Here is a 230,686-nt window from a genome sequence, read left to right as displayed (position 1 = left end):
CAACAGAAGTATCAGGTGAAATAATAAGATCCATACTTTTCATTAAAGAAGCTGTTTGTGAGAAATCACTTAAGTGGGCACTTAAATCAATAATTTTATCTTCATAAGAAAGTTTTTTAATATCCGCTTTTTGGGATCCTACTTGTAAGGAGTATACATTTATATTCTTAGAATTAATAAAATCTTCTAGGTATTTTAAAGCAAATACTTTTCCTTCATAACTTTCACCTGTAAGCGAAGCACTCCAGCAAATACCTATATTTATTTTGCCTTTTTCTTTTTTGATCTTATATTTTTTATTTACTTTTGTTTGTAAATATGCTTTTGTTTTGGGCAGTTCATTTGTATTTTTCATTTCTAAAATATAAGGCAAACTCATTATTGGTAAATGCACATCAAAAGAAGGAGTTTTTTCACTTCTTGATACTAAAATATCAATTTCTTTTAGACATTTGAATAATTCTTTTAATTCATTTCTACATTTTACTGCTATTTTACATTTAAATTTTTTCTTTAAAGGCACTAAAAAACGAATAAACTGAAGGGAGTCCCCAAAACCTTGTTCACAATGAAGTAAAAGGGTTTTGCCTTCTATATTCATCTCTTTTTTTAGCATGGTTTTTGAAAAGATATCTTTATACTTAAGAAGATGAGAAAACATTCCTTCTTTTTTAAAGCGCCACTCATACTCTTCCCATCCCTTTTCAAACTCTCCTTGCGATAAATACATGCTTGCTAGATCAAAATGTGCATTAACAAAATTGGGATGTAACGATATAGCTTTTAAATACGCTGTTATGGCTTTTTTACTTAAGCCAAGGTATTTATAGGAAGTGCCCACATTACTGTAAGCATGAAAACCTTTAGGATTAAGTACAATAGATTTTTCATGAAGTTGTGAAGCTTTTTTGTAATTAAATGTTTTATTGTAAACATTTCCTAAATTTGTATACGCTCCGGCATGATGGGGCAGTAGTTTAATTGTTTTCTCTAAAGACGCTATTGCTTTGTCGTAGTCTTTTAATTTGTTAAAACACGCACCTATATTACTGTGTAATTCATGATAATTTTCATCAACAGCTAAAGCAATATTAAAAATATTTATTGCTTCTTTATATTTTTTTTCTTTGTATAAAATCACACCCATATTAGTAATAGCTTTTGAAAACTTAGGATTGATTTTAATAGCCATTTTATAAGCTTCTTTTGCTCGTTTATAGTCTTTTAATCCCTCGTATACAATTCCTAAATTATTATAATTCATTGCATTGTTCGGATTTAATTTAAGGGCTTGGATATAATAAGATAAAGCTTCTTTTAAATTTCCCAAACCCTTATTAATATGCCCTAGGTTATTAAGTGCTGCATAATTATTTTTTTCTATTTTTAATATATTTTCCAATAGTTTTTTTGATGTTTTGAAATCTTTTATTTTATATTTATGAATAGCTTCTTCTAATAAATTTTGAACAACTTTATTAGGGCTCATGTCCTTTTTCCTTTGCAGCTTACTTAAATGTAGTCACTTATAAAAATAACGTAATCTAATATCTAAATATATCGTTAATACAAAAACAGTCTTTACATTTATAATATCTAATTTTATTATTAGATATTATTTTTATTCAAAAATTTATATTTACTTTGATATGATATAGAGAGTAAGTAGTACGTTTTACTCTATATTTATAAGGATTTATTATGAAAACTGCTTCTTTAGATAAATTTTTTAATCAAGAATTTGATAAACAGCATTATTTTAAACAAAGTACAAAAGAAATTGTTAAACAACATATTGAGCACACTATTAATCTAAATGAAAGTAAAAACCTTTTAAATAAAGAAGAAAAAGAAGAGCTGCAATTAGATAACAATATTGAATTTACCAAAGAGCTTATTAATGTTTTTGAAAAAGAACAGATACTTGGATTAAATCCAAAGTCACTTTTATCAAATTTATTTCATAAAATCAGAACACTTGAATACAAAAAAACAAGCATTGATGAATTTAAAAAATCAGGAGTTTTGTATTTTAAACTAAAACACTCTTGTGATGAAAAAACCTGTAAAGGCTGTGAAAGCCTAAGCGAGCGTGTTTTTTCTATTGATGAAGATATTAATGAAATTTTGGAGCATACTTGTACTTCTGCTTATTGTAGATGTTTTTTACAAGAAATTACACAGGCACAAGAAGACATAGAAAATGCCTTAAAAAAGAAACAAGAAAATAAGGGGAAAATACCCTTTAAACTAATATTTCTGATTCTTGCACTTCTATCTTTGGCTATTTTCATGAATTCTTAAAGATAAAAGAATTAACTATAATAATTCTTAGTATTTAAAACTAATTAATTATTATACAAATTATCTTTTTAAATCTTAGATAAAATAGTTTATATAACTAATAAATAAGGAGTTTATTGTGAAACTGCATGGAATTACTTTAGATTTTGATGATATAAAAACGTGTGGATTATTACCAGATTTATGTTCTAACTGGGATCATCGTTCAGAAGAATTATCTGAAATTGATGCATTAGCAGAATATTGGGATACAAATATTAGTACAATATTAACACGAACAAATAAGATTATAATTGGAAATATGGGAAATAAATCTATTATTTACTCTGCTGATAAAGAGGCTATTTCAGTAATAAAAGATGTTTTTAAAGAACTTGAGATATCTACAATATCGTATCATGACATTGATCATTATGAACATTATATTACACATGATTATTTTAAGTATTGTTTTCTTCATTAAGAACGTATAAATTATTTTTATCTTAAAATTCATTAATAATGTTTTTAAAAATTATTATTCTTACAATAATTGAAATTTTAGTCCCTGTACGTATTATTTTTGTTTTTTTTCGATAAACTAATTACATTAATTATTACTATGGGCTAAGGAAATCTATCATGTTAAAAAACCTCACAATTAAATCTAAGATACTGTTTATCACCCTCTTTTCACTGGCATTTTTATCTGCCGTTTTGGGTTATGTTTCGGTTAATAAAGCCAAAGAATCTCTTATGAAAAAAAGTTATGATTCTTTACGATCTGCAAGAGATAATAAAGCCAAACAAGTAAAGAATTATTTTGAGCAAAGAATCAAAGACATCAATGTTTTAAGTAAAGGTTCTAATTCCGATGAATTATTATATGATTTGGGAAATCTTTTTGATGATTTGGATGTCGAAGAAGATGAAAAATTTGATGTCAGTATTATAAGTGTTAAAGAAGCAACAGATCCCCATGAAAACTTTTTTCAAAATTTTGTACAAGAGTATGGATACAACGATATCTATCTAATCAATGCAAGTACAGGCCATGTTTTATATAGCGCTTCTAAATTAAGTGATTATGGAAGTAATTTAAAATTTGGTGATTTAAAAAACAGCCCTCTTGCCTTGATTTGGAAAAAAACCCTAGAGAACAAAAAAGCCACTTTTATTGATATGCAAAAATACAGCGTTAATAACAATAAAGCGACCATGTTCCTAGGCGCTCCTCTTTTTCAAGATGAGGAAATAAAAGGAATTATTGTTTTTCAAATTTCAAATAAAGACATTAATGATATTATGCACTTCAGAAAAGGTTATGGAAAATCACAAGAAGATTATTTAGTAGGGCAAGACTTTTTAATGAGAAGTGACTCCTATTTAGATCCAAAAAACCACACGGTACAAGCATCTTTTTCAAACACTGCCTTAGGACAGGTTAAAACAGAAGCTTCACTAGCTGCGCTCAAAGGAAAAAACAATACAAAAATAATCCTTGATTACAATAATAACCTTGTTTTATCAGCCTATGATTCCATTAAAATATCCAAAGACATAAAATGGGCAATATTATCAGAAATTGATGAAATAGAAGTATTAGAAGTACCTCAAGCCTTAGGTATTGAAATTGTCCTTATTGCTTTTATTTTATTAGTATTGATTTCTATTATGATTTACGTACTTATTAATAAAATTATTATTAAACCCCTAAACTCTTTTCAAGAAGGTTTACTCAGTTTTTTTGCTTATTTAAATAAAGAAAAAAAAGAAGTAGAGCATTTAAATATTTTAAGTCATGATGAAATTGGAAAAATGTCCTTCGTTGTTAATGAAAATATCATAAAAACACAAAAAATAATTGAAGAAGATAACAAAGTCATTGATGAAACTATTTCTATTCTTAATGAATTTGAAAAAGGAGATTTATCGCAAAGAGTATCTAATACAACGTCTAATCCTTCTTTGCAAAAACTAAGTTCATTATTAAACCAAATGGGTTCAAATCTTGAAAATAATATAGAAAACATTCTTTTAGTTCTTAAACAATACAGTGAATTTAACTACCACCCAAAAGTAGAAACGAAGGGTATTACCAAACATATCTTAGAATTAGCCAATGGTATTAATTTTTTAGGAGAAGCAAGCATTCAAATGCTAATCGAAAACAAAACCAATGGCCTTACTTTAGATGAGAGTACGGATATTTTATTAGAAAATGTGGACCTACTAAATACAAATGCCAATACCTCTGCTGCTGCTTTAGAAGAAACAGCAGCAGCTGTTGAAGAAATAACTTCAAACATTGTACAAAATTCTCAAAGCATTGCAAAAATGGCTTCTTATGCCAAAGAATTAGAAAACTCCGCCAAAAAAGGAGAAAAACAAGCAGAAGAAACAAGTACTTCTATGAATCAACTTGATGCAGAAGTAAATGCTATTAATGATGCCATTTTAATTATTGATCAAATTGCTTTTCAAACCAATATCTTATCTTTAAATGCAGCAGTAGAAGCAGCAACAGCAGGGGAAGCAGGAAAAGGGTTTGCAGTAGTTGCTCAAGAAGTTAGAAATCTAGCAAATAGATCGGCTCAAGCAGCAGAAGAAATTAAAACACTTGTTGAAAATGCTAAAAACAAAGCAAAAGAAGGCAAAAACATTACTTCTAATATGATAAAAGGTTATGAAGGACTTCAACACAATATTGTAAAAACCATTGAACTTATTAAAGATGTAGAAAATTCAAGTGCAGAACAAAAAACGGGTATTGAACAAATAAATGATGCCATTAATGCTTTAGATCAAAAAACACAAGAAAATGCAGAAATATCAAACAGAACCTATGATGTTGCCAAACAAACAGATACTATTGCTAAAGTAGTTGTAAGCGATGCTAATAAAAAAGAGTTCCCAGGAAAAGATGACGTAAAAGCAAAAAACATGGAAGAAGTACAAGCTTTATCTTCAAAAAATATTGTAAAAACGACAGATACTATTCTTGTGAAAACAAAATCAAGTGTAAAAAAAGAAAGCATTCAAGATAATAATGAAACATGGGAAAGTTTTTAAAATTAATTCCTTAACACTTAACAAACAATTGCATTATATAATATTTAATAATATCAACTGATATTGTAAAACAACAAAAGAAATAAATAATAATATTTATTTCTTTTAAAATTGTTTTATGTATAATAACGTAAAAGGACTATTATGAAAAAATTTGCAAAACTTATATTGCTTTTTTTATTTTTGAATCTTGCTTTAGAAGCAAAAAGTTTAAGAATAAATCAAGAAGAATTAAATAAGAATCTTGATAACTATAAAATTTTAGATACAAGAAGTCAACGATATTATTTAAAAGGCCATATTAAAAATGCCCTTAACTTCCCAATAAACTTGACATATGAACATCAAGAGCTAAATGGAAAAGTAGTTGCACCTAATAAAATGCAAACAATAATCAGAAACTTAGGTCTAAATATAAATGATGAAATCATTATTTATGATAATGGTACCTATTTTGATGCTGCAAGATTATTCTGGACACTTGAAGTTTATGGATTTTCAAATGTAAAACTTTTAAATGCAGGTTATGAACAGTGGCTTAATACAAAAAATCCCATTCAAACAAATATACGAGATATAAAAAAAAGTGACTATATTGTAAGAATCAATAATCAACGTTTAGCTACAAAATTTACAACACAAATTGCTACAAAAAACCCCAATGTTGAAATCGTTGATGCACGTATTTATGATGCATATCTTGGAAAAAAATCTGCGGCAAAAAGATTTGGTCATATAAAATCAGCTTCACATATTGCGGCAACACACAATATAAATTATTCTAATAATTATCAAGTACTTAAAAATAAAAAACAACTAAGAGAAACCTATAAAAGTCTTAATAAAAATAAAAAAGTAGTTGTATATTGTGACATTGGAAGAGTTGCTGCTATGAACTATTTTGCGCTTAGAGAATTAGGTTATGATGTATCTAATTATGATGCTTCTTGGAAAGAGTGGGGAAATGATGATTCTTTGCCTATAACTAATTTGTCAAAATAACGATTATGTGGGCTAAATTTTCACTAAAAATTCAACTTATTTTAATAATGACCTTTTTGGTTATTGTTATTGAAGCTAGTACTTTATTCATAGTTGAGCGTTTGTACAAACAAGACAGAGAACATCTGGCAATAGATCAAGCAAAAACCCTTGTTAAATCCTTGAACAATGATTTATTAAAAGTAATAATAGCTTCTAATGCCGATCAATTCTCAGATATAAATTATCGTTTAACAGGCTTTGAAAATCTTGATGGTTTGGTTGTTTATGACAATGATTCAAAAGAGCTTTATCAATATGAACAAACAGAAGCCATTTTTATGTACCACGATCAACTGGTAAAAAATAAAATATTTTTCACTCAAGACAATTTATATATAAAACAAGATATTTCTGCTGATAATTATTCTTTTGGGCATACTATATTAAATATGAATCTGAAACAATACCAAGAAAGGCAAAAAAGAGATTTGTTTATTATCTTTTTGATTTTTCCTTTTGCATTGATTTTAAGTTTTTTCATATCTTTATATTTAAGTAAGAGTTATACTAAACCTTTTGCACTTTTAAGTCATTCTATTTCTTCATATGATCCTACAAAAGAAGAAATCACTCCTCTAAAAACACAGGCGAAAAATGAAATAAAAGAATTATTCGATGGTTTTAATACCATGATGAAACAAATTTTTACCTCTTCTCAACAACTAATTTACCAAGCCAGTCATGATGAATTAACGGGAACTTTTAATCGTTTTTATTTTGAAAAAGAGCTGAAAAAAATGTTAAGAAGCGATAGTAATCTCCAATATTGTATGTTAAATATTAATATTGATAACTTCAAATTAATCAATGAAACACTGGGGTATCATGCAGGAGATAAACTCTTAAAAATGATTGCTCATTCTTATGCGCAAACCCTAAAAGATGATTCTGTTTTTGCAAGAGTGGATGGAGATCATTTTGTTGTTTTATTAAGTATTAAAACAAAAGATGAATTAAATGAACTCATTGAAAAAAGTGTTCAACTCTTAAGTGATTATCGTTTTGTATGGGAACAAAAAGCCAACAGTGTTAGTTCTAGTATTGGGGTGGTTTGTTTTAAAGCCAATGAATACACACTCAAAGAATTAACAAAAATCGGAAACAGTTCTTTATATACAGCAAAAACTCTTGGAAAAAACACAGCCTATATTTATGAAAAAAATGATGAAATCACTAAACGTTTTGATGCTGAAGTACAAACAGCTTCTAATATTAAAGAAGCTCTAGCAGGAGAAGAAGGTTCAAGATTTGAGCTCTTTGCTCAAGCTATTGTTCCTTTACAAGAAAAAAGTGAAAAGTATTCTTATGAGATATTAATTAGAATGTGGGATAAAGAAGGAAATTTTATTCCACCTGATAGTTTTTTACCTACCGCCAATAGATATCAATTAATGTGTGATATTGATATGTATGTATTATGGACTTATTTAGAAAAAGTAAGTAAAGATAAAAAACATTTAAAAAACTTGCACTCTGTACATATTAACTTAGATGGTGCTTCTTTAAACAACCCTACTTTCCAGAAAAAAATAAAAGAAGCCATTGAGTATTTTGATTTTCCTTGGGAAAAATTGGAATTAGAAGTAACAGAGACCTCAGCTATTGGAAATTTCTCTTTAGCCAATGAATTTATATCTTGGTTAAAAAGTGTTGGCATTGGTTTGGCATTGGATGATTTTGGTACAGGAATGGCCTCTTTTGAATATTTGAAAAGTCTTCCTTTTGATATTATAAAAATAGATGGTTCTTTTATTAAAGATATGCACAATGATCCTATGGATAAAGCAGTTATAAAATACATACATGAAATTGCTACTTTGAAAAAACAAGAAACAGTTGCTGAATATGTAGAAACACAAGAAGATGTAGATGAACTTACAAAAATAGGAATCACCTATGGGCAAGGTTATTTCCTAGGAAAACCAAAACCCTTAAAAGAGTGGTTATAAATCAAAAAGAGAAGAAATCTTTTCTTCTTTGATTTCTTCTTTTTTATCTACTTCATCTAAACAAGAAACTTCGTTAAAAGAAACTTTATTTATTTCTTTTCTTACTTCTTGCATCTTAATATTCGAGCTTTCATATATTCTAAACATTTTATTTAATTCTTGAATATCACTGGAATTTAACCATGTTTGAAAATCTTGTTTTTCTAATACAACTGGCATTCTATGATGTATTTTAGCTAGTTTGGTATTGGCATCACAGGTAATTAAAGCAAGTGTTACTATTTTCATATTTAAATCTTTATCAAACCATTCATCCCAAATACCAGCAAGTGCTAAATACTCATTCTTAGAAGATGAAACATAAAAAGGTATTTTTTCTTTATTTTCTTTTTGCCATTCATAAAACCCATTAATAGGAATAATACAACGTCTGCTTTTAAAAGCTTCACGAAAGGTTTTTTTTTCAAAAATACTTTCACTCCTTGCATTTATATTCATAGAAGTCCTATCCTTAGCCCAAGAAGGTAAAAAACCAAAATGTCCGTATAAATAGTTGCCATTGTTTAAAAGGGCGGGAAGAGCAAGAGTAGGAGCTATATTGTAAGAAGGAGTAAGCTTTTGTACCATATCTAATTGTATTAGATTTTTACAGTCTTCTTTAAAGGGTCTATCATCATATATAACTAAACGGCCAGGCATATTTCTCTTTTTAAAGAATTTTAGCATAATTTCAAAATATACAAATAAGAGAAAGAAGTACAGCTATAAAAGTCACCTATTAATGTTCTTTTTTTACCAAATTAATTATAGTGATAACTTTTAAGCTTATTTTAAAAGAACTTTTAATATTATTTCACAAATTAAAAGGAAACAAAATGATAAAAAAAATAGCGATTACAAGTTTATTAAGTCTAGCTCTTAGTACAAGTCTTTTTTCACAAGAGTTGTATGTAAAATTAGGTTTAGGAACATCTAGTGTAGATTCAAATGTAAAGGGTGTTAATTTTTCAGGGGAATCAATACTAACTCTTGCAATAGGAACTAAAATACAAGAATTTGATATTGAACTTGAATACACATATGAAAAGAATAAGTGGAGAAATGTTGATACTAATGTGAATGGCACTGGCAAAACTAATAATTTAATGATTAATGGCTTTTATAATCTCAACTTAGATTCTGATTTTACTCCTTATGCTGGATTAGGACTAGGTAGTGCTAAGTTTGATAGCGGAGAAAATGATGAGACATATTTTGTATATCAAGCAATGCTTGGAGTAAATTATGCTTTAACTAAAGAGTTTGATTTAGGTCTAGAGTACAGATACAAAGATACAAACTCAGACAATGATTTAAGTTCAAACAATATTTTATTTGTAACAAAATATAAATTCTAAAATAAGATTGTTAAACAATCTTATTTTAAACGCTTCTCTTTTTTGAGGCGTTTTTTAATATCTTTTTGTCTCAATGGTGCAAAATCTTCTTTCACTTTTTTTCTAGCAGCCAATTTTTTTCTAATAAAATATACTATTACTGCTGATATCATCAAAGAAATAAAAAACTCTAACTCAAACATACACATCCTTTTTTTATATTATTGCAATCATAACAGAAACATATATAAATAAAATTATATAAGAATACTCGGATTAACATTCATAAATTATGCTTTCATTAATTTGGCTCTTATATCTTACACCCCAATCGTTTATTTCTATGTAACACATGTTGCAGACAAAAATAAAAAAAATCTCTATAATTAAATCGTAAAAAGCTTAACAAAAAAAGAACAATTGTTTTTACATATAAATCCAGGTGAAATAAGAATTTTTAGAAAATGATTATTTTAAACATTAACTTAAAAAAGGAAAAACAATGAACACGTCAAAAACATTTTTAGAGATTACATTAAAAATAAATGAAACAAACAGAAAAGCAGCAGTAGGAGTTTATACAAAATATAAAGCACCCTTTTTAACGGAAGTAAAAGGTGCAAAATCAAAAGACTTATTAATAAGAAATGAAGATGTACAAGTATTACATGGCTTTGATTCAGTAAATAACGCACAAGCATATTTAGAAAGTAAAATTTTTTCTAATGATGTAGTCAATGAATTAACACCACTATTAGAAGAAAGCCCAGAAATAAGAATATACTCTGTGTTTTAGAGGCTAAAAACCTTTCTTTTGAAGGGTTTTTCTAAAGAACGAGTAACAAAGGTAAATTATGAACAACAATTATAAAAAAAGAGTCTCAATTAATTCAAATACATTAAAATGGGAAGAATTAAAGAATAAAAATGTCTGTAAAAAGATTTTGTCAAAAGAGGGGATAAAAGAAACTGCCCTTATTAAAATAAATAAAAATTCTGTAAAAAATGATGATTCATCTCTAATAAACAGTGTTGAAATATTTGTACTTGAAGGCACGTATATTAATGAATTTGGCTCATTTGAAAAAGGTACTTATCTAAGACTACCCAAAGAAAGAGAGAAATTTGTTTCAAGTGAAAGTTCTTGTTTATTATTTCGCAAAAAAAATTATTTTAGTGATGATGAGCAATGTATTGTTAATACAAATACTTCTTTTTGGTCAAAAGGACATGGAAACTTGGAAGTAATGGGATTAGGGGATAATGCAGCTTTGGTTAAATGGCCCAAGAATGAGCGTTTTGTTTCACACAGTCATTGGGGTGGAGAAGAAATATTTGTATTAAGTGGTATATTTATAGATGAACATGGTTCTTATGAAAAAGGAAACTGGACACGTAGTCCTCACCTAAGTAAACATTTTCCTTATGTGGAAGAAGAAACAATTATTTTTGTAAAAACAGGACATTTAGTATAAGAAAAATGAAATTAGTTTCATTTACATTCAGCATATATCTCTGTATACTATTAAATAAATAAAAGCGAGTTAAGATATGGAAGCATTTGATTTTTTTAGGGATTTAGATAAAAAAGACGTTGATAAGATAAAAGCTAGCTCAAAATATGTCGAAGTAAAAAAAGGTACCATACTGTTTTATGAAGATGATATATGTAAAGATACTTTATATTTAATAGAAGGTAGTGTCAAACTTTCAATTAGTACTTCTACTAATGAATCCATACCTTTATATGATTTTTGTCAAGGAGAACAGTGCATTGTGAATATTGCAAGCACCCTGTCAGAAACAAAAGCAGTTGCAACGGCTGAAGCAAGTAGCGATATTAAAGGTTGGATGATTCCCAAAGAAACAATACAGTACCTTATGATTAACTCAATGAAGTATCAAAAATTTATTTTTTCTATGTTTACCCTTCGATTTGCAGCGCTTACCACCTTAGTAGAAGATATAAAATTTAAAAGACTTGATAGCCGCATACTGGATTTTTTACGCTCACATAAAAGTAATACTATTACCATTACCCATGAACAAATAGCCAATCATTTAGGCACATCAAGAGTAGTAATAAGCAGAGTATTAAAAGACTTAAAAAATAAACAATTCATAGAACTACAAAGAGGTAAAATACTGCTTTTAAAATAAGTGGCATTAACTATTAATTCTAGTTTTAAATTCTAGTTTTGTAAAAACCTTTGTAAAGCTGTGAATTTTATTCTAGTTCAAGGCAGCATTTATTTTTGCTTGCGAGCATACTGTAGTATGTGAGTAAGCAAAAATAAATTCTAACGCAGAAATAGGATAAAAGGCGCAACTTTACAAAGGTTTTTTGGGTTTTTTTGGTAGAATGCGCTATGACTTTAGAAGAAAAACTCAAACAACTTCCAACCTCTGCTGGTGTATACCAATACTTTGATAAAAATGGAAGACTTCTTTATATAGGAAAAGCGAAAGTTTTAAAAAACAGAGTAAAATCTTATTTTAAATTTAGCCCTGTTTTAGCTCCTGCTGAAAAATTAGGTCCTAGAATTTTCAAAATGATTAGCGAAGTAGTTTCATTAGAGTGGATTATTGCACCCAATGAGAATGATGCTTTAATACTTGAAAACTCTTTAATTAAACAACTTAAACCCAAATACAATATTTTATTACGCGATGATAAAACCTACCCTTATATTTATATTGATTATAATGAAGATTTTCCTCGTTTGGAAATCACACGAAAAGTATATAAAGGCAAAAATATTAAATATTTTGGACCTTATTCAATTGGGGCTCGAGATATGTTGGCTTCTATTTATGATTTGGTTCCATTGGTGCAAAAAAAAGCCTGTGTAAAAGGCAAAAAAGCCTGTTTATTTTATCAAATAAAAAAATGCCATGCCCCATGCGAAGGAAAAATAACAAAAGAAGAGTATTCCTCTCTTATAAAAACAGCGCTGGAATATGTATATAACAAAAAAAAACTGATAGTAGAACTAAAACTTAAAATGGAAAAGTTTTCAGAAGAATTTAGATTTGAAGATGCTCTTAAAATGAGAGATAGAATAAAAACCATCAAAAAATCTGAAATTAAATCAGGAATGGATTTAGCTACAAGAGAGAATATTGACTTATTTGCTATTAAAGCAGGACCAAAAAAAGCAGTGGTAGTACGTTTATTTATACGAGAAGGAAAACTAACCTCTTCTTCTTATGATTTTATTAAACTCAATTTTTTAGAAGACAACTCTTCTTTGGATTTAAATGAAGCCTATAGCAGAGCTATTGTAAATTATTATGACAATGAAATACCGATTTTACCAAAAGAGATACTAGTAGCCATTGATTTAGATGAAAAAGAGTATTTAGAAGAATTCTTATATTCTAAATTTAATAAAAAAATAGCTATTATTTCTCCTAAAAAAGATAAAAAATATGCTTTAATGACCATTGCTTTAAACAATTGTAGTGAATTATTACGCTTGGAAGCTACTAAAAGCTCAGAAGATATTTATCTTAAATTAGAAGATTTATTTTCTTTAGAAACGACACCTAATAGAATAGAAACTTTTGACAATTCTCATATGATGGGACAAGCTACAGTTGGTGCTATGGTTGTATGGCAAGAAGGCTGGATTAAAAGTGATTACAGACACTATAATCTGGAAGCAAAAGATGAGTATGGACAAATGAGAGAAGTACTCTTAAGAAGAATTGAATCTTTTGAAAAAAATCAAGCTCCTGATTTATGGATTTTAGATGGGGGATCTACTTTATTAAAACTGGCACATGATTTAATAGCTTCACATGGGGTTAATCTTGAAGCCATAGCTATTTCAAAAGAAAAAATTGATGCAAAGTCACACAGAGCCAAAGGAAGTGCACATGATATTCTTCATTTTAGAAAAAATGAGAAATATATTGAACTGAAACTAAAACCAAGTGACCAACGCTTACAATTTGTTCAACGACTAAGAGACGAATCTCACCGATTTGTTATTTCCTTTCATAAAAAACAAAAAAGAACAGAAGATAAACAAATATCCTTGTTGCAAATCAAAGGAATAGGAGAAGGAAAAGTAAAAAAACTGCTTTCCTATTTTGGAACCTTTGAAGAAATTAAAACAGCAAACTCATTAAAATTGCAAGAGGTTTTAAATAAAAAAGACAGTGATTTAGTATTTAATCACTTTAAATAAGAGAATAATGCTATTCTCTTATTTTCATAGTCATAAAACAGTATTTTATTAACAAAAGGTTTCTTATGTCAAAAATTGTATTAATCAAAGAAAATTATTTTGCAAATTTGCAAATTCTTAGCAATCACCTGGGTTCAAAAGACAAAATTGCAGTAGTTTATAAAGATAATGCTTATGGACATGGTTTATTAGAAATGGCTACCTTAGCAAAAGAGTTCGGTATAACGAAAGCTGTAGTACAATTTTTCAATGAAGCCAAAGTAATAGAATCCCTTTTTGAAGAAATCTTAATTCTTGCTGATACTAATATCCCTACTTATTCACATGCTTTTCACATCACAATCAATGATTTATCTGACATCAATACACTTCCTAAAAACACGAAGGTTCACCTTAAAGTTGACACAGGAATGCACAGAAATGGAATACAGGAAAAGGACATAGAGGTAGCTATTTTAGGTATCTGCAGAAGAAATCTTGTACTTACAGGTGTTTACACTCATCACCGTAGTGCAGACAAATTATCCAGTGATTTTTACTGGCAACGCCGTAATTTCGCAAGAGTTAAAAAAACTGTTTTCACATTATGTGAAAAACTTTCTTTAGCTATTCCTAAGTTTCATTCTGCTAACTCAAGCGCTACTTTTAGAAGTAAAAATTATGAAGATGATTTTGCCAGAATTGGTATTGCTCAATATGGTTACTTAGAAAGCAACAGTGTTTTTAACGTACCCAAGTTAAAACCCGTATTAGAACTCTGGGCAAAAAAGATTTCAACAAGATTATTGAAAAAAGGACAACGTATTGGTTATTCTTCTACTTTCGAAGCTCCTTGCGATATGATGGTATCCAATTATGATATTGGATATGGCGATGGATTTTTTAGATATAACTCTAATAAAGCATATAAGACAGCTCAAGGCTATAATTTGTTAGGTAATGTCTCAATGGATAATATATCATTAGCGTGCGGAGAGAATGAAGTATGTTTGTTTAATGATGTAAGAGAGCTTGCTAAAATTAATAATACCATCTCATATGAAATACTTACATCATTAAAACCTTCTATTAAAAAAGAAATCAGGTGAAACTACTATTTTCTTTTTTATTTATTATTTCTTTTTTGCAAGCAAACATAATAAATAAAAAAGATTTTGATTATTATAAAAAACGCTTAGAAATAAAAGATGTTGAAGCCTATTATGAATTAGGAAAAACATATTATTTAGGAAATGTTGTTCCTAAAAACTATAAAAAAGCCTATTTATACTTAAAAAAAGCTGCCATTTTGGAGCATAAAAAAGCAAAATATAATCTTGGAGTCATTTACTTAAATAAAAATACAAAATATTATAATCCAAAACGTGCCTTTGAAATATTTGATGCTCTTGCAAAAGAAGGACAAGCAGCTGCTTTAAATATGATGGGAAATTTATATACGTATGGAAGAACAGTAAAAAAAGACTATAAAAAAGCCGTTAAATATTATGAAGCTTCATCAAAAAAGAAGTATGAAAAAGCCAATTGTAATCTTGCATATATGTATGCAAATGGAAAAGGTGTTTCTCTCAACTTTGGAAGAGCCCATATTTTTGCAAAAGTGGGTAAAGAGAGGGGTTTATTTATATGCAAAAAAGTTTGGAAAAACTTCTCTTTAGATAAATACCCAAGAGATGATGGTTGGAAGTTTAATTTTTACACCCAACCACATCGCTAATTTTTAGAAGAAGGTTAAAAACTTTCCCATTCTTCATCTTGTTTTTGTTCAATAAAAGCAGTATTATTACCCGCATAGTTTTTCAATTCTTTTTGCATACTATTTGTATTATTTCTACTAACATTTTTTGTTTCAAGTTCTTTTAGCTCAGGTGCAAAAGTAATTTTCGGGCTTGTATTTGAAGGAATTGTATTTTCCAATACAATTTTCTCTTTTCCTATAAATTCTTTTTCATTGGTACTTTGCACAATTTCTTTAGATATATTTGAGGTCCCCATTGCAATATCATAGGTTTCATTTGCTGCACTTGCGATTTGTTGTGTTTGCTGATCTTGTTTGTTAACCGCATCATTAATTTGTTCTATGCCTGCTTTTTGTTCATTAGATGAAACTTCAACTGTTTTGATCAACTCAATGGTTTTAATAATATTCTCATTTAATAATGAATATCCTTCAATCATAGAAGAAGATACTTCTTTTCCTTCGCTGGCTTTGTTATTTGCATTTTGAACCAACGCTTTGATTTCATTGGCAGCTTCAGCTGAGCGTGAGGCAAGGTTTCTTACTTCTTGAGCTACAACTGCAAACCCTTTTCCTGCTTCCCCTGCTGTTGCTGCTTCTACTGCTGCATTTAATGATAAAATATTGGTTTGAAAAGCGATTTGATCAATAACACTAATGGCTTCACTAATAGAAGAAACTTGATTGTTAATTTCATCCATCGCTATCATAGTTTTATTGGCTAATTCTTGACCTTGTTTTGTAGATTGCGTTAAAGAAGTAGCATATTCGCTCATTTTTGCTATTGAATCTGAATTGCTTACAATTGTGGAGGTTATTTCTTCTAAAGCAGCAGCAGTTTCTTCAAGAGAACTGGCAGCTGCCGTTGAATTTTGATTTAAAATATCAACATTGTTTAATAAAGAATCAGAAGAACTGTTTAAAGATAAACCAATTTTTTTATTATAAATTAACATTTCTGTCACCGAGTTTCCTAAAGTATTCACCCCAAGTCCTAGTTTTTCTAAATGTTCTTTCGTTCCTTTTGTATCAACTTTATTCATATAATTATAAGAAGAGTATTCAGCCAAAACATTAAGTACATTGTTTATATTATTTTCAAAATTACTTGCCATTTTATTTAAGAGTTTTGTTAATTCATTTAAAGAAGGATTTGAACTTCTTAGACTAATTCTTTGAGACAAATCCCCCTCTCCTAAATCTTGAAGTACTGTAATGGTTTGATCCATCACATATTTCTCTTCTTCTAAGTCTTTTTGTACTTTTTTAATGTTTTTATTAATAACAATTGACATTTTTCCTATTTCACTGCTTTTATCTTCATGTAAAAGTGATATCTTGGAATCTGTTTTATTTAAATATCTAAAAAAGCTCAATAAACCTAAAGAAAATTCATCTAAAGATTTTGCAATTGATTTAATAAACATACCTGCCATTATTACCACAAAAAGAAAAAAGAAAATGCTTGAAAATAAAATAAGATAAAAAGAAGAATCAGCCAGAGCTTTTTCTTTTTTTATACCCTTAAGTAAAGCGCTAGCTAAATAATCGTCCATCTTTTTTAAAGCATTAATTTTTACAGATATGGTCTCAAACCAGTATAAAGATTTCACTGAAAATAAAGAAGTTCCCAGTGTTTTTAATGCTTGATTAATACTGTCATTATTAGTATAACTATTGTTTGTTTGTTTCATATTCGTAAGAAGATAGGTATCAATTTTATCAATCAAAAAAAGTTCTTCTTGTTTTGTATTTTTAAGTGTTTTGTATTTTTGCACTAAGTTTTTAAAAGCAATATAATTTTTTTTAGCTTGATTTTTAAAAGTTTCATCTTTGCTAATATGGTAAGCATTCATATTATCTACAATACCATTGATAGCAAGTAAATCTTTCATTTTCGATACTAATAAATGTTTTTCCCCTGCTTGCAATAAAACACTTCTAATACTTTCAACTTCTTTTATTTTTTCCGTATTTACGAGTGAATGGTATTTTTCTTTCGTTTTTTCATTTGCATATTGTAAAAAGTTATTCATAAAGGCTTTTTGAGCAGAAATAAGATTTGTAAATTTCATTTTTAAAGCATTTGTAAAAGCATCTTTATTTAAAGCACTTGAACCAACAGCCCTTTCAATACCTGCTCTTTCTTTACTTAATAAAAAGTTGGAATAAGCAGATAATTGTTGAGACAATGCTGAAGAATCGGATATTTTAGATACTTCTATCACGATATTTAATAGTTTTGTATTGATATTTGTATAATAAAACAACGCTTGTCCTAAACTTAATTTAAAAGAAGCTACTTGTTCTCTAATAGAAGGCATTCTATTAATATCAAGTAAAACATCATCTAATAAATTTTTTGTATTTTGAGAAATTAATACCATATCATTCGTATTAATGAAATCATGGTATATTTTTAATTTTTCATTACTTTGTGTAATTTGTTGTTTAAGTTTATTTGAGAAACTAAGCCCCTTGCTCGATAAATATCCAGCAGTATTTCCTCTTTCTTTTTGTGTTTCATGAATTAACGCTGAAATTCTAATGGATAATTCAATACCAGTATTTAAGCGTTTAAGTTTCTCAACCTTAGTATAATCCCCCATAATAGATTTGTAAGCTAACAATATTAAAAAGATACTGGGTATTATTGCCAATAATTGTACCTTTGCTTTTATTGAAATATTTTTAAACATTTTATCTCCTTTTGCACTTATTAATTTTAGTGAGAAAATTTTATATAAATTTAGTAAAATTTACCTTGATTAAAAACAATTATTTTTTAGGTTATTCAAAAAAAAAGCATAAAAAAAGGCTATTTCACGTGAAATAGCCTTTTTAGTAATTATTATTTTTTAGATTTTTGATTGAATAAAAGCATCCATTTCATCAACTATTACTTCAATAGTTCTCTCACCATCAATTTGTTTTAACAAATCTTTGTTTACATAAAATGCTTGAATATCAGCTAAAGGATCAGTAAATAATTTCATTCTATTATTAAAAACTTCAACATTATCATCTTCTCTTACCACTTCTGCATCTGCAGCTCGTCCAAGTACTCTTTGACACGCCACTTCTTTAGATACTTGAACTTCAATAACACTTACTAATTCTACTTCTTTTTCAGTATTTAAGTATGTGTCAAGCTCAGTCATTTGCTCTGCTGATCTAGGATAACCATCAATTACAACAAGAGGTGTTGGTGCATTTTTAATAGCTGTTACAATTGTTTCAATTACGATTTCAATGGGTACTAAATTACCTTTAGATACGAAAGAGTCAATTAAAGCTCCTCGTTCACTTCCACTTGCAACTTCTGCTCTAAACATATCACCTGTTGAATAATGTGTAATGTTCTCGTGTTTTGCTGCAATTAATTCCGCATCCGTAGTTTTACCAGAACCTGGTGCTCCAATAATTAAAAAAAGTTTTTTCATAAATGTTTCCCCTATAAATTTTATTTAATATTAATTATAAATTATGTTTTTGCATTATATCTAAAAGCAACTTATGCTTTAAGATTCGATTTTTTATTTATTTAAATCACTTACAATTTTATAAGTAGTATCAATCATTTTTTTAAGCTCCTCTTTTGTAAAACAATAAGGTGGCATAAAATAAACGACATTCCCTAAGGGTCTAATATAAACACCTTCTTTTAAAGCCGCTTGAAAAATATCTAAATTAATTCTTTTACCATTTTCAAATTCTTCTAACTCTATGGCACAAATCATACCTCTTTGTCTTACTTCTGTAACATTTTTTAGTTTTTTAAATTTTTGCGTTTCATTTTTTATAAAATCTATTTTTTCAAGATTTTTTTCAATAACATTGTCTTTTTCAAAAATATCTAAAACAGCATTAGCAACAGCACAAGCAAGAGCATTACCCGTATAAGAATGAGAATCTAAAAAAGATTTTCCTTCGTTGTAATCGCAGTAAAAAGCATCATAGATATCATTTGTAAATAAAACCAAAGATAAGGGTAAATAACCACCTGTTAAACCTTTAGACGTACATAAAAAATCAGGACTAATATTGGCTTGCTCAATAGCAAATAACGTTCCTGTTCGCCCAAAACCAACAGCAATCTCATCGGCTATTAAAAATACCCCATAATCATCGCAGATTTTACGTAAACGTGTAATATAAGTAGCATCATACATTTTCATAGAACCAGCACATTGTACTAAGGGTTCAATTACAACAGAATTTACTTTTCCTTTATTATCTTCTAGAACTTTTATCATATCAGCAATAGCTTCATCTTCATCAAATATTGCAGGAGATTTAGCATGCAAGGTTTTAATTAGTATGTCTTCATAAATATCTTTATACAAACCCGAATCGCTAACTGCTAAAGCCCCCATAGTTTCTCCATGATAAGAGTTACTCAAAGATACAAATAAGGGTCTTGATTCTCCTTTATTTTTAAAGTATTGAAAAGACATTTTTAAAGCAATTTCAATTGCAGAAGAACCATTATCCGCAAAAAAAACTTTTTGCAGAGGTTCTGGTGTTAAAGCTATTATTCTTCTTGCTAAATCAATAGCAGGTTTATGAGTAAAACCAGCAAAAATAACATGCTCTAAGTCTTGTAATTGTTCATTAATTTTTTGATTAATGTAATCATTGCTATGACCAAATAAATTCACCCACCAAGAAGAGATACAATCTAAATATCTGTTACCTTCAAAATCTTCAATATAAGAAGCTTTTGCTTTTTTTATAGGAATTAAAGGAAGTGTTTCATAATCTTTCATTTGAGAACAAGGGTGAAAAATATGTTTTAAGTCTTCTTTCATTAGAGATGCATTATTCATTATTAACCTTTTGTATTTATATGCGTTTGTAGTTTATTTTATTTTATTTTTTGTAAAAAGAATAAAACCTAAGTTATAAATATTAGCAAGTACCCCGTATTTATAAATGTCATGTTCTATTATTGTAGTATCACTGGTATTTGCGACAGAACGAAGCACATCATAGTCAATATTGGGAGCAGTAAGTGTTTTTGCAATATAGTTTTCTTTAGTAAAAGCAGAAAATTTAGAAAGCTCATGCGCTTTTATAATTTCTTCTTTGATAAGAAAAACAGAAAAATTATATCTTCTTGCAAAATAATCCCATTTAGGTTCAAAAACATAAGCATTGTCTTTTTCACTTGCATCGTAGAGTTTTCTAATGCGAATAAATAAAGAATCAATTTCTTCAATTAATGAAATGTAGTTATTTACATAATATTTTTCATTTCTTTTATCAATTCTTATTAATTCTTTTAAAATATTATGCGAAATACTTATTAAATTTAATGGGTCCAGCCAAATATAGGGATTATTCTTCTTAGAAGTTAAGGGCAACCTTTTTATATTTAAAGAAATATCGACTATTCTAATATTTTTATTATACTTCTTAAATATATCAATAAAGTTGTTTTCATTATTTAATTGAGAGGTCATATACACAGTACTTTTAGAGAGTTTTCTTAATTCAAATTGGGAGTGATTATTGATTATTTTTGAGTTTTTATATAAAGATTTTACTCTTACTTTTCCTTTACCAATTTTTTCAACCAAATATTTATACGGTTCAAGAGTAACAACTACCGTTGTTTTTTGGTAAGAATAAAGAGTATTAACAAGTAAAAAAAAACAAATAAATATTTTAATTAACATTAAATCTCCTCAAAACTAGTAAGTAATATATAGTATATTATTATACAGCACTTAGATTAACTGCCGTATAATAATTAAATCAAAATTAAATAGATTTATCTTCTTTTTTAATTCTTAATGAAAGTTCTTTTAACTGCTCATTGTCAACAGGACTTGGAGCTTGTGTTAATAAACATTGCGCTTTTTGTGTTTTAGGAAAAGCAATAACATCTCTTATAGAATCAGTACCTGCTAAAAGCATGATTAACCTATCAAGTCCTAAAGCAAATCCACCATGTGATGGTGCTCCATATTTAAGAGCATCTAACAAGAAACCAAATTTTTCATTTGCTTCTTCATCAGAAATTCCCATTACTTTAAATACTTTAGCTTGAATATCTTCTTTATGAATTCTAATAGAACCTCCACCTAATTCTGTACCATTAAGCACAATATCATAAGCAATAGATTCAACAGATTCTAAATCATCATTATCCAGATCACTTGGGTTCTTAGGCATAGTAAAAGGATGGTGTAAGGCTTTTGTTCTTCCATCAATTGTTTCAAACATAGGAAAATCAACTACCCATAAAAATTCAAAAGCATCTTTATCAATCATACCATCAATCATAGACGCTAAATACAATCTAAATCGACCCATATAATCCCATACCGTTTTTTTATCCCCTGCTCCAAAGAATACAACATCTCCCACTTCAAGTTTAGTTGTACTTATAATAGCTTCTAAATCAGCTTCAGAAAAGAATTTAGTTAAAGGACCTTTAAGACCATCTTCTTTCATTTGAAAATAACCTAAACCCTTAGCTCCAAATTTTCTAACATATTCTTCAAAACCTTTCATTTGTCTCTTAGAAAATAAAGTATCTCCCTTTGGAACGCGTAAAGCTTTGATTCTGTTATTTTTAGAATCTTTTGCAATTCCTGCAAAGATTTCATTTGTTGAGTTTGCAAAAATATCAATCACATCAACCATAGATAAGTCAAATCTCATATCTGGTTTATCAGAACCATAGTTTTCCATAGCATCGTTATATGTCATTCTTTTAAATGTAGAAGGTACATTTTTCCCACATTTTGTAAATACATCATAAATTAATTTTTCAGCTACTTCTATTACATCTTCTTGAGTACAAAAACTCATTTCAACATCTATTTGAGTAAATTCAGGTTGTCTGTCTGCTCTTAAATCTTCATCTCTAAAACATTTAGCAATTTGGAAATATTTATCAAAACCAGATACCATTAATAATTGTTTGAATAATTGAGGACTTTGTGGAAGGGCGTAAAATTCACCTGGATGAACACGAGAAGGCACTAAATAATCTCTAGCTCCTTCAGGAGTTGATTTGGTTAAAATAGGTGTTTCAACATCTAAGAATCCCAATTCATCAAGCGTATTTCGAGCTTGCATTGCAGCAGTTGAACGAAGTTTAAAGATATTGTATGATTTAGTTGATCGCAGTTCTAAGAATCTGTTTCTTAGTTTGATTTCATCATTTACTTTATCGTCATTAATATCAAAAGGCATAGGTTTAGATTTATTTTCGATAACAAGTTTTTCTAAAACAATTTCAATCTTACCTGTTTTTAAATTAGGATTTTCAAGTCCTTCTCCACGTGCTCTAACAAGACCAGTACAAATTAATACATATTCATCTCTAACTGTTTCAGCATCACTTAATAAAGAAGGATCTGCAACCAATTGAACCAAACCGCCCTTATCTCTTAAATCTATAAATATAATACCACCGTGATCACGTCTACTGTTTACCCAACCTGCAACAGTAACAGTTTCACCAATGTTTTTTTCACTAACTTCTGTACAATAATGTGTTCTCAATTAATCGCTCCCTAAGGCATCTCTTTTAGACTACCTATTAATATAATTAGTCGCGATTATATCGAATTTTTACTTAAAGCCAAAAACTACTTTTCTAAGAGTTCATATCCATATACCGTTGCTCTGTAAAACTTAGGCGTATAAATAACTTCATTATTTACTACAGAATTAGTAATGATATTCCTTGCATTTTGATCATATAAATAATTAATACCTACAAGAATTGAATAATTAACCCAATTGTATCGTATATCAATATCTAATAAACTCAAGGTATCTTCTAGTTTTGCATCAACATTTTCAATTGAATTTGCTGTAATGAAATTTAATCTGTCTTCAAATTGTGTTAAAGAAATAATAAGAGGATTGTAATTTAATTGTGTAGATAAAATAACAGAAGGAACAATATCATAGACCCGTAACTGAGATAAAATAATTGATGTTTTGATAATAGGAGTGTTTAACATCAGCGTTGAACTGTTGATTTTTTTATCTTTTACAATTCTTTTGAAGTTATTTTGATTTCTTTTAATTACTTTTGTAGATAAAATGGAAAAAACATTTTCATTGTAGATTTTATTAAGTTTATTTCCTATAAATGAGTTCTCATAAAAAGTAATATTTGCATCATTTGATAACTTTTGTAAAAGCAAAACTTGATCTTTATATGAAATAGCCCCGTATATAAAAGAATTATTTTTTTCTATTACTTCTTCTTTTAAAACCAAAGGAAAATATATTTTTTTAGTACTTATGCTGTTTATTCCAGAGATTATTTCCATGGCAGATTTGGGATATAAAGCAATTATTGCATCAAAGTCCTTTTCCGCCATTTCATTAAAAACACGCCTAACACTATCTTCATCAATATTAAAAGAATCAAAAGTAGTAATATTTACATTTAAATTTCTAAATAAAAAATAACCCATAACCGTATCAACAGACTTTTTAGCATATTTACCAACAATGCGGGAAGGATAAACAATAGCAACTTTATACGATTTATTTTCATTTTCAAAAAGTTTTTGTATATCTAACAAACCAATTGAACTTGCTTTTAAGAGTTCATCTTTTTTAACTTCTTTGGCTTTTTGCACCTTAACTTCATCATTATTTTTAAGATCAATTCTTGAATCTTTTTCTTTTACAATTATTTCTTGTTTTACAGAACAGCCAACAAAAATAAAAATACTTAGTATAAATATAACTATATTTTTCAAAATTTCTCCATTAGTTTTTTAATTTTTAACATATCATGGTATGCTTCTTTTTTTAAAGATGGATTTCGTAATAAATAACTTGGATGATAGGTACACATAGTATCAATTCCATTGTATTTTAAAAAAACTCCTCGTATTTCATCAAAATTCTCATTATCATTAAATAAATGTTTGTGGGCATTTTCTCCCAAAAGAACTAATATTTTAGGTTTTAATATACTCAATTGTTTATGTAAATAAGAGCTACATGAAGAAACATCATCACAGGTAATATTTCCTTTAGATGATTTACATTTAACAATTGCACTTAAATATACCTCTTCTTTTTTAACTTCTAAAACACTTTCTATCATTTTAGCTAAAAGTTCAGAGTTTTTGCCCCAATAATATTCTCCATGTGAATCTTCAAAAGAATTGGGTTCATCGTATAAAAAAACAACATCACTGTTAATATTACCAATACCAAATAAAACATTTTTTCTGCTCTTAGAAAGGGAACATAAATGGCAGTTATCAACAATATTTTTCAATTCATTTAAATTATTTGGAAGTTTTTGTGTATTTTCTAAATTTATGGATAAGTTAATATTTTCACAATATTCAAAACCAAGTGATTTTAAAAAATTTAGCTTATATAAAATATTATTCTTATTTCTTTTTGTCATGTGTGATTGTACAAAAAAAGCCCTTTTATCTTGGATAGAAAAAAGGGCTTTTTTTAATTAGTCAATAGTTCCACTAGACATAACGATTTTATCACGTCCTGATTCTTTTGCTTTGTATAAAAATTTATCCGCAGCCATTATAGTTTCTTCTGAGGATTCATAGTCTTTTCTAAAAGTAACTCCGGCTGAAAATTTTACTTTAATCAAATCATCTTTATATACAAAAGAATTATTAGAAATAATATTTTTAACTCTTTTGACATACTTGATAATTTCTTCTTCTTTTTTATAATGCACCAAAACGACAAATTCTTCTCCCCCATAACGTGTTACAACATCATCAACCCGTGTAAGTTTATTCAATAAAGAAGCAAAATTCTTTAAGATGGTATCCCCACAGTCATGTCCATATTTGTCATTGATACTCTTAAAATGATCTAAATCATAGAATACAATAGCATATTGAGAATCAAAAATATTGTATTCATTTTCAATCTTTATAATTTCATTTTCAAAAGCACGTCTGTTTAAAACGCCAGTTAAAAAATCCGTAAATCTTTCTTTGTTTAAAGTAGATAAATCATCTTCTAGTTTTTTAATCTTTTCTTCTAAAACACTGTGATTTTCCTGACCCTTAATTAAATCAATTTGATTTTTAGCAAGTGAATTTTCTAAATTACTAACCGTTTGAACCAACTTAGAATGAATTGAAACCAATTCTCTACTTGATTCGAAGGACAAGTCTAAACTCACTAATTCGTTCTTAATACGGTAAATTTCTTCATTTGTATCACGACTTTGAATTAATGATTTGTTTAAATATACTCCAATTAAAGCCAATATCTTTTTAATATCTTGTGTTTTAGTGCTTAAAATATTTTTATCCAAACGAATTCTTTTTTTACTTAAAATGTTTAATTCATTAATGGAAGCGTTTTGTGTTAATTTTTTAGGGTTTTTTGATATTTTATTTACAATACTTTCTATTTCATCAAGAAGAGAATTGTCTAAAGAAGGACTCATAATAAGTTTAAGATGTTTTAAAAATCTTGAGATATCATTTGAAGATATCCTTTTTAATAATAATTCGACTAATTCATAATAAGTAGTGATTTTTTCTTTTCGTACAATATTTTTTTCATCAGCACTTAGAGATGTTAAAATTGTATTTATTGTTGTAAGCTCATCTGCTCCACCATTAATATGTGCTTGTGCAAAAAATTCTTTTTCATAAGCTTTTGGAGTTACTGGTGTTTTATTGCTTTTTAGTACTTCTAGGGTATTTTTGATAATAGGTACAATATCATTCATTTTAGTCTTTCATTTAATAATAATAATTTGTTTGTATTATATCATAAAAGATTTTTTCTAATGATTTTTAGAGAAATAAAAGGAAGTTTCCTTCCTTTTATTTATTTATATCTGTGAGTAATTCTACCCTTATCCAATGAATAAGGTGTAATTTCTACTTTAACTTTATCAGCTGGCAAAATTTTAATATAATGCATTCTCATTTTTCCTGAGATATGACATAATACTACGTGAGAATTATCTAATTCAACTTTAAACATTGCATTAGGTAAGGCCTCAATTACTTTACCATCTATTACTATAACATCATCTTTTGACACATTTTTTCCTTTTAGACTTTACTTAAGATTTCAGCTCTACCGTTAATAACAGCAACTGTATGTTCATAATGTGAACCTCTAAGACCATCGCTTGAGACAACATCCCAGTCATTATCTAAAATAACAGGTTCATTTTCTTTTTGACAGATCATTGGTTCTAAACAAAAAACCATACCATTTTTTATTTTAGGTCCTGATTTTGCAGATCCTGATTCTAAATAATTAGGAATCTCTGGATCAGTATGAGGTTGTTTTCCAATACCATGTCCGCAAAAACGCACTAAAGGAATATAACCTCTACCTACAATAAAATCTTCTATTGCTTTAGATAACTCTTTAAATCTCATTCCATCTCGAATAATATCAATAGCGTGATACAAAGCATCTTTTGAACAAGCAATCAAGGCTTCATCTTCTTTTGATATTTTTCCAATAGGCATAGTAATAGCTGCATCTCCATACCATCCATCAATTTCAGTTCCAATGTCAAGTCCAAGGATATCCCCTTCTTTAACAACAGTATCACTAGGAATACCGTGTATTATAACTTCATTAAGTGAGGTACAAACAGCAGCAGGAAAACCGTATAAACCTTTAAAAGAAGGACGAATCCCACGATCAGCTAAGAATTTATCACCCATAGCATCAATTTCTTTTAAGGTCATACCAGCTTTTACATTTGAAGATAGATATTCTAGAGTCTGCGCAACAGCCCGAGAGGCTGTGCGTAGTTTTTCAATTTCATGTGGTTTTCTTAAAATTATTGACATAATTTATAGTCCAACCGCACTTAGTGTTTCATATTTATTTGAATACTGTTGAGCTTCGATTTTTCTCATTGTATCAATTGCAACTTGTACAACAATAAGAACGGCAACACCACCAAAATAGAATGGTACTCCCATAGCTTTAACAATCAACCAAGGAAGTGTAGAAATTAATCCTAAATACACAGCTCCCCAAACAGTTAATCTTCCAGCTACATCATTTAAAAATTCTGCAGTTGATGTTCCAGGACGAACGCCTGGGATAAACCCACCTTGTTTTTTTAAATTGTCAGCAATATCTTTTGCATTGAAAGTAATTGATGCATAAAAGAATGCAAAAAATACAACAAACAAAAACATAAATAAATTAAAAGTATATGAAGCAGGACTTAAATAATCAGCGATTATCAGTAATGTTTCATTTTGGCTTCCTTGCAAAATAGTTGCAGGGAACATTAAAATAGCTGAAGCAAAAATTGCGGGAATAACACCTGCTAAGTTTACTTTAATTGGAATATAGTTCATTATTCGCTTGTTTTGACTTGCCATCATAACTTTTCTAGAATAAGAAACAGGTACTCTTCTTTCACCTAGTTCAACATAAATAATAACTCCAACAGTAGCTAAAATTATAACAACAATTGCAAGAACTGTTAAAAAGTTCATTTGACCATTATTTACTAAATCAATTGTACCACCAATAGCAGAAGGAATTGCAGAAACAATACCTGCGAAGATGATTAATGAAATACCATTACCAATACCTTTTTGTGTGATTTGTTCACCAATCCACATAAGAAGCATAGTTCCAGTTAACATTGAAATTGCAGAAACTGCAATAAAAGTATCCATATCAATTGAGATTGCACTTTGACCTGCTGAACCTGTTAATGAATTTAAACCCATTGATACACCAATAGATTGAATTAACGTAATTACAATAGTTGTATATCGAATGATTTGCATATATTTTTGCATACCATCACGTTCTTTTTTCATTTTTCCTAAAGCAGGAAAGGTAGCACTTAAAAGTTCCATAATAATTGAGGCTGTAATATAAGGCATAATACCAAGTGAAATAATACTTAATCTCTCTACTGCATTACCACTGAACATATTAACTAATCCTAAAGCGTTGTTTGAATTTGCATCAAAAAACTCTTTTACTACGTCAATATTAACTCCAGGAACTGGCACATATGCCAGTAACCTGTAGAGAAGAATGAAACCTAATGTAATAAGAATCTTATTTATTAGATCTTTATTCATAACTATTTACCAGTTGTTGTAACGTTATCGTCTTTAATTTTTGAAGCTAAATCTTTTGCAGATGCTCCAACCAATTTAACTTTTGTTACAGATTTAGACAACTTGTACACAGCTTTAATTGTTTCCATTGTAATTTCACTCAAGTTTGCAACTTGAGTTACTTTTTCAACGTTGATTGAATAAGGTTTACTTACTCTAGAAAAGAATCCAACTTTAGGAAGTCTTTTTTGAAGAGGCATTTGACCACCTTCAAAATGTCTCTTAATTGAATATCCAGATCTAGCTTTTTGACCTTTATTTCCTCTTGCAGCTGTCTTACCCGTTCCCGAACCTTGACCTCTACCTACTCGTTTAGTATTTTTAGTACTACCAGCAGCTGGTTGTAAATTATTTAATGCCATCATCTATCCTTTGATTCTTGCTAATGCTTCAACAGTAGCTTGTACAAGGTTGTTAGGATTATTTGAACCTAAAGATTTTGCGATAATATCTTTAATTCCAGCAAGCTCAAGAACAGGTCTAGTAGCACCACCTGCTATTAGTCCAGTTCCCGCAGATGCAGGTTTTAATAAAATTCTTGAAGCATTGTATTTATGCTCAATATCGTGTGCAATAGTTGTACCTTTTAAAGATATTTTAACAAGGCTTTTGAAAGCGTCATCTAATGCTTTTTTAATAGCATCAGGAACTTCTTTCGCTTTACCAGTTCCAAAACCAATAGTACCTTTTTTGTCACCAACAACAACTAAAGCAGTAAATCTAAAACGTCTACCACCCTTTACAACTTTTGTAACTCTACCAATATTAACAATTGCTTCTTCGAAATCATCTTTATTAATTGCCATCATCAACCCTTAAATTTTGATACCATTATCTCTTAGTGCGTCAGCAAAAGCTGCTACTACACCGTGATAAAGGTAACCGTTTCTATCAAATACAACTGTATCAATCTTAGCAGCTTTTAATGTTTTAGCAAATTCTGCTCCAACTTTAACTGCATTTTCTTTATTAACACTTAAGTTTAACGTTTTTGAATGAATTGAAGCTAAAGTAACTCCATTAACATCATCAACAGCTTGTGCACTTAAATATTTATTCGATTTAAAAATTGTAAGTCTAGGAAGTACAGCTGAACCAGAGATATTACCTCTAACTCTTCTTTTTCTTCTTAATCTTAACGAATTCTTTTTTGCTATGTCTTTTGCTCTACTCATTATTTACCCTTACTTCGCAGTTTTTCCGGCTTTTCTAACGATAACCTCGTCAGTATACTTAACACCTTTACCTTTATACGGTTCTGGTTTTCGGTAGCCTCTAATAATTGCAGCAGCTTGACCAACTAGTTGTTTGTCAGCACCCTTAACATGGATTAAATTTTTCTCAACAGAAATATCTAATCCCTCTGGAATATCATAATTAATAGGATGAGAATATCCTAATTGTAATTCTAATACTTTACCTTTAACAGCAGCTCTGTACCCAACACCGTTGATTTCTAAAGATTTTTGAAAACCTTTGTCTAATCCAGTGATTGCGTTGTTTAATAATGCTCTGTATGTTCCCCAGAAAGCAGAAGATTCTTTTTCTTCTCCAACTTTTCCTAAGTTCACTTCATTATTTTCAATAACTACAGTAACTCTGTTATGAGTTTCTACTGTTGATACTTTATTTCCTTTTTTTACAGAAATAATAGAACCCTCTACAGAAACTTCAATTCCTGCAGGAATAGCGATAGTTTTTTTACCAATTCTTGACATATTCTACCCCTACCAAACTGTACACAGTACTTCACCACCAACTTTAGAAGCAAAAGCTTCGTCGTTAGCAATAACACCCTTGTTTGTAGAAACAATGATTGTACCGTATCCGTTTTTAAAATGTTTTAACTCAGAAGATGACTTATAAACTCTTCTTCCAGGTTTAGAAACTCTTTTGATTTCGTTGATAACTGATTTCTCATTATCATCGTACTTAAGAGTTACTTTAATTGTTTTTTTGTTGTTTTCACCATCAATAACTTTAAAAGAAGTTATATACTCTTTACTTTCTAACACTGTTAAAACGCCTACAACTGTACCAGAATGCAAAAGAGTTGTTACTTCTAACTTTCTCAATGCTGCATTTCTTAGTCTAGTTAAAGCATCTGCGATCATATCATTCATCATAGCTTTATTTCCTTACCAACTAGCTTTTCTAACACCAGGTAATAAACCCTCGTTAGCCATTTTTCTTAAACAAATTCTGCAAAGACCGAAATCTCTGTATACTGAATGTGGTCTACCACAAACTGAACATCTTGTGTATGCTCTAACAGCGAACTTAGGAGTTCTCTGTTGTTTAGCGATCATAGATTTTTTTGCCATACTACGCTCTTCCTTTACTAAATGGTACACCAACTAATTCTAATAATCTGAATGCTTCCGCATCGTTATCAGCAGAAGTTGCAATAGCAATATTCATACCATGTGTTTTAATAATATCATCATAAACAACTTCTGGGAACATTAATTGTTCTTCTAATCCAAAGTTGAAGTTACCATAACCATCAAAACCATTTCTATTAAGACCTCTAAAATCCTTAACTCTTGGTAATGCAACAGAACAAAGTTTGTCTAAGAATGCGTACATTTGTTCGCCTCTTAAAGTAACTTTAATTCCTACAGGATAACCTTCTCTTACTTTAAAACCAGCAACTGATTTTTTAGCAATAACTTTAACTGCTTTTTGACCAGCAATTAAAGAGATAGTATCTTGAATATTTTGCATTAATTTAGAATCTTTCATTGCTTCACCAGCACCCACAGAAATTACAACTTTTTCTACTTTCGCAGTTAACGTTTTATTCTTAGGAAATTCAGTTTCTAAAACAGCTTTTATCTCTGATTTATATCTTTCTAATAATCTAGATGCCATCTTATTCACCCTCTACTTTTACAACATTAGAGATATCAATAGGCATCTCTTTGTTAACAAATCCACCGTTAGGGTTTTTGTCTTGATCAGGTTTAACAGTTTTTTTAGCTACTTTACAATCTTTAACAATTACTTGTCTAGATGCAGGCATAGAAACTAAAACTTCTCCTGTTTTACCTTTATCATCACCAGCGATAATTTTTACAATATCACCTTTTTTGATTTTTAATTTATTCGCCATACTATAGTACCTCCGGAGCAAGTGAAACAATCTTCATGAAGTTTTTGTATCTAACTTCTCTAGCAACTGGTCCAAAAATTCTTGTTCCAATTGGTTCTCTTTTTGCATCAAGAATAACACCAGCGTTGTCATCGAATCTGATTAAAGAACCATTTTCTCTTTGAATCTCTTTATGAGTTCTAACAACTACAGCTTTAACAACTTGACCTTTTTTTACTTTTCCATTAGGGATAGCTTTTTTAACTGATGCAACAATAACATCACCAACAGAAGCATATCTTCTTTTAGATCCACCAAGAACTTTGATACACATAATTTCTTTTGCACCAGAGTTGTCAGCTACGTTTAGTCTTGTAAAACTTTGAATCATTACTTAACTCCTCTTTTAAGGATAGTATTTAATCTATAAGATTTACTTTTAGATAATGGTCTACATTCTAATGCAGTAACAGAATCACCTAAAGCTAATTCATTTTTTTCATCATGAATTAAATATTTCTTAAATCTTTTCACAGTTTTGTGATATTTAGGATGCATAACAGATCTAGTAACTAATACAGATGCAGTTTTGTCTCCAGAAATTTTTACCACTATACCTTGAATCTCTTTTTTAATTGCCATATCATAGATCCTTAGTTAGCTTTTACTGCAGTGATTGCTGTTTGAATTCTAGCTAAATCTTTTTTAGCTACTTTTAATTCAGAAGTATTCGTTAACTGCATAGTTTTTAGCTTAGCTTTTAATTCAAAAAGAAGCACCTTATTTTCTTTTAATAACCCGTTTAGTTCTTCTAAACTTTTTTCTTTTAAATCAGAATAAATCATTTTCACTATCTCTTGTAATTATTTTACTTTTGAATGGTAACTTGTGTCTAGCTAAAGTTAAAGCTTCTCTTGCTAACTCATCACTTACACCAGCCATCTCAAAAAGAATTCGACCAGGCTTGATATTCATAACCCATTTATCAACAGCACCTTTACCTTTACCCATTCGTGTTTCTAAGGGTTTAGCAGTTAAAGGTTTGTCAGGGAATACCATAATCCAAACTTTAGCTTGTCTTTTTACTTTTCTAGTCATAGAAACCCTAGCAGCTTCAATTTGTCTAGAATCAATTCTACCATGTTCAGTAGCTTTAAGTCCGATATCACCGTATGCTAAAGAGAAACCTCTTGTCGCTTTACCACGATTTCGTCCCTTCATCATTTTTCTAAATTTAGTTCTTTTAGGCATTAACATAATTAGTTACCTCTTCTCTTCTGTGGTCTTCTTTTTGGTTTAGAAGTATCTTCAGCTTTTTCAACAGGAACGCCTTTTGCAAGAACCTCACCTTTGAAAATCCAAACTTTAATACCAACACAACCATAAGTAGTGTGACCTTCAGCAAAACCATAATCAATTCTAGCTCTTAAAGTATGTAAAGGAACTCTTCCCTCTAAATACCATTCAGTTCTAGCCATTTCAGCTCCACCAAGTCTACCAGCTACTTGTACTTTAATACCCTTAGCTCCAGATTTGATTGCATTTTGCATAACTCTTTTCATAGCTCTTCTAAATGCAACTCGTCTTTCTAATTGTTGTGCAACATTTTCAGCAGAAAGTTGACCAGATAATTGAGGTTTTCTTTCTTCTTTAATATTTACAGCAATTTCTTTACCAGTAAGTGAAGCTAATTTAGCTTTAAGTTTTTCAACATCCGCACCTTTTTTCCCAATAACAATACCAGGTCTAGCAGCAACGATTGTAACTCTAACTTTTTTAGCAGTTCTCTCAATTATTGTTTGAGCGATTCCAGCATAGTATAATTCTTTTTTAATGAATTTTCTAATTTTGTCATCTTCAGAAACATTAGCAGGCATTTTTTTGAATGAAGGAAACCATCTAGAATCCCAGTTTCTATTAATACCAAGTCTTAAACCTATTGGATTAACTTTTTGACCCATTACTTGTCTCCTTTTGGTGCTGCAGCAACTTCAATAAAGATATGCGCAGTTGGTTTATGCTTTGGAGAAGCACTACCTCTAGCTCTTGGAGTAAATCTCTTAAGAACAGGAGCTCTATCAACTCTAGCAGAAACTACAATTGCGTCTTCAGGTTCTAAACCAGCATTTGCAACAGCAGATGCGATAACTTTAGAAATGATTCCAGCAGCTTTATTAGGAGTAAATTGTAATGATGCAATTGCAAATTCACAATTCATACCTTGAACTTCTCTTGCTATTAATCTAGCTTTAAGAGGTGCAATTCTGATAAACTTTAACGTAGCTGTGTGGCTTTTATTGATACCAGCAGCTTTTCTTTCAGTTTTAGTTAATTTTTTTGCTTTTTTGTGTTGTAATATACTCATATTAACCTACCTTCTTCTGAACAGAACCTTTATGGCCCTTAAATGTTCTAGTTGGTGCAAATTCACCTAATTTATATCCAACATGATTTTCTGTCACGTTAACAGGTACGAAATTTCTTCCATTGTGAACTGTAAAAGTTAGTCCGATCATGTCTGGTAATACCATAGATCTTCTTGACCAAGTTTTAATTGGTTTCTTATCACCTGATTCAATAGCTTTCATAACTTTTTTGATTAGGTGAGCGTCTACAAATGGACCTTTTTTTATTGATCTAGCCATAGTTTACTTCTTCTTTCTTGAAATGATTAGTTTATCACTAGCTTTTTTCTTTCTAGTTTTATAACCTTTAGTTGGCATACCCCATGGAGTAACAGGATGTCGTCCAGAGTTTGTCTTACCTTCACCACCACCATGAGGGTGATCAATCGGGTTCATCGCAGATCCTCTTGTTTGAGGTCTTTTTCCTAAGTGTCGAGAACGTCCAGCTTTACCAATTACCATGTTAGAATAATCTTCATTTCCAACAATACCAATAGTAGCAATACAAACACCAAGAATTTTTCTCATCTCACCAGAAGGTAATCTTAAGATAACATACTTGTCTTCTCTACCCATAATTTGAGCATATCCACCAGCAGAACGAGCAATTTGCCCACCTTTACCAGGTTTCATTTCAATATTATGAACCATAGTACCAACAGGGATACTAGTTAATCTCATTGCATTACCAGGAAGAATATCTAAACCAGACTCTTGAGCCATGATTTTAGTTCCAACAGATAAACCTGAAGGTTGTAAGATGTATCTCTTATCTCCATCAGCATAAGTAATTAAACAAATTCTACAGTTTCTGTATGGGTCATATTCAATAGTTGAAACAGTTCCCTCTACACCAAACTTAGATCTTTTGAAATCAATAATTCTGTATAGTTTTTTAGCACCTGCTTGTTTATGTCTAGAAGTGATTCTACCGTTACTATTTCTACCAGCATGAGCTTTTACTCTTTTAAGTAAAGATCTAACCGTTGGTTTAGAAGTAATATCAGAAGTATCCATTACAGTCATAAATCTTCTTGAAGGTGTTATTGGTCTAAATTTTTTAATTGCCATTCATAATCCCTTAAGCTGAAAGGTTCGCTATTTCAGCGCCCTCTGGTAGTGTTACATAGAATTTCTTGAAATCTGGACGTGATCCTAGTTTCCCTTTAAATCTTTTAACTTTACCTTTTTGTCTTAAAGAGTTAACTTTTGTAGGTGTTACACCAAAGTACTCTCTAAACACTTCTTTTAAACCATTCTTAGTCATTCTAGGACTAGTTTGAACAACGATTACACCACTTTCTTGTAATTCAATTGTTTTCTCTGTATATAATATTGCTTTAATATCTGTAATATCAGCCATCTTACGCCTCTTTTGTTAATGCTTCAAGCACTGATTTTTCAATTAGTACTGAGTGATATGCAGAAATCAAATAAGCGTTAACTTCTTGTTTTTCTATCATATAACAATTCTTAATGTTTCTAAACGCTAAATAAGTATTTTCGTCAATTGAATCAACAACGATTAATACGTCTCTTTGGTTTAATTTAGCCATTACTGCAACAGCATCTTTAGTTTTACCAGACTCAAGTTTAATTGAATCAACAGTAAATAAAGAACCATTTTGCCCTTGTGCATTTAATGCAAAACTTAAAGCCAAGACTTTTTGTTTTTTATTAACTTTTTGAACATAGTTTCTTTTTTGAGGTCCAAATGCTTGTCCCCCTCCAACGAATAAAGGTGATCTTAATGATCCCCATCTAGCTCCACCAGAACCTTTTTGTGCTTTAGGTTTTCTACCACCACCACGAACTTCTGATCTACCTTTTGCTCTAGCAGTATTAGCTCTACAAGAAGCTAAATAAGACTTAACATAAAGGTATAAGTTATGAGAGTTAATCTCTGCATATTTAGCAGGTAATGTAATATCACCAGCGTTTTCAAATTTGTCGTTTAAAATTAATGCTTTACTCATTTAGCAACCTTTACTTTACCTAATCCGCCGTTTGGTCCAGAAATAGAACCTTTAACAACTAAGATACCAGTTTCTGCATCAAATGAAACAACATCATTTCTAACAGATACAGTACAATGACCATAATGACCTGGCATTTTTTTACCACGCATAACTCTACCTGGCCACTCAGCATTACCAATAGAACCAGTCGTTCGACCCATTCTATGACCGTGAGATGCACGACCACCTGCAAAGTTCCATCTTTTAACAACACCAGCAAAACCTCTACCTTTAGAAATAAAAGTAGATCTTAATAACTTAGCATCATTTAAAACAGATACATCTTGGTCTCCAGCTTCAGTATTTGCTACAGCGATTGTTGCAAATCTATTGAACTCTTTTGATAAGTTGTATTTTTTTTGTTGACCTTCAATAGCTTTATTGAATTTTTTACCGTTTGCATATGCAACGATTGCGTCACCGTTTTCTAGAACTGCACACACTTTTGTATCAAGAACTCTTAAAAGTGTAACAGGAACAGCAGGAACTGTAACAGTTCTACTCATACCGATTTTCTGTACTATAAATTCCATATTTTACCCTTTCCTATTCTTGACCCATAGATCTAACTTCAACATCTACTTCAGGAGCTAGGTCTAATTTCATTAGTGAATCTACTGTATCTGGAGTCGCAGAAACGATATCAATCATTCTTGAGTGAATTCTAATTTCGAATTGCTCTCTTGAACTCTTATTAACGTGAGGACCTTTGATAACAGTATATCTTCTGATCTTTGTTGGTAAAGGTATAGGACCTCTCAACTCAGCACCAGTTCTTTTAACAGCTTCTACAATTGAAGCAACACTTCTATCTAAAACTCTATGATCATAAGCTTTAAGCTTTAATCTAATTTTTTCCATTTTTTTCCTTTAAAGAACTCGTTAGATCTACGTAAACGCACCCTAACCACATTTTATGGACGCGGATTATAACTTATTTTGGGTCTAATGTCAAGAGTTATGGGCTTTGTCTAAAAGATAGTACCATTTTACTTCCTTTTAATAAGGATAGGTATTGCTTTTTTAGAAAACTTATTCACAGTTGTGATTAAATTGATTTAGGAGACGTGAATACTAGGTGAATAGATGAAATAATTCACTTTTCATCCTTATTAGAAGGAATGTAAAAAAAATTTCAGTAAATAAATGCATTAAAATTCTTTTTATATCCGTATATTTATTGATTTTAAAGAATATTTTTAATATTCTAAGAATTAGAAGGAAGTACATGATTGAAAAAAAACAGGAACTATCAAATGAACAAGGATATAAAAAGTATTCTTATTTTAAAATATCCAAAGCATTAGAGAGTTTATTAAAAAAAGAGTATTTTTTATATAATACAAAAACATTTGATAAACATGAAGAGCTTGAAGCTTTATATAAAAAGAATTTTTACGATAAATACGATGAAAGTGCAAATTCTATGGTTTATGAAAAATATATTAATAATGAGAGTTTTAAAAATAAAGCCTTATTTATATATGCAATAATTGATTTTGATAAATACAGTAATTTTGTAAAAAACAATAAAGAAATAAAAAACCCAAACGACTATACATTGGAGTACAGTATTCTGGATTCTAAAGATGTTAAAATAAATATCTATAATTTAAATATACTAGATATATCTTTCGTATTTTAAGGAAATAAAATGAGTGAAATAAAAGAAAAATTACAAACAGCAATTAAAGAAATGATGGTACCAGAAATCCAAGGTTATATTAAAGAGTTAAATACTTTAGTAAAAGATGAAGAAGACAGCGAAGATGATTTAAAAGCATTAGAGGAGATGTATGGTCTCTTAGAAGAATTAGAAAGTATACTTTTAGCTATTGAAGATAATAAAATCACCGATGAAGAAGCAAGTGAAGTTCATGATAATATTTTAAAACTAATGGAAGAAAGTAAAAACCACTAGAAAATAATACTTCTTACTTTTTAAGTATGATTAATCCTTCTAATTAAAGAAGGATTGGCAACGCTGCTTTATAACCCATTCCATAAATATTTTTAATATCTAATTCTGGAACCTTATTTCGTAAACGAGATATGACATTTTTTAGATTCTTGATATCCGCATTAACGTTCATATCTTCAGCCCAAATTCTTGAGATAAGTTCATTTGCCGTATATATTCTCCCATTATTATTTAAAATGGTATCTACTAAAATGATTTCTTTTTTAGTCAGATGTATTATTGTATTATTATTTGATAACTTTTTTTGCTCTTTATTCCATATTAAGGCATCCGTGATTTTTATAATACTAATATCTACATCTAAATTATTATAATAGATTTTGTGACTTATTATTAAGATATCATCTAAGAAACTAGAGTAATCAATGGGTTTTGTAAAAAAATGCTGTATACCTAGATTAATAAGAGGCAATAAATACGTAAATTCATTTCGTGCAGATAAAATAACCACTATTTGTTCTTTATTGATTTTATACATAGCATCTACAAATTCTATTCCATCACAGTTAGGCATTTTTATATCTGAAATAACTAAATCGTAATAATTATCTGTACGTTCATGATACTGTTTATATTTATCACACCCGTCTAATCCATCAATAGCTGTAGTAACATGTGGAAAGATATTCAAAAGCAGTTCCGTAAACTCTTTTCTAAAATCTCTATCATCTTCAACAAAAAGTACTTTTATATCTTTAGTATATTTTTTAAGTAAAGCATAATCCATCAAAATCCTTTTCTTGCAAATATGTTAACATTTTATTTCTTAGATTAATTTCAAGATGACAAGGTGTCATTAAATATCCTAAGGTTTAACTTCTTAGTGTTTCTATTTACCTAAAGTTATATAGTATATGATTCGTTTTATGCTACTATTTATCAAAAAATCATTTCTGTAAAGGGAAATATATTTATGATAAATAAAGACCTTCTAAAAAATATAACTATTCTTTATGCAGAAGATGAAGCCTCCATTCAAAATGGAATTACAGAAAGTCTAAATCTTTTTGGAATACATGTTATTTGTGCAAAAAATGGCCAAGAAGGTTTATCTTTATTTAAAAATTTTAAAACAAAAATAGACCTTATTTTAACAGACATTAAGATGCCCAAAATGAGTGGTATTATAATGGTTCAAAAAATTAGAGAAATTGATACATCCATTCCTGTAGTTATTACAACTGCCCATCAAGAAACAAGCTTATTAATGCAAGCTATTGACTTAGGTATTAGCTCTTACGTATTAAAACCTATTGATATCTATAAATTAGAAGAAACACTACTTAAAGCCATAGAGCCTAAGATATTAAAAGAACAGTTACTTGAGAAAAACAAAAAGCTTAACATTGAAGTTCAAAAAAATAAAGAAACTCAGCAAATTATGGTGACACAGTCTAGGTTTGCAGCAATGGGAGAAATGATTAATATGATAGCCCACCAATGGAGACAACCTTTAGCTTCAATTGGAACAGCCGCTTTTAATTTAAAATACAAAACACTAAGCGAAGCTTTTAATTTGGAAACAAAAAAAGGAAGAAAAGAGCAAGCTTCTTTTTTTAAACATAAACTTGGTGAAATAGAATTCTACGTACAAAACCTAACTACCACTATAGATGATTTTAGAAATTTCCATAAATCCGATAAAAAAATTCTCAATAAAACAATCGATGATGCCATTCAAAATTGTTTAAAAATAATGCAAAAAGATTTACAAACCAATAATATAAAAGTGTTACTTGATTTAAAAAGTAAACATAAACTAAATATCTGTGAAAATGAAATTATTCACGTTTTGCTAAACATTCTTAAAAATGCACAAGAAAAACTCTTAGAAAAAGAAAATAATAATTCAATCCTTGAAATTAGTACAAAAGATATAAAAGATGCTGTGCAAATAGATATCTATGACAATGGCAGCGCTATTGATGAAAAAATAATAGATAAAATCTTTGAACCCTACTTTTCAACCAAAAAAGAAAAAAATGGAACAGGAATAGGCCTTTATATGTCAAAAATAATTATTGAAAAACATCATCAAGGAAAGTTGTCTGTAAAAAACATACGAGAAGGTGTCTGTTTTTCTATCCTCTTATCTAAAAAGATACACCTATGAAAATGACCTACCCTACATTTTTAAAATATTTTATTATAATTTTTTTCTTTTTAAATACCTTGCTTTTTTCTTCAACATTAAATAAACAGGAACGTAAATGGATAGAAAACAATGAAGTAAAAGTGGGAGTTACTGACTTATACCCCTTAACGTATATTAACAAAGACAAAGACCGAGATGGTTTTGCAAGTGATATCTTACAGCTTATAATCAATAAATATAATATAAAAACAAAAACACTTGTAGTACATCAAGGTACACTATTCTCAAATTTCAAAACAGGTAAAATAGATGTTATTCCTCTCATTAGTCAGGCAAAATTAAAAAGTAGTTTTGGTTTATATTCTTCCCCACTTTTACAAATAAAAAAGATTCTTTTTGTAAAAAAAGAAGAAAATGACATTCAATCAATTGATGATCTAAAAGATAAAAAAGTAGCCATAATACAAGAAGAAGGAAAAATTCTTAAAAAAAACAGTAACAATGCATCTTTTAAAATCATTCAAACAAAAAATATGCAAGATTCGGTACAACTTCTTTTGGAAGGAAAAGTAAATGCTATTATGGCCTCTCCCATTATTATTCAAACCTACTTAGAAGACAATCTTATTATTGGATTAAAAGCCATGCCTTTGATTATTTTTGAACCTTCAAACTTATATTTTTTTACCAATAAAAACAACCCAATCTTGCACACAATTTTGGAAAAAGGTCTTAACTCCCTTACTGTAAAAGAGAAAAAAGAACTTTTTGATAAATGGTTTTTAAGAGATTTAGCCAATTTACCTTTGAAGCTTAATAATAAAGAGTTATTACACTTACAAAACAAGAAACGTATAAATATGTGTGCCGATCCAGATTGGATGCCTTATGAAAAAATACTTAATCACAAGCATATTGGAATGGTGGCTGATTATATGAAGATTTTTGAAAAAAGAATTGGTATACCTATAAAACTCATTGAAACAAAAAACTGGACACAATCTTTAGAATATATGAAAAATAAAACCTGTGATATTCTTTCTTTAGCTATGGTTACAAAAAACCGACAAGAATATATGAACTTTACAAAAGCTTATATTACCGCACCTTTGGTTTTAGTTACTAAAAAGAATATAACGTTTATCAGTGATTTAAGAGCATTAAAACATAAAAAAATTGGAGTTCAAAAAGATTTTGCTTACAATGAAAAATTAAGACGTTTATACCCAGAAATGAATATTGTTGATGTAGAGCATTTACATACAGGTTTGCAAAAAGTTGAAAAAGGAGAACTTTTTGGACAAGTATCTACCCACCTTAACGTGGCTTATGCTTTTCAAAAAGATTTTTTTGGAAGTTTACAGATATCAGGCAAATTTGATGAGAGCTGGAAGTTATCAATAGGGGTTAGAAATGATGATCTAATACTGTTTAATATCTTTGAAAAAGTAATTGATTCTATTAGTGATGAAACCAGACAAAAAATTATAAATAATTGGGTCTCAATTAAATATGAACAAGGTTTTGATTATAAGCTCTTTTGGAAAATCCTTGCTTTTTTTGTTTTTATTTGGTTGCTGATTACCTATACCTATATTATGCAAAGAAAATATATTAATAAATTAACAAAAGTAAAAGAAGAAATTGAAGTTCTTAATAATACCTTGGAACGAAAAGTTGAGTTAAGAACCAAAGAATTAAAGCTCAGCAATAAAAAACTAAAATTAAAAACCTTAGAACTTGAAGACTTGAATAATACTCTGGATGCAAGAATCAAAGAAGAGATTAATACTAGAAAAAAACAAGAACAACTTCTTATCCAACAGTCAAAATTAGCAGAAATGGGAGAAATGATTAGCATGATTGCTCATCAATGGAGACAGCCATTAAGTGCTTTGAGCACGCTGTTTCAAAATGTTCATTTGAGGTATTCTTTGAATAAATTGAATAAAGAATATTTGGACAAACAACTCTTATTAAGTAATGCCCTTACAGGTAAAATGTCAAAAACAATTGATGATTTTAGAAACTTTTTTCAACCCAATAAAGAAAAAGTAGAATTTTCAATACAAACAGCCATTAAACAAACCATTTTTCTAATTGATGACAGTTTTAAAAGTAACAGTATTAAAATAAATAATACAGATTCCCAAGATATATTAATATATGGTTTTGAGAGTGAACTCTCACAAGTATTATTAAACATAATAACGAACTCAAAAGATGCTTTTCTTGAAACAAAAATTAATAAGCCAAACATTAATATCAACACAAAAATAAAAGATAACAGTGTGCAAATTTTTATAAGCGATAATGCAGGTGGCATTGAAGAAGAGATTCTTGATAGAATATTTGAACCCTATTTTAGCACTAAAGAGAGTTATAATGGGACAGGCCTAGGTTTATATATGAGTAAAATGATTATTGAACAAAATATGCATGGAAAATTAAGTGTACAAAATATAAAAAATGGAGTGGAGTTTTCTATTTATATTCCTATTAATAAAAATTAAAAAACATGGGTGCAGGTAAGGAACGTAAAACCCACCTGCACGGATGTATTATTTTTATGCCACTTTATTAATGGCATCTCTTAGTATTGATACAATTTGTTTTATTTCATCTTTGCTCACAATATAAGCAGGTGATAAAGCAATAATATCTCCTGTTGCTCGTACAAGAAGATTATTCTTAAAACATTCTAAATAAATATCATTTCCTCTTATTCCAGGACCTTTTGTATTTGAGGACAATTGTACCGCACCTACTAAGCCCAGATTTCTTATATCAATAACATTCGAACAATCTTTTAAAGAGTGCAACTCTTCTTGCCAAAATTCTTCCATTCCTGCTACTTTTTCAAAGAATTTTTCTTCTTTATAAGCTTTAATAGTGGCAATTCCAGCAGCACACGATAAGGGATGTCCTGAGTAGGTATACCCATGAAAAAACTCTATAGGTGTTTTACTGTTATTAACAATTCCATCATACACTTGTGAACTAGCTAACACTGCACCCATAGGAGAAGCTCCATTAGTAAGACCTTTTGCACACGTAATCATATCCGGTTCTATTCCAAATTTATCGGCCGCAAAAGGAGTACCTAAACGACCAAAACCTGTAATTACCTCGTCAAAAATAAGTAATATTCCATTTTCTTTACAAATTTGTGAAATCCTTTCTAAATAACCAACAGGAGGAATATGAACCCCAGCTGATCCAGCTACGGGCTCAACTATTACAGCTGCAATATTTTCTGCTCCATGAGTATTAATAAGGGATAATAAAGTTTCTGCTTTAATAGCCCCATGTTTTGGCATTCCTTTTGTAAAAGCGTTTTTCTCAATATCTAAAATACACGGCATATGAAAGGTTTTAATCAAATTATTATATTGTCTTTTATTATTAACCAAACCACCTACTGAAATTCCACCAAAATTAACCCCATGATATGCACTCTCGCGCCCAATAACTAAGGTTCGTGTACCTTGCCCAATAGCTTTTTGATAAGCAAGTGCCATTTTTAATGCACTTTCTACAGCTTCTGAACCAGAATTTGCAAAAAACACGTGTTTGATGTGTTTGGGAGCTATACTTATTAGCTCATTTGCAAGCTCATATTCCAGTGGATGTGCCACTTGAAAAGCAGGAGAATAATACATTATCTCACTTTGGTCTTTAATCGCACTTACAATGCTTTTATAGTTATTTCCTAAATTACAACACCATAAACCAGACACAGCATCTAAAACATTTTCATTTTTATCGCTTGTATAATACATTCCATCAGAAGAAGTGAATATTCTTGGGTTTTTATTAAACTCTCTGTTTGGTGTAAAAGGTTTCCAAAGTGTAGTCATATTTTTAATGTTGCTCATATTTATCCTTTAAGTTTTAATTCTATTTTTTATTTTTAAATTTATTCTATGCCTCTTTGTTCATTACTCTTTTTTTGTAAATACTGTATGCTAACAAGAAGCACAACAGATAAAAGTAATAACAAAGTAGACGCTGCTAATATGGTAGGACTAATTTGTTCTCTTAATCCCGAAAACATCTGCCTTGGGATTGTTCTTTGCTCAGGTCCTGCTAAGAAAATAATAATAATTACTTCATCAAAAGAAGTAATAAAAGCAAAAAGCCATCCTGATATAATCCCTGGTTTAATCAAAGGAAACATAACATGAAAAAATGTATACACTCTAGATGCACCAAGACTGGTGGATGCTTTTGATAAATTTAAATCATAAGCATTTAAAGAGGATAAAACATTAATAACAACAAAAGGAACTCCTAAAATCGCATGAGCAATAATAAGACCCGTATATGAACCAGACAAGCCAATATATGAATAAAAGAAATACATACCAGCAGCCAAGATAATCAAAGGAATAATCATAGGTGAAATAAGTATTACCATCATAAAAGACCTAAAAGGCATTTTGTCTGAATTTAAACCAATAGAAGCTACTGTTCCTAAAACAACAGCAATAAGACTACTGCTAATTGCAATTATAAAAGAGTTCTTAATAGCAAGCATCCACTTAGGATCTGCAAAAAATGCTTCATACCAACGAAGCGAATATCCAGCAGGATCTAGACGTAACATTTCTTCAGTAAAAGTAAAAAAAGAACCCGCGTTAAAGGACAAAGGAACAAGTATTAAAATAGGAAGCATTAAAAATAAAAATACCCCATAAGCAAAAAACTTCATCAAATGATGAAAGTTTTTATAAAATAGTTTTTCTAATGTATACATCATGCTATTATCCTAATTTCATATTATCAACACCGACCAACCTGTTATAGATTGCATACAATGCTAATGTAATAAATAAAAGTATTCCACCAATGGCAGAAGCCAATTCCCAGTTATTTGATGTTCTCATATGAAACTCCACCAAGTTACTAATCATTTGTCCATCAACGCCACCTATTAGTGCAGGCGTAATGTAATAACCAATAGAGATAATAAATACCAAAACAGCACCAGCGCTGAGCCCTGATAGAGTAAGTGGGAAATATATCTTGAAAAAAGTCATAAAAGGATTTGCACCTAAAGAAGCAGACGCTTTTACATAAGTAATATCCATAGCTCGCATTGAACCATATAAAGGCAAGACCATAAAAGGCAAGAGTATATGTGTCATTGTAATAATGGTTGCAAACTGGTTAAAAACAATGTCTAGAGGTTTATCTATAATATTTAAATACAATAACAACTCATTTACAACACCATATTCTTGTAATAAAGTAATCCAAGAAACAATACGTACTAAAAGTGATGTCCAAAAAGGCAAGAGTACAAAAATCATTAATAAGTTTGCTTTACTTTTTGACAAGGTAGATAAAAAATAAGCCGTAGGATAAGCTAAAATTATTGTAAAAAATGTAATCAATATAGCCATATAAAGTGTTTTTATTAAAATAGGAAAATATATTCTTTGCGATTCATCTTTTTGTACAATATTACCATCCATATCATATTCAAGATCAACAGCGGCTAAAATATTAGAGAAAGTAAAACTACTATAACTTCTCTGAATTGCAATCCAAAACTTTGGATTATCCCATTTTTTTGTAATTTTTAAAAGGTATTCTTTATAATTAGAAATAGCATTTATATCTTCTTTTCTAATTTTTCTAGCAGTTTTTTTAATAGTACTTCCAAAACCAGAAACTTGTCGGTTTAACTCTTCAGCTAAAATTCCACTTGTTCTGTTTTTTGATAAAACTTGAAGTTCTGTTAAAAACACTTTTATTACTTCTTCTTTAGGAAAGACATTTTTATAATCATATTGTTTAATAACCATAACCGTTTGGGGGATTAAAGTATTAACCTTTGGGTTATAGACAGCTTTTACAAGTATTAATAAAATAGGGGTAACAAAGAACACCAAAACAAACAATAATAAAGGCGTGACCAAAAGGAAGGCCTTTATTTTTGCTAATCTTTCTTGTGCTTTGAAAAAATTTTTATTATTGTTCATTTTTTCACTCCAAGATTGAATTTAACTCTTATCTTAATAACCAAGAGTTATATTTTTCGTTTAATTCTGTTGCATAATCTGACCAGAATATACCATTAACTTTAAAACCTTCATCTAAGTGAGCAGAAGGAAGTTTATTTCGTTTTGATTCTGGAATATAAGCAGATGAAGAAGCTCTAGTAGGTCCATAATTTACATCTTGCATTCCAGCAAGTGCTTTAGTAGACGTTGCAAAAGCAATAAATTTTTTAGCTAACTCAATGTTTTTAGAACCTTTTACAATAGCCCAACCATCTAAATCAAAAGCTTGAGCATCCCAAACGATTTCAAATTCAGTCATTCTTCCATTTGCAGATTGCGCCATAATAGCAGAACCATCATTTAACAACTGTGGAGCTTGTGACCATGAATCAAACCAAATAATATTTTCTTTAATTGTGTCTAGTTTTTTGAAAGCTCGTTTTTGTCCTGCTTCTGTTTCTAATACTTCGTATACTTTACTTTTAGATACACCATCAGCAATTAATGCCCATTCTAAATTGATTTGAGCTCTTTTTCTCATTGCTCTTTTTCCAGGAAACTTTTTTAGATCGAAAAAATCTTGAATGCTTGAAGGTTTATTCGCACCAATATGTTTTTTACTGTATGCAAATACAGTTGACCAATATATATTACCAATAGCACATTCACTAGCTAGTGCAGCAGGATAAAAATCTTTTTTAGCAGACATCCCATTCTCACCTTTTGGCAAAAATGACGTATCTAATCTTTCTAGCATATTTTCACTACACGCTTTTTCTAAATCAATATATTCTATATCTACTACATCCCATTTAACATTTTTAGAATCTACTTGTGCTTTTATTTCTGCTGTTCCACCTTTGTAGTCATCAAATAAAACCTTAACTCCTGTTTTTGCAACAAAAGGAGTAATAGCATGTTTCATTTGCGCTTTACCATAATCTCCTCCCCATGAAATTACTGTTAAACTTTGTGCTGCTAAAGAAGCAACTGCTACTAGTGACATACTTAAAATAATTCTTTTCATCGTATTTCCTTTAATAATTTAAATTGATGCATATTTGCAAACCTAAAACGTACTTGTTTTCTAAAACTCCTTATACTGATTTAATCCAAAACATCTAAAGCCCGACAATCTTGTCGGTGCCATCCAATCATGACTGTTTCACCTTTGGTGTAGATTTTGGAATCAAGGGATACTGCATGTCTCACAATAATGTCTTGTGTATCATTTTCTATATGCAAAATAACTCTAATATGATCTCCTATGTAAAGTAAATCTACAATAAGTGCTTTAAAATTGTTTTTCACACCTAACGCAGGGGAAGGATCTAAAAGAATCTTTTCTGGCCTAATTGATAAAAGAACAGGCGCGTCTTCTTTGTGATTTAAAACATTAAAAGCTTTTACAATTCCAAAAGGTGTTTTCACATTAATGATATTTTCGTCATTAAGCCATTTGTCTTGGGCTATGCCCGTAATTTTGTTATTTTCACCCATAAAATTGGCTACAAAAGAATTAGCTGGTTCTTCATATAACTTCATTGGCGCATCAATTTGTTGCACTATTCCATCATTAAAAACAACAATACGGTCAGACATTGTAAGGGCTTCTGTTTGATCATGAGTAATATAAACAACAGTAAAACCAAGTTTTGCATGAAGTCGTTTAATTTCATACTGCATTTGTTCTCTTAGTTTTTTATCCAAAGCACCTAAAGGTTCATCCATAAGAATAATTTCCGGTTCATATATTAGTACCCTAGAAAGTGCCACTCTTTGTTTTTGCCCTCCTGATAATTGGGAAGGAAATCTGTCTTTAAAATCTTCTAATTCAACAAGATTTAAATAATAATCAACTTTTTCTTTAATAACAGCCTTAGGTAATTTTCTCACCTTTAAAGGATAAGCCAAATTTTCAGCAATAGTCATATGGGGGAAAAGTGCATAATTTTGGAAAACTACGCCTATATTTCTTTTATGTGGTGCTATGTCTTTTATTGCTTTTCCATTTAAATAAATTTCACCACTTGTTACGCCTTCAAAACCAGCTAGCATCATCAAACAAGTTGTTTTACCACTTCCTGATGGGCCTAACATTGTCAAAAACTCGCCTTTTTTAACGTTAAGGTTAAAATCCTTTACAACAAAATTTTTATTGTCATAACTCTTTTTTACGTTTTCAAATACTACATATGAAGAATCCATAATGTCCTTTCTTATACTTAATTTAAAGTCAATCTAGCTACTTATTAAAAAGTTAAATATTAAAAAATAATATTTTAGCTCATCCAATCTATTTTGTTTTCACCTGAATATTTTGTAGTTACTTTAATCAAATCACTCCAAAAATTAAGAGATTGTTTTCCTGTGATATCTCCATATCCAAATTTAGAATCTTTAATTCCTCCAAAAGAAAAAGGCTCTCTTGGAACTGGAATTCCAATATTAACCCCAATCATTCCTGCTTCTAATTCTCTTACCGCATCTTCACTTACTCTTCCACTTTGAGTAAAAATAGAAGTACCATTTCCATAAGGAGAATCATTTTGTTCTCTTAAGGCTTCTTCTAAACTTGAAGCGCCTTTGATTTCTAAAACAGCACCAAAAACTTCTTCTTTTTCCATTGTTCCACCTTCTCTATAATCAATAATAGAAGGTGCTGTGTAATAGCCTTTTTTATTTGTTTTGTACTGGCTTCCATCTACTAAAATTTTTGCCCCGTTCTTTTGTGCTTTTTCCATATACGTATTTAAGTTTGTTACAGCAGCATTCGAAATAACAGGTGCTAAATTTTCGTCATTCGAAATTTCTTTAACTGCATCTACTACTTGTGAAATAATATGATCACAATTTCCAACAGCAACTAAAACAGATGCTGCCATACATCTCTGACCATTCATTCCAGAAAAAGACGCAATAATATCACTAACCGCCATTTTAGGTTCTGCATCAGGAGTAAGAATTAAGAAGTTTTTAGCTCCGCCTAAACAAAGCGCTCTTTTTAAATTTGAAGTAGATCTTTTATACACTATTTTTGCAACAGGAGTTGAACCTACAAAAGATAAAGCTTTGATATCTTCATGATCACAAATAGCTTCAACTGCATCTTTCCCACCATTAATAACAGAAAATATTCCATCTGGAAAACCTGCTTCTTTAAACAGTCTTGCCATATGTTGAGCACTAATAGGCGTCATTTCAGAGGGTTTTAAAATCATTGCATTTCCCATCATTATTGCATTTAAAACAGTCCAATGAGGTACCATAATAGGGAAATTAAAAGGAGAAATAGAAGAAACTATACCTAAAGGTCGTCTTTGTTCACTACAGGTAATTCCAGTACTTACTTCAGAAATAGCATGAACATCATCTTGTGCAATAGAACAAGCAAACTCACATAATTCAATGGCTTTATCAACTTCTGCATTTGCATCTAGAATACTTTTTCCATTTTCTTTTTGAATGCAAAGAGCCATTTTTTCTCTGTTTTCTTCTAATAAAACCAAATATTTAAAAAAGAATTTTGCACGTTGTTTATAACTTAATTTTTTCCAATCTTTTTGCGCAATTTTTGCAGCTTGTACCGCTTGTTCTACTTCATTTTTTGTACTTAAAACAACACTTGCAATAGTTGACCCATCACTTGGACTTTTTACATCCATAGTATTTAATGAACTATTTACAAATTCACCGTTAATATAGTTTTCTATTCTTACACATTCCATTTTATTCCTTTTATAGTAGACAGATATCAAAAAAGATTGAAAATTTAATTAACAAACTATTTTTATACTTTGATGATATAGAAGAAGGGTATTCAAATGGTACTAATACGAATAAATTTGTAAATTTACAGTAAGCAGATATTAAGAGCAAAAAAAAAGATAAAGAGAATTAAAGAAGGGATAAAATGGTGGGTTAGTTGGATTTATGTACGCTAAGAAATATCAAGTTTAAGTTTAGAATGTAATAATAATTTCAAATCTTTAGGAATACTGGTATTAAAAAACAAAGAAATATTAACATCATAATCATTTAGAATAAATAATTCTTCATAAAGAGATTTATTTAAGGCTTTATTGTGAGCTATGCAAATATTATAGATTTTGTCTTTTAAAGATAAAAACTCTCTTATCTTTGATTCTTCACACAATGAGTTTTTTAATAAATTTCCATTAATATTTTCAATATTCTTTTCAAATAAAGTATTAATCATTTTTTTTGTAAGTGTTGGATTAAAAGACAAATAAATCAAATTAACAGTACTGGCTTCTTTTAAAATCTTAGTAAAATTTTTATCATTTAAAACAAGTTCTTTTAAGTAGTTTTTATCAAAACTCATTTTAGATGAAATATTTAACCGCTTGTTCTTTTAGTTTTTGAAAAATAGCTTCAAAATCTGCGGGATAAGCTCTTGTATTTGCAATAGTCGTAATAAAATTTGTATCCCCATTCCATCTTGGTAATAAATGATAATGAACATGTTGCTCAATACCAGCTCCTGCAGCTTTGCCTAGATTCATTCCAATATTAACCCCAGGGGCTGGCATAACTTCTTTTAGCATCTTTACGCCTTGTTTAACACGTAAAGACATTGTAGTCCATATTTCATCGCTTAAGTCTTCAATATTAGACGTATGATGATGGGGAATTATCATAATATGTCCAGGGGAGTAAGGAAATTTATTCATAACCACATAACACAAAGAATCATGAAAAAGTACTTGCAGTTTTTCATCTTCTTTATTGTTTGAAATATGACAAAAAACGCAACCTTCTATTTTATCTTCACTTATATAATTGTATCGCCAAGGCGCATAAATATTATCCATTCTTTATCCTTAGTACTTATATAAAATTAGGAGCATCATTTGCAAATAAAATCAAATCCCCTACTTTTGTTTTTTCTGCCAAAATAGTTTCCATTTGAGATTTATCAACTAAATACAGTGTTTTATTAATATCAATATGTTCTCTTAGTACTTTTTCATTTAAAGCACCCGTAATGATTACAAAATCAAATACTTCATTCACTGCTTTTGCAAAAGTGATATTGGCTTCTTGCGTTGATTCAACTAACCCAGGTGTTACAATAACTTTTCTTCCATCATGTGTTGTGGAGATTTTTACTGCTTCTAACATACCCTCTAGGTTTCCATTAAAAGAATCATCTACTATAATTTTACCACCAGCAACAATTTTTTGAAGTCTGTGAGGAACGGCATCTATTTCATCCAAAGCAATTTTAATTTCATCAATACTCATTCCTAGTTCTAAAGACATTAAAATAACAGCAGTTAAATTAATAGCATTAAAAGATCCTAAGATTGGCGCATGAAAATGTTCTACTTTATCATTAATAATAACATCAAACCAAATACCATCTAAATTACTCATAGTAATATTTAAATTATTAGGAAACTTAGTAATTTTGTCGTATTTTAATACAGGCACAGTATCATGAACAAAAGCTTTTATCATTCTAGGAGAACTTAATAGCTCCATTTTTGTATGAATAATATTATCAAGTGTTTTAAAATATTCTAAATGTTGTTCCCCTACTGAGCCAATAATACAATACTGCGGTTCTAAAAAGTTCGTGATTTCTGCGATATCACCCTTAACTCTTGCACCTGCTTCTGCTATATAAATATCAGTATTTCCAGGCAAATCTTTATTTACATCCAAAACAATACCAGCAATAGTATTTACCGATCGTGGTGTTTTATACGTAATATATTTTCTTTTTAATACTTGATGCAAATAATTTTTGATAGATGTTTTACCGTAGGATGCAGTAATAGCTACAATTTTTAAATTATTCATCTTGGATAAACGCTTTTTCGCTTGATGTTTAAAAGAAGTCGCAAACATTTTTTCCAATAAAGTAGACACTACATAAGCAGCAATTAAAGGAATAAATACAGCTATTTCATTACAATTCCCCAATAAACAAAGTACATTTAAAAAGAACGTAATTAATAAAAGAAGAGATAAAAAGCGTTTAACCCTCGACGTTAAAACCAAATTTCTGTCCAGTTTTCTATTCCATAAAATAAATGAACTTAAATACAGAACATAAAAATAAACATTAAAATATAAAGGTTCTAATAAATAGTACATAACAATAGGCGTTATGAAATATAAAATATGCCAGTGCTGTTTATGATGTTTTAAAATAACTCTCTCTAACTTGTAGTTATACCATTGTAAGTTTGTAATTAAATACCAACCTAAAGTCATTATTAAAATAATGTGCGTAAATATATTAAGATATTCCATGTTCTATTCTTTGTGTGATGTCTTTTGCATGTTTCATGAAAAAAAAGTGATCATCTTTATAAGATATCATTTCAGAGTTTTTTATCAGTACATGAATTTGTTTGCCAGCAGTAAAACTAGCGGCCGTATCTTCTTCTCCCCAAAATATAAAGGCTTTATTAGAAAAGTTTTTAAACTCTTCCCTTAAGTCTTCTTTTAAAGCATTTTTAAAAGTAGCATACATATTCTCGCTCATATTATCTACATCTTTTGAACGAAATAACTTAGTGATTTTAGATAAACCCATTGTATTTAATATTTTACTCAATTTAATTTTTAATTTTACTTGTGCAGATTTTTCTTCAATAATTCCAGCAGAACTTAAAAGTACTAAATTTTTGGGATTTAATAAAGTTGCTACTTTCCCACCATAAGAATGTCCCATAATAATATCTTTTGAAGCATCAATACTGTTTAAAAAAGCATCAATAATTTTAGTATACAAATAAACGTCCAAAACTTCTTTTGTAGGAGATTTACCAAAACCTGGTAAATCAATATATATATGTTTATAGTTTTTCAAATAAGGGGAAAAAACATTTTTCATCAAATCTTTTGATGAAGCCCAACCATGAAGTATAATTAAATTCTTTTTTCCTCTAGGATTAAGAATTTCATATGAGATATCAAAATGTTTGTTATCGACTTCAATGTTTTTGCGTGCCACTATTTTCCTTTAGCACTTTGTATTTTATTCACATAATCGTAAGAAATAGTAATGTTTTGTATTTTTGGTAAGTCATATGATAAAGATACTAATGTACTTGAAAAATCTTCATACAAATAATTAGACATAGAACCAGGAATAGGATTGATTTCATTTAAATAAACCACATTATTAATAACAAAAAAATCACAACGTATCATTGATCCATCAAAAAGAGTATTGTATATTTTTTTAAATGCATCTTTTAAAGCATTTTTTAATTCACTCGATATATTAGCTTCTTGTACTGTTGATGTTCTTGAAAAATCAAGGTACTTTTTTTCAAAATCTAAGAATTCAGATTTCTGTGGTTCTTCTACTAAAGACAAAACAAACTCACCTTCAATTTTACAACCAGCCACATTATACTCTTCAATATTAGAAACAAAAGGTTCTATAATAATTGCATTGTCATATTCATAAGCAACATCCAGCGCATAAAGTAAATCTGCTTCTTCTTTTACAATACTAACGCCGATAGAAGAACCTAAACGTACTGGTTTAACTATTACTGGATATTCTTTTACTCTTACAATTTCGCCTTTGTTATAGTATTGATAATTCATTGTTTTAATATTTAAAGAAGAAGCATACCCTTTTGTTAAAAATTTGTTAATACTAATTGCACAAGCTTCTTTTCGTGGACCTATATAAGGCAGAGAATAAAAATCAAACATAGCACTTAAAGTACCATCTTCTCCATCTCCACTGTGTATTAAATTTAAGATAACATCACAAGGAATAACAGATGTTGAAAAAACAGATTTTTTGATAAAACCTTCTTTTCCTAAAGTCAGTTTGTCACATTTTTTGTATTTTCCACTTGAGAAAAGTTTTGCATTTAAACGCTCATTGGGAATATAATAAAAATTTCGCGCCCCATCTAAAAAAACATAATGTAATTCAGCTTGTAAAACTTCTTTCATAGCAATAGCAGATACTATAGAAATCTCATGTTCAAAACTAACACCACCAAATACTATAACAATTTTTCTATTCACACTCAACCTTATTTTTGTAATTTTTTAAGTGCTTCTCGCACCAATTCACTCGTATTTGTAGATTTACAAGTATTTAATATTTTAGAAACAACATCTTTTTTGAACCCCAAAGATTCTAAGGCCATAGATGCTTCTAACATATGATTACCTAAATCACTGTCATTGGCATTTCCATCAATAACAAAACCAGTTAATTCAACCAATAACCTACTCGCACCCTTAGGTCCAATCCCTGGAACTCTTTTTAACATAGAAACATCATTGCTTGAAACAATTTGAGAAAAAGACGAAGGGGTAAAGGTTGAACAAATAGCTAGAGCTACCTTAGGTCCTACTCCATTTATTTTAATTACTGTATCAAATAGTTTTTTTTCATTGTAGTCCAAAAAACCAAACAATAACTGAGCATCTTCTCTAATAATATGAGTAGTAAGTAGTTTTACTCTCTTATCCGTTATTTTGGAGCTGCAGTTAAGAGAAACACTTACTTCATAAATTAAACCTGAGGTATTTATATGAACCAGAGTTGGTTCTTTTTTTTCAATTGTACCTTCTATTCCAACTATCATATCTAATATTTATCCATTAATAAATTTTTTTAAGTATATAATAATGCAACTTAAAGCACATGCAGATTCTTTGTACAAGAGAGCTAAATATTTCTTGTACAAAACAAATATTTTTGACGTTTATTTTGCCATTTGTTTAATCAATTCTTCTATATCAGCATCAGATACTAAGTCTTCCGTATCATCACCACTTAAGTGTTTAGCAGAAGATGCTAAATTATATTGACTTGAATCTATATCATTTAACTCACAAACAGTATTCACAACTCTCTCAATTTTTTGACGATGAAGATCTTGATGTTGAATTAATCCCATAGAGTCAGAAATTAAATTTGTAAACTTCTCTTGTATGTGCATTGGTATTTTACAGTCATCTAAAAGAGAGGTAATTTGCTCTAATTTATCGTAAATTTCAACCCCATTTACCTCTGATTCTTTGATTACTTCACACAGTTGAGTAATTAAATTTTCATATTTCATAATAACCCTTTTTATTTAGTAGAAAAGTTTATCTATATTTTACTTAAAAAATATGAAAATAATTTATTTTCTTAGTGAATCAGCTCTGAAATAACTTCTGTCGCATAAGAACCTTTTGGTAAATCAAACTGTAATTCAAACCAATTTTTATCTTCTTTATAATTGCTTTGAATTTCACTTGGGAAAATCCATGCAAATCTTCGTGTACCATCTTCTTTTGTTTCAAGATCAAATTCTTCTTCATATTTGTATGCTAAATCTATTGATTTTTTAACTTTTTTACCCGCTAATAAACCCGTTGCAACTCTGTCTCTTAAATTAAACTTACCTGCTTCTTCTTCCAATGCTTCTACATGGAAAATTTTTCCATAAGGGTAATGAGACATTAAATCTCCAGGTAATAATTTAAAAGGGTGGGCTTGTTTTTTCATAGATTTTACAATATCTAAAGGTAAATCAAGTTTTTCGCATATTACTTTAGGCTCAAAAGCAGCTACGAGTTTTGATACTTCAATACGTGAACTTAACCATGAATTAAATAAATGACTTTGATAGGCATTAACATACATTTGAGATAAGTTTCTTCTTTTCTCTTTTAGTTTCCCATCAATTATATCTTTACCTTTTTTGTAATTATCTCCATCAATTCCAAATCTCTGAAAACCAAAATAATTTGGAATTCCGTGCTGTGTAATTGTTTTTAATACTTGTTGTATTTTATTAGCTTCTATTACTGTTACTCTTTTAAGTCTTATAAAAAAACTATTCCCTTTTAAATGTCCTACTTTAATTTTATTATCATGATAAGTAGTACTTAAAATTTTAATATTTTTATGAGAAAAAGAATTTAATTTTTCTTCATATTGTTTATGTACAGAAATACTTTGAATGGTTAAAGCATTTTTATCTTTTAATCCAGCATATCCAATATCTCTAGGTCTGCACCCTAAGTGTTTTGCTATAATTTCAACAGCATCCCAAGTAGCTAAATCTTTTTTTCTTATTTTGATAACTAAATGTTCACCCGTTCCGCTAAATTCATATAAAGGAATTTCTGTTACACAGAAATCATCTTTATTTTGTTTAAATAAAACGTCAATTTTCGAATGGTTTAAATAATATTGTTTGTTCAAGTATTGTCCTTAAAAATGGTGATTAGCAAAAGGGCTTTTATAAGACCCCTTAACTGCTTTAGCAAAAATGTTTAATTCTACTTTATGTTTTTTTGCAATTTTTTCTATAATTTTTCTATTCTTTTCTTTAAAAGAAAAAAGTATTTCATACTCTTCTCCTGAAGTAATGATTTCTTCACTTAAATCATTAAAAAACTCAAAACCTAGCTTATTGGCTTTGCTTAAACGCTCTAACTCAAAAACCAAACCATCTGATATATCTAATGCAGAATGAATAAAAGGTACAATCTCATAAAAAAATTCAGCTTTTAATTTTGGTTTTATAAATTTAGATTTGGAAGCAATACTTCCCTCATTTAAAAGTATTTCTAAATCTCTTTTACACTCACCCAAACTTCCAGTGTAACACAAGAGATCATTTTTTTTAGTACCTGTTCTGTAAATGGCTTTTTTTGTTTTTGAAATAATAGTAATTGAAATATCAAGTTTTTCATTTACAATTGTATCTCCACCAATAATAGTAATACCATATTGTTTGGCAACTGCTTTAAAACCGCTTGCCAATTCTTTTAAATCTTTTTTACTGTACGTTTTAGGGATTGCTACAGATAAAAGAGCATATTTAGGAACTGCGTTCATTACTATTGCATCTGAAATATTAACCAACATTGCTTTTTTTGCGATTTGTTTTAATGTAAACCATTTTCTTTTAAAATGTACATTTTCAAAAAATGCATCCATGGAATAAACATCTTCACCAATTACGGCTGCATCGTCGCCAATGAAGTTATTCTCACGCTTTGATGGTATAAATTGTTTAATAAAAAAATCTTCTTTGTTCATAAAATGAATATTAGCATAAGTACTTAATGAAGCAACTTATGCACTTTATGATAATAGTTATCATAAAGTTTTAATCTTTATTTTTGTATACTCTTTTAACAAAGGACTAAAAATGACAAAATATTTTAATATGGATATTATTGATACAGATGCAAGTAAAGACTTAGCAAAAAAACAATAAATCCTTATCTTTTCCTCTGTATTTATTTGCTTTTTAATAAAGAAGCAAAATCACTGGGGAAAGGAAATACCACAGTATTTGTTCTATCACTTGAGATATCACTTAAGGTTTGCAAATATCGTAACTGAATTGCAAGTGGATTTTGACCCATTACATTTGCAGCTTTTAATATATTTTCGCTGGCTTCTAACTCTCCTTTAGAATTAATTACTTTCGCTCTTCTTTCTCTTTCAGCTTCAGCTTGTTTTGCAATTGCTCTAATCATACTTTCATCTAAATCAATATGTTTAATTTCAACATTAGAGATTTTTATTCCCCAAATATCTGTTTGTTTGTCTAAAATATCTTGAATATCTGTATTTAACTTATCCCTCTCACTTAACATTTCATCTAACTCATGTCCTCCTAGAACAGACCTAAGGGTTGTTTGCGCTAATTGGCTTGTAGCCATATGAAAATTCTCTACTTGAATAATTGCTTTTTCTGGATCAGTAACTCTAAAATATAAAACAGCATTTACATGTACAGAAACATTATCATGAGAAATTACATCTTGGGTAGGAACATCTAAAACAATGGTTCTTAAATCAACTCTTACTGTTTGTTGAACCAAAGGAATAATAATTATCAAACCAGGTCCTTTTACTCCTGAAAATCTTCCTAATGTAAAAACAACTGCTCTTTCATATTCTCTTAAAATACGAATAGACAAAACTAAAAGAGCAAGAACAAAGATTAATATATATAAGATTATAAATGAAGTCATTTTATTCTCCTTATTTCTAGTATTAAAGATTTTATATTTGTAATGATTGCTTTTTCATTTATTTTTAATTTTTCTACACTTATAGCATTCCAAATCTCACCATTACATGAAACTTTATAATTATTTTCATCTGTCGAGAGTATTTCAACTTCTACTCCAATAAGGGTATGTATTCCACTAATCGGATCTTTTTTTCTTATCTTTAATAAAAATGCCATCAAAAAAACAAAAAAAGCCAAAGAAACAAGAGAGAAAGATATTATTAAAGAAGAAGATATATCTTGCCCTAAGGTTTGTTCATCAAATAACATAAAAGAACCCAAAGTAAAAGAAATAAGTCCTACTAAACCTAAAATACCAAAACCTGAAATAAAAACTTCACTTAACATAAAAGCGATTCCCAGTAAGATTAATAATAAGCCCACATAAGAAAAAGGTAAGATGTTTAAAGCATACATTGAAAGCAGAGCAAAAAATGCACCAATCACGCCTGGAAAAATAGAGCCAGGATTCATCATTTCAAAGAATATTCCATACATTGCAAGTATTAAAAAAGCATAAGCAAAACTTGGATTTGAAATAATCATTAATACTTCTGTTTTAAAAGAAGCCTCAAAGAATTTAAGTGTTCGATTTTTTGTATTAATACGCACTTTTTCTCCATTAAGAAAAACTTCTTTATTGTTTATTTGTTTTAATAAATCATCCACATCCAAAGCAACAAAATCAATTACGTTTAATTTTAAAGCTTCTTGTGCAGAAATACTTTTTCCTTCTTTTACGGCTTCTATAGCCCAAGAAATATTTCTATTTTTAAATTCTGCAATACTTTTTATATATGCAATTGCATCATTAATGACTTTTTTTTCCATGGCTGTTTTGTTATTGCTTATTTTTTTATTAAGAGAATCATTTTTATCATCTTCTTTATTTATGATTTTTGGAGCTTTGGGGGCTTGCATTAAATTAACAGGGGTGGCTGCTCCTATATTACTTCCTGGTGTCATTGCTGCAATATGAGAAGCATACATTAAATAAGTACCTGCACTTGCTGCTCGTGAGCCTTTAGGTGAAACAAACATTATTACGGGAATATCTGAATTTAAGATATTCTGAATCATTTCTCTCATGGAAGTAGCTAAACCACCTGGAGTATCAAGTTCAATTAACATTAAAGATGTTTTATCTTCTTTACTCTGAAGAAAGGCATCTTTTAGGTATTGGGCAGTTCCAGGTGAAATAGCATTATGAATTTTAATATGAGTTATTGTAGTTTGGGATAAAAGAAAAGAGAAAAAAAAGAAAAAACAAAATATCACTTTCATTTTTGTTCCTTTATTTATGTTTACTCTTAATAATACTCCCAAAATTCAAAGTTTTAAATAAAATATTTTATTAGATTTAAAAATTAAACTAAACATTCAACTATTCTATTTTAATAAAATAGTTCAGCTTTAGTATTTAATACAATTGAAGCTGAACTATTAAACAAGATTGCTTTAGAAAATAACGAAGCTATCCAAACTTTTTAAAATTATTATTGTATAATCCCAAAATTTCAATTTAGGAGAAATATAAATGCCAAAAATTAATAAATATGTCGATATAGATACAATTGAGAGAGAAACTAAAAAAGATTTAATAGATAGACACTCCCCTTTCATTCACTGTGAAGAAAAAGCACAAGAGGGTGAAATGTTTAAAGTTACTGTAAAAATGGGAAACGAATACAGTCACCCAGATGATTTTGATCATTATATTGCAAGTATTTCATTGTTTAATGCTGAAACATTATTAGCAAAAACAGAATTTGTTCCTGGAACATTAGGGAATGAAAAATCGCATGCAGAAGTTACTTTTAATATCAGAGCTAAAGGGAAAAAACTTAATCTTGTAGCACAAGGATACTGTACAAAACATGGTATTTGGGAATCAACAGCTAAAACTGTTTTAGTTTCATAAGAATATTATAAAAAAAAGGCTGAGTTAAACTCAGCCTTTTTTTATATACTTTTTAAATTAGTATTTAATAAACGAAGCACAGTAATCAGTTAAGGTATGTACTCTTAATTTAAATTTTGAATTAGCAGGAACATTAAAAGTTGATGGACCAACTACTTTTTTCCATTCTTGTGCAGGAAGCATAACTTCTAATTCACCCCGTTTTATTTCCATAATTTCTTCATGAATAGAGTTTAGTTCATATTCACCTGGTAACATAATCCCCAGTGTTTTTCTTGAACCATCTTCAAAAAGTATACTTCTACTAGTAATATTGCCTTCAAATAATATATTTGCTTCTTTTTCTATTGTTACATTTTCAAATTTCATTTGTGAATATCTCCTTATATTTATACATATATATTAACACAAAAGAGATAAATACAAGCAAATTGCTGGTTTATTTTGTTATAATTATGAGATTAAAAAATTAGGATTAAGCATGACAAAAGTTGAAGAATTAAAAGAATTATTAACGCAAGATATTATCGTTGACTTAGAAGATTATATTGATGAGTTATTTGAGCTTGTTGCTAAAAAGAATGACACAATTGATACAAAAGAAGAGTTAAAAAACATGCAAGAGTTGCAAACTGATTTTCGTGAGATGTTGAAAGATATTGAAAAAGGTGAGATGGATGAAGAAGAAGCTGCTGAAATCATAGAAGAACTAGAAGAAATGAAACAAGAAGACGAGGATTTAGAAGAAGATTAATGCAGGGTTTTATAATCGATATTAAACCATGTAGAGATGATGATTTAATAGTACTAATATTGAGTGACAATCATTTGTACTCTACTTATAGATTTTATGGTGCCAGACACTCTACTATTAATATTGGTTATAAAATTGATTTTGAATTAGAAAGCAATTACAAATCTACCATTCCAAGATTAAAAGATGTAATGCATCTTGGTTTCCCTTGGATTTTTGATAAAGACAAGCTTTATTTATGGCAGCGTTTCCTCAAACTCTTTTATCCCCACCTTAAAGATGTAGAAGAAGTGGATCCTTTCTACTGCACTTTATTAAATGAACTAATAAGTTCAATCTCCAAACAAAATGCCAAAAGAGCCATCTGTCAAGCTTATATAAAACTGCTTGAATTTGAAGGGCGTTTGCATAATGATTATATCTGTCTCTTGTGTGAAGTCCCCATTGAACATGAAGTATCACTGGTGCGAAGTTTTATGCCTGTGCATCCCAACTGTACTTTTTCTAAAAAGTTTGATTTTTATAAGATTCAAGAATTGTTTGAAGATAAGTCTTTGATATCATTTAGTGATGAAGAAGTGGATTATCTTTGGAAGATATTGGTTCAGGGGATTTAGAAGGTTTAATTTCTTAATCCTCATTAATATACAAGTGATAAGAATAGGATAAGAGTAAAATTAGCCACAAAGTTGCAGCAGCAAACCAATAAGTTAATAAAGATTCGAATATTCCTTTTAACCCATTACTTAAATAATCAATAACTAGAAAGACAATAATAATCAAATAAAGTAAATTAGTATTAACCTTCATCTTCTTTTTAAATATTGTTTCATATACAAGACCTAAAGGGAGTTCCTTTTTTAAAGAAACTACTCTTGGAAAAGATTGCATAAATATAAATAAGGGCAATAGTATCAGTATCATAAAACTTGAAAAGATTAAGCCGATAAAAGAATCAATTCCAAAAAATAAAAAATTTAGTGATAATATTATTAGAAGTAAAAGATATAGAATATTTTTAATTTTTTTCAAAATTCTTCCTTATAATTATAAAGAAGTATAACAAATAATAAATATTATTTAGATGATTTTAATCTAGTGTTTCTGATATATAGTTTTTAGTAAGATATGATAGTGATTTTTAAAAGTTTATTATGAGTTATCCCGCGGTGAAGCTATGCCTTAAGGCATATACGCTTCCCTTTAATTCTGGAAAACGTGACGTTAGTCACGTTTTCTACAGAATTAAACATTAAACCTAAAATGCATTACATCGCCATCTTGAACAACGTAATCTTTACCTTCTAATTTAAGTTTTCCAGCTTCTTTACATTTAGCTTCTCCACCTAATTCGATGAAGTCATCGTATGCAATTACTTCTGCTTTTATGAAACCTTTTTCAAAGTCATTATGAATAACAGCAGCTGCTTGTGGAGCTTTAGTTTCTTTTTTAATAGTCCAAGCACGAACTTCTACTTTACCAGCTGTAAAGTATGATTGAAGTCCTAGTTTATCAAAAGCTTTATGAATAATTTGCTCTAGTCCTGATTCTTTTACACCTAAGTCTGTTAAAAACTCTTGTACTTCATCATCTTCTAAACCAATTAATTCTTCTTCAATTTTGGCACATAATACAATTACATCTGCATTTACAGAAGTAGCATGTTCTTTTACCACATCAACGTATTTATTTCCAGCATCAGCTAATGAGTCTTCATCTACATTCGCACCATAAATTACATCTTTATTTGATAAAAATCTTAATTCAACATCAAGTTCTTCAAATTCTTCATTGTCTTGTTCTTCGTAAGAAGATACCGGTTTTAATTCTTCTAAGTGAGCTAAAACAGCTGCTGCTACTTCTAATTTAGCTGCCGCTTTTTTATCAAACTTAGAGTCTTTTTTTAATCTCTCACATTTTTTATCAAGCTGCGTGATATCTGCATAAATTAATTCTGTTTCAATAATTTCAATATCTCTAAGAGGATCAATTCCACCTTCAACATGAACTACATTTTCATCTTCAAAACATCTAACCATATGTAAAATAACTTCTACTTCTCTAATATTAGATAAAAATTTATTTCCTAAACCCTCACCTTTTGAAGCACCTTTTACCAAACCAGCAATATCAACAAAATCAATAGTTGAATGCTGAATTTTATCTGGCTTTACAATTTTTGCTAATGCATCAAGTCTTTTATCTGGAACAGGTACAATTGCTTTATTTGGTTCAATAGTACAAAATGGATAATTTTGAGCTTCTGCATTTTGTGCTTTTGTTAACGCATTAAACGTTGTTGATTTTCCTATATTTGGTAGCCCTACAATTCCTACACCTAATCCCATATTATTCCTTGTGATAACAGTCAATATTATTCTTAATTTTTAACTGCATTTATTAATTATGCGCATTATATCCAAAAATGTTTCAAGAAAGATATTTTATAATTTATTTTTACTTATTACAGACCTAAAAAATCAATAGAAAAACACAGTTTTCTTTGAAGAAAATACTTTATTTAACAAATGTATATATGAAGGTATTAATATTGTTATGTGTATTTGAAGAATTTACTTCATACGAAATATTATTTTTATCACAAATAGTTTTTACCATATGAAGTCCCAAACCTAAACTTCGTTTAGCATCATTCTCTCTGTAATTCTTATCAAAAAGTAAAGTAGGGTTTTTTATTATTTTCCCTTCGCTTTTAAAAACAAGTATGATCGGATCGTATTTTGATTTTTGTTCTAAAGAAATACTTAATTTTGCATCTCTAATGCTATGTTTTATAGCATTAGAGATATTATTATCAAGTAATCTTTCTAGTTCAATATCATTAATAAAAACACTGATATCTTTTTGTATATTTTCACTTAAGTTTTTCATATTTGCAGAAAGAATATGTTTAAAAAATTCAATTCTTTCCATTAAAAAAATTGACAAATTAATAGTTCGGGCTTTGTATTCTATAGTATCGTTAGAAATAATATAAGACAAATCTTCATAAGAATTTGACAGCATGCTAATTGAAGAATTTATTTGAGTTACAAAAGGTATAATATCAGAATAAGATTTCATCTCAATTCTTGAAGCATTGGCCATGATAACTGTTAATGGCGTTCTAATTTGATGTACCATATCTGCAATAAATTGTTTATTTTCTTCTAAAAGAAGTTGATTCTTTTGTACTTCATCATTTAATAGTTTGTGTAATTCATTGTAATTACTTTGTAATTGATTTATCTCTTTTACTATAATATTTTTTTCATTTGAGTCTTTATTATTATGTATAGATTCAATAATGCGGATCAATTTAAAAGAAACATTTTTCACTACAAATCGATATAAAAACCATAATAAAATAAATGATAAAAAGAAAATACCAATAAAAGTATAAAAACTTTTATTAAGTTCATTTTGTAAAATATAATTATCAAATGTTGTTTTTATAATTAATTTAGTTTCATCATTATCACTAAAAAGACCATTACTTAAAGAGTAAAAATAGGACATTCTGCTTCTATAATTTTGGCTGCTCAAAAGTTTATTTTGTTTTGTAAATATTTTAGACAACTCTTTATTAAGTATTATTTTTTTTTGATTTATATTTGTAGTTGTAATATGTGATATTTCTTTTTTAAACTGTGGCAATACAGAAGCCAATTCATTTAAAAATTCTTTTGATTTTTTCCAGTTTTGAATAAAATTTATTTTTTTAAAATTTTCAGATGCAAAGTCTATTTTTTGGTTCATATGTTTTGTTAAGACATAAACATCAAGAGTATTTACGCTATTTTTACGATTCTCATAGAGTTTTTTAATAGGCTCATAAGAATTTAGTACATAAGATAATTGAATGATTTTATTTTCATCATGTGATAGTTTCATCATATATCGTTTTAAATTCATAGAAGCAGAATCAATTTTAGGTGGGGTGATATCTATCATAATTTTCTTATCAAAGACCAAATCAAAAAGAGTTTTATTGGCTTTATACGAGCTAAGATTAAGCCCAATATCTGGTTTATAAGAAGCATTTTCGACAATATAATTTTTATTTATAATGAATATTTCATATTTTCCTAAAAAGACATCTTTGTTTAATTCATTTTCTAAAATATCTAGTTTTGCATTTTTATTATCATGGATATAAGAAACAGCAAAATTTAATTTTTGAATATTATTAGCTTCTTGTAATTTAAATTCGTATTGTATTTTATCAAAAGCTAATCTAAAATCTTCTTTAATATCTATAGACTCTTTATACGCTTTGTCATAAAAAGCTTGAATAATAATTTTTTTTGTAAAATAGTATTGTGTTGATAATCCTACAAAAAGTATTAAAAGTATTAGCGCAGAGATCAGATAAAGATATTGATTTAATTTAAAACTAATTTTCAATCTTATAACCTATACCTATATGTGTTTTTATGATATTAAGAGGTAGTTTATTTCGTATACCATTTACCAGCTGTCTTATTGGGTATGTTTCTTTAATCTCATTTTCCCAAACATAATCTATAATTTCTTGTGAGCTTACTATTTGACCAATGTTTTCTACTAAAATACTTAAAAATCGTTTTTCTTTTTTCCTTAAGTCTAGCGTTTTTTCTTGCACAATAAAGTTTCTGCTTTTTTGACAATAATAAAAATCTTTACTGAATTGAATTGAATTTAGTTGTACATTGATAAGTTTATTTATTCTTACTTCTAATTCTTTAAGGTGAAAAGGTTTTTTCAAGTATTCATTACAGCCATTATCATAAGCAGCAGTTAGATTATTTATTTCCAAAGAAGCCGTAATAATGATAATAGCTACATGAATATTAGTTTGCCTTATGTATTTTAGTAAGTCTAAACCATTTATACTTGGGATGTTAATATCAAGTAGGTATAAATCAAAACTATTTTCATCAATAAGATCAAGCGCTTTTTCTCCATCTTCAACACTAATGACTTCAAAAGATAAACTTTCTAAATAAGAGGCAATAGTAGTATTTAATTGTATGTCATCTTCAACAAGTAAGACTTTCATTTATATTCTTTATAAAATTTATTTAATCTATCTATCTGTGAATTTCAAATAACAAACTCTTGCTAGATCAGGTAATAATCAATGTTACATTTAAGTAATACATTCACATTTTATCTATTTATTTCTTATAGATAAGGCAAAAAATGACATAAATGTTACATCAGTAATATATATATTATAAGTGATTATTTTTGTAAAGCATTGTTGGCTATGAAAAAAACAAAATGATTAACTTTATTTAATCACAAAATAATAAAAATAATAATTCTATGTATTAGAAAAGGAAAAAAATGCAAACTCCTAATAATTTGTCACGTAGAGGATTTTTGAAACAATGTGTCATTGGTGGTATCACTATTTATAGTGCTCCAATGCTATTTAGTTCAGATAAATTTAAAGAATATACAAATACAACACTCCTACAAAATGATTGGAAAGGAGATTTAGGAAAACCTAAATTCAGATTCGATGCTATTGCTAAAGTTACTGGTGAGAAGATTTATGGAAGAGACTATAGATCACAAGATATAAAAGGATGGCCAAAGAAACAATCTTATGCTTTTATACTAAGAGTCAATAAAGCAAACAGAGTATTTGAAGGTTTAGATTTTTCTTCATTAAGTAATGAAATGAAACCAGCTGTACTTATTACAGCCCAAACACTTGCAAAAGATAAAATTGGTTTTCCTAGTTTTTTTGGTAATGATATGTTATTACCCGCAGGAAAAGTACCAGCTTATGAAGGTCAAGAAGTTGCTGTTTTAGTTTATGATGATTTTATAAGTTTTAAGAATGCAAAAAATAGCTTACAAAACAGTGATAAAATAATCAAGTACTCTAACGCTATTCATCCTTTAGTAAGTGCTAAACAAGCACCTTATTCAACATGGAGAATTATACGAGAAGAAGGACTTTTAAAAGACAAATACAGTCCTTTACAAAATGGTCTTATTTTTCCAAATATTAAAAATAACAAAGCAGTTTGGCCTAAAGGTAATGTAAAAGGCGATAGTATCCATCAAGCTATGCATTATGCAAATGAGCTGCATAACGATATCAAAAATGAAGACTGGCATGTAGTTAACAAAACATTTACTACTCCTTCTATTGATCCTGTGATGATGGAAGCTGAAGCATTTAATGGCTGGTATGATAGAAAAAACAAAACCATTCATATGGTAATTTGTACACAATCTCCTGGGGATTTTTATAAACAAGCAGGAGAAATGTTAGCTGCTTCACCTAAGGGTAAAGAAGTTAAAGATTTAGTCATTCACTCTCCCTACATTGGTGGAGGATACGGAGGAAAAGACCATACTCCTTTTCCATACTTTGGTTTATTAAGTTTATTATATTCTAAAAATGCTATTTCTTTATCTAATAACAGATTTGAACAATTTCAATCAGGAATTAAACGTCATCCTTTTGTTATTAATACTAAATTAGCTTTTGATAAAAAAACCAAAAAAATCAAGGGTTTAATTACTGATGCCACTATTGATGGAGGAGGTCGAGCAAACTTTTCTGGTCCTGTAACAATGGTAGGGCTTAGTGCTATGCAAAGTATATATTATCTACCACGAACAGATCTTTTAGCAAGTGTTTATCCTTCTTCCATGCCTATTGCTGGCTCAATGAGAGGTTTTGGTACCTTACAAACAATGGCAGCAATGGAAATGATGATGAATGAAGCAGCCAGTGATTTAAACATTGATCCTATTGCATTAAGACGTATTAATGCATCTAAAGCAGGAGATAAAAATACTCAAGGTGCCATTCCAAATGGAGATTACCGATATTTAGAAATGTTAGAGTTGGGAGAGAAACATACAATTTGGAAAAATAGACACAGTAAAAAAATCCAATTTGAAAAAGAAAATCCAAGTAAAAAATATGGGGTGGGATACAGTATTGCTACAAAAGATTATGGCACAGGAGCGGCCGCTCCTAGTTCAAGTGTTGAAATTACCCCTAATGGAGAAATTATTGTTAAAGTGGGTTATATTGAAATGGGACCTGGTACGGATACAGCACAGGGTGCTTTAGTAAGTAAATACTTAGGAAGCATGGCGGATGAAGTAGTAATGGCTGAAATAAGTGATTTCAAAATATTAAAACTCTTTGAAACACACAATCCATATTTCATTTCACAAAAACAACAAGATAAAGAAGAAAAAAATCCACAATGGACACCTTCTGTGACGATGGCATCTGCGGCATCTATGTCTTCATATTATCAAACACATACAACAGACTTATGTGCAAAATTGATTTTACAACATGGATTATATCCAGCAGCTATTGAGATTTGGAAAACAAAATATTTCAACAATGCTTATGCAAATGCTAATTTTGGTGATTATCATACAGCTTCATGGAAAAATGGGAAATTATCAGCTTCTGGATTTCCTCCAATAGATTTAAAAACACTGGCAAAAAAAGCACATGAAATGGGATTACTTACCGCTGTAATGTCTCATGGTTTTAACAGATGGGCATGGGCTAGTGCCCAGTTTGATATTAATGGTACAACACAAAAAGTTTATGCAGATGCAATAGCTACTAAATATGGTAAAAAGTCTAAAGAATTTACAATAATTAATAGAAAAAATGTTACTTACCCAACGACCGCTATTGGAAATGCAATGGTTACTTACCTTGCACCTTGTGCTACTTTGGTTGAATTAAGCATAAATAAAAAAAGTGCAGAAGTAGAAATTCTCGATACACATACTTGGTTAGAACCAGGAACTGTTTTAGTCAAAGATTTAGTCGAGGGTCAAATTCACGGAGGTGTGGCAATGGGAATTGGACACACATTATATGAGAGTTTGCCACTAGGTCAAGATGGTGCGGGAAATGGAACATGGAATCTAGATCGATATAACGTTCCAAGAGCAAGAGATGTTGGGGTTTGGAATATGAACTATACCTTACTTCCTCCTTTAGGTAAATCAGACCCAAGTAAAGGTATAGCTGAAGTTGTAATGATTCCTGTTGTTGCTTCTATTGTTGAAGCAATCAACCATGCTATTGATAAAAGATTTTATCACTTACCTGTTACACCAGAAGATATAAGAAAGGAAATATAATTATGAGTAAATTAACATTCACTATTAACGGAAAAAAAATTGGTCCCATAGAAATACCTCAAGAAGTGATGATGATTGAGTATTTACATGAATTTAGAAACTTAACAGGTACTAAATTTGGCTGTGGAATGGGTATATGCAATGCCTGTGTTATTATTGTAGAAAATGAGGATGGATCAAAAGAGGTAAAAAGAACATGTATTAACCCTAGTTCTGTTTTTAATAATAAAAAAATAACCACTATTGAAGGACATGCAAAAAAAGATAAAAATAATAATATTATATCCTTAAACCCTGTTCAAGAAGCATTTATTAAACAATTTTCTTTTCAATGTGGATGGTGTACATCTGGTTTTGTAAATGAAGCAACGTTGTTAATGGATAAGTTAAAAACAAAGCCTATTAATAAAAATGATGTTCAAAAAGTAATTGAAGATAACTTAGGGGAACATATTTGTAGATGTACGGGTTACGCAAAATATTATTCTGGAATGAAAAAACTTATTTTAGAAACAAAAGGTTTAACATTTTAGTTAATGTACTTATAAACAAAGAAGAGTATACACCTTCTTTGTTTACAAAAAAAATTTCTTTTCTAAAACTCTTAAAAGATGTAATTATAAAAGGTTCACGTCATGCAAAAATATGAAGCTCTTATAATTAAATCTGCCATACAATGGATAAAAGAAAAAAAAGATTTTTTTATTTGTACTATTATTTCTGCAAAAGGTGCCTCTGTACGTCCATTAGGCTCTATTTTTGCTTATGATGGCACAAATAAAATAGGTTTTATTTCAGAACCAAGAAGCGATGATGCGTTTTGCGAACTTTTGAATGAAGGTTATTTTAAAGAAGATATTACTACTTTTACCTATGGAAATCAGCTCTTAAATAAAGAGAAAAACTTGTGTTTGCCTTGCTGTGGAAATGTGACGCTTTTAGTTGAAAAAATCACTCCTTCAAGTGATATGTTAAAAAACTTTCTAATATGGAATGACTTAATTAAAAAGCGTGTTGGGTTTCAAAGAACTATCAACAAAGAAAATAATAAAAGTACATTTATAACACTTCCAGAGTATTATAAATCAGAAGAAAAAAATGTAATTAAAAATGAAAAGAGTATACAAATTACTTATTTCCCTATTATTCAAGTGCTTATTATTGGAGCTACACCCGTAGCAAAACACTTAGCGAAACAAGCCAGTGACTTGGGATTTTATGTTAAATTATGTGAAAATAGAAAACTATTTTTGGACAATTTAGTCTATGAAGGAGTAAATAATAATTTTGAATTGTGTAAAGAAGCATCTGATTTATTTGTTAGAAAACGCGTAGATAAACATACAGCTGTTGTTGCTTTAGCACATGATCCAAGTATTGATGATGATGCAATTTCTTTTTCACTAAACTCAAATGCTTTTTATGTAGGTGCTATTGGGTCTAGTAAAAATAATAACAAAAGAACTAAACGATTAAAAAATGCTGGCATGAATGAAATAATACTGTCAAAATTAAGAGCACCTATTGGTCTTATGATTCATAGTCAAACACCAACTGAAATTGCTGTTTCTATTATTGCTGAATTAATATCTCTTCGTCACACCTTATGAAACAAAATACATGTGCTTTAGTTTTAGCGGCTGGTTTTTCTAAACGTTATGGAAGTGATAAACGTTTCTCAGGACAAGAATTACTTATTTTAAGAACTTTAAAAAATATATGTAAAACCTTTGATTCTATTTATTTAGTCCACAGATATGAAGATAAAAAACTGATTTCTTTACTTGAGAATATTAATATTGCCTTAATACAAGCTCCTAGCATTGATATTTCATTAGGTACTAGTATTTCTGTAGGCATACAACAAATCAAAAAAAGTGCCATTATGTATGAGTCTTGTGCTATATTTTTAGCAGACATGCCAAATATAAAAAAGAAAACCATCACTGCATTACAAAATATCCAAAAAAAGAACCTAATTGTAAGGGCTAAGTATGAAAATATTGTTGGGCATCCTGTTTTTTTTGGAAATAATTTTTTTGAAGAACTGTGTAAAATAAAAAACCAAGAAGGTGCAAATCAAGTGATTAAAGAAAATAAACTTTCATACAAAATATTAAATGTAGATGATATTGGTGTTATTGAAGATATAGATTATCCGCATGAAGGGTAATTATTTAAGAACTCAAGCGTCATACGAAGACCAGTTCCTTGTGAGTGCTAAGCATTATTTTCAGTGGGACACTTAATCCCATATCTTTCAATGTTTTACTTTGATTAAATATATTATTTATATCAAAGTTTTATTTTATGTTAATTACACACATTATAATTAAAAAGTAAAAAAAGAGATAAATTAAGATCTTATATTTTCAACTAGTCTTGATCTAACTCCTTTTAATAAGATTTTAAATCAATTTTAATTATCATTCTTGATAATTAAAATAAGTGAGTAAAATGAATAAAATAATCAAAACTATTTTTTTAAAAGACAATAATAGCACCTTAGGTTTTATAAGAATATTCTTCTCCATTTTTGGAGGTCTTTTTGTTTCTTATTTTCTAATAATGCTAATCTCAGAACAACTGCAGTACTCAATATTTGAAAATATTGTGATTGGAATAATTATTCTTCCATTCTTTTGGTCAGCGGCATCACTTTACATAATCATGTCCAAAACTAAATTTATCGCCATCTTAAAAGCCATCTTACCGGCATTCATTCTATACTCTATTTTATACATTTTTTAAGGAAAACAATGAAAAAAAGACTGTTTAATATACACAAGTTTATTGGAGTAAATGTTCTCTTATTCTTTTTTATCTCTTTGTTTTTTGGAATATTAACTATTTTTCAACCCTATGTAAATACATGGGAAGATTCAAAACAACATGTAAATGATATAAAAATAAGCGATATAGATTTAGACAAATGCCTTAAACAAATTACGAAAAGAACTTATTTTGGAGAAGATGGGAAAAAAGTTAGAAATGATATCATTAGTCTGTCTTTTCCAAGTATCGAAGTAAGCGCTACAAATTTGATTCGAGTAAGAAACAGACCTAACTTTTATTTAGATCCCAATACCTGTAAAAGAGTAAGGCCTAAGAATTTCAAAATATCTCAGTTTTTTGATAAAATGCACACAGGCGGGTTATTCAATTCTTTGTTAGTTAAAATACTCTTTGGTTTTATGTCTGTTGCTGTCGTATTTTTGTGTTTTTCTGGCATTTTATTAATCATAAAAAACAAATACAGCAATAAAAAAACAAAATCCAATAAAGCTTTTTATGCAAAATATCACAGGCTTTTATTTTTTTATACTCTTCCTTTAATTTTTATGTTTGGAATAACAGGAGCATTGTTTAATTTAGGTCTTTACAGTTCCCCTTTATTAACGCATTATTTAACAAAAGGTGAAACCCTAAATGCTTTACAAACAAAAAGAAATATTTTATTTGATCCTGCTTTAAAAAACATGGATTTAAGTAAAAAAATAAAAAGTATCAGCGTAAATGAACTTTATACAAAAGCCACGCAAGAATTTGATGATATCTCTTTTTATAAAATGGAAATATACAATTACAATGATATTAATTCACGGGTAAAATTCATAGGTTATGAACCTAAGAACTTTTTTATAAGTTCTATGACCAATGAAAGTTATATCATCTTAGATGGAACAAATGCAAAAGTACTTGAGAAAAAAATAGCTGATGATGGTACTTTTGCAGAAAAAACACTGGATGCAATCTTTTATTTGCATTATTTAAGAACTTTTTCGGATCTTCCTCGAATCATTTTTGCTTTTATTAGTATTAGTATTTTAATAGGACTTGTTTTTGCAATGAGCTTATGGTTGGAGAGAGCAAAAAAAGATAAGTTCTCTTATAAAGTATTAAAACCTTTAAGTTTTACTATTATCTTAGGTTCATTAATTTCTTCATCTTTTCTATTTGCAAGTGTTTGGTTGATTCCAAAATCAGCTGTCTTTTACTCTTTTATGGGTGAGAGATACAGTACTCAAGAAACACTATTTTATCTTTGTTTCCTTGTATTATTAGCAGTCATTTTATTTAAAAAAGATTTATTTAAAATTACAAAATACACTTGTTATTTATCATCAGTATTCTTAATATGTGCTGTAATATCACATGAGTTTTTTAGTGGATATTCGTTCATAAGATTATATCAAGAAGGATTAATCCAAATTCTAGCAAGCGATATCATTCTTCTACTAGTAGCTGCATTATTAATATTTACAGGGAAAAAACTACCTAAAAAATATTTTGAATTCTAAGAAGTAAAAGAAATATTCTTTTACTTCTTTTTACTTTTATAAAACTTATATATGAAAATACACACAATAATCATTCCTATAGTTTCAAAGATAAACATTATTTGAAAGTTGAACGTCGATATTATTAGGCCTGCTATTACAGCGGAAATAATTCTTGTTAGTGAGAAAAAACTTGCTTGAATAGAATAATCAATGGCTCTTGTTTCTTTTCTTGCATAATCCATAATCATAGTAAAGATAATTGCTGAGGACAATGATATTGACAAAGCAATAAAAGTAATGCTTAGAATTAAAGAAAACAATGTTAATTCTGCTTGTTCAATATATACTAAAATACTAGCACTTATTATATTAAATACAATAAATGCTAATAATAAGGTCTTTCTTGAAAAATTATTAGCAAATTTACTTATTAATAAAGCTCCTAAAAATCCAATTAAACTTCCATAAATTCCAACATATATTGCTATATCATCTGCTTTTACTCCTTTGCTTATTAAATAAGGTTTCATGAAAACCCAAATGGCACTTATAAAAGCAAAATAAAAGCCTAAGATAAAAATCCAAATACTTATATCTTTTTGCTTGAAAAAACTTATGATTTTCTTTAATGAAACTTTTTCTTCTTTGATTACCTCATCGGGTTCTTCAATAAAATTTAGTATATATAAAGATACTAGCAACATAACTGACATTAGAATAAAAGTACTTCTCCAACCAAGATGATTGTAAAATAAGAGAAATACACCACTTCCAAGCATTGCAGCAATAGAATATGCAGCCACTTTATAAGTACTTGCATTAAACCTTTCTTCTTCTGTAAATATTTTTATTGCTAATGCATTTAAAGGAATATCAATAAAGGTAGATATTAAAGCCGTAATAAAAATAGCCACAAAAATCAATGAGATATTATCTTCTAAAGAAAGAAAACTTATATACACCAAAAGTAAAGCATATACTATTCCACTATAGAAAATCCATTTTTTATAATGTCTTTTTTCAAAAACATACCTATCTATAGGTGCCGACATTATGAATTTAAAAACCATAGGCAGTCCAATTAATTGAAAGCTTCCAATAAGTGCTGCATCATATCCTTTCATTTGCAATATCATTGGAATACCCATGACAAAAAATATCACAGGCGTTAAAATAGCAATAAATAAAATAGAAAAGAGTATGTTCTTTTTTTGTAATGCATTCATCTTTATTTCCTTACAATATGTATATAATTAGGAGTCATAGGAAAATCTTCCCTTCTTAATGTAGTAATACTTTTAAAGCCTACATCCTTGAAGTCTTTTTTTAAGTCTTCTTGTTTTAAACTCTTTTTTCCTTGTAAATTTAAAAATAAAAAATAAAAGAAACTTGCTTCATCCATTGTATTGTTCTGCTCTTCCATATGGCAAGTAATTAAAACACCTTTGGGATTTAATGCATCGTATATTTTTTTTAGCAAATTTTTATTATCTTTTATAAAATAAAAAATATTACTGCACCAAATAAAATCGTAGCCTTTTCCAATATCATCTTCTTCAATATCACCACTTATCACGCTAACTCTATTTTCTAAGTCATACTCTTTTATATGTGTTTTAACTACAGTGGTAACTTCTTTATAATCAAAACAAACTGCTGTCATAGATGGATGATTTTTCACAAATTCTAAACTAAGTATTCCAGAAGAGCATCCTAAATCTAACATCTTTTTAAAATGTTTAAACTCTTTTAATTCTTTTACAATATTTAAAGAAATAGGTGAAATAAGGTTAAGTTGTTCTTGTTTTAAATTCTTTTTGGCTGCTTTTGCCCATACTTCTGGATGCTTTGCATTGCTGTTGTCTTCATTCTCTTTTAGTATTAAAGAAGATAACATTGTATTGGCTTTAGATAATAAGTCTTTTCTATGCAAAAACAAATCCCCACAATAGTTTTTTTTGCCCGCAGTGAAATATGTTCTTGACAGTTTTGTATTTACATAGATATTGTTCTCTTCTTTTATAAGACCTAATAAATCTAAACCCTCTAATAATATTTTCGTATTGTTCTTATTGCTTCTCATATGTTTTGCTAATGTAATATAGCTGTGTTCTTTTTCCTCTAAAGCTTTAAATAATTCAAAGTTCAAAGCTATGCTTAAGAGTTCAACTTTTTGCTGAACCAATAACATTTGTAAATAGGTATTAATATTTTTTGTCATTTATATTCCTAAAACTTATACGCTAATTGAACGCCAAATTCTTTATCATCGTTATACACAGATACCGTTCCATTGAGATAAACATTCGTTGCATCGTGTTTTTGATCAAATACATTTTTCCCATAAAAGTAGATTTCATAATTTTTACTTGAATACCCTACTTTTACATTAACCACCTCATACGCTTTTTGAAAATATTTATTCGCAGGATCAAAATATGTTTTTCCATATCCAGCTAAATCAACTTTAGTAAAGTAACCACTAACATTTTCATATAATACTCCTAAGTTAAAATTATATTTAGGAGCAAAAGGATTAGTATTCCCACTGTAATCATTGCTATTATTTTTGTACTCTTTGAAAATAGTTTTATTTAAAGCACCATTTGCAAACAGTGTTATATCATCACTTACAAAAGCTTGCACTTCAAGCTCTAGACCTTGAGATTTTGCTTTTGCTGCATTTGTTGTATAGGGATTATTAGAGCCATCTCTTAACTCAACTTGCATATCATTTATATTCATATAATAAAGAGATGAATTAAATATTACGCTGTTATTAAACAAATATGTTTTATATCCTAACTCATAAGAAGTCAATTCTTCTTCAGTAAATTTTTTCTCATCTTGCAAAGATACAAAAGCATTAAAACCTCCACTTTTATAACCTTGTGCTAGAGTAAAGTACATCATTGATTCATCATTAAAATCATATAAAAAAGAAAGTTTAGGAGAGATGTTTTTAAAATCTTTTTCAAGTTTGATAGTAGAAGAGGCAAGGATTAAATCTTTTTTTTCATAGTCATATCTAAGACCAGCACTTATGCTAAATTTATCATTTATTCGGGTAGTTACATTGCTATAAATACTATATGTTTTTGAGTTTAAGTACTGTAACGAACTCATTCCTAAGGGAGCCATCATTGTTACTCTTTTAAAATATATATCATCTTTTTCTTTAGAGAAATACACACCTGCAAGTAACTTTGTATTTTTAAAATTCTTTTCTAATTTAAACTCTTGTGAAAAAGTATCAAATTCATAGTCTCTGTAAATATGTGCCATGTTTGTAGCACTTAAATCAAGATCTAGTGCAGCTTTTTCTTTATAATTACGTTTTGCAGTAATTGATGTAAATTTACTAGTATTATTAATATCATAATCTACTTTCAAAGAATAGTTTCGCTCTTTAGGTTTAGAATAACCTATTAGGTTTGAGCTTACTTCTACATTATTTTCTTGCCCTGCTTTTGCCCAATCTAAAGAACCATCATTTCTTTTACTATTAGAAACAACAAAAGAAATATCCAAGTTATCTAAAGGAGTAAATCGTAAATTAATCTTTTGGAAATCACCTTCTTTATTGTTTTCCTTTTGATAACTATTGGTATTTTTTATAAAACCATCTTTTTCTTCATGCTTTAAAGCAAGGCTTACATAAAACTTATCTTTAATGATGGGGAAAGAAAGATTCGCTTGATATTCTTTTTTACCCTTATTTGCAATAATAACTGAGAGTTTAGCTTTTGATTTATTATTTGGTTTTTTACTAATTATATTGATTACTCCAACTTCGGAGTTATTACCATATAAAGTACCTTGAGGACCTTTTAATACTTCTATCCTCTCTACATCCAATAAAGCATTTGTATAACCAAAACTACTCATTACAGGCACACCATCAAGATATAAACTAACAGGAGTAGAGAAAGAACTAATGTTTCCTGATATTCCTCTGATTGAAGGAGTTATTAAGCCCTCTTCTCCTGTATTAAAAAGTAATAAACCAGGGGTATATAAAGCAATATCATCAAGTTTTGTTATTGTATTATTCTTTAATGTTTGTGCATTAAATACATTTATACTCATAGGAATTTTTTGTACATCCTCTATGCTTTTTTGGGCACTTACTGTAACTGTGTTAAGATTTTGAGTATTATTAGCTAAAAGATTACTGCTTAAAATAATACTTGTTATTGTTAATAATGTTTTACTTTTAAGGTCTATCATTATTCTTCCTTTAATTTATTTTTAATTGAAATTATTATATCTTGGATAAAAATGATATTCAATATCATTAATATGCTAAAAGGTTTTATTTCTATTACAAAAGGAAAAACATGTGTAAACTTAACTTAGAAGAGATATTGTTAGATAATATTTCCTCCAATGAAAATATTTTAGAGAATACCTTTCCTAAAAATATAGGAAAAGACTATATGGAAAAACTGCATATTCAAGAAGGACTTTTATTATTAAAAACCCATTTTGAATTTCTAAAACCAACGAAAATAAAAACAAATCAACATGAAAAAAAGTTTGTTATAACATTTGGATTAAAAGGTTATTCCAATTATAAAAGCTCTGGTAAAAAAGAAATAATAGAATTTAAGGAGGGATTTACTACCATCTCTCTTTTTGATGGTTCCCAAGGCATTAGAGAGTTTACTAGCAAAAAAGTTGAACAAATTAGATTAATAGTAAATGAAGATTTTTTACAAAAAAATTTTGAAAATACTATTTTAAATAAATATGGAAATCATAAAAAACTTAATCTGATTGATTTTTCCCCTACAAGTGTAAAGAGTGAAAGAATTTTAAATGAAATCTATGCCCATTCTAATAACAGTGAAATTAATAAGCTATTTTTACAAAGTAAAATATTAGAACTCTTATATTTAGAAATAAATAAAATATCTGCAACAAAAAATGCAATCAAACTAAATACTTACGATAAACAACAAATACTTAAAGCAAAAGAAATACTTCTTCAAGATTTACAAAACCCACCCTCAATTGTTGAGCTTGCAAAAATTGTATGTATCAATGAGTTTAAATTAAAAAAAGGCTTTAAACAAGTATATAAACAAAGTCCTTATCAATTTTTAACAAAATATAAATTAACAAAAGCAAAGTATTTATTAGAAGAGGGAGAATATAATGTAAATGAAGTAGCACACTTAATGGGATATAAATATTCAAATAACTTTTCAAATGCATTTTTTAAAGAGTTTAAAATAAACCCAAAAGAGTGTATTAAAAATATAAAATACTACTCTTAAAGAAAAAGGAAGCTATTCCTTTTTCTTTAAATATATATAAGTGTTTAACACTTATTATTATCAAGATTCTTTAAGAACTCAACTGTCATACGAACACCAGCACCTGATGCTCCAATAGGATTGTATCCCCAAGCATGAGTTACATAAGCAGGAGCAGCAATATCAAAGTGTAACCACTTGTTTTTATTCTTTTTGGTAATAAACTGATCCAAAAATATTCCAGCTGTAATAGCTCCACCTAACCTGGTTGTTCCAAGATTAGCAATATCTGCAATATCTGATTTAATTAATTTTCTAAGATGTCTGTTAAAAGGAAGATTTGTTGCTAACTCTCCTGCTCTTAAAGCAGTACCTACAGCAGAACATTTTAAAGCAATATCATTTCCCATAATAGCAGTAGTATATTGTCCAACACCAACAACAGCAGCACCAGTTAAGGTTGCAAAATCAAAGATATAATCTAAATCTTCTACTTGTTCTTGTGCATAACATAAACAATCAGCTAATACAAGTCTTCCTTCTGCATCTGTATTTTTAATTTCAATACTTGTTCCATTTTTTGCAATTAATACATCATCTGGTTTATAAGCATCTCCACCAATCATATTTTCAACCGCACCAATAATTCCATGTACTTCAATAGGTAGTTTTAGTAAAGAAACTGCATTTAAAATTCCTAGTACTGCACATCCTCCACCTTTATCGGATTTCATACCCAACATTCCATCTGCTGGTTTTAAAGACAAACCACCTGAATCATAAGTCAAACCTTTTCCAACCAATACGATTTTTTTCGTAGCATTCTTTGGTTTATACGTCAAATGAATAAGTTGTGATTCATGTCTTGAAGCACGACCTACGGCTAACATAGTATGCATTTTGTTATTATCTAAATAGTCTTCTCCATAAATCTTCACAGATACATCGTCATTTTTAGCTATTTTTTTAGCTTCACGGCTCATTGTTTTTGGGAAAAAATCATTAGGAATAGTATTTACAAAGTCTCTTACTTTATTAACAGAAGATGCAATAATTACCGAGTCTTCTAAAATATTAACTAAAAGAGTTGTTAATTTTTTACAGACAATTGTTAATTTGATTTTAGTTGATTTTTCTTTTTTTGCTTTATATTTTGAAAATTCGTACTCACCTAAAAATGCACCCTCAACAAGGGGTTTTAAAATGTTTTCATCATCATTTTCTAAAAGAACTTTTGCGCTTGTAAAAGTAGTTTTTTTAAGCTCTTTAATAGCAGATGATATAGCAATTGCAATACCATCATAAGAATTATCTTCACAACCAACATATATTTTTTGTTTTTCAAGTAATAAAACCACTTCTTCGTCATGTGCTTTGAAGTTTACTTTTTCTAATAACTTTATATCATTTGATTTATTTAAGTTTGTAGGCGTAGTGATAATAATTTCTACATCTGCACTTATTTTATTAATATTTTTATCATTTAAATTAATTTTCATTTTCTTCCTTTTTTTTAGTCATTTTATTAAAATAGTATATTATGCTTCCACCAAAGATTAAAGCAAAAGGTAAAGCGAAATACCAATGCTCTTTAGCCCAATGAAGAACTACTAATATTTCTTCTCCAAAATACCAAGCAGGTACTATAGTAATAGCAGCCCAACACCAAGCAGAAATAAGATTTATAAAAGCAAACATTTTAGCACTGTATCTTGTAAGCCCTATTGAAATAGGGATAATAGTTCTCATTCCATACATATAACGCTGCATAAAAATTATAGGCCAACCATATTTTTTGAGTAACAAATGAGAGAGGGCAAATTTACGTCTTTGACCTCTAAATTTTTTATGAACATAAGCTTTATTAAAACGTCCAATATAAAAATATATTTGGTCCCCTGCAAAACCACCAAGACCTGCTATAAAAACAGCCATATACACATTCATATCACCTGTATGAGATAAAAGTCCAGCCATTATTAAACCAGCTTCCCCCTCTAAAATACTCCATGCAAATAAAATCACATAACCATAGGTTTTTAATAAATATACAAATTTATCAGTAAATCCATCTACTGGTGCTTGATATAAATTGTAGGCTAAAAAAGAAAAAAATGTTATCACCACTAAAGCTAAAATTTTGCCTGAGTGTTTTTTAAAAAGTCTTAATAAATTATTCAATATTACGCCTTAGTCAAAGTTTAGTAAATCTTTTGCTTGTACCATATCTTTATCTCCACGTCCGGAAAGATTAATAATTATAATTTTATCTTTAAATCTTTTTTGTGCTTTTTTCAAATACGCAATTGCATGAGCACTCTCAAAAGCAGGAATAATTCCTTCTTTTCTACTTAACCATACAAAAGCATCTAAAGCTTCTTGATCCGTAATAGAATCATATTCTACTGTTTCTAACTCTTTGTGATAAGCATGCTCTGGCCCAATTCCTGGATAATCCAAACCAGCAGAAATACTGTGAGCTTCTAAAATCTGTCCTTCTTTGTCTTGCAATAAATAAGAGCATTGACCATGCAGTACACCTGGTGTTCCTTTTGCAAGTGAACAACCATGTTTATCCGTATCTATTCCTAAACCACCTGCTTCTATTCCAATACAAGTCGTTTCTTTATCTTCTAAAAAATGTGAAAACATTCCAATAGCATTAGAACCTCCACCAATACACGCAATTACATAATCAGGCAAACAATTTTCTTTTTGAAGAATTTGTTTTCTTGCTTCAAAACCAATAATAGCTTGAAAGTCTCTTACCATCATAGGATAAGGATGAGGCCCTGCAACTGTACCTATAATATAATATGTATCTCTGGCATTTGTAACCCAATATCTAATAGCTTCATTCATTGAATCTTTTAGTGTTTTACTTCCAGATTCAACACTAACAACTTTAGCACCTAAGAGTTTCATTCTGAATACATTTAATTCTTGTCTTTCAACATCTTTTGCACCCATAAAAACAGTACACTCTAAACCAAGTAATGCAGCAATAGTAGCCGTTGCAACACCATGTTGCCCTGCCCCTGTTTCAGCTATTACTTTCTTTTTACCCAAACGTTTTGCTAATAAACCCTGGGCTATTACATTATTAACTTTATGAGCCCCAGTATGATTTAAATCTTCTCTTTTTAAATATACTTTTGCACCCATTTCTTCTGAAATATTTTTTGCATAATATAATGGATTTTCACGTCCGACATAATCTTTTAATAAAGCATTAACTTCTATCCAAAAATCTTTATCAAAACGAATACTTTTATATTCTTTTTCTAATTCCAATAAAGCTGGCATTAGCGTTTCTGGTACATATCTTCCACCAAACTTGTCAAAATGTCCATTTTCATCGGGATCAAATTTTGATGCTTTTGGAAGATAGAAAAATTCTCTGAATTCTTCTTCTAAGTTATTGTTTTGATTATTCATTCTTCTATCCTATTTTTATATATTTAAATCTCTAACACAGAGTATACAGGTGCATGTTTGCTTACAGCTTCACTTCCATTTAAAAAAGTCAAGTTCATAATAAAACAAGATTCTACTAAAAGGGCATTTACATTGTTTATTAATTTAGCAGCAGCATTCGCAGTTCCACCTGTTGCAATTAAATCATCAATCATTAATACTCTTGCATTAGGTATGTCTTTAAAAGCATCTAAGTGTACTTCTACCTCATCAAAACCATATTCCAATTCATATTTTTCACATACAGTAGTAGAAGGAAGTTTTCCTTTTTTACGAATTGGTACGAAACCGATTTTTAATCTATCAGCAAGAGCTGCTCCAAAAATAAAACCTCTGGCATCAATTCCAGCTATATAATCTAAATCATATGTTTTGTAACGTTCTTCTAAATGATTCATCAATACTTGGTAGGCTTCTTTATTGTTTAATAAAGTCGTAATATCTTTAAATACTATGCCTTTTTTTGGAAAGTCTTGTATATCTCTTATTGAGTCACTTATTATTTGTTTGTCTGCTTTACTTAAATTCACTTTTTACCTTTTTTGCTTTTTAACTTTTACTTCTCTTCGTATGCTGTATCAATAATGTGACAAATAGTATGTCCAAATAAAATATGCATTTCTTGAATACGTGGAGTATCATTTGAGGGTACTATTAAATTCACATCACAGTATTCATTCATAGCTCCTCCATCACGTCCAGAGAAACCAAGAATTCGGCATCCCATTTCACGTCCCAGTCTAAAAGCAGAAATCACATTTTTAGAATTCCCAGAAGTTGAGATTCCTAATAGTAAATCCCCTTTATTAGCCAAGGATTCAACTTGTCTGTCAAAAATTCTCTCATATCCATAGTCATTTCCAATAGCTGTTAAAGCAGAAGTATCAGTAGTAAGTGCAATACCAGGTAATCCACGTCTTTCTGTTTTATAACGTCCTGTTAATTCTGCTGCTATATGTTGTGCATCAGCGGCGCTTCCACCATTTCCAAATAACAGTATTTTATTACCCGCTTTTAAAGTATCCACTGCTAATTTAGCAGCTTCTTCTAAAGGCCCTTGCATAGTATTTATTACATTAGTAATTGTTTCTAAATGTAAATTAAATTCATTTTTAATAATGTCTTTCATTTTAGAGCCTTATTTATTTTTGATTTTTTCAATGAGTTTTGTTGTGCTTTTGCCTTCAACAAATTCAACCAATCGTGTTTCTTTTGCAATATCAGAACCAACTACTTCTTTACCTTCATAATCAGCCCCTTTTACAAGAGTATGAGGCTGTATTTTTTTAATAAGTTCATATGGCGTATCATCATTAAATACCACTACATAATCAACACTCTCTAACGCACTTAACATATACGCTCTGTCATCTTCTTCATTTACAGGTCTGTTCTCACCTTTTAAAGCTCGTACTGATGCATCAGAATTTAATCCAACAATTAATACATCTCCAAAAGATTTAGCAATATTTAAATAAGAAACATGTCCCTTATGTAAAATATCAAAACAACCATTGGTAAAAACAATTTTTTTGTTTTTTAAGGCAAGACGTTTTGTAAGATTTTCTATTTCATCTTGTGTTTTAATATGAAGTTCAATGGAGCTTTTTGAGATACTTGATTTATAATCTTCTATTTCATCTAAACTTACTGTTGCAGATCCAAGTTTTCCTACAACTACACCAGCTGCTAAATTAGCAAACTCAACTGCAATTTCAATATCATCTTGTAAACACAAAGCAAAACCTAAAGAAGCAAGTACGGTATCCCCTGCCCCAGTCACATCATAAACTTCACGTGCAACTGTGGGTTTGGTAATCACATTATTGTCTTTTAAAATAGCAATACCATCTTCACTTAAGGTAATAACAGAGTATGTTAAAGCTGCTATATCTTTCAGTCTTTTTAATGCAAATTCCAAAGTATCGCTAGAATCAATCTCAATTCCAGAAGCAATTTGTGCTTCTTTTTTATTAGGTGTTAATAAATAAGCACCCTTGTATTTAGAATAATCTGTTCCTTTTGGATCTACTAATACTTTTTTATCGTATTTACTTGCGTACTCAATAATTTCTTTTGTTAACGTATCAGTTAAAACACCTTTTCCATAATCTGATAATAAAATAATGTCATAACCATTAATAATTTCTTGAAATTTAGAAAATATTTTTTTTACTGACTCAAAAGATATATCATTTTTACTTTCATGATCATATCTAACAATTTGTGACTTAGCAGCCATAAGACGTGATTTTTTAGATGTTTTTCTTCCTGCTTGTTCTGTTAAAAAAGACTTAGCACCTGTTTCATCTAAGATATATTTTAATTCATTTGCAACAGCATCATTTCCAACAACAGAAAGTACTCCTACTTCTGCTCCTAAAGAAACAAGATTATTAATAACGTTTCCAGCCCCACCTAAAACAGTAGTTTCGCTTTTAATATCAACTACAGGAACAGGAGCTTCTGGAGAAATACGCTCACAGCTTCCCCATAAATAATGATCAATCATTAAATCCCCAATAACTAAAATCGAGGTTCTTTTATTACTTTGTAAAATACTTTCAATCATTATTTCACCTCCGTTGTATATAAACGTTTAATCTCTTCTATATAAGCTTTAATCCCATCTTCTAGCTCATATGCTGGTTCATATCCAATATCAGCAGTAGTAGCACAAATATTTGCTTCTGTATGAAATTGGTATTGGCCAATAAAAGGATTAGGAATATAATTCGTACCTAAACTAGTACCTAAGTTTTCTTGTAAAAGATCAGCTATGTCTTGAAAAGATCTTGCTTTTCCAGTACCTACATTATACACACCAGAAACACCACTTGAAGCTGCTTTAATATTAGCCTGAATGACATCTTCTATGTAAACAAAATCTCTTAAAATCTTATCACTGCCTTCAAAAAGTTTAGGTGTATTACCTGCAAGTATTTGATGGCCAAATTGTACAACAGTAGAAGCTGTTTTATTTTTGAAAAATTCTTTTGCTCCATATACATTAAAGTAACGCAATCCAATAATAGAAATACCTAGGTCTTTTTTAATATAAGTATCTGAAATATTATCCATCATTAGTTTTGAGAAACCATAAACATTTCCAGGTGCTTCATCCCCTGGAGTTTGTGGAGATGAAGCATCTCCATAAGTAGCAGCTGATGAAGCATAAATCATGTGGGCTTTGTGTTTAATAGCAATTTTTAATAAATCTTCATAAGCATTCACATTGGTTTTAATCATTAAATCTTGTTCTTCTACCGTAGTATCAGAAATAGCCGCTTCATGAAAGATATAATCAAAGTTATAGTCGTATTTTAAAGCTTTTAAAAGTTTCCTATCATTGATATCACCTGAGATTACCGTGCCATTAAAACCAAGTAGGTTTTTATAATGTCCAAAACTTTTTAGATTACCATTTGATAATGTAGCTGTTGAACGAAAACAATCAAGAGCAATGATATTGGCTTTTGGATAGTTGTCTTGAAAATAAAAACATAAGTTAGAACCAATGAAACCTGCTGCCCCTGTAATTAATATAGTCTTGTTATTAAAATCTGTATTTGTATATGTCATAGTTTATCCAATTGTTTAATATAGTAAATATATTATCCAAAAAATCATTATGACTTTATAATAAAAATATCTAAATTGTAATATACTCAGGTCATGAAAATATTAAGCTTCATTCTATTTACTTTTTTATCACTGTATTCTTTTCAAGTAGAGATTGAAAGACCCAATCAATATACCAATCAAGATGTAAGTGGTTGGGTTATGAGTGAGAAACTAGATGGAATAAGAGGTTATTGGAATGGAAAAGAATTCTTAAGTAAAAATGGCAATAAAATCTATGCACCTGCTAGTTTTACTAAAAACTTCCCTTCTTTTGAACTGGATGGGGAATTGTGGACAAAAAGAAATGATTTCTCAAATATTCAAAGCATTGTTTTAGATAAAACTCCGTCAAAATACTGGAAAGAAATCTCCTATAATATTTTTGAAGCCCCAAATGCTAAGGGTAATTTTCTAGAACGTGTTAATAAAGCAAAAAATTGGTTTAAAAATAATCCCAATTCACAAGTACATATTATTGAACAAATAGTATGCAAAAACAAAAAACATCTATACGATTATCTTAAAAAAATTGTTTTATTAAAAGGTGAAGGTGTAATAGTAAAAGACCCTAATTTAGAATATATTAAAACAAGAACAAATAAAGCCCTAAAAGTTACTATGTTTTACGATACAGAAGGTAGAGTTGAGAAAATAAATTATGGTAAAAACAATACAATGCGTTCTTTATTAATAAAACTAGAAAATAATGTGACGTTTAATTTAGGAGGTGGCTTTAGCAAAGATGAGAGAGCAAATCCCCCTTCTGTTGGTGATATCGTGACTTTTAAATACTATGGTCTAACTAAGAATAAAAAACCGCGTTTTGCTTCTTTCTTACGAATAAGAAAAGAAGAATAGTTCACATTAATACTTTTAAAACTAATTTTTAATAATACTTTTTATATCAGCAATAGAATTACAAACATATTGTGCCAAAGAATCTTTTTCAATAAAATCATGCCCTGATTTTACTTGAATGGTATTAGTTATCCCTGCATTTAGAGCACATTTAATATCAGAACTTTTATCCCCAATTAACCAAGAATTATCTAAATCAATACTGTGATTTTTTAAAATATTATCGATCATTTGTGTTTTTGGTTTTCGGCACTCACATTCTTGATTTGGGGCATGAGGACAAAGCTCTACTTGTGAAATGTTAATATTATGTTTTTCTAATTTTTCTAACATCCAAGAAGTAAGAATATCAAAATCTTTTTGCGTGTAATATCCTCTTCCAATTCCAGATTGATTCGTAATAATAAAGAGTTTGTAATCCAAAGATAATAAATACTGCAAAGAAGAAAAAAGACCAGGAATAAATTCAAAATCTTTTATCTTATGCAAATAGTTTTTTTCAATATTAATTACCCCATCACGGTCTAAAAATACAGCTTTTTCTAACAATTAAGCTTCTTTACTTTTATCATAAAAATAATTTGTGGCTTCAACAAAACCATCAACGCTTCCACAATCAAAGCGTGTACCTTTAAATTTATATGCTAACACTTTACCTTGTTTTGCTTGAGCTAAGAGCGCATCGGTAATCTGAATCTCGCCACCTTTTCCAGGCTCAGTTACTCTTAAAATATCAAAAATATCAGGTGTTAAAATATACCGTCCAATAATTGCTAGATTGGAAGGTGCATCTTTTGCTTCAGGTTTTTCAACCATATCCGTAATTCTAAAAATTCCCTCTTCTATTTCAGTACCTGAAATAACACCGTATTTATTTGTTTTATCCATAGGTATTTCTTCAATAGCTACAATTGAGCATTTATATTTGTCATATAATTTTGTCATTTGAGATAAAACACCAGCTTCTCCATCCCTATTATCACATAAATCATCTGCTAATACTACAGCAAAAGCTTCATTTCCAATAAGTGTTTCTCCTGTTAAAATAGCATGTCCTAGACCTCTCATCTCTACTTGCCTAGTATAAGAAAATGTACACTTATTCAAAACAGAACGAATTTCTCTTAATAAAGGTTCTTTTGATGTTCCTTTAATTTGATGCTCTAACTCATAAGAAATATCAAAATGATCTTCAATCGCACGTTTTCCACGCCCAGTAACTATAGCCATAGTATCCATACCAGCTTCTAAAGCTTCTTCAACAGCATATTGAATCAAAGGTTTAGTAAGTACGGGTAACATCTCTTTAGGCATGGCTTTTGTAGCAGGTAAAAAACGTGTACCATATCCAGCAGCAGGGAATAAACATTTGGTAATTCTTTGTGAATTCATTAATACTCTTTTATTTTTTTAAGATTATAACAAAGATAGACTTAGGAGTATACTAACAATATAGATAGTTTAGTACAAGGGGTAATTTCGTGAAACAATACCTGCTTCATTTAATTTTGTACATAAAGTACTAACATTAGGAGTAATCAACAAAACAATTTCTTTAGTTAACGTTGTATTTTTAACTTCAATAGAAATACAAGTACTATCTCCATCAACAAAAGAAACTTTTTTATCTTTCACCGTCCATAAAGTTTCGTTCAAAGTTATAACATCCGATATTTTATCAACAGAGCCCATACTTAAAGAATAACTTTGCAAAGAAGAAATAGTAGAAACAATATCTTGTTTTAAAACAGCAACATCTGCCATTGATTTAGCATTAAAAAACTTAGGCAAAGCAATACTAGCCAATGCTGAAATAATTACAATCACGAAAATAAGTTCCAAAAGAGTAAAAGCTTTTATTGATTTGTTATGCATTTGAGGCCCCAGTATAATAATATTTAAAATTATATCATAGGGAAGATTAGAAAGTAATCTATTTTAATAAAAAAGTTTAGGCTAATTTCTAACTAAGCATTTGCTTTATCTTTTAATATTACTCTAAACTCTTTTCCCATTCAAATGCACTTCTACAGATTAAGTCTAAATCATCATATTTAGGATTCCACTTCATTTTTTCTTTAATTTTTGTATTATTAGAAACTAGAACACTTGGATCTCCTTCTCTTTTTTCACCTTTTAGTACTGTAAAGTTTGTATCACTAACATTCTTTACTGCTTTAATAATTTCTTTTACTGAATACCCATATCCATAACCTACATTAAAAGTATCACTTTCATTATCATCTAAATAATCAATTGCCAAAATATGTGCAGAAGCTAAATCATCAACGTGTATATAATCTCTAATACATGTTCCATCTTTTGTATCATAGTCCTCTCCAAAGATAGTAATTTTATCTCTTTTATGTAAAGAGGTTTTTACAACTAATGGTATTAAATGTGTCTCTGGATCATGTCTCTCTCCAATACGTGGTAAAAGTTTTTTATTCTCTTCATAAAAAACATCTGCACCTGCGACATTAAAATATCCAAATATTACATATTACTATTTACAGAAACAACATCTTTAATTATATTTTCGCTCATTAATTTTGAGCTACCATATGGATTTATAGGTTTCGTATCAAAATTCTCATCAATTATTCTTGAACCCTTTATTTGACTAAAATCAGGTTCTCCATAACATGCGGCTGTTGAAGAAAATATAAATTTTTCTACATTAAACAAAGCAGCTAGATTAATTAAATTTGCTGTATTTACAGTATTATTCATATAATACTTACTAGGATTAGACATAGACTCGCCTACTATACTATATGCTGCAAAATGTATTATTGTTTCTATCTTATTATTTTTAAAAATTTCTTCAATTTTTTCAAAGTTTTTCAAATCTACATTTATGAATTTAAAGCTGTAAATTTCTTTTAAGCTATTAATAGCCTCAATCTTTCCAGTACTAAGATTATCTATTACAATTATATCTTCTTTTTTTTCTAATAATTGTTTAACAACATGGGAGCCAATATAACCAGCTCCTCCCGTTACAAGAATTGACATATATTTTCTTATTAAAAATTTGTTTATATTCTAAATTAAAGCTTATGAATTTAGCTTATGCTCAAATTCAGGCACAATTTCTTTTAGTTTCACTAAAGGAGTAGAAGAATTAATTAACTCTTCAATTTTTGTATTTAATTCATTAATATCAAAAAAACTAGGACTAGCAACAGTAATAGATTCATAGGCTGTTTTTTTATCAGAATCATTTATCAAAAGTTCTTCATAAAGTTTCTCACCAGCTCTTAACCCGCAAAATTCAATTTCTATGTCATCTCTACCAGACAATACAATCATTTTTTTGGCTAAATCCACTATTTTAATAGGTTCACCCATATCAAGAATAAAAAGCTCACCACCTTTTCCAATACTCGCAGCTTGTAATACCAATTCACAAGCTTCTGGTATTAACATAAAATATCTCGTAATATCAGGATGGGTTACTGTAATATTTAAACCAAGTTCAATTTGCTTTTTAAACTTAGGAATAACAGATCCAGAAGAACCCAAAACATTCCCAAAACGAACAGCAACAATCTCTGTATCTTGTGAGTCTACATTTTGAGCATAGAGTTCACATATTCTTTTAGTAGTGCCCATTACATTTGTAGGACGTACCGCTTTATCCGTTGAAATTAAAACAAACTTTTTCACTCCAAACTCAATAGCTAAATCAATACAGTTCTTCGTACCCGATATATTATTTGTAATTCCACTTAAAATATTATCTTCTACCAATGGCACGTGTTTATAAGCTGCTGCATGAATCACCATATCAGGATGATACTTTTCAAAAGTCTCTTTTAATATCTCTTTATCAACAACAGACTTCATAACCGATACATGATTAAAGTCTTTTAATTCTTCACTAATACTATAGAGATTAATCTCACTGTGATCAACTAAGATTAACTGTTTAGCATTAAAATGTACACATTGTCTAGATATCTCAGAACCAATACTCCCACCAGCTCCTGTAATTAGAATAGTTTTATCTTCAATAAAATGCTCAATTTGTTTTTGATCCAAGTCAGCAGGATGCCTAGCTAAAAGATCTTCAACCGTAATATCTTTTAATTGTTTTGAAAAACTTTCTTTCTTTAAAATATTTTCTAAAGATGGAAGTATTTTAATACTTTGAAACTTACCTTCCATCTCATTATAAATAGCATTGATTTCTTCTTTTGAAGCAGAGGGCATTGCAATAATCATAATATCAAAATGATCTGTTTTATATTTTCTTAAATACTTCTCACGTGATAAAATAGCTAACCCATCAATAGATCTATTTTGCAGAACCTTCTCATCATCAATAAAACAAACCACTTTATACTCAGAAGTTGAAAATTCATTTTCAAGCTGTAATCCCGCTTTTCCAGCCCCATAAATAACAATATTCTTAGACTTAAATGTTCTTGATCTATTAATTAAAAAATTATAAGCATACATTAAAAAAGAAATAGAAAATATATATAAAAACAACTCAGATAAAATAAAAGATATTCTATATTCTCCATAAAGAAAAGGCATATAGACAAAAAAAGCAGCTATATAAACAATACTTTTAATCAAAAAAGATCGAGAAGACGTTTTAGACCAAGACAAAGAATAATCTTTTAAAATCAAAAAAGAGCAAACAAAGCGAACAATAACTACAAGTATAATTAGAGAATAATCAAAAGGTAATTTAAATATAAAAAAAGACCAAGAAAATGTAATACAAGTTAATACAATAATTACCAATAAATTTAATACCCGTTTATCTATACTAAACATTATTTATTTAAACTCTTTCTAATAACATCAGATATTATCGTAACATCATCTTTAGTCATAATGGTCGAACTGGGTAAACATAAACCACGTTTAAATAATTCTTCACTAGTTCCATCCAAATATGTCTTTGAGCCTTTAAATAAAGGTTGTAAATGCATAGGTTTCCACAAAGGTCTTGATTCTACATTAATTTTATCTAATGCTTCCATTATTTTATTGGGAGAAGTTTTTCCAAATACCAATGTACTTAACCATCTGTTTCCTCGAGAGTTTTCAAGTTCTGGCATAAAAGTAATTTCTTCTATATCATTTAAAGACTCTTTATACCAAGAAAAGATTTCTCTTTTTTGGTTCACACGCTCATCTATCACTTCCATTTGAGCTACCCCTATAGCAGATAAAACATTTGACATCCTATAGTTATATCCATACTCATTATGTTCATAAAATATTTCATTTTCTCTTGCTTGAGTTGAGTAAAACATAGCTTTTGTAATATATTCTTTATTCTTGGAAACCAACATACCTCCACCAGAAGTTGTTAATATTTTATTACCATTAAATGAATATATTCCAAAGTCACCGAATGTCCCAGTATGTTTGCCATTAAAGGTAGCTCCTAAAGACTCAGCCGCATCTTCTATTAAATAAATGTTATGTTCTTTACAAATAAGAACGATTTTCTCAATATCTGCACATTGACCATATAAATGAGTAAGAATCAACGCTTTAGGTTTTTTAGCACAGTTTTTTAAATACTCTTCTAGAAGTTTAGGTGAAATATTCCAAGATTCTATATCACTATCAATAAATACTGGATTGGCACCTTGGTACAAAATTGCTGAAACAGAGCCAATAAACGTAAATGTTGATGCCAATACATCATCATCTTCTTTAATCCCTAAAATTCGAAGTGCTAAGTGTATGCCAGCCGTTCCAGAAGATAGCGCGATTGCATTTTCACTTTTCGTATATGTTTTTATACTGTCTTCAAACTTATTCACAAACTCGCCTAAAGGTGCAATATAATTGCTTTCAAATACTTTTTTTATATATTTAAGTTCATTTCCACTCATATGTGGAGCAGATAAAAAAATTCTTTCTTTCAATTTAATTCCTTTATTATTTTGCAAGGATTGCCATAAGCTAATTTATTATTGGATATATTTTTAACAACTACTGATCCGGCACCTATAATGCAATTTTCATTAATACTAATGCCTTGAATGACACTTGCACCAATACCAATATGTGAAGATTCACCAATATATACATTTCCTGCAAGTGCAACCTTCGGAGAGATATGTGCAAAATCACGAATAGTATTCTCATGCTCAATTAAACAAGAAGAATTTAGTATGACGGCTTTACCAATCTTGCTACCTGCATTAATAACAACATTTGGCATAACTACAGTAGCTAAACCAATAGATACAGAAGGTGAGATAATAGAACTTGGATGAATTAAAGTAACAAGATTAAAATTAAAATCAAGAACTTTTTCAAACAAAAGTTTTCTTGTATCATTTGCTCCAATTGCCAACGCTATTGGTATATTATTTTTAAGTTTTATGTCCTCAAAAGGCAAAAAATCATTTTCACCATCATCTACAAATATAATATCATTATATCCACAAGCGCTAGCAATATCAGCTACAACCAAACCATGACCACTAGAACCATAAATATAAATACTTTTTTTCATAATTATTTACTGCCTTGAAATTTTTCCATCGTTATTACTGTTGTTGATGAGATATCACTTCTTTTTACAACTTTTAAAAAAGTAAGCCAAAGAATTTTCATATCTAAAATAAAAGATTTATTTTCAACATACCACGTATCATATTCAAACTTTTTTTCCCAAGATATTGCATTTCTTCCATTAACTTGAGCCCACCCTGTAATACCTGGTTTTACATCATGTCGTTTTTTTTGTTTATCATTGTATAAAACTAGATATTCTATTAACAAAGGTCTAGGTCCTATAAAACTCATTTCACCTTTTAGGACATTCAATATTTGAGGAAGTTCATCCAAGGAGGCACTTCTAATGAATTGTCCTAAACCTTCTAGCCTTTTTTCATCAGGTAAAAGATTTCCCTTTGCATCTTTTTCATTTGTCATTGTTCTAAACTTATAAATAGAAAAAATACTTTCTTTATATCCGGGACGTTTTTGTCTAAAGAAAATAGGTCTTCCCATTTTAATTAAAATTAAAAAAGACAGAATAATTAATATTGGAGAAACGACAATTATAAGAAAAGAAGACAGAATAATATCAAAGATTCTTTTAATTCTATAGTGCATCATATACATCCAAGTATTTTTTTACTACAACATCCACATCAAATTCTTCTAATACTTTCATTCTAGCCTTTTTCCCCATGGTTTTTCTTAAGTTTTCATCTAAAAATAACTTCTCTATTTTATTACCCAATTGTTTTGTATTTCGAACCGGAACCAAGTAACCATTAACACCATCATCAACTACTTCTTTACAGCCAATAGCTTTTGTCGTTACTATAGCTTTACTCATTGAAGCAGCTTCTAATAATGTACGAGGCACACCTTCTCTATAACTAGGCAAAACACATATATCACTTATGGCAGTAAGATTCAAAATATCATCTCTATGTCCAAGCCAAGATACAAATGGTTTTTTTAAATATTCTTCATTTGCGCAAGATACATTGTTTTCATCTGTATCTCCCACAAAAATAAATTTTATATTCTCATACTTAGATGATAATATTTTTGCTGCATCATAATACTCTTTAATGCCTTTATGCCAAATTGCTCGAGAAACCATCAAAACAACAATTTTTTGTGACAAATTCAATTCTTTTTTTAACTTAATAATTGTTAAATCTTCAACATTATTCATATCGTAGATACTGCTATTAATTCCAGAACTCTTTATCAAAACTGCTTGATCTTTTCTCACAAGTTTTTTGCGGATAAAATATCTCATATCGTCGCTGTTTTGAAAGATTACATGATTAACTTTTTTGTTGGCTTCTTTATACAGTTTTTCCATAATTAATCTAATTCTCTGCGCTTTTTTTGTTTTTTGAATATAAAAACTTCCTAAGCCAGTAACTGAATTAATGATATTTGGAACTTTTGCTAAATGCCCAGCAATTGAGCCATAAATATTTGGTTTTGCCGTAAAATTATGTAAAATATCCAAATCCAAACGTTTAATAACTTTGTATATATTTCGAATAGTTTTTAGTTCTTTAAAAGGGTTAAGACTTTTTCTGCTTATAGCATAAGGTAAAGCTTCAATACCATATTTTTCAAACTCGTCAAACTTATCTCCCCTAGGGCAAATAGCATATACCTTATGTCCTTCTTTAATTAAAGCAATCATAATAGGAAGCCTAAAAAGATATAAATTTAAATCTAGGTGGGACAAAAATGCGATTTTATGTATTTTTTTATTCATTATTGACTCTTTTCCCATACTTCTAAACAATATAAATTCCAAAGCATTTTCGCTCTTTTTTCTTCTGAAACATTTATTTTTTTATACAATAATTGATTTATAAACTTTTTACTGATAAATTCTTGTGAATAGGATTTATTACTTAAACTATCAAAGATATTGTCTTTTAAATCATTATTCACCCATTTTAATAAAGGCACTTCAAAACCTCTTTTGGGTTGGTGTATTATCTCATCGTTTAGATATTTTTTGGATAATTCTCTTAAGATATGTTTTGTTGACTTGCCTTTGATTTTATAAGAATTTTGTAAAGTCGGTGCAAATTCGATTAAATATTTACTTAAAAAAGGACTTCTTCCCTCAAGAGAAGCTGACATCGTTGCAATATCCATTTTTACTAATAAATCAGAAAATAAAAGCATATTGAAGTCTAAATATAACATTTTAGAAAAGTCATCTAAGTTTGTATTGTTTATAAAACCATTCATATCATTTAAAACGGAATTATTTTTAAATGTATATTCATCTTCAAATATATCAGTAGTAGAACTTAGATAATAATCTAATCCACTTTTATTTGACATAGATAATAATCGGTATATATGATTATACAAGGATTTTTTATTATGAGGTTTTGGTATGATTTTAGTTAAAAAAGATATATAAGAAGCAATTTTAATTAAACCATTAGCAGCTGGTACATATCTTCTATATCCTCCAAATAATTCATCTGCTCCATCCCCATTTAAGATAACAGTTACATGTTTTTTTGCTTCTTGAGAGACATAATAACTAGGGATTGCAGAGCTATCCATAAAAGGTTGACCATAATTTAATAGAATCTTTTCAATATCATTTTTTAAATTCAGGGAAAGAGATATTTCATGATGATTCGTATTGTATTGTCTCGCAGTGATTTTAGCCAAATGAGATTCATCAAAAGCTCCCTCAAATTTTACAGTAAATGTTTTTAAATTACTTGTAAATTCACTAGCAATTGCCACTACTAAAGAACTATCAATACCTCCACTTAAAAATGCCCCAACTTCTAAATCTGAGGATAAAAGCCTGTTTTTTACGCTTTTACGTAACAAAACATCTGTTTGTTCTAAAGCTTCTGAAAACGACATATCAGATTTCTTTTCATAACATTTTAATATATCAAAATATTTTTCTTTTTTTATTTCTAAACTCTCTAGATTAATTGTACAAAAACTTCCTGCTTCAAGTTCTTCAACATTTTGATAAGCTGTAGTCTCTTTATAAAAAAAACCACTTCGTATATAGGCATATATATTATCTTCATTGATTTTTAAAGAGCCAATACCAGCTTTTATTGCATTTAGTTCACTAGCAAACATTAAAGAGTTTTTATCTTTATAAATAAACAAGGGTTTTTTTCCAGATCTATCTCGAGCTAAAAATATTGAATTTGTATCTTTATTTAATACTGCAAAAGAAAACATGCCATCAATATGTTTAAACATGTCTTTCCCATACTTTATGTACAAATACAATAAAGTTTCAGTATCTGATAGTGTTTTAAAAGTAAAATCTAAGAGGTACTTCTTACGAAGAGAAAGATGATTATATATCTCTCCATTAAAGATAACTACATATTGATTAAATGAATAAGGTTGTTGCCCGTGATCAATGTCTTGAATTGATAGCCGAGTATGTAACAAATTAACATTTTTGTATCTATATGAACTTTGTTCATTTGGACCTCTATGAAAAAGTGCTTTTAAGATATCATCTCTTTTATATTTTAAATTAATTGTTCCCGCTATTCCACACATTTTTTTTCCTTCTTTCCCATCATATAAAAGTAATACATAAATAGCCAAAAAATAGGTTGTCTAAATACAAAATGAAAAGTAATAAAGACTAACAAAGAAAGAAACGCCAAGGTTAAAAAAACATCCTTTTGCTTAATCAACGAAATCATAATTTTCAATATCAAATACAAAAATAATACAATTCCAATAAGTCCTGTCTGTGTAAACCAATCAATATAAGTATTATGAACTTCCCAATACTTTGATAAATTTAGATTTTCTTGATAACTATGTGGGCCAAAACCAAAACCAGAATATATCATATAATTGATATCATCAAAAGCATTTCTAATTAATGTAAATCTTCCATCAACAATAAGTAAATTTTCTAACATATTGATCAAACTTAGAGAATAATATACTAACAAAAATCCGAGCAACACAAAAATTGTAATCGTTAGCAGTTTAAATACTTTATTCATATACATAAATAATTTTAAAAATATATACATAAAACTAGGAAATAACCACGAAAGAAATAAAGCATCACTTTTTATGCAATAACCAATAACAACAGAAAGAGTCACGACAAGAAAAATTTTACTATTATCATTATTTCTATATTTATTTTTATACTTAATTAATAAAAATGGAATAATAGTAAAAAGTAATGCCAATTGATTTGGATTTAAAGAAAGACCCAAAAATCTATAATCAGCTGGGTACCAAGGTATTATATTTAAAGTTTCTCCAAAAAACAATGCAAAAATAAGAACAAAGGAATAGAAAAAAACTGAATAGTATATTAGTTCTTCAATTTTCTTTTCTATGCTACACTCTTTTTCATTAAAAAAATGCAACACGAATAAGATTAAAATAATAAATGAATATGCAAAAAAATCATGTACAATATTTTTAATAGAATTTTCATGTCCAACTAAAAAAGCGATAATACTTCCTGTAAAAAGAAGAATGAAAGAAAAAAACCAAAAAACCAATATATCATTCTTAATTACACTTTTATAATTAAAAGATTTTATATTTTTCACTATTACGATAACAGAAACAAGAATTATTAAGCATTCACCTATACCAATAGGTAAAGAAGAAAATCTAAATTGTGTAAATAAGGTAAGTGCAATTGATAAACAAAAAATATAAAATAACACTACATTACCGTTCACTTAATAAATCCTTATTTAGGAAAATGCTTTCTAACCCATTAGTTAAATAAGGATAAGTATATTTTTCTAGCTCATGAAAATTATACACATACTTATAGTTTTTACATATTTTATACAAATTATTAGACAGTTCCTCAGTTTCATTATTATAAAAGACCTTTCCGCAGTTTATACTTTGAAATAAATTCTCAATTTCTTTATCTTCTATTCCATTAATGACACAAAAAATAGGATTTAATGTTGATAAGTACTCAAATAGTTTACCTGTTAAAATTCCTTTTTCTTTTTTTGTAGCCCATGTTAACATTAGATTAATAGAAGCTTGATTTTGTAATTCAATTGCAGATTTACGACTAATAGGCCCTTTTATCTCTATATATTTTTCTAAAGAATGTTCAATCGCCCATTTTTTCCATAAATGACCATCATTCCCTGCATAAATTAGTTTTATATTATTTGTAATTTTATTTCTATCTAATAGTAGTTTTACAGCTTTAAATACCATAGTTGCATCTCGCTTCCCTTCATATAACATTCCAGTATATACGATATTAAAACCTTTTTTAATCTTAATTTGATGTTCAATTAATGTTTCCATATCAATATCTAAACCATTTGTTATTGTAAAAATACATTTATTATATTTAAGTAAGCTTTTTTTCATACCATCACTAATTGTTACTAAAGCGTCAGCCTTTTTACAAATGAGCTCATTCATCTTCATCTGAAAAGATTTGAAGAATATTTCTGTATCATTTTCACCAAAAGGCAAATCTCTAAAATCTGCTATCCAATAACAATCTTTATAAATTAATTTAATTAAATATGCAATTAAATGGTTAGAATAGGGGCTGTAGGTTGAATAAATATATTTAATATTATTTTTCTTCATATAATAAAGGGCCCAAATTAAGCCAAAAAATACATACAAAAAACCACCTTCATAAGCAATATTCAAAGGAAAAGAATTTCTTAATTTTTGAAATAATCTATTTGCAGTTTTTTTACTTTTACTACTTGTATTCCTCATTTTTGATTCATTTTTACCATTAGTTTGGAATCTTGATTGAAAGATAGATTTGAGTACTTGTAAATCAAAAGAAGGAATATAAAGATATTTTATCTGTTTTAATTTTACTAAAAATGAATCATTCTGTAAGTATTTAAAGCTCATAGTTGTAATAACCGATACATCCCAATTCTTTTTTATTAGATTCTTCGCAAAATAATAGGGTCGTGTTGATCCGATAGCTTTTATAGGAGGAAAATAATATGCAATCAGTAAAATATTTTTCTTTTTCAATAGATATAATCTCCATTTTAAATTTTTGTATTTTATCTAAATTCACTTAATATGTAGATAAATTATATTTTAGAAGTTCCTTTATGATTATTTTACTAGTATCACCATTCCCATAGATATTCTTTTTATAATTTTTATTAAAAATATGATTTTCATATGATGATATAATCTTATGAAAGTTGGAACCTACAAGAATGTTATGGTTACCTTCAACTAATTCTACCCATTCAGTTTCTTCTCTTAATGTTATACATGATTTATTAAAAAAATAGGCTTCTTTTTGTAATCCTCCGCTATCTGTCATAATAATATCACAATTACTTATTAACCAAACCATTTCTAAATATCCAACAGGATCAATTATCATAAAATTCACATCAATATTATATTTTTCAATAAATTTTTTTGTTCGTGGATGCAAGGGTACCACTACTTGTTTCTCCTTACTAATTTGATTAAGCGCACTAATTATTGAGCTTAACTTTTTAATATTATCCGTATTTTCAGCTCTATGAATTGTTGCTAAAACATAGTTATTCTCTAAATGACAATCTGGCTTTCTTGCTAAGTTTTTATAAAAGATTGCTCCGTCTTGCATTACATCTCCAACATGTAATATTTTACAAGTAAAATTACGATACCCCTCTTTTTCTAAATTTTGTATTGCAGTATGAGTAGGACAAAAAAGAATATTACTTACTCTATCTGTAAGAATTCTATTTACTTCTTCTGGCATTTTCATATTATATGATCTTAAACCTGCTTCAATATGAGCAAGTTTAACGTGAAGCTTAGATGCCACTATCGAACCAGCCAAAGTAGAATTTGTATCTCCGTATACTAAAATCCAATCTGGTGATTCTTTAAGAACAACTTCTTCAATTTTTTCTATCATTTGGCCAGTCATTGAACCATGTGATTTTCCACCTATTCCTAAGAAATAATTAGGTTTTGGTATTTGCATTTCTTCAAAAAAAATATCACTCATGTTTGCATCATAATGTTGACCTGTATGAAGTATAATTTCTACTACTTCTTTATGTTTTGCTATTTCTCTACTTACCGAACCAGCCTTTATAAACTGTGGTCTTGCACCTAGGATTGTTAGTATTTTCACGTCACTCCCTTTTTTTAAAAAAAGTTATTATTTTCAAGTCTTCTTTTTCTATCATTAATAAACTCACTGCTATCAGGACAACAAATAAGAATAATATTTTGACACTAATAAATAATAAGCTGATAGTATTAAAATAATCTACGAGTAAATAACTAGCAATTATGACTATTAATAAACTAAAAATCGTCCTTGCCCATCTAAATGGTATAAAATAATACTCTTGACTCATTCTAACTCTTACTACAAATATACTAACAGCACTTATCAATGTAGCAAGTGCAGCACCTTCTATTCCAAACATTGGTATCAACAAGAAGTTTAAACCGGTATTTAAAATCGCTGCTATTATTGAAATAATAGCTATTAATTTTGTTTTTTTTGCAACTCCTAGTCCAGGGATAAATATATACATATTTGTAAAGAAAACTGCCAACACTAGTAATGGTATTACAGGTACTGCAGCATAATAATCTTTTGTACTCATAAGCACTATTATCTCTTTTGAAAAAAGTATAGCTCCTGCAGTAACCGATATCATAAATATCCAAAATAATTCAAATAATCTTACAATATTTTTTGGGGTTTCTTTTTCTTTATAATGTTTATAAATCAAAGGAGATAAGGAGCTTTGAAAGCCTATCATTACTAAACTGGTAACTGCAGCGAACCTATACGCAAGTCCATATATCCCTAATTCATCTAATCCTAAAAAATACTTTATTGCAATTCTATCTATAAACAAAGCTATAAATATGGCTACACTAGAAAATACAAGTGGAAAGGAAAAGTGTATTAACTCTTTAAATTTTGTGTATACAAAAACCATCTTGTAACTTTTTTGAGCATAGTAAATAGATAATACCATACAAAGGCTATTTCCAACAATTTGCCCTATAAATATACTTTCTATTTTCATCTTTTCTATCACAAGTAGATATACAGTTATACTGGCCACTATCGTAACATTTACAATACTAACTGTTACTAACTGTTTTGGCATGATTTGCCACTTTAACTGACCAGATGTAAAGTAAAACAATCCAGAAGTAAAGACAGAGAAGGTAGCTAGTAGAAATATACTTTTATATTTTATATCATCGAGTAACCATAGCGTAAAAATATCTGAAAAACTAAACGAAATAATTAAATATATCATATAAACAAAAACAGTAAATATAAATGCAGTAGATACATACTTCATCTTTTCATCTTCATCTTCAGTATCTTGGTAAAACCTAACAACTGCTTGATGTATCTCCAAAGCAATAGTAAGACTGATAAGAGAAGTAAGTATGATAAATAAATCTATCACTCCATATTCACTTGGAGTTAGGTATCTAGTATATATAGGAACAAGAAGTATGCCTATACCACGAGTAAACACTGTGCCTATAGTATATATAAAACTATTTTTCAAAAATGATTTTATCAATCTATAATACCATTTTCGTTTAAAACTTTCTTTACATATTTGCTTGCTGCTTCATATGTATAGTGTTTGTGTGCAAATGCATAACCATTATCAGCATAATATTTTATCTTTTCTGGATGATTCAGTAAGTATTTTAGATTATCATATACTTCCCAATATCTTGTTATCATCCATGCATCTTCACTATCATGAGGTAAACCAGTTTCTATAGTGGAGTCAGCAGACATCAAAACAGCGCAATTATTTGCCATAGATTCTATTCCAAATACACCAGGTACAAATGCATAAAATTGATTAAGAACGATATGACTAGATTTTAGATGTTCCAGTACAGTTTCATTTGGAATATTTTGAAGTTCAATATATTCGAAATCATATCCCTCTATTTCTAATTTTTTAATTGCAGCCCTTACAAGAGGAGTACCCTTAATTATTGGATTTGAAGGAGCATGTAAGATTTTAATCTTCTTTAAATTTTCAAACTTTTTTTTATTTTTACAAAATTTCTCTTCATTGTAAATATAAGGAAAAAAATATTGTTTTCCTTTAATGTATGAAAGGTGATCATATTTTGCTGATATTATAATATCAGCATATCGATCTGCAGAATATGCAATCTTTTTTAGCTTTTTTTCACAGACATAATTATCTGTACCTATATATTCTATAAAATGATCAATATTTAGTCTATTTATCATCTCTTTAATTAATTTAGGAGAACGGATATCACTTCCCAGAAACATACATATAATTTTTTTATTTTTTGCTTTTAAAAATTTAAATTCGTAGTCACGATTTAATAAAAAACCTGTATTCCACATATACCAAAAGTGTGTATTTTTATTCAGAAGATAACCTAAAAGAATCGGACCATAGAAAATTTTGAACAAATACTTCAAGTACTTATTTGATATCTTTATATTATAATCATAATCCAAATTATAATATGAATTATTATCCATACATACAGTTGTTACTGGCTTTATTATTTTAGAAACTAGGTTTAGCATACTAGCTACTTCTGAAACACCGCATACCCAAGAAATTTTTTTATTTTTGTTTTTATTTATATTTATGATTCTAAAAAAATAAAATACTAAATTCAATAACATAACTTGGAATATTATCAAAAAGCCTTTGATATAAATTCTCATAATTTTGTATTACTAACTATTTTAACAGGAGTGCCAAAGGCTTTCGAATAACTTTCTATATCTTTATTTACAAAACTATTTGTACCTATAACAACAAAATCTCCAATAGTAACACCTTTAGCTATTATCGTATTGGGTCCTATATAAACATTATTCCCTATTCTTGTATCTGCCTTTTGAATTTCCTTATTATTAATAACGCTTTCTACTGTATCATGTGTATAAACTTGTACGCCTGCTGAAATATTACAATTATTACCTATTTCTAAGATACCTCCAGAACCATCAAGTAGAGTATACGGCCCTATCCAAGTATTTTTACCAACAGAAACATTCCCTAGTATTAAACTGCTATCATATATAGAAGTTCCTTTTCCAAAACCACAGTACTGTGCTTTTTCCCATCTATCAATAATATAGTCTCCTACTGGTAATACACGACAAAACTTCTTTTTAATCTTGTCTCTTTTTATAAAAATAGATGAGAGAAAGGCTTTTATCATCGTTATTCATACCCTTTTATTTTCGAAACTATGTATTTAACATCAACATCATTATAACAAGGAAAAGTAATAGTATTTTCTTCTAAAAATATTGCATTTTTTTGAACATCATTATATTTATTTTTATAGTATGTTGTAGCACTTAAACAATATGTTCCTATAGTAGTTTCTATTTCATTGTATTTTAAATATTTTATTAAATCATCTCGACTAATATTCACGGGCACTTTAAATACTAATGACTGTACGTTATATTCTACATTTTTTTTTATAGTTTGTATCTCAAATCCTAGTGGACTTAATCCTTCTATATATTTATCTCTTATTAGATTTCTTGATGCAACTATTTCATCTAATTTTTGAAATTGTTTTATGCCCATTACACATTGTAATTCTGGCAACCTGTAATTGTAACCATAATCTACAAAATCAAATTTACCATTAGTAACTTTTGCTCCATGATTTAACTTAATTTCAAAAAAACTTGAATAGTCATCATTATTAAAAGTAATTGCTCCACCTTCACCTGTAGTAAGTAGTTTTCTAGGATGAAAACTAAAACAAGTAATATCTGCTATATTTCCACATTTAATACCAAGTTCACTGCTTCCTATAGCGCATGCACCATCTTCTATTAATGGAAGATTATATTTTTTACATATTTCTTTTACATCATGTATGCCACTTGGATTTCCAAGCGCATCTACAAAAATAACTGCTTTTGTTTTTGATGTGATTTTACTCTCAAGTTGCTCTGTTAACATATTAAAAGTATCTACATTAACATCTACAAATATTGGAATGGCACCTAGTTCTTCTACTACATTTGCAGTTGCAGGAAAAGAAAAGTCAGATACCATCACTTCATCACCAGCTTTTATATCCAGTACTTTTAAGGCCATAGCTAGTGCAGTTGTTGCAGAAGTTGTTAAATAGGCATATTTAGCGTCTGTATAACTTTTTATTTCATTACGAAATTCTTCTACATACTTTCCTTTTGTAAACCAACCACTATCAAAAATATCTTCAAATTCATTTTTTACTTCATCGAAAGATAAATATGGTTTTATTAATTTAATCATTTGATATTTTCCTTATACCATTTAAGTGTTTCTTTTAATCCATCTTCAAAAGATGTTAAATTATAATCTATTAAAGTTTTTACTTTTTTATTGCAAGCATTATGACATTCTACATCAGCACCTCTTGCCTCTTTTTGTAGAATTTTACCTTTATAATTCATAATCCTGGTAATTTTAAGTATTAAATCTTTCATAGATACTTGTCCATCTGTTGAAATGTTTACACTATCGCCTTTTTTCATTTTTGAATAAAGTTTTATTATAACATCTACAGTATCTAGTACATATATAAAATCTCTACTTTGTAAACCTGTTCCGTGGATTTCAGGATTTATATCATTTAATATTCTATATGCTGTTATAGGTATAATTCCGGCCATAAATCCTTTATAATTTTGTCTTGGACCATAATTATTAAAAGGTCTTACAATAAAAGCATCTACATTGTACATATTTATCCAAGAATTAACTGCTATATCGGCAGCAGCTTTTCCTGCTGCATAAGTAGTGGTTGGGTTAATTGGATGTTTTTCATCCATAGGTTCATACACGGCTGTACCATATACTTCAGAAGTAGAAAAATGTACTAATGTTTTAAAACTACCTTTTCTTTGATGTTCTAAAATATTCAAAATACCATTTACATTCGTATTAAATGCATTCTTTGGATTTACAAAAGAATAATTTAATGCTTTAGTTGCACAATTAAAAACTATGTCTATATCATGTTTTTCAAAGATATAATCTAAGGATGATGTAATTTCTAAATCATCTTTATACAAAATTGCACCCTTTAAGATAGCATCCTTAAGGTTTTCTTCACTTCCCAAAAACATGTTATCTATAATAACTACTTCTTTTGCACCCTCAACAATAAGTCTATCTACAAGATGACTTCCAATGAATCCAGCACCCCCTGTAACAAGGATAGTACTATTTTTTATGTATGGTCTACTTTTCATTTTGTCCTACTTATTCATTTTTTCATCAGCAAGTTCAAGAATCTTTTGAAGCCTTATAGCCTGTTTTGGACTTGAAATTGATTGTTTATTTTGTTCTATACATTTTTTAAAATGATCAATACTATTAAATAAAGCATCTTCTTGTTTTACATATGGCATCCAAACATCACCATCCCTAGTTTTAACAACATAATCTTTATATTCTATGTTTTTCCCAGATATTACATCTACACCTTTATCATAAACAGATAACTTTTCTGATTTTAAATCATCAAATACAACCATTTTTTTAGTACCTGCAACGACAAGTCTTCTTTCTTTTAATGGAGATATCCAGCTTGATTGGATATGGGAGATAAAGCCTTCATATCGTAAAGTCAAAAAACATAAACTTTCTTTTGGGTTATAATATTTTTCACCAACCGAATTTATGTAAAATGGTTCTTTTCCATTCATAAGATAGTCTATGATAGCCAAATCATGAACAGCCAAGTCCCACATTGCACTAACATCTTTTTTTATCTGACCTAAATTCATTCTCATTGCATCTATATAAAGAATATCACCTAACTCATCATTCTCCATCAAAGATTTTATTTTTTTAATAATAGGATGAAATATCATAATATGATCTACATGAATTATAAGATTTAACTCTTTTGATAATTCTTCTAATTCTTGGGCTTCTTTTACTGTAGAAGTGAAAGGTTTTTCTACATATACATTTTTTCCAGCAAGTAAAGCTTCTTTTACTAGACTATAATGACCGCTAGTTTCTACTGCAATTGCTATAGCTTGTATTTCACCGTTTTCTAATATTTTTTTGTAGTTTAATTCATAGTTTAATTGAGCAAGATATATAGACTTGGCTTTTTCTAATCTGTCTTCTTTTATATCACAAATTGTATGAAGATTTAAATTTGGATTTATATGAATATTTCTCGCTACATTAGGGCCCCAATAACCATAACCGATAAGTGCTATACTAATCATTTGGATTCCCTTCTATTTTATTTCCCATTTTATCTACATATGAGTAATGTTTTGCTGGATTTCCTAATACTAGACTGTAGGGTTCAACATCTTTTGTTACAACACTTCCTGCTGCAATCATTGCATATTCACCTATAATTATTCCACATACAATAGTTGCATTTGCCCCTATACTAGAACCTTTCTTAACTAGTGTTGGAGTTATCTTCCATTCAGCGTCAAATGCTCTTGGTACTTTATCATTTGTAAAACAAGCATTTGGGCCAACAAAAACATCATCCTCTATCGTAACTCCTTGATAAATGGATACACCATTTTGTATTTTACAGTTATTACCTATTTTTACTTGAGTATCAATATAGGTGTCTTTTGAAAGAATACAGTTTTCACCTATTATAGCTTTTTCTCTTATTTGAGAATTTATCCAAATTTTTGTTCCATCTCCTATTATTGTATCAGGTGATACATTTGCAGTTGGATCTATATATATACTAACCATTTATTACCTCTATAATATAATCTTTCTCATTAACTTTGTAAAATACTGATATTGTTGAAATCATAATATCAGTAGATACTTCTTTATCTATTTTATAATGTGATTGTAACTTTATAAAGTTTATTTTCACTAGTCTTCCTTACCTACACTCTATTAACGTAACTATTTCATTATTTAACTTATATTTAGAATTATCAAATGAATCTATTGCTATATCTTTATCATCAAATTTTAATTTATTCCCAGCAAGTGATACCCATCCAATTTGTATACCTGGCACTCCCACAATAAGTGCAAAATCTTTTACATCTTTATTTATTACGCTTCCTGCTCCAACTAATGAATATCGTCCAATAGTATTACCACATATCACAGTTGAATTTGCACCAATTGAACAACCTTTTTTCAGTAGTGTTATTTTAAATTCTTCACGTCTCATGACAAAAGATCTTGGATTAATTACATTAGTAAAAACCATTGATGGGCCCAAAAACACATCATCTTCTACAGTAACACCTTCATAAATAGAAATATTATTTTGTACTTTTACCCCAGAACCTATTTTTACATTAGGACCAACTACACAATTTTGTCCAAACGAACAATTTTTACCAATATTAGATCCATCTAAGATATGAGAGAAATGCCATATTTTTGTATTATCTCCAATACTCACATTATCATCTATATATGAAGATTCATGGAAAAAGAACTTAGCCATTATTTTACCTTTTTACAAAATGGGTGATATTCACCTTTTAATCCAATAGCTGTCTTATTTCTTATTTGAGATACTATATCAATTGAACCATAAGCATCATCTAAACCAAAACCATTACCTTTTAGAATTTCTTCATAAGATAGAGTGTGTAAGTCTTTAAATCCTCCAGAGAACTCAATCTCTTCACCTTCAACAGTAATTGATCTAAATGTAGTTTGTCCAGCTTCTCTTATCTTTTTTGGAAGATAATCATAATTAACAGATAAAAACCACTTTACATTTGCATTTTTAAGAATAAGTGTTCCTGCATTTGCATCTGGATTTTTTACATGAACTAAATTTTCTTTTACTTCACCAAAAATCCAAGATAACATATCAAAAAAATGAACTCCAATATTTGAAGCTATTCCACCTGATTTAGATTCAGCACCTTTCCATGAGATAAAATACCATTTTCCTCTACTTGTAAGATAAGTTAAATCTATATCATATACTTTTTTAGGGTTAAGTATTAATTCTTTTGAAACCTTTTCTTTTAGTGCAATAATGGAAGGATGCAATCTTAATTGTAAAATAGTATTTACTTTTTTCTTTGTTTCCTTTTCAATTACTTTTAATTGGTCAAGATTATGTGGATTTAAAACTAATGGTTTTTCGCAAATAGCATGTGCTCCACTTTTTAAAGCAAATCTAATATGAGAATCATGCAAATAATTAGGAGATGCAATTGCTATATATTCTATTCTTTTATCATTTTCTCTATGATATTTATCTACAAATCTATCAAATCTCTCAAATTCTGTAAAAAAACTAGCTTGAGGAAAGTATGAATCCATTGTTCCTATACCATCATAAGGATCTAGCGCCGCAACTAATTCATTACAAGTTTCTTTTATAGCTTTCATATGCCTTGGAGCAATATATCCAGAAGCGCCAATTAATGCAATCTTTTTTTTAATCATATCTTCTCCATTTAAAATAATTGTTCTCATCTTTCATCATCAACTCCATTCAATCTTCAAATACATTCGCATTTTAATCGAAAAACCATAACTTTCTTATTATTCTTCTTTTTATATATTTTAAAATAGATAAGATATTTAAAAAAACATAACTTAGTGAATTAATATATCCCATTTTATAACAATAATTATAATTATAAAGTTCACCTTTTTCCATTTTCCACATATCAGAAGACAGGCCACTTTCACCATATGGTTTCTTATATAATTTAACTAATGGTACCGAAAGCAGATATAAATCTTCTTTTCTAGAAATTTTTATCCACAAATTATAATCCTCAGAGTAACTCAAATTTTCATTAAAACCTCCAACACTATTAAACAATTCTTTTTCTACTATTGTGCAAGGTGTAGAGCTCCTATTTGAAAGTAAAAAATCTTTAAATGTGTACTTCTTTATATTAAACTCTTTTATATCTCGAAATTTTTTAAGCGTATACTTGCAAGAAATAAACTTAGCATTAAATTTCTTAATTTGTTCATATTGAATATTTAGCTTTTCTTTGTGCCATTCGTCATCTGAATCTAGAAATGCTAAGTATTTACCTTTTGAACTTTTCACTGCCTTATTTCTAGCACTAGATGGACCATTGTTTTCTTGATAAATGTATTTGTACTGTACATCCCTATTTTTTAAATATTTCAAAAGAATAAATTTACTGTTATCTTTGCTACCATCATCAACAATAATAATTTCAAAATTCTTATATGTTTGATTTAATACAGATTTTAATGCTCTAAGAATAGTCTTTTCTCCATTATAACAGGGAATAATTACTGAAAAAATCATAAAGAATACTCAAGTCTTGGTACTAATTTTAAAACTATCTGAATAATAAAATTATCTTTGGGAAGTAATTGCAACCAATGTCGATTATCTATTGGCAAGGAATCAATGTACTTTTGTATATTTTCTTCTTTTATTTTTAAAAGTTTATTAGATTGAGAATCATATACATAAACAATTTTCTCTATCAGTATTTTTGTTCCATATTTCTTATCAAATATATAGTTTTCTTCATGAGTAAATTTCCTGTTTAATGTTGAAATTTTATAATCTTTTTTAGTTGCTAATTTAAAAATGTGTGTAGCCATACCCTCTGCAAAAAATTCAATATGAGAGAACTTCCCAAATTGACTGTATTGATTATTACTCACAAATAATTGTTTTCCTGTGTCAAAATTTTTTATATCAACATTCTTTGAAATGTTTTCAATTATCTTTAATTGAATTTTATTCCAATTTTTCCAATGGTCTGAAATTCCAAGTGAAGAAAAAATAAATACTGCAAATATAAAAGTTGCACTTTTTTTATTATTCATTAAAAACATAACTATTAAAAATGTAATTAATAGTGAGCCATATATAGTTACTCTATTACCAAGATTAAAGACTATTTGAGGATACATTCCTGTTAATGCGAATATTCCAAATGCTAATAATACAATAGCACTTATTGAAATCAAAAGTTCTTTATTTATTTTGTCTTTTTCTATTTTATAATATTTGTAAAATAATAGAACTAAAATTATGCCAATAACAATTGACAGAATACTCAATTGAATAAATGAATAATAAATTTTAAACCAAAAAGATGGACCAATAAAAGAATCTATAAAAGTTCCAACTTGTAAAATATATTGTTTTGATAATGATAATAAACTAAAATCAGCGTTTCCTTTAATTACTTGTGTACTGAAAATATTTGAGATAATAAAATAGTAAACAATATAAATTAGTTGTGGTATTAAAAAAATAATAAACTTTTTGTATTCTTTATTTAGTAAAAAGATAAATGATAAACCAAAGAAGTAAGGAGGAGTAGAATACCCTGAAAAGGAAGCAACTAGGCCGAGAAGGGAACCTTCTATTATTTTATCCTTAGCTATTAATTTGTGTGATGACATAACAAGTACAAGTGTAATTAATAAATACTGGCCTACCGTCCAATAATTTGTAGCATCATGTATTGGAAACAGTACAAATATTAAACTAAATAAAAAAGCTTTTGAACTTTTCATATAATCTATCATAAACAAATATATTAAAAAAAATGAGAAAAAGGATGTTAATATTTTGATAATATCAAAATAAATTGATCCAAAGTCAAAAAAATAAAATTGTAAAAAATCATATATCATTATTGGCACTGCTTTTAAATACAAAGAGTCAGTAAATATATTTGCTAATACATCATAAATATTGTTTTTTATATAAACTATATGAATAATATCATCAGAATGTGAACCAGTAGAAATATACAAATAAGAAAATAACAGAAGTGCAATTATTAGACTTCCTTTTTTAAACATAAATTTCCTCCCGAATAAAAAAATAACCATAAAAATAATATTGTTATGATTTGAAGTAGGTGATAAACAATAGCAAAGGATAATGCTTCTTCATTATTAATACCAAAATATCCTAAAATAAAAACAATGCTTGCCTCATAAACTCCAATTCCTGCAGGTGTAGTAGGCAAGGACATTCCTAGAGCAGAAATAATAAAAACAATCATTACTTCAAAAAAAGACAAATCGAAGTTTGTAAAAAAGTATATAAATCCATATAAGGATAGTACATAAAACATATACAAAAGAATTGTAGAAATAATTCCCATAATTAAAACTTCATAACTTGTCTTATAAATGTTAATAATAATTTGTAATAAAGCTTTTTTTATTCTTTTATTTTTAATTTTTTTAAGCACTTTAATTATATCTTTAATATACTTTATAAAAATAAAAATACCTATAAATAAAAAAATAATCATTGAAAATAAAAAATAAGTTTTTTCAAGGAATATTGAACCAAATAAAACAATCAAAGAAATAAAAGAAATTATAGATAAATCTAAACTTCGTTCTAAAACTATGGAACTTATTGACTTATGAGTTTCAATAGAGTAATTTTTTCTTAAATATGTAGGTTTATATAGGTCACCTGCTCTAATTGGCAGTATTTGATTAATTGCCATTGCGAGTAAATTTACCTTATAAGAATTATAAAAACTAATATTGGAAAGACTTAATATTTGCCATCTATAAGAAAGGATAAAAAATGAAACAATTGTAATAATCACAACGTAAATAATAGCATCAAAAGAATACATAAATAAACTTTCTAGTAATAAATCAATGTCTATATTAAAAGTTAAATAGAATAAGGCAATTGAAACAATTAAAATAGGAAAAAAACTATTCATCAAAACCTATTTTCTCTTTTATGATATAAGATTTATTAGGATTAATTTGATCGTATATTCTCCATATATATTCTGATATAATTCCAAGCATCAGAAATAAAAGTCCGAAACCAAAAGTATTTAAGGCAACAAGTGTTGACCAACCTTCAACTTTAATATCACCAAATAAACTTACAATGATTATATACAAGCCGTATCCAAAACCAATAGAAGAAAATAATATTCCCAGAATAGTAATTAGTCTCAATGGCATTATAGAAAATGACACAAAAGTATCAATAAATAATTTTATCTTTTTACTTAATGTCCATTTACTATGACCGATTTTTCTCTCAAGTTGTTTATATGGGACATATTCTTTTGAATAACCCATATTAAAAATATTTCCATATATCGACGTATTTTTAATGTTCATGTTTTGTAAGTTTTTTAGTACATTAAACTTTAACATAAAAATATCTAATCCTTTCTCAGGAAAATCAGTTATTGCGTATTTTTTTACAAGAGAATTATATATTCGAGAGAAAATAATGCTAAGTTGATCAGTACTTCTATTTTGCCTATCAGCTAATACAATATCAATATTTTGATCTGAAGAAAATTTATTTAACATATCTTTATATAAACTAATAGGCTCTTGCATATCGGCAGACATAAATGAGAAATAATCACAAGTTTTGATATTATCAATTGCTGCGAACATAGAATAATGCGATCCAAAATTTTTCGATAATTTTATTAATTTTATACCAAAAATATCTTTAGTTGTTTCTTTTATTATTTCAAAAGATTTATCAGAAGAACCATCATCTACAAAGAAAAACTCAATATCCATATTATTAATTTCATTTCTTATATTTTCAATTCTAATATTAAAGTTTCTTAGATTGTCTTCTTCATTTAAAAAAGGTACAACTATTGTCAATTTTTTTTTCATTACATATGCCTTTTAGTATAGCTTTTCTGGTGTACCATGTACTTTGTTATTAGATGGTATATCTAGATTAACTAAACTATTAGCACCAATGACTACATTATTACCTATTCTTATTCCTTTTGATATAACTACATTAGGGCCTATATAACAATTATTACCTATTGAGACAGGTGCTTTTGTTATTTCATTTTTAGAAACTATCTTATTTGATGTATCATGTGTATAGATCTGAACGCCGGCAGAAATATCACAATTATCTCCAATTATTAGGCTTCCACCTGATCCATCAAGAATCGTAAATGGACCTATCCAACATTCTTTACCAACTCGAATATCCCCGAGAACTAGAGAGGAATCGTAGACACTCGTGTTCTCACTAAAATTTAAATACTTGGCTTTCTCCCACCGATCATTTATATTCTCACCAAAAGGTAAAACTCTGTCATATTTTTTATTAACTTCTTCTCTTTTTTTATAAAAGAAATCTATAATTCTATCTAACATTATTTACGTATCCAACTATTACATCAAAAATTCTTTTTGTATCTAAATTTTCATAACAAGGAAATGTAATAGTATTATTTTCTAGGTAATATGAATTTTCTTGAATACTCTGATACTTATTATAATAATAAGTAGCGCTACTCAAACTATATGTTCCAATTGTAGTTTCTATATCATTAATTTTTAAATGTTTTATTAAATTATCCCTATTAATGTCTTGCGGAACTTTAAAAACTAATGATTGCACATTGTAAACAACATTTTTATTTAATTTTTGTTCACTAAAGCCAATTTTTTGGAGTTCTACAATAAACAGATCACGTATATTATTTCTTGATTTTAGAATAATATCTAGTTTTTTCAACTGTTTTATTCCCATAACAGCCTGCAGTTCTGACATTCTATAGTTATAACCATAATCTACAAAATCAAATTTTCCATCATTTATAACAGCTCCATGATTTAATTTAATATCTAATAACTCCGCATATTTTTTATTGTTTGTAGTAATTGCACCACCTTCTCCAGTAGTCAGTAGTTTCCGGGGGTGAAAACTAAAACAAGTTAAATCTGCAATATTCCCACATTTAATATTATTCTCACTACTTCCAATTGAACAAGCGGCATCTTCAATTAATGGTAAGTTATATTTCTTACAAATATTTTTAATCTCTCCGATTCCACTGGGGTTACCTAATGCATCAACAAAAATAACTGCTTTAGTTTTTGAAGTAATTTTTTTTTCAAAGTCATTAGGCTTCATATTAAACGTTTCTAGTGATACATCACAGAAGATAGGTATAGCTTCTAAATCCTCAATAACATTTGCAGTGGCAGGAAATGAAAAATCAGAAACAATAACTTCATCACCTTTTTTAATATTTAGTATTTTTAAAGACATTGTTAACGCTGTAGTCGCTGAAGTAGTTAAAAATGCGTGATTCGACCCAGTATATGATTTAATCTCATGTTTAAATTCTTCTACAAATTTACCTTTTGTAAACCATCCACTTTCAAATATATCCTGAAACTCACTTTTAACTTCATCGAAATTTATATATGGTTTAATTAGCCTTATCATTTGATATTTTCCATATACCATTTAATCGTTTTCTCGAGGCCATTTTCAAAAGACGTCAATCGATAGTCAATCATAGATTTTATTTTTTCATTACTTGCATTATGACATTCAACATCTGCTCCCCTAGCGGCCTTTTGCAGTATTTTCTCTTTATAATCCATTTGTTTCACAATCTTTGATACTACATCTTTCATTGTAATTTGGCCATCTGTTGAAATATTTATACTGCCTCCAGTCTTCATTTTATAATATAATTTTATAATAGCATCAACAGTATCAAGAACATAAATAAAGTCTCTACTTTGTAGACCAGTACCATGTATTTCGGGATTTATATCATTCATTATTCTCCAGCACGTAATTGGAATAATACCAGATAGGTATCCTTTATAGTTTTGTCTTGGACCATAATTGTTAAAAGGTCTAACAATAAAAGCATCTAATTCAAACATGTTAAGATAACTCATAACAGCTAAATCAGCAGCAGCTTTTCCTGCAGCATATGTTGTTGTAGGCTTTATGGGATGAGACTCATCCATTGGCTCATATACCGCGGTACCATAAACTTCTGATGTTGAAAAATGGACAAGTGTTTTAAAACTACCATTTCTCTGATGTTCTAATATATTTAAGATGCCATTAACATTCGTATTAAATGCATTTTTAGGATTAACAAATGAATAATTTAAGGCTTTAGTGGCACAATTAAAAACAATATCTATATCATATTTATTGAATATATAATCCAATGACGAGCTAATTTCAATATCATCTTTATATAAAACAGCTCCACATAAAATAGCATTTTTTAAGTTTTCTTCACTTCCTAAGAACATATTATCTATTACAATAAGTTTTTTAGCTCCTTCTAATATTAATTTATCAACTAAATGACTACCAATAAATCCTGCTCCACCAGTAACTAAAATTGTGCTATTTTTTATTGTGGGTCTCATTGAGTGCTCCAAATTTGGTCTTGAATAATACTTGCAATTTTCATTGCAGCGTAGGCATCTTGTACCTTTGGAACGTTCTGATTATTCTCCAAACAAAATTTTAAAAATCCAATATGTTCATTTAATAAAGCTTCTTGAGGAGAGACATTAATTGACTCCTCAATTGACATCAAAGAAATATTTTCATAGTTTTGTTTTACAGTTTGCTTATTAACTAATATTTCTTTTTTTAATAAATTACAATCAACATACATATCCTCACATGTAGCACTCACTTGTCTAATTCTTTTTTCTGTTATTCTACTTGCTGTAATATTTGAATAAACTCCATTTTTATGTTTTATAGTTGCGCGAGCAAATGCAATCATATTATTTTCTATAACGCCATAAGATTGGACACTTTTAAAATCACCATTCAAAAAAAGAGCTAGGTCAATATCATGTATCATCAAGTCTGTTATAACATCAACATCTGTAATTCTACTACTTACTTTATTAGTTCTTTCAAAATCAATATTTATAATATTATTAGAATGTTCTAATACTTTTTTTAATTCAATAATAGCAGGATTGAACCGTTCAATAAAACCTATTTGAATATTTAAACTTTGGTCATGTGCTAATTTCATAATTTCACTTGTTGTAGATAGTTTATCCGTCAAAGGTTTTTCTACAAAAATGTTCTTTACATATTTACTAACATTCAAAATATATTCATAGTGAGTGAAAGTAGGTGTGACAATAACCACTGCATCAACATTTTGCAAATCATCTTCCAATATTCTAGAAGCTTTTACATCGTATTCTTTTGATAATTTATTCATTACGTCAATATCGAAATCAAATATGAACTGTAAGTCAACTGCTTTTAACATTGACAAAACCCTCAAATGATTTTGTCCCATCTTACCAAGCCCAATTAAACCTATTTTTAAAGTATTTTTCATTTACATTCTTCTTTATTTGTCACTTTATCACCTTTTTTAATCAAAGTTGGCGTGATTTTCCAGTCCTCTTCAAATGCTCTAGATAATTTATCATTAGTAAAAAATGCATTTTGGCCAACAAAAATATCATCTTCTATTGTTACTCCATAATAAACAGAAACACTATTATTAATTTTACAATTATTCCCTATAAGTACATGAGAATCTATATAGGTGTCTTTTGAAATAACACAATTTTCACCTATTTCGCTACTCACTCTTATTTGCGAATTTATCCAATTTTTTGTACCTTTTCTGATTATTACTTTTTTCGAAACATTTGCTGTTGGATGAATAAAAACGTTATTCATTTATTACCTTTATAATGTAATCTTGTTCCTCTTGAGTTAAAAATGCAGACATAGGGAGAGCTATTATTTCCTTTGAAATTTTTTCTGTTATAGGAAAATCTCCTTCTTCATAAGCTAAATACTTAAATACTTCTTGAAGATGTAATGGTATTGGATAATAGACTCCTATTGGTACATTTTTATTTGAGCATTTTTCTATTACAGACTCTCTATTTTTAACTCTTACACAGTACTGAGCCCACACTGATGTTGCGTTGTTTGATACAAAAGGTAGGATAATATTTTTCAAGTTTTTATTATAAATTTCTGCTATTTCATTTCTTTTATTTAACTCTTTCTCATAATACTTAAGTTTAACATTCAATACTCCAGCCTGAATAGTATCAAGTCTTCCATTAATACCAATATGACTATGAACGTATTTCTTTGTTTGACCATGATTTAGGATAATTCTTATCTTCTTTGCCAATTTATCATCATTTGTAAACACTGCGCCACCATCACCATAGCAGCCTAATGGTTTTGCAGGAAAAAATGATGTTGTCCCAATATCACTTAGGTTACACGACTTTTTCTTTTTATATTCTGCTCCAAAACTTTGGGCCCCATCTTCAATCACTTTTAAATTATTTATTTTTGCTATTTTATTTATCTTATCCATATCAGAGGTTTGCCCAAATAAAGATACGGGAATAATAGCTTTGGTTTTAGAAGTAATTTTTTCTTCAATTTTATTCACATCTATATTATATGTTTTCTCATCAATATCAACAAAAACAGGGATTGCTCCCAAAAAGGCAATTGTTTCAGCACTTGCTATAAAAGTAAAAGGAGTTGTTATAATTTCATCACCTGGTTTGATATCAATGGCCATTAATGCTAAGATAAGAGCATCCGTTCCACTACTGCAAGTAATTGCATGTTTAACACCAACAAATTTTGCTAAATTCTTTTCTAAAAAAGAAACTTTATCTCCCATTATATATGATGATGTATCTAATACATCTTGTATTTCTTTATCGATTTCTACTTTATACTGTTTGTATTGACTTTGTAAATTTATAAAATTAATTTTCACATACATCCCTTATTTTCTTTTAACGCTAAATAATCATAATAACCTAATATTTTTTGTTCTAATTTCAATAAATTATCACTGCTAATAATTTCAACTCGTTTTAATCTTTTTAAGTCTAAGTTTTGAATTGTATTTAAACCTATATGGCTTGAGGAAATGACATTATAACCTAATTTATCTATAATTTTAATTGTATTCTCATTGTATGAACCATGAGGGTAACTCATCTCATTTATTTCATATGAAACTATGTCTTCAAGTCTATTCTTACTATCGTTTAACTCATTAAATTGATCAGAATAAGACAATTGAGACAGATGAGGATGTGAAACACTATGTGCACCTAATCTACAAAAATTACTTTTAGAAAAAATTTCTATTTCACTTTTCGTTAAATAGTCTTTTTTCCCTATGAACCCTGTCGATATATATAGCGTAAATGGAATATTGTATTTTTCGCATAATTCCAAAGCGTATAAATTATCTTTATAACCATCATCAAAAGTTATTGAGATACTATTTTCAGTTAAATTATTTTGATATTTATCATCAATTGCTATTATCTTGTAATTATCTTTTAAGAAGATAATATGTTCTAAAAATCTTTTTTTTGAAATTGAAATTCCATATGTATCATGTGATAAAGTAGAACCAACAGAATGATAAAGAATAATTCTATTCCCTATTTCTTTTTTATATCTATAATATAAGTTATAATATAATTTTGATAATGAAGTTTTAATTATTTGTTTCATTTTTTCTTTTTAAATACGATAATATATTGACTCGCCCATTTTTTATACTTTTTTTTATACCAAATTAAAGGAAAAAATATAAGTTTTAGCACTTTGTATGACAATTTATTGAAAATATACTTATGCAATTTATTAAAAATAACTTCATAATATTTTTCACTAACAAGGCACAATCTATCGTCTTTTCTGTATATATTAATCATTAAGTTATAATCCATACAATGAGGAAATGAAATATCACTACCTACTAACATAAAGACTCCGCCTGGCTTTAAACTATCAATCATATTCGAGATAACTTGATACTGTTCAGTAAAGGAGTTAACCCTAGTAATTAGATAAACTTCTCTAGAAAATATTAGATCATATTTATTATCTTCTTTAAATTTAAGCATGTCACCTTGTATAATATTTAAACTTGAATTATTTTCTTTTAATATTTTTATTGCATCATCAGAATATTCTAATGCATCCATATTTATTTTTACTCGATTAAATGCACCTGCAATATATCCTGCTCCACATCCTACATCTATACATTTATTGTTACTAGCCAAGTTGAATCCAATTATTTTATACAATAAAACAAGATATGAATCAACCATATTTTGGGAAGAACTTTCATCTGCTGTATGAGAAAAGATATCTTGATTATTCTTGTATTCATCATGGTTTTTAGTATTTGCAATTTCTTTAAATTTTGACATTTATTAATCCTTATTATTTAATAAAACTTATAAGTTTATTAAATAATGTATTAGTTATCTTATTATTAAACAACTCATATTCACCAACATATTTCGTTATTTCACCACCGAATCCAATCTTAAACTTATTTACGCCACTAGCATTTATTTCATATGGCGTAATTCCTGCAAAATCAAATTTTACTATGTCTTTAGTAATTAAATACTCAAATAACTCTTTAACCATAAAATAGGATGCAAATAATCTTCTTCCCTCTTCATTACTTGCTGCCAAATAATAAAATGCATAATCTTCAAAAATAAGGATAATACAACTTGCAACAATTTTATTGTTAAAATAGACTGACTCAATTAAAAAATTTTCCTTAAAGTTTTTTGCTAATATATCAATATTCTCCTCAGTAATCTTTAAGTGTGATAATTTTTTTAGTGTGGTCATTTGATTATGAAGATAAATAAAATCTTTTATTCTATTTTCAGAATTAAATCTAACTTCTAAAGGATTTTTACATGACTTTTTATAATAATACCTGTGATTAGAACTCATAGACTTTACTAAATCAATATTACTCTTTAAAGAATGAACTATGCTGAATCCACTATTAATTTTGGAGTCTACTTCTTTTAAAGAATATAAAATTTTAAATAGTGTTTCTCCAGAGTTTTTATCATAAAAATTAAATCTAATATTATATTTATAATATTTATAATAATTTTTTATAGCTTCAACAATTGAATCTATAAATTTATAATCTACTAAATTTAAACCGCCACTATTCCAGGAAATTAAAAATCCAAATTTTTTTTTCAGTAAAAATTGACATTGTCCCAAAAAATTTCCACTTTTGTAAAATGCTAATCTCTCTATCTCCCAATTAGCTCTTTTATATTCTCCCCATTCATAAGTTGAAAATACATTATAATTTATAGTTTTCTTTAACTTACTATTCCATTCATTTTTATCTTCTATAACTTTTACTTCTACCATAAAAAAGGAACCACCTTTACATCTTTATAAAATTCATGTTTTTTTTTGGAAACTTCAGCAGGAAGATTTGGCCATGGTAGTATAAAAAACCCTTTTAAAAATAGATATTTTTCAAACTCTTTGTAATTTCCATTATCAATAAAAGCAAATTCATAAGGTATTACATTGTCATACAAATTAGATATAGGCTTCACACTGAACATTAATGCCCATTTTTGAATCATTTCAAACATTTGTTGCCTCCTTTTTCTCTCAAAATCTATATCAATATTTAAATTATGATCCTTCAAAATTGGTGTTATAAACCGATTTGAGGGTAATTTAAATTCACTTTCCATATCAGGGAAAGGGTGATATGATCCATTTCTTACATATCTTATAATTCTTCTAAGTAATACAAAACATATTCCTATATACTTAATTATGAATAATTTTTTTAAAACTAATTTTTTACGATATTGCAAATCCTCAGAGGAAATCTTAAAGTTATTACTAGAGAATTTTATATTGTTGTACTTTTTATTATTTACTAATAGAGCAGCACCATTTGGTAAAAAAATTGTTTTTCGTATACTTAATAACCCAAAATCACCTCGCGTACCTAACAATAAGCCATTAGCGTCTTGACTTAAAAAGCCATGTGCATTATCTTCTATAAACACTGCATCATACTTTTTCTTATATTTATTAAATACATCAACATCTGAAGAAAATCCAAAATAATTGACACTCAAAATTGAATCGCATTTAATATCTTCCAATATAGGATTTAAATCTTTGTCTACCTCATAAAAAATATATTGAATACCTAATTGGTTTATAGGTGCTAAAATATCACTACATATAAAGGATGGTAAATAAATAGATTTTATAGTAAGCTTTTCTAGTAGTTCTAAAAATGCATATCTTGCGTATGGGTACAAATAAATATTTGAGGTAAGATAAATATCATTTAAATTAACTGTACTTTTAGAAAACTGATTATCAAATGGTGTCATCGTCTCATACTTAAAATAGCAAATACTAATGATATATATTTTTTGATACTCCATGGGTATTCTTGTATTGAACCTATAAGTATAGAGATGGCTTTTTTAAAATCTCCATTTATTTGATATGTTCTACCTTTATAATATTCTATTCTTGCACCATGCTCTTTTTTCAATATGTCTTTAGAATTTATGTCTAAATTCTCAATATGATTGTAAATAAGTGTTTTCAAATTATTATTAATCAAATCAATATTTCCAGACATATTAGTATCAGAAATACAAAATACACCTAAGGTTTTTTTAATGTATATAAAGCTACCTATTCGCGATAACCTCATCCATAAATCGTAATCCTCAACTGCAAAATAATCTTTTCTTGTATCAAACATATTTAATTCGATTAACTTGTCTTTTCTTACAACCATTGCAGAAGTAGATAAACAGTTGCCATTAAATAATAATTCTTCATAAGGATTAAAAGATAGGGCACTTCCATGTTCTAAAGTAACTGTTAATTTTCCATCAACCTCTTTCTTCTCATAATGACTAACACCAATTATATTATCATCACAACCATTAATCACATCTGCAACCTCTTGAAGTTTTGAATCATACCAATAGTCATCAGAGTCCAAAAAAGCTATCCAGTCATTAGCAGAATTACTAATACCAGTATTTCTACTACCAGCAGGAGATCCACTATTTTCTTGCCAAATATATTTAACACAACTATTCTCAATCATGTATGTTTGCACTAACTCTTTTGTATTATCTATTGAACCATTATCTACTACAATCACTTCAAAATCTTTATATGTTTGATTCATAACAGAATCTAAACATCTAACTAGTTCTTTTTCTCTATTATAAGTTGGTATCACTACAGAAAACTTCATCGACACTCCAATAGGTTAAATATCTTATTAATTTCAACACTGAACATCTCGTGTAATTCAATGTCTAATTCATTCCTTAATTTACTATTACTAACAACTAAATTTTTATATTCAGTTTTATCATCTTTATTTATTTTTATTCTTATAGTTTTATTATATCTTTTTTCATATTCAAATTTTATCATATTTGCAATCTCTATTAGCTGATAACTTTTGTTTGAAGATAAATTATATATACCATTTTTTCTTAATTTTAGTGCTTGGTGAGTTATACTTACTACATCTTGCATCCAAATAAAATCTTTACTTATTTTCCCATTACTTTTAATTATAATCTTATGATTTTCATAAGCAGATCTAACTAAATCATTTAAGATAAGATACCACTTATTTGTATTCTTAAACAAAGGGGCACCGTAACAATTTGAAAGTCTAAAAATTGTATAGTTCAATCCACTCATCACCCCAAACTGTTTTACATAATATTCAGCGAACAGATGAGTAGAAGCATAATCATTTTTTGGATTTAATGCACTTAATTCATTAACTAGCCCATCATTAGCCCCATATACATGAAATGTGCTAAAATAGATAAATCTTTTAAGGTTTTTTCCTGCTAATACTTCTAGTAAGTTTCTTGTACCAAGGCTATTTACCGTTAAAGCTTTTCTAGGGTAATTCTCTTTAAAAGTTTCATTAAAACTTGCTAAATGTACACAGTAATCAAATTCTATATCTAATTTTATTTTTAAATTCTCTAAGTCACTAATATCTGCTTCGATAACTGTATAAACTGAATTTAGTAATTTACATTTCTCTTTAAGTGTAAGCACATAAACATCATATCCGCACTTAGAAAACTCTTGTGTGATATTTGAGCCCAAATTCCCAAGTCCTCCAGTAATAAGAACTTTACCACTCATAGAATATATCTTTAAATTCTTTAGTAATCGATTCCGATGGATTATGCTCTATAGATGCTAGATTTAACAACATATTGTTTTCTTCACATCCCCTAAATGACATCCATAAATTTGGGCCAACCGTCAGTCTTTGATAATTATGTTCTGAAAGTAAAACACTGAAAAATTCTTTTGTGTTTTCATCATACATCACAAATTCAATCGAACCAACAGGGACAATTAAATTTAAAGTCATTTCCGTATGCTTTTTCCAACCTTTTATATCATCTTTGTAAATAGTTGAAAAATAAGCCTCACCAAAGCCTTCATATCCACAATCACTTTTCTTCATTGCATGAAAGATATTACCCTTGGGATTATAGATTTGTTTAAGTGGCGTTAAAACTACTCCGTCCAAGACAACTCTTTCTCTTTAGCCATATCTTCATACTCATTAATTTGTTCTATTGTTTTATCAAAAATATTTATATCTGTTCTATAAAAATCAAAATACCACTCACTTGTAAATCGAATCGTATCCTTATACTTTAAGTTTGCCTGCCACTTCATAAAAAATAATGCCTTATCACAATTTAATTTTAATAATCCTGCTTCATGAAAAGGAATATTTCCTATTATTTTATATGCATCATTTACATTAGTAAAATCCCAATATACGCTTAAATCTTTGAGTAATTGTTTTACAGTGTGGTTTTGTTCCGCTCTTGGGCCAAAATTAAATGATTCTCCATGAAATGAATCACCCTCATATAAAACTTGTCCTAAATTCAAATATCCACTTAAAGGTTCTAAAACATGTTGCCATGGTCTAGTTGCTTTTGGCGCTCTTATCTCAACTACAGTACCTTGAGACCAAGCTTTCATACAATCTACTACAATTCTGTCTTTTGCCCAATCGCCGCCGCCTATAACGTTCCCAGCTCTCCCAATTGCAATTTTAATATTTGAGCTTTTACTTTTAAAAAATGAGTGGTAATATGATTTTATAATAAGTTCTGCAGCTCCCTTAGATCCACTATATATATCTTTACCACCCATTTTATCATTTTCTTTATAGCCCCAAACTTGTTCAACATTATCATAAGCTTTATCACTTGTAATGATTATAACTGTACATTTGATGTTCAAAATTTTTAAAGCTTCTAATATATTTGCAGTGCCCATCACATTTGTTGAAATTGTTTCAATAGGATTATTATAGGAAGTTGAAACTATTGCTTGAGCTGCAAGATGAAATAGAAAATCAGGTTTTTCATTTTTGATAATTTTTTGAATTGAATCTAAATTTCTTATGTCTTCAACATGATGAATTATTTTATTTTTTAGATCTAGTTCTTCAAACATTGAAGGTTTACTAGGGGTATCCTTAGAAATACCAATAATATTAGCACCCAATTTAAGAAGCCATGTAGTCAACCACGTACCTTTAAACCCAGTATGTCCAGTAATTAAAACCTTTTTATTATTATAAATATTATTAAACATTATTTTACTTTACCTTTTTTATAGTTACTAAATAGATCTTTTACAACACTTTCTAATGAATGCATACCATCTGAAAAATCATTTACTTTAAAATCATTTATATACGGATTGTAAGAGCCTAATAGCTGAATATTTTCTTTTTTCGCATAATCAATTAAAAAATCTTCAACATCAACAATAATATCATACTTAGGATTGTTTATTAATAAATCATAGGTAATTGGATTATATGGAAATAAAACAAATGTTACATTTATATTATTCTCTTTTAAATAATAAATCAAACTTTTAAATAGTTTTTTATTACTCATTTTATTAAAGTATTTAAATCTATAAACGTTGTATGTTCCAGCATTTATAGCATTCTTTTTAATATCATCAATATTTGGATATCTAACATCAAAAGGGTAATAAATACTTCCATCAGAAGAAATAAGACTATCATCAATATTTACACTATCAGTAATATAATAATCAATTTTATTGCTATATATTTTATCAATATTACTTATACTATATTCATAATTAATCAATTGTAAATACTTTTTATTAATAGACGTAGAATTTTCATACTCAGTGTTTCTAATCTTTTTAAATAGATATGAATAATAATTTATCAACCTTTTCCAATTTAAATTATCATTATTTACATTAAAAATCCAAGGATCTACAGATATAATTACATTTTTAGGTATATACCCTTTTTTCTTTTTGTAAATACCTAATATCGCTATATAATCTTCAATAACTGCTCCACTTAAACCATGATTAAAAAAAGGTCTTCCCTCCAAACTCAGATGAGTCTTTCGTAATAACATTATTCTTGAAGAGCCAAGGGCAATAGTATCAATTTTGTTCTTTCGATTTACAATAAGGAATTCATTAAGTTTGTGCTCATTGTAGTTTTTTAAACCTGCAATAGTTTTATTATCAAGTAAATAATTAGCTACATTTTTTAGATATGTTAGTTCTTTAAAAATTCCTGCACTGTCAATCCTATAATTAAAAAGCATTAAACAAAAGATTAGAAGAAAAAGTAATATAAAAAAATTTTTTATCCAGTTTTTATAATAATTCATACTCAAAACCTAAAATATAGAAATTCAGAATAGCCACTTAATTTTAATATAGAATAAAAAATTAGTACAGATATAAATAAATAACTATATTTTTTATTTAAATATTTTAAAGCTAATTCATTTGCATTTCTAAAAAATAAAACTAAGAAAACTGCTATAATAATCCATAAGAATAAATAAATATTTACTTGTATATTTACAGTAAGTCCGCCAAAACTAACACCATATTGTTCTAAAAATAATAATTTGTTTTTTAATGATAAGGGCAAAACAATTCCCGAAAGTCCGAACATTCCAGTCAAAACTTTAAGAGCATCTTCCCACTCTTTTGCTCTAAAAAATATCCATGAAATATTTAAAAAATTAAAAGTTAAAAGCCATGCAAACCAAGTCCATAGTTTATATCCTGTATTTTGCCATATTCGGTTAAGTGAAAGAGCAAAACCATGTAGAAACCCCCAAAAAATAAATGTCCACCCAGCTCCATGCCAGAATCCACCAAGAATAAAAGTTGCCATTAAATTAGTATATGTTCTGTATTTACCTCTTTTATTTCCGCCAAGAGGTATATATATGTAATCTCTTAAAAATCTAGATAATGTAATATGCCATCTTCTCCAAAAATCTTGTATACTTAATGCTTTATACGGTGAATTGAAATTTACAGGAAGTTTAATATTAAATAATAAAGCAGCGCCAATTGCCATATCTGTGTATCCAGAGAAATCAAAATACAATTGAAAGGTGTAAGAAAGAGAAGTTGCCCAGGCTTCAAAAAAGGACAATATTAACGAATAATCAAAACCATTTGTAGCGGCAACTGCAAAATAATCTGCTATAACCACTTTTTTGAATAATCCAATAGAAAAAATAAAAAGACCTAATGAAATATTTTTATAGTTTTTTACTTTATTTTTTAGTATATCAAATTGAGGCATCATCTCTTTATGATGAACAATAGGTCCTGCTATCAACTGTGGGAAAAAAGTAACAAATATTGCATAATTTAAAAAGTCATACTCTTTTGTTTCTTCTTTATAAGAATCAACTAAATATGCAATTTGCTGAAAGGTAAAAAATGATATTGCAAGAGGAAGTGCAAGATTTAACAAATCAGCATTTGATTCTGTTAATAAATTAAAATTAGCAATAAAAAAATCAGAATATTTAAAGTATCCCAAAAGAACAATATTTAGAACAATCCCAAAAGATAAAATAGACTTTTTAGTAAATCTTTTCTTATTATTCTTATAATTAGATAAACTATTTCCAAGTGAATAATTAAATAACATAGAAATTAATATTAAGGGCAAATATATAATATTCCACCAAGAATAAAAAAACAAAGAAGATAAAACTAAAAAAGCCTTACTTGCATGAGTTAATCTTTTACTATTTAAATAAAAATAAATAAAAAATATTAAGGGTAAAAAAATAAATATAAATTCATAACTATTAAATAACATTTATTATTCCCAAATTTTCCATGGTGCCTTATTATTATGCCATAACTCATTGAGATCATTTTTATCTTTTAAGCTATCCATTGGTTTCCAAAAGCCTTTATGTTTATACGTAAATATTTCTCCATCATGAGCTAAGTCTTGTAATGGTTTTTGTTCAAAGATTGTACTATCACCATCTTTTATATAATCAAATACTTTTGATTCACAAACAAAAAATCCAGCATTTATCCAATTACCATCACCTTTTGGTTTTTCTTTAAATTCACAAACTTGATTGTTTTCTGAAATATTTAATGCACCAAATCTTCCTTCTGGTTGAGAGGATGTCATGGTCATTGCTTTCCCATGAGATTTGTGAAATTCTAATAATCCTTTAATATTTATATCCGAAACTCCATCTCCATAAGTAAGCATAAAAGCTTCATCACCTATAAGATTCTGAGCTCTTTTAATTCGTCCTCCTGTCATAGAGTTTAATCCCGTATCCAGAAGGGTAACTTTCCAAGGTTCACTAGAATTATTCAACACTTCCATTTTACCATTAGACATATCAATTGAAACATCACTTTGATGAAGAAAATAATTTGCAAAATATTCTTTTATAGAATACCCTTTGTATCCAAGTAATACAACAAATTCATTAAAACCATAAGTTGAATATATTTTCATAATATGCCAAAGAATCGGTTTTCCTCCAATTTCTACCATAGGTTTTGGCCTGATATCAGTTTCTTCACTTAACCTTGTTCCAAATCCTCCCGCTAATAATAATACTTTCATTTTAGTTTTTTCTCCCATTCATAAGCTGTTTTACAAATTAATTCTAAATTATTATATTTTGGCGTCCATCCCATTAATTTCCTTATTTTTTTATTATTTGCAATTAAGATAGGAACATCCCCTTTTCTATTTTCCACTATTTTTACATCAAAATCAACTGCACTTATCTTTTTTATCATATTAATAACTTCTAAAACACTATACCCTTCTCCATACCCACAATTAAAAATTTCACTTTTATTATTTTCTAAATATGATATGGCCTTAATATGAGCCTCTGATAAATCATTAATATGTATATAATCTCTTATACATGTCCCATCTTTTGTATTATAAGTATTTCCAAAAATTTTGAGAAATTCTCTTTCCCCTAATGCTGTTTGGCAAGCCACTTTTATTAAATGTGTACCCTCTTTTTTACTTTGTCCAATAATTCCTCCAATATCTGCTCCTGCAACATTAAAATATCTTAAAATACAAAATTTAAAATTTTTATTTACCTTCGCATTATCAATAATCATCTTTTCACTAAAAAGCTTACTCATCCCATAAGGATTAATTGGTAATAATTTTTCAGATTCACTTACCATTTTAGATAAACTTTCTCCATATATTGCAGCAGTAGATGAAAATATAAATTTTGAAACCTTATATTTATTTGCTAATTTAAGTAATACTAGCGTAGTAAAACTGTTATTAGTATAATAATCTAAAGGATTCTCAATTGATTCCGAAACAATAATACTTGCAGCAAAATGCATAATTATATCAAAATTATATTTTCTAAAAACTTTTTCAAGGGAAACTTCATCTAATAAATCCAGAACAATTAACTTAGCACCTAAAACTGAAGAAACAGTACCCGTTGATAAGTTATCTACAATTATTATATTGTTGTTTTTATTTAATAATAAGTCCTTTACAACATGTGAACCTATATACCCAGCTCCACCAGTTACCAAAATATTCATTAATTACTCTCCTAATTCTTTATTATAATTTTCGATCATTTTATCAATAGTGAAATTTTCTAGAAAATACTTATATGCATTTTTCCCTAATATTTCAATATTTTCTCGTTTAGAATAAAAAAACAACACTTTTTGCGCAAAATCATTTATATTGTAATTATTAAGTAAAAAGCCATTGTAATTGTCAATTATTTGTTCTCTCACTCCACCAACGTCAACAGAAATAACAGGCATTCCTATACTCATAGACTCAAGAGTCACCATAGGAAAACCTTCCGTTTTTGAACTAAGAACGAAAATATCACATTCATGATAATATTTGTAAGGACAAGTGAAGCCATGAAAAAATATTTTTTCTTCTATCCTGTATTCTTTAGCTAATAATTTTAATTTATCTAAGTATCCTTCTTCTTCTTCTTTTCCAACTAAATGTAATTCTATATTTAAATAACCTGAATCTATTATTTTTTTTATTACTTTAATTAAAAATATTTGATTTTTTAATGAATATAAACTTGCTACATTTAACAACCTCAAGGTGTCAGTATTAACATAGTTTTTTAATTGTTCTTTTTTTATACCATTATGTATTACTTTTGTATTTTGTTTAATATTTCTAGTTATTTGTAGTTTAGATTTTATATCATTTGATACACACAAAATTTTAGAACTTTTATCTACTAAATTATCAATCAAACTTTCTATATGTTTAAAAGGCTTAAAAAATACAGAAGTTGGAATACTATGGATTATATGAAAACACTTTAAATTTACTAGACGTGCAGCAATTGTTGAACTTCTACAATATTCACCACCAGGATAACCTCCATTATTTGAAATAAATAAATCTCCATTTATTTTTTTAAATTTATAATAAAAATATATTATTGAGATGAAAAATAATGGATACCTAACTATTAAATTAAATATTTTCAATAAAATATATAGAAAAAAGAATTTTTTCTTACTATTTGCGTACTTACCAAGTTCTGCAATTGTAATCAAATTATAATATGTAATTTGAAAATTATCTTTAAATTTACTAGATAATAAAATAGATGTATCATTGGATTTATTAATAAATAAATGTATTTTTTTTAAAGATAGATTTTCATACAAGATACGAGCAACCTTATCACTACCACCTGCACTGTAATTTTCGACTAATAAAATTAATATTTTATTTTTCATCAAACTCTATCTTTTTAATAATTATAGCTGGATTTCCAGCCACAATATGATAATCTGGTACATTTTTAGTTACTACTGAATTTGCCCCTATTATACAATGTTTCCCGATTTTTACATTTGGAAGTATTGTACTTCCTACTCCTAGCCAAGAGCCATCACCAATTATTATCTTCCCACCTGAACTAATATCTTGTTTTATTATAGGTAAATTCTTATTTTTGAAATTATGTATTATATCTCCTACATAACATCTATCAGATATCATTACGTCTTTTCCAATAAAAACTTCATCTATACAGCTAATCAATGAAAATCTACCTATATAAGTACCCTCTTTTATAATTAAAGAAGGAGTTATGTTTTTAATTACTTTTCCATTTACATAAATAAAACGTGATAAGCTTAACCACACATTATTGTTTATATATACATTGTCACCAATTTCTATACATTCAGGGCAATCGATTTTTGTACCAAATCCTACATAAGTATTTTTTCCAGTTTTTTTACATTTTTTCAGTATATTCTTATAGTAAATACTTATGAAAATATGTACTATCTTATCAACTACTCTTTTTATCATCTTTTTCCACCAATATAAAAAGTGATCCCTGTATTATATAAGGGGAAAATATTTTTAAATACTTAAACAAAAAACTAGAAATTTTTAACTCTAGCCGTCTTAATTTATTGTTTTTTTGAGAAATGTATTCCTCGCTACTACTACTTAGTATATGAGATGAATAATCTGCAAAATAATATTTTTTTAATTTATGATATTTTTCAACAAATCTTAGTGCACTTAAATATGAAAAAAAATGTATATGACCAATAGTTTTAGTTTGTATTTTATAATAATTACCTTTCATATAATAATTTCTTAATCTATCGAATAAGTTTAGCTCTAAAGGTATATTGTAAATTATATTTTTAGTTAATGTATTTAAAAGCTTTGATGTAATTTCTTTATTCGGTATATGCTCAATAACATCTATCATTAAGATTAAATCAAAATTTTTTTCATTTAACTCATCAAGAGGAAGGGCATAGGTTTTTACTATATTCTTATTATTTATTTTTTGAATTTCTAACATTTTAAGAGAAAGATCTAGGGCATAAAACTCAACAGTTTTGTTTTGAGAAATTATATATTCACACAAAAATTTTCCAATTAAACCTGCTCCGCCTCCAACATCTAAAACTTTTACCGTTGTATTTGAAAAATCAATCTCTTTAATAAGTTTTTTTATATAGGAAAATTTATACTCACTATCTTCACTATGTATTGTTTTATTGTTTTCTAAATAAGTACCATTATTATATATGTCCATACTCACTTTGTCTCCTTATTAAATTCATTTTTAATTATTGAACATACTTCTTTATAATTATTCTTATACAGCATTTTATCTTTTAACTTATCAAAATCAATATAATCAAAGTTATCTAAATATTTTATTAATTCATGAATAGTTTTAGAATTAAAAATAGGAATATTCAAGTTATAAAATATATTTTCTGTAAATAACTCAAGATAACTTCCAAAAACTATATAAGGTGTATTTAAAAAAATTGATTCATATAAAACAGTACTAAATGGGCCTATAACTAAATCATTCTTATCTATGATTTCATTTATATTCCCATCTTTTAATATATTTTTCTCTTCTAGCAGACCATCAAGAAGATAATAAAAAAAATCAATATTCATTGTTCCTGGATGAATTTTTACAGTAATATTATTTCTATTATATCCTACATTAATTAACTTTTTTATCAAAAGTAATAGATCATCTAAACCTTTTTTAATACTTGTGTCCCAATATTCAAAATTTAAATCTGGTAAAATTAAAATCTTAGAACTTTTACTTATATTTAGTTTTTTTTCTTTTTCTCTTTTTCTTTCCAAAAATATTGGATATCCACAAGGAATAGTTTTAATTCTGTTATTATACTTATTAAAAAAATCCAATTCATATTTTGACCAACAGAAAATACCATCAAGTTGATTAATATTATTCATAATTGCCTTAATCGAGAAGTCTCTTACTCCATGATTTAACAAGTACACTTTTCCTTGTCTTTTATGAATTATTTGAGAAATTAAAGACGATATTAAAGGGATTTCACACATAAGTATAACATTCATAATATTTAACTGTTTAAATTTAATCACAATATTATCAATTGTAGCAATTGCCTTATTTACTAACTTATTATAATACCTAGTAAGCATAATTTCTAATATCTCTTCTATATTATTATTTTTAAAATTATTTTCTTCTAAATTATTAAGAACAAGATTTTTACTTTTATTATTTACGATAGTTGGATTAAAGTATAATGTTTTATTACTTGACATAATATGATTTATACTTACAAATAGCTGATCACTTACAATTGCATTATTAAAATAAGAAATTAATTTTTGTGTAGAAGAATAACCTTGAAAAAAAGATTTCTCTTTTTTGTTTCTTTTAAAAAAATTATTGCTCCATGTAATATTATTACGAAGTGTTTTTTTAAAAATAGAGTCTTTGTAAAAAATGTTGTAAGAATTTACAATCGAGATAGCTTTTAAATCACTTTTAAAAAAACTATAATTTACTCCTAATAATTTTAGAAGAAACACAAGAGTGTCCTTTATTACATAGTTATCACTAATTATAAATTTAATTTCTTTTGATAAATTATCATTTGAAAAAAGAACAAATAAAACTTGTAATTCTGTTACATTTGATGCTCTAAAGTCAAAATCAATAGATTTTCCAATAGAAATACCTTTATATAATGTAATATCAACATCATCTTTCATATACCAATTAGCAGCTATTTTTAATAGCTTTTCATTAAATTCTTGATATTTTTTAAATTCAATACAATCACTTATAAATAAAGTATCACTGTTTATTAATTGATATTCAAAACAAACTCTTATAATTTCTTTTCTTTTCATTCTAAAAGCGAACCATCCTTTTTAAAAACATATGAACTTCAGAAAAAAAATACTTTTTAACAACTTGAAGAGGATATGTAAAATTTTTTACTATTTCTTTAAAATAAGCTTTTATTTTATTGAAAGTATTTTTAATTTCCAAATTTAATAGCGGGTAACTATATAAATCAACTAAACCTGCTCTAAAATAGCACTCTAATACAAATTTAAATTCTTTTTCTTTATTTATTGAAGTATTAAATTTTTCATACATTAATATATTCATCACTTTTCCTTATTGTTATACTAATCTTTTAAATCCACTATGACAGACATCATTCTTTAGCAATTCTGAAATTTTGTTCCCTTCTAATGCTTTACTAATTTTTTTAAATACTTTTTCAACAGCAGTAATATATTTTTCAATATCAGATTCTGAATGTGCATAAGAAGCATAATACCCTGTGGTACTCATAAATCCTAAAATCAACATTTCTTGAACAAAAAATGTTTTTATTTCATTATGATTTTTATAATTAAAAGAAAAATAACTTAGTGGCCGAATACCCATAATTGAAATTTTTAAGCCAAATTTATTTGAGATATCCATCCACGCATTTTGTATTATCATTCCATTTTTATCTAAAGTTTTTTCAACTTCTAATTCTTTAAACTTTTTTATCGTTTCAAGTGCAGCAACTAATCCAATTCGATCAGTCCAATATGTACTACTTATAAAAGAATTTTGTGCAGCTTGCATAACATTCTTTTTTCCAATAATAGCTGCCATTGGAAAACCGTTTGATAAAGCTTTGCCAAATAAAGCAATATCAGGAGTAACTCCAAGTTTTAAATGGCTTCCACCTAAACATAATCTAAACCCAGCACTTATCTCATCAAATATAAGTATTATTTTTTTATCTTTTGTTACGTTTCTAATATGCTCTAAAAAACCTTTTTCTGGATAAGAATTTCTTATAGGTTCCATAATAACTGCAGCTATTTTACCATCATATTTTTCAACCAATTCATCAAAAGCTTTTTTGTCATTATATACAAAGGGAAAGGAAGTTCCCTTTAGACCTTTAGGAACACCTAACGGACTAAGACCAGGAAGTAAATGTCCTTCAAGATTATTTTCGTCACCCAAATTACTTGCAAGATACCAATCATGCCAGCCATGATATCCACAAAAAAGAACAATATCTTTATTTGTTTTTGCTCTTGCAATTCTTATGGCAATTGTAGCACTCTCTCCACCACTCTTAGCATATCTTACCATATCTGCCCAAGGATGAATTTCACAAAGCTTTTGTGCAAGTTCCACTTCTTCAGGTGCATTAAGTGTACACATACTACTATTGTCAATTGCAGTTTTAACTACATTATTTACATCTTCATCTGCGTATCCAAGTATATTAGCACCTATTCCCATATAAGAAAAGTCTTTATACTTATTTCCATCTAAATCCCAAACTTCACAGCCTTTTGCTTTAGAATAATAAGATGGCCAAAGATTTGGAGCAAACATTTCAGGTCTTTTAGATAATAATTGTGTCCCACCAGGTATTAATGTTTTTGCTTTTTTATATAATTCTTGTGATTTATTCATTATATTCTCCTGTCTTTTTTAAGTGATTTTTTTAAACCTTCATCTCTTTTTATATCTGAATTTATATATAATAAATTTGGATTTTTTGTTAAATAAGAGATAATATCTAAATAATCAAAATCAGGATTATTAGGGTATAAATTTTCAATAATATTCTTAATTAACTCAAAATCATTTTCTTCATCTACTGTTAATCGTAAATGTGAGAAATCATTTTTTGACGTATAATTCAATTTTTTAAATATTTCATTGTTTTTTATATATAAGGTTACATGTTCTCTGTCAGATTCAAATATTACATTTTCGTATGATTTTTTAAGAGCATCAAAAGTACAAATTTCGATATCCATTCCATCAGCATATGTTGGAATTAAAGTATTTGAAACATAGTCATAATTATTTTGTTCAAACTCTGAGACTACTTCATCTATAATACCAGCATCAATTACAGGGCAATCCCCTGTAACCCTAATAACATTTAATTTTTCAATTTTATTTTTATCTTTAAACTCTTTTGCACAAGTATAATATCTTGATAAAACATCTTTTAAAGAACCTCTAAAAACTTCAATATTATTTTTAAGTCCAAAACTCTCTATTGCATCATCACTTATATCATCTGAAGTTGCAATAATAAGTTTATCAATTCTTTTTGACTTTAAAATTCTTTCACATTCATAAGCTAGAAGTTCTTTACCATTAACTTTTTTCAATACTTTATTTGGTAGTCTAGTTGAACTCATTCTTGCTTGTAGGATTGCTAAATTCACTTTTTACTCCATTTAGATGGATTATAAATATTTTCATTAATATTTGATAATTTTTTTCCTAAATAAGTTAAAGTTTCGTCATCAAGTTCTACTAAATTGTTAAAATTAGAGATATTTTCTTTAGCCTGCGTTAAACTATCACAACCAAACAAAATAATAGCATCTTTTGCCCTAGTATTAACAAAAGACAATGCAAGTTCATTTTTAGTTATATTTAATTTATTGCAAATGAAATCAAGTATTTCAACATATTTTTTTGCTGTATTTAAATTAGAAGGTAAATCATCTTTATCCATTAATATTAAACCTTGTAGGTAAATACTTCTTATAAATATCAACTTATTTTTTTCTTTTGCTTTTTTTAGCCAGTGTTTTGTAATCGCTCGTTGATCAAACAAACTAAAAGGTATTTGAATAATATCTATTTCATCATTATTTAATGCCAACAAGAATTCAGCATCAGAATAAATTGAAACACCAAAGTTTTCAATTAATTTTAGCTCTTTTAACTTATTTATAGATTTTTTATTTTCAACAGAAAAATTATGCAGTAGTGAATTATCATGAAGTAATAATCCAAATAAAGATTTAATTGATAGCTTATCTAATGAATTATTTATTTCATCAATTAATATGTCTTCAGACGAAGATAAAATTTCAGAGTTAACTTTTGAAATTACATTAAATGTATTATTAGAGGTATGTCGTATAAAATCGCCAATTATTTCTTCGCTATTACCATATACTTTTGCGGTATCAATACAATTAATACCGACAGATTCTGAAAATTCTAATATAGAATTGGCTTCAATTTTAGATGTTTTTCCTGTATTATTTGATATACCATAGTTTAATCCAAATTGTACAGTACCCAAACACAATTTAGACAAATAATTATTTCTCCAATTAATTATTTTCATCAGATCTCAAAAATGAATAAAATAAAGAATTATGCCATATACCATCATGCCAATAAGTTTCTCTAAGTTCCCCATCTAATTTAAACTTTAAATTTTTAAAAAAAATCTTTTTAGGTTCATCTAGAGAATAGATTTCTGCCCATAATCTATGTAAATTTAATATATTAAATCCATAATCTTTCAATAAACTTGCGGCCTCAATTGAATATTTATCATCTATGTAGATATTGTCATATCCTAAATAAATAGAAAAATCAGCACTTCGATTAATCCAATCAATATAGCATAAACCACATGCACCCATCAACTCATTAGTTTCAATATTGATAATTGCAAACATTTTGTGAAGAGTATTCTTTGAAGTAACTGAATCGAACCATTTTTTTTGATTAACAATATTAATTTCATCAGTTTCTCTGAAATATTTACGTAATACTGGATTATTTCTCCACTCCATTAACTGAGATAAATCATTTTCTTCAATGGCTCTTAGTGCTACAATTTTTCCATTAATCATATTTAACATCACTCCACTTTAAATCTGATCCATGTACAATATCTTTTAAAAGTTTTTTACCTATTAATTCATCAATTTCATATGGTAATATTGCTCCTTTTGGAGCTGGTCTTAAAACTTCTAACATATCCTTTGTTATAATTTCATCTTTATGTAGATTTTTTGATGCTCTAAGACACCTTCTTTGTAAAATAGCAGTTTCTTTTTCGTTATGCTCGATTTTTTTGATAGGTCCTCCAAGAGCATATTCCAATTCTCTTGTTCTATCAATCATTTCTCTCCACGACATCGGATTCATAGAAAATTTATGGTCGGGTCCACTTAAATTATTATTATTTGTAAAATGTTTTTCAATAACTTTAGCACCTAGAGCAACAGCACCTAATACCGTTGTATGTCCTAAGGTATGATCAGATAAACCTAAAATTACATTTGGAAAATTTAGAGCATATGCTTTTAATACATTCAATTGTATATATTTAAAATTTTCATTATTTGCTGTATAATTAGTATTACACTGCATCAGAATTATATTTTTATTTATTTTTTCGATTTTTGATATTAGATTAATAACTTCATCCATTTTAGATGCACCAGTAGCTAACAAAATAGGTTTATTATATTTTGCCATTTTTAAGGAAATATCATGGAAAGTTATATCTCCTGAACCTATCTTATAGGCTGGCACAAATTTATCAATAAAATCAATTTGGTTTATATCATAAGGTGAAGTAAAAAAATCAATGTTTGCTTTTTTACAAGTTTCATATAGTGTTTCAGTCCAATCTAAAGGAACCTCTGCATCTTCATAAACCTTATAAATAGATTTATTCCAACTCTTTTGATGACTTGCTTTAGATCCTAGATTCTTAAAACCATAGTCACTTACAATTGTTTTTGCATTAAAATGCTGAAACTTTGCAGCATCTGCACCAGCCTCTTTTGCCATATAAATTAAATCTTTAGCTTTTTCCAAATCACCATCATGATTCGCTGCAATATCAGCAATAAAATATGTTTTTGAGTTTTTATTTATTTCTGTTTTATTTATCATAAAGCTATTGTTGTTCATTCTTATCCTTGTACTCTTTAAATAAAGTTTCTAATGTATCATCAATAGTAGGCATTTTAATATTTAATATATTCTCAATTTTTGAGATATCAAGACCTAATGTTAACGCTCGTTTTAACTCATTCTGTGAAAAGTTTTCTATTTTAACGCTACTTATATTATTACTATCCAACCCAAATTTATTTGCAGTTTTAATGCCAAAACTTAGTTTATCAATAACTTCTGATGAAGAAATATTATATATTCCACATAAGTCCCTCTTATAACATTTTAATAAAATGTTCCCTAATTCATATACACTAATTGGCGAAGTGTAAAAATTAGAGAACAATTGTATTTTTTCTTTCTTAGTTATTGCTTTTAATAACCACTCAAAAAATGAGTCCACTTTACTCATTCGAAAACCAATAATATTAGTTCTTACAATTAATGATTCTTTATTAATAACTAAAACTTCTTTTTCAGCTTGACGTTTTGTTACTGAGTAATTATTTAACAAAAGAACTTCATCATCTTCTTTATGTTTTATTTTTAAATCATTATAGAAATGATCAGTTGAGATATGAATAAAATAACTATCAAATTTTATTGAAATCAATGAAAGTTTTTTTGCTATATCAACGTTTATACTATAGGCAAGTTCATAATTATCTTCACATTTCTTTAAATTTACTAGGGCAATTGTATTAACAAGAATATTTGGCTTCCATATTGAAAATTCTTTACTGAGTTCTTCTTCTAATTTAGCGAAATTTATTATATGATTATATTTTGCATCATAACATTCAGTATGTGAGCGAGAAAAGGACTTAACTTCAAATCCTTTAGATAAATAATTATTTACTAAACTTTTTCCTAATAGACCAGTCCCACCAATAATTGCAATTTTCATACTTATATAGAACCTAACATTTTTAAAAAACTTTCAGTTGTGTACCATTGAGAATTATTTAGGGAATTATATTCAAATCCTATTCCTATATCTGTTCCTTTTTCTCCTAAAGCATTTATTGTAAAATCTGATATGTTACTAAATTGGATTGTTGGAGTTATTACATAATATGAATCAAATTCAATTACTCTATCATCTTGTGTTATCATAACTTCATGTAGTTTTTCACCAGGTCTAATACCAATAACTTTATGTGGTAGTTTCGGAGCTAAAGCAAGTGCTAATTCAGTCATCTTCATCGATGGGATTTTAGGTATAAATATTTCTCCACCGTGCATTCTTTCAAAATTATCCAATACAAAATTTACACCATCTTCAAGAGTAATTAGAAATCTTGTCATATTATTATCTGTAATTGGTATTTCTTTAGTCCCATTTTCTATGAGTTTCATAAAAAATGGCACAACGGAACCTCTACTACCTACAACATTCCCATATCTAACAACAGAAAATTGAGTTATTCCGCTACCAACAATATTGTTTGCTGCTACAAATAATTTATCTGATACTAGTTTTGTAGCTCCGTATAAATTTATAGGCCCCGATGCTTTATCTGTTGAAAGTGCAATTACTTTTTTTACTTTATTTTTAATCGCAGCATTTATTACATTCTGAGCACCATCGATATTTGTTTTTATGCATTCCATAGGATTATACTCTGCTATTGGTACATGTTTTAATGCTGCCGCATGAATAACGATATCAACACCATTCATTGCTTCTATGAGTCTATTTTCATCTCTTACGTCACCGATAAAATATCGCATACATTCATCACTGAAAGATTGTGACATTTCGTATTGTTTTAATTCATCTCTAGAAAATATAATTATTTTATTTGGTTTATATTTTGATAAGATAATTTCTGTATATTTTTTTCCAAAACTACCAGTTCCACCCGTTATTAATATATTTTTATTGTTAAACACTATTTAATTTCCTTTTCTAAAATATTTTCAATCTTACCATTATTATACTTTATCATAAAACTGCACCTTTTAAGAGTACTCAATATAGGATAAACCATATTTATTCTTCTTAGCAGCATATTATCATTAGAATAATTATTGTGCTGTTTGAATAAAATATTAAGCTAATCATTCTTACATATTATCTAATTTTTTCACTTCTATATGTTAAAACAAACAAATTAAAAAGACGATTGTGTTTCTTCTAAAATTCGATTTGAAATAAACTTAGAGGGATCTCCATTTATATTCATATATTGAAACTTTTTATTTTCATAATAATTTTTAGTTTCTTTACTGTTGTTTTCTATCAAGAATAAAAGTTTTTTTTCAAAAGAACTATAATCATCTTTTAAAACCACTCCAATTTCTAAATCATTTAACATTAATGCCCTATGTTTATTATAGTTACAATTTAAAATCTTTTTTTCAAATCCTAATGCCTCAAATCCAAGAGTTGACATATAAAAAACAGTAATATCTGAAGCCATTACATTTAGATACGAATCTTCTATTATTTTACTAACATAAATATTATTTAACTTTAACCTAGTATACAATCTTTCAATTGTTTGCTTTCTTAAATAATTAAAATTACTCATATCAACTATTCTACGAATAAAACATATTTTTATATTTCTATGGGTATTCGAAAACTTGATTACATTATCAATTAACTTATTATATACAGCATTAAATTCAAATGGTTCTTTTTCCATAGGGTCCATCTTTGATGAAATCCTATGCATTTCTTCAATGAAACAAATATCATATTTTTTTTCAACACTTTTATATTCTTTGATTTTCGAATATAAAGGAATAGAACCAATTGGGTATTTATTTTTAGCTACAATATTCTGTAATTCTATTTGTTTAATGCTATGAGCGAAATAATCATCACAAAAAATGTAATTATCCAAAGGATCACGAGTACCATTTTGTATTAAAAAAATATTTTTTATGCCATTTTGCTTAAAAATAAAATACTTTAAAGCTGTATATCCATTATCGTGTGCACTTATTAATATATCTACTTTAATATTACAAGACGAAGAATAATAAAGTGCATATTGCTTCAAAAATTTCAATACTATTATTATTATATCAATTTCTTTATTTTTATTTTCTATTTTTTTATATCTTGCAAAATTTTTAATTTCATTGAAAAAAATAATTTTTGATACTTTAGAAGAAAAATTAAATTTTATATCCCTATTTATTGTTTTTATGCTAGTTAACTTACGTAAAGACTTGCTATTTATTTTATCAGTAAGTAAATATAAATAATCAGAAATTCCAATTTTATTTAATTCCTTATGTATAGATTCATAAAATGTTTTATGAGATCGTTCTGCATCATCAACCCATCCTTCAAAAATTATTTGGCTTGAATATTTTTCATTATATCTTTTACCAAAAAAACCAAGAAATAAGAAAAAGAATAATACAAAATAATATAAAAAAAATGTTTTTATTTTATTTTCTTTATTTTTTTCTTTTTCATTTATTAATATTTCATTTATTTGCATTTCCACAATATTTTCTGGAATATTATAAGATTTTGAAAAAAGTGATACTAATTCTTTTGGAATTATTTTTTTATACTTCATTACTCGTTCTTATTATATTTTCGACTTTTTTTAAATCAGCATAAGTATCAATATCTAAACTCTGCACTTCATTCATAATAAAAGATATTGTTTTATCAGTAAATAAATTATTGTTTTTTTCAAATTCTTCTACTTTTATAATATAAATTGCCCCATTGCTAAGATAAGTATTCGGCAAGTCCTGTCTTCTCATAAATGGATATTTATTATTAGATACACCTTCTATAAAACCATCTTTATTTTCTTTAAATGCTTTTAATATTTTATTATCAACTTCACATACACTTATAAGTGCCGTGGCCTCACTTTTAAAGAACACATCAAAAGCCTCATCAATATTTTTTACATCTCTTAATGGAGAAGTTGGTTGCAGTAAAATTAGATAATCAAATTGTTTCTTTTCTTTTTTAAGTTCCTCAATTACTTGTTTTAACACGGGAGCACTTGCTGTTGTATCAAGAGCCAATTCGAATGGTCTTTTAATTATATTTGAATTATATTGTCTTGAAATATTTAATATTTCATCATCATCAGAACTAACAATTGTTTTACTTATATATTTTGAGTTTAGACTAGCTTCAATAGTCCATGCAATAAGAGGTTTACCAGCTAAATCAATAATATTTTTACGAGGTAATCCTTTTGAACCACCACGAGCAGGTATTATCGCTAAAATTTTCTTAGTCATCTGTTCCATCTTGAGATACTGTATGTCTTAGTTTCCATTCACCATTTACTTCTTTCCAAATATGAGGACTTCTATGTTTATTCATAGTTTCCCAAAATTCATCTTCTGTTGAATCAATATATGTTAAAAACTCTTTGAAATATTTATCCGGAAACTCTGTATCATATTTTTTAATAAGATACGAAGCTTCTTCTCTTGTGATTTTATCATTTCTTACTTCTTGGGCAGCATCGTAAGTACATCTTCCAATTCCAAATTTAATCATAGTAGTAAGATAATGAAAAGGGTCAACCTTGTCATCTATACTGCTGTATTTAGAATAAGTTCCTTCAGTTCTTTCAGGATTAGCTTCAAATCCAGTATTTTCAACAGCATAATAATAACACTCTTGAGGATCCCAATTTAAATAATAACCTAAATAATGTACCTCCACCCCAGCTTCAATTAAATCATTTTTATTGGGAGGTATATATGGAGCAAAATCATCTTTCGTATAATCACCGCTATCAATATATTCTTGCATTGAAACTCCACCAAACTTCATTGATAAAGCATTATCAGAAGAGAAAAAGTCCATATTCATAATTGGGTTTGTATTCTCTTCAATAGCATTTCCATATTCTGCTTGATTTTCACCATACATTACAAGTTTTATATTGAATTTTTTGGCCATTGATGGTCCAATTATTCTTTGACCTACAATAAAAGGTTGAAAAGGGTGAAGAAGATTATGAAATGCATTTTTTGTCATTTCTCTATGTAATTTCCCATTTGGAGTATATAAAATATTGTCTAATCCTCCAGTATGCATCCATTCTTGCATATTTTTCCAGCCAATATCTGTATATAAATGAGGAGACCATGTAACAGTTAAAGGATTCATCCCATATTTATATTTTAATATATGAGCAGTATATGCACTGTCTTTACCTCCACTTCCAGGTACTATTACATCATAAGAACCATCAGTACTTCTAAATTGTGATAAAAGTTCTCTTAACTTTTCATCTCTTTTTTTCCAGTTTATATGTTTTTCTTTTTCTTCATGATAAACACAAGCAGAGCATATTCCCTCTTCATTGAAATTGATTACTTTTTTCTTTTCACCTTTTACATTTTTAAACTCAACACTTGAACTTGGTCTTTGATTTGAAATTATACATTTTTTACAAAATTTAACCTCATTGGGTAATCCATAGTATGCTTCTAGTTTTTCGCTCATTTAATATTCTCCTTACAAATATTTATAAAGTTTTTTATTATTTTCAAGCCTATTTCTCCACTTTTTTCTGGATGAAATTGACATCCAAAAATATTGCCTTTTTTTATTGATGAACAAAACTCATAATCAGAATATTGAGTAGTAGACAATATTTCATTCTCATTATCTAAATTAGCAATAAAACTATGAACAAAATACATATCACTCTGTTGTTCAATTTTATTTAAAATAGTATTAGTCCATTTAATCTTTTTTTCTTTAATTTCATTCCAACTTACATGTGGAAGTTTTTCATAGTTAATATTTTGAGTTGGTAGTTTTATTACTTTTCCTGAAATTAACCCAAGCCCTTTAGTATTTGTAAATTCTTCACTTTCATCTAGAAGCATTTGCATACCTAAGCAAATACCAATAAATGGTTTATTACTATTTGTATATTTTTTTATTATATTCACTAAATTATATTTATTTAAATTCGCCATACCATGAGAAAATGCACCGACACCTGGTAGTATTACTCCATCAGCAGATATAATATCATCTTCTTTATTTGAAAGAATTGGCTCAATTCCAACTTTTTTAAGAGCATTAATCATACTTCTTACATTTCCAACATCATAATCAATAATTACTATTTTCATATACGAACCTGAATATTATTTTGAATTAGTTTCTGCTTTATATCATTTATAGATTCGAGTTTATAATGTAAAGTAGAAGCAGTAGCAATCGCATCTATATTTGTATTTAATAATAATTCTATCACATCATCACTATTTTTCATACCACCACTTGAAATAATTGGTATTGACACTGATTTTGAAACTGCTTGATTTAATTCAATATCAAATCCTTTCTTTGTTCCTTCTTTATCTATTGAAGTTAACATTATCTCTCCTGAACCTAGTCTTTCAACTTCTTTAGCCCATTCTACTACATCTTTTCCTGTTGGTTCTCTACCATTATCAGTGTAAGCTTCCCATTTATTATCAGATATTTTTTTTGCAACTATTGAAGATACTATACACTGTGAACCAAAAATCTTAGATGCTTTTGTAATAAACTCAGGAGTATTTATAGCTTGAGTATTTATAGCAACTTTATCAGCTCCTGAATTCAAGGCAGTTTGAATATCATCAATGTTTCTAATACCTCCACCTACTGTTATTGGAATAAAAACATCTTCACAAGCTTTTTGTATAATTTCACTTAAACTATTTCTGTCGTAATAAGCAGCTACAGCATCCATAAATACTATTTCATCAATACCATCATCATAATATTGTTTGGCTAATACATTTGGATTACCAACTTTTCTAAGACCCTCTAATTGAATACCCTTTATTACATATTCATTTTTCACATCTATTCTAGCAATTATTCTTATTTTATTCATATTATTCCTCACCAAAAATATTCATATATTCTAGATTTGCTTTTTTATACTCATCAAGTTCTCCAATATCTAGCCAATACTCACGAATAGGAAAAGAAAGGACTCTTTTTTCTTTTTGTATTAGTTTTTCAAATAATGTAGGCATATCGAAAAATTGATTATCTGGAATATCTAATAATACAGATGGACTAAGCATATATATTCCAGCATTTACAAAAAACTTATGTAATGGTTTTTCATCAATTGCTACAATATGTTGGTTTTCAATATTTACTACCCCATAAGGAATTTGAAAATCATATTCTCTTACACCCATTGTTGCGATAGAATTATCTTCCTTATGATAATTTAGTAAATGTTCATAATTTACATTTGTTAATAAATCTCCATTCATAACAAAAAAATCATCGGTTAGTTTATCTCTTATTAATGATAAAGCACCAGCTGTACCCATTCTTTTATCTTCATGAATATACTCAATATTTACACCAAATTGACTACCATCTCCAAAATAATCCTCAATCATTTCAGATTTATAATTTACACTTAAGATAAAATCTTTAAATCCATATTGTAAAAAATTTCTTAGAATAGTCTCTAATATTGGTTTATTCCCAACTTTTAGTAATGGCTTTGGTGTTTTATCTGTTAAAGGTCTAAGGCGTGTACCCAATCCCCCAACCATTAATACTACTTTATTTTTATATTCATTAACTGAAATTAAATCATTTAATTCTTCAATACCTACCAATATTAAATTTTCATCAAGAATTGGAATCTGATAAATTTGATTAAATTTTGCTAATGCAATAATTTTTTCTTTTGAATCACCAACTTTTGCATAAGTAAAGTTTTTATGTATAATTCCTTCTATGCTATCTGTTATTGTTAAACCTTTTAAAAAAGCTCTCCTTATGTCGCCATCAGATATAGTACCTATTAACTTATTATTCTTATCAACTATCAAAGCAATCTTCATATCTCCAGCATCAATTATTTTCAATGCTTCATTTATAGTTGACTGATTATTTAATAATATTTTGCTAAATGACTTCATGACTTTAATCCCTTAATATACTTTTCTACATTTATTTTATAGTCTAATAATATTTGAGTATTTATTTTATTACAATCTATATTTTCTATATTTTCTAGTGAAATATCATCTGTATAATCAATATTAAATTTAATATTTAATATTACTTCAAACATTAATACCAACTCTTTAATTGTTAATTGGTCAGTTCCTATAATATTATATATGCCTTTAATATCTTTTTGAATAATTTTATCAATAGTTGAAACAAAGTCTTCTATATGCAAATAATATCTTTTTAAAGTACCATTATTATTAAAATCCAACTTATAAGTATTGTTTAAATAGCTTTTTGTTAAATAATTAATTATACCTTTTTGTTGATTCTTTCCAAACAAATTGGAGACTCTTAATATCGCATAATTTTTTAAACGTTGTTCAATTAAATAATCTGAAAAATATTTCATTGTAGCATATGGTGTTTCTGGATTTAATTTACTTACTTCACTCGCATATTCAGTAGATCCATAAACAGACACAGAGGAAATGTGTATAAATTTTTTATTATATTTTTCAACAGCATTAATAATATTGGTAATACCACTTGTATTTAATAATAAACATTGATTAATAGGGTTTGTTATTTGACCTGTACAATTAACAATTATGTCATATTCTTTAATAACCTCTTCTAGTAATAAATAATCTAAAATATCAATATTATATATATTAATATTTTTATCTGTATATTCCAGTGAATTACGAGAAAGGGCCCCAATGACATACTCTTTTTCCTTGAAAAGATCTACTAATGATTGTCCAAGTAATCCACTTGCACCTAAAATTAGTATTTTTTTATTCATAAAATCTCTTTTGGACAATTCCTTCTAGTGATATAGTTTTTAGTATTTTAACAATTTTTTCAGATGAATTACCATTTCCATATGGATTTATAATATTTTTGGCTTTATTTTTAATCTCTTGATTGAAAATTGCTTTTTCTATCCCTGCTTTAATTTCTGACTTATCATAGCCAACATCTATAACATTACTCGCTCGTTCTCTATCTTGTTGCCTTGTACCGATATTAACGGCAGGGATTCCAAATGTTGATGATTCATGTATACCTGAACTTGAATTTCCGACTATGGCCCAAATATTTCTATATACATTTATAAATTCTTCGGTAGATAAACTTGGATACCAACTCAATCCAGATTTTTTAATTTCATCTATAATATCAGACGACCCTGCATCATTATTTGGTAAAGAAACTAAAGCTTGAATATCAAGTTCTTTAATTACTTCTATAGTAGTTAAAATTTGTTTTCTTGATTCATCACTTTCAGTTGTAACTGGATGTTGTATTAGTAAAATTGTAGGTTTAGAAAAATCAATATTAAATTTTTTTTCTAATATCTCTTTACCAATTACTGGAGTTTGTACTATTGTATCTATAGAAGGACACCCTACATTAAATACATAGTCAGGATTTTCACCTAATCTAATCAATCTTTGTCTTGCATCTTCAGTAGCAGGAAAATGAATATGTGCAAATTTGCTCATCGCATGTCTAATACTCTCATCAATACTACCAGTAACTTCACCACCTTGTATATGAGCTACTGGTATATTCATATGAGCAGCAGCTATTGTTGTAGCTAAATTTGCACCAATATCAAATCCTGTTAAAACTAAATCTGGTTGAAAATTTTCAATTTCTGTTGTTATTCCATCTAGCACTTTTGCTAATGCTCTAACCATTGAAGCATTAGTATTTCTTGCACCTACTTCAAACATTGGAACTTCTGCATTTATTGTAAAACCATCTTCCTTTATATAATCAATATCTTTTCCATGTACATCTAATAAGCAAATACCTGTAACTACCAAATAAACCTCAAAAAAAGAATCCTTATATAACTCTTTTAATATTGGTCTCATTCTACTATAGTCGGCTCTTCTTTCTACTAATGTTAAAATCTTCATATTATTTTTTCCTTTTATTACATTTTACCATCAAGATATTTACCAGTCTCTTTATGCCTAAAATCAGGTATCATTTTAAAAAATTCTTCAACTATATCTTTTTTTTTCCAGGATAAATTAATTTTTAAATCTTTTATAGTCTCTTCAAAATTATTTAATAACTCTTCATTGAAATCAGCACCATTTTTAATAATACCTAATTTTTCAAATTTATTCATGTCTAATATTTCACTATCTGTATAAAACTCCTCAAAATCCTTCTCGCCAGTCGTATCACTTCTAGTAAACAAACATGGCCATTTACCTTGAGTTGGTAAAGTTTTCATTAACTTTCTAGCTTCATCTTCATCTTCACATAAATATGGTTCATATCCAATATTTTTAAGATATTTCACTGCTATATCTGAAAAAGATATTAAATGTAAATCTTCACTTAGCTTCGGAAAAAAAATATCTCTATTATCTCCAAAAATACATGACATCAAACATAATTCGCCAGATTCTTGAGAAGTTACAAAGTACCTTTTTATGTCATTTGGAGCCACTATAGGTTGATTTTTTTGTATTCGCTGATTAAATCCATGAAGTAGTGAACCATCGCTAAAAGCGACATTTGCAAAACGTGCTGTAGAGATTTTAATAGCTAATGATTTTCTCATTAAAAACATTTCCATAATTCTTTTACTTGCACCCATCATATTTACAGGATTTGCCGCTTTGTCTGTTGATACACAGAAGTATTTTTTAGTACCATTGTCAATAGCTTGTTGAAGTGTTTTATCTGTATTAAAAATATTAACATCAATCATTCTCATCAATGTAAATGGATCTTTTTCACTTCGAACATGTTTTAATGCAGAAAGATTTAAAACATAATCATATTTTCCATCTGATTTTATAAAAGCATCATATTCTAAAGAACCTATATCTAAAGCAAATGTCTTAAAATCTCCATCTATATATCCGAAAGAAGATCTAATATCTCTAACTAATTCAACCATATTATTTTCTGATATATCTACCACATGAAGTTTTTTTGGATTTCTTTTAAAAATTTCTTTTGTAACGGCTTGTCCTATAGAACCAGCTCCACCTATTACAAGAAATGTTGAAGTTGATATAATATCTTCTAACTTTTCACTATATCTTATGATGTCTTTACTAAAAAGTTCTTTTTTTCTACCTATTAATGATAATAAACTATTCACTTATATCACTCCAAGATAAGTGTTCATCAGTATCAATATCTTTATTGGTAACCTTTCCCAAAATAATATCATAACTTTCAGCTTTAATCTCTCCCGTACCCGGTCTTTTAACCCAAATATTTTCTTTTGTAAGTTTTTCACCTTTTTTGATAGATTTAATAGTTACAACTGTGGCAAATGCAAAGTCAATAGTAACTTGCTCCTCTTTTGCAGCTTCTTTTTTTCCACCTCTCATTTTAGAGATTTCGTCACTACCAATAATTAATTCTTTAAGAGATATAGGATCCATAGAATTAATTATATCAGGGCCTGGTCTTTCCATTTTATCTGTAAAGTGCCTTTCTAATATAGAAGCACCTAGTGCTGTAGCAGCAAAACATGCCCTATTAGATGTAGTATGATCCGATAATCCAATAATCGCATGTGGAAATTCTTTTTGCAGTTCTTGCATAGCACCAAGTCTTACTAAATGAACAGGAGTAGGATACAAGTTTGTAGTATGTAAAAGGGCATAAGGAACCTTATATTTTTCAAGTATATCAACAGTTCTTCTCACTTGTTCTAAATTATTCATTCCGGTACTTACAATCATAGGTTTTCCAAAAGACGCGATATGTTCAATTAAAGGATAATTATTGCACTCACCTGATCCAATTTTATATGCACTCACTCCCATTCTTTCTAGTCTATCTGCTGCAGCTCTTGAAAAGGGGGTACTTATAAATATCATATCTTTTGATTCAACATAGTTTTTTAATTTAGTTTCATCTTCTTCATTTAGGGAACATCTTTCCATAATCTCATAAATTGATACTGATGCATTACCCGGAATAATATTTTTAGCTTCTTTGCTCATTTCATCTTCTACTACGTGTGTTTGATGCTTAATAACTTCTGCTCCAGATTTCCATGCAGCATCAACCATTTCGAATGCAGTTTCTAGTGAGCCTTCGTGATTAATCCCAATTTCTACTATTACTAAAGGGGAATAATTTAATCCAATTTTTCTATTTTCAATTATTATTTCACGCACAAATTAACCTTTTCACTATTATTTATTACAAAAGAACTTATTCTGATAATCTAGCATAGAACATTCTATTAAATGGAAAACTAATTATATATTATATTATTCAATACTTAACTTCCCATTACGAAGCCTATATATTTTATCACACCTTTTTATTGTACTTAACCTATGCGCAATAATTAACAAAGTTTTATCATTACATATTTCATAAATTTCATCCATGATTTCTAATTCTGTTTCATCATCTAAAGCAGAAGTTGCTTCATCAAGTACTAATATTTCGGGTTCAATATATAAAGCTCTTGCAATCGCTATTCTTTGTTTTTGCCCTCCACTTAACATAATACCACCTTCTCCTACTATTGTATTTATACCCTCTTTTTGTTTTAAAAATTCATATATTTTTGCTTGTTTTAAACATTTTATAATTTTTTCATGATTATATTCATTACTAAACGCAATATTATCTCCAACCGTGCCATCAAATAAATAAACTGATTGAGGTATATATCCTATTTTACTTCTCCAAGATTTTATATTTTCATCATCTAATAACTCATTATCAATCTGTATTATCCCCTTATTAGGCTTGTAAAGTCCAATAATTACATCAACTAAGGTACTCTTACCACTACCACTTTCACCAACAAAAGCAATTTTAGAACCTTTTTCAATAGTTAAATTAATATCTTTTAAAACTGTCTTATTCTCTTCATATTCAAAATTCAGATATTTAATACTAATTTTTTTATTAAAAATAAGTCTATCTGAACCTAATACTTCACAATCATACATCAAATCGTTATGAACAATTTCAAGTGATTTATGTATAAATAAAATATTATTATAACTGCTTAATATTCTATTTACTGAAGGCATAAGTCTATACAAGGCTAAAATAAACATTGAAAGCATAGCGAGAACGGAAGAGATATCATTCTCATATTTCCAAACTAAATATAAAATAATAAGTATAATCATAGAAAAAGCAACTGCTTCTAGCAGTAATCTAGGCACTTGTAATAATGTTTGCGCAATTGTATTTGTTCTTGCATAATTTAAACTAGCATCTTCAAATTCACCTAATATTTGTTGATCATTCGTTCGTAGTTTAATGAGTTTAAAGTTTCCAAAACTTTTATTTATTATTTCATAAAAAGATTTCTGTATATATTCTCTATTTGTACCTTCTTTTTTTATTTTTTTTGATATAGTTTTCATCATTAAAATAGCATTTACTAATAAAAATAGTGTTAAGGCTAGCGTAATTTTATAATTTACATATAACATCATTGAATAAATAAAAACTACAATGAAAACTTCACTCAACATAAATAACAGGGATGATATTAAGGCTGTTAAGTTTGAAGCTTCACTTATAATTGTTTTTGTTAAATAAGAAGAATTCTTTTTAACAAAATTTTTGTATGTCATTCCCATATAGTTTTCAAACAATCTATATGAAATAAGATGATATCGACCTTGGGAGAATTTTGCTAAGGAATATGTATATAATATATTAATAGTACTTCTTATTATATAAAATAAAACTAAAATAGTCCCAAATGCAATGACAAAATTTATTTCTTTATCAAATTTAAACAGTTTATAAAAGTATGAAAAATATTGATTTGAATGGATTGAGTCGAAATCCATAGACACAGAGATAAAAGGCATAATCGCAGAAACACCAATAACTTCAATTATTGATATAAATATAGAAAAGACTACTAACAGTAAAAATAATTCTTTATCTTTTTTTGTTAGTATAGCTCGCAATTTATTTATCATTTATAATCTTCCATCACTATTTTTTAAGATAGATTTAATATCATATACGATTTGATTCTTATTATCTAATCTAATATCTTTAAATTTATCATGTGCTACAGCTAAAATAATTGCCTCAAAATCTTTAAAATTAACATCATTATTTAAATCAAGATTGTATTCTTTTTTTACCTCTTCTTTGTCTGCCAAATAATCTGAAACAGTGATATCAGATCCAAAATCTTTAAGTTCTTCAATTACATCGATTACTCTAGAGTTTCTAATATCAGGACAATTTTCTTTAAAGGTTATACCCAAAATAAGCACTTTTGAACCTTCTATTTTATGACCTTTTTTAATCATAAGTTTTATTACTTGATTAGCTACATAAATGCCCATATTGTCATTCAATCTTCTTCCTGCTAATATAATTTCAGGATTATATCCAACTTGCTGCGCTTTATGTGTTAAATAATAAGGATCAACACCAATACAATGTCCTCCAACTAAGCCAGGTTTAAATTTCAAGAAGTTCCATTTCGTTCCTGCTGCTTCTAATACGTCATTTGTATTAATATTAAGTTTATTAAATATAATTGCTAATTCATTTACAAATGCAATATTTATATCTCTTTGAGAATTTTCAATTACTTTTGCTGCTTCTGCTACTTTAATTGTTGGAGCTAAATGAGTACCTGCTGTAATAATAGAAGAATATAATTCATCGACTTTTTTACCTATCTCAGGAGTTGAACCAGCTGTTACTTTTAATATTTTTGTAACAGTATGTTCTTTATCTCCTGGATTAATTCTCTCAGGTGAGTATCCACAAAAAAAATCTTTATTGAAAATAAGATTTGAAAATTTCTCTAGTACTGGCACACATTCTTCTTCTGTTGCACCTGGATATACTGTGGATTCATAAATAACAATATCATCTTTTTTTAGAATTTTTCCAATTGTTTCACTTGCTTTTAGGAGAGGTGAAAGATCAGGCCTTTTATTTTTATCTATTGGTGTTGGAACAGTAACAATATAAATATTGCAATCTTTTATGTCGTCTGCATTACACGTAAATTTAATATTATTATCAATTGCTTCTTGTAATTGATTTTCATTTAATTCTAAGGTTCTATCATAAGCAACATTAAGTTCATCGATTCTTTTTTGATAAATATCAAAACCTATTACTTCATATTTAGATGAAAATGCGTGAGCCAAAGGAAGACCTACATATCCAAGGCCAATTATGCATATCTTATTTTTTATCATTCATTTTCTCCATGTCTATATTAAAAAATTCTAAATACCAATCAATAAATTTGTCAATTCCTTCTTGTATTGGTGTTTCTGGTTTATAATCTAAATCATCTATTAAATCTTGTACGTCTGCAAAAGTTGCAGGAACATCACCCGCTTGTATTGGTAAAAAGTTTTTCTTAATAGTGCAGCCAAGTTTATTCTCAATTGCTGTAATAAAGTCCATTAATTTAACTGGATTGTTATTACCAATATTATAAATCTTGTATGGTGCGGAAGAAGTTGAAACTTCACCTGTTTTTCCATTCCAAGATTCATCTTTTTTTGCTGGATTATCTATAACTCTAATGATTCCTTCTACAATATCATCTACATAAGTAAAATCTCTTAACATGTCACCATTATTAAATACATCAATTGTTTTTCCTTCCAATGCTGCTTTTGTGAAAAGGTATAATGCCATATCTGGTCTTCCCCATGGTCCGTAAACGGTAAAGAATCTTAAGCCTGTGGTTGAGATATCAAATAAATGTGAATATGTATGAGCCATTAGTTCATTTGATTTTTTTGATGCAGCATATAAGGATATAGGATGAGACACATCATGATTTGTAGAAAATGGTAGTTCTTCATTTAAGCCATAAACAGAAGAAGAAGATGCATATGATAAGTTTTTTACATTATTATGTCTACAAGATTCTAAGATATTCATAAAACCAATAATATTTGAGTCCATATATGCAGAAGGATTTGTTAATGAATATCTAACTCCTGCTTGAGCTGCTAAGTTACATACAGCATCAAATTTTTCATCTGCAAAAAGTTTCATCATATTATCTTTATCTTCTAGATTAAGTTTTATGAATTTATAATTAGCATTTGTACTAGAAATAAGTAGTTCATTATATTCAATATTTTCACCATCTTCTAAATTAGAAATAATGCCGCCACGATGAAGCCTACCATATTTTACTTTTTGATCATAATAATCATTAATATTATCAAGTCCTATAACTTCATTTCCATTTTCTAATAATTTTATCGCTAAATGGCTACCTATAAAACCTGCTGTTCCTGTTACTAGAATCTTCATGCTTTTTTCACTTTCAATTTTTCTTTTAATATAACTTTCCCTCGCTCAACTCCAGGCTGATTGTAGGTATCAATTTGGACGAATTTTCCTACTACGGAGGTTAGCAATTGAAAAGTATACATTAATTTTGCTATATTTTTTTCATTTTGTTTTTTAATTGTTATGACATCATAAGGGATATCATTAAGTTCTTTTATAGATTGTATCGTCGCATCTGCTTGTTTACCTATTAAGTCTTGGAATTTAACATTATCTATGTAATTAAGATCATCAAAACCGTCTAAGGTATTAGATGGAATAACAGTATCGTCTTCGTAGTCTTCTATTTTAATAAAAGTGACTGTTTTATTTCTATTACCTTCTATTATTAGCTGTAAAAAACTGTGCTGATCAACTGGGCCGATTAGTCCAATAGGGGTTAGAGATTGTTTTGTACCATTAATATTTACTTTACCAAGACTCTCACCCCATAATTGAACATACCATTTATTAAAACCTTCTAGTGAGCTAGAGTAAGAAAAAAGTATATTGATATTAAATCTTTTTTTATTTTCAACTAAAAATCTTGCTTTTTCAAATATCTCAGTAAAGTATTCTTTTTTATTAAAAAATGAATCTTTTATTTCTTTTGCACCCTCTAATAGTTCTTGTATATTAACACCAATAATAGATAAGGGAACTAATCCTACATTTGAAAGTACTGAAAATCTTCCTCCTACATTTTTTGGGATGTCAAATGTTTTCATATGATTCTCTTCTGCGTATGCAGTTAATTTCGAATCACTTTCACTTATAATTACACAATTGTTTTTATCCATATTTATTAAAGATGCTAAATATTTAAAAATAGAAATAGTTTCAATTGTAGTACCTGATTTTGATATCGCTAAAAATAAGGTATCTTTCAAATTTAAGTTTTTAACTTTTGTTTTGATGTCAATAGGATCAGTAGATTCAAAAAAATGTAGCTTTTTATCATAATTATTACTTCTTTCTAAAAAAGAATAAATAGCATAAGTACCTAAAGTACTTCCTCCAATTCCTACAATAGCAATGTCTTTTTGTTTTACTGTTTTAGCAAAGGATAAAATTTCTGTTATATCTTGAATTGGAAGTGAATAATATCCTATATGTAAGAGTTCTTCTTCTATCTGTGAAAAAATAATATCATTAGATTTTATCTCATAGAAGTTTTTTGTATATTGCATATATAATATTCTTTTGTTAGGATTTTCATAATTATCAATTATTTCGGTGGTCATTCTAACTATATTTTCATTAATATTCGATTAAATACTTATGAGCATTTATATGAGATTTAATTATATCAAACAAATAACTAATAATAAAAGCCATACCATTTAATGGACTTTATACTAAATAATAATATGTATTCCTTAATATTATTTTTTATAAAATCATAGGAATATCAATATTCGTTTCTTTTTCTACATCAGATACTGATTCGAAGACTACTTCTATTGGGGCAGTTTCTTGATTCTCTTTATCTACGAATTTTGTTAGGGCTTTATGGAAGTCTAGTTTTACTGTTCCTATTGGTCCATTTCTTTGTTTTCCTATGATTATTTCTGCTTCTTCTATTGGTTTATCTATAAAGGTTGATTTATATTCTTCACCCTTATCTTTGGCTTCTTTTTCTTTTCTCATTTCATCTCTTTGTTTGTATACATCATCTCTGTATACAAACATGATAATATCGGCATCTTGTTCTATTGAACCTGACTCTCTAATATCTGACAGCATGGGTCTTTTATCTGGTCTATTTTCTAAACCCCTGTTTAGCTGAGAAAGTGCAATAATAGGTACTTTTATCTCACGTGCCAAGAGTTTTAGTCCCCTTGAGATTTCAGATACTTCAATATGTCTGTCTTTTCCACCTGTTCCTTGCATTAATTGAAGGTAATCAATAATGATTAAAGAAATATTATTTTCTTCTTTTTGTGCTAGTTTTCGCACTCTTGCTCGTAATTGATTAATATTTAGAGATCCACCATCATCTACAAAAAGTTTTTTGGTATTAAATTCGTCAAAAGCTTTTGATAGTGTGCTCCATTGTAAATCATCTAAATCACCTTTTCTTAGGTTTTGTAGAGGAATAGTAGTTTTAGCAGCTAGAAGTCTTAACATCAACTGTTCAGCAGGCATTTCAAGGGAGAAAAAAATTACACCTTTATTTGCTTCTACGTTTTTTAAAGCCATATTTAAAACAAGTGCTGTTTTTCCCATCGCCGGCCTAGCCGCGATTATGATCAAATCTCCTTCATTAAAACCTGTTGTTTTTTTATCAAGTTCAAAAAACCCAGTAGTTTGTCCAATTAGGTATTTATTTCCTAATTTTTTCATTCTGTGAATATAATCTAAGGTTTCAGCTGTAACATCAGCCATGTCTTTTAATTCTGAAGAGGCAGAATCTGTGGTGATTTTATAGAGCTCATTTTGAATGGTATTTACTGCTTCTGAGGCAAGAATATCATCTTCTATGGCTACTTTTTTGATTATTGTTGCAAGATTTGCCAGCTCTCTTTTAACTGCACCGTCTTTTATCTCTTTTACATAAGCAAGCGTATTAGTAATGGGATTGGCTGAGAGAATTTCAATTAAAATAGAATCATCTACATCTTTAGCATCAATTCTTTTTCTTATGAATTCTTCATCTATTGGCATATCAGCTGTATGCAATTGTTCCATTACATGAAATATCTTTTGATGAGCAGGAAGATAAAAATCTTTGTGTTTTATCAGACCTAAAACATCTTCGATTTCTTCTGGATTAAATAATATTGAGCTAAGAACTGCTCTTTCAATGTTTATACTGTATACGCTGTCCATTTTTTAATGATAGTTTTTATAGTGATGGTGATAGTGGGCAGTAGTGTATAGTGTTAGTGTCAAGTGGATAGGTTTGTCCCATTCACTATCACTATTCACCATCACAAGCTAACTATTCGCCATTACTAGGTTACTATTCTTCCTTTTTATTTTTTTTCTATTATTTTTATTAGCTTCTTTATAACAGCTATATATTTATCAGAATCATTTATATCGTCATGTATAATTGAATACCGTCCTTCTACTGCATAATCATTTAAATCTATTAAAATTTCTATTTCATCGAATAATACAATACCATTTGATTCACAGATATCAATAAGTTGTTCTAAATCATGAGATCGGGGAAACAGTATCTTTTTTCTGCATAATATTGATTTCAATAGTTTTTCTGCACTTTGTTGTAAATCAAAATATATCTTTTCAATATCAATTTCAATTTTATTTTCATTAAATGCTTTTAATAAATATATTGCAGAATTTAAATCAACAATTGCTTTATAAAAAAACATATCAGCACTTGATTTTATATCATTTTTATTTATTAATTTATCTTTCAAAAAGAACTATCCCCTTATGTCTCGCATCATAAAGTGCTGTATTTATCCAATTATCATCACTATGAGATAAAAAATATTCATTCGTTTCAAGTAAAATATCTTTAGAAATTTTTATATCTTTTAGAGCTTTTCTTATCTTTGATCTTTTACTTATTTTTGAATCAATACTGTTTTCAATAATACAAAGGTCTAAGTCACTATGCTCATCTGGATTCCCATATGCATAAGAACCAAATAATATAATTTTTTTTAAATTTAAAGGCTTTAGTTTATTAACAATATCAATTTTTAATTGCTCAATATTTAACATTATTCACCCTTTCTTTTTAATTGTAACAAAAAAATACTTTTTATTTAGTCGATAGGATTTTGTTATCCACTCATCATTTTTACTATACCCTATCCACTTTTCACCATCACTAACTACTAGCGTCGCTTTTAGCTGCTTCAATTTCTACTTCTTGCAAAAATCGTTCTAACAATTGATCTGTTGGTAATTTAGCTATTGTTTCGCCTTTTTTAATTATAAGACCAGAACCTTTTCCATATGCTATTGCTACATCGGCTGCTTTTGCTTCACCTAGGGCATTTACTACACATCCCATTACAGATAAGTTTAAAGGTGCTTTTATGTGTTTGGTTCTTTTCTCAACTTCGGCTACTGCCGTTACTAAGTCAGCTTCAATTCTTCCACATGTTGGACAAGAAATGATATTTACGCCTTCTTTAACTATTCCTGCATCTTTTAGAATTGCTCGCCCTACTTCTATTTCTTTCTCCAGCGCACCTGTCATAGAAATACGCAAAGTATCCCCTATTCCATCTAAAAGCAAAGAACCTAAAGCGATTGAAGATTTAATCGTTGAGTGAAATTCTGTTCCAGCTTCAGTAACCCCTAAGTGGAAAGGATAATGATTTTTAGGTCTTAATCCTTTATACGCTGCTACTGTTCTTTGAACATCGCTTGCTTTTAGAGAGACTTTAATATCTGTAAAGCCTAGATCTTCTAGGTATTTGATATTATAATCAGCCGAGGCAATCATACCTTCTGGAGTTTGACCGTATTTATTTTCAAATTGTTTTTCGAGTGAACCTGAGTTAACACCAATTCTAATGGGGAGGTTTCTTTGTTGGCAGGCTTTTACAATTTCTTTTACCCGCTCTTTATTTCCAATATTACCTGGATTAATTCGTATACAATCTACTACTTCCGCAGCAATTAGTGCAAACTTATAGTTAAAATGAATATCTGCAACAATAGGAAGTGAACTTTGTTCACAAATTTCTTTTAATGACAAAGCAGCTGCTTTATCAGGCACTGCTAATCTTACTATATCAGCACCTGCAAAATGCAGACGTTTGATTTGATCTAGAGTAGCTTGAACATCATCTGTTTTTGTAAATGTCATAGATTGTACTGAGATAGGAGCATCCCCACCAACAGCTACTGAACCTACAAATATTTTTTTGGTTTTATATCTTTTTATCATAAGGCATTTTATCTAAAAAGTATTAAGAAAAAGTGAATTTAGCAAAAATTAATTTAAATAATTTTTTATCCTCGTATAATCGTTAATTTTATGATTTTTAGCTATAATTCAAAAATATTGTAAAAAGGAAATACATTGCAAGACTTTTCTATTTTTGACATGGTAATCATAGGTATTACATTAGCTTTAGGGCTTAAGGGACTTTTTAAAGGTTTTATTAAAGAAGTATTTGGCCTTGTAGGCATTATTGGTGGTATTTATGTAGCATCTAGATTTTCTGATGTTGTAGGGGATTTAATTGCTCCTCTTTTAGCATTGGAAAGTAAAGCAACTATTACACTAATAGGTTTTGTTACGGCTTTAGTAGGCTTTTGGATTGTTGTTTATATCTTAGGAATGATTTTATCTAAAGTATTTGCAATGAGTGGGTTGGGTGTATTTGATAGATTATTGGGATTTGTTTTTGGATCTGCAAAAATATTTTTAATCTTTGCAGTAATAGCTCATGCTTTATACCAAATAGAGTCATTTAAAACATCAATTGATGAAAAAGCAACAAATTCATATGTAATTCCTTTTTTATTAAAAACAGGGTCATATATAGTTAAACTCGATACTAAAACAATTTCTTCTGGTCTTGAAAAAACAGTAGAAGTAATTATGCCTTCTAAGCAAAATGTTGCTGAGACTATAGAAGTTGCAAAAGAGACAATCACTGAAACAATTAATGAAACAAAAGAAATGATTCAAGAAAAAAGTGAAGCATTAATAAAAGAAACAACAGAAGAAAAAATTAAAGAAATGTTACCTACAAGTAATTAAAACATACTATTATTAAATAAAATAAGAAGATAAAAAGAGGACTAACAGTGTTTGAAAACAAATACATACAACAAAGAATAGAAAAAGCAGACAAATTAAGAGACTTAGGAATCAATCCTTATAGTAATGAATCAAACAGAGATACAAAAGTTGTTGATTTTCTTGAAAAGAATAAAGACGTAGCTGAACGTGAAGACAGAAGAGATGAAACAAGACAATTTTGTTTATCTGGACGAATTAAATTTTTTAGACTTATGGGAAAAGCAAGTTTTTTAAAAATTGAAGATGAATCTGGTTTATTACAAATTTATGTTTCAAGAGACAATCTTCCAGAAGATTTTTACAATACAATTTTCAAAAAAACCATTGAAGTTGGAGATATTATTGAAGTAAAGGGATATCCTTTTGTTACGAATAAAGGTGAGTTATCACTTCATGTTCATGGTCTTAGAATCTTAACAAAAGCGATTTCACCTCTTCCTGAAAAATACCATGGTTTAGCAGATAAAGAATTAAGATACAGACAAAGATATTTGGATTTAATTATGAATCCAGAAGTTAAAGAAACGTTTAAAACAAGATCAAAAGTAATCTCTTTAACTAGAAGATTTTTTGAAGACAAGGGATTTTTAGAAGTAGAAACTCCAATGATGCATCCAATTGCAGGTGGTGCTAATGCGAGACCTTTTGTTACCCATCACAATGCTTTAGGAATTGATAGGTATTTACGAATAGCACCTGAATTGTATTTAAAACGATTAATTGTTGGTGGTTTTGAAGCTGTATTTGAAATTAACAGATGTTTTAGAAATGAAGGAATGGATGCAACGCATAATCCTGAGTTTACATCTATTGAGTTTTATTGGGCTTATAAAACATATAAAGATTTAATAGTTTTAACCAAAGAATATTTTGAATATTTATTTGAGCACTTAAACTTACCAAAAGTACTTCCTTATGGAGATGTAGAAATTGATTTCTCAAAATTTACTGAAATTCCATTAATTCAATCATTAATTGATATTGGAAATGTTCCAGCTTCAATTGTTGAAGATAAAGAAAAAATCATTGCTTATTTAAAAGAAAATAAAGTAGATGTAAATGTAAATATGAATCTTGGACAATTACAAGGTGAATTATTTGATGAGTATGTAGAAGCTAAATTAATTAACCCTACTTTTATTACAGACTATCCTGTAGAGATTTCACCCCTTGCTAGAAGAAGTGATGAACAAACACATTTAACGCAACGCTTTGAGTTATTTATGGCTGGAAAAGAAATTGCAAATGCATTTTCTGAGTTAAATGATCCTTTAGATCAGTTAGCACGATTTCAAGCACAAGTTGCTGCAAAAGATGCAGGGGGAGATGATGAAGCTCATGAAATGGATGAAGATTATGTAAATGCTTTATCCTATGGTATGGCACCTACTGCTGGCCAAGGTATTGGAATTGATAGACTCGTAATGATGTTAACAAACCAACATTCAATCAGAGATGTTTTATTGTTTCCAGCAATGAAACCAACACATCATGAAATTGATTTACATTCAGACGAAGCTTAGTTCTTCGTCTAACATAATAATAATTTAATATAGTTGAGGATTTCACCCATGAGTTACATAACAAGCAAAACACTACAAGAAGCAGATGCAGAAGTATTTTCATTTATAGAAGATGAATTAGTAAGACAAACCAATCACTTAGAAATGATTGCAAGTGAAAACTTTACAAGCCCAGCAGTAATGCAAGCAATGGGTTCAGTATTTACTAATAAATACGCAGAAGGTTACCCATATAAAAGATATTATGGGGGTTGTGAAAATGCAGATAAAGTTGAGCAATTAGCTATTGATAGAGCTTGTGAAATTTTTAAATGTACGTATGCAAATGTTCAACCTCATTCAGGGTCTCAAGCAAATGGTGCTGTTTATGCTGCATTAATTAAAGCGGGTGATAAAATTCTTGGTATGGACTTGTCTCATGGAGGACATTTAACTCATGGTTCTAAACCTTCTTTTTCTGGTAAAAACTACTCTGCTTTTCATTATGGAGTTGAATTAGATGGAAGAATTAATTATGATAAAGTTTTAGAAATTGCAAAAATTGTACGTCCTAAAATTATTGTTTGTGGAGCTTCTGCTTATGCTAGAGAAATTGACTTCAAACGTTTTAGAGAAATTGCTGATGAAGTAGGTGCTATTTTATTTGCTGATATTGCTCATATTGCAGGACTAGTAGCAGCTGATTTACATGTAAGTCCTTTCCCTCATGCTCACGTAGTTACAACTACCACTCATAAGACTCTAAGAGGTCCAAGAGGTGGAATGATTATGACAAATGATGCAGACATTGCTAAAAAAATCAACTCTGCTATTTTCCCTGGATTACAAGGTGGACCACTTATTCATGTAATTGCTGGAAAAGCAGTAGCATTTGGTGAAATTCTTAAACCAGAATGGAAAGATTATGCACAACAAGTAATTAATAATACAAAAGTTATGGCAGAAGTATTTATGAAAAGAGGATATGATATAGTAAGTAATGGAAGTGATAATCACTTAATTTTAGTATCTTTTTTGAACAATGATTTTTCAGGAAAAGAAGCAGATGCTGCTTTAGGAAATGCTGGAATTACTGTTAATATGAATACAGTACCAGGTGAAACAAGATCTCCTTTTGTAACATCAGGAATAAGAGTAGGAAGCCCTGCTTTAACGGCACGTGGAATGAAAGAAAAAGAGTTTGATATTATTGCAAATTATATGTGTGATATTTTAGATGATATTTCAAATACTAAATTACAAGAAAAAATTAAAGAAGAAGTAAAAGTTCTTGCTTCTAATTTTGTTATTTATACTCAAAGTACCTACTAAAAATCTTTCTTAAATAAGCGTTTAGGCGCTTTTTTAGGAAGAGTAATCATAAATACTGCTCCATTCTTAGAATTTTTTACACCTAACTTAGCTTTCATGTGATCCTCTATAATTACCTTTGACATATACAAACCAAGGCCCATGCCATTATCTTTTGTAGAAAAATAAGGTTCAAATATTTTATTTAAATTTTCTTCTTTTATTCCTTTGGCATTATCTTCTATCTCTATAGAAATGTATTGTTGTTTTTCTTCAATAGTTAAAAAAATACTTGGTTTTTGAATATCTTCTTTTAATAACTGCTGTTTTGCATTATTTAAAATATTAAAAACAACTTGTGAGAATTCATTTTCATAAGAATGAATCTTTGTATTCCCTGTACTTTTTATAGTAAAGAGTATATTAGAATGAGAAAAAGAAGATTCAAATAAAGCATAGGTTTTTTCACATATTGCTTTAATTTCAAAATCATTTGTTTTTTTATTACTTTGAAAAAAATCTCTAAAATCATTAATAGTATTGGACATAAATTCTATTTGTCCTACTATTTCACACGATTTTTTATCAAAATATTCTTTATCTAACTTATCATGCTCAAAGGCAGTTTGAACATTCATATAGGCATAAGAGAGGTGGGTTAGAGGCTGTCTCCATTGATGGGCAATATTAGCAATCATTTCCCCCATTGAAGCCAATTTGTTTTGATGAATTAATAAACTCTCATTTTTCAAACGCTTTAACTCTGATTGTTTTAATTTATATGAAATGGCAAAAGCAAAAAACAATACATCAATAGGAAAAACAAGATGTATTAAATAAGTTTGATTAATATCAATTAAATCCATTTCTATAATTAATACAGAAATTAAAATTAAGACATGACCCAATAAATAAAAAATCGCCTCCTTACTTTTTTGCATTATTCGTAAAATCGAGGAAACAACAGTAATACTTAAAGCAATAATACTTACTTTACCTTCATCAAAATACACTTCTTTCCAAAATAACAGAAAAAATATATTTGCTATTCCAAACAAAATAAAGGTTTTTATTAAAAAATCCATTTTTGGAAGATGTTTTTTTGTGTTTAAAAACTCAACAGCAAAAAGACCAGAAGAAATTAGAATCAAATATACAAAAAACGTTTGAATATCAATAAAAAGAGATAAATTAACAAAGATATCAAGGGAAAAATATAAAGAAAGTAATAAACATAAAACTGCAAACTGCAAAAATGCATAATAAAGAAAATATTTTTTCTTATTATAGATATATAAAATCAGATTATAAAATAAAGCACAGAAAATTATTCCATATACAAAACCAAAAATTAATTTTTCATGGGGATATATATGTTCATATTCCCACAAAGAATAAATTTCAATATCAATAAGAGGATCAGGCTTATTAAAATGGATTATTAAAGTTTTATCTGAGTATTCATCAATACGAACATAAAAATTTTCTTCTTTTTTTGTATGATTAAAACTTATTTCATTTATCGTATTATTACTTGTAATTTTTAAATAATAAACTTTATCTTTTAGATATTCTTGATCAATTTTGATTTTTAAAGATTTAAGAGATTTTAGTTCTTCATCTTTTTCTACTGCAAAATTTTCATCTTTTAAATGTACAATTGATTTATATTCTTTATTATCAAAAGAATAATAAAGATTTTTAAACATCTCAGATCTAAAGGATTGGGCATAAATATTACTAAGTAAAAGAACAAAAAAAATAAAGAATTTATATCTAAGTATATTCATTAATTTGGTATCCAATACCCGATATATTTTTAACAGCTGCTTTTGATAATTTTCTTCTTAGTTCTTTTACTAATGAACGCATGGCATCTTCACTCATTAATCCTTGCCAAACAAACATATTTAATTCTTCATATTTAACAACTCTTTTATGATTTTTTACCAAAAGATCCAAAAACATTAGTTCTTTTTTTGTTAATAAAACTTGTATTTTTAAAAGAAATAAACTTTGGTTAAATAAATCATATACTAGATCTTTTTCAATTTCAAAAGATGATTTTTTGTCAAAAAGTTCATGCATACAAAGCTTTAACACAGGAAGTAAGCTTATTTGACTAACTGGTTTTTGTAAATATTTAATCAAACCTAATTCAACTGCTTCCATTAAATATTGGGTTTCAATAAAAGCAGTTATAATAATTATTTTTGTATCTTTATCTTCTTCTCTGATTTTTCGAATCATTTTTAAACCATTTAACTTAGGCATATTAATATCAGTAATTATGATATCTGGTTTATGTTTTTTATATAATTCAAGCCCTTCATATCCATCTTTAGCAGCATATACACTTTTACAATAAAAGGACAAAAATTCAACTGCATTATTAAGTATCTCTTTTTCATCATCAATGTATAAAATACTGCTTATTTTAAGTTTCTCAATCATATTTAATATTAGTAAAAGAAAATGTGTAAATTATGGGAAAAACAAAAATATTTGTATATTTTTTTAACGTACTAAAACTAATCATTTATTTCCTTTTTATTTTTATGATTTTAACATAGTCTTATATAAAGAACTTTATTTGACTATGTTATTAATCTTAAATTTAATATTAGTCTATTTATTTTATATTTTATAAAGAAATTACAAATTTCCACTTAAATGTATTGATAATTAATATCAATAATGATACAATTTCAACTAATTTAAGGAGTACAAATGAAAAATTTGATTTTAAAATCATTATTAGTAGGTAGTTTATTGGCAAGCAGTGCATTTGGATATGAAGCATCAAGTGTAAAAGTAAATGTAATGGCTTACAAAACAAAAGCAAAATCTGGTGTTGCTATAACATTTGATAAAGTAAGTTTGAGTATCAAGAAAAATACTGATTTCGCAAAATTTATCACTTCAGCAGAAGTAAGTATTGATGTTAATTCAATAAATTCAAAAATGAAATTTAGAGACAACAACATTAAAGCTACTTTATTTAAAATTGCTAATATTAGTGAAGTTAAAGCTAAGGTTCTTAAAGTAACGGGAAATGATAAAACAGGTACGCTGGATGTAGAAGTTTCTATGAATAATGTAAAAAAAATAATTCCTATGAAATATACAGTTAGTTCTGGAACATTAAAAGCAGATGGTGTATTAGATATACTTGATTTTGCTATGAGCAAATCTTATGCGGCTTTTGCAGCTAAGTGTAAAGGTTTTCATGGTGGAAAATCATTTTCAGACGTAGCACTTTCTTTCTCACTTCCCTTTACAAAATAAATATTAAAAAAGAGATTTTCTCTTTTTTAATATTTTAGAGTTTTAATACTCCACTCACTCTTTTTACAGAATCAGCTTTTGATAATGACAATCTTACAATAGAATCTTCTAATGCTTTTAAATTATGTAATACGGAGGCTTCTAAAGATACAATATCTCCTTTAATTAAAGTATAACTTTCATCCTTAACTCCAAATTCTATTGTACCTTCAAAGATTTCAACAGTAATAGGATAAGACGTTTTATGATCTTTCATAATTTGCCCTTGGGTAAATACGATGCGTATTTCTTTTGAAGCGTCACTTTCAAACATAGAAGTAATTTGAACTTTAGTATTACTGTATTCAATATTTTCATAGATATTAAATTTATTCATTTTTTATCCTTTTTTAATTATAACACTATACTAAAAAAATTTACTTGATAAAAATCAAGTTATCAACCTATGTACATGAAAAGAATTTTAATAAAGACTATACTACAAAAAAAACAAGGAAGATAGTATGAACAAAACATTTCAAGAAGCTATGGATTTTAGACACGCGTGTAAATCTTTTCAAGAAGAAAAAGAGATTTCTAAAGAAAATATGGATTTTATTTTAAATGCAGCAAGACTTTCACCCTCCTCTTATGGTTTAGAATTTACAAAATATCTCTTAATTAAAAATAAAGATCTTAAAGAAAAAATAAAAAATCTAGCTATGGGCCAAGAACAAGTAAGCATTAATTCTTCTTTATTAGTTGTACTTGTAGCCATTGAAGACAGTAAAATAAGTTCTCCCACACCAAAAGATCGTTTTAATAGATTAGAAGTAAACAAAGAAATAAAATCTATGTTTTTAGACTATTATCATTCTTATGTAAAAGAACACTTAAATAACGATGAACAAATTTTAGCTTGGACTTCAAAACAAGCTTATTTAGCAGTAGGAAATATTATGACAGCCGCAGCCACAAAAGGAATTGATTCTTGCGCAATAGAGGGTTTTAATAAAAAAGAAGTAGAAAAACTGTTAAATCTTGATACAAAAAAATATCAAGTTGCTCTTCTTTTACCCTTAGGATATAGAAAAAATGAACAAAGAGAAAGTTTGCGTTTGCCTCTTTCTGAATTAGTGCAATATATAGATTAAAATATATTAATAATTACTATTGTTTTCTTCTAAAAATCAATAAAAAACTTCTGTATAAAAGAAATTCTTTGCTATAATTCCATAAAATAATACAGAAGATAAAAAGCAATATTTTCGTATTTGATATTACATTCAAGGAATTATTATGGCAAAAATTGGAATATTAGTAGCAAGTTCAAACAATAATGTTAAATTAGCAAAAAAAATAGAAGAAATTGCACTTGCAGATAATTGCGAAGTTGAATTTATTAATTTAGTTGATTTACGTTTACCATTATACTCAACAATAGAAGAAGAAGAAAATGGTATTCCACAAACAGCCAAAGATTTAGCAGCTACAATTTTAGCGCTAAAAGCTTTTATTGTTGTAGCACCTGAATATAATGGTGTTATGCCAGCTGTTTTAAACAATGCAATGGCATGGACATCACGTGCAACTGATTCATGGAGAGATGCATTTGAAGAAAAAGTTTTAGCACTTGCTACTCACAGTGGAGGTGGAGGATCTAAAGTTCTTCAAGCAATGAGAATTCAATTTCAACACTTAGGTGCAAATGTATTAGCAAGAGAAATTCTTACTACTTACGAAAAACCTTTAAATGAAGACTCTGTTAAAAATATCGTAGCACAAATAAAGAAACTAGCATAAACCAAGGCTTAGCCTAGGTTTATTTCTTAAACTTTGTTTTAATAATAGAAGCATACGTTTTTACACTCATTCCCATATAAAGCCTAAATGCTTTATCTAAAACCCTTCTTGGCACATTCACCAATAACAATACACTTTCAATATCATACGTACCTTTATTTACTTCAAGATAATCAACAAGATTTAAAATACTAAAAGGTGTTTTTATAACTTCGAATTTATTCAATAATACCTCATCTATTGTTTTATTATAAGATTCAATGTTTATATCTAGAAGATCAAAATCTTCACCTGTATTTTTAGAAAACCCTATGTTATTTTCATCAATATAGGAAGGAAAAAAGTAAGCAAGTTTTGCTGCTTTAAATTCAAGAAGAGTGAAATTTATCTCTGATTTTAATATCATTTGAATTTTTTGTAGTGAAGAAAAAAGAATAATACTTTCATTCTTTTTTAATACTAAGGTATTCTCTTTTATTGAAAAAACAATATCATCTTCATGATTAATTATAATAAAGCAGACATCATACGTAAAAAAGTCTATGTTTCTAGTGTCTGCTAAACTGGCTTCGTATTTTGTATAAGGTTCTAGGTATTTTTTTAGTTTTTTATGCGTTTTGTATTCACTTATATTAAAAGCATGCTCTTTTTGTAAAACTAACATTGTTTTTTTGAAGCGGGTGCTAAATTTAATAAATAGACTTCTACTTGTTGCATACAAATATCAAATTCATAAGAAGAAGCACTTTGTTTAGAAAGTAATAATGCACCTTGAAGACTTGATATTATAAATAATGCCGTGCTTTTCACATCAATATTAGAGATTTCTTTGGCATCACAGGCTTTTTGAAGTATTCCTTCAAATAGTTTTTGCATATTACTTAAGGCTTCTTTTAATAAACAAAGAAAATCTTCATCCCCACTTGAACACTGTTGCAATAAATTTCCTAAAGGACAGCCCTTAGTAAAATCATGTTTTTTAGTATCTTGTAGCATTGAAATTAGAAAAGCAAGGTAATCTTTTTTGCAAGTGGATAAACTTAGCCAATATTTTTCACTTCTAGCTTTTAGTTTTTCTTCAATCATCACTAAAGCCATCTCTTTTTTAGAAGAAAAATAATGGTACATAGAGCCTTTTTTAGCTTCTGCTTTTTTAAGTATGCGAGATAAAGAGGCAGCATGATAACCATATTCATGTATTTCATGAAAAGTAGCCTCAAGTAGTCTTTCTCTTATATCACTCATATTAAACCTTATTATTTATTTTGTGCAATTATATCTAAGATAGTTTTAGGTTCCATTCTTTTTGTATAATCTTCATCAACAAATGCAAATATTACCTCAGCTTTTTTATTTAAAACAAAAGTAGCAGGCATTGGTAATTCAAAAGAATCATCTTGATTTAAACCTTGAATGTCAATACCAAATTTAGCATAAATTGGTTTTAATGCATCCGCTAGAACAAACACTAATCCAAACTCTTTTGCAATTTTATTCTTTTCATCACTTAATACTTCAAAACTTAATTCATTTTTTTCTTTTGTGCTTAAAGAAGCATCAGCTGTTTGAGGAGAAACAGCAATAAGTGCAGTATTTAATTGCGATAATTGTGGAACAATACTCTGTAAAGCTTTTAATTCTAAATTACAATACGGGCACCATACACCTCTGTAAAAATTAACGACTACAAAATCATTATTTGATAAAACATCACTTAAGTTAATGTTTTCACCTAAGGCATTTGGGAGAGTAAAAGATTTCATTACTTCGCCTACTTTTAAAGCATCTTTACTGATGTTTACGTCTTCTAACTCTTTTGTTGCATTCAACATAATTTTTCTTAATTCAACAGGTACTTTTCCTACAAATGCTTCTTTATAAGCATCTATTTCTTTTTGTAAATTTGACATATTATTCCTTTACCAACTGGTTGGTTTTAAAGATTATATACTTTTTTTTAATCTGTGTCAAGTTAACAAATTATTTAGAGAAAAAAAGAGGAGAAAAGATCAAAACAATAAAGCAGCGTTTTCTGCTTTATTGTTTTTTAAAGTGTTTAATAAAATTTAATAACAACCTTAGGCCTGAACCACTTGCTCCAGGTGAGTGATAAGCCCAAGGCACTTCACTGTAAGCAGGTCCAGCCATATCCAGATGCAACCATTTCTTTTTATTTCTTTTTTTAATAAATTTATCTAAAAATAAAGCAGCTGTTATAGCTCCACCGGCTGGACTAGAACCTGTATTTGATACATCCGCAATACCGCTGTTTATTAGTTTTTCTAAGAAGGTATTAAAAGGAAGAGTTCCTATTAATTCTCCACTTTTATTAGAAGCTTTTTGCATTTTGTTTTTTAATGATGAACTATGAGCCATTACCCCTGTTGTATATACGCCAAGTGCAATTTTACAAGCCCCAGTTAGTGTTGCAATATTAATCAAACAATCAATATCTTTTATTTCATCTTGTGCATAACATAAACAATCTGCTAGTACCAATCGTCCTTCCGCATCTGTATTTCTTACTTCAATACTTACCTTGTTTTTAGCATACAAAACATCCCCTGGTTTAAAAGCATCGCCTCCAATCATATTCTCAACTGCACCAATAATTCCATGTACCTCATAAGGATAGTTAAGCTCTCTTAAGGCACCAAGGATTCCTAAAACAGTAATTCCACCTGTTTTATCTCTTTTCATAGTAAGCATTCCAAGAGTGGGTTTTAAAGACAAACCTCCACAATCATAAGTAAGACCTTTTCCAACTAATACAATTTTTCCTAAAGATTTATCTTTTGGAACATAATGTAAATGAATCAATTGGCTTTCATGTCTGGAAGCTCGTCCTACTGCTAACATTACATTCATATTCATTTTTTCTAAATCTTTTTCACCATAAATCTTACACTCTAAATTATACTCTTTTGCTATTTTACGTGCGTCTTCACTCATAGTTATAGGTGCATAATCTTCTGCTGTTGTATTATTTAACTCTCTTACAAAATTCACATTCTTGCAAATAATAAGTGTTTCTCTAAGTTCTTTTTCTAAACTAATTAACTCTTTTTTTGAATTTTTAATATCAATATAAATAGCCAATTTTGTTTTTTTGTTTTCACTTTTATATTTTGTAAAAGAATAATTTCCTAAAACAAGACCTTCAATTAAAGAAGATAATTTAAGTTCTTTTTGGGGCGTACATAAAGAGAATACAAGCTTTTTAAAACCTTCACTTGTAAGTTTTCGTAAAACCTTACAAAGCGTTATTTTTACGCTTTCTTGTTTTAAAGAATCGCATAGAATATAGTATTTATTTTTTTCTACTAATAAAATACTTTTATTTTCTTTTGAAAAATTAAGTTCTTTTAAAAAAGTTTGTTCTTCTTTACTTAAGTCGGATATTTTTCTTAATAATACTACTTCAAGCGCTTTTTTAATATTTTTTTCTTTTGAATTAAATAATGTTATTTTCATGTCTCTATTTCTTTAAATTGTTTATAAATTCTAATATCAATCTTACCCCTGCTCCCGTTGCACCATAAGAATTGTATCCCCAAGGACTTTCAGCATAAGAAGGTCCTGCTATATCTAAATGCAACCATTTATTCTTATTTTCTTGTTTTATAAACCTGTCTAAAAATAAGGCTGCTAAAATAGATGCACCCCCTGCACTTCCCGTTGAATTTGAAATATCTGCAATTTTTGAATTAATAATAGGTTTTAAATAAGAATTAAAAGGCAGTTCGGCTACTAATTCTCCAGAGTTAAAAGAAGCTTTTTTCATCTTATTTTTTAATTTATCACTGTGTCCCATTATTCCTGTGCTGTATGTTCCTAAAGCAGTAATACAAGCCCCTGTTAAGGTAGCAACATCAAAAATATAATCAATGTCTTTTATTTCATCTTGGGCATAACATAAACAATCGGCTAAAACTAAGCGTCCTTCAGCATCTGTATTTCTTACTTCAATACTTACTTTATTTTTAGCATATAACACATCCCCTGGTTTAAATGCATCGCCTCCTATCATATTCTCAACTGCTCCAATAATTCCATGTACCTCATAAGGATAATTGAGTTCTCGTAAAGAATTCATAACACCTAATACAGCACTTCCTCCACCTTTATCTAGTTTCATATTAATCATTCCAGAGGTAGGTTTTAAAGAAAGACCTCCTGAATCATACGTAAGTCCTTTTCCTACAAGAATAACTTTTCCCAAAGCTTTTGTTTTTGGTTTGTAGTGTAAATGAATTAATTTACTCTCATGCCTAGAAGCACGACCTACTGCTAACATAGTATGCATATTGTTTTTTTGTAAATAATCTTCTCCATAAATTTTACACGTTAAATCATTTTCTTTTGCTATTTTTTTAGCATCTTCACTCATAGTTTCGGGAGTATAATCTTCGGCTGTTGTATTTACAATATCTCTAACCATATTAACACTAGAAGTAATTATTCTTGTATTCTTAAATTCTAATTCCAAGCTTTTAAGCTCTTTTTTTGAAGCTTTAATATCAATAAAAATATTTGTTTTGAACTTAGTTTTTTTTGCTTTATATCTTTCATAAACATAATTCCCAAGAATTAAACCTTCGCAAATATCTTTAATAGCTAATTCTTTGTTTTCTTGTACTATAGCAATTTTAAGGCTTTTAAATTTGTATTGTTTTAACTCTCTAATTGTATTAGAAAGCAAGACTTTAAGTTCTTCACCTTTAAATGCCGTACAATGTACATAGAGTTTTTTTGAAGCTAAGTGCAAAAACGTTTTTTTAGATGTTTTTGTAAAATCAATGCTTTTTAAAACTTTTTTATCTTTTTTATCAACTTTTTTTAGGTTTTTAATTAAAACTATTTCTATATTTTCTTCTATATTTTCTTTGTTAGTGTTTATTAATTTAATATTCATTTTTGTCCTTAATTATCATTTGGAAATATTATATCACTATAAAGTAATTTAAACCTACATGCTAAATAAAATAAAGAAATTACTATTTCCTTCTTTCATTATCTAATATATTTTTAGCTAAAATATACAAAATAAAAAGGTTAAGAATGATATTAACAATAAATGGAAAAGAACAAGAAATAAAAGAAGGTTTAAACTTAGAAGAAATCATGATTCACTTAAAAATGCAAGATAAAGTAATGGCAGCAGCAATTAATATGGAAATTGTAAAAAAAGAGCAGTGGAATAGTTTAAAACCTGAACACAATGATAAATTAGAGTTACTACAATTTGTAGGCGGGGGATAATGAGTAGAGAAAAAGGAAATTTAGCAGAACAAAAAGCCTGCACTTATCTTATTTCTCAAAACTATGAAATCCTTGAAAAAAACTTTTATGCAAAAAAACTGGGTGAAATCGACATCATTGCAAAAAAAGACTCTGTTTATCACTTTTGTGAAGTTAAATCAGGAAAGTCTTATGAACAAGCAGTTAATAATCTAAGTTTAAATAAAATTCACAAAATAAAACAAAGCACCTTATATTATTTACAAAAAAACAAATTAAATGTATCCTTTTGTATTGATGCACTTATAGTAGTAGAAAATGAAATCACTTTTTTAGAGAATATTACTCTATAAAGAAAGGCCTAATGCCCTTCTTAAAAACTGTCCCAGTCATCATCACTGTCATTGGATGCAATCACTTCAACTGCGTTCTTATTTTTTGAAATAGGTCTTGCTTTTGAAGTATCTTTACTAAGCTCAGGAACTAAAGCACTTTTATTTTTACGTGTAATTTTTGCTTTAACACTGTCTTTACCTTCAAACTCTTTTCCATTCGCATCATCTACAATGCTTTTTGCGACACTATTGGTTTCTTCCGCAATTAGTTTTGTTTCAGATGCAGTAGATGCATTTTGTTGTGTTTGTTTGTCTAATAAAGCAACGGCATCATTAATTTGATTAATAGCAGATTTTTGTTCTACTGAACTTACTAATACTTCTTCGATTAATGTCGTTGTATTATCAATATTTTCATTAATAGAAGTGTATCCATCAATCATTAAAGACGATATTTTTTTACCATTGTTTGCTTTTATGGTTGCATTTTCAACCAAAGCTTTAATTTCATTTGCAGCTTCGGCTGATCTCGACGCTAAATTTCTTACTTCTTGCGCAACAACTGCAAATCCTTTTCCAGCTTCACCAGCTGTTGCTGCTTCAACAGCTGCATTAAGAGATAAAATATTAGTTTGAAATGCAATTTGATCAATTACACTTATGGCTTCTGAAATGGCAGTTACCTGCTCATTGATTTCATCCATAGACTGCGTTGTTTCGTTGGCTAATTTTTGACCTTCAGAAACTGCTTTGCTTAAATCTTTTCCATTAGCACTCATTTTTCCTACATTAATAGAACTATTAACAACTGTGCTTGTTACTTCTTCCAAAGCTGCTGCTGTTTCTTCCAAAGATGCGGCAGCTTCATTTGATGCGGTATTTAATACATTTACATTGTCTAATAAATTATTGGCATTGACTTCTAAACTCAAACCTGTTTCTTTATTTTGAACCAACATAGTAGTAATAGATTTTCCTAAATTATTAATACCATCAATTAATTTTCCAAGATCTGCAGTGATTCCAACCTTATCTACTTTTTTTAAATAATTGTAATTGGAATAAGAATCCAAAACACCTAAAATATTTGAGATATTGTTTTCTAGTTTTACCAACATAGAGTTTATTAAATCTTTTAATTCATTAAGCCCATCGTTACTAGAAGTGCTATTAATACGATTCGATAAATCTCCCGTATTTACAGCATTAATAACATCAGAGGCATCTTTGATTAAAGATTTTTCATCTTCAATGCCTTGTTTGATTTTAATAATATTTTCATTCACTAAAACAGACATCTCTCCTATTTCATCTTGTGATCTAACTTGTAATTCTTTGGCATCAGTACTTTCTTTATTTAGATATTTGAAAAACTCTAAGATACCTTCTTGAAATTGTTTTAAGGGTTTACTTAAAACAGAATTTAATACAAATAAAATTATTAATACAAAAACAATAATAATGACCAAAGAAATGAGCATAATTAAATTTCTAACTTCTTTTGCTGGTTCTAAAGCTTCTTCTTCATCAATTTCTGCAATGATGGCCCATTTCGCCTGTCCATAAACATCAATAATATTATAAGCACTTAAAACAGAGATTCCTCTATAATCTTTAATCACTTGTTTTTCTACATTGTCATCGGTTTTTTGAAGTGCTGCTATGGTTGCCTCTGTTTTTATTTCCCAAACACCAATAGTAGAACCAAGTTCTTGCACAACATCATCTTTTATATCTTTTACAAAACGTGAATTACTTCTCATTTTATAATCACTTCCAATTAAATATACTTCACCACTTAATCCTAAACCAGAAGCTTTATATTTTCCATTAAAACCCATGATTGCATTAATGTTATCCACAGGCATTTGAAAAACTAAAATCCCTTTTGTTTGTCCATCTATTATTATAGGACTTGCAATAAAAGAAGCGGCCGCATTATAAGAAGGCTCATAGGGTGCAAAATCTTCAAATGCAAGCTCTCCTTTTTTAAGACTTAAGGCTTTTTTATATACTTTTGCTAAACCCGTATTCTTATAAACACCATGTTTTAGATTGGTGGCATAATCTTTTTCTTTAAAATCTGTGTAAATAAGATTTCCTTTTAAATCCACCATAAAAATATCATATAAGCCAAATTCATTTAAATAAGCATCAAAAGAAGAGTGATATTTTTTATGCACTCTCATATAAGAAGAATCATATGTTGCATTAAATTCTAATTTATTCTTTTCACCTAATGCAGAACTATTATTGCTAATAAAAATATATTGTAAAAACAATGCATTGTTTGAGCTGGGTAAATAAGACTCAATATTCTTTTTTTGATCAGAATCAGGTACTTTATAATTAACTGAATCCAAATAATTCTTCTGAAAATCCAATTTCAGATGTCTTTTTACCTCTTGGGCATCCAGCTGTACTTCATTCTCTATGGCATAAAAGCCTTTTTCAAAACCGACATATGCTTCTTTTGTAAGCTGCGAATTTGCCATTGAAACCAATAAACCTTTTAAAGACTGTAAATAATTAACAATTTCATTTTTCTTTGCAGCTTCAACACTTGAAAGTTTATTAAATTCCGCTTCTTTAAGTGCTATTGTTGACTGACTTACTGAGATTACAATAATAGCGGTACCCAATAACAATAAAGATAATACAGATACTAAGGCCAGTTTGGCTCTTATTGTCATAGTTTTAAACATTGTATGTCCTTTTTAATAATATATTTTTATATTTTATATATAAGTAATTTTAATCTAAAAATTATAATAAAAGTATTAAGTTTTTGTTATTTTTTTATATTTATAACAAAGTCACTTATTAAGTTCAAATAGACAATTATTTAGTAATTTAAATTTAGTTAATAAGAATAAGTATCATTAAAAAAAGTATTTTTCTTAAAAAATAAAATATTTAAAAAATAACTACCTATCGCTTTTAATATGGTTTTAAAAACAAATAATAATATTTATAATTAATTTACTGCCTGAAAAAGTCATGCTTATGTTTCAATTAATAATTAAAAATAAACTTATAAATATTAAAAATTATAATTATTTATAAAATTATAAAATATCCTTATTAAATTACTTGGGATTAACAAGAAAAGTATATTTTTCTTTACTTTTTTATTATTTATGCTTTTATAGCTAAATAAATACTCTTTATGTTAATCAAAAAATACTTGTAAATTTAATAAAGAATTGACTATAATTCACTACTAACAAGAGGAGACTTTTTGTATTCAAAAGAGTTACATGCAATCAAAAAAGCCAATCGCTTTAGACAAAGAACCATTCATAATCAAGATTTAATTGATCTTGCATCCAATGATTATTTGGGATTAGCGCGCAATAAAGATTTACTTCATAATGCCTATATAAAACTTTCAAAACTTGATTCTCATTCACCTAAAGCTTCAATGCTTGTAAATGGCTACAGTCTTATACATCACGAATTTGAACAAAACCTGATAAAAGTCAACCATTTTGAAGAGGCAATAATAATAGGCTCTGGATTTTTGGCAAATCTATCGATGTTTGATGCACTTATACGAAAAAGCGATGTTTTATTTATTGATGAAGAATATCATGCAAGTGGCATGTTTGCAATACAGCACTTGAAAAAAGAACAAGTTCTTATTTTTAAACACAATGATGCTGATCATTTAGATACTTTACTTAAAGAAACAAAAGTAAAAGGCAGAAGAATAATTGCTATTGAAGGCGTATATTCTATGCACGGGGATTTAGCCAATAAAGATATTTTTTCTTTAGCAAATGAATACTCTTCTTTATTAATTGTTGATGAAGCCCATTCTTCTGGTGTATTGGGAGATAACTTATTTGGTATTTTTGATTATTATAATATTAAAGTTGAAAAAAATCACATTAAAATGGGAACACTGGGAAAATCATATGCTTCTTATGGCGCGTATATTTTGGCCTCATCACATATTATTTCATTCTTACAAAACAGAGCCAAAGCTATGATTTACACAACTGCACCTTCTTTATTTGATACTGCTTTAGGAAATGAAGCATTAAACTATATCATTAAAAACAAAGAGACAATAAGAGAAAAAATTGAAAAGAATTTAAATATTATTGAAAAAACTTTGGGAATAAAGTCCAAAAGTTTGATAATTCCTATTATAATAAATGATAATAAAAAAGTTATTGAAATTCAAAACATGCTGAAAGACAAAGGTTTTTTAGTGGGTGCAATAAGGCAACCCACTGTAAAAAAAGCCATTATACGACTTATAGCAAAAATTGATATAAGTGAACATGACTTACAAGAAGTTTGTAATTTACTAAAAGGATATATAAATGAATAAAATACTATTACTGCTTGGCTTTTGTTTGGCTCCTATTTTTGCAGATGCAATCAATGCAAAAAAATGTGAAACGCTTAAATTATCTAACTTTACTACCTTAGTTTCTTGTGATAAAATTGATTATATTATTGAATATTATGAACCAAGAAGAGACGATGAAGACAGCATAAAAAAAATTACGCTGATAACTGTTAATGATAAAAAAACAATCAAAATAGTGAGTAAATAATGCCAATTAGAGATTTAATAAAAGGAAACAAAATATTCAGAAAAGACCGTTTTCCTAATTTTAAAAAAGATATGGATGAAACAATCAAACACGGACAAAAACCTGAAGTTTTATTTATTTCTTGTTGTGATTCTCGTGTTACTCCTGATTTAATGTTAAATACCAGACCAGGAGATATGTTTATATTAAGAAATGTAGGAAACTTTGTACCACAATATAAACACGATGAAGACTACCATGGTTCTGCTGCTGCTATTGAATATGCTGTTTCTGTTTTAGGCGTAAAAAACATTATTGTTTGTGGACATTCACATTGTGGGGCCTGTGAAAGTTTGTACAAAGACATACCAAATACAAAAGAATTAGCGCACGTTAAAACCTGGTTAAAACTGGGAGAAGAAGCAAAAGCGATAACACTTAAAAATGCGAACTTTAATACAAAAGAAGAAATGTACAGAGAAACAGAAAAAAATTCAATCAAATATCAATTAAAAAATCTTTTGACCTACCCAGCAGTACAGGAAAAAGTAAAAAATAAAGAACTTATTATTCATGGTTGGTATTATACACTTGAAGATGGAACAATATCTTATTATGATGAAAAAGCAAATAATTTTTTTCCTTTGGAAGATTTATTAGTATGATAAAAACAAGAAAAATCCCAAAAACTACTGTCATTTTAATATCAGTAATTATTACAATATCTTTGGCATTAATGTATGTCGTTTCTATTAGCAAAGAATTGAAAATAAAAGAATATTTGGCACTTTTAAGTTATGAAAATGTAGCAAATATAACTGTATATAACAAAAGTGAAGTAAAAAATGAGAATACTAAGCGAAAAGGACATTTATTTAAGATAAAATTCACCAACTTAAATAATAACACACAATGTAGGGGCTTGATTTTTGTATACAAAAAAAATCAATTACCTACTAAAGATATAGACTGTAAGTAGGAAAATATGAGTATATTAGAAAAATTAGATAAAAATGAACGATTGTCATATGAAGATGCAATACAACTTTATGATTTAGACCTTTTTACTTTAGGCAAATATGCCAATAAAATAAGAGTAGCAAAACACAAGAAAAAAACCTATTTTAATATCAATAGGCATATAAATCCAACCAATGTTTGTAAAGATGTATGCCATTTTTGTGCCTATTCTTCAAGTAGAAAAAATCCTTTGCAATATACTATGACTCATGATGAAATTCTCGATGTTGTAAAAAACTCTAGTAAAAATGGAATTAAAGAAGTACATATTGTATCTGCTCATAATCCAAAAACAGGTTTACAATGGTATATGGATGTTTTTAAAAAGATTAAAAAAGCCTATCCTTTAATTCATGTTAAAGCTTTAACCGCAGCAGAAGTTCATTTTTTGAGCACTGAATATAATCTAACTTATAAAGAATTAATTGCCATGATGAAAGATCATGGTATTGATTCAATGCCAGGTGGTGGAGCTGAAATTTTTGATGAAAAAGTAAGGAAAAGAATTTGTGGAGGAAAGGTTACTTCTGCACAATGGTTAGAAATACATAAGTTATGGCATGAAGCAGGCAAAAAAAGTAATGCAACCATGTTATTTGGCCATATAGAGACACGTGAACATAGAATTGATCATATGATGAGATTAAGAGACCTTCAAGACATTACAGGTGGTTTCAATGCTTTTATTCCCCTTGTTTATCAAACAGAAAATAATTTCTTAAAAGTTAAAAAAGCTCTAAGCGGGCAAGAAATATTAAAAACCTACTGTATCTCAAGAATTGTTTTAGATAACTTCTCAAATATAAAAGCATACTGGGCTACATCAACTGTAAAACTTGCTTTAATCGCGCAAGAGTTTGGAGCAAATGACTTAGATGGAACCATTGAGAAAGAATCCATTCAAAGTGCGGCAGGAGCTTCAAGTGCTTATGGGATTGAAGTGAAGAACTTTGTGGATTTAATTAAAAACTCTGGTTTTATTCCAGTGGAGAGAGATTCAATTTACAATGAATTAAAAGTCTGGTAAGTTTATTTGGCTTTTTTATTTTGATGAAACTGAAGTAAAAAATCCACTTCAATTTCATCCTCTTCATTCACATTCAACTTCAAAGGATAAGAGATATTTATAGAATACACTTCTTCATTCAAGTTGTCAATTAAATTAAATAATTCGATAGGTTGAGAAATCTTTAAACTTAGTGAATAGTTATAACTAACAATATTTGAGCTAAAGGTATTTAAATACTCTATTTTAGTATCTTCTGGAAAGATATTTTTAATTTGATTAGTAACTCTTTTTTCCAACAAAAATTCATCTTGTATATACTTAGGCAAAACAAGTAGAGCTCGGTTTTTTGAAAACTTTTTTCCCTTATTTTGAATAATAGCTTGTTTTACAATAGCATCTGTATTGCTGTATTCAATACTGCTTCTTTTATAGTATTTCAAAAATCTGTTTTGCATTAATTTAGAATACGTTGTATTGTCTAAAACATCAATTAATATAAAAGAATTCATTTCATCAAGACTTAGTTTTTTTAAGACCATATTATAAGGAATAATATCAAAGTGTCTTAAAAGAACTTTTTTTATTTCTGTATTTTTAATAATATGATTGGGCAAAATGAGTTCTTCATTTAAAGAATGTGCTTGTTTTATTAGTTCTTTATTCATATTCGCTTCTTTATATCTGTCATAAGAAATATAAGCCAAAGCCATTATTATAGTAAACAAAGCCACGCTTACAAAAGCTTTAAAAAAACTTTTCTTTTTTACTTTTACTTTGGAGTAGGATTTATTTGAAGAGCCGTGACTAAGTTCATACAGTGACTCAGTAATGGAAATACTGTGATAATTTATTTCCATTAAAAGTTCATCTTCAAAGTTTTTAATTTGTGAAATATCTAATTGTTTTTGATTATATAAAATCGTAATTTGATCTATAAAAGAAACATTTTTTTTAGAATAATATTCTTTTACTGCTTCTTTAATTAAATTGTTAAGTTCAAAATAATATATTTCATCATAAAGTTTTTGTCCTACTTGTTCATTTTCATAAAAAGAAGATGTTTTAATATCATCAAAAGAGGATATTTTTACAATTTTATAAAAAACAATATCGTTTTTATAATTTACAATTAAAATATAAGCATGATAATTAACGATTAAAACACTTAAAGAGTTGGGTTTAGGGTTTTGTTCATTGTGTAAATTTAAGATATGAAAAGGAGAAAAAGTATAATCAAAACCAATTTTTTTGTAATAATGTTCAAATTCAAATAAACTGTCTTTTTTCATTAATAAATTGTATTCTTCATTGAGTTTTACACAATAAGTATCATTTTTATTATAACTATTTTTAGCCCTAATAATACGTTCATTTATGTTAATAATGATTGAGCTTGTATAGGTTTCAAAAACTTCTTCTTTTAAAGTATCTACTTTGAAAATAATATCTTTACTTAAAAAATTATCTTGTAATAAAAAAGATGCTTGATTGGCTGAAATTATTTGTTTGTTTTTGATTTTTTTGTAATTAATTTTTAATTGTTTGTCTTGTTTAATAATATTGATAAATTGTGATTCTTTACTAAACATAACAAAACCTTAAGTCATAGAATTTATTAAAAGTTTTTCTCTTACAAGCTGTTTTGCTTCTTCCGTGCTCAAATCATCAAAACTGCATGCCTCTTGAATATAAAAATCTATTTTACCAAAAGGTTTTGGAATAACAAATTTATCCCAAGAATTAAACTGCCAAAATTTTGTAGTTTTCACATTACAGAAAAAAACTTTACACTTTGTTTTTTGTGCAATGGCAACTACTCCATCCGCAACACTATGGCGTGGACCTTTTGGACCATCTGGTGTAATGGCAACATCATTTCCTGCTTTAAGTTCTTTTATTGCACCAATAAGTGCTTTTACACCACCTCTAGTACTAGAACCTCTTAAAGAATGAATTCCCAAATACTCACTCATTCTACTTACTATTTCTCCATCTTTATGCTCAGAAATCATTGCAGAAACTTTATTTTTTTTTCTAAAATATTTATAATTAAAAGATTGCATAATAAGTTCTCCATGCCAAAAAACAATGACACAAGCTTCCTTGTCAAAATTGTTTTTTGGATGGTGAAAGGTTTTTTTAGAAGTTAAATAAACAAAACGAACAAATAATTGAAGGATAAAAGGTAAAATATTAATCTGCAAATATTTTTTGAATGTTTTCATTATTTAATAACTTCACCTTTTAATGCCGTTCGTGTAGATGAAATGATTTTTACATTTACAAATTTTCCTAAAAGTTCATCACTACCTTCTGCAAATACAAGTAAAGAATTATCACTAAGCCCAGCAACTTCACCATTTGATTTTAGATCTTCGAAAAATACTTCCATAGTTTTACCAACATTTTTAGCTAATAATTCGCTTTGATGTTCTTTATGTAAATCTATAAGTTCAGTTAGCCTAGCACCTGCTAGTTTATCTTCAATTTCTATATCTTTGAATGCAAGGGCAGCTGTATTTGGTCTTGGGGAATATTTGAAGTTAAAAATTTGATCAAATTTAACTTGCTTTACTACATCCATTGTATCTAAGAAATCTTCATGTGTTTCGCCTGGAAAAGCAACAATAATATCTGTTGTAATTCGCAGTTCAGGCACAGCATCTTTTAATTTTTTAGCCCGATTTAAAAACCATTCTTTGGTATAACCACGTTTCATAGCTTTTAAAATACTCGTTGATCCACTTTGAAGTGGCATGTGAATACATTTAGAAATTTTAGGGTTTTTTACAAACTCATCTAAAAATTCATCTCCCATATGTAAAGGATGAGGAGAAGTAAATCGTATTCTTCTTAATTTATCAATTTTAGAAATTTCTTGTAAAAGTTTGGTAAAAGTACTCTTAGGACGTCCGTCTGAAAAACGTCTTCCATAAGAATTTACATTTTGTCCCAATAACATTACTTCAACAGCACCATTATCAACATCACGCTGTATTTGAGTTACAAGCATTTCAATAGGAATAGAAATCTCTTCACCTCTGGTTGCTGGAACAATACAATAGGTACATTTTTTATCACAACCAATAGAGATATTCACAGCCGTTCGGTATTTAGATGTTTTTAAGGATGCAAAGTCATAGGTTGATTCATCATGATTAATGTCAATTTCAACTGCACCTTTAATATCAACCACATCTTTTATTTTTGATATATTTCGTGCACCTACAACAAAATCAACATAAGGAGCACGTTTCATAATATCTTTTCCAAGATGTGAAGCCGTACATCCACATACACCAATTTTTGCGCCTGGTTTTTTCTTAACATTAAACTGTCCAATTTCAGAAAACAGTTTTTGCACTGGTTTTTCTCTTACAGAACAAGTATTAATGATAATTAAATCTGCTTCTTCCATAATATCTGTTGTCACATAATTTTTATGCTTTTCTAATTCTGCAATTATATGCTGTGAATCAGTGTCATTCATCTGACAACCCAATGTTTGTATAAATAATTTTTTGTTTTGCGTTTTACTCACTGTATGCCCTATTTATATTGTATGAACCTCATAAAGGTACTCTTCGTCTGCTAATCCATACTTTACTTCTCTAAAATATACATTTAATTCTTCTTTTTCTAAAGCATCGACTAATGCCATCATGTCTTTGTGCGAATTGTCTCTATCAAAATATAACATTTGATGAGTATTTTCTTTTAAAAGTTCTTGAATTTTCTCAAACTTTATTTTTTTCGGTTTTTCTTTTAATTCAACTCTTGCAACTAATAGTTCCATCTAAATAACCTTTTGTTTTTTTGTAATAATCTTGGATTATATCCAAAATATGCTTTTTTTTATATAAAAGATATAAGGTGTTCTCTTAAGCTTATAATGTGAATATTAATTCTTTACTATATTAGAGAGAAAATTATAGATAAAATATGTAATTTTAAATCTTTTTGTAGTCTATTAATTTTTATAAAAGTTCTTTTTGATATAATATCTATCTACATTAAACTCAAGAATCAAAAAATAAACAGTTCAATGTTAATTACAAAGGGAAACAATGGATAAAATTATAGATATTTTAGACTCTATTGCATATGAAAAAGGTCTTAAAATTGAAGACGTTGAAAATGCATTAAAAGAGGCATTAATAAAAACAGCTGAAAAAATGGTTGATCATACATTAAAGTTTGACGCCGAAATTGATAAAGAAAATAAAAAACTGAACTTATTTCAAAAAGTAGAAGTTATTGATGAAGATGACAAAAGACTACTTGCAAATGCAGTTGATGAATGGGATAAACCTTTAAATATTGATAACTACATGATAATTGATGAAGCAAAAGAAATTGACGCGGATTTAGAAATCGGTGATTTCATTAATTATGATTTAGAATTTGAAAACATGGGGCGAAATGCTGCAAGTATTTTATACAATAACTTTGAATACAGACTGCAACGTTTTATTGAAGTTAATTTATTAGCTAAGTACCAAGATAAAGTCGGAAAAATCATTAATGGTACAGTAACCAGAATTGATCGTGAAGAAAATACTTATGTTGAAATTGGTGAAGTTAGAGGAATGCTTTCTCGTAAAAACAGAATTAAAGGAGAATCTTTTAAAATTGGAGATACTTTAAAGTCTGTTGTAAAAATAGTAACTATTACTAAAGAAAATGGTTTGGTAGTTGAGCTTTCACGTACTTCTCCTAAATTTTTAGAAGGCCTATTAGCGCTGGAAGTTCCAGAATTAAAAGACAAAAGAATTGCTATTGAAGCAAGTGCTAGAATTCCAGGAGCAAGAGCTAAAATTGCTTTATCTACTTATGATGCTCAAATTGATCCAATTGGTTCAGTTGTTGGTGTTAAAGGGGTAAGAATTATGGCAGTATCTGCTCAATTAAATGGAGAGAACATAGATTGTGTTGAATTTTCTGATACACCTGAAATGTTTATTTCAAGAGCTTTATCTCCTGCAATTATTTCTTCTGTTAAAATTGAACCTTCAAAAAGTATAGATGAAAGACCAAAAGCAATCGTTACTATTCCAAGTGATCAAAAATCAAAAGCAATTGGACGTGCTGGTTTAAATATTAGATTGGCTTCTATGCTTACACGACATACAATTGAATTAGTAGAAACAGATGCTATTGGAATTCAAGACTCTGGTAATTCTTCTAAAAATGAAGTAAAAACAAAAGATACTACTTCTTTAGAAGCGCTGTTTAAATAATGGAAAAAATACATTTTTTTGATTCTTTAAAAAAACAAAAGGTTCTTTTTGAACCTATTTGTGACAATGAAGTAAAAATCTATGTATGTGGGCCTACTGTTTATGATGATTCACACTTAGGCCATGCAAAATCTGCTGTTACTTTTGATTTATTGCACAGAGTATTAAAAAGTAATGGTTATTCTGTAAATATGACCAAAAACTTTACTGATATTGATGATAAAATCATAAAAAAAATGCACACTACTAATCAAAGTTTAGAGACAATCACCCACTTTTATATTAATGAATACAAGAATGATATGAAAACATTAAACAATCTTGAAAATACCCATGAGCCAAAAGCTACTGATAATATTGAAGCAATGATTGAAATGATTAACAATTTAATGCAAAAAGACATTGCTTATAAAATAAGTGATGGTATTTATTTTGACACTTCAAAAGATAAAGAATATGGTTCTTTATCAAAAAGAGCCAGTGATGAAAATTCACTTGCACGTGTTAAGATTAATGAAGAGAAAAGAAATCAAAGTGATTTTGCTTTATGGAAATTTGCCAAAGAAGTGGATGTATCTTATGAAGCTCCTTTTGGTCTAGGGCGACCTGGATGGCATATTGAGTGTTCTGCAATGATAAAAAAACATCTTGCGTATAAAAATGAAGCTTACCAAATTGATATTCATGGAGGAGGTGCTGATTTACTTTTTCCTCACCATGAAAATGAAGCGGCGCAAACGAGATGTTCTAGTAATACAAGCCTTGCTAAATATTGGATGCACAATGGTTTTATTACAGTAAATGGTGAAAAGATGTCTAAATCTTTAGGCAATTCTTTTTTCTTAAAAGATATTCTAAAATCCTATTCAGGAGAAGTAATACGATTTTATTTATTTACCTCACATTACAGAGCAGATTTTAATTTCTCTGAAGAAGATTTACTAGCTTCTAAAAAACGTCTTGATAAAATCTATAGACTTAAAAAAAGAGTGTATGGGATGCAAAGTTCAAAAGTAAATAAAACGTTTAAAGATGATATGCTAAATGCTTTAAATGATGATTTAAATACCTCAAAAGCTTTGGCTGTTATTGACGAACTTTTAACTGTATCTAATGATAAATTAGATGCGAATCCTAAAGATAAAAATCTGAAAAAAGAACTGCAAGCAAATTTTGAGTTCATAAGTGAAATTCTAGGTTTTGCGCATAATGATCCCTATTCTTATTTTCAATTTGGAATTAATGAAGAAACATTGTTAAAAATAGAAACTTTAATAGAAAAAAGAAGCGAAGCCAAAAAAGAGAAAAACTTTGAACTCTCAGACCAAATCAGAGATGAATTAAAATTGATGGACATATCTATAATGGACACACCTTCTGGTGTTGTTTGGGAAAAACTTTAAATAAAAAGGGTTTATTTTTATAAATCCTTTTTTTATATCTATACTTAATACATTTTATTAGAAGGATCTTTTATTCTTACCCTTGTTATTAGCGATATCTTTGGAAATACTCCTGCACTTGTAAAATTATGTGACAATATTAAAAACCCTTATATAATTATTGACCCTTATGAAAAGGAATTTATGAATTTTTCTAGTGATGAAAATGCTTATGAATATTTTAGCCATAATATTGGATTAGAAGAATATATCAAAATTGTAAAAGATAGGATTAGCCAAATAAATGAAGAATTTGAAGTACTTAGTTTTAGTATGGGAGGATCCGCTATTTGGGTTTTAAGTGAAATACTTTTTAATAAAAATATTACAAGAGCTGTATGTTTTTATTCTTCTCAAATTAGACACTATCCCAATATTAAACCTTTGTTTAAAATGACCTTAGTTTTTCCAAAATACGAAGAGCATTTTTGCATTGAAGAGCTAAAGAATCAAATACAAGATACAAAAAATGTATCTATAGTCCAAAGTAAGTATTTACATGGATTTATGAATAAGTATTCAAAAAATTATGATGAAGAAGGCTACCAAGAATACCTGAAAAAGTATTTTTTGTAATTTATTCTAAAGAGGAAGATAATAAGTCCTTGTTTCTTATTTTGATAAAAAGTAGAAAAAAAACACCCCTGAGAATGAATCTACACTTTTATATTTAAGAGCTCATACAAAGTGACCTTTGCGCTTTTTTTTCTTCTTTTATTGAAAAGAAGAAACAAGAAAGCAACTGACGAAATGATAAAGCCCTTCGGGTTCCTAAATATTTTTATTTGTTAGCTATGATATAAAACTCTCTACAATGTGCTAAAGAGCACATTTCTGACGCTCACACAGTTTTCACCTTTTTCCGTTAAAAAATAAAAAGATTTAGCTTTCACAAAGTCAGGGGAAGAGCCTTATGAAAGATTGTTTACTTACACAATGTTCTTTATTCTTCTATCTTTAAAAAGAAGAAATTATTATTAGTAATCGTGGAGAGTGGTTCTGACTTTGTTGAAGCCGAGCGTTTATTTTGTATTTCGGAAAAAACTGAGGACTGTATGACCGTTAAGAAAGGTGCTTTAATGCACGTTTTAGGGAGTTCCGCAAGTTAGAAATACAAAATGATAAGTGAGGGGAGCTGCAAGCCTTCAACAACCGTCAGTTGCTTCTTTGTTTCTTTCTTGCAATCAAGAAAGAAAAAGAACGAATGCGCTAGCTTTCACGAGCTCTTAAATATAAATAATAATTTAATATTATGACATCAACTGTGCCAGATTTTATGTATGGAGTGATAAGCTAAATTCATACTCTTTTTTGTAAACTATATTATAAAGAGTTTAATAAGTCTTTTTTCTCATCTTTTGATAAAAAACAAATATCAAAAGCATTTTGTTTTAAAGTAAGAATATCTTTGTCATCTAAACCAACAATACTTTGTGCTATTTCAAATTCATGTTTAATCTCTATACCTTCAACCGCTGGATCATCTGTATTTAAACATACCTTTAAACCTTTGTTTAAAAATGTTTTAATAGGATGGTTTTTAATACTATCAATAGTTCCCGTTTGATAATTTGACGTAATACAGGATTCAATGGCTATATTTTTCTCTAACATATAATCCATAAGAGCTTCATCACTAGCACAAGCTACGCCATGACCTATTCGTGTAGCTTTTAACTCATCTATTGCTTGATACATACTTTGCACACCTCCAGCTTCTCCTGCATGAACAGTGATATGCAAACCGGCCTCTTGTACTTGTTTAAAATGTTCTACAAATAGAGAGCCAGGGAAATTATATTCATCCCCTGCTAAATCAATAGCAGTGATATTATTCTTAAAAGCTAAAAGTGCATCTAATTCAAGCTGACACTTCTTTACTCCAAAAGTACGACTCAAAATTCCAATAAGTTTAATTTTAATTTTAAAATCTTTTAAACCTACTTGAATACCATCAATAATCGCTTCCACTACATCTTGAACATCCAAGTTATGATTCATTGCCATATAATAAGGAGAGAACCTTAGTTCTGCATAGTTTAACCCTGCATTAAACGCGTCTTCCACATTTTCATAAGCAATTTGTTTTACATCATCTAACGAAGATAAAACAGCAACTCCCCAATCAAGTTTTTTCAAAAATGCCATTAAATCAGCTTCTTGGTTTTGTATTTGTACATAAGGTATAAAATCTTCTAAAGTACTTGTGGGCAGTTTAATATTGTTTTTTTGTGCCAGTTGCCAAATTGTTTTTGGTCTAATATTTCCATCTAAGTGTCTGTGTAAATCCATTAAAGGAAGGGGGGTATTTTTCATTGTATTTCTTTTTGTTAAGTATAACGTAATTAGCTAATGTTAGAAAGGAAGCAGATATTTCTACTTCCTTAAGAAATCTATTTCGTATCTGCTTTGAAGCTTTTAATAGAATGTAAATCTTTTGGTAAAATCATTACTTCTTCATTATTGGCTTTTTTATGTTCTACATATTTTACAAAACTAAGGGCATAATCTAAATAAGTATCTACTCCCTTACCTCTTTTATCTTGTACTGTTTTAAAAGTAGTATATCCATCTTTTCCACCTGCGGTATATGAGTTTGTAACAATGGTATACATTTTATCTTTTATTAATTCTCCCCAAATTTGAGTTTTTCTATTAAGAATTTCTAAATTTGAAACAGTATTATTAATATCTTTACTCATATCAACATCATATTTTAAGGCATAAGAGTATGGGAATGATCCCGTTGATCCTCCTGTTTTAACATTTGCGATAGCATCCTCTAATACTTGTTTAATCTCACTACCTGTCATTTGAATTTCAAACAAAGTATTTGAAAAAGGTAAAAGAGAATATGCATCTCCCATAGAAATATCACCTTTCATAATAGGTGTTCTTACCCCTCCTGCATTTTGAATACAAGCATCGGCTAATTTACTTAAATCATAAAAAGATTTAGCAACAATTGCTGCAATATCACTTCCTAAAGGAAGAGTATTTCTTTTATCATACGTATCCCCTGGAATTCTACTATGACCTATTTCTTCACCAGCACTACCAATAACAATAGTTTTTTTCTCATTTACCTTGTCTTCATATTCTTTTACAATTTTTAAGGCTTCTTTGTTCTCTTCTACAATATCAATGTTTGAAGCGGCCGTAAGAATCTTTAAGATTTTTGTTTTTTCATCTTCACTTACTTCTACTTTTTTACCGTCTTTGTTTTTTCTTTTAAAAACATCTCCCGCTAGAATTTTAGGCTGTCCTGTACAATATAAAACATCCCCAGCTTTATCAAATACAACATCTAAATCTCCTAATAAGTGAGCATATTCCCAAGCTTGAACCACACACACTTGTTTATTATCTTTTGACGTAACAAGAGTAGGATAATCATTTGAAGTGCTTTTTAAGCCAAGATTTGAAAAATCACCTAAGAGTGAATGAGAGTCTCCCCCTACTATAATATCAACGCCACTTAAAGCTGCTGCCATTTTTAAATCATTTTTGTATCCTTGATGGGATAAAACAATAATTTTATTAATACCCAAGGCTTTTAATTCATTAATATATTTTTGAGCTGTTTTTGTTTCGTCTGAAAATTTAATCTCATCACTGGGGTTAGAAGATTTAATTGTTTTGCCAACTATATCAATTCCAATAATTCCAATTTTTTCTTTTCCCACTGTTTTAATAACATAAGGAGACCATTTTCCTTCAAGTATATTTCCTTTATCAGGAACAACATTAGCAGCAAGCATTGTAATATCATCGTCTAATAAATCAAGAAAATCAGCCAGTGCTTTATCTCCATCATCAAATTCATGATTTCCTAAAGCATAAGCATCCCATGAAATTAAATTTAAAGCTTTTGCATCTGCTTTTCCTTTAAACAAAGAATAAAACAATGTTCCTTGAAAAGTATCTCCTGCATTTAATATTAAAGAGTTTGGTTTTTTAGCTTTTAATTTTTTTAACTGGTTTACCATTCTTGCATATCCACCAATTTGCATATAGGTTTTAACCCCATCTACTTTTAATTTCATTCGTTCACTTGATATATGTGAGTGAATATCATTTACGTGAAATACAGAGAGTTTAAAGGCTTCAGCATTATTTGCACTAACAACACTGGCACCTAAAATCAAACTTAACATTATCTTTGAATACATATTTTTCATCTTCATTCCTAAGTATTTATAAAAGTTTAAGAGAATATCTCATATATCTCTTGGACATTTGGTTTTACACTTCCAATTTTAATAGCTGCTAAAACTCTTTGTTTCGCTTCAAGATAAGCATTTTCATCTTTTGCATGAATTATTAGAAGTACAGAATCTTTTTCCACAATTTCTCCTAAAGCAATAACATTTTCTAATCCTACACTGTGATCAATCATATCACTTGAACGAATTCTTCCTCCACCTAAACCAACAACACTCATTCCAAGTGCTATAGTATCAATTGCTGCAATTATTCCTGCTTTTGGCGCATACACCGCTTTAACAAAATTGGCTTTTTGTAAATATTTATCGGGATTATCACAAAAATCAACAGGTCCACCCAAAGCATGAGTCATTTTTGCAAAGATTTCTAAAGCATGACCTGAAGATAAAACTTTTTCTAATTTACCTCGCGCTTCTTTTTCATCTTTTGCAAGCTTTGAATTAATAAGAGCATGTGTACATAGAACCATAGTAACTTCATGCAAACGGGGATTTTTATTCGTATTTTTTAAATAAGCAACAGCTTCTTTAACTTCTAGGGCATTTCCTGCATTGTAAGCCAAACACTGATTCATATCTGTTAAAATTGAGACGGTTTTTACCCCTGCCTTATTGGCAATTTGCGATATGCTTTGAGCAAGTTCTTTTGAGAGCTCATAAGTAGGCATAAATGCACCACTTCCAACTTTTACATCCATCACAAGTGTATCTAAACCTTCAGCAAGTTTTTTTGCCAAAATAGATGCACTAATCATGGGTACACTTTCAACCGTAGCAGTAACATCTCTAATTGAATAAATTCTTTTATCCGCAGGCGCAAGTGAGCTTGTTTGTCCAATAATAGCAACACCAATATCTTTTACAATATTTTTAAATAAAGAATCTTTTGGAAGAACATTATAATTGGGAATACTTTCTAATTTATCTAAGGTACCACCTGTATGACCAAGTCCACGTCCTGAAATCATTGGAACATAAGCGCCACAAGCAGCAAGTAAGGGGCCAAGCATTAGTGATACAACATCACCTACTCCACCTGTTGAGTGTTTATCAACAATGGGACCATTTAAATCCCATGTCAATGTATTTCCAGAATTTTTCATAGCAAGAGTCAGATTTGTTTTCTCATCCAAATTCATGCCGTTAAAATAAACAGCCATAGCAAAAGCACTTATATGTTCATTTGCTACACTGCCATCGCTTACACCTTTAATAAATTCATTGATTTCATCTTTAGACAAAAGCAAATTATCACGTTTCTTTTTAATAAACTCTTGAGGTATAAACATTTATTTTCCTTATCCTATAAAAATCCCTGCAATTGATGCACTCATTAAGTTAGATAGTGTTCCACCCAATACTGCAATAAGTCCAAATTTAGCAATTTCTTGTCTTCTTTCTGGTATTAAAGCTCCAAGGCCACCTAATAAAATAGCAATAGAAGCAATATTTGCAAAACCACATAAAGCAAAACTTAAAATAGCAATTGTTTTAGATGATAATTCAACCATACCACTTTCTGCTATATTAGCAGGGAAATACCGAATCAAATCCCCATAAGCAACAAATTCATTAATCATAACTTTTTGACCTAAAATTCCACCAGCTATTGAAGCTTCTTCCCAAGGAACACCAATCAACCAAGCAACAGGTGCTAATAAATAACCAAAAATAGATGTTAAAGATAAAACAGGAAGACTTGTTCCTAATACAGAATTAATTCCTTCTCCAATTAAACCTAAAAATCCATTCAATAATGCAATTAAAGCAATAACAGCGATAAGCATAGCTGCAATATTAATAGCTAAAGTCATACCATTGGATGAACCTTCAGCAGCTGCATCTAGAATATTTACATTCTTTGATTTCATATCAAGATCTGTTGGCTCATGAGGTATTTGGGTTTCAGGAACTAAGATTTTAGCAAATAATAATCCACCAGGTGCTGCCATAAAAGAAGCTGCAATTAAGTACTCCATAGGAACACCCATTTGTGCATACCCAGCTAAAACGGCCCCAGCTACAGATGCAAGACCCCCAACCATTACGGCAAAGAGTTCAGAAGGTGTCATTTTAAGTAAATAAGGTTTAACCAATAAGGGAGCTTCTGTTTGTCCTACAAAAATATTTGCAGCAGCTGCCATAGATTCGGTTTTTGATGTACCTAATAGTTTTTGCAAAGCCCCACCAATAGTTTTGATAAAAATTTGCATAATTCCTAAATAATACAAAACAGAAATAAAAGCTGCAAAAAAGATTACAAATGCCAAAACATTAACCGCAAAAATAAAGCCCAGTTTAAATGTAGCTAAGGGTCCAAGTACAAATACAATACCGTCATTTGCAAAAGATAAAACCCAGTTTACCCCATTTGACATTACTTGTAATACACCTTTTCCAAAGGGCAATAATAATACAAATGCCCCAATTGATAGTTGCAAAGCAAATGCACCTATTACTGTTCTTTTATTAATTGCACCTCTGTTTTTTGAAAATAAAAACGCAACCAATAGTAAAAATACGATTCCTAATATTCCAATCATAAAATAACTCCTTAATGTTTATATATTAAAGCAAATAAAAGATACAAAATATAAATTAACACTCTTTTTTCCAAGCACTAATTCAAGTTTTCTATTTTATTCTACTTTAAAGATTTTCTGGCCCAAATGAGTAGCTTAGAAGTTCATCTAACTTAAAACTTTTTTGGTGCCCTTTGTTACTATGGCAAATATGTATTAGTGTATCTTTATCACAAAACTCTCGTATACGTTGTCTACAAGCCCCACAAGGTGTAACAAGCAAGTCTGATTTTCCAACAACTACTATATCTTTAATAAGTCTTCCCCCATTAACAATCATGTTTCCAATGGCTTGTTCCTCGGCACAAGAGCCAGAGGGGTAAGCAGCATTTTCTACATTACAACCAATGTGAATATTATTATTTTCATCAAGAATAGCAGAGCCAACATTGAACTTACTATAAGGTGCATAAGCATTTTTATAAGCAAGAATTGCTTTTTGAATAAGTGTGTCTAATTGTTTATTTTCCATAAATAAAATATTAGCCGAACTTGCTTAACTTAAGCTTTGATTTTATATCTAAATACTATACTACGCCTTTAGATTAAAAGGAAATACATGAAAAATTTATCACAATACATTGACCATACATTACTCGCACCAAGCGCCACTGTATCGGATATAGAGACTTTGTGCCAAGAGGCAAAAGAATATAATTTTTTTAGTGTTTGCATCAATTCTTCTTATGTTAAAGAAGCTTCAATTTTTTTAGAAAATTCTGCTGTAAAAGTTTGTACTGTAGTTGGTTTTCCTCTAGGAGCTTGTACTAAAGAGACAAAAGCATATGAAGCAAAAACAGCCATCAAAAATGGTGCGCAAGAAATAGATATGGTAATTAATATTGGTTTTTTAAAAGCAAAAGAATATAATAAAGTAAAAGAAGATATTGCCCTGGTTCAAGAAGCTTGTAAAGGTCTTACTTTAAAAGTAATTTTTGAAACAGCATTAATCACAAAAGATGAATTAAAAAAAGTTTCATTAATATGTAAAGACTTAGGCGTTACTTTTATTAAAACCTCTACAGGTTTTTCAACAAGAGGCGCAAGTATTGAAGATATACAAATTATGAAAGAATGTGTTCAAGATGAAGTACTCATAAAAGCATCTGGGGGAATTAGAGATTATGACAAAGCCCTAGCAATGATTGAAGCTGGTGCATCAAGATTAGGTGTTAGTGCTGGAATTGCTATTGTAAATGGCTCAAAAGATAATGGGAAAGAGTATTAAATGAAACGTGTTATTTGGTTAGTAATGGACTCTTTTGGTATTGGAAATGCCAAGGATGCTAACGCTTTTGGAGATGAAGGATCGGATACATTTGGTCATATTGCAAATGAATTTACTTTAGATATTCCTAATTTAACCTCTTTGGGTTTATTAAAAGCCTACGAAACAAACAATAATAAAACACTTAAATTAAAAAATACCAACAAAGAAGTAAAACATTGTTTTTATGGAGCCGCACAAGAATTATCAATTGGAAAAGATACTTTATCGGGACATTGGGAAATGGCAGGGGTTCTAATTGATTTTGAAATGCAATTTTATCCAAAAACTGTTCCTGCTTTTTCTGCCGAACTTATGAATGAAATCATAGAGAAAGGTAATATTAAAGGCATGTTAGCAAACAGACATGCAAGTGGAATTGAAGTTATTGATACTTTTGCTCTTGAACATGTTAAAAGCAATAAACCTATCTTTTATACCAGTGCTGATTCTGTTATTCAAATAGCAGCCCACGAAGAAAGTTTTGGGTTAGATAATCTTTATGCCTTGTGTGAAATTGTAAGAAAAATTACCAATTCACATGGTATTGGAAGAGTAATTGCAAGGCCATTTACTGGAAATGAAAAAGAAGGTTTTAAAAGAACTAAAAACAGAAAAGATTATTCTTTAAGACCCAGTGGAAAATCGGTTCTTGAAACTGCTGTTCTTAATAATAAAGAAGTAATTGGCATTGGAAAAATATATGATATCTTTTGTGGGCATGGAATTTCTAAAAAAGCTTTAGCTTATGGTTTAGAAGGTTTGGCAGATGAAACACTAAAACAAATGAAAAACTTAAAAAAAGACGGTATTATTTATACTAATTTTGTTGATTTTGATATGGAATGGGGGCATAGACGAGATACAAAAGGATATGCTTCTGGTTTAGAGTATTTTGATACAAGACTTAAAGAAATAATTGAAGCCCTAGAAGAAGAAGATTTATTAATAATTACAGCCGATCATGGTTGTGATCCTACCTTTAAAGGAACAGACCATACAAGGGAAAATGTACCTGTATTTGGAATGTTAAAAAGCAAAAACCTTCAAAATATTGGTATTAGAAGTACTTTTGCAGATATGAGTACTAGTATTGCTCAACACTTAAATATTAAAGCCACTCCTTTAGGTAAATCTTTTTTATAAAATAAAGACATAAATTTATGTCTTTATTTATTTTTTATAAAGACTCTAAAGCAACCTTAATCATATCATTAAACGTTGTTTGTCGCTCTTTTGCAGATGTCGCTTCTTTTGTAACTAAATGATCTGAGATACTTAATAAACAAGCAGCTTGTTTACCTGTAGCTTTTGCATTAACAAATAATCCAGTAGATTCCATCTCAACACATTTAGCACCCGTATCTTTAATAGTATCTTCTAAAGACCTGCTTGAATAAAACACATCAGATGAATGTGTTCTTGTTTTATGCAAAGTAATATTTAATGTTTGGGCACTTGTTTCTAGTTTTTCATTTATTTTTTCACTTGGGTAAGCTAAATGACTTGCTTCATTAAGCACTAATTTAGAAAAAGTATCCGAATCACTATAAGCTTCAGTAACTAAAACAACATCATAAAGCTTCAAATCTTCGCTATAAGCTCCAGCAGATCCGATTCGAATAATAGTATCAACATCATAAAATTTAAATAATTCGTATGAATAAATACCAATTGAGGGCACTCCCATTCCAGAACCACAAACAGAAACTCTTTTTCCATTATAGTTTCCTGTATACATCAACATATTTCTTATTGTATTAACTTCTTTTACATCACTTAAAAAAGTGTCTGCTATATATTTTGCTCTTAATGGATCACCAGGCATTAAAACCGTTTTTGCAAACTCATCTTTATTTGCTTGTATATGTGGTGTCATTTTATATCCTTAATTTCTTTTGTAAAGCGTACAATACTCAAAATCCACTTATGAAAGGATTAATAAAAAAATAGCTTTTGAGAAGTATAGGCATAAAAAAAGGGAAGAACAGATGTTCTTCCCTTTTTAGAATCTTCTTATTCTAGTATCTAGAGTAAGCAGCTTCTGTAACGTTTTGAGTGTTAACAATATATGGAACAAGTGCCATATGTCTAGCTCTTTTGATTGCAGTTTCAACCATTTCTTGTGCATTTTTAGAGTTTCCAGTAAGTCTTCTAGGCATAATTTTACCTCTTTCACTCATTGAAATCTTTAATAAATCAGTGTTTTTATAATCAATGAAAGTAATTTTCATCTCAGTATATTTACAATATTTTCTTCCGTATTTTCTTTTTTCAGCCATTTAAATTTCCTATCCTAAAAAGGTATTTCATCTTCATCAATGTTAATTTCTGGAATTCTTTGCTCTGGCGCTTGAGGCTTAGCATAAGAATTTCCACCGCTTTGTTGTTGCCCATAATTATTTTGAGAAGGAGCATTGTATTGATTTTGTTGCTGTTGTTGAGGAGCTTGATTGTAACCTTGATTACCACCTTGCTCTCCTAATGCAGCTGAATCAGCTTTAGAATCTAACATAGTCATGTTATCCACTCGTAAAGAGTGTTTACTTCGATTAGACCCATCTTGTGCTGTCCATTGTTCAAGAACCAAACGTCCTTCTAATAAAACTTTTGAACCTTTTCGTATATATTGATTCGCAACTTCAGCAGTTCGACCAAAAATATTAAAATCTAAGAAACAAGATTCCTCTTTTTTTTGTCCATCTTGAGTTTTATAACTGTGTGAAGTAGCAATTGAGCTTTTAGCAACTGCTGCCCCTGATGGCAAATATCTTAGTTCAATATCTCTGGTTAATCTTCCAACCATAATTGTTTTGTTATACATACTTAAGTCCTAGTTTAAAAATTATTTAGCAGCTTTTTTAAGAGCAACTTCACACATATTATTATATGCACCCATTTCTCTGTTATTTTCATATTTAATGAAAATAAAACGAATGATATTTTCATTGATTCTGTAATTTCTTTCTAACTCTAAAATAGCTTCAGTAGGTGCTTTAAAATATGCAATATAATAATGCCCTCTTTTATGTTTGTCTATTTCGTATGCTAAAGGTCTTGAACCCATATCATCACAAGCAACAATCTCACCACCATTTTTCTCAATGTTAGTTTTCACTAACTCAATTTGTGCTACAGTTTCTTCATCAGAAAGTGTAGGCTTCACAATAAACATAGTTTCGTAATGTCTAATTCTTGACATTTAATCTCCTCGTAGTATTAGCCGATATCTATAAAAACATCAGCAAGGTTTAGATAAGTGGTGATTTTAGCGAAATAAAACTGAAAACTTTCTAAGAGAAGCTTGTAAATACAAATTTGGCTCTTTAACTTTAGAAGATTTAAACTCTAATTCCAGGTTTAATAAAAAATCAAACATCTCTAAGTACTGCTCTGGCTTGATTCTAATAGCAAGTTTGCTTTTTTTCTCCCAAATGTTTTTAGGAGGTGAAAAACCTAAAATTTCTTTTGCATCAGGTGTTCCTATCGTTCTGGCATAAGCACAAATCATAAAAAGCTGTTGAACAAAAGCAGTTATTTGATTAATTAAATAAACTTCATTGATACCTTCATCTAATAAATAATACAAATCTTTAGCAATACTTTTACTGTCCAATAAATTGTGTAAAAAATCTTCTAAAGAAATAGTACTTATTCCAAAACAGTGATTATCTATCACTTTAGTAGAAATGGATTCTTGTAAAATACTTAGTTTGTTTAAATCATTAATACATAAACTCAAATCATTTTTATGCATAAAGTATAAGTGGGATAAAGAAGCATTATCAATATTCATATTTTTAGCTTTAGAATAATCAAGAAGAATTTTCAAGGCTTCATTTACAAAAGGAGTAAAAAAGCGAATAACTACCGCTTCTTGTGATTTTTCAAGTTTTTTAGAAAAAGCATTGGCCATTGTTTTAAATTCAACATCCCCAATACAAGCAAAAATTACAGTAGAGTCCTTGTTTTGTTTACAAGCAGCGATTAATTCATCCACTTCTTTTTTAAGAAGTTTTTTTTCACGTTTGATAATAATTATATTTTTTGAAGAAAATAATGAATTTTGTAGAAGTGAATTTTTGACATCTTTAAAATTATAATCATCGAAATAAACTTTTTCTACCTCAGCATCACTGCCAAAAGTTTCAGCAATTTTTTGCGCATATGCTTCTACCATATAAGAAGATTGCCCATAAAACATATAAGCATTAAACGTTTTATTTTGCCGTAAAAGATTATCAAATTCGTTTTTATACATGCAGTAATGGTATCCTAAATAAAATTAAGCAAAGCAAAAATAATCTAAAAGCTTAGTATTTAATGGAAGCAATTATTTTTGTACTTACTAAATCTACCTCTTTTATAATAACTTTTATTTTTGAAAAAAGTTTTGCCCCTTTATAATTATCCAAAGATACTCTAAGGCCTGGCATATCATTGGATAATTTAGCCAAACATTTATCTTCATTTACAATAACTGCTTTGCATTCACGTCCTATGTTTTTATTAGCCCATCTTGCGTATTTTCGTGCTTCTAAGTTCCAAACAACTACATCAACCAAACGCTCTTCATTGGAAATATAATCACATATATCATCAATATTAGCAGGAACTTGTTTGGTTTTTAACATTCTGTGTAAAACCAAATCAGAGTACCTTCTAATAGGAGATGTAAAGTGAGAATAAGATAAAAAACCCAAACCAAAATGCCCTAGGTTTTTTGATGAATATTTTGCTTGTGTTTGAGCTTGAATAATTAACTCATCTACATCTGCACGTATACTTGAGTCATAAGCAAGTTTTTGAATTTTTAGAATCGTATCATGAACAGAAGAACCCATTTTTGCTTTTATCCCCAAAATATTTACATCATCAATTAATTTTGATATATCTTTAAAAGAGGGTTCTTCATGTATTCTATAAATTGCAATATTAGCTACTTTTTTACTGGCTTCAATATTTGCTAACAACATGCATTCTTCAACCAACTGATGAGAAGCGGTTGATTCTTCTGTAATAATTTGTTCTAATTCTTGTTTATCATTTAGTTTAAGTCTGTTTTCAACGGTTCTAAAATCATAACCCTTTTTTAATCTTCGCTCCCTGATGATTTTAGTAAGTTCATATAAAGGGGTAATGTAAGACAGAATATTCTTTTCACACTCATTGTTACTTCTGTTTTTTCCTTCTAAAAATGCATCTATATCTTCATAAGCAAATTTCTTTTGAGATTTAATAATGGCTTCAAAAACTTCCGATTTGGTAACAGCATAATTATTATCCAAAAATATTTTAAATACATAAGCATAACGATTAACACCCTCAACTAAAGAACATAACTCCTCAGATAAAGCAAAAGGTAACATAGGTAAAACTTTATTAGGCAAATACATAGAAACCGCTTTTTTTGAAGCCGCTTTGTCTATTACACTTCCTTCTTTAACAAAATAAGACACATCAGCAATAGCAACATACAAAATATTCTTATCTTTATCATAAAATATAGCATCATCGTGATCTTTTGCACTGCTAGGATCAATAGTACAAAAAGCAAGAGAAGTTAAATCTTTTCTTTTTTCATCGTCTTTCATTTCAACATTAACCTCAAGTTCAAAATTGGCTCTGTGAATTTGTTTGTATATATATAAAGACAATGTTTCATCAATTTTTGCGTCTTTGATATTTCCTAAATGTTTTTTAACATCAAAGGTTTTTGAATCCAATAATAAAACATCAAAATTTTTATAGGCTTTGCATACTTTTTGTATATTTTTATGAGATAAAAGAATTTGTTCTTTTATACTTATTAGTTTATTATCATTCACATAAACTAAAATATCATTTTCATTTTTACTTAGAACTTCAATAATACTTGCTTTGAATTTATTTCTGGGATTAAAGATACGTTTTACTAAAACCAAATCTTGGTCATAAGCACCATTTAATTTAGTAATATCTAATTTAATATTTTTTAAATCACTTTGCAGATCTTGCAAAAGTGCAAAATTTTTATCTACTTTTAATACCCCAATTCTGTATTTAGAGTTCATTACAAAATGATCTTCTTTTTTTAGAAGTATTTCACTGCTAAGATATTTTTCAATTATTATTTTCTCTTCTTTTGAAAAAGTTTTTTCTTGATTTAGAATTTTTGTAAACAGTGCTTTTAGCATGAGTATCCTTCTTTAGTTAGATGAATACTAGCTAAAAACAAATAAAAACACAGCTCATATTTTATTATATATTAAGTCTATCTATATGTAAAAGCCCATTAAAAGGACTTTTATTTTTTCTTAACCCATAAATTAGCTTTTATTTGATAAAATAGCGCAAATTTAAAAAGTAGAGGGATATACATGAAATTAAATGTTTTTTATGACAAGGATTGTAATATTGAGCTAATCAAAGCAAAAAAAGTTGCAATGATTGGTTTTGGATCACAAGGACACGCACACGCAGAAAACTTAAGAGATTCTGGAGTTGAAGTTGTTGTTGGATTAAGAAAAAGTGGAGCTTCTTGGGCTAAAGCACAAGCTAAAGGTTTTGATGTTAAAACTGTAGCAGAAGCTACTGCTGTTGCTGATGTTGTTATGATTTTATTACCAGATGAAAATCAAGCAGACATTTATACAAATGAAATTGAGCAAAATCTTAAAGATGGTGCTTATGTAGCATTTGGTCATGGTTTTAATATTCATTATGGAAGAGTAGCTCCTAAAGCAAATATCAATGTAATGATGATTGCTCCTAAAGCTCCAGGTCATACTGTAAGATCTGAATTTGTTAAAGGTGGAGGAATTCCAGATTTAATTGCAATTGAACAAGATCCTACAGGAGATACTAAAGCTATTGCATTATCTTATGCTTGTGCTATTGGTGGTGGAAGAACTGCAATTATTGAAACTTCTTTTAAAGATGAAACAGAAACAGATTTATTCGGAGAACAAGCTGTATTATGTGGCGGAATGGTATCTCTTATTCAAGCTGGTTTTGAAACATTAACAGATGCTGGATATGCTCCTGAATTAGCATATTTTGAGTGTTTACATGAAGTTAAATTAATTGTTGATTTAATGTTTGAAGGTGGAATCGCTGATATGAGATATTCAATTTCTAATACTGCTGAGTATGGAGATTATGTATCTGGTAAAAGAGTTATTAATGCAGAATCTAAAGCAGCTATGAGAGAAATTTTAGATGAAATTCAAGATGGTCGATTTGCAAAAGACTTCATCTTAGAAGGTCAATCTGGATACCCAAGAATGAATGCTGAACGTGCAAACGCAAAAGCTTCTTTAATTGAGAGAACGGGTGCTGATTTAAGAGAAATGATGCCATGGATTAAAGCAAATAAAATTGTTGATATGGATAAAAACTAGAAAGTAAGGGTCTTCCCTTACTTTTTATAGCTTCATGCCTAAAAGAAAATACTCAAAAAAGAAAAGAAAACCTACTAAGAAAAAAATAAAAATACTTAATTTAATTTTATTAATGGTTTTTATTTCAATTACAGCAAGCATCATTGCATATACTATTTTATTACAAAAAACAAATATAACTACACAAACAAATAGCAATACAAAACATATAAATACTCAATTACAAGATAAAAAAGAACTGGAACAATATAGACAAGAACGATTAGAAAAATACCAGCAGCAATTACAATTAAATACTATTCTAAATACGGAAGAAATTTCTGATAATAATATAATAAAAGAAATAAAAGAAAAACTCAAAAACAATCAAACAACAGGTTTTGTTACAATTGAAGAAAAAGATTACCTTACAGTAATAAAAAAAGAAAATTTAATAAAAAAGGAAAAACCTCAATTAGTGATTATAATTGATGATGTATCTTCTTCTTTTCAAGTTAAAGATATTTTGGCATTAAATCACCATATAACAATGAGTTTTTTACCTCCAACAGCTGCACATGCGAATTCAGCCCTTATTGCAAAACCTTTAGATTTTTTTATGATTCATATTCCTTTAGAAGCAAAAAGTACTTTTAAATTTCAAGAAAAAGATACCTTAAATATGAATGATTCTTATGAAACCATAGAAAACTATATTCAAAAAATACGGCAATGGTATCCCAAAGGTTTATATATTAACAATCATACAGGAAGTCAATTTACTGCAAATGATGTGGCTATGGATAAGTTATACAAAGCTTTGAAAAAACATCATTTTATTTTTGTTGATAGTAGAACTACCTCTAAGAGTTTGGCTAAAAAATACTCACTTAAATACCAAATGCCCTTTATTGCTAGAAACATCTTTTTAGACAATGAACAAAACTTTTCTTACATTCAAAATCAATTAAAAAAAGCAATTAACATAGCTAAAAGAAAGGGTTCGGCTATTGCTATTGGCCATCCTTATCCAATTACGATAAAAGTACTCAAAGAATCAGAACACTTATTTAAAGATATAGAGCTTGTTTATTTAAATGAATCCCTTAAAAAATGATTTTATTTTAACACTAAGCCTCTATCAAGCTTTCATTTTAATTGCAATATTATATATCTAAAGCTTTTATCCCTTCTTTAATAATAAAATAATCTTAGCTTCTAGAATTAATACTCATGAAAGAATACAGAGATAAAGTTATTTATAAGTTATTTTCATTATTTTACCTGCTATTCTATCCCTATATTTGTTTTTTCTATTATATTAAATAATTTAAAAAATATTTAATATTTTTTAACATTAAGATGGGAAACTAGATATTTAATTTCTATTTAAAATATTTTAACTGACAATATATTTAGAAAATAATTTTTTTTCTAAAATAATTAAAAATACCATCAAATAAATATTAAACCAAAAAAACACACTATTTAATTATGTTTAGATATAAACATTAATTATTTACTTGCATAAATTTATTATATAATTTATCCTAAAATAGGAAGTAAACTTTTATTATAGGAGAAAAATCTAATTATGTTTAAATCAAAACTATTCATAAAAGCTATGTTTATTGTTTGTAATATGATTATTATTTTTACTTTAGCCATTTATTTTTTTGCTATTCCAAAAGTTGAAGACAGTTTCCAAAACTTAGAAGAATCGCATGCAAAAGAAACACTCAACAAAGTAGTTCTATTAGTTAAGAACGTGCAAAAAAATTTATTAGATTTTGAACAACGGACATATACACAGCATAAAAATGAATTGAAACTCTTAACAGAAACCATCTATTCTTTAGTAGAAAATAAATATGAGCAATCAAAAGAAAAAAACATTGCAAACTCATTGGAAAAAAAAGCGCTTGAGTTTAATGAAAACTTGCAAAGATTTTACCTAAAAAATAAAAATATAATGAGTGAGGAAGAATTAAAAAAAGCACTCATCAATTATATTAATATTTATAGATACAGTGAAGGAACAGGTTATTTTGTTCTTACTGATTTAGAAGGAAATATAATTTCACACCCCATTCTTACAAAATTTAATAATAAAAAAAATCAAAACCAAAGAACCCCCAAAGGAACATTTATTATTCAGTCATTAATTAAACAAGCAAAAGATACAGGAAAAGGAATACTGAATTATGAATGGCCTAATCCAAAATCACTAAAAAATGAGAAAAAAATTGCATATTCTTTTATATTTAAACCCTATAATTGGATGATAATGACAGGAGAATATTATGATGTACTTAAACTACGTTTACAAAAAGAAGTTTTTACACTGATTTCAAAAATGCGTTATGGGGATAATAGTTATTTTTTTATTTCTAACTACAAAAATGTCATGGTTTCCCATCCCTATTATCAAGGAAGGGATTTTACGAATATACTTGATAAAGATGCCAATTTAATTATTCCTTTAATTGTTGAACAAACTAGAAAATATGGGGATAGTTTTACTTCATACTACTGGTCAAAAGATAAACACTATGAAAATCCCTTAAAAAAATTTACCTATTCAAAAGATTTTCCAAAATGGGAAATTATTATATCCACGGGTTTTTATATTGATGAAGTACAAAAAGAGTTAAAAATAAAAAAAGCTGCCATGATGGAGCAGTTACGTGAAATTATTGTCAAAACCAAACTTGGGAAAACAGGTTATTTATATATTTTTAATAAAGCAGGGAAAATGCTTATTCACCCCAATTCAAATCTTCATGGTAATGAAAATTTTTATAAATTAAAAACACCTTCTGGCTATAATATTTACGATGAATTGGTAAATGCTTCTACAAAAAAAGAAAATGTTTATGCCTATAAATGGGATAAACCCGAAGATAAAAATCAATATATTTATGACAAAAAATCTTGGGTTGAATATATACCTGAACTGGATTGGTATATTGGATCATCTGTATATATAGATGAGTTTAAAGCTTCAGCAAATGAAGTTATTGAGTATATTTTAAAAATTGCTTTTATAGTATTACTTCTTAGTTTAGCTTACAGTTTATTGTTTTTTAGAAATCTATTACAACCTATTAGTGTTTTATCAAAATTAATAATAAACGTATCAAAAGGTGATTATTCAAAAAGAGCTCCCAATACAAATAGAAAAGATGAAATTGGAATTTTAAGTATAGAGTTTAATGAGATGCTTAATACCATAGAAAATAAAAACCTTGAACTAGAAGATTCTAATAATGAATTGGAAGAAACAATAAATAACTTGAAAAAAACACAAGACAGATTAGTTGAAGCAGAAAAAATGGCAAGTTTAAAAGTATTAGTATCAGGTGTTGCACATGAAATAAATACTCCTGTAGGTGTTGGACTAACAGCCATAACACATTTACGTGATCTTTGCGATCAAATCTCAATATCCTATAACAAGGATTTGATGTCAAAAGAGGACTTTGAAGAATATTTAAAAACATCTAAGGAGTTATCAACTCTTATTGAAGTAAATCTTAATAAAACAGCCAAACTTATTAGAAGTTTCAAACAAATCGAAGCCGATCAAAATGAAGATGAAAGAAGAGAATTTAATTTAAAAGAGTACTGTGACGAAGTTCTTATTAGTATTAACAGTATTGTTGCACAAACGTCTATATCTCTAAGCATTGATTGTCCCGACAATATTGTAATTAATTCTTATCCTGGAGCATTTTCCCATATTATGTCAAACCTTATAACCAACTCAATTAGACATGGTTTTAAAGAACATGAAAAAGGAAAGATTCATTTTGCAATTACCTTAAAAGAAACCTATGTGCAGATACTTTACCACGATAATGGAAAAGGAATTCCTAAAGAAAATTTCCAAAAGGTTTTTGATCCTTTTTTTACTACCAATAGAAAAGAAGGCGGCTCAGGACTTGGATTAAATATCATTTACAATATAGTAAAAAAAGGTTTAAATGGGAACATTACATGTGAGCCATGTGAAAAAGGAGTTCTGTTTAAAATAATTATTCCTCTATAAAGATAAAAAAACCTTTACTAATTTATAACTTTCTTGATATAATAATATTAAAAGTTATCCCATGAAACATTTAACTCAAGATATAAAAGAATTCTCTGTCCTTAAAAAATACCCCTCTCCTATTTATTATATTGGAAACACAGCTTTACTTAAAAACAGAAAAATATCTATAGTAGGTTCAAGAAGGCCATCTTCTTACACACAAGCCTTAACTTATGAATTAAGCTCAAAACTATCTCAAAGAGGTATTACAATTGTTTCAGGAGCTGCTATGGGAGTTGATAGTCTTGCGCATAATGCCACCTATGATTTTAATACCATTGCTGTTATGGCAAATGCTTTGAATATTAGATATCCAAGTGTAAATTCTTCTTTGATTAAACATATAGAAAAAAAAGGTTTGTGTTTATCTGCTTATCCTAAAGATGAAAAAGCAAGAGCCTATACTTTTGTGCAAAGAAATGAATGGGTTGTTGCGCTGGGAGAAGTATTAATTATTACACAAGCTGAATTAAACTCAGGCAGTTTACGCTCTTTCGAGTTTGCACAAAAACAAAATAAAAAAGTCTTTGTTTTAGCCCACCGAATTGGAGAAAGTTTAGGAACACAAGATTTGATTATACAAAATAAAGCAGAAGTAATTTATGATATTGATGACTTCGTTAATAGATATAAAATAGAAGAAGAAAATAAGGATGAAATTCTTTTATTTTGCAAATATGGGATAAACATGCAACTAGCACTTGAGAAATTTGGGAATAAAATATATGAATATGAACTTGAAGGTAAAATCTACAGTAAAAATGGCATTATTTATCCGAAATAAACAAGCCTAAGCTTGTTTATTTGTAAAAAATCTAAGTAAAAAATATCCTAATATTCCGGATGCAAACGAACCAATTAAAACAGCTAATTTATCAGTATATGCAAACATAGTATCATCTGGAAAAGCAAGTGAGTTTACAAATAAACTCATGGTAAAACCAATTCCTGTTAATACAGCAACCGCATACAGCTGTTTAAAATTAGCTCCCTCTGGTAAAGAAGCCCATTTTAGCTTAATTGCTATATAGGAGAATACAAATACACCAATTTGTTTTCCAAAAAATAATCCCAACATAATTCCTAAAGGAACAGGGTTTAATACTTGTTCAAAAGAAATACCTCGTAAATCAATTCCTGCGTTAACAAAAGCAAATAAAGGAAGAATAAAAAATGCAACCCAGTAATGTAAACTATGCTCCATATCTTTTAACATTGAAAAATGTTCACCATTTTCTTTTCTTGAGACTATAGGAATAGTAAATGCTAAAGCCACACCTGCTAAAGTAGCATGTACTCCTGATTTTAGTACAGATATCCATAAAATTACACCAATAATAATAAATGCAGCTGGTTTAATTACATTTAATTTATTCATTATAATTAATACAACAATACATACAGCTGCAACAATAATAGATAAGGTTGATAAATCTGCCGTATAAAATAAAGCAATAATAATTATAGCGCCCAAGTCATCAAGAATAGCCAGTGCCATTAAAAATATTTTTAAACTTAATGGCACTCTTTTTCCAAGCATTGCAAGTATTCCTAAAGCAAAAGCGATATCAGTAGCCGTTGGAATTGCCCATCCTCTCATAGCAACATCATCTCCAATATTAAAATACACATATACTAAAGCAGGTACCAACATACCTCCAACAGCAGCAAATGCAGGAAGCGCTACTTGTTTAAGAGTAGATAAATGACCTTCTAATACTTCTCTTTTAACTTCTAAACCAATTAAAAAAAAGAAAATAGCCATAAGGCCATCATTGATCCATAAAATAAGCGGTTTAGCGATTTGCAAAGCACCAAACTTTATTTCAACAGGGGTATGTAAAAAAGCATCGTATAAGGATGAAAAATCTGTGTTCTTTAGAATCAAAGCAAAAATAGTTACAAATATTAATAAAATTCCTGCCGAAGATTCTTTTTTAATAAATTCATCTAAAAAATTCATGATAATCCTTAATAAATAAGTATTTTTAGAAATACTTATTTCAAATATAAAATAGCAAACATGAGTTAACTATTAAATAATTATAATACAAAAATTTATTTAATGAAAGGCTTACGAGAAAAAAAGCTCAAACGCTTAAGAAGAATGTCTTAATTGGTAAGTAATATCACCAGCACCTACGCCAATAACTAAACCTTCTTCATAAGATTTGATTGTTTTACCATCTTTGATTATTTCTAAGCTACAATCTTTGGCAAGAACTTTATCCGCAAAAATAGGATTATAAGCAGCAAATTCTTTTTCAAAATCAATATCAATTATTTGCTCCCCAGGAATTGTCCAAATAGGAAGAATAATTAATTCATCACAACGTTTAAAACATTTTTTAAAACCTTCTAAGTTATCATAGGTTCTTGAATATTTATGAGGTTGCCAAATAACGACTCTTTTATTAAGGTTTTTTAAATTATCGTATAATTCAACTGATTTCATAGTCGCTTCAATTTCTGTAGGATGGTGAGCATAATCATCAATTAAAACAAAGTGTTCACATTTTTGTAATACATCAAAACGTTTTTTAATGCCTTTGTAACTTTTAAGATTTTCTCTTATTGTTTCTACATCAATTTCATTAAGCGCAGCCATAATAGCAAGTGAAGTATCAATAGCAATATGATATCCAAAACCCCAAACTTCAAAATAACCATACTCTTTTAATTCAAATTTTGTATACGGTTCATCTTCTTTTAAAATATAAGAAATATTTTTAATATCAATACTTGGGTATAAGTTTGTTGCATCTTTTATTTCTAAGGCTTTAATATATTCATCTTCTGCATTTAAAACTTTTATTTTTCCTAAAGAAATAAATTTTTTATAAGAATCAAAAAATTTATCATAATCATAGTTATAATATTCCATATGCTCAGGTTCAGCATTGGTTACGATTGAACAGTAAGGATTTGATAATAAAAAACTGGCATCGCTTTCATCTGCTTCAAAAACAACCAAATCATCCACATATCTAAAGTTTGAACCAAAATCTTTCGAAATGGCTCCTATAAGAGCAGAAGAATTTAAAATAGAAGATAAGATAGCTGTTGTAGTTGATTTACCGTGAGCTCCCGCAACACAATAGTTCTTTTTATCCCCCAATATTAAAGGAAGGGCTTCTTTTCTTGAGAGTGTTCTAATTTGTCTAATTCTTGATTCAATTAATTCAGGATTTTCATCACTTACAGCAGCAGAATAAATTACAATATCAGGATTGTGAATATTTTTTGCACGTTGAGGAAAGAATACTTCTATTCCTTCTTTTATTAATTCTTTCGTAATAGGTGAATCTTTCATATCAGAACCACAAACGCTATGCCCATTATGATGCAAAAAACGCGCAAGTGCAGAAAGACCAATTCCACCTATTCCTATAAAATGTATTTTCATATTAATCCAATAAATGTTTTAAAGAAGCATATTCTTTTTCTAGTTTTATTTTATTCTCTTCTAAATAGTCATCAATATTAAAATTATAAGCATCAATGAAATATGCATACTTCTCTTCACTTGAAACACTTGAAGAATCTACTTTTTTCTCATAAAAATCATCCAAACTCATACTGCTAGCTAGAGCTAATAAATGTACATTTAAAGATTTTTCTAAAATTTCATCTTCAATAATATTGCACAATACAAAAAACAATTCTTTTGCTGCATCAAACTGTTCATTTGACCATTTTTCAATAGCATGTTCATAAAAAGACCGTACTAAATACAGCTCATGATTATCCAAAGAAAGTTTTTTACCATTATCAATAATTATCTGAACCTCATCAAAAGAAATACTTAAGATATGCTCATAAATACTATTTATTTTACTTTCGTCTAAATCCAATATTAACATCGTATCTAAGACTTCATATAAGGCTTCAATATTTTTGCTACTAATAGCGTCTACTCTTGTTTTTTCTAAATATTCCAAAAAGTCTGGATTACTTCGTGCTTCATTTAATTCACTTTGATTCATTGATAAAATCCCTTAATCGTAATAATACTTCTTTTGTTTTTTCACTTTTTTCAACTAAAGCAATTCGTATATAACCTTTACCCATACCATTTCTGCCTAAGAATGATCCGGGCAAAACTTTAATATGTTTTTCTTGGTACAGCTTTTTAGTAAATTCCAGTTCATCTTTTACTTTTAACCAAATATAAAAAGTGGCCTCAGGTATTTTAATTCCTAAAATCTCTTTGGCCAATAAAAAGTTTTCTTTATAAATATTTCTGAACCCTTGTACATGTTCTTCATCACTCCAAGCTTTACTTGCAGCCATTTGAATAGGTACAGGTGAAGCACAACCAATATACGTTCTGTATTTCATATACTCTTTTAAAATTGTTTGATCCCCTGCTATAAATCCAGAACGTAAACCTGGGGCTGAACTTCTTTTCGAAACAGAATTTAAAACCAATATATTTTTAAAACTTGTATTAGAAACAGCCAAAGAAGCTTCTAAAAGTGAGCAAGGTTTTTTATTTTCATCAAAATATATTTCAGAATAACATTCATCATTTATCAAAACAAAATCATATTCTAAAGCATTTTTCACCCAAAGACTTAACTCCTCAATACTTGCAGTTGAAGCAGTAGGATTGGAAGGGTAATTTAAAATAACCAAATCACATTCTTGCATCTCTTTTTTACTTAAAGAAGCTTTATACTCATTAGAAGAAGTAAGATTCATATGAATTACTCTGGATTTGGTAACAATACCTGCCCCTTCATATATTTGATAAAAAGGATTTGGAAATGCAATCACTGGATTTTTCACATCAAATAATAAAAATTGTGGGAAATTAAATAAAACTTCTCGTGTTCCTAACGTTGGAATAATCTCTTCTTTTTTCAAGCTTACATTAAATCTGTTTTGAACAAAAGAAAGCATAGCATCTTTTAGTACAGGTAAACCAGCAGATGCAGGATATTTTTTAAGTAAATCACTGCTTGTATTTAATTCTTCTTTAATAAAAGTAGGCGTTTCAAACTGAGGTTCACCAATCGTTAATGCTGATAAATCATAATTATTATTAGGAGTAATACCTTCTAATAATTCAGTTAATCGTTCAAAAGGATATTTTTCAAATACCACATTTTCTCCTTATTTAAATTTATTCGTCTTCATCTTCAACAATAGGAATTAAAATCTGATTAAAATGTTCCATATCAAAAGAAATTAAATCAGAATTAGTATAAAAGAAATCAAAGAAATAGCGTTTTTTCAGCATCTCTTTTTTAAAAGGCATAATTTGCAAAATATTCTTCTGTTCTTTTAATTTTTTAATTGGATTCGCATCTTTACTTTGTATTTCAATTCTTTGATTAAAGATTTTTGCTAAATTTTCAAAGTGTTCTAAAAGTCTTTTTTTCTCTTCTTTATCATCAAATCCAATAGGATCCATGTCAAATATCTTAGTTTTTGTAGATAACTGAGCTGAAATATCAAAAACAATTGGAGATATTTGCTCATAGGATTTTGTATCATTTAAAAGAACAAAAGTTTCTTTGGTACTTGCAATTTCATTTAACCCAATTTTAAAAATAGGTATTTTGATTTCTTCAAGTTCATTTAAATATCCTCTCATAAAAAAAAGCTTATGAGACAACATTAAAACACCAATATCGTATTTTTTAATATCACTTTTCATAATCTTTGCAAACTTACTGTTTGCATAATCCATATCAATAATAACCGTTTTTTCTAAACTCTTTACCAGTTCTTTTATTTGATTCATTATTCCAACATTGGTTGGACGTGTAATTTTTATAATTAGTTTTTTATTTTTCAAGCGTTTATGCAAAAACAATGCTTCTTTTATAGCAAGTACTACTTCTTTTTCACTTTGCAAATATAAATCCAAATACAGATAAATATTTGTACCAAAAGGACGAGGAAATTGTCCTTGAGTTCTACCTACTGCTTTATACACTTGCATTAAAACTTTAGGTTTTCCAATAATTAATATCGTATCATTGGGTTTTAAAATCAAAGAGGGTTTAATGGTTATTAATTCTTCATTTCTATATAAAGCAAAAATTTTCCAATCTTTTTGTTCAATGGAACCCACATATCTAAAAGCATAAGCAGAACCAAATGGAATTCTAATTTCCATTATTTCACCTTGTCTTAGCCCAATATTTTGTGCCAAAATTGGGATATTAGGGAGTCTTTCTACCATACCATTTGCAAGTACATCAATACCTTGATGTACATTCACATAAGGATCATCAATTTCTAAGCCCCAATAATCTAAAACACTCATATGTAAAGTACTTTTTGAGTCTTTAATATTTTTAATAACATTTAACATTTCATCTTTTGAATTAAGAGCAATGAGAACTTCTGTGTGTATATCTTTATCTAAAACCATAGATATCTTCGATTTGGAAGTAGGATCAAATTTATAAAAAGTAAAATTTGAAGGCCTTTGTTCGCCTAAAATAACATCATTGATATAAATAACATCATAAGAATTATCATTTACATTTGACTCAATAATTCTATTAAGCAATTTTTTTGCTACAATCCCATCAAGTATTACTAGTATCTTTTTCATCTTGGGATTATATCTTTTTTATACTTGTTTTTTCAAAAAATGCAATTTATACTGGAGTTTCGCTCAAAACCTCATCCTTTGAAAGTGGTATTTTAATTAAAAACACAGCGCCTTTTTCTTCATTACTTACAGATAAAAAACCTTGCATATTCTGTTCAATAATAATTTTACTCATATATAAACCAATTCCAGTACCTGCATATTGATGTTTTGTAGTAAAATAAGGATCAAAGACTTTATCAATAATATCAGCAGGAATTCCACCGGCATTGTCAGATATAGTAATACAGCCAAAAAGCTCTTCTTTATACACCTTTATATTTATAAGTCCCTCGTTGATTTCATTTTCAATCAAGGCATCTTTTGCATTCGAAAAAATATTTAACATGGCTTGTGCAAACTCATTAGGAAAACCCAAAACACTTACTTCATCTTTTATATCTTTTTTTACTTTTATATTATTGTGTTTAAAGCCTGCATCAATTAAATCAATAGTTGTATCAATAGTGGCCATTAATGAAAATTTTTCTTTTTGTTTATTGGGTTGGAAAAAATTTCTAAAGTCATCAATAGTTTTACTCATCATATTAGTAAGTTGTACCCCTTTGTGCATTGAATCATCAACAAACTCTTTGGTTAAAACACCATTATTATACGAAAAGTGAATGTTTTGAATAATTAAACCCAAAGCATTTAAAGGTTGTCTCCATTGGTGAGCAATATTTCCAATCATTTCTCCCATAGCAGCAAGCCTTGATTGTTGAATAAGTATTCTTTCGTGTTTATGACGCTTGGAAATTTCTTCTTTTACTTTTGAATCAAGATTTTTATTAAGCTCTGCCAATTCTTTTGTTTTTAACTCCAGGTTCGAATTCACTTTATTTACTTCTTGTGTTCTTTTTTGTACCCTTAATTCCAAATCTTCATGAGATAATCTAAGTTTTAATTGCGATTCTTCTAGATTTTTAACCATAATATTAAAAGTATTTGATAACTCCCCTATTTCATCATTACGATCAATTAATGAACGAACAGATAGATTTCCATTAGCAATTGCAGTTGCTGTTTGATTAAGTTTAATAATGGGGCTTGCAAATAAATTAGCAATATAAAATGAGATAAAAAAAGCAGCAACGATTAAAGTAGAGAACAAATATACAAAGAGCAAATACAACTCATTAATTTTGTTGTCATAATCTTTTATATCAAAACTTAGATGCAACCAACCCCAATGCACCCCTGAGAAATAAATAGGATAAGTATAATGAAAAACCCTTGTTTTTAAAATGGGTGAATACATAATTTTATAGCGTTCAGTATTTTTTTGCATTTTTAATAAAGAAGAATCGATTTTATTTAAATAAGACCAAGAGTTTTTTTCAATATTAAAATACTGATTGTCCAATTTGGCTACAATAATATTTTTTAATTTATCATTGTTTTTAATGTATTCAGAATTAAATTCAACCAAATAAGATGAATCATCTATAATTAACGCATCTGAAGTTACAAAAGAAATTGATTGAGAAATACTTTTTCCTTCAGAATGAAGTAACTCAATAATAGATTTTTTTTGCAGTAATAACAAGTATCCTGCAAATATTGAAGTAACAATCATAATACCTACAAATAATAAAGAAAATACTTTCCAAAATAACCTATTTTTTTCTAAACTCTCCATTATTTTGCCTTTCTTTTAAGTAAACTATAGGCTTTGTACATATTTTCAAAGTCTATTAATTCTTTTTCTTCAATAAGTTCCATTGTACTGATTTTTGACATTTCAAAGGCTTCTTTTCTTAAATACTCATACTTTTTATCCATAGTTAATAAAAGAATTTTATCTTTATATTCTTTTTCTAAACTCTTATGAATTAAACCCACACTTGAAACAAAAATATCTTCTGATTTTTCAATGATCTCCACATTTTTTATAATTTGTGGATTAATTTCTACAATTGTCTCATAAATACTTTTAGGTAAAACGGCAAAATTTTCTTTCCCAAAAAATACTTTATACACAAGCAATGACTGTTTTTTTAAATCATATACTTTATTAAAAATATCTTTATAACTTAGCTTATGTTTTGTAAGCATTAAATGATCCATCCATAATTTAGCTGTACCTTCATTTTTTTTAAAATAAATATTTTTAATAGTATTTTTATCTAAGTTTAGTTGTCCGTTTTTATTCTTTATTAAATAATAGCTGAAAAATTTTTCATGTCCACTAATAGAAAAAGTAAACAACTGCTGAGTATTTTTTAATAAATCTACTTTATATTTTAAATAACCCGAAGAAGGAAAAGAAGCAAAATGTACTTTGCCTTTAATAAAATCTAAATACAGTTCTTCTTCATCTTGATAAAGCTTAGTTTTAATTGTAATGCCTAAATCATCCATATTATTGAGTTTGTCTGCCCAAATTGTTAAGGATAAACTGCTTTCTTTTTCAGTAACGTGAAACTTTTTTGCATACATACCAAAATAAATATCTTTTGCAAGAAGTGAGTTAAAGAATAAAAAGAGTAAAAGAACAACAGTACTTTTCAAATATAGTCCTTATAAATAATATAAATAAATTTATTATTTTTAATTTTTAATTTTTCTTCCAACTAACTGTTCAATCTTAGCCAAGGAAAGCAAATAATCATGCACATGCACTAAATAATCAATTTCTACATAGGCTTTGCTTAATTGAGCTTCAATAACTTCTTTTGGTGTTACCGCATCAATTCTATATGCACGTACGTTTAAATCTCTGTTAGCTGAGGCAATTTCTTTTGCATTTTTTAACAAAAGAATTTGTTTGTAAGTATAAGACGACTTAATAAATTCATTATTAATTAAAAGAGCTAAACCATCTTTTAATAAATGTTTATTTTCTTGTAGTTTTATTTTTTTTAGTTCTTTTTCTTTAATTTTATTTTTTGTTACAAATCCATTAAACAAGGGAATATTAGCAAGTAAAGACACACTCCATGCATTATCATTTATTTTACTGTATTTATAAGAATTGTATGCTCTTGTCGTATTCGCAACCAGAGCAATATCTGGATAATATTCTGCTTTCGCTTCATTAATTTTTTCTTTATAAATATCTAAAACAATATTGATTTTTGATAAATCATTGTTGTTAAGATAAGCATCTTTTATAATCTTTTCTAAGGATTCATTCTTATAAGAAATATCATTTGTATCATAAGTGAAATCAACATCTGAGTTATATTTTAATCCCATTACATTTTTTAAAGCAGCTTTTGAAAGTTCTTTTTTTATTTTAAAAGATGCTACTTTTGATGAAATTAATGCAACTGTTACTTGCATATTTAAATAATCTGTTTTTTTTATATTTAAAGAATCACCTTCTTCTAAAAACTGTTTTGTTAATTTTTCTAGATTTTTCATTCGAATATACACATCATTAGCTAAAACGAAGAGATCACTAGAGAGCCTATAAGCATAAAAATACTGTTTTACATCAAAAATAATATTTGTTTTTGTTCTTTTTATATCTTCTTTTGCCAAGAGTTTATTTAAATTAGCTTGTTTGATAATCGATGTTATTTTTCCACCTGTGTATAAAGGATAGAGCATTTCAAGTTTAGCTAAACGGGTATCTCTTCCTGCAATTTTGGTATCAATATCAAGGTCAAAAGATAAAGATGTACCAAGAGCAGCTACATAAACATCAAGGTCATCCTTTATAATCATGCTTGGATCTTTACTTAGTCGTGATGCTATTAATTGCAGATTTAAGCTTGGGTAATTTGCACTTTGGGCTTGTTTATATTGATGTTTTGCAATTTCTAAGGCAAGAACAGAAATATTATTTTTTTTATTATTCATGAGTGCTTCATTGATAGATTCACCCAAGGTATAGTTTTTTGTAGCCACAAGTTCTATGACAATAAATAGAATAAATAATATTTTCTTCATTATAAGCCTTCACAATTATATAAGTAGTTTATCAAAAAGAAAATAAATTATTAGTTTAATCTACTTGTTAAACAAAAATATATATAATAATTAAAATTAATTATAAAGTAGACCTATGACTAAAGATATTTTAAAAGATCTAACCATTTTATATGTAGAAGATGATCAATATATTCAAGAAAATACGGTTATTACTTTAGAAATGTTACAAATAAATGTTATTAAAGCATCAGATGGCAAAGAAGGCTTAGAAAAATTTATAAAAAACGATCACATTGATTTGATTTTAACAGATATTAATATGCCCATTATGAATGGTTTGGATATGATTGAAAAAATCAATGAAATCAGACCAAATGTTCCTTTAATCATTACAACAGCTCATCAAGAAGTGGAATTTTTAATAAAAGCAATAGAATTAGGGGTTCATTCTTATATAATGAAACCCATCGATATTTACAAAATTATTGACTCTTTAATAAAATCTATAGAACCCGTAATACTAAAAAAACAATTGCTTGAAAAAAATCAGGAATTGCATAAATTAAATGATTCTTTGGAATTAAAAGTCAAAGAAAGAACTAAAGAGCTGGAGATATTGGCAACGACAGATGCTTTAACAGGAGTCAATAACAGAAGAAACTTTTTTACACTTTCAAAAGAATTATTTGCAAATACAACACACAATAATATTTATGCTGTAATGATGGATATCGATAAATTTAAAAATTTAAACGATACCTACGGTCACAATGTGGGAGATGAAATTTTAATAATGGTTTCTAAAACTATTAACGAAGCCATTGAAGAAAAAGATGTATTTGGAAGAATTGGGGGAGAAGAGTTTGCATTACTTTTTATTTCTTCAGATCCTTTAAAAGCAGAAGAAAAAGTAAATGTTATTCGCAAAAAAATTGAAGCTTTGTCGTATAAAAGTAAAGATTCTATTGTTTCATGTACTATTTCAAATGGCATTGCTAAAAAAACAAAAGATGATCTAAACATTGATACGGTACTTGCTAGGGCAGATCAGGCCTTGTATGAAGCAAAAGGAACAGGAAGAAATAAAGTTGTTTCTTTTAGAGCTTAGTTTTAACTTTTTTTCTAAACCTTACTTCACTAATAACTGTTGCTAAAATAATTAAAATAGCTCCTCCTATTTGATAAGGGCTTAAAAATTCATCTCCCACATATACCCCAAAAAATGCTGCACTCACAGGTTCCATTGTAAAGATAATTGCGGCTTTTGAAGCAGAGGTATATTGTTGCATATATGTTTGAATTAAAAAGGCATATACCGTTGCAAATACGGCTGTAATTAATACCGCTTTAACAAGAGTCGCATCCAAAGGAAGAATAAATGTCATTTCTTCTAATCCAAGCGAAAAACACATTGAAAGAACAGTTACAGTAAGAAACTGAAAACATACAATAATAAAAACATTTGCTTTATGTGAAAATTCCCCTGTTAAAACAATATGCAAAGCAAACATCAAGGCACAAACCAATACAAGAATCTCCCCATAAGCAAATTCCAGTGATCCTGACATTGTTAATAAATAAAGACCAAGTAAAGCAACAAAAGCAGATACAAGAACATTAGAATAAATTTTCTTTTTAAAAAAAACCAAAGCCAAAAAAGGAACAAAAACAACATTAAAACCAGTAATAAAAGCAACAATTGAGCTTTTCACATACAATAATCCAAAAGTCTGTGTTGCAAAACCTGCAAATAAAATACATCCCAATACAAAACCATAAAAAATGGATTGCATGTTTATTTTTGAATAATGTTTATAGGCAATTATAAACATTAAAATACTGGCGATAAAAAAACGCCAAAACAAAAATGCATATACAGGAACATTTTGAATGGCATCTTGCACCATTAAAAATGTCAAGCCCCATGATATTGCCACACTTAATAATAGTAAATCTGCTTTATACTCTTTAATTTTTCTTAAGTTCAAGATTATCCTTAGAATCACAAGTTTTATTTTGGAATATTATCAAAAAATGAATAATATTTACGTTAAAACAAATCAATAATTAAAAATAAGTATTGTATAATTTAATCCTATTAAATTAATTCTTCATTAAACTTCCCTTTATACTTAAGGGTTTAACTTAGCTTTAACAAAAAATTCAATAGAATTTAAATCGATTAAAAATTAAAACATTTTCTAAAGTGTTTCTTTGCAGCTTAAAAATAGAGTATGTTTTAGCTTTTATTTGATGATTTTTTATTTAAATAAAAGAGGAAAAATGAGTAATATTAGTATACAAATGTCAAATGTAGATAAGTTCTTTGATGATTTTCATGTCTTAAAGGAAATTAACTTTCATGTAAAAGAAGGTGAAATTGTAGTAATTTGTGGGCCTTCAGGTTCAGGAAAATCGACCTTAATTAGATGTATCAACGGTTTAGAAGATATTGATAGTGGGGATGTAATTGTTGATAATTTAAATATCCATGAAAATAAAAAGAACATGCAAATCATCCGTACAGAAGTAGGTATGGTTTTTCAACATTTTAATCTTTTTCCTCATTTAACTATTTTAGAAAATATTACTATTGCACAAACGCTGGTTAAAAATACTTCTAAAAAAGATGCCAATGCAGCAGCCCTCGCATTGCTTATAAAAGTTAAATTAGAAGACAAAGCAAATGCTTATCCTGCTGATTTATCAGGAGGGCAAAAACAACGTGTTGCAATTGCAAGATCCCTTGCAATGAAACCAAAAGTTTTATTATTTGATGAACCTACATCTGCATTAGACCCTGAAACTATTGGGGATGTATTATCTGTAATGCAGGACTTAGCACGTGAAAACTACACAATAGTGTGTGTTACTCATGAAATGGGTTTTGCAAAAGAAGTAGGTGATAGAATAATTTTCATGGATGAGGGCTGTATTGTTGAAGAAAATACTCCTGAAGAATTTTTCAATAATCCAAAATCTGCAAGAGCCAAACAATTTTTAAATGAAATTTTAGTTCACTAAGTTAAAAAAACAATAGAAAAGCCAAGTGCTTTTCTTGAGTGTTTTTTTATGTGCATTATAATGCATAAAAAAAAGTACCCTATACCTTTATACATATTTATTGGTACTTATATTAAAGGAGAAACAAAATGAAAAAACTAGTATTAGCTTTTGTTGTGCTTTGCTCAACACTATTTGCAGGTGATATTAACCTATGGAAAAAATCTACACTAAATAAAATCATCGAAAGAGGTGAATTAATTGTAGGGATGGAACCTGGATATATGCCTTTTGAAATGAAAGATAAAAAAGGTCGAATCATCGGTTATGATGTTGACATGGCTAAAAAAATGGCAAAAGAAATGGGCGTAAAAGTTAAATTTGTACCAACGGCTTGGGATGGTATTATTGCAGGTTTAGTTACAGAAAAATTTGATATTATTATGTCAGGTATGACTATTACTCAAAGCAGAAACTTAAAAGTTAATTTTGCTAATCCTTATATTGTTGTTGGACAAACAATAATTATGAAAAAAAGCTTAGATTCAAAAGTAAAATCAGCAAAAGATTTAGATAAAAAAGAATATACAATTGCTACTAAACTTGGAGTTACAGGTGAAATTGCAACAAGAAAATTCTTTAAAAAAGCTAAAATCATTACTTTTGAAACAGAAGCAGATGCTGCAACTGAAGTATTAAATGGTAATGCAGATGCAATGGTTTATGATCAACCTTACAATGTTTTATTTATGAGTGGAAAAGGTAAAGGTAGATTAACTCACCTTGATACTCCATTAACATATGAGCCTTTAGGTTGGGCAATTAGAAAAGGTGATCCAGATTTCTTAAACTGGTTAAATAACTTTTTAAGACAAATGAAAGAAGATAAAGTAGTAAACTTCCATGATAATTTATACAAAAAATGGTTGGTTGATACTAAATGGCTTAAAAGAGTACAATAATGAGAAAAAAGAAAGCAGTTTCTTTAGCTCATAATAAAAACCTAGGGCATAGTCTTGCCTTAGGATTTTATTTAGCTATTGGTTATTTTTTATTTTTAGCAGCATCAAACATGAATTATGTTTGGCAATGGAATTCGATTCCAAAATATTTTGCATACGAAGAAACAATATCTATTGAAGCTCCAAAAGATGGAAAATTCACAAGCGTAGATGGAAAATATTTTGTAATTACAAGTGAAGGCGAAAAAGAAGAACTTCAAATAACAAGTGATTTTATTTTTGACTATGAAATAGGTGAAGATGTTTATCAAGGGGAAGTTATTGCTTCAAAAAAAGAGTGGTATGCAGGACCTATGTTAAATGGTATGTGGGTAACTATTAAAATATCTTTCATGTCTGCAATTTTAGCAAGTATTATAGGTATTGTAGTTGCTTTTATGCGCTTATCTTCTTATCAATTTTTCAAAGACATAGCAAGTGTTTATATTGCAATTATTAGAGGTACTCCTTTATTAGTACAAATTTTCTTATTTTATTTTATAATTGCGAATATTTTTGATATTGAAAGATTTTATGCAGGGGTTCTCTCTCTTGGAATATTCTTTGGGGCTTATACTGCTGAAGTTTTAAGAGGGGCTATTCAATCCATTGACAAAGGTCAAATGGAAGCTTCTCACTCTCTTGGTATGTCATATCTTCAAACAATGAGACATATTATTTTACCGCAAGCATTTAAACGCGCACTTCCTACTTTAGTAGGAGAAGTTATTGCTTTAGTAAAAGATTCCTCTTTGGTATCTGTTATTTCAATTACAGATTTAACCAAAGTTGGAAGAGAAATTGTTGCTAATACATTTTCTCCCTTTGAAACATGGATAGTAGTTGCAGTTATGTATTTAACGATTACTTTCTCATTAACTTACATAGGTCACCGATTAGAAAAAAGAATGGCAGCAAAAGGTGGCTTAAGCTAAATGCCTCCTTTTTTTGAATCTTTATTGCAAAATACGATTACGTTTTTTGCAATTTTAGACCCCATTGGGGTTTCTGCATTGGTTTTATCTATTTTACCTGCAAATACAACCAGTTCCCAAATGAATGACATTGCACGAAAATCAACGTTGACAATAATAATAGCTTTTTTTGTGGTTTTATTTACAGGAGATTTTATCTTGCAAATTTTTGCAATTAATGCAAATTCTATTAAAGTAATGGGTGGTTTAGTACTTATTTTAATGGCACTACAAATGGTAAGAGGTTCCAACAAAAGTAAGAAACCTACAAAAGCAGAAGAAAAAGACTCAAAAGAACAAGAAGATTTATCCGTAATACCTATTGGAATTCCTATTACTTTTGGACCAGGGATTTTTACAACTATTTTAATTTATAAACAAGAAGCCAATACTTTTACAGATATATCAATAATAATTATAGCTTTTTTAATTAATGCTGCTCTTATCTATATTACTTTTAAATACTCGATTTATCTTAAAAAAATACTCGGATTAACAGGACAAAATATTGTAACAAAACTCATGGGATTAATTGTAGGAGCTATTGCTGTTCAGTTTATAATTAGTGGAATTGTATCTCTTACAAAAGCTTATCTTTAATGCTTGACATATACACACAGGGTTTTATAGTTACTATCTCTTTAATAATGGCAATAGGGGCACAAAATGCCTATGTTCTTAAATTAGGTCTTTTGAAACAGCATGTACTAATGGCTGTTTCTATGTGTATCTTATTTGATATTTTTTTAATTTCTATTGGTGTATTTGGCCTTGGGTATTTTATTAATGACAATCAAATACTAATCAATGCTGTTGCATTCTTTGGTATTGCATTTTTATGTTTTTATGCTTTTACTTCTTTTAAAGCAGCTCTTAAAAATGAAAGTTTAGAAATTGATAATACTATCAATACAAAACCAAAAAAAGAAGTTATTACCCTTGTTATTGTAATGACTTTTTTAAACCCACATACTTACTTAGATACAATAGTATTAATTGGTGGAATTGGTGCGAATGTACTGGATGAATTAAAAATATTTTTTCTTCTAGGTTCTATTACTGCTTCTGCTTTGTGGTTCATAGCTTTAGGATTTGGTGCTTCTTTATTAATACCTCTTTTTAAAAAACCAATAACTTGGAAACTTTTAGATATAACTACAGGAACATTAATGTTATACATAGCGTATTCATTAATTGACTTAATAAAATAATTACGACTTACAAAGGATACAAGAAATGAAATTTACTCTTGATGCTACATCTTCTAATGCAAGAGCAGCAACAATACAGACAGAACACTCTAGTATAGAAACACCAGTATTTATGCCAGTAGGTACCCAAGGAACAGTTAAAACACTTGATGCCAATGACATGTTGAGTTTAGGTGCAAAGATCATTCTTGGTAATACCTATCACCTATACTTAAGACCTGGTTCAAAATTAATAAAAGAATTTGGAGGTTTACATGGTTATTCTAAATTTCCAAATTCTTTTTTAACAGATTCTGGGGGTTTTCAAGCTTTTTCTTTATCCGATAAATCAAAAGCTGATGACAATGGAATTATGTTTAAATCTCATTTAGATGGTTCAATGCACTATTTTACACCAACAAGTGTATTAGATACTCAATATGAATTAAACAGTGATATTATGATGATTTTGGATGATTTAGTAGCACTTCCAAACAGTGATGAAAGAATTGAACAAAGTATCAACAGAACGACTAAATGGGCAAAAGAAGCAATAATTTACCATAAAGAACAGCAAAAAAAAGGAATAGGTACAAAACAAAATATTTTTGCAATTATTCAAGGGGGAACTTCTAAAAAATACAGAGAACAATCAGCTACGCAATTATGTGCATTAAGTGATTATGATGGTTTTGCAATTGGAGGTTTATCTGTAGGAGAACCTAATGTTGATATGTATGAAACAGTTGAATGGACCACTCAGTTTATGCCAAAAGATAAACCAAGATATTTAATGGGAGTAGGAACGCCTGAAGATTTAATTGAAAATATTCACAGAGGTGTTGATATGTTTGATTGTGTTATGCCTACAAGAAATGCAAGAAATGGTACTTTATTTACTACTTTTGGAAGATTGAATATTAAAAATTCACAATTTAAAACAGATAAAGAACCTTTAGATCCTGCTTGTTCGTGTTATACCTGTAGTAATTTTTCCAGAGCTTATTTATCTCATTTATACAGAGCAGGAGAAATGACATTTTATCGTCTTGCTACTTTGCATAATTTACACTATTATCTTACACTAATGCGCGAAGCAAGAGCTGCGATCTTAGAAGATAAGTGGTTAGAGTTTAAAGATGAATTTTATAAAAAAAGAAAAAAATAGTTTTATTCTTTAAAAAAAGCATTTAAAGCTTTTAATATTTTTGGCTATAATAGCCTAAATTTAAGAAGAACTCTCAAGTATAAAAGGAAATAAATGGAAGTAGATAACAAACTCATTGCTAAACTTGCAAAACTATCTAGTTTAGAAATTGATGATTCTAGAAAAGAAGAATTAAAATCAGAACTGGGAGATATCATTAATTTTGTTGAAAATTTAAATGATATTGATGTTTCACATATTGATGCTACATTTAATACAATTGAAGGTGGAACTCCTTTTAGAGAAGATATTGTTAGTACAGATTCAGACATGAGTGAACATATTTTAAAACATGCACCTAAAAGTGAAGATGGTTATTTTATTGTTCCAAAAATTATAGAATAAAGGAAAATAATGATTAGGATTTACGGAATTAAATCCTGAAGCAGTGTTAGAAAAGCTTTGAGTTTTTTCAAAGAAAACAACCTGGAAATAGAATTTTTTGATTATAAAAAAGAGTCTGTTCCTTCTACACTTATTGCTTCATGGGCAAAAGAAATTGATATAGATATTTTATTAAATGCTAAAGGTGCTAAATACAGAACCTTAGGATTAAAAGAATTAAGTTTAAGTACAGAAGAAAAAATAAGTTGGTTAGTAAAAGAGCCAATGCTTTTTAAACGTCCTATTATACAAAATGAAAATTCTTTGTTAGTAGCTTTTAATGAAGAAGCTTACAAAAAAGCTTTTTTGTAAAATAAAAAGCTAAAAAAAAGGGAAAGCAAATGCTCTCCCTTTTTTAATGCCAAAAAAGAAGACTTAGTGTCTTGCTTCTTTTAAAGTCTCAGCTATCATAAATGATAATTCTAAAGCTTGATCTGCATTTAATCTTGGATCACATTGTGTGTGATATCTAGATTTTAGACCTTCTTGAGTAATCGCAGCAGAAGTAGAACCCGTACACTCAGTTACATCTTGTCCTGTCATTTCTAAGTGAATTCCACCAGCAACAGTTCCCTCAGTTTTATGAATTTGGAAAAATTGTTTTACTTCAGATAAAATAGAATCAAAATCTCTTGTTTTGTAACCATTATCTGCTTTAATAGTATTTCCATGCATAGGATCACATGACCATAATACATTTCTACCTTCATCTTTTACTTTTTTAAGTAATTTTGGATAAATATCGGCAACTTTATTTGCCCCCATTCTTACAATTAGATTTAATCTTCCTGATTCATTATTAGGATTTATTGCATCAATCAGACGAATTAATTCATCTTCTTTCATTGTAGGACCAACTTTACAGCCAATAGGGTTTTGAATCCCTCTAAAGTACTCTAAATGGGCACCATCTAAGTCTCTTGTTCTATCACCAATCCATAACATATGCGCACTACAATCATACCACTCACCAGTAATTGAATCTTGTCTTGTTAACGCTTCTTCATAGTTTAATAATAAAGCTTCATGTGAAGTATATAACGTTGTTTCATGTAATTGACTTGTATTTTCATTCGTAATACCACAGGCTTTCATAAACTCTAAGGTTTGAGTAATTTTAGCTGCTAATTCTTCGTATTTAATACCCAAAGTATTGTCTTTAATAAAATCAAGATTCCATGAATGTACTTGATTTAAATCAGACATTCCACCTCTTGAAAATGCTCGTAATAAATTTAATGTAGCAGCACTTTGATTGTATGCTTTTATTAATTTATTTGGATCAGGTAATCTTTCTTTTTCTGTAAAACCAATAGAGTTAATAATATCACCTCTGTAAGAGGGTAATGATATCCCATTAATTTCTTCAAAATCAGAAGATCTAGGTTTAGCAAATTGACCAGCAACTCGTCCAACTTTTACAACAGGACAGCCTCCAGAAAAGGTAAGTACCACTGCCATTTGCATTAATGCTTTAAACAAATCTTTTATATTATTTGCATTAAAAGCATCAAATGACTCAGCGCAATCTCCACCTTGAAGTAAAAAAGCTTTACCTTTTTCAACTTGTGCCAATTCACTTCTTAAACTTCTAGCTTCTCCAGCAAAAATTAAAGGAGGATATGATTTTAACTCTTGTTCTACTTTTTTTAACAGTTCTTGATTTGCATATGTTGGTTGTTGTTTTATTGGAAAGTTTCTCCAACTTCCAGTATCCCAGTTATTCATATAACTCCTTTTATATTTTAATAAGCAATGAGTTTATCTAAAAAAAGCTGAATTCTATTGCCTCTTAATCATTTATTCAATACTTTAAAAGTTTTTGCTTATAAATTGCCTTGCATTGGATAAATTAGAAACATAAGCGCTATTTTAATATATGAATAATTTAATGCTTTTTAATACGAAAGTTTATTAAAGAACTTAGTATGTACCTAGAGATTTAGAGATTAAGGATATGAAATACAGCTAAAAATAAAATTTTAGCTGTAAATAAAGTAGTATTTACTGCTTAGTTAATTTTGACAACATGTCTTCAAAAGATACTCTAAAAGAATCTAAACCATCTTTTAATAAAGTATTGTATATATCATTCATATTAATATTATTCTTTTCAAGAAGTTCAAAAAATGCATCACATTCTTTTACTGAAGCTATATTTGCTTCTACTTTTTTACCTTCTTTTATATAATCTTCAATCGTTCCTAAAGGTGCTGTATTAACAGAATTAGGAAAAAGTAAATTGTCAACATAATACGTTGGTTCTAATTCATCCCCTTTTACAGAAGTACTTGCAAAAAGTGTACGAATATTTTTATTTCTAAATTTATTGATTTCATGGTAACACTTTGTTGCATTAATAATCCCAAGTTTCGCTTTTGGTAAAGAAAGACCTGCAAATTTCAAATCGCATAATCGGTCGAATCTGGAAACAAAAATAGAGACAACTGCTTTAGTATCTCTGTTTGATTCTTTAATTCCTTCATTTAAAGCTTTTGATGCTTCTCTTGCTTGTGAAGGTGAAAAAACAAGTGTAGAATTAACATTAATACCTTTTGCAGTCAAAGCTTTCATTGCAATAAATCCAGCTTTTGTAGCAGGAACTTTAATCATTACATTGTCTTTAGCTAAAGAAGCGAATAATCTTATTCCTTCTTCAATAGTTCCTTGTGAATCGTCACATAAGCTTGGATCAACTTCTAATGAAATAAAACCATCATCATCATTTTCATCGTGCAAAGATCCTAGTAGTTCAGCAGCTCTTTTAATATCTTTAATTGCCAGTTCTTCATAAATTGTTTTTGCGTTATTGGCTTGTAACATAACCAATTGTTGTTTGTATGCACTGGAATTTATAATTGAAGATGCGAATATAGCAGGATTTGAAGTAGCCCCATGGATAATATCACTTGAAATCAAATCTTTAAATTGATTTTCTAAAAAATCCCTTTCTATAAAATCACACCACAATGAAAAATTTATTTCTTTTTTTAAACTCATAATAACCCCTATATACTTGATAATATTTTTGTTAAATCTTTTGTATCGATAATAATGTTGGCTTCTTTTTTAAGAACTTCTCTTGCACAAAAAGCGATTCTGATATCTGCATATTTAAACATAGATACATCATTTGCCCCATCACCGCAGACTAAAGTATTTTCTTTTGATATACCCATTAATCCTTGTAAACGATTAATCATATCTCCTTTTGAAGAGCTAAACATCATATCTCCTCCAACTAAACCCGTTAATATCCCATTTTTTTCATGTAATATATTTGAGAAATCTGCATCTAATCCTAAAACTTTGGAAGCTGGACCAGTTGCCGTTCTAAAACCACCTGAGAAACAAACTACTTTATAGCCTTTTTCTTTCAATTTAGGAATTAGTTCTAATGCACCGGGCATTAAAGGTAGGTTCTTGCAAATACTTAGTACTTTATTATATTCCAAACCTTTTAATAAAGCAACTCTTGTGCTTAATGATTCAAAAAAATCCAAGCGACCACTCATTGCTTCTTCTGTAATTAAAGAGACTTTTTCTTCTAAACCAAGCTCTTTTGCTAAAAAATCAATTGTTTCTCCATCCATTAATGTTGAATCAAAATCAAATACTGCTAGTTTCATGTCTGTCCCTATTTTTATAAATTAGTAGCTATAATACCTAAATTATACTAAATCATTTAAAATGAAATTAAGCGTGAAACAAAGGTAAGATATGAAAATGGCGTCAATTGATATTGGATTAAAAAGAATTGGCTTAGCTATTTGTTTACAAAGTAATATAGTAAGTCCTATCCCAGCAATTTTAAGAAAAAATAGAAATCAAGCAGCCAAAGATGTTAATCTTTTTTTAGAAGAATGGGAAATTGATATCTTAATTGTAGGATATCCAAGTGCGAGTCCTGATATGCAAAAAAGAATTCAACATTTTATTGGGCTTTTAGACTTAAAGATCCCCTATGAATTACAAGAAGAAAATATGTCTTCAGTTGAAGCAAAAGATTTATTAAAAGGAAAAATTAAAATTAAAAGAGATGGAAGAATAGATTCACTTGCTGCAAAAATAATATTAGAAAGATATGTATCAAAAAAAGGTAGGATATGAAAAAATATCAATTGATTTTACATATTGCTTTAAAAAAAGAGTTAATAATAAAAGCATTAAAAATTGCATTTGTTGTTGGAATTATTTTAAACTTAATTAATCAAGGTGAACATTTATTAAGCCTGGATATGCATAATATACACTTGACAAAACTATTATTTACTTTTTGTGTTCCCTTCTGTGTTTCTATGTATACAGCAATCACTATGAAAATGAAGTTTAAACAAGATGAAATAGCATTAGTAGATGCAAATTTAAGATGTGAAAATTGTAATAAAAGAATATTTATTACAGAAAATGCAAAAATTCCAAAATGCGATATATGTGGGAATAAAACATCATGGATATTTATTAAATAAAAAAAGCTATGGCTCTAATAGAAATTGAAAAAGAAGTTTTAAACAATCAACTGTAAATATTGGCAATGAAATTACACACATCACAAAAAAAAATATTAAGGTACAAGAACAAGTAGAAAATCCTGTGAACATCTCAAAAGATGCAATAGAAAAATTACGCTACTTAATTGATATATCAAAAAAGAACAGCCAAAATGCTATAGATATTTCACAAAACGTCAGCCAGCAATTAAATGGTTCAGATACCATTAAAAATAAAATTTCAAACTTAATTATTGATACTCAAAAAGCTATAAAAGGCTCAAATAACAACATTAATTTAGGAAAAGACTTACTCTTAAAGTTAAACGCTTAGTATTTTTCTAAATGTACAATCGCAATAGCAAAACCTGCATCATGTGCTATTGATACATGAGCTTTTTTTATCTTAAAATACTCATGTACTTTTTTTGAAAATGAAATTATTGGTGCATTTTTATTTGTTTTACTAATGTAAATATCATGAAATGAACACATTTTACCAATACCTGTTCCTAAGGCTTTTGATGCCGCTTCTTTTGCCGCCCAAAAACCGGCTGCTGTTTCACTTTTTTTAATCAAAAGAATTTCTTCATCGTTTAAAAACTTTTTGTATGCTTTTGGGCCAAATTTATCATGCATTTTTTTAATACGTTCAATACTGACTACATCTACGCCTATCATAAATTTACCTTATCTTTATTTATCACAATTATAGCACTATACTTTTTTTAATGTATTAAATCACAAGAGATATTCATTATTTAATATAATACCCTTCTTTTTAGACAAAATAAAATCTAAACTAGCTATAATTTCCAACAAGAAGGACAAGATTTGAAAATTATTACTACAATTGAAGACTTACAAAATATTAGAAAGAATTTAAATAAAAGCATAGGTTTTGTACCTACTATGGGAGCTTTGCACAGTGGACATATTTCCTTAATTAAAAAAGCAAAACTAAACAATGACATTACAATAGTATCTTTATTTATTAACCCAACACAATTTTTAGCACATGAAGATTTATCTGCTTATCCCAAAGATGATCTTAGAGATATTAACATATGTGAACAATATAAAGTAGACTATGTTTTTATGCCTACAAAAGAAATTATGTACCAAAGTACAGATGAAGTTCTTATTAAAGCACCGAAGTTATCTTCATATATACTAGAAGGTGCAACACGTCCAGGGCACTTTGATGGGGTCTTACAAATAGTTCTAAAACTCTTTAATTTAATCCGCCCAACAAATGCATATTTTGGGAAAAAAGATGCACAACAACTTAGTTTAATTTCTAAAATGGTAAAAAACTTATTCTTAGCTATTAATATTATTGAATGCGAAATAATAAGAGAAGAGGATGGTTTAGCATTAAGTTCAAGAAATATATATCTAAGTAAAGAACAAAGAAAAAATGCACTTACTTTATCCCAATCGTTAAACAATGCGAAAAAACTAATCTTGCAAAATGAAAACAATACAAAAACAATTGTTAATGCTATGAAAAATATATTAAAAGACCAAGATATTGAATATCTTTCTATTGTCGATAGAGAATTTAATGAAATTCCTAAAATACAAAAAAATAACACTATTATCTTACTAGTTGTTAGATTTGGAAATACAAGATTATTAGATAATCTTTGGGTTTAAATAGTGAATAGTGAATAGTGAATAGTGAATAGTGAATAGTGAAAGGATTTCAGAATTATCTTGAAATAGAATAAATTCATAAGAGATAAGGTATAAAATCCTATTCAGTTAAAATCAATAGTTAAAATGCAAAAAAAAAGCTTTACCTTAAACAACTTAGAGTTGAATAAGATAAAGCTTTATAAAATACTTAAATCTGGCAACG

The 230,686-nt window shown here is 28.3% G+C and carries 239 protein-coding genes and 1 pseudogene (1 of these 240 cut by a window edge); 61 read left to right on the top strand and 179 right to left on the bottom strand.

The genetic code is table 11. The features are described from left to right. On the bottom strand, positions 1-1,489 hold the 5' portion of the coding sequence (locus HRT41_04755) for a tetratricopeptide repeat protein (protein ID NQY23319.1). It extends 200 nt beyond the left edge of the window; 1,489 of the gene's 1,689 nt are visible here — the first part of the coding sequence; it begins with the start codon at positions 1,487-1,489; the stop codon falls past the left edge of the window. Positions 1,490-1,701: 212 nt separating this feature from the next. Between HRT41_04755 and HRT41_04750 the strand changes: the two genes are divergently transcribed. The 5 genes from HRT41_04750 to HRT41_04730 all read left to right on the top strand — a co-directional run bounded on the left by HRT41_04750 (position 1,702) and on the right by HRT41_04730 (position 8,348). Beyond that, positions 1,702-2,304 carry a hypothetical protein gene (locus tag HRT41_04750; GenBank protein NQY23318.1) on the top strand — a complete coding sequence of 201 codons (603 nt, stop codon included), beginning with the start codon at positions 1,702-1,704 and terminating at the stop codon, positions 2,302-2,304. A gap of 118 nt (positions 2,305-2,422) precedes the next feature. Continuing rightward, entirely contained in the window at positions 2,423-2,767 is a 345-nt protein-coding gene (locus HRT41_04745) for a hypothetical protein (GenBank protein ID NQY23317.1), read from the top strand. 698 nt (positions 2,768-3,465) lie between these two features. After that, positions 3,466-5,355 (top strand): hypothetical protein, encoded by a 1,890-nt coding sequence (locus HRT41_04740; protein NQY23316.1) that lies wholly within the window; start codon positions 3,466-3,468, stop codon positions 5,353-5,355. A 144-nt stretch (positions 5,356-5,499) separates the two neighbouring features. Further along, on the top strand, positions 5,500-6,357 hold the full coding sequence (locus HRT41_04735; GenBank protein NQY23315.1) for a sulfurtransferase: 858 nt from the start codon (positions 5,500-5,502) through the stop codon (positions 6,355-6,357). Between the two features lie 5 nt (positions 6,358-6,362). Continuing rightward, positions 6,363-8,348 carry an EAL domain-containing protein gene (locus HRT41_04730; GenBank protein ID NQY23314.1) on the top strand — a complete coding sequence of 662 codons (1,986 nt, stop codon included), beginning with the start codon at positions 6,363-6,365 and terminating at the stop codon, positions 8,346-8,348. Here the strand turns inward: HRT41_04730 and HRT41_04725 are convergent. Beyond that, positions 8,343-9,047 (bottom strand): SOS response-associated peptidase, encoded by a 705-nt coding sequence (locus tag HRT41_04725; protein ID NQY23313.1) that lies wholly within the window; start codon positions 9,045-9,047, stop codon positions 8,343-8,345. The two genes, HRT41_04730 and HRT41_04725, sit on opposite strands and share 6 nt — an antisense overlap. A gap of 176 nt (positions 9,048-9,223) precedes the next feature. On the opposite strand from HRT41_04725, the gene HRT41_04720 reads away from it, so the two are divergent. Then, positions 9,224-9,745, top strand: coding sequence for a porin family protein (locus HRT41_04720; protein ID NQY23312.1), 522 nt, complete (start codon positions 9,224-9,226; stop codon positions 9,743-9,745). Between the two features lie 20 nt (positions 9,746-9,765). On the opposite strand, the gene HRT41_04715 is transcribed toward HRT41_04720, so the two are convergent. Then, the gene (locus tag HRT41_04715; protein ID NQY23311.1) at positions 9,766-9,927 is read right to left on the bottom strand and encodes a hypothetical protein; all 162 of its coding nucleotides are present in this window, start codon (positions 9,925-9,927) and stop codon (positions 9,766-9,768) included. A gap of 299 nt (positions 9,928-10,226) precedes the next feature. On the opposite strand from HRT41_04715, the gene HRT41_04710 reads away from it, so the two are divergent. The 6 genes from HRT41_04710 (at position 10,227) to HRT41_04685 (ending at position 15,637) form a co-directional block, all read left to right on the top strand. Next, the gene (locus HRT41_04710) at positions 10,227-10,520 is read left to right on the top strand and encodes a hypothetical protein (protein ID NQY23310.1); all 294 of its coding nucleotides are present in this window, start codon (positions 10,227-10,229) and stop codon (positions 10,518-10,520) included. A gap of 58 nt (positions 10,521-10,578) precedes the next feature. Next, complete coding sequence (locus HRT41_04705) at positions 10,579-11,199, top strand: cupin domain-containing protein (GenBank protein ID NQY23309.1); 621 nt, start codon at positions 10,579-10,581, stop codon at positions 11,197-11,199. A 76-nt stretch (positions 11,200-11,275) separates the two neighbouring features. Continuing rightward, on the top strand, positions 11,276-11,884 hold the full coding sequence (locus HRT41_04700; GenBank protein NQY23308.1) for a Crp/Fnr family transcriptional regulator: 609 nt from the start codon (positions 11,276-11,278) through the stop codon (positions 11,882-11,884). Between the two features lie 209 nt (positions 11,885-12,093). Then, a complete protein-coding gene (gene uvrC / locus HRT41_04695; protein NQY23307.1) occupies positions 12,094-13,920 on the top strand; it encodes an excinuclease ABC subunit UvrC in 1,827 nt (608 codons plus the stop codon). Positions 13,921-13,985: 65 nt separating this feature from the next. Continuing rightward, positions 13,986-15,008, top strand: a complete 1,023-nt coding sequence (locus tag HRT41_04690) for an alanine racemase (GenBank protein NQY23306.1) — start codon at positions 13,986-13,988, stop codon at positions 15,006-15,008. Continuing rightward, on the top strand, positions 15,005-15,637 hold the full coding sequence (locus HRT41_04685; protein ID NQY23305.1) for a sel1 repeat family protein: 633 nt from the start codon (positions 15,005-15,007) through the stop codon (positions 15,635-15,637). The genes HRT41_04690 and HRT41_04685 overlap by 4 nt, the downstream gene beginning before the upstream one ends. A 14-nt stretch (positions 15,638-15,651) precedes the next feature. Here HRT41_04685 and HRT41_04680 read toward each other — a convergent pair whose 3' ends face one another. The 31 genes from HRT41_04680 to rpsJ all read right to left on the bottom strand — a co-directional run bounded on the left by HRT41_04680 (position 15,652) and on the right by rpsJ (position 37,148). Beyond that, a complete protein-coding gene (locus HRT41_04680; protein ID NQY23304.1) occupies positions 15,652-18,357 on the bottom strand; it encodes a methyl-accepting chemotaxis protein in 2,706 nt (901 codons plus the stop codon). 159 nt (positions 18,358-18,516) lie between these two features. Further along, positions 18,517-19,101, bottom strand: coding sequence for an adenylate kinase (locus tag HRT41_04675; protein NQY23303.1), 585 nt, complete (start codon positions 19,099-19,101; stop codon positions 18,517-18,519). Between the two features lie 93 nt (positions 19,102-19,194). Then, positions 19,195-20,487, bottom strand: a complete 1,293-nt coding sequence (locus tag HRT41_04670; protein NQY23302.1) for an adenosylmethionine--8-amino-7-oxononanoate transaminase — start codon at positions 20,485-20,487, stop codon at positions 19,195-19,197. A gap of 33 nt (positions 20,488-20,520) precedes the next feature. Next, positions 20,521-21,339, bottom strand: a complete 819-nt coding sequence (locus HRT41_04665; GenBank protein NQY23301.1) for a zinc ABC transporter substrate-binding protein — start codon at positions 21,337-21,339, stop codon at positions 20,521-20,523. 85 nt (positions 21,340-21,424) lie between these two features. Then, entirely contained in the window at positions 21,425-23,179 is a 1,755-nt protein-coding gene (aspS, locus tag HRT41_04660) for an aspartate--tRNA ligase (protein NQY23300.1), read from the bottom strand. 86 nt (positions 23,180-23,265) lie between these two features. Then, positions 23,266-24,399: a hypothetical protein gene (locus HRT41_04655; protein NQY23299.1), complete on the bottom strand. Its 1,134-nt coding sequence runs from the start codon at positions 24,397-24,399 to the stop codon at positions 23,266-23,268. After that, on the bottom strand, positions 24,396-25,064 hold the full coding sequence (locus tag HRT41_04650; protein NQY23298.1) for a uracil-DNA glycosylase: 669 nt from the start codon (positions 25,062-25,064) through the stop codon (positions 24,396-24,398). The genes HRT41_04655 and HRT41_04650 overlap by 4 nt, the downstream gene beginning before the upstream one ends. Positions 25,065-25,121: 57 nt before the next feature. Then, positions 25,122-26,375, bottom strand: a complete 1,254-nt coding sequence (locus HRT41_04645) for a diguanylate cyclase (GenBank protein NQY23297.1) — start codon at positions 26,373-26,375, stop codon at positions 25,122-25,124. A 101-nt stretch (positions 26,376-26,476) separates the two neighbouring features. Then, a complete protein-coding gene (gene infA / locus HRT41_04640; protein NQY23296.1) occupies positions 26,477-26,695 on the bottom strand; it encodes a translation initiation factor IF-1 in 219 nt (72 codons plus the stop codon). A gap of 11 nt (positions 26,696-26,706) precedes the next feature. After that, positions 26,707-27,465, bottom strand: a complete 759-nt coding sequence (gene map / locus HRT41_04635; GenBank protein NQY23295.1) for a type I methionyl aminopeptidase — start codon at positions 27,463-27,465, stop codon at positions 26,707-26,709. A 3-nt stretch (positions 27,466-27,468) separates the two neighbouring features. After that, positions 27,469-28,731 carry a preprotein translocase subunit SecY gene (gene secY, locus HRT41_04630; protein ID NQY23294.1) on the bottom strand — a complete coding sequence of 421 codons (1,263 nt, stop codon included), beginning with the start codon at positions 28,729-28,731 and terminating at the stop codon, positions 27,469-27,471. 2 nt (positions 28,732-28,733) lie between these two features. Further along, on the bottom strand, positions 28,734-29,132 hold the full coding sequence (locus HRT41_04625; protein ID NQY23293.1) for a 50S ribosomal protein L15: 399 nt from the start codon (positions 29,130-29,132) through the stop codon (positions 28,734-28,736). Between the two features lie 3 nt (positions 29,133-29,135). Continuing rightward, positions 29,136-29,576 carry a 30S ribosomal protein S5 gene (gene rpsE, locus HRT41_04620; protein NQY23292.1) on the bottom strand — a complete coding sequence of 147 codons (441 nt, stop codon included), beginning with the start codon at positions 29,574-29,576 and terminating at the stop codon, positions 29,136-29,138. 9 nt (positions 29,577-29,585) lie between these two features. Then, positions 29,586-29,945, bottom strand: a complete 360-nt coding sequence (locus tag HRT41_04615) for a 50S ribosomal protein L18 (GenBank protein NQY23291.1) — start codon at positions 29,943-29,945, stop codon at positions 29,586-29,588. A gap of 9 nt (positions 29,946-29,954) precedes the next feature. Beyond that, positions 29,955-30,488 carry a 50S ribosomal protein L6 gene (gene rplF, locus HRT41_04610; GenBank protein NQY23290.1) on the bottom strand — a complete coding sequence of 178 codons (534 nt, stop codon included), beginning with the start codon at positions 30,486-30,488 and terminating at the stop codon, positions 29,955-29,957. Between the two features lie 9 nt (positions 30,489-30,497). Then, positions 30,498-30,896 (bottom strand): 30S ribosomal protein S8, encoded by a 399-nt coding sequence (rpsH, locus tag HRT41_04605; GenBank protein ID NQY23289.1) that lies wholly within the window; start codon positions 30,894-30,896, stop codon positions 30,498-30,500. A 12-nt stretch (positions 30,897-30,908) separates the two neighbouring features. Next, positions 30,909-31,094: a type Z 30S ribosomal protein S14 gene (locus HRT41_04600; GenBank protein ID NQY23288.1), complete on the bottom strand. Its 186-nt coding sequence runs from the start codon at positions 31,092-31,094 to the stop codon at positions 30,909-30,911. A 1-nt stretch (position 31,095) separates the two neighbouring features. Then, on the bottom strand, positions 31,096-31,644 hold the full coding sequence (gene rplE, locus HRT41_04595) for a 50S ribosomal protein L5 (protein NQY23287.1): 549 nt from the start codon (positions 31,642-31,644) through the stop codon (positions 31,096-31,098). 1 nt (position 31,645) lies between these two features. Further along, positions 31,646-31,885, bottom strand: a complete 240-nt coding sequence (locus HRT41_04590) for a 50S ribosomal protein L24 (protein ID NQY23286.1) — start codon at positions 31,883-31,885, stop codon at positions 31,646-31,648. 1 nt (position 31,886) lies between these two features. Beyond that, on the bottom strand, positions 31,887-32,255 hold the full coding sequence (gene rplN, locus HRT41_04585; GenBank protein ID NQY23285.1) for a 50S ribosomal protein L14: 369 nt from the start codon (positions 32,253-32,255) through the stop codon (positions 31,887-31,889). Beyond that, positions 32,255-32,506: a 30S ribosomal protein S17 gene (rpsQ, locus tag HRT41_04580; GenBank protein ID NQY23284.1), complete on the bottom strand. Its 252-nt coding sequence runs from the start codon at positions 32,504-32,506 to the stop codon at positions 32,255-32,257. Before rpsQ ends, rplN begins: the two co-directional genes overlap by 1 nt. Positions 32,507-32,517: 11 nt before the next feature. Next, the gene (rpmC, locus tag HRT41_04575) at positions 32,518-32,709 is read right to left on the bottom strand and encodes a 50S ribosomal protein L29 (GenBank protein ID NQY23283.1); all 192 of its coding nucleotides are present in this window, start codon (positions 32,707-32,709) and stop codon (positions 32,518-32,520) included. Beyond that, positions 32,696-33,121, bottom strand: coding sequence for a 50S ribosomal protein L16 (gene rplP / locus HRT41_04570; GenBank protein NQY23282.1), 426 nt, complete (start codon positions 33,119-33,121; stop codon positions 32,696-32,698). The genes rpmC and rplP overlap by 14 nt, the downstream gene beginning before the upstream one ends. Positions 33,122-33,123: 2 nt before the next feature. Beyond that, positions 33,124-33,825: a 30S ribosomal protein S3 gene (rpsC, locus tag HRT41_04565; GenBank protein ID NQY23281.1), complete on the bottom strand. Its 702-nt coding sequence runs from the start codon at positions 33,823-33,825 to the stop codon at positions 33,124-33,126. After that, positions 33,825-34,229: a 50S ribosomal protein L22 gene (gene rplV / locus HRT41_04560; protein ID NQY23280.1), complete on the bottom strand. Its 405-nt coding sequence runs from the start codon at positions 34,227-34,229 to the stop codon at positions 33,825-33,827. Before rplV ends, rpsC begins: the two co-directional genes overlap by 1 nt. Position 34,230: 1 nt before the next feature. Continuing rightward, on the bottom strand, positions 34,231-34,509 hold the full coding sequence (gene rpsS / locus HRT41_04555; GenBank protein NQY23279.1) for a 30S ribosomal protein S19: 279 nt from the start codon (positions 34,507-34,509) through the stop codon (positions 34,231-34,233). 3 nt (positions 34,510-34,512) lie between these two features. Beyond that, positions 34,513-35,340, bottom strand: coding sequence for a 50S ribosomal protein L2 (rplB, locus tag HRT41_04550; GenBank protein ID NQY23278.1), 828 nt, complete (start codon positions 35,338-35,340; stop codon positions 34,513-34,515). A gap of 10 nt (positions 35,341-35,350) precedes the next feature. Further along, positions 35,351-35,632 carry a 50S ribosomal protein L23 gene (locus HRT41_04545; GenBank protein ID NQY23277.1) on the bottom strand — a complete coding sequence of 94 codons (282 nt, stop codon included), beginning with the start codon at positions 35,630-35,632 and terminating at the stop codon, positions 35,351-35,353. Position 35,633: 1 nt separating this feature from the next. Further along, a complete protein-coding gene (rplD, locus tag HRT41_04540) occupies positions 35,634-36,245 on the bottom strand; it encodes a 50S ribosomal protein L4 (protein ID NQY23276.1) in 612 nt (203 codons plus the stop codon). Beyond that, positions 36,242-36,820, bottom strand: a complete 579-nt coding sequence (locus tag HRT41_04535; protein ID NQY23275.1) for a 50S ribosomal protein L3 — start codon at positions 36,818-36,820, stop codon at positions 36,242-36,244. The genes rplD and HRT41_04535 overlap by 4 nt, the downstream gene beginning before the upstream one ends. A gap of 13 nt (positions 36,821-36,833) precedes the next feature. Beyond that, positions 36,834-37,148: a 30S ribosomal protein S10 gene (gene rpsJ, locus HRT41_04530; GenBank protein ID NQY23274.1), complete on the bottom strand. Its 315-nt coding sequence runs from the start codon at positions 37,146-37,148 to the stop codon at positions 36,834-36,836. 367 nt (positions 37,149-37,515) lie between these two features. Between rpsJ and HRT41_04525 the strand changes: the two genes are divergently transcribed. Together HRT41_04525 and HRT41_04520 are read left to right on the top strand one after the other, a co-directional pair. Further along, positions 37,516-37,932, top strand: coding sequence for a hypothetical protein (locus tag HRT41_04525; GenBank protein NQY23273.1), 417 nt, complete (start codon positions 37,516-37,518; stop codon positions 37,930-37,932). A 9-nt stretch (positions 37,933-37,941) separates the two neighbouring features. Next, positions 37,942-38,208: a hypothetical protein gene (locus HRT41_04520; protein NQY23272.1), complete on the top strand. Its 267-nt coding sequence runs from the start codon at positions 37,942-37,944 to the stop codon at positions 38,206-38,208. 43 nt (positions 38,209-38,251) lie between these two features. Here the strand turns inward: HRT41_04520 and HRT41_04515 are convergent, their stop codons facing one another. After that, complete coding sequence (locus HRT41_04515; protein NQY23271.1) at positions 38,252-38,995, bottom strand: response regulator transcription factor; 744 nt, start codon at positions 38,993-38,995, stop codon at positions 38,252-38,254. 186 nt (positions 38,996-39,181) lie between these two features. On the opposite strand from HRT41_04515, the gene HRT41_04510 reads away from it, so the two are divergent. Both HRT41_04510 and HRT41_04505 read left to right on the top strand, forming a co-directional pair. Next, positions 39,182-40,381: a response regulator gene (locus tag HRT41_04510; protein ID NQY23270.1), complete on the top strand. Its 1,200-nt coding sequence runs from the start codon at positions 39,182-39,184 to the stop codon at positions 40,379-40,381. Beyond that, positions 40,378-42,876 (top strand): transporter substrate-binding domain-containing protein, encoded by a 2,499-nt coding sequence (locus HRT41_04505; GenBank protein ID NQY23269.1) that lies wholly within the window; start codon positions 40,378-40,380, stop codon positions 42,874-42,876. The genes HRT41_04510 and HRT41_04505 overlap by 4 nt, the downstream gene beginning before the upstream one ends. A 54-nt stretch (positions 42,877-42,930) precedes the next feature. On the opposite strand, the gene HRT41_04500 is transcribed toward HRT41_04505, so the two are convergent. From HRT41_04500 to HRT41_04420, 17 genes are all read right to left on the bottom strand, one after another. After that, entirely contained in the window at positions 42,931-44,241 is a 1,311-nt protein-coding gene (locus tag HRT41_04500; GenBank protein NQY23268.1) for an aminotransferase class III-fold pyridoxal phosphate-dependent enzyme, read from the bottom strand. A gap of 41 nt (positions 44,242-44,282) precedes the next feature. Continuing rightward, positions 44,283-45,125, bottom strand: a complete 843-nt coding sequence (locus HRT41_04495; GenBank protein ID NQY23267.1) for an ABC transporter permease — start codon at positions 45,123-45,125, stop codon at positions 44,283-44,285. Between the two features lie 4 nt (positions 45,126-45,129). Then, on the bottom strand, positions 45,130-46,353 hold the full coding sequence (locus tag HRT41_04490) for an ABC transporter permease (protein NQY23266.1): 1,224 nt from the start codon (positions 46,351-46,353) through the stop codon (positions 45,130-45,132). 28 nt (positions 46,354-46,381) lie between these two features. After that, positions 46,382-47,401, bottom strand: coding sequence for an ABC transporter substrate-binding protein (locus HRT41_04485; protein NQY23265.1), 1,020 nt, complete (start codon positions 47,399-47,401; stop codon positions 46,382-46,384). A gap of 80 nt (positions 47,402-47,481) precedes the next feature. Next, entirely contained in the window at positions 47,482-48,582 is a 1,101-nt protein-coding gene (locus tag HRT41_04480) for an ABC transporter ATP-binding protein (protein NQY23264.1), read from the bottom strand. Between the two features lie 74 nt (positions 48,583-48,656). Then, a complete protein-coding gene (locus HRT41_04475) occupies positions 48,657-50,102 on the bottom strand; it encodes an aldehyde dehydrogenase family protein (GenBank protein ID NQY23263.1) in 1,446 nt (481 codons plus the stop codon). A 212-nt stretch (positions 50,103-50,314) separates the two neighbouring features. Beyond that, on the bottom strand, positions 50,315-50,719 hold the full coding sequence (locus HRT41_04470; GenBank protein ID NQY23262.1) for a hypothetical protein: 405 nt from the start codon (positions 50,717-50,719) through the stop codon (positions 50,315-50,317). Position 50,720: 1 nt separating this feature from the next. Further along, on the bottom strand, positions 50,721-51,209 hold the full coding sequence (locus HRT41_04465) for an HIT domain-containing protein (GenBank protein ID NQY23261.1): 489 nt from the start codon (positions 51,207-51,209) through the stop codon (positions 50,721-50,723). A gap of 16 nt (positions 51,210-51,225) precedes the next feature. Beyond that, a complete protein-coding gene (locus tag HRT41_04460) occupies positions 51,226-52,659 on the bottom strand; it encodes a UDP-N-acetylmuramoyl-tripeptide--D-alanyl-D-alanine ligase (protein ID NQY23260.1) in 1,434 nt (477 codons plus the stop codon). Then, the gene (locus HRT41_04455; protein ID NQY23259.1) at positions 52,646-53,365 is read right to left on the bottom strand and encodes an alpha/beta hydrolase; all 720 of its coding nucleotides are present in this window, start codon (positions 53,363-53,365) and stop codon (positions 52,646-52,648) included. The genes HRT41_04460 and HRT41_04455 overlap by 14 nt, the downstream gene beginning before the upstream one ends. After that, the gene (locus HRT41_04450; protein NQY23258.1) at positions 53,365-54,405 is read right to left on the bottom strand and encodes a D-alanine--D-alanine ligase; all 1,041 of its coding nucleotides are present in this window, start codon (positions 54,403-54,405) and stop codon (positions 53,365-53,367) included. Before HRT41_04450 ends, HRT41_04455 begins: the two co-directional genes overlap by 1 nt. 8 nt (positions 54,406-54,413) lie before the next feature. Beyond that, the gene (gene ruvA / locus HRT41_04445; GenBank protein ID NQY23257.1) at positions 54,414-54,974 is read right to left on the bottom strand and encodes a Holliday junction branch migration protein RuvA; all 561 of its coding nucleotides are present in this window, start codon (positions 54,972-54,974) and stop codon (positions 54,414-54,416) included. 120 nt (positions 54,975-55,094) lie between these two features. After that, entirely contained in the window at positions 55,095-55,454 is a 360-nt protein-coding gene (locus HRT41_04440) for a hypothetical protein (protein ID NQY23256.1), read from the bottom strand. A 71-nt stretch (positions 55,455-55,525) separates the two neighbouring features. After that, positions 55,526-56,587, bottom strand: coding sequence for a tRNA pseudouridine(13) synthase TruD (truD, locus tag HRT41_04435; protein NQY23255.1), 1,062 nt, complete (start codon positions 56,585-56,587; stop codon positions 55,526-55,528). Positions 56,588-56,596: 9 nt separating this feature from the next. Beyond that, complete coding sequence (locus tag HRT41_04430) at positions 56,597-57,430, bottom strand: thiamine-phosphate kinase (protein NQY23254.1); 834 nt, start codon at positions 57,428-57,430, stop codon at positions 56,597-56,599. Between the two features lie 203 nt (positions 57,431-57,633). After that, positions 57,634-58,377 carry a slipin family protein gene (locus tag HRT41_04425; GenBank protein ID NQY23253.1) on the bottom strand — a complete coding sequence of 248 codons (744 nt, stop codon included), beginning with the start codon at positions 58,375-58,377 and terminating at the stop codon, positions 57,634-57,636. Next, positions 58,374-59,702, bottom strand: a complete 1,329-nt coding sequence (locus tag HRT41_04420) for a nodulation protein NfeD (GenBank protein NQY23252.1) — start codon at positions 59,700-59,702, stop codon at positions 58,374-58,376. The genes HRT41_04425 and HRT41_04420 overlap by 4 nt, the downstream gene beginning before the upstream one ends. Before the next feature lie 253 nt (positions 59,703-59,955). Between HRT41_04420 and HRT41_04415 the strand changes: the two genes are divergently transcribed. Then, positions 59,956-60,339: a dethiobiotin synthase gene (locus tag HRT41_04415; GenBank protein ID NQY23251.1), complete on the top strand. Its 384-nt coding sequence runs from the start codon at positions 59,956-59,958 to the stop codon at positions 60,337-60,339. Between the two features lie 57 nt (positions 60,340-60,396). Here the strand turns inward: HRT41_04415 and HRT41_04410 are convergent, their stop codons facing one another. After that, positions 60,397-60,708, bottom strand: coding sequence for a pyrimidine/purine nucleoside phosphorylase (locus HRT41_04410; GenBank protein NQY23250.1), 312 nt, complete (start codon positions 60,706-60,708; stop codon positions 60,397-60,399). Between the two features lie 112 nt (positions 60,709-60,820). Between HRT41_04410 and HRT41_04405 the strand changes: the two genes are divergently transcribed. Further along, the gene (locus HRT41_04405; protein NQY23249.1) at positions 60,821-61,093 is read left to right on the top strand and encodes a hypothetical protein; all 273 of its coding nucleotides are present in this window, start codon (positions 60,821-60,823) and stop codon (positions 61,091-61,093) included. After that, positions 61,093-61,710 (top strand): recombination protein RecO, encoded by a 618-nt coding sequence (recO, locus tag HRT41_04400; protein ID NQY23248.1) that lies wholly within the window; start codon positions 61,093-61,095, stop codon positions 61,708-61,710. Before HRT41_04405 ends, recO begins: the two co-directional genes overlap by 1 nt. A gap of 13 nt (positions 61,711-61,723) precedes the next feature. On the opposite strand, the gene HRT41_04395 is transcribed toward recO, so the two are convergent. From HRT41_04395 to HRT41_04380, 4 genes are all read right to left on the bottom strand, one after another. Continuing rightward, a complete protein-coding gene (locus tag HRT41_04395) occupies positions 61,724-62,125 on the bottom strand; it encodes a hypothetical protein (GenBank protein NQY23247.1) in 402 nt (133 codons plus the stop codon). A 213-nt stretch (positions 62,126-62,338) separates the two neighbouring features. Next, entirely contained in the window at positions 62,339-63,442 is a 1,104-nt protein-coding gene (gene ychF / locus HRT41_04390) for a redox-regulated ATPase YchF (protein ID NQY23246.1), read from the bottom strand. Between the two features lie 169 nt (positions 63,443-63,611). Next, complete coding sequence (locus HRT41_04385) at positions 63,612-65,501, bottom strand: HAMP domain-containing histidine kinase (GenBank protein ID NQY23245.1); 1,890 nt, start codon at positions 65,499-65,501, stop codon at positions 63,612-63,614. Then, positions 65,491-66,135 carry a response regulator transcription factor gene (locus tag HRT41_04380; GenBank protein ID NQY23244.1) on the bottom strand — a complete coding sequence of 215 codons (645 nt, stop codon included), beginning with the start codon at positions 66,133-66,135 and terminating at the stop codon, positions 65,491-65,493. The genes HRT41_04385 and HRT41_04380 overlap by 11 nt, the downstream gene beginning before the upstream one ends. Positions 66,136-66,425: 290 nt before the next feature. Between HRT41_04380 and HRT41_04375 the strand changes: the two genes are divergently transcribed. The 5 genes from HRT41_04375 (at position 66,426) to HRT41_04355 (ending at position 73,528) form a co-directional block, all read left to right on the top strand. Then, complete coding sequence (locus HRT41_04375) at positions 66,426-69,227, top strand: xanthine dehydrogenase family protein molybdopterin-binding subunit (GenBank protein ID NQY23243.1); 2,802 nt, start codon at positions 66,426-66,428, stop codon at positions 69,225-69,227. Between the two features lie 2 nt (positions 69,228-69,229). After that, positions 69,230-69,760, top strand: coding sequence for a 2Fe-2S iron-sulfur cluster binding domain-containing protein (locus HRT41_04370; protein ID NQY23242.1), 531 nt, complete (start codon positions 69,230-69,232; stop codon positions 69,758-69,760). A gap of 102 nt (positions 69,761-69,862) precedes the next feature. After that, positions 69,863-70,837 carry an XdhC family protein gene (locus HRT41_04365; protein NQY23241.1) on the top strand — a complete coding sequence of 325 codons (975 nt, stop codon included), beginning with the start codon at positions 69,863-69,865 and terminating at the stop codon, positions 70,835-70,837. Beyond that, complete coding sequence (locus tag HRT41_04360; protein ID NQY23240.1) at positions 70,834-71,400, top strand: nucleotidyltransferase family protein; 567 nt, start codon at positions 70,834-70,836, stop codon at positions 71,398-71,400. Before HRT41_04365 ends, HRT41_04360 begins: the two co-directional genes overlap by 4 nt. 586 nt (positions 71,401-71,986) lie before the next feature. Next, entirely contained in the window at positions 71,987-73,528 is a 1,542-nt protein-coding gene (locus HRT41_04355) for a PepSY domain-containing protein (protein NQY23239.1), read from the top strand. A 20-nt stretch (positions 73,529-73,548) separates the two neighbouring features. Here the strand turns inward: HRT41_04355 and HRT41_04350 are convergent, their stop codons facing one another. From HRT41_04350 to HRT41_04340, 3 genes are read right to left on the bottom strand one after another with little or no spacing between them, the layout of a single operon-like run. Then, entirely contained in the window at positions 73,549-74,736 is a 1,188-nt protein-coding gene (locus HRT41_04350) for an MFS transporter (protein ID NQY23238.1), read from the bottom strand. Between the two features lie 2 nt (positions 74,737-74,738). Then, on the bottom strand, positions 74,739-75,731 hold the full coding sequence (locus tag HRT41_04345; protein NQY23237.1) for a class I SAM-dependent methyltransferase: 993 nt from the start codon (positions 75,729-75,731) through the stop codon (positions 74,739-74,741). A gap of 8 nt (positions 75,732-75,739) precedes the next feature. Continuing rightward, positions 75,740-77,740, bottom strand: coding sequence for a TonB-dependent receptor (locus tag HRT41_04340; protein NQY23236.1), 2,001 nt, complete (start codon positions 77,738-77,740; stop codon positions 75,740-75,742). A 110-nt stretch (positions 77,741-77,850) separates the two neighbouring features. Between HRT41_04340 and HRT41_04335 the strand changes: the two genes are divergently transcribed. Beyond that, the gene (locus tag HRT41_04335; GenBank protein ID NQY23235.1) at positions 77,851-78,792 is read left to right on the top strand and encodes a helix-turn-helix transcriptional regulator; all 942 of its coding nucleotides are present in this window, start codon (positions 77,851-77,853) and stop codon (positions 78,790-78,792) included. 44 nt (positions 78,793-78,836) lie between these two features. On the opposite strand, the gene HRT41_04330 is transcribed toward HRT41_04335, so the two are convergent. The 7 genes from HRT41_04330 to rfaD are packed head-to-tail and all read right to left on the bottom strand — an operon-like array spanning position 78,837 to position 85,830. Further along, positions 78,837-80,270: a leucyl aminopeptidase gene (locus HRT41_04330; GenBank protein NQY23234.1), complete on the bottom strand. Its 1,434-nt coding sequence runs from the start codon at positions 80,268-80,270 to the stop codon at positions 78,837-78,839. Next, entirely contained in the window at positions 80,260-80,952 is a 693-nt protein-coding gene (locus HRT41_04325; protein ID NQY23233.1) for a DedA family protein, read from the bottom strand. The genes HRT41_04330 and HRT41_04325 overlap by 11 nt, the downstream gene beginning before the upstream one ends. A gap of 9 nt (positions 80,953-80,961) precedes the next feature. Next, positions 80,962-82,209 carry a tryptophan synthase subunit beta gene (gene trpB / locus HRT41_04320; protein ID NQY23232.1) on the bottom strand — a complete coding sequence of 416 codons (1,248 nt, stop codon included), beginning with the start codon at positions 82,207-82,209 and terminating at the stop codon, positions 80,962-80,964. Positions 82,210-82,232: 23 nt separating this feature from the next. After that, positions 82,233-82,778, bottom strand: a complete 546-nt coding sequence (locus HRT41_04315) for an adenine phosphoribosyltransferase (protein NQY23231.1) — start codon at positions 82,776-82,778, stop codon at positions 82,233-82,235. Positions 82,779-82,804: 26 nt separating this feature from the next. Next, entirely contained in the window at positions 82,805-83,377 is a 573-nt protein-coding gene (gene gmhA, locus HRT41_04310; protein ID NQY23230.1) for a D-sedoheptulose 7-phosphate isomerase, read from the bottom strand. A 9-nt stretch (positions 83,378-83,386) separates the two neighbouring features. Then, positions 83,387-84,820: a D-glycero-beta-D-manno-heptose-7-phosphate kinase gene (rfaE1, locus tag HRT41_04305; GenBank protein NQY23229.1), complete on the bottom strand. Its 1,434-nt coding sequence runs from the start codon at positions 84,818-84,820 to the stop codon at positions 83,387-83,389. Beyond that, a complete protein-coding gene (gene rfaD, locus HRT41_04300; GenBank protein NQY23228.1) occupies positions 84,820-85,830 on the bottom strand; it encodes an ADP-glyceromanno-heptose 6-epimerase in 1,011 nt (336 codons plus the stop codon). The genes rfaE1 and rfaD overlap by 1 nt, the downstream gene beginning before the upstream one ends. A gap of 93 nt (positions 85,831-85,923) precedes the next feature. On the opposite strand from rfaD, the gene HRT41_04295 reads away from it, so the two are divergent. Further along, on the top strand, positions 85,924-86,730 hold the full coding sequence (locus HRT41_04295; protein ID NQY23227.1) for a DNA ligase: 807 nt from the start codon (positions 85,924-85,926) through the stop codon (positions 86,728-86,730). 21 nt (positions 86,731-86,751) lie between these two features. Here HRT41_04295 and gmhB read toward each other — a convergent pair whose 3' ends face one another. The 75 genes and pseudogenes from gmhB to ispG all read right to left on the bottom strand — a co-directional run bounded on the left by gmhB (position 86,752) and on the right by ispG (position 158,965). Then, on the bottom strand, positions 86,752-87,279 hold the full coding sequence (gmhB, locus tag HRT41_04290; protein NQY23226.1) for a D-glycero-beta-D-manno-heptose 1,7-bisphosphate 7-phosphatase: 528 nt from the start codon (positions 87,277-87,279) through the stop codon (positions 86,752-86,754). Then, complete coding sequence (gene galU, locus HRT41_04285; GenBank protein ID NQY23225.1) at positions 87,280-88,122, bottom strand: UTP--glucose-1-phosphate uridylyltransferase GalU; 843 nt, start codon at positions 88,120-88,122, stop codon at positions 87,280-87,282. 69 nt (positions 88,123-88,191) lie between these two features. Further along, the gene (locus HRT41_04280; GenBank protein NQY23224.1) at positions 88,192-88,605 is read right to left on the bottom strand and encodes a prepilin-type N-terminal cleavage/methylation domain-containing protein; all 414 of its coding nucleotides are present in this window, start codon (positions 88,603-88,605) and stop codon (positions 88,192-88,194) included. Positions 88,606-88,723: 118 nt separating this feature from the next. Further along, a pseudogene (gene galE / locus HRT41_04275) lies at positions 88,724-89,748 on the bottom strand (UDP-glucose 4-epimerase GalE). Between the two features lie 42 nt (positions 89,749-89,790). Continuing rightward, entirely contained in the window at positions 89,791-91,524 is a 1,734-nt protein-coding gene (locus tag HRT41_04270) for a polysaccharide biosynthesis protein (GenBank protein ID NQY23223.1), read from the bottom strand. Continuing rightward, a complete protein-coding gene (locus HRT41_04265) occupies positions 91,524-92,633 on the bottom strand; it encodes an aminotransferase class V-fold PLP-dependent enzyme (protein ID NQY23222.1) in 1,110 nt (369 codons plus the stop codon). Before HRT41_04265 ends, HRT41_04270 begins: the two co-directional genes overlap by 1 nt. Then, entirely contained in the window at positions 92,630-93,229 is a 600-nt protein-coding gene (locus tag HRT41_04260) for a NeuD/PglB/VioB family sugar acetyltransferase (GenBank protein NQY23221.1), read from the bottom strand. The genes HRT41_04265 and HRT41_04260 overlap by 4 nt, the downstream gene beginning before the upstream one ends. A gap of 2 nt (positions 93,230-93,231) precedes the next feature. Next, positions 93,232-93,834, bottom strand: a complete 603-nt coding sequence (locus HRT41_04255; GenBank protein NQY23220.1) for a sugar transferase — start codon at positions 93,832-93,834, stop codon at positions 93,232-93,234. Beyond that, on the bottom strand, positions 93,824-94,975 hold the full coding sequence (locus HRT41_04250; GenBank protein ID NQY23219.1) for a glycosyltransferase family 4 protein: 1,152 nt from the start codon (positions 94,973-94,975) through the stop codon (positions 93,824-93,826). The genes HRT41_04255 and HRT41_04250 overlap by 11 nt, the downstream gene beginning before the upstream one ends. Further along, on the bottom strand, positions 94,975-96,774 hold the full coding sequence (gene asnB / locus HRT41_04245; protein NQY23218.1) for an asparagine synthase (glutamine-hydrolyzing): 1,800 nt from the start codon (positions 96,772-96,774) through the stop codon (positions 94,975-94,977). The genes HRT41_04250 and asnB overlap by 1 nt, the downstream gene beginning before the upstream one ends. Beyond that, entirely contained in the window at positions 96,762-97,937 is a 1,176-nt protein-coding gene (locus HRT41_04240) for a hypothetical protein (protein ID NQY23217.1), read from the bottom strand. Before HRT41_04240 ends, asnB begins: the two co-directional genes overlap by 13 nt. Then, positions 97,927-99,240 (bottom strand): hypothetical protein, encoded by a 1,314-nt coding sequence (locus tag HRT41_04235; GenBank protein NQY23216.1) that lies wholly within the window; start codon positions 99,238-99,240, stop codon positions 97,927-97,929. Before HRT41_04235 ends, HRT41_04240 begins: the two co-directional genes overlap by 11 nt. Before the next feature lie 46 nt (positions 99,241-99,286). Then, complete coding sequence (gene wecB, locus HRT41_04230) at positions 99,287-100,357, bottom strand: UDP-N-acetylglucosamine 2-epimerase (non-hydrolyzing) (GenBank protein NQY23215.1); 1,071 nt, start codon at positions 100,355-100,357, stop codon at positions 99,287-99,289. A gap of 1 nt (position 100,358) precedes the next feature. Further along, positions 100,359-101,789 (bottom strand): oligosaccharide flippase family protein, encoded by a 1,431-nt coding sequence (locus tag HRT41_04225; GenBank protein ID NQY23214.1) that lies wholly within the window; start codon positions 101,787-101,789, stop codon positions 100,359-100,361. Next, the gene (locus tag HRT41_04220; GenBank protein ID NQY23213.1) at positions 101,786-102,895 is read right to left on the bottom strand and encodes a glycosyltransferase family 1 protein; all 1,110 of its coding nucleotides are present in this window, start codon (positions 102,893-102,895) and stop codon (positions 101,786-101,788) included. Before HRT41_04220 ends, HRT41_04225 begins: the two co-directional genes overlap by 4 nt. 44 nt (positions 102,896-102,939) lie before the next feature. Further along, on the bottom strand, positions 102,940-103,446 hold the full coding sequence (locus HRT41_04215; GenBank protein NQY23212.1) for an acyltransferase: 507 nt from the start codon (positions 103,444-103,446) through the stop codon (positions 102,940-102,942). A gap of 2 nt (positions 103,447-103,448) precedes the next feature. Next, the gene (locus HRT41_04210) at positions 103,449-104,528 is read right to left on the bottom strand and encodes a DegT/DnrJ/EryC1/StrS family aminotransferase (protein ID NQY23211.1); all 1,080 of its coding nucleotides are present in this window, start codon (positions 104,526-104,528) and stop codon (positions 103,449-103,451) included. Continuing rightward, positions 104,525-105,490 carry an NAD-dependent epimerase/dehydratase family protein gene (locus HRT41_04205; protein ID NQY23210.1) on the bottom strand — a complete coding sequence of 322 codons (966 nt, stop codon included), beginning with the start codon at positions 105,488-105,490 and terminating at the stop codon, positions 104,525-104,527. The genes HRT41_04210 and HRT41_04205 overlap by 4 nt, the downstream gene beginning before the upstream one ends. Positions 105,491-105,496: 6 nt before the next feature. After that, positions 105,497-106,483: a Gfo/Idh/MocA family oxidoreductase gene (locus HRT41_04200; protein ID NQY23209.1), complete on the bottom strand. Its 987-nt coding sequence runs from the start codon at positions 106,481-106,483 to the stop codon at positions 105,497-105,499. Beyond that, on the bottom strand, positions 106,476-106,982 hold the full coding sequence (locus tag HRT41_04195; protein ID NQY23208.1) for an N-acetyltransferase: 507 nt from the start codon (positions 106,980-106,982) through the stop codon (positions 106,476-106,478). Before HRT41_04195 ends, HRT41_04200 begins: the two co-directional genes overlap by 8 nt. Continuing rightward, a complete protein-coding gene (locus HRT41_04190; protein NQY23207.1) occupies positions 106,975-107,112 on the bottom strand; it encodes a hypothetical protein in 138 nt (45 codons plus the stop codon). Before HRT41_04190 ends, HRT41_04195 begins: the two co-directional genes overlap by 8 nt. A gap of 9 nt (positions 107,113-107,121) precedes the next feature. Further along, entirely contained in the window at positions 107,122-107,703 is a 582-nt protein-coding gene (locus tag HRT41_04185) for an N-acetyltransferase (protein NQY23206.1), read from the bottom strand. Beyond that, on the bottom strand, positions 107,703-108,665 hold the full coding sequence (locus tag HRT41_04180) for a Gfo/Idh/MocA family oxidoreductase (protein NQY23205.1): 963 nt from the start codon (positions 108,663-108,665) through the stop codon (positions 107,703-107,705). The genes HRT41_04185 and HRT41_04180 overlap by 1 nt, the downstream gene beginning before the upstream one ends. A 73-nt stretch (positions 108,666-108,738) precedes the next feature. Beyond that, on the bottom strand, positions 108,739-109,515 hold the full coding sequence (locus tag HRT41_04175; protein ID NQY23204.1) for a glycosyltransferase family 2 protein: 777 nt from the start codon (positions 109,513-109,515) through the stop codon (positions 108,739-108,741). Next, complete coding sequence (locus tag HRT41_04170) at positions 109,512-111,038, bottom strand: hypothetical protein (protein ID NQY23203.1); 1,527 nt, start codon at positions 111,036-111,038, stop codon at positions 109,512-109,514. Before HRT41_04170 ends, HRT41_04175 begins: the two co-directional genes overlap by 4 nt. Further along, a complete protein-coding gene (locus HRT41_04165) occupies positions 111,017-111,931 on the bottom strand; it encodes a flippase-like domain-containing protein (GenBank protein ID NQY23202.1) in 915 nt (304 codons plus the stop codon). The genes HRT41_04170 and HRT41_04165 overlap by 22 nt, the downstream gene beginning before the upstream one ends. Next, on the bottom strand, positions 111,924-112,868 hold the full coding sequence (locus HRT41_04160; protein NQY23201.1) for a glycosyltransferase: 945 nt from the start codon (positions 112,866-112,868) through the stop codon (positions 111,924-111,926). Before HRT41_04160 ends, HRT41_04165 begins: the two co-directional genes overlap by 8 nt. A 12-nt stretch (positions 112,869-112,880) precedes the next feature. Further along, positions 112,881-113,372 carry an acyltransferase gene (locus HRT41_04155; GenBank protein ID NQY23200.1) on the bottom strand — a complete coding sequence of 164 codons (492 nt, stop codon included), beginning with the start codon at positions 113,370-113,372 and terminating at the stop codon, positions 112,881-112,883. Next, a complete protein-coding gene (locus tag HRT41_04150) occupies positions 113,362-114,453 on the bottom strand; it encodes a DegT/DnrJ/EryC1/StrS family aminotransferase (protein NQY23199.1) in 1,092 nt (363 codons plus the stop codon). The genes HRT41_04155 and HRT41_04150 overlap by 11 nt, the downstream gene beginning before the upstream one ends. Next, on the bottom strand, positions 114,450-115,409 hold the full coding sequence (locus tag HRT41_04145) for a GDP-mannose 4,6-dehydratase (protein ID NQY23198.1): 960 nt from the start codon (positions 115,407-115,409) through the stop codon (positions 114,450-114,452). The genes HRT41_04150 and HRT41_04145 overlap by 4 nt, the downstream gene beginning before the upstream one ends. Beyond that, complete coding sequence (locus tag HRT41_04140; protein ID NQY23197.1) at positions 115,406-116,356, bottom strand: Gfo/Idh/MocA family oxidoreductase; 951 nt, start codon at positions 116,354-116,356, stop codon at positions 115,406-115,408. The genes HRT41_04145 and HRT41_04140 overlap by 4 nt, the downstream gene beginning before the upstream one ends. Next, positions 116,353-116,706, bottom strand: coding sequence for a hypothetical protein (locus tag HRT41_04135; GenBank protein ID NQY23196.1), 354 nt, complete (start codon positions 116,704-116,706; stop codon positions 116,353-116,355). The genes HRT41_04140 and HRT41_04135 overlap by 4 nt, the downstream gene beginning before the upstream one ends. Further along, the gene (locus tag HRT41_04130; GenBank protein NQY23195.1) at positions 116,699-117,784 is read right to left on the bottom strand and encodes a DegT/DnrJ/EryC1/StrS family aminotransferase; all 1,086 of its coding nucleotides are present in this window, start codon (positions 117,782-117,784) and stop codon (positions 116,699-116,701) included. The genes HRT41_04135 and HRT41_04130 overlap by 8 nt, the downstream gene beginning before the upstream one ends. After that, positions 117,781-118,539, bottom strand: a complete 759-nt coding sequence (locus HRT41_04125) for a polysaccharide deacetylase family protein (protein ID NQY23194.1) — start codon at positions 118,537-118,539, stop codon at positions 117,781-117,783. The genes HRT41_04130 and HRT41_04125 overlap by 4 nt, the downstream gene beginning before the upstream one ends. After that, positions 118,536-119,246, bottom strand: a complete 711-nt coding sequence (locus HRT41_04120) for a class I SAM-dependent methyltransferase (GenBank protein NQY23193.1) — start codon at positions 119,244-119,246, stop codon at positions 118,536-118,538. Before HRT41_04120 ends, HRT41_04125 begins: the two co-directional genes overlap by 4 nt. 13 nt (positions 119,247-119,259) lie before the next feature. Then, complete coding sequence (locus tag HRT41_04115; GenBank protein ID NQY23192.1) at positions 119,260-120,234, bottom strand: peptidoglycan bridge formation glycyltransferase FemA/FemB family protein; 975 nt, start codon at positions 120,232-120,234, stop codon at positions 119,260-119,262. Continuing rightward, positions 120,228-121,232, bottom strand: coding sequence for a DegT/DnrJ/EryC1/StrS aminotransferase family protein (locus HRT41_04110; protein ID NQY23191.1), 1,005 nt, complete (start codon positions 121,230-121,232; stop codon positions 120,228-120,230). The genes HRT41_04115 and HRT41_04110 overlap by 7 nt, the downstream gene beginning before the upstream one ends. Continuing rightward, the gene (locus HRT41_04105) at positions 121,229-122,122 is read right to left on the bottom strand and encodes a glycosyltransferase family 2 protein (protein NQY23190.1); all 894 of its coding nucleotides are present in this window, start codon (positions 122,120-122,122) and stop codon (positions 121,229-121,231) included. The genes HRT41_04110 and HRT41_04105 overlap by 4 nt, the downstream gene beginning before the upstream one ends. Beyond that, a complete protein-coding gene (locus HRT41_04100) occupies positions 122,119-123,045 on the bottom strand; it encodes an NAD(P)-dependent oxidoreductase (protein ID NQY23189.1) in 927 nt (308 codons plus the stop codon). The genes HRT41_04105 and HRT41_04100 overlap by 4 nt, the downstream gene beginning before the upstream one ends. Beyond that, positions 123,035-123,442 carry a WxcM-like domain-containing protein gene (locus HRT41_04095; protein NQY23188.1) on the bottom strand — a complete coding sequence of 136 codons (408 nt, stop codon included), beginning with the start codon at positions 123,440-123,442 and terminating at the stop codon, positions 123,035-123,037. The genes HRT41_04100 and HRT41_04095 overlap by 11 nt, the downstream gene beginning before the upstream one ends. After that, a complete protein-coding gene (gene rfbG / locus HRT41_04090) occupies positions 123,430-124,530 on the bottom strand; it encodes a CDP-glucose 4,6-dehydratase (protein NQY23187.1) in 1,101 nt (366 codons plus the stop codon). Before rfbG ends, HRT41_04095 begins: the two co-directional genes overlap by 13 nt. After that, positions 124,530-125,609, bottom strand: a complete 1,080-nt coding sequence (locus HRT41_04085) for a hypothetical protein (protein NQY23186.1) — start codon at positions 125,607-125,609, stop codon at positions 124,530-124,532. The genes rfbG and HRT41_04085 overlap by 1 nt, the downstream gene beginning before the upstream one ends. 2 nt (positions 125,610-125,611) lie before the next feature. Continuing rightward, positions 125,612-127,075, bottom strand: coding sequence for an MBOAT family protein (locus tag HRT41_04080; protein NQY23185.1), 1,464 nt, complete (start codon positions 127,073-127,075; stop codon positions 125,612-125,614). A 3-nt stretch (positions 127,076-127,078) separates the two neighbouring features. Further along, positions 127,079-127,855 (bottom strand): glucose-1-phosphate cytidylyltransferase, encoded by a 777-nt coding sequence (rfbF, locus tag HRT41_04075; GenBank protein NQY23184.1) that lies wholly within the window; start codon positions 127,853-127,855, stop codon positions 127,079-127,081. Continuing rightward, positions 127,852-128,826, bottom strand: a complete 975-nt coding sequence (gene galE / locus HRT41_04070) for a UDP-glucose 4-epimerase GalE (protein NQY23183.1) — start codon at positions 128,824-128,826, stop codon at positions 127,852-127,854. Before galE (HRT41_04070) ends, rfbF begins: the two co-directional genes overlap by 4 nt. 3 nt (positions 128,827-128,829) lie before the next feature. Beyond that, positions 128,830-130,017, bottom strand: a complete 1,188-nt coding sequence (locus tag HRT41_04065; GenBank protein NQY23182.1) for a glycosyltransferase family 4 protein — start codon at positions 130,015-130,017, stop codon at positions 128,830-128,832. Next, the gene (locus HRT41_04060; GenBank protein ID NQY23181.1) at positions 130,007-130,600 is read right to left on the bottom strand and encodes an acyltransferase; all 594 of its coding nucleotides are present in this window, start codon (positions 130,598-130,600) and stop codon (positions 130,007-130,009) included. Before HRT41_04060 ends, HRT41_04065 begins: the two co-directional genes overlap by 11 nt. Then, a complete protein-coding gene (locus tag HRT41_04055; protein ID NQY23180.1) occupies positions 130,581-131,354 on the bottom strand; it encodes a class I SAM-dependent methyltransferase in 774 nt (257 codons plus the stop codon). Before HRT41_04055 ends, HRT41_04060 begins: the two co-directional genes overlap by 20 nt. Further along, positions 131,351-132,973: a hypothetical protein gene (locus tag HRT41_04050; GenBank protein ID NQY23179.1), complete on the bottom strand. Its 1,623-nt coding sequence runs from the start codon at positions 132,971-132,973 to the stop codon at positions 131,351-131,353. Before HRT41_04050 ends, HRT41_04055 begins: the two co-directional genes overlap by 4 nt. 1 nt (position 132,974) lies before the next feature. Then, positions 132,975-133,238, bottom strand: a complete 264-nt coding sequence (locus HRT41_04045; GenBank protein NQY23178.1) for a hypothetical protein — start codon at positions 133,236-133,238, stop codon at positions 132,975-132,977. Between the two features lie 15 nt (positions 133,239-133,253). Next, on the bottom strand, positions 133,254-134,564 hold the full coding sequence (locus HRT41_04040) for an aminotransferase class III-fold pyridoxal phosphate-dependent enzyme (GenBank protein NQY23177.1): 1,311 nt from the start codon (positions 134,562-134,564) through the stop codon (positions 133,254-133,256). After that, the gene (locus HRT41_04035) at positions 134,564-135,334 is read right to left on the bottom strand and encodes a glycosyltransferase family protein (GenBank protein ID NQY23176.1); all 771 of its coding nucleotides are present in this window, start codon (positions 135,332-135,334) and stop codon (positions 134,564-134,566) included. The genes HRT41_04040 and HRT41_04035 overlap by 1 nt, the downstream gene beginning before the upstream one ends. Further along, positions 135,331-136,254: an aldo/keto reductase gene (locus HRT41_04030; protein ID NQY23175.1), complete on the bottom strand. Its 924-nt coding sequence runs from the start codon at positions 136,252-136,254 to the stop codon at positions 135,331-135,333. The genes HRT41_04035 and HRT41_04030 overlap by 4 nt, the downstream gene beginning before the upstream one ends. Continuing rightward, positions 136,241-136,771 (bottom strand): GNAT family N-acetyltransferase, encoded by a 531-nt coding sequence (locus HRT41_04025; GenBank protein ID NQY23174.1) that lies wholly within the window; start codon positions 136,769-136,771, stop codon positions 136,241-136,243. The genes HRT41_04030 and HRT41_04025 overlap by 14 nt, the downstream gene beginning before the upstream one ends. Next, the gene (locus tag HRT41_04020; protein ID NQY23173.1) at positions 136,764-137,825 is read right to left on the bottom strand and encodes an N-acetylneuraminate synthase family protein; all 1,062 of its coding nucleotides are present in this window, start codon (positions 137,823-137,825) and stop codon (positions 136,764-136,766) included. The genes HRT41_04025 and HRT41_04020 overlap by 8 nt, the downstream gene beginning before the upstream one ends. A 4-nt stretch (positions 137,826-137,829) precedes the next feature. After that, entirely contained in the window at positions 137,830-138,735 is a 906-nt protein-coding gene (locus tag HRT41_04015) for an SDR family oxidoreductase (GenBank protein ID NQY23172.1), read from the bottom strand. 2 nt (positions 138,736-138,737) lie between these two features. After that, positions 138,738-139,724 carry a UDP-N-acetylglucosamine 4,6-dehydratase (inverting) gene (gene pseB / locus HRT41_04010; GenBank protein ID NQY23171.1) on the bottom strand — a complete coding sequence of 329 codons (987 nt, stop codon included), beginning with the start codon at positions 139,722-139,724 and terminating at the stop codon, positions 138,738-138,740. Positions 139,725-139,945: 221 nt separating this feature from the next. Next, a complete protein-coding gene (locus HRT41_04005) occupies positions 139,946-141,373 on the bottom strand; it encodes a hypothetical protein (protein ID NQY23170.1) in 1,428 nt (475 codons plus the stop codon). Next, positions 141,363-142,061 (bottom strand): acylneuraminate cytidylyltransferase family protein, encoded by a 699-nt coding sequence (locus HRT41_04000; protein ID NQY23169.1) that lies wholly within the window; start codon positions 142,059-142,061, stop codon positions 141,363-141,365. Before HRT41_04000 ends, HRT41_04005 begins: the two co-directional genes overlap by 11 nt. Further along, complete coding sequence (locus HRT41_03995) at positions 142,054-143,283, bottom strand: N-acetyl sugar amidotransferase (protein NQY23168.1); 1,230 nt, start codon at positions 143,281-143,283, stop codon at positions 142,054-142,056. Before HRT41_03995 ends, HRT41_04000 begins: the two co-directional genes overlap by 8 nt. Then, entirely contained in the window at positions 143,280-143,924 is a 645-nt protein-coding gene (hisH, locus tag HRT41_03990; GenBank protein NQY23167.1) for an imidazole glycerol phosphate synthase subunit HisH, read from the bottom strand. Before hisH ends, HRT41_03995 begins: the two co-directional genes overlap by 4 nt. Further along, complete coding sequence (gene hisF, locus HRT41_03985; protein NQY23166.1) at positions 143,921-144,679, bottom strand: imidazole glycerol phosphate synthase subunit HisF; 759 nt, start codon at positions 144,677-144,679, stop codon at positions 143,921-143,923. The genes hisH and hisF overlap by 4 nt, the downstream gene beginning before the upstream one ends. A 1-nt stretch (position 144,680) precedes the next feature. Then, positions 144,681-145,736 carry an NTP transferase domain-containing protein gene (locus HRT41_03980; protein NQY23165.1) on the bottom strand — a complete coding sequence of 352 codons (1,056 nt, stop codon included), beginning with the start codon at positions 145,734-145,736 and terminating at the stop codon, positions 144,681-144,683. Continuing rightward, a complete protein-coding gene (locus HRT41_03975) occupies positions 145,733-146,578 on the bottom strand; it encodes an NAD-dependent epimerase/dehydratase family protein (protein ID NQY23164.1) in 846 nt (281 codons plus the stop codon). The genes HRT41_03980 and HRT41_03975 overlap by 4 nt, the downstream gene beginning before the upstream one ends. Then, complete coding sequence (gene neuC / locus HRT41_03970; GenBank protein NQY23163.1) at positions 146,571-147,704, bottom strand: UDP-N-acetylglucosamine 2-epimerase (hydrolyzing); 1,134 nt, start codon at positions 147,702-147,704, stop codon at positions 146,571-146,573. Before neuC ends, HRT41_03975 begins: the two co-directional genes overlap by 8 nt. A 17-nt stretch (positions 147,705-147,721) precedes the next feature. Continuing rightward, the gene (locus tag HRT41_03965) at positions 147,722-148,912 is read right to left on the bottom strand and encodes a UDP-N-acetylglucosamine 4,6-dehydratase (protein NQY23162.1); all 1,191 of its coding nucleotides are present in this window, start codon (positions 148,910-148,912) and stop codon (positions 147,722-147,724) included. Continuing rightward, complete coding sequence (locus tag HRT41_03960) at positions 148,905-149,936, bottom strand: N-acetylneuraminate synthase family protein (protein ID NQY23161.1); 1,032 nt, start codon at positions 149,934-149,936, stop codon at positions 148,905-148,907. The genes HRT41_03965 and HRT41_03960 overlap by 8 nt, the downstream gene beginning before the upstream one ends. 105 nt (positions 149,937-150,041) lie before the next feature. Continuing rightward, a complete protein-coding gene (locus HRT41_03955) occupies positions 150,042-151,733 on the bottom strand; it encodes an ABC transporter ATP-binding protein (protein NQY23160.1) in 1,692 nt (563 codons plus the stop codon). Then, the gene (locus HRT41_03950) at positions 151,734-152,984 is read right to left on the bottom strand and encodes a nucleotide sugar dehydrogenase (GenBank protein ID NQY23159.1); all 1,251 of its coding nucleotides are present in this window, start codon (positions 152,982-152,984) and stop codon (positions 151,734-151,736) included. It lies immediately after the preceding gene. Next, positions 152,971-154,065, bottom strand: a complete 1,095-nt coding sequence (locus HRT41_03945) for an NAD-dependent epimerase (GenBank protein NQY23158.1) — start codon at positions 154,063-154,065, stop codon at positions 152,971-152,973. The genes HRT41_03950 and HRT41_03945 overlap by 14 nt, the downstream gene beginning before the upstream one ends. Then, a complete protein-coding gene (locus HRT41_03940) occupies positions 154,062-155,273 on the bottom strand; it encodes a glucose-6-phosphate isomerase (GenBank protein NQY23157.1) in 1,212 nt (403 codons plus the stop codon). The genes HRT41_03945 and HRT41_03940 overlap by 4 nt, the downstream gene beginning before the upstream one ends. Positions 155,274-155,475: 202 nt before the next feature. Next, entirely contained in the window at positions 155,476-156,915 is a 1,440-nt protein-coding gene (locus HRT41_03935) for a replicative DNA helicase (GenBank protein NQY23156.1), read from the bottom strand. 146 nt (positions 156,916-157,061) lie between these two features. Continuing rightward, positions 157,062-157,475, bottom strand: coding sequence for a HEPN domain-containing protein (locus HRT41_03930; protein ID NQY23155.1), 414 nt, complete (start codon positions 157,473-157,475; stop codon positions 157,062-157,064). Then, positions 157,465-157,785, bottom strand: coding sequence for a nucleotidyltransferase domain-containing protein (locus HRT41_03925; protein NQY23154.1), 321 nt, complete (start codon positions 157,783-157,785; stop codon positions 157,465-157,467). The genes HRT41_03930 and HRT41_03925 overlap by 11 nt, the downstream gene beginning before the upstream one ends. A gap of 109 nt (positions 157,786-157,894) precedes the next feature. Beyond that, positions 157,895-158,965 carry a flavodoxin-dependent (E)-4-hydroxy-3-methylbut-2-enyl-diphosphate synthase gene (gene ispG, locus HRT41_03920; GenBank protein ID NQY23153.1) on the bottom strand — a complete coding sequence of 357 codons (1,071 nt, stop codon included), beginning with the start codon at positions 158,963-158,965 and terminating at the stop codon, positions 157,895-157,897. Positions 158,966-159,100: 135 nt separating this feature from the next. On the opposite strand from ispG, the gene HRT41_03915 reads away from it, so the two are divergent. From HRT41_03915 to HRT41_03905, 3 genes are read left to right on the top strand one after another with little or no spacing between them, the layout of a single operon-like run. After that, positions 159,101-159,787, top strand: coding sequence for a CvpA family protein (locus HRT41_03915; GenBank protein ID NQY23152.1), 687 nt, complete (start codon positions 159,101-159,103; stop codon positions 159,785-159,787). 47 nt (positions 159,788-159,834) lie between these two features. After that, positions 159,835-161,352, top strand: coding sequence for a lysine--tRNA ligase (gene lysS / locus HRT41_03910; GenBank protein NQY23151.1), 1,518 nt, complete (start codon positions 159,835-159,837; stop codon positions 161,350-161,352). Positions 161,353-161,400: 48 nt separating this feature from the next. Then, complete coding sequence (locus HRT41_03905; protein ID NQY23150.1) at positions 161,401-162,663, top strand: serine hydroxymethyltransferase; 1,263 nt, start codon at positions 161,401-161,403, stop codon at positions 162,661-162,663. On the opposite strand, the gene HRT41_03900 is transcribed toward HRT41_03905, so the two are convergent. Next, the gene (locus tag HRT41_03900; protein ID NQY23149.1) at positions 162,660-164,432 is read right to left on the bottom strand and encodes a sensor histidine kinase; all 1,773 of its coding nucleotides are present in this window, start codon (positions 164,430-164,432) and stop codon (positions 162,660-162,662) included. The genes HRT41_03905 and HRT41_03900 overlap by 4 nt on opposite strands. After that, complete coding sequence (locus HRT41_03895; GenBank protein ID NQY23148.1) at positions 164,419-165,096, bottom strand: response regulator; 678 nt, start codon at positions 165,094-165,096, stop codon at positions 164,419-164,421. The genes HRT41_03900 and HRT41_03895 overlap by 14 nt, the downstream gene beginning before the upstream one ends. A 276-nt stretch (positions 165,097-165,372) precedes the next feature. Between HRT41_03895 and HRT41_03890 the strand changes: the two genes are divergently transcribed. Continuing rightward, positions 165,373-165,930 (top strand): YceI family protein, encoded by a 558-nt coding sequence (locus tag HRT41_03890; protein ID NQY23147.1) that lies wholly within the window; start codon positions 165,373-165,375, stop codon positions 165,928-165,930. Positions 165,931-165,964: 34 nt separating this feature from the next. Here the strand turns inward: HRT41_03890 and HRT41_03885 are convergent, their stop codons facing one another. Next, a complete protein-coding gene (locus HRT41_03885) occupies positions 165,965-166,306 on the bottom strand; it encodes a cupin (protein NQY23146.1) in 342 nt (113 codons plus the stop codon). Between the two features lie 127 nt (positions 166,307-166,433). Here HRT41_03885 and HRT41_03880 point away from each other — a divergent pair, with 127 nt between their 5' ends. Together HRT41_03880 and HRT41_03875 are read left to right on the top strand one after the other, a co-directional pair. Beyond that, a complete protein-coding gene (locus tag HRT41_03880; protein NQY23145.1) occupies positions 166,434-167,063 on the top strand; it encodes an NAD(P)H-dependent oxidoreductase in 630 nt (209 codons plus the stop codon). A gap of 145 nt (positions 167,064-167,208) precedes the next feature. Further along, on the top strand, positions 167,209-167,712 hold the full coding sequence (locus HRT41_03875) for an NAD(P)H-dependent oxidoreductase (GenBank protein ID NQY23144.1): 504 nt from the start codon (positions 167,209-167,211) through the stop codon (positions 167,710-167,712). 19 nt (positions 167,713-167,731) lie between these two features. Here the strand turns inward: HRT41_03875 and HRT41_03870 are convergent, their stop codons facing one another. The 5 genes from HRT41_03870 to HRT41_03850 all read right to left on the bottom strand — a co-directional run bounded on the left by HRT41_03870 (position 167,732) and on the right by HRT41_03850 (position 172,627). After that, positions 167,732-168,376: a hypothetical protein gene (locus tag HRT41_03870; GenBank protein ID NQY23143.1), complete on the bottom strand. Its 645-nt coding sequence runs from the start codon at positions 168,374-168,376 to the stop codon at positions 167,732-167,734. Then, positions 168,370-168,957, bottom strand: a complete 588-nt coding sequence (locus HRT41_03865; protein ID NQY23142.1) for a TetR/AcrR family transcriptional regulator — start codon at positions 168,955-168,957, stop codon at positions 168,370-168,372. Before HRT41_03865 ends, HRT41_03870 begins: the two co-directional genes overlap by 7 nt. An 11-nt stretch (positions 168,958-168,968) precedes the next feature. Further along, complete coding sequence (locus tag HRT41_03860) at positions 168,969-169,622, bottom strand: AhpC/TSA family protein (GenBank protein ID NQY23141.1); 654 nt, start codon at positions 169,620-169,622, stop codon at positions 168,969-168,971. Between the two features lie 127 nt (positions 169,623-169,749). After that, positions 169,750-171,186: a leucyl aminopeptidase gene (locus HRT41_03855; GenBank protein ID NQY23140.1), complete on the bottom strand. Its 1,437-nt coding sequence runs from the start codon at positions 171,184-171,186 to the stop codon at positions 169,750-169,752. A 4-nt stretch (positions 171,187-171,190) separates the two neighbouring features. Then, entirely contained in the window at positions 171,191-172,627 is a 1,437-nt protein-coding gene (locus HRT41_03850; protein NQY23139.1) for a leucyl aminopeptidase, read from the bottom strand. Positions 172,628-172,773: 146 nt separating this feature from the next. Here HRT41_03850 and thiS point away from each other — a divergent pair, with 146 nt between their 5' ends. Then, positions 172,774-172,974, top strand: coding sequence for a sulfur carrier protein ThiS (thiS, locus tag HRT41_03845; GenBank protein ID NQY23138.1), 201 nt, complete (start codon positions 172,774-172,776; stop codon positions 172,972-172,974). Then, positions 172,974-173,306: a YraN family protein gene (locus tag HRT41_03840; GenBank protein ID NQY23137.1), complete on the top strand. Its 333-nt coding sequence runs from the start codon at positions 172,974-172,976 to the stop codon at positions 173,304-173,306. Before thiS ends, HRT41_03840 begins: the two co-directional genes overlap by 1 nt. 20 nt (positions 173,307-173,326) lie before the next feature. Here the strand turns inward: HRT41_03840 and HRT41_03835 are convergent, their stop codons facing one another. Continuing rightward, positions 173,327-175,993 (bottom strand): methyl-accepting chemotaxis protein, encoded by a 2,667-nt coding sequence (locus HRT41_03835; protein ID NQY23136.1) that lies wholly within the window; start codon positions 175,991-175,993, stop codon positions 173,327-173,329. 536 nt (positions 175,994-176,529) lie between these two features. On the opposite strand from HRT41_03835, the gene HRT41_03830 reads away from it, so the two are divergent. The 5 genes from HRT41_03830 to mqnE are packed head-to-tail and all read left to right on the top strand — an operon-like array spanning position 176,530 to position 179,885. Further along, positions 176,530-177,630, top strand: coding sequence for a pyridoxal phosphate-dependent aminotransferase family protein (locus HRT41_03830; GenBank protein NQY23135.1), 1,101 nt, complete (start codon positions 176,530-176,532; stop codon positions 177,628-177,630). Beyond that, positions 177,623-177,859, top strand: coding sequence for a hypothetical protein (locus tag HRT41_03825; GenBank protein ID NQY23134.1), 237 nt, complete (start codon positions 177,623-177,625; stop codon positions 177,857-177,859). The genes HRT41_03830 and HRT41_03825 overlap by 8 nt, the downstream gene beginning before the upstream one ends. Then, positions 177,859-178,503, top strand: coding sequence for a carbonic anhydrase (locus HRT41_03820; protein NQY23133.1), 645 nt, complete (start codon positions 177,859-177,861; stop codon positions 178,501-178,503). The genes HRT41_03825 and HRT41_03820 overlap by 1 nt, the downstream gene beginning before the upstream one ends. Beyond that, the gene (locus tag HRT41_03815; GenBank protein NQY23132.1) at positions 178,500-178,817 is read left to right on the top strand and encodes a hypothetical protein; all 318 of its coding nucleotides are present in this window, start codon (positions 178,500-178,502) and stop codon (positions 178,815-178,817) included. Before HRT41_03820 ends, HRT41_03815 begins: the two co-directional genes overlap by 4 nt. A gap of 6 nt (positions 178,818-178,823) precedes the next feature. After that, positions 178,824-179,885 (top strand): aminofutalosine synthase MqnE, encoded by a 1,062-nt coding sequence (gene mqnE, locus HRT41_03810; GenBank protein NQY23131.1) that lies wholly within the window; start codon positions 178,824-178,826, stop codon positions 179,883-179,885. Positions 179,886-179,887: 2 nt separating this feature from the next. On the opposite strand, the gene HRT41_03805 is transcribed toward mqnE, so the two are convergent. Genes HRT41_03805 through HRT41_03790 form a run of 4 tightly spaced genes read right to left on the bottom strand, consistent with a single transcriptional unit; the run spans position 179,888 to position 183,663 of the window. After that, on the bottom strand, positions 179,888-181,456 hold the full coding sequence (locus tag HRT41_03805) for a hypothetical protein (protein NQY23130.1): 1,569 nt from the start codon (positions 181,454-181,456) through the stop codon (positions 179,888-179,890). A gap of 9 nt (positions 181,457-181,465) precedes the next feature. After that, the gene (locus HRT41_03800) at positions 181,466-182,092 is read right to left on the bottom strand and encodes a lysophospholipid acyltransferase family protein (protein ID NQY23129.1); all 627 of its coding nucleotides are present in this window, start codon (positions 182,090-182,092) and stop codon (positions 181,466-181,468) included. Next, positions 182,092-183,408, bottom strand: coding sequence for a tRNA (N6-isopentenyl adenosine(37)-C2)-methylthiotransferase MiaB (gene miaB / locus HRT41_03795; protein NQY23128.1), 1,317 nt, complete (start codon positions 183,406-183,408; stop codon positions 182,092-182,094). Before miaB ends, HRT41_03800 begins: the two co-directional genes overlap by 1 nt. Positions 183,409-183,420: 12 nt before the next feature. Continuing rightward, entirely contained in the window at positions 183,421-183,663 is a 243-nt protein-coding gene (locus HRT41_03790) for a hypothetical protein (protein NQY23127.1), read from the bottom strand. Positions 183,664-183,934: 271 nt separating this feature from the next. Here HRT41_03790 and nusA point away from each other — a divergent pair, with 271 nt between their 5' ends. From nusA to HRT41_03775, 3 genes are all read left to right on the top strand, one after another. Continuing rightward, positions 183,935-185,107, top strand: coding sequence for a transcription termination/antitermination protein NusA (gene nusA, locus HRT41_03785; GenBank protein NQY23126.1), 1,173 nt, complete (start codon positions 183,935-183,937; stop codon positions 185,105-185,107). After that, on the top strand, positions 185,107-186,510 hold the full coding sequence (locus tag HRT41_03780) for a cysteine--tRNA ligase (GenBank protein ID NQY23125.1): 1,404 nt from the start codon (positions 185,107-185,109) through the stop codon (positions 186,508-186,510). The genes nusA and HRT41_03780 overlap by 1 nt, the downstream gene beginning before the upstream one ends. A 183-nt stretch (positions 186,511-186,693) precedes the next feature. Next, positions 186,694-187,125 carry a hypothetical protein gene (locus HRT41_03775; GenBank protein ID NQY23124.1) on the top strand — a complete coding sequence of 144 codons (432 nt, stop codon included), beginning with the start codon at positions 186,694-186,696 and terminating at the stop codon, positions 187,123-187,125. 747 nt (positions 187,126-187,872) lie between these two features. Here the strand turns inward: HRT41_03775 and add are convergent. From add to cdd, 5 genes are all read right to left on the bottom strand, one after another. Then, positions 187,873-188,865, bottom strand: a complete 993-nt coding sequence (add, locus tag HRT41_03770) for an adenosine deaminase (GenBank protein NQY23123.1) — start codon at positions 188,863-188,865, stop codon at positions 187,873-187,875. Positions 188,866-188,942: 77 nt separating this feature from the next. Beyond that, entirely contained in the window at positions 188,943-190,730 is a 1,788-nt protein-coding gene (gene nadN / locus HRT41_03765) for an NAD nucleotidase (GenBank protein NQY23122.1), read from the bottom strand. 26 nt (positions 190,731-190,756) lie between these two features. Then, positions 190,757-192,064: a thymidine phosphorylase gene (deoA, locus tag HRT41_03760; GenBank protein NQY23121.1), complete on the bottom strand. Its 1,308-nt coding sequence runs from the start codon at positions 192,062-192,064 to the stop codon at positions 190,757-190,759. Between the two features lie 9 nt (positions 192,065-192,073). Then, complete coding sequence (locus HRT41_03755) at positions 192,074-193,318, bottom strand: NupC/NupG family nucleoside CNT transporter (GenBank protein NQY23120.1); 1,245 nt, start codon at positions 193,316-193,318, stop codon at positions 192,074-192,076. Between the two features lie 106 nt (positions 193,319-193,424). Then, positions 193,425-193,829: a cytidine deaminase gene (cdd, locus tag HRT41_03750; protein NQY23119.1), complete on the bottom strand. Its 405-nt coding sequence runs from the start codon at positions 193,827-193,829 to the stop codon at positions 193,425-193,427. A gap of 87 nt (positions 193,830-193,916) precedes the next feature. Between cdd and deoC the strand changes: the two genes are divergently transcribed. After that, positions 193,917-194,585: a deoxyribose-phosphate aldolase gene (gene deoC, locus HRT41_03745; protein NQY23118.1), complete on the top strand. Its 669-nt coding sequence runs from the start codon at positions 193,917-193,919 to the stop codon at positions 194,583-194,585. Further along, on the top strand, positions 194,586-195,770 hold the full coding sequence (locus tag HRT41_03740) for a phosphopentomutase (GenBank protein ID NQY23117.1): 1,185 nt from the start codon (positions 194,586-194,588) through the stop codon (positions 195,768-195,770). 34 nt (positions 195,771-195,804) lie between these two features. On the opposite strand, the gene deoD is transcribed toward HRT41_03740, so the two are convergent. From deoD to HRT41_03710, 6 genes are all read right to left on the bottom strand, one after another. Further along, positions 195,805-196,503, bottom strand: a complete 699-nt coding sequence (gene deoD, locus HRT41_03735) for a purine-nucleoside phosphorylase (GenBank protein NQY23116.1) — start codon at positions 196,501-196,503, stop codon at positions 195,805-195,807. Between the two features lie 142 nt (positions 196,504-196,645). Further along, positions 196,646-196,906: a 30S ribosomal protein S18 gene (gene rpsR / locus HRT41_03730; GenBank protein NQY23115.1), complete on the bottom strand. Its 261-nt coding sequence runs from the start codon at positions 196,904-196,906 to the stop codon at positions 196,646-196,648. A gap of 14 nt (positions 196,907-196,920) precedes the next feature. Beyond that, positions 196,921-197,448 (bottom strand): single-stranded DNA-binding protein, encoded by a 528-nt coding sequence (locus HRT41_03725; GenBank protein NQY23114.1) that lies wholly within the window; start codon positions 197,446-197,448, stop codon positions 196,921-196,923. 21 nt (positions 197,449-197,469) lie between these two features. Beyond that, positions 197,470-197,826 carry a 30S ribosomal protein S6 gene (locus HRT41_03720; protein NQY23113.1) on the bottom strand — a complete coding sequence of 119 codons (357 nt, stop codon included), beginning with the start codon at positions 197,824-197,826 and terminating at the stop codon, positions 197,470-197,472. Between the two features lie 66 nt (positions 197,827-197,892). After that, positions 197,893-198,885 carry a DNA polymerase III subunit delta gene (locus HRT41_03715; GenBank protein NQY23112.1) on the bottom strand — a complete coding sequence of 331 codons (993 nt, stop codon included), beginning with the start codon at positions 198,883-198,885 and terminating at the stop codon, positions 197,893-197,895. A gap of 52 nt (positions 198,886-198,937) precedes the next feature. Further along, positions 198,938-200,800, bottom strand: coding sequence for a VacB/RNase II family 3'-5' exoribonuclease (locus HRT41_03710; protein ID NQY23111.1), 1,863 nt, complete (start codon positions 200,798-200,800; stop codon positions 198,938-198,940). 183 nt (positions 200,801-200,983) lie between these two features. Between HRT41_03710 and ilvC the strand changes: the two genes are divergently transcribed. The 4 genes from ilvC to HRT41_03690 all read left to right on the top strand — a co-directional run bounded on the left by ilvC (position 200,984) and on the right by HRT41_03690 (position 206,862). Further along, entirely contained in the window at positions 200,984-202,006 is a 1,023-nt protein-coding gene (gene ilvC, locus HRT41_03705) for a ketol-acid reductoisomerase (GenBank protein NQY23110.1), read from the top strand. 34 nt (positions 202,007-202,040) lie between these two features. Then, positions 202,041-203,102 (top strand): divergent polysaccharide deacetylase family protein, encoded by a 1,062-nt coding sequence (locus HRT41_03700; GenBank protein ID NQY23109.1) that lies wholly within the window; start codon positions 202,041-202,043, stop codon positions 203,100-203,102. Between the two features lie 477 nt (positions 203,103-203,579). Continuing rightward, entirely contained in the window at positions 203,580-206,036 is a 2,457-nt protein-coding gene (locus tag HRT41_03695; protein NQY23108.1) for a cache domain-containing protein, read from the top strand. 61 nt (positions 206,037-206,097) lie between these two features. Further along, positions 206,098-206,862: a DNA-protecting protein DprA gene (locus HRT41_03690; GenBank protein NQY23107.1), complete on the top strand. Its 765-nt coding sequence runs from the start codon at positions 206,098-206,100 to the stop codon at positions 206,860-206,862. A 6-nt stretch (positions 206,863-206,868) separates the two neighbouring features. Here the strand turns inward: HRT41_03690 and nhaA are convergent, their stop codons facing one another. The 8 genes from nhaA to HRT41_03650 all read right to left on the bottom strand — a co-directional run bounded on the left by nhaA (position 206,869) and on the right by HRT41_03650 (position 216,591). Next, positions 206,869-208,041, bottom strand: coding sequence for a Na+/H+ antiporter NhaA (gene nhaA / locus HRT41_03685; GenBank protein NQY23106.1), 1,173 nt, complete (start codon positions 208,039-208,041; stop codon positions 206,869-206,871). Positions 208,042-208,176: 135 nt separating this feature from the next. Then, complete coding sequence (locus tag HRT41_03680) at positions 208,177-209,484, bottom strand: UDP-N-acetylmuramate--L-alanine ligase (GenBank protein ID NQY23105.1); 1,308 nt, start codon at positions 209,482-209,484, stop codon at positions 208,177-208,179. 1 nt (position 209,485) lies between these two features. Further along, positions 209,486-210,064 (bottom strand): hypothetical protein, encoded by a 579-nt coding sequence (locus HRT41_03675; protein NQY23104.1) that lies wholly within the window; start codon positions 210,062-210,064, stop codon positions 209,486-209,488. Then, positions 210,051-211,187, bottom strand: coding sequence for a succinyldiaminopimelate transaminase (locus HRT41_03670; protein NQY23103.1), 1,137 nt, complete (start codon positions 211,185-211,187; stop codon positions 210,051-210,053). Before HRT41_03670 ends, HRT41_03675 begins: the two co-directional genes overlap by 14 nt. 19 nt (positions 211,188-211,206) lie before the next feature. Next, positions 211,207-212,652 carry a potassium transporter TrkA gene (locus HRT41_03665; protein NQY23102.1) on the bottom strand — a complete coding sequence of 482 codons (1,446 nt, stop codon included), beginning with the start codon at positions 212,650-212,652 and terminating at the stop codon, positions 211,207-211,209. Between the two features lie 46 nt (positions 212,653-212,698). Next, the gene (locus tag HRT41_03660) at positions 212,699-214,333 is read right to left on the bottom strand and encodes a HAMP domain-containing protein (protein ID NQY23101.1); all 1,635 of its coding nucleotides are present in this window, start codon (positions 214,331-214,333) and stop codon (positions 212,699-212,701) included. Further along, complete coding sequence (locus HRT41_03655; protein ID NQY23100.1) at positions 214,333-215,205, bottom strand: PhnD/SsuA/transferrin family substrate-binding protein; 873 nt, start codon at positions 215,203-215,205, stop codon at positions 214,333-214,335. Before HRT41_03655 ends, HRT41_03660 begins: the two co-directional genes overlap by 1 nt. A 39-nt stretch (positions 215,206-215,244) precedes the next feature. After that, positions 215,245-216,591 (bottom strand): TolC family protein, encoded by a 1,347-nt coding sequence (locus tag HRT41_03650; protein NQY23099.1) that lies wholly within the window; start codon positions 216,589-216,591, stop codon positions 215,245-215,247. A 115-nt stretch (positions 216,592-216,706) separates the two neighbouring features. On the opposite strand from HRT41_03650, the gene HRT41_03645 reads away from it, so the two are divergent. Continuing rightward, positions 216,707-217,681: a diguanylate cyclase gene (locus tag HRT41_03645; GenBank protein ID NQY23098.1), complete on the top strand. Its 975-nt coding sequence runs from the start codon at positions 216,707-216,709 to the stop codon at positions 217,679-217,681. Here HRT41_03645 and HRT41_03640 read toward each other — a convergent pair. Then, positions 217,671-218,561, bottom strand: coding sequence for a DMT family transporter (locus HRT41_03640; GenBank protein ID NQY23097.1), 891 nt, complete (start codon positions 218,559-218,561; stop codon positions 217,671-217,673). The genes HRT41_03645 and HRT41_03640 overlap by 11 nt on opposite strands. Before the next feature lie 295 nt (positions 218,562-218,856). Here HRT41_03640 and HRT41_03635 point away from each other — a divergent pair, with 295 nt between their 5' ends. The 8 genes from HRT41_03635 to HRT41_03600 all read left to right on the top strand — a co-directional run bounded on the left by HRT41_03635 (position 218,857) and on the right by HRT41_03600 (position 224,644). Then, a complete protein-coding gene (locus HRT41_03635; protein ID NQY23096.1) occupies positions 218,857-219,597 on the top strand; it encodes an amino acid ABC transporter ATP-binding protein in 741 nt (246 codons plus the stop codon). Between the two features lie 128 nt (positions 219,598-219,725). After that, positions 219,726-220,538 carry a transporter substrate-binding domain-containing protein gene (locus HRT41_03630; protein NQY23095.1) on the top strand — a complete coding sequence of 271 codons (813 nt, stop codon included), beginning with the start codon at positions 219,726-219,728 and terminating at the stop codon, positions 220,536-220,538. Further along, positions 220,538-221,512, top strand: coding sequence for an amino acid ABC transporter permease (locus HRT41_03625; GenBank protein ID NQY23094.1), 975 nt, complete (start codon positions 220,538-220,540; stop codon positions 221,510-221,512). The genes HRT41_03630 and HRT41_03625 overlap by 1 nt, the downstream gene beginning before the upstream one ends. Then, positions 221,513-222,151: a MarC family protein gene (locus tag HRT41_03620; GenBank protein NQY23093.1), complete on the top strand. Its 639-nt coding sequence runs from the start codon at positions 221,513-221,515 to the stop codon at positions 222,149-222,151. Next, on the top strand, positions 222,151-222,762 hold the full coding sequence (locus HRT41_03615; GenBank protein ID NQY23092.1) for an amino acid transporter: 612 nt from the start codon (positions 222,151-222,153) through the stop codon (positions 222,760-222,762). The genes HRT41_03620 and HRT41_03615 overlap by 1 nt, the downstream gene beginning before the upstream one ends. Positions 222,763-222,787: 25 nt before the next feature. Further along, entirely contained in the window at positions 222,788-223,909 is a 1,122-nt protein-coding gene (gene tgt, locus HRT41_03610; protein ID NQY23091.1) for a tRNA guanosine(34) transglycosylase Tgt, read from the top strand. A gap of 93 nt (positions 223,910-224,002) precedes the next feature. After that, positions 224,003-224,293 carry an Asp-tRNA(Asn)/Glu-tRNA(Gln) amidotransferase subunit GatC gene (gene gatC / locus HRT41_03605; GenBank protein ID NQY23090.1) on the top strand — a complete coding sequence of 97 codons (291 nt, stop codon included), beginning with the start codon at positions 224,003-224,005 and terminating at the stop codon, positions 224,291-224,293. 9 nt (positions 224,294-224,302) lie between these two features. Continuing rightward, on the top strand, positions 224,303-224,644 hold the full coding sequence (locus tag HRT41_03600) for a Spx/MgsR family RNA polymerase-binding regulatory protein (GenBank protein ID NQY23089.1): 342 nt from the start codon (positions 224,303-224,305) through the stop codon (positions 224,642-224,644). Between the two features lie 63 nt (positions 224,645-224,707). Here the strand turns inward: HRT41_03600 and HRT41_03595 are convergent, their stop codons facing one another. From HRT41_03595 to serB, 3 genes are all read right to left on the bottom strand, one after another. Beyond that, positions 224,708-226,060 carry a 3-deoxy-7-phosphoheptulonate synthase class II gene (locus HRT41_03595; GenBank protein ID NQY23088.1) on the bottom strand — a complete coding sequence of 451 codons (1,353 nt, stop codon included), beginning with the start codon at positions 226,058-226,060 and terminating at the stop codon, positions 224,708-224,710. 276 nt (positions 226,061-226,336) lie between these two features. Continuing rightward, positions 226,337-227,332, bottom strand: coding sequence for a transaldolase (locus HRT41_03590; GenBank protein NQY23087.1), 996 nt, complete (start codon positions 227,330-227,332; stop codon positions 226,337-226,339). A gap of 8 nt (positions 227,333-227,340) precedes the next feature. Next, the gene (gene serB / locus HRT41_03585) at positions 227,341-227,961 is read right to left on the bottom strand and encodes a phosphoserine phosphatase SerB (GenBank protein NQY23086.1); all 621 of its coding nucleotides are present in this window, start codon (positions 227,959-227,961) and stop codon (positions 227,341-227,343) included. 91 nt (positions 227,962-228,052) lie between these two features. Between serB and ruvX the strand changes: the two genes are divergently transcribed. From ruvX to HRT41_03570, 3 genes are all read left to right on the top strand, one after another. Continuing rightward, the gene (gene ruvX / locus HRT41_03580) at positions 228,053-228,442 is read left to right on the top strand and encodes a Holliday junction resolvase RuvX (GenBank protein NQY23085.1); all 390 of its coding nucleotides are present in this window, start codon (positions 228,053-228,055) and stop codon (positions 228,440-228,442) included. Further along, a complete protein-coding gene (gene nrtS / locus HRT41_03575) occupies positions 228,439-228,801 on the top strand; it encodes a nitrate/nitrite transporter NrtS (GenBank protein ID NQY23084.1) in 363 nt (120 codons plus the stop codon). Before ruvX ends, nrtS begins: the two co-directional genes overlap by 4 nt. Before the next feature lie 124 nt (positions 228,802-228,925). Beyond that, positions 228,926-229,156: a hypothetical protein gene (locus HRT41_03570; protein NQY23083.1), complete on the top strand. Its 231-nt coding sequence runs from the start codon at positions 228,926-228,928 to the stop codon at positions 229,154-229,156. Here the strand turns inward: HRT41_03570 and HRT41_03565 are convergent. Next, positions 229,153-229,503, bottom strand: a complete 351-nt coding sequence (locus tag HRT41_03565; GenBank protein ID NQY23082.1) for a holo-ACP synthase — start codon at positions 229,501-229,503, stop codon at positions 229,153-229,155. The genes HRT41_03570 and HRT41_03565 overlap by 4 nt on opposite strands. A 153-nt stretch (positions 229,504-229,656) precedes the next feature. Here HRT41_03565 and HRT41_03560 point away from each other — a divergent pair, with 153 nt between their 5' ends. Next, complete coding sequence (locus HRT41_03560; GenBank protein ID NQY23081.1) at positions 229,657-230,481, top strand: pantoate--beta-alanine ligase; 825 nt, start codon at positions 229,657-229,659, stop codon at positions 230,479-230,481. The last annotated feature ends 205 nt before the right edge of the window (positions 230,482-230,686 follow it).

This window comes from Campylobacteraceae bacterium (genome assembly GCA_013215945.1).
Lineage (GTDB): Bacteria > Campylobacterota > Campylobacteria > Campylobacterales > Arcobacteraceae > NORP36.
This window is presented reverse-complemented; position numbering and strand designations above follow the sequence as displayed.

Bases quoted from the DNA above. Each gene is read 5' to 3' on its own strand.
- HRT41_04750 (NQY23318.1), top strand. From the start codon at position 1,702: ATGAAAACTGCTTCTTTAGATAAATTTTTTAATCAAGAATTTGATAAA.
- HRT41_04740 (NQY23316.1), top strand. From the start codon at position 3,466: ATGCAAAAATACAGCGTTAATAACAATAAAGCGACCATGTTCCTAGGC.
- HRT41_04735 (NQY23315.1), top strand. From the start codon at position 5,500: ATGAAAAAATTTGCAAAACTTATATTGCTTTTTTTATTTTTGAATCTT.
- HRT41_04730 (NQY23314.1), top strand. From the start codon at position 6,363: ATGTGGGCTAAATTTTCACTAAAAATTCAACTTATTTTAATAATGACC.
- HRT41_04725 (NQY23313.1), bottom strand. From the start codon at position 9,047: ATGCCTGGCCGTTTAGTTATATATGATGATAGACCCTTTAAAGAAGAC.
- HRT41_04720 (NQY23312.1), top strand. From the start codon at position 9,224: ATGATAAAAAAAATAGCGATTACAAGTTTATTAAGTCTAGCTCTTAGT.
- HRT41_04715 (NQY23311.1), bottom strand. From the start codon at position 9,927: ATGTTTGAGTTAGAGTTTTTTATTTCTTTGATGATATCAGCAGTAATA.
- HRT41_04710 (NQY23310.1), top strand. From the start codon at position 10,227: ATGAACACGTCAAAAACATTTTTAGAGATTACATTAAAAATAAATGAA.
- HRT41_04705 (NQY23309.1), top strand. From the start codon at position 10,579: ATGAACAACAATTATAAAAAAAGAGTCTCAATTAATTCAAATACATTA.
- HRT41_04700 (NQY23308.1), top strand. From the start codon at position 11,276: ATGGAAGCATTTGATTTTTTTAGGGATTTAGATAAAAAAGACGTTGAT.
- uvrC (NQY23307.1), top strand. From the start codon at position 12,094: ATGACTTTAGAAGAAAAACTCAAACAACTTCCAACCTCTGCTGGTGTA.
- HRT41_04690 (NQY23306.1), top strand. From the start codon at position 13,986: ATGTCAAAAATTGTATTAATCAAAGAAAATTATTTTGCAAATTTGCAA.
- HRT41_04680 (NQY23304.1), bottom strand. From the start codon at position 18,357: ATGTTTAAAAATATTTCAATAAAAGCAAAGGTACAATTATTGGCAATA.
- HRT41_04675 (NQY23303.1), bottom strand. From the start codon at position 19,101: ATGAAAAAACTTTTTTTAATTATTGGAGCACCAGGTTCTGGTAAAACT.
- HRT41_04670 (NQY23302.1), bottom strand. From the start codon at position 20,487: ATGAATAATGCATCTCTAATGAAAGAAGACTTAAAACATATTTTTCAC.
- HRT41_04665 (NQY23301.1), bottom strand. From the start codon at position 21,339: ATGTTAATTAAAATATTTATTTGTTTTTTTTTACTTGTTAATACTCTT.
- HRT41_04650 (NQY23298.1), bottom strand. From the start codon at position 25,064: ATGACAAAAAGAAATAAGAATAATATTTTATATAAGCTAAATTTTTTA.
- HRT41_04645 (NQY23297.1), bottom strand. From the start codon at position 26,375: ATGAATGATATTGTACCTATTATCAAAAATACCCTAGAAGTACTAAAA.
- map (NQY23295.1), bottom strand. From the start codon at position 27,465: ATGTCAATAATTTTAAGAAAACCACATGAAATTGAAAAACTACGCACA.
- secY (NQY23294.1), bottom strand. From the start codon at position 28,731: ATGAATAAAGATCTAATAAATAAGATTCTTATTACATTAGGTTTCATT.
- HRT41_04625 (NQY23293.1), bottom strand. From the start codon at position 29,132: ATGGCATTAAATAATTTACAACCAGCTGCTGGTAGTACTAAAAATACT.
- rpsE (NQY23292.1), bottom strand. From the start codon at position 29,576: ATGGCAATTAATAAAGATGATTTCGAAGAAGCAATTGTTAATATTGGT.
- HRT41_04615 (NQY23291.1), bottom strand. From the start codon at position 29,945: ATGAGTAGAGCAAAAGACATAGCAAAAAAGAATTCGTTAAGATTAAGA.
- rplF (NQY23290.1), bottom strand. From the start codon at position 30,488: ATGTCAAGAATTGGTAAAAAAACTATCGCTATTCCTGCAGGAATTGAA.
- rpsH (NQY23289.1), bottom strand. From the start codon at position 30,896: ATGATGAATGATATGATCGCAGATGCTTTAACTAGACTAAGAAATGCA.
- HRT41_04600 (NQY23288.1), bottom strand. From the start codon at position 31,094: ATGGCAAAAAAATCTATGATCGCTAAACAACAGAGAACTCCTAAGTTC.
- rplE (NQY23287.1), bottom strand. From the start codon at position 31,644: ATGGCATCTAGATTATTAGAAAGATATAAATCAGAGATAAAAGCTGTT.
- HRT41_04590 (NQY23286.1), bottom strand. From the start codon at position 31,885: ATGGCGAATAAATTAAAAATCAAAAAAGGTGATATTGTAAAAATTATC.
- rplN (NQY23285.1), bottom strand. From the start codon at position 32,255: ATGATTCAAAGTTTTACAAGACTAAACGTAGCTGACAACTCTGGTGCA.
- rpsQ (NQY23284.1), bottom strand. From the start codon at position 32,506: ATGGCAATTAAAAAAGAGATTCAAGGTATAGTGGTAAAAATTTCTGGA.
- rpmC (NQY23283.1), bottom strand. From the start codon at position 32,709: ATGATTTATTCTGATTTAAAAGAAAAAAGTTTAGAAGAACTAAACGGG.
- rplP (NQY23282.1), bottom strand. From the start codon at position 33,121: ATGTTAATGCCTAAAAGAACTAAATTTAGAAAAATGATGAAGGGACGA.
- rpsC (NQY23281.1), bottom strand. From the start codon at position 33,825: ATGGGTCAAAAAGTTAATCCAATAGGTTTAAGACTTGGTATTAATAGA.
- rplV (NQY23280.1), bottom strand. From the start codon at position 34,229: ATGAGTATATTACAACACAAAAAAGCAAAAAAATTAACTAAAACTGAA.
- rpsS (NQY23279.1), bottom strand. From the start codon at position 34,509: ATGGCTAGATCAATAAAAAAAGGTCCATTTGTAGACGCTCACCTAATC.
- rplB (NQY23278.1), bottom strand. From the start codon at position 35,340: ATGGCAATTAAAAAATTTAGACCAATAACACCTTCAAGAAGATTTATG.
- HRT41_04545 (NQY23277.1), bottom strand. From the start codon at position 35,632: ATGGCTGATATTACAGATATTAAAGCAATATTATATACAGAGAAAACA.
- rplD (NQY23276.1), bottom strand. From the start codon at position 36,245: ATGAGTAAAGCATTAATTTTAAACGACAAATTTGAAAACGCTGGTGAT.
- HRT41_04535 (NQY23275.1), bottom strand. From the start codon at position 36,820: ATGGAATTTATAGTACAGAAAATCGGTATGAGTAGAACTGTTACAGTT.
- rpsJ (NQY23274.1), bottom strand. From the start codon at position 37,148: ATGGAAAAAATTAGATTAAAGCTTAAAGCTTATGATCATAGAGTTTTA.
- HRT41_04525 (NQY23273.1), top strand. From the start codon at position 37,516: ATGATTGAAAAAAAACAGGAACTATCAAATGAACAAGGATATAAAAAG.
- HRT41_04520 (NQY23272.1), top strand. From the start codon at position 37,942: ATGAGTGAAATAAAAGAAAAATTACAAACAGCAATTAAAGAAATGATG.
- HRT41_04515 (NQY23271.1), bottom strand. From the start codon at position 38,995: ATGGATTATGCTTTACTTAAAAAATATACTAAAGATATAAAAGTACTT.
- HRT41_04510 (NQY23270.1), top strand. From the start codon at position 39,182: ATGATAAATAAAGACCTTCTAAAAAATATAACTATTCTTTATGCAGAA.
- HRT41_04505 (NQY23269.1), top strand. From the start codon at position 40,378: ATGAAAATGACCTACCCTACATTTTTAAAATATTTTATTATAATTTTT.
- HRT41_04500 (NQY23268.1), bottom strand. From the start codon at position 44,241: ATGAGCAACATTAAAAATATGACTACACTTTGGAAACCTTTTACACCA.
- HRT41_04495 (NQY23267.1), bottom strand. From the start codon at position 45,125: ATGATGTATACATTAGAAAAACTATTTTATAAAAACTTTCATCATTTG.
- HRT41_04490 (NQY23266.1), bottom strand. From the start codon at position 46,353: ATGAACAATAATAAAAATTTTTTCAAAGCACAAGAAAGATTAGCAAAA.
- HRT41_04485 (NQY23265.1), bottom strand. From the start codon at position 47,401: ATGAAAAGAATTATTTTAAGTATGTCACTAGTAGCAGTTGCTTCTTTA.
- HRT41_04480 (NQY23264.1), bottom strand. From the start codon at position 48,582: ATGGATTCTTCATATGTAGTATTTGAAAACGTAAAAAAGAGTTATGAC.
- HRT41_04475 (NQY23263.1), bottom strand. From the start codon at position 50,102: ATGGAATGTGTAAGAATAGAAAACTATATTAACGGTGAATTTGTAAAT.
- HRT41_04470 (NQY23262.1), bottom strand. From the start codon at position 50,719: ATGAGTTTTGATAAAAACTACTTAAAAGAACTTGTTTTAAATGATAAA.
- HRT41_04465 (NQY23261.1), bottom strand. From the start codon at position 51,209: ATGGATAATATTTATGCGCCTTGGCGATACAATTATATAAGTGAAGAT.
- HRT41_04460 (NQY23260.1), bottom strand. From the start codon at position 52,659: ATGGAATATCTTAATATATTTACGCACATTATTTTAATAATGACTTTA.
- ruvA (NQY23257.1), bottom strand. From the start codon at position 54,974: ATGATAGTTGGAATAGAAGGTACAATTGAAAAAAAAGAACCAACTCTG.
- HRT41_04440 (NQY23256.1), bottom strand. From the start codon at position 55,454: ATGAAATATGAAAATTTAATTACTCAACTGTGTGAAGTAATCAAAGAA.
- HRT41_04430 (NQY23254.1), bottom strand. From the start codon at position 57,430: ATGAACAAAGAAGATTTTTTTATTAAACAATTTATACCATCAAAGCGT.
- HRT41_04425 (NQY23253.1), bottom strand. From the start codon at position 58,377: ATGACTTCATTTATAATCTTATATATATTAATCTTTGTTCTTGCTCTT.
- HRT41_04420 (NQY23252.1), bottom strand. From the start codon at position 59,702: ATGAAAGTGATATTTTGTTTTTTCTTTTTTTTCTCTTTTCTTTTATCC.
- HRT41_04415 (NQY23251.1), top strand. From the start codon at position 59,956: ATGCCAAAAATTAATAAATATGTCGATATAGATACAATTGAGAGAGAA.
- HRT41_04410 (NQY23250.1), bottom strand. From the start codon at position 60,708: ATGAAATTTGAAAATGTAACAATAGAAAAAGAAGCAAATATATTATTT.
- HRT41_04405 (NQY23249.1), top strand. From the start codon at position 60,821: ATGACAAAAGTTGAAGAATTAAAAGAATTATTAACGCAAGATATTATC.
- recO (NQY23248.1), top strand. From the start codon at position 61,093: ATGCAGGGTTTTATAATCGATATTAAACCATGTAGAGATGATGATTTA.
- ychF (NQY23246.1), bottom strand. From the start codon at position 63,442: ATGGGATTAGGTGTAGGAATTGTAGGGCTACCAAATATAGGAAAATCA.
- HRT41_04380 (NQY23244.1), bottom strand. From the start codon at position 66,135: ATGAAAGTCTTACTTGTTGAAGATGACATACAATTAAATACTACTATT.
- HRT41_04375 (NQY23243.1), top strand. From the start codon at position 66,426: ATGCAAACTCCTAATAATTTGTCACGTAGAGGATTTTTGAAACAATGT.
- HRT41_04370 (NQY23242.1), top strand. From the start codon at position 69,230: ATGAGTAAATTAACATTCACTATTAACGGAAAAAAAATTGGTCCCATA.
- HRT41_04365 (NQY23241.1), top strand. From the start codon at position 69,863: ATGCAAAAATATGAAGCTCTTATAATTAAATCTGCCATACAATGGATA.
- HRT41_04360 (NQY23240.1), top strand. From the start codon at position 70,834: ATGAAACAAAATACATGTGCTTTAGTTTTAGCGGCTGGTTTTTCTAAA.
- HRT41_04355 (NQY23239.1), top strand. From the start codon at position 71,987: ATGAAAAAAAGACTGTTTAATATACACAAGTTTATTGGAGTAAATGTT.
- HRT41_04350 (NQY23238.1), bottom strand. From the start codon at position 74,736: ATGAATGCATTACAAAAAAAGAACATACTCTTTTCTATTTTATTTATT.
- HRT41_04345 (NQY23237.1), bottom strand. From the start codon at position 75,731: ATGACAAAAAATATTAATACCTATTTACAAATGTTATTGGTTCAGCAA.
- HRT41_04340 (NQY23236.1), bottom strand. From the start codon at position 77,740: ATGATAGACCTTAAAAGTAAAACATTATTAACAATAACAAGTATTATT.
- HRT41_04335 (NQY23235.1), top strand. From the start codon at position 77,851: ATGTGTAAACTTAACTTAGAAGAGATATTGTTAGATAATATTTCCTCC.
- HRT41_04330 (NQY23234.1), bottom strand. From the start codon at position 80,270: ATGAAAATTAATTTAAATGATAAAAATATTAATAAAATAAGTGCAGAT.
- trpB (NQY23232.1), bottom strand. From the start codon at position 82,209: ATGAATAATCAAAACAATAACTTAGAAGAAGAATTCAGAGAATTTTTC.
- gmhA (NQY23230.1), bottom strand. From the start codon at position 83,377: ATGAAAGACATTATTAAAAATGAATTTAATTTACATTTAGAAACAATT.
- rfaE1 (NQY23229.1), bottom strand. From the start codon at position 84,820: ATGATTGAAAGTATTTTACAAAGTAATAAAAGAACCTCGATTTTAGTT.
- rfaD (NQY23228.1), bottom strand. From the start codon at position 85,830: ATGACATATACAAATACAGATTTTAATAACAAGACTATATTAATTACA.
- HRT41_04295 (NQY23227.1), top strand. From the start codon at position 85,924: ATGAAAATATTAAGCTTCATTCTATTTACTTTTTTATCACTGTATTCT.
- galU (NQY23225.1), bottom strand. From the start codon at position 88,122: ATGAATTCACAAAGAATTACCAAATGTTTATTCCCTGCTGCTGGATAT.
- HRT41_04280 (NQY23224.1), bottom strand. From the start codon at position 88,605: ATGCATAACAAATCAATAAAAGCTTTTACTCTTTTGGAACTTATTTTC.
- HRT41_04270 (NQY23223.1), bottom strand. From the start codon at position 91,524: ATGTTTAGTATAGATAAACGGGTATTAAATTTATTGGTAATTATTGTA.
- HRT41_04260 (NQY23221.1), bottom strand. From the start codon at position 93,229: ATGAAAAAAAGTATTTATATTTATGGTTCTAGTGGTCATGGTTTGGTT.
- HRT41_04255 (NQY23220.1), bottom strand. From the start codon at position 93,834: ATGCACTATAGAATTAAAAGAATCTTTGATATTATTCTGTCTTCTTTT.
- HRT41_04250 (NQY23219.1), bottom strand. From the start codon at position 94,975: ATGAATAAAAAAATACATAAAATCGCATTTTTGTCCCACCTAGATTTA.
- asnB (NQY23218.1), bottom strand. From the start codon at position 96,774: ATGTGTGGAATAGCGGGAACAATTAATTTAAAATATAAAAGAGATGAT.
- HRT41_04215 (NQY23212.1), bottom strand. From the start codon at position 103,446: ATGATAAAAGCCTTTCTCTCATCTATTTTTATAAAAAGAGACAAGATT.
- HRT41_04210 (NQY23211.1), bottom strand. From the start codon at position 104,528: ATGATTAAATTAATAAAACCATATTTATCTTTCGATGAAGTAAAAAAT.
- HRT41_04205 (NQY23210.1), bottom strand. From the start codon at position 105,490: ATGAAAAGTAGACCATACATAAAAAATAGTACTATCCTTGTTACAGGG.
- HRT41_04200 (NQY23209.1), bottom strand. From the start codon at position 106,483: ATGATTAGTATAGCACTTATCGGTTATGGTTATTGGGGCCCTAATGTA.
- HRT41_04195 (NQY23208.1), bottom strand. From the start codon at position 106,982: ATGGTTAGTATATATATAGATCCAACTGCAAATGTATCACCTGATACA.
- HRT41_04185 (NQY23206.1), bottom strand. From the start codon at position 107,703: ATGGCTAAGTTCTTTTTCCATGAATCTTCATATATAGATGATAATGTG.
- HRT41_04180 (NQY23205.1), bottom strand. From the start codon at position 108,665: ATGATTAAAAAAAAGATTGCATTAATTGGCGCTTCTGGATATATTGCT.
- HRT41_04175 (NQY23204.1), bottom strand. From the start codon at position 109,515: ATGATTTTTTCAGTAATTATTCCCTGTTATAATGGAGAAAAGACTATT.
- HRT41_04170 (NQY23203.1), bottom strand. From the start codon at position 111,038: ATGTTTAAAAAAGGAAGTCTAATAATTGCACTTCTGTTATTTTCTTAT.
- HRT41_04165 (NQY23202.1), bottom strand. From the start codon at position 111,931: ATGAATAGTTTTTTTCCTATTTTAATTGTTTCAATTGCCTTATTCTAT.
- HRT41_04160 (NQY23201.1), bottom strand. From the start codon at position 112,868: ATGAAAAAAAAATTGACAATAGTTGTACCTTTTTTAAATGAAGAAGAC.
- HRT41_04155 (NQY23200.1), bottom strand. From the start codon at position 113,372: ATGTTAGATAGAATTATAGATTTCTTTTATAAAAAAAGAGAAGAAGTT.
- HRT41_04150 (NQY23199.1), bottom strand. From the start codon at position 114,453: ATGATAAGGCTAATTAAACCATATATAAATTTCGATGAAGTTAAAAGT.
- HRT41_04145 (NQY23198.1), bottom strand. From the start codon at position 115,409: ATGAGACCCACAATAAAAAATAGCACAATTTTAGTTACTGGTGGAGCA.
- HRT41_04140 (NQY23197.1), bottom strand. From the start codon at position 116,356: ATGAAAAATACTTTAAAAATAGGTTTAATTGGGCTTGGTAAGATGGGA.
- HRT41_04135 (NQY23196.1), bottom strand. From the start codon at position 116,706: ATGAATAACGTTTTTATTCATCCAACAGCAAATGTTTCGAAAAAAGTA.
- HRT41_04125 (NQY23194.1), bottom strand. From the start codon at position 118,539: ATGAAACAAATAATTAAAACTTCATTATCAAAATTATATTATAACTTA.
- HRT41_04120 (NQY23193.1), bottom strand. From the start codon at position 119,246: ATGTCAAAATTTAAAGAAATTGCAAATACTAAAAACCATGATGAATAC.
- HRT41_04115 (NQY23192.1), bottom strand. From the start codon at position 120,234: ATGGTAGAAGTAAAAGTTATAGAAGATAAAAATGAATGGAATAGTAAG.
- HRT41_04110 (NQY23191.1), bottom strand. From the start codon at position 121,232: ATGACACCATTTGATAATCAGTTTTCTAAAAGTACAGTTAATTTAAAT.
- HRT41_04105 (NQY23190.1), bottom strand. From the start codon at position 122,122: ATGAAGTTTTCTGTAGTGATACCAACTTATAATAGAGAAAAAGAACTA.
- HRT41_04100 (NQY23189.1), bottom strand. From the start codon at position 123,045: ATGAGTGGTAAAGTTCTTATTACTGGAGGACTTGGGAATTTGGGCTCA.
- rfbG (NQY23187.1), bottom strand. From the start codon at position 124,530: ATGTTTAATAATATTTATAATAATAAAAAGGTTTTAATTACTGGACAT.
- HRT41_04085 (NQY23186.1), bottom strand. From the start codon at position 125,609: ATGAATTATTATAAAAACTGGATAAAAAATTTTTTTATATTACTTTTT.
- HRT41_04080 (NQY23185.1), bottom strand. From the start codon at position 127,075: ATGTTATTTAATAGTTATGAATTTATATTTATTTTTTTACCCTTAATA.
- rfbF (NQY23184.1), bottom strand. From the start codon at position 127,855: ATGAAAGTATTATTATTAGCGGGAGGATTTGGAACAAGGTTAAGTGAA.
- galE (NQY23183.1), bottom strand. From the start codon at position 128,826: ATGAATATTTTGGTAACTGGTGGAGCTGGGTATATAGGTTCACATGTT.
- HRT41_04065 (NQY23182.1), bottom strand. From the start codon at position 130,017: ATGAAAAATAAAATATTAATTTTATTAGTCGAAAATTACAGTGCAGGT.
- HRT41_04060 (NQY23181.1), bottom strand. From the start codon at position 130,600: ATGATAAAAAGAGTAGTTGATAAGATAGTACATATTTTCATAAGTATT.
- HRT41_04050 (NQY23179.1), bottom strand. From the start codon at position 132,973: ATGAAAAGAAAAGAAATTATAAGAGTTTGTTTTGAATATCAATTAATA.
- HRT41_04045 (NQY23178.1), bottom strand. From the start codon at position 133,238: ATGAATATATTAATGTATGAAAAATTTAATACTTCAATAAATAAAGAA.
- HRT41_04040 (NQY23177.1), bottom strand. From the start codon at position 134,564: ATGAATAAATCACAAGAATTATATAAAAAAGCAAAAACATTAATACCT.
- HRT41_04030 (NQY23175.1), bottom strand. From the start codon at position 136,254: ATGAAAATAATTAATTGGAGAAATAATTATTTGTCTAAATTGTGTTTG.
- HRT41_04025 (NQY23174.1), bottom strand. From the start codon at position 136,771: ATGATTAATGGAAAAATTGTAGCACTAAGAGCCATTGAAGAAAATGAT.
- HRT41_04020 (NQY23173.1), bottom strand. From the start codon at position 137,825: ATGATAAATAAAACAGAAATAAATAAAAACTCAAAAACATATTTTATT.
- HRT41_04015 (NQY23172.1), bottom strand. From the start codon at position 138,735: ATGAAAATTGCAATTATTGGTGGGACTGGTCTATTAGGAAAAAGTTTA.
- HRT41_04005 (NQY23170.1), bottom strand. From the start codon at position 141,373: ATGAAGTATAAAAAAATAATTCCAAAAGAATTAGTATCACTTTTTTCA.
- HRT41_04000 (NQY23169.1), bottom strand. From the start codon at position 142,061: ATGACTAAGAAAATTTTAGCGATAATACCTGCTCGTGGTGGTTCAAAA.
- HRT41_03995 (NQY23168.1), bottom strand. From the start codon at position 143,283: ATGAGCGAAAAACTAGAAGCATACTATGGATTACCCAATGAGGTTAAA.
- hisH (NQY23167.1), bottom strand. From the start codon at position 143,924: ATGAAAATAGTAATTATTGATTATGATGTTGGAAATGTAAGAAGTATG.
- hisF (NQY23166.1), bottom strand. From the start codon at position 144,679: ATGAATAAAATAAGAATAATTGCTAGAATAGATGTGAAAAATGAATAT.
- HRT41_03980 (NQY23165.1), bottom strand. From the start codon at position 145,736: ATGAAGTCATTTAGCAAAATATTATTAAATAATCAGTCAACTATAAAT.
- HRT41_03975 (NQY23164.1), bottom strand. From the start codon at position 146,578: ATGAATAAAAAAATACTAATTTTAGGTGCAAGTGGATTACTTGGACAA.
- neuC (NQY23163.1), bottom strand. From the start codon at position 147,704: ATGAAGATTTTAACATTAGTAGAAAGAAGAGCCGACTATAGTAGAATG.
- HRT41_03955 (NQY23160.1), bottom strand. From the start codon at position 151,733: ATGATAAATAAATTGCGAGCTATACTAACAAAAAAAGATAAAGAATTA.
- HRT41_03950 (NQY23159.1), bottom strand. From the start codon at position 152,984: ATGATAAAAAATAAGATATGCATAATTGGCCTTGGATATGTAGGTCTT.
- HRT41_03945 (NQY23158.1), bottom strand. From the start codon at position 154,065: ATGAAGATTCTAGTAACAGGAACAGCAGGTTTTATAGGTAGCCATTTA.
- HRT41_03940 (NQY23157.1), bottom strand. From the start codon at position 155,273: ATGCAATATACAAAAAACTTCTATGAGATAAAATCTAATGATATTATT.
- HRT41_03935 (NQY23156.1), bottom strand. From the start codon at position 156,915: ATGGACAGCGTATACAGTATAAACATTGAAAGAGCAGTTCTTAGCTCA.
- HRT41_03925 (NQY23154.1), bottom strand. From the start codon at position 157,785: ATGTTAAATATTGAGCAATTAAAAATTGATATTGTTAATAAACTAAAG.
- ispG (NQY23153.1), bottom strand. From the start codon at position 158,965: ATGATAAAAAGATATAAAACCAAAAAAATATTTGTAGGTTCAGTAGCT.
- HRT41_03905 (NQY23150.1), top strand. From the start codon at position 161,401: ATGAGTTACATAACAAGCAAAACACTACAAGAAGCAGATGCAGAAGTA.
- HRT41_03900 (NQY23149.1), bottom strand. From the start codon at position 164,432: ATGAATATACTTAGATATAAATTCTTTATTTTTTTTGTTCTTTTACTT.
- HRT41_03895 (NQY23148.1), bottom strand. From the start codon at position 165,096: ATGATTGAGAAACTTAAAATAAGCAGTATTTTATACATTGATGATGAA.
- HRT41_03890 (NQY23147.1), top strand. From the start codon at position 165,373: ATGAAAAATTTGATTTTAAAATCATTATTAGTAGGTAGTTTATTGGCA.
- HRT41_03885 (NQY23146.1), bottom strand. From the start codon at position 166,306: ATGAATAAATTTAATATCTATGAAAATATTGAATACAGTAATACTAAA.
- HRT41_03880 (NQY23145.1), top strand. From the start codon at position 166,434: ATGAACAAAACATTTCAAGAAGCTATGGATTTTAGACACGCGTGTAAA.
- HRT41_03875 (NQY23144.1), top strand. From the start codon at position 167,209: ATGGCAAAAATTGGAATATTAGTAGCAAGTTCAAACAATAATGTTAAA.
- HRT41_03870 (NQY23143.1), bottom strand. From the start codon at position 168,376: ATGTTAGTTTTACAAAAAGAGCATGCTTTTAATATAAGTGAATACAAA.
- HRT41_03865 (NQY23142.1), bottom strand. From the start codon at position 168,957: ATGAGTGATATAAGAGAAAGACTACTTGAGGCTACTTTTCATGAAATA.
- HRT41_03860 (NQY23141.1), bottom strand. From the start codon at position 169,622: ATGTCAAATTTACAAAAAGAAATAGATGCTTATAAAGAAGCATTTGTA.
- HRT41_03855 (NQY23140.1), bottom strand. From the start codon at position 171,186: ATGAAAATAACATTATTTAATTCAAAAGAAAAAAATATTAAAAAAGCG.
- HRT41_03850 (NQY23139.1), bottom strand. From the start codon at position 172,627: ATGAATATTAAATTAATAAACACTAACAAAGAAAATATAGAAGAAAAT.
- thiS (NQY23138.1), top strand. From the start codon at position 172,774: ATGATATTAACAATAAATGGAAAAGAACAAGAAATAAAAGAAGGTTTA.
- HRT41_03840 (NQY23137.1), top strand. From the start codon at position 172,974: ATGAGTAGAGAAAAAGGAAATTTAGCAGAACAAAAAGCCTGCACTTAT.
- HRT41_03835 (NQY23136.1), bottom strand. From the start codon at position 175,993: ATGTTTAAAACTATGACAATAAGAGCCAAACTGGCCTTAGTATCTGTA.
- HRT41_03825 (NQY23134.1), top strand. From the start codon at position 177,623: ATGAATAAAATACTATTACTGCTTGGCTTTTGTTTGGCTCCTATTTTT.
- HRT41_03820 (NQY23133.1), top strand. From the start codon at position 177,859: ATGCCAATTAGAGATTTAATAAAAGGAAACAAAATATTCAGAAAAGAC.
- HRT41_03815 (NQY23132.1), top strand. From the start codon at position 178,500: ATGATAAAAACAAGAAAAATCCCAAAAACTACTGTCATTTTAATATCA.
- mqnE (NQY23131.1), top strand. From the start codon at position 178,824: ATGAGTATATTAGAAAAATTAGATAAAAATGAACGATTGTCATATGAA.
- HRT41_03805 (NQY23130.1), bottom strand. From the start codon at position 181,456: ATGTTTAGTAAAGAATCACAATTTATCAATATTATTAAACAAGACAAA.
- HRT41_03800 (NQY23129.1), bottom strand. From the start codon at position 182,092: ATGAAAACATTCAAAAAATATTTGCAGATTAATATTTTACCTTTTATC.
- HRT41_03790 (NQY23127.1), bottom strand. From the start codon at position 183,663: ATGGAACTATTAGTTGCAAGAGTTGAATTAAAAGAAAAACCGAAAAAA.
- nusA (NQY23126.1), top strand. From the start codon at position 183,935: ATGGATAAAATTATAGATATTTTAGACTCTATTGCATATGAAAAAGGT.
- HRT41_03780 (NQY23125.1), top strand. From the start codon at position 185,107: ATGGAAAAAATACATTTTTTTGATTCTTTAAAAAAACAAAAGGTTCTT.
- HRT41_03775 (NQY23124.1), top strand. From the start codon at position 186,694: ATGAATTTTTCTAGTGATGAAAATGCTTATGAATATTTTAGCCATAAT.
- add (NQY23123.1), bottom strand. From the start codon at position 188,865: ATGAAAAATACCCCCCTTCCTTTAATGGATTTACACAGACACTTAGAT.
- nadN (NQY23122.1), bottom strand. From the start codon at position 190,730: ATGAAAAATATGTATTCAAAGATAATGTTAAGTTTGATTTTAGGTGCC.
- deoA (NQY23121.1), bottom strand. From the start codon at position 192,064: ATGTTTATACCTCAAGAGTTTATTAAAAAGAAACGTGATAATTTGCTT.
- HRT41_03755 (NQY23120.1), bottom strand. From the start codon at position 193,318: ATGATTGGAATATTAGGAATCGTATTTTTACTATTGGTTGCGTTTTTA.
- cdd (NQY23119.1), bottom strand. From the start codon at position 193,829: ATGGAAAATAAACAATTAGACACACTTATTCAAAAAGCAATTCTTGCT.
- deoC (NQY23118.1), top strand. From the start codon at position 193,917: ATGAAAAATTTATCACAATACATTGACCATACATTACTCGCACCAAGC.
- HRT41_03740 (NQY23117.1), top strand. From the start codon at position 194,586: ATGAAACGTGTTATTTGGTTAGTAATGGACTCTTTTGGTATTGGAAAT.
- deoD (NQY23116.1), bottom strand. From the start codon at position 196,503: ATGACACCACATATACAAGCAAATAAAGATGAGTTTGCAAAAACGGTT.
- rpsR (NQY23115.1), bottom strand. From the start codon at position 196,906: ATGGCTGAAAAAAGAAAATACGGAAGAAAATATTGTAAATATACTGAG.
- HRT41_03725 (NQY23114.1), bottom strand. From the start codon at position 197,448: ATGTATAACAAAACAATTATGGTTGGAAGATTAACCAGAGATATTGAA.
- HRT41_03720 (NQY23113.1), bottom strand. From the start codon at position 197,826: ATGTCAAGAATTAGACATTACGAAACTATGTTTATTGTGAAGCCTACA.
- HRT41_03715 (NQY23112.1), bottom strand. From the start codon at position 198,885: ATGTATAAAAACGAATTTGATAATCTTTTACGGCAAAATAAAACGTTT.
- HRT41_03710 (NQY23111.1), bottom strand. From the start codon at position 200,800: ATGCTAAAAGCACTGTTTACAAAAATTCTAAATCAAGAAAAAACTTTT.
- ilvC (NQY23110.1), top strand. From the start codon at position 200,984: ATGAAATTAAATGTTTTTTATGACAAGGATTGTAATATTGAGCTAATC.
- HRT41_03700 (NQY23109.1), top strand. From the start codon at position 202,041: ATGCCTAAAAGAAAATACTCAAAAAAGAAAAGAAAACCTACTAAGAAA.
- HRT41_03695 (NQY23108.1), top strand. From the start codon at position 203,580: ATGTTTAAATCAAAACTATTCATAAAAGCTATGTTTATTGTTTGTAAT.
- HRT41_03690 (NQY23107.1), top strand. From the start codon at position 206,098: ATGAAACATTTAACTCAAGATATAAAAGAATTCTCTGTCCTTAAAAAA.
- nhaA (NQY23106.1), bottom strand. From the start codon at position 208,041: ATGAATTTTTTAGATGAATTTATTAAAAAAGAATCTTCGGCAGGAATT.
- HRT41_03680 (NQY23105.1), bottom strand. From the start codon at position 209,484: ATGAAAATACATTTTATAGGAATAGGTGGAATTGGTCTTTCTGCACTT.
- HRT41_03675 (NQY23104.1), bottom strand. From the start codon at position 210,064: ATGAATCAAAGTGAATTAAATGAAGCACGAAGTAATCCAGACTTTTTG.
- HRT41_03665 (NQY23102.1), bottom strand. From the start codon at position 212,652: ATGAAAAAGATACTAGTAATACTTGATGGGATTGTAGCAAAAAAATTG.
- HRT41_03660 (NQY23101.1), bottom strand. From the start codon at position 214,333: ATGGAGAGTTTAGAAAAAAATAGGTTATTTTGGAAAGTATTTTCTTTA.
- HRT41_03650 (NQY23099.1), bottom strand. From the start codon at position 216,591: ATGAAGAAAATATTATTTATTCTATTTATTGTCATAGAACTTGTGGCT.
- HRT41_03645 (NQY23098.1), top strand. From the start codon at position 216,707: ATGACTAAAGATATTTTAAAAGATCTAACCATTTTATATGTAGAAGAT.
- HRT41_03635 (NQY23096.1), top strand. From the start codon at position 218,857: ATGAGTAATATTAGTATACAAATGTCAAATGTAGATAAGTTCTTTGAT.
- HRT41_03630 (NQY23095.1), top strand. From the start codon at position 219,726: ATGAAAAAACTAGTATTAGCTTTTGTTGTGCTTTGCTCAACACTATTT.
- HRT41_03625 (NQY23094.1), top strand. From the start codon at position 220,538: ATGAGAAAAAAGAAAGCAGTTTCTTTAGCTCATAATAAAAACCTAGGG.
- HRT41_03620 (NQY23093.1), top strand. From the start codon at position 221,513: ATGCCTCCTTTTTTTGAATCTTTATTGCAAAATACGATTACGTTTTTT.
- HRT41_03615 (NQY23092.1), top strand. From the start codon at position 222,151: ATGCTTGACATATACACACAGGGTTTTATAGTTACTATCTCTTTAATA.
- tgt (NQY23091.1), top strand. From the start codon at position 222,788: ATGAAATTTACTCTTGATGCTACATCTTCTAATGCAAGAGCAGCAACA.
- gatC (NQY23090.1), top strand. From the start codon at position 224,003: ATGGAAGTAGATAACAAACTCATTGCTAAACTTGCAAAACTATCTAGT.
- HRT41_03595 (NQY23088.1), bottom strand. From the start codon at position 226,060: ATGAATAACTGGGATACTGGAAGTTGGAGAAACTTTCCAATAAAACAA.
- HRT41_03590 (NQY23087.1), bottom strand. From the start codon at position 227,332: ATGAGTTTAAAAAAAGAAATAAATTTTTCATTGTGGTGTGATTTTATA.
- serB (NQY23086.1), bottom strand. From the start codon at position 227,961: ATGAAACTAGCAGTATTTGATTTTGATTCAACATTAATGGATGGAGAA.
- ruvX (NQY23085.1), top strand. From the start codon at position 228,053: ATGAAAATGGCGTCAATTGATATTGGATTAAAAAGAATTGGCTTAGCT.
- nrtS (NQY23084.1), top strand. From the start codon at position 228,439: ATGAAAAAATATCAATTGATTTTACATATTGCTTTAAAAAAAGAGTTA.
- HRT41_03565 (NQY23082.1), bottom strand. From the start codon at position 229,503: ATGATAGGCGTAGATGTAGTCAGTATTGAACGTATTAAAAAAATGCAT.